Origin of the sequence: Qipengyuania benthica, assembly GCF_030717865.1 — a bacterium.
Taxonomy (GTDB): domain Bacteria; phylum Pseudomonadota; class Alphaproteobacteria; order Sphingomonadales; family Sphingomonadaceae; genus Qipengyuania; species Qipengyuania benthica.
Genome location: NZ_JAVAIL010000003.1, coordinates 451,470 through 639,859 on the forward strand (window position 1 = coordinate 451,470; position 188,390 = coordinate 639,859).

Annotated in this window: 174 protein-coding genes and 2 pseudogenes; 77 read left to right on the forward strand and 99 right to left on the reverse strand. The window is 63.1% G+C overall.

What is annotated here, in order from left to right:
* Positions 1-113 precede the first annotated feature (113 nt).
* The 3 genes from ahpC (at position 114) to katG (ending at position 4,884) form a co-directional block, all read left to right on the forward strand.
* Positions 114-680 carry an alkyl hydroperoxide reductase subunit C gene (gene ahpC / locus Q9K01_RS11095; RefSeq protein ID WP_305930311.1) on the forward strand — a complete coding sequence of 189 codons (567 nt, stop codon included), beginning with the start codon at positions 114-116 and terminating at the stop codon, positions 678-680.
* A gap of 186 nt (positions 681-866) precedes the next feature.
* Positions 867-2,456, forward strand: coding sequence for an alkyl hydroperoxide reductase subunit F (gene ahpF, locus Q9K01_RS11100; RefSeq protein ID WP_305930312.1), 1,590 nt, complete (start codon positions 867-869; stop codon positions 2,454-2,456).
* Positions 2,457-2,661: 205 nt separating this feature from the next.
* On the forward strand, positions 2,662-4,884 hold the full coding sequence (gene katG / locus Q9K01_RS11105) for a catalase/peroxidase HPI (protein ID WP_305930313.1): 2,223 nt from the start codon (positions 2,662-2,664) through the stop codon (positions 4,882-4,884).
* An 18-nt stretch (positions 4,885-4,902) separates the two neighbouring features.
* Here katG and Q9K01_RS11110 read toward each other — a convergent pair whose 3' ends face one another.
* The 3 genes from Q9K01_RS11110 to Q9K01_RS11120 all read right to left on the reverse strand — a co-directional run bounded on the left by Q9K01_RS11110 (position 4,903) and on the right by Q9K01_RS11120 (position 7,397).
* The gene (locus tag Q9K01_RS11110; RefSeq protein ID WP_305930314.1) at positions 4,903-5,466 is read right to left on the reverse strand and encodes a Smr/MutS family protein; all 564 of its coding nucleotides are present in this window, start codon (positions 5,464-5,466) and stop codon (positions 4,903-4,905) included.
* Positions 5,463-6,659 carry a murein transglycosylase A gene (gene mltA / locus Q9K01_RS11115; RefSeq protein WP_305930315.1) on the reverse strand — a complete coding sequence of 399 codons (1,197 nt, stop codon included), beginning with the start codon at positions 6,657-6,659 and terminating at the stop codon, positions 5,463-5,465. The genes Q9K01_RS11110 and mltA overlap by 4 nt, the downstream gene beginning before the upstream one ends.
* Before the next feature lie 87 nt (positions 6,660-6,746).
* Positions 6,747-7,397, reverse strand: coding sequence for a Tim44/TimA family putative adaptor protein (locus Q9K01_RS11120; protein ID WP_305930316.1), 651 nt, complete (start codon positions 7,395-7,397; stop codon positions 6,747-6,749).
* 267 nt (positions 7,398-7,664) lie between these two features.
* On the opposite strand from Q9K01_RS11120, the gene secB reads away from it, so the two are divergent.
* The 4 genes from secB to Q9K01_RS11140 all read left to right on the forward strand — a co-directional run bounded on the left by secB (position 7,665) and on the right by Q9K01_RS11140 (position 11,787).
* Positions 7,665-8,201, forward strand: coding sequence for a protein-export chaperone SecB (gene secB / locus Q9K01_RS11125; protein WP_305930317.1), 537 nt, complete (start codon positions 7,665-7,667; stop codon positions 8,199-8,201).
* Between the two features lie 26 nt (positions 8,202-8,227).
* Positions 8,228-9,871, forward strand: a complete 1,644-nt coding sequence (gene murJ, locus Q9K01_RS11130; RefSeq protein ID WP_305930318.1) for a murein biosynthesis integral membrane protein MurJ — start codon at positions 8,228-8,230, stop codon at positions 9,869-9,871.
* A gap of 4 nt (positions 9,872-9,875) precedes the next feature.
* Entirely contained in the window at positions 9,876-10,937 is a 1,062-nt protein-coding gene (gene trpS / locus Q9K01_RS11135; RefSeq protein WP_305930319.1) for a tryptophan--tRNA ligase, read from the forward strand.
* Between the two features lie 151 nt (positions 10,938-11,088).
* The gene (locus Q9K01_RS11140) at positions 11,089-11,787 is read left to right on the forward strand and encodes a DUF4136 domain-containing protein (protein WP_305930320.1); all 699 of its coding nucleotides are present in this window, start codon (positions 11,089-11,091) and stop codon (positions 11,785-11,787) included.
* Between the two features lie 72 nt (positions 11,788-11,859).
* On the opposite strand, the gene dut is transcribed toward Q9K01_RS11140, so the two are convergent.
* Both dut and Q9K01_RS11150 read right to left on the reverse strand, forming a co-directional pair.
* Positions 11,860-12,321, reverse strand: coding sequence for a dUTP diphosphatase (dut, locus tag Q9K01_RS11145; RefSeq protein ID WP_305930321.1), 462 nt, complete (start codon positions 12,319-12,321; stop codon positions 11,860-11,862).
* Complete coding sequence (locus tag Q9K01_RS11150; protein WP_305930322.1) at positions 12,314-13,972, reverse strand: bifunctional phosphopantothenoylcysteine decarboxylase/phosphopantothenate synthase; 1,659 nt, start codon at positions 13,970-13,972, stop codon at positions 12,314-12,316. The genes dut and Q9K01_RS11150 overlap by 8 nt, the downstream gene beginning before the upstream one ends.
* A 197-nt stretch (positions 13,973-14,169) precedes the next feature.
* On the opposite strand from Q9K01_RS11150, the gene Q9K01_RS11155 reads away from it, so the two are divergent.
* Positions 14,170-14,559, forward strand: coding sequence for a hypothetical protein (locus Q9K01_RS11155; protein ID WP_305930323.1), 390 nt, complete (start codon positions 14,170-14,172; stop codon positions 14,557-14,559).
* Here the strand turns inward: Q9K01_RS11155 and Q9K01_RS11160 are convergent.
* Genes Q9K01_RS11160 through Q9K01_RS11170 form a run of 3 tightly spaced genes read right to left on the reverse strand, consistent with a single transcriptional unit; the run spans position 14,556 to position 17,960 of the window.
* On the reverse strand, positions 14,556-15,668 hold the full coding sequence (locus tag Q9K01_RS11160) for a hypothetical protein (protein ID WP_305930324.1): 1,113 nt from the start codon (positions 15,666-15,668) through the stop codon (positions 14,556-14,558). The two genes, Q9K01_RS11155 and Q9K01_RS11160, sit on opposite strands and share 4 nt — an antisense overlap.
* Complete coding sequence (gene ubiB / locus Q9K01_RS11165) at positions 15,656-17,224, reverse strand: 2-polyprenylphenol 6-hydroxylase (RefSeq protein WP_305930325.1); 1,569 nt, start codon at positions 17,222-17,224, stop codon at positions 15,656-15,658. Before ubiB ends, Q9K01_RS11160 begins: the two co-directional genes overlap by 13 nt.
* 4 nt (positions 17,225-17,228) lie before the next feature.
* The gene (locus Q9K01_RS11170; RefSeq protein ID WP_305930326.1) at positions 17,229-17,960 is read right to left on the reverse strand and encodes a class I SAM-dependent methyltransferase; all 732 of its coding nucleotides are present in this window, start codon (positions 17,958-17,960) and stop codon (positions 17,229-17,231) included.
* Between the two features lie 56 nt (positions 17,961-18,016).
* Here Q9K01_RS11170 and mutM point away from each other — a divergent pair, with 56 nt between their 5' ends.
* The 4 genes from mutM (at position 18,017) to Q9K01_RS11190 (ending at position 22,134) form a co-directional block, all read left to right on the forward strand.
* On the forward strand, positions 18,017-18,832 hold the full coding sequence (mutM, locus tag Q9K01_RS11175; RefSeq protein ID WP_305930327.1) for a bifunctional DNA-formamidopyrimidine glycosylase/DNA-(apurinic or apyrimidinic site) lyase: 816 nt from the start codon (positions 18,017-18,019) through the stop codon (positions 18,830-18,832).
* 187 nt (positions 18,833-19,019) lie between these two features.
* Positions 19,020-19,280 (forward strand): 30S ribosomal protein S20, encoded by a 261-nt coding sequence (gene rpsT, locus Q9K01_RS11180; RefSeq protein WP_305930328.1) that lies wholly within the window; start codon positions 19,020-19,022, stop codon positions 19,278-19,280.
* Between the two features lie 496 nt (positions 19,281-19,776).
* Positions 19,777-21,243 (forward strand): chromosomal replication initiator protein DnaA, encoded by a 1,467-nt coding sequence (dnaA, locus tag Q9K01_RS11185; RefSeq protein WP_305930491.1) that lies wholly within the window; start codon positions 19,777-19,779, stop codon positions 21,241-21,243.
* 117 nt (positions 21,244-21,360) lie between these two features.
* Positions 21,361-22,134, forward strand: a complete 774-nt coding sequence (locus Q9K01_RS11190) for a HesA/MoeB/ThiF family protein (protein WP_305930329.1) — start codon at positions 21,361-21,363, stop codon at positions 22,132-22,134.
* On the opposite strand, the gene Q9K01_RS11195 is transcribed toward Q9K01_RS11190, so the two are convergent.
* On the reverse strand, positions 22,123-22,824 hold the full coding sequence (locus tag Q9K01_RS11195; protein WP_305930330.1) for an NAD-dependent deacylase: 702 nt from the start codon (positions 22,822-22,824) through the stop codon (positions 22,123-22,125). The two genes, Q9K01_RS11190 and Q9K01_RS11195, sit on opposite strands and share 12 nt — an antisense overlap.
* 35 nt (positions 22,825-22,859) lie before the next feature.
* Here Q9K01_RS11195 and dapB point away from each other — a divergent pair, with 35 nt between their 5' ends.
* The 3 genes from dapB (at position 22,860) to Q9K01_RS11210 (ending at position 24,640) form a co-directional block, all read left to right on the forward strand.
* Positions 22,860-23,588, forward strand: a complete 729-nt coding sequence (gene dapB, locus Q9K01_RS11200) for a 4-hydroxy-tetrahydrodipicolinate reductase (protein WP_305930331.1) — start codon at positions 22,860-22,862, stop codon at positions 23,586-23,588.
* The gene (gene nth / locus Q9K01_RS11205; RefSeq protein ID WP_305930332.1) at positions 23,585-24,235 is read left to right on the forward strand and encodes an endonuclease III; all 651 of its coding nucleotides are present in this window, start codon (positions 23,585-23,587) and stop codon (positions 24,233-24,235) included. The genes dapB and nth overlap by 4 nt, the downstream gene beginning before the upstream one ends.
* Before the next feature lie 66 nt (positions 24,236-24,301).
* Complete coding sequence (locus tag Q9K01_RS11210; protein ID WP_305930333.1) at positions 24,302-24,640, forward strand: GIY-YIG nuclease family protein; 339 nt, start codon at positions 24,302-24,304, stop codon at positions 24,638-24,640.
* Between the two features lie 118 nt (positions 24,641-24,758).
* Here the strand turns inward: Q9K01_RS11210 and Q9K01_RS11215 are convergent, their stop codons facing one another.
* Both Q9K01_RS11215 and dapE read right to left on the reverse strand, forming a co-directional pair.
* On the reverse strand, positions 24,759-25,994 hold the full coding sequence (locus tag Q9K01_RS11215) for a dicarboxylate/amino acid:cation symporter (RefSeq protein ID WP_305930334.1): 1,236 nt from the start codon (positions 25,992-25,994) through the stop codon (positions 24,759-24,761).
* A 13-nt stretch (positions 25,995-26,007) separates the two neighbouring features.
* Entirely contained in the window at positions 26,008-27,144 is a 1,137-nt protein-coding gene (gene dapE / locus Q9K01_RS11220) for a succinyl-diaminopimelate desuccinylase (protein WP_305930335.1), read from the reverse strand.
* Between the two features lie 29 nt (positions 27,145-27,173).
* Between dapE and Q9K01_RS11225 the strand changes: the two genes are divergently transcribed.
* Entirely contained in the window at positions 27,174-27,641 is a 468-nt protein-coding gene (locus tag Q9K01_RS11225; RefSeq protein ID WP_305930336.1) for a cupin domain-containing protein, read from the forward strand.
* Positions 27,642-27,656: 15 nt separating this feature from the next.
* Here the strand turns inward: Q9K01_RS11225 and Q9K01_RS11230 are convergent, their stop codons facing one another.
* Positions 27,657-28,526 (reverse strand): S1/P1 nuclease, encoded by an 870-nt coding sequence (locus Q9K01_RS11230; protein ID WP_305930337.1) that lies wholly within the window; start codon positions 28,524-28,526, stop codon positions 27,657-27,659.
* Positions 28,527-28,537: 11 nt separating this feature from the next.
* Positions 28,538-29,209: a glutathione S-transferase family protein gene (locus tag Q9K01_RS11235; protein ID WP_305930338.1), complete on the reverse strand. Its 672-nt coding sequence runs from the start codon at positions 29,207-29,209 to the stop codon at positions 28,538-28,540.
* A gap of 118 nt (positions 29,210-29,327) precedes the next feature.
* Between Q9K01_RS11235 and Q9K01_RS11240 the strand changes: the two genes are divergently transcribed.
* Complete coding sequence (locus Q9K01_RS11240; RefSeq protein ID WP_305930339.1) at positions 29,328-29,744, forward strand: VOC family protein; 417 nt, start codon at positions 29,328-29,330, stop codon at positions 29,742-29,744.
* Between the two features lie 3 nt (positions 29,745-29,747).
* On the opposite strand, the gene yihA is transcribed toward Q9K01_RS11240, so the two are convergent.
* From yihA to Q9K01_RS11270, 6 genes are all read right to left on the reverse strand, one after another.
* Positions 29,748-30,392, reverse strand: coding sequence for a ribosome biogenesis GTP-binding protein YihA/YsxC (gene yihA, locus Q9K01_RS11245; protein ID WP_305930340.1), 645 nt, complete (start codon positions 30,390-30,392; stop codon positions 29,748-29,750).
* Complete coding sequence (yidC, locus tag Q9K01_RS11250) at positions 30,392-32,170, reverse strand: membrane protein insertase YidC (protein WP_305930341.1); 1,779 nt, start codon at positions 32,168-32,170, stop codon at positions 30,392-30,394. Before yidC ends, yihA begins: the two co-directional genes overlap by 1 nt.
* Before the next feature lie 81 nt (positions 32,171-32,251).
* Positions 32,252-32,461, reverse strand: coding sequence for a membrane protein insertion efficiency factor YidD (gene yidD / locus Q9K01_RS11255; RefSeq protein ID WP_305930342.1), 210 nt, complete (start codon positions 32,459-32,461; stop codon positions 32,252-32,254).
* The gene (gene rnpA / locus Q9K01_RS11260; RefSeq protein WP_305930343.1) at positions 32,458-32,859 is read right to left on the reverse strand and encodes a ribonuclease P protein component; all 402 of its coding nucleotides are present in this window, start codon (positions 32,857-32,859) and stop codon (positions 32,458-32,460) included. The genes yidD and rnpA overlap by 4 nt, the downstream gene beginning before the upstream one ends.
* Before the next feature lie 144 nt (positions 32,860-33,003).
* Positions 33,004-33,138: a 50S ribosomal protein L34 gene (gene rpmH, locus Q9K01_RS11265; RefSeq protein ID WP_305930344.1), complete on the reverse strand. Its 135-nt coding sequence runs from the start codon at positions 33,136-33,138 to the stop codon at positions 33,004-33,006.
* Positions 33,139-33,281: 143 nt separating this feature from the next.
* Positions 33,282-34,178 carry an alpha/beta hydrolase gene (locus tag Q9K01_RS11270; protein WP_305930345.1) on the reverse strand — a complete coding sequence of 299 codons (897 nt, stop codon included), beginning with the start codon at positions 34,176-34,178 and terminating at the stop codon, positions 33,282-33,284.
* A gap of 200 nt (positions 34,179-34,378) precedes the next feature.
* Here Q9K01_RS11270 and Q9K01_RS11275 point away from each other — a divergent pair, with 200 nt between their 5' ends.
* Positions 34,379-35,887 (forward strand): YifB family Mg chelatase-like AAA ATPase, encoded by a 1,509-nt coding sequence (locus tag Q9K01_RS11275; RefSeq protein ID WP_305930346.1) that lies wholly within the window; start codon positions 34,379-34,381, stop codon positions 35,885-35,887.
* Positions 35,888-35,895: 8 nt separating this feature from the next.
* Positions 35,896-36,339 carry a hypothetical protein gene (locus tag Q9K01_RS11280; RefSeq protein ID WP_305930347.1) on the forward strand — a complete coding sequence of 148 codons (444 nt, stop codon included), beginning with the start codon at positions 35,896-35,898 and terminating at the stop codon, positions 36,337-36,339.
* A gap of 15 nt (positions 36,340-36,354) precedes the next feature.
* Here Q9K01_RS11280 and Q9K01_RS11285 read toward each other — a convergent pair whose 3' ends face one another.
* Both Q9K01_RS11285 and Q9K01_RS11290 read right to left on the reverse strand, forming a co-directional pair.
* Positions 36,355-36,705, reverse strand: a complete 351-nt coding sequence (locus tag Q9K01_RS11285; RefSeq protein ID WP_305930348.1) for a hypothetical protein — start codon at positions 36,703-36,705, stop codon at positions 36,355-36,357.
* Between the two features lie 125 nt (positions 36,706-36,830).
* Positions 36,831-37,376 (reverse strand): winged helix-turn-helix transcriptional regulator, encoded by a 546-nt coding sequence (locus tag Q9K01_RS11290; protein WP_305930349.1) that lies wholly within the window; start codon positions 37,374-37,376, stop codon positions 36,831-36,833.
* 190 nt (positions 37,377-37,566) lie between these two features.
* Between Q9K01_RS11290 and Q9K01_RS11295 the strand changes: the two genes are divergently transcribed.
* Positions 37,567-37,905: a DUF8200 family protein gene (locus Q9K01_RS11295; protein WP_305930350.1), complete on the forward strand. Its 339-nt coding sequence runs from the start codon at positions 37,567-37,569 to the stop codon at positions 37,903-37,905.
* Positions 37,906-38,022: 117 nt separating this feature from the next.
* Here Q9K01_RS11295 and Q9K01_RS11300 read toward each other — a convergent pair whose 3' ends face one another.
* The 3 genes from Q9K01_RS11300 to galE form a co-directional block, all read right to left on the reverse strand.
* Entirely contained in the window at positions 38,023-38,628 is a 606-nt protein-coding gene (locus Q9K01_RS11300; RefSeq protein ID WP_305930351.1) for an HAD-IA family hydrolase, read from the reverse strand.
* A gap of 94 nt (positions 38,629-38,722) precedes the next feature.
* Positions 38,723-38,848 carry a type B 50S ribosomal protein L36 gene (gene ykgO, locus Q9K01_RS11305; protein WP_007165381.1) on the reverse strand — a complete coding sequence of 42 codons (126 nt, stop codon included), beginning with the start codon at positions 38,846-38,848 and terminating at the stop codon, positions 38,723-38,725.
* Positions 38,849-38,920: 72 nt separating this feature from the next.
* Complete coding sequence (gene galE, locus Q9K01_RS11310; RefSeq protein WP_305930352.1) at positions 38,921-40,006, reverse strand: UDP-glucose 4-epimerase GalE; 1,086 nt, start codon at positions 40,004-40,006, stop codon at positions 38,921-38,923.
* A gap of 139 nt (positions 40,007-40,145) precedes the next feature.
* Here galE and Q9K01_RS11315 point away from each other — a divergent pair, with 139 nt between their 5' ends.
* Together Q9K01_RS11315 and Q9K01_RS11320 are read left to right on the forward strand one after the other, a co-directional pair.
* Entirely contained in the window at positions 40,146-40,742 is a 597-nt protein-coding gene (locus Q9K01_RS11315) for a DUF4136 domain-containing protein (protein ID WP_305930353.1), read from the forward strand.
* A complete protein-coding gene (locus Q9K01_RS11320; protein ID WP_305930354.1) occupies positions 40,739-41,878 on the forward strand; it encodes a M14 family metallopeptidase in 1,140 nt (379 codons plus the stop codon). The genes Q9K01_RS11315 and Q9K01_RS11320 overlap by 4 nt, the downstream gene beginning before the upstream one ends.
* 28 nt (positions 41,879-41,906) lie before the next feature.
* On the opposite strand, the gene Q9K01_RS11325 is transcribed toward Q9K01_RS11320, so the two are convergent.
* The 4 genes from Q9K01_RS11325 to Q9K01_RS11340 form a co-directional block, all read right to left on the reverse strand.
* Positions 41,907-42,080 carry a hypothetical protein gene (locus Q9K01_RS11325; RefSeq protein ID WP_305930355.1) on the reverse strand — a complete coding sequence of 58 codons (174 nt, stop codon included), beginning with the start codon at positions 42,078-42,080 and terminating at the stop codon, positions 41,907-41,909.
* Positions 42,081-42,180: 100 nt separating this feature from the next.
* Positions 42,181-42,609, reverse strand: coding sequence for a cytidine deaminase (locus Q9K01_RS11330; RefSeq protein ID WP_305930356.1), 429 nt, complete (start codon positions 42,607-42,609; stop codon positions 42,181-42,183).
* Positions 42,610-42,619: 10 nt separating this feature from the next.
* The gene (locus Q9K01_RS11335; RefSeq protein ID WP_305930357.1) at positions 42,620-43,354 is read right to left on the reverse strand and encodes a glycoside hydrolase family 25 protein; all 735 of its coding nucleotides are present in this window, start codon (positions 43,352-43,354) and stop codon (positions 42,620-42,622) included.
* Between the two features lie 4 nt (positions 43,355-43,358).
* Positions 43,359-43,874, reverse strand: coding sequence for a UPF0262 family protein (locus Q9K01_RS11340; protein WP_305930492.1), 516 nt, complete (start codon positions 43,872-43,874; stop codon positions 43,359-43,361).
* A 139-nt stretch (positions 43,875-44,013) separates the two neighbouring features.
* Between Q9K01_RS11340 and Q9K01_RS11345 the strand changes: the two genes are divergently transcribed.
* Positions 44,014-45,567: a replicative DNA helicase gene (locus Q9K01_RS11345; protein WP_305930358.1), complete on the forward strand. Its 1,554-nt coding sequence runs from the start codon at positions 44,014-44,016 to the stop codon at positions 45,565-45,567.
* Positions 45,568-45,581: 14 nt separating this feature from the next.
* Here Q9K01_RS11345 and Q9K01_RS11350 read toward each other — a convergent pair whose 3' ends face one another.
* On the reverse strand, positions 45,582-46,775 hold the full coding sequence (locus Q9K01_RS11350; RefSeq protein ID WP_305930359.1) for a phospholipase D-like domain-containing protein: 1,194 nt from the start codon (positions 46,773-46,775) through the stop codon (positions 45,582-45,584).
* Positions 46,776-46,884: 109 nt separating this feature from the next.
* On the opposite strand from Q9K01_RS11350, the gene rpoZ reads away from it, so the two are divergent.
* The gene (rpoZ, locus tag Q9K01_RS11355) at positions 46,885-47,229 is read left to right on the forward strand and encodes a DNA-directed RNA polymerase subunit omega (protein WP_305930360.1); all 345 of its coding nucleotides are present in this window, start codon (positions 46,885-46,887) and stop codon (positions 47,227-47,229) included.
* A gap of 37 nt (positions 47,230-47,266) precedes the next feature.
* Here rpoZ and Q9K01_RS11360 read toward each other — a convergent pair whose 3' ends face one another.
* The gene (locus Q9K01_RS11360) at positions 47,267-48,106 is read right to left on the reverse strand and encodes a sterol desaturase family protein (protein ID WP_305930361.1); all 840 of its coding nucleotides are present in this window, start codon (positions 48,104-48,106) and stop codon (positions 47,267-47,269) included.
* A gap of 96 nt (positions 48,107-48,202) precedes the next feature.
* Between Q9K01_RS11360 and Q9K01_RS11365 the strand changes: the two genes are divergently transcribed.
* On the forward strand, positions 48,203-49,285 hold the full coding sequence (locus tag Q9K01_RS11365) for a DUF3667 domain-containing protein (RefSeq protein ID WP_305930362.1): 1,083 nt from the start codon (positions 48,203-48,205) through the stop codon (positions 49,283-49,285).
* Positions 49,286-49,289: 4 nt separating this feature from the next.
* Here Q9K01_RS11365 and Q9K01_RS11370 read toward each other — a convergent pair whose 3' ends face one another.
* From Q9K01_RS11370 to Q9K01_RS11410, 9 genes are all read right to left on the reverse strand, one after another.
* Positions 49,290-49,523, reverse strand: a complete 234-nt coding sequence (locus Q9K01_RS11370; RefSeq protein ID WP_305930363.1) for a DUF3072 domain-containing protein — start codon at positions 49,521-49,523, stop codon at positions 49,290-49,292.
* 126 nt (positions 49,524-49,649) lie between these two features.
* Positions 49,650-51,614 (reverse strand): ATP-dependent zinc metalloprotease FtsH, encoded by a 1,965-nt coding sequence (gene ftsH, locus Q9K01_RS11375; protein WP_305930364.1) that lies wholly within the window; start codon positions 51,612-51,614, stop codon positions 49,650-49,652.
* A gap of 94 nt (positions 51,615-51,708) precedes the next feature.
* Positions 51,709-52,707 (reverse strand): HupE/UreJ family protein, encoded by a 999-nt coding sequence (locus Q9K01_RS11380; protein WP_305930365.1) that lies wholly within the window; start codon positions 52,705-52,707, stop codon positions 51,709-51,711.
* Positions 52,704-53,510 carry a peptidyl-prolyl cis-trans isomerase gene (locus Q9K01_RS11385; protein ID WP_305930366.1) on the reverse strand — a complete coding sequence of 269 codons (807 nt, stop codon included), beginning with the start codon at positions 53,508-53,510 and terminating at the stop codon, positions 52,704-52,706. Before Q9K01_RS11385 ends, Q9K01_RS11380 begins: the two co-directional genes overlap by 4 nt.
* Positions 53,507-55,450, reverse strand: coding sequence for a DUF3604 domain-containing protein (locus Q9K01_RS11390; protein WP_305930367.1), 1,944 nt, complete (start codon positions 55,448-55,450; stop codon positions 53,507-53,509). The genes Q9K01_RS11385 and Q9K01_RS11390 overlap by 4 nt, the downstream gene beginning before the upstream one ends.
* 62 nt (positions 55,451-55,512) lie before the next feature.
* Positions 55,513-56,130, reverse strand: a complete 618-nt coding sequence (locus tag Q9K01_RS11395) for an exopolysaccharide biosynthesis protein (RefSeq protein ID WP_305930368.1) — start codon at positions 56,128-56,130, stop codon at positions 55,513-55,515.
* A gap of 54 nt (positions 56,131-56,184) precedes the next feature.
* On the reverse strand, positions 56,185-56,634 hold the full coding sequence (locus Q9K01_RS11400) for a MaoC family dehydratase (RefSeq protein ID WP_305930369.1): 450 nt from the start codon (positions 56,632-56,634) through the stop codon (positions 56,185-56,187).
* Positions 56,634-58,055: an aldehyde dehydrogenase family protein gene (locus Q9K01_RS11405; RefSeq protein ID WP_305930370.1), complete on the reverse strand. Its 1,422-nt coding sequence runs from the start codon at positions 58,053-58,055 to the stop codon at positions 56,634-56,636. Before Q9K01_RS11405 ends, Q9K01_RS11400 begins: the two co-directional genes overlap by 1 nt.
* A 23-nt stretch (positions 58,056-58,078) precedes the next feature.
* Complete coding sequence (locus tag Q9K01_RS11410) at positions 58,079-59,167, reverse strand: CaiB/BaiF CoA transferase family protein (protein ID WP_305930371.1); 1,089 nt, start codon at positions 59,165-59,167, stop codon at positions 58,079-58,081.
* Between the two features lie 155 nt (positions 59,168-59,322).
* On the opposite strand from Q9K01_RS11410, the gene Q9K01_RS11415 reads away from it, so the two are divergent.
* From Q9K01_RS11415 to Q9K01_RS11425, 3 genes are all read left to right on the forward strand, one after another.
* On the forward strand, positions 59,323-59,961 hold the full coding sequence (locus tag Q9K01_RS11415) for a flavin reductase family protein (protein ID WP_305930372.1): 639 nt from the start codon (positions 59,323-59,325) through the stop codon (positions 59,959-59,961).
* A gap of 67 nt (positions 59,962-60,028) precedes the next feature.
* Positions 60,029-61,954 (forward strand): acetate--CoA ligase, encoded by a 1,926-nt coding sequence (gene acs / locus Q9K01_RS11420; protein ID WP_305930373.1) that lies wholly within the window; start codon positions 60,029-60,031, stop codon positions 61,952-61,954.
* Between the two features lie 107 nt (positions 61,955-62,061).
* The gene (locus Q9K01_RS11425; protein WP_305930374.1) at positions 62,062-62,856 is read left to right on the forward strand and encodes an enoyl-CoA hydratase-related protein; all 795 of its coding nucleotides are present in this window, start codon (positions 62,062-62,064) and stop codon (positions 62,854-62,856) included.
* 85 nt (positions 62,857-62,941) lie between these two features.
* On the opposite strand, the gene Q9K01_RS11430 is transcribed toward Q9K01_RS11425, so the two are convergent.
* A complete protein-coding gene (locus Q9K01_RS11430) occupies positions 62,942-64,366 on the reverse strand; it encodes an aldehyde dehydrogenase family protein (protein WP_305930375.1) in 1,425 nt (474 codons plus the stop codon).
* Between the two features lie 163 nt (positions 64,367-64,529).
* Positions 64,530-66,179: an acyl-CoA dehydrogenase family protein gene (locus tag Q9K01_RS11435; protein ID WP_305930376.1), complete on the reverse strand. Its 1,650-nt coding sequence runs from the start codon at positions 66,177-66,179 to the stop codon at positions 64,530-64,532.
* A gap of 179 nt (positions 66,180-66,358) precedes the next feature.
* Between Q9K01_RS11435 and cysD the strand changes: the two genes are divergently transcribed.
* From cysD to Q9K01_RS11450, 3 genes are read left to right on the forward strand one after another with little or no spacing between them, the layout of a single operon-like run.
* Positions 66,359-67,276 carry a sulfate adenylyltransferase subunit CysD gene (gene cysD / locus Q9K01_RS11440; protein WP_305930377.1) on the forward strand — a complete coding sequence of 306 codons (918 nt, stop codon included), beginning with the start codon at positions 66,359-66,361 and terminating at the stop codon, positions 67,274-67,276.
* Entirely contained in the window at positions 67,276-69,198 is a 1,923-nt protein-coding gene (cysN, locus tag Q9K01_RS11445; protein ID WP_305930378.1) for a sulfate adenylyltransferase subunit CysN, read from the forward strand. Before cysD ends, cysN begins: the two co-directional genes overlap by 1 nt.
* Before the next feature lie 10 nt (positions 69,199-69,208).
* On the forward strand, positions 69,209-69,943 hold the full coding sequence (locus tag Q9K01_RS11450; RefSeq protein WP_305930379.1) for a 3'(2'),5'-bisphosphate nucleotidase CysQ: 735 nt from the start codon (positions 69,209-69,211) through the stop codon (positions 69,941-69,943).
* On the opposite strand, the gene Q9K01_RS11455 is transcribed toward Q9K01_RS11450, so the two are convergent.
* The gene (locus tag Q9K01_RS11455; RefSeq protein ID WP_305930380.1) at positions 69,932-70,774 is read right to left on the reverse strand and encodes an HTD2 family dehydratase; all 843 of its coding nucleotides are present in this window, start codon (positions 70,772-70,774) and stop codon (positions 69,932-69,934) included. The genes Q9K01_RS11450 and Q9K01_RS11455 overlap by 12 nt on opposite strands.
* Positions 70,774-71,658 carry an HpcH/HpaI aldolase/citrate lyase family protein gene (locus Q9K01_RS11460; RefSeq protein ID WP_305930381.1) on the reverse strand — a complete coding sequence of 295 codons (885 nt, stop codon included), beginning with the start codon at positions 71,656-71,658 and terminating at the stop codon, positions 70,774-70,776. Before Q9K01_RS11460 ends, Q9K01_RS11455 begins: the two co-directional genes overlap by 1 nt.
* A 194-nt stretch (positions 71,659-71,852) precedes the next feature.
* On the opposite strand from Q9K01_RS11460, the gene Q9K01_RS11465 reads away from it, so the two are divergent.
* Positions 71,853-73,091 carry an alkaline phosphatase family protein gene (locus tag Q9K01_RS11465; RefSeq protein WP_422785310.1) on the forward strand — a complete coding sequence of 413 codons (1,239 nt, stop codon included), beginning with the start codon at positions 71,853-71,855 and terminating at the stop codon, positions 73,089-73,091.
* A 36-nt stretch (positions 73,092-73,127) separates the two neighbouring features.
* Here Q9K01_RS11465 and Q9K01_RS11470 read toward each other — a convergent pair whose 3' ends face one another.
* From Q9K01_RS11470 to Q9K01_RS11485, 4 genes are all read right to left on the reverse strand, one after another.
* Positions 73,128-73,580, reverse strand: coding sequence for a DUF421 domain-containing protein (locus Q9K01_RS11470; RefSeq protein WP_305930382.1), 453 nt, complete (start codon positions 73,578-73,580; stop codon positions 73,128-73,130).
* Between the two features lie 13 nt (positions 73,581-73,593).
* Positions 73,594-74,115 carry a hypothetical protein gene (locus tag Q9K01_RS11475; RefSeq protein ID WP_305930383.1) on the reverse strand — a complete coding sequence of 174 codons (522 nt, stop codon included), beginning with the start codon at positions 74,113-74,115 and terminating at the stop codon, positions 73,594-73,596.
* 17 nt (positions 74,116-74,132) lie between these two features.
* Entirely contained in the window at positions 74,133-74,333 is a 201-nt protein-coding gene (locus Q9K01_RS11480; protein ID WP_305930384.1) for a hypothetical protein, read from the reverse strand.
* A gap of 117 nt (positions 74,334-74,450) precedes the next feature.
* Entirely contained in the window at positions 74,451-74,669 is a 219-nt protein-coding gene (locus Q9K01_RS11485) for a hypothetical protein (RefSeq protein ID WP_305930385.1), read from the reverse strand.
* An 800-nt stretch (positions 74,670-75,469) separates the two neighbouring features.
* Between Q9K01_RS11485 and Q9K01_RS11490 the strand changes: the two genes are divergently transcribed.
* The 3 genes from Q9K01_RS11490 to Q9K01_RS11500 are packed head-to-tail and all read left to right on the forward strand — an operon-like array spanning position 75,470 to position 77,039.
* Positions 75,470-75,961, forward strand: a complete 492-nt coding sequence (locus tag Q9K01_RS11490; RefSeq protein WP_305930386.1) for a DUF305 domain-containing protein — start codon at positions 75,470-75,472, stop codon at positions 75,959-75,961.
* Positions 75,958-76,470 carry a DUF6692 family protein gene (locus tag Q9K01_RS11495; protein ID WP_305930387.1) on the forward strand — a complete coding sequence of 171 codons (513 nt, stop codon included), beginning with the start codon at positions 75,958-75,960 and terminating at the stop codon, positions 76,468-76,470. Before Q9K01_RS11490 ends, Q9K01_RS11495 begins: the two co-directional genes overlap by 4 nt.
* The gene (locus tag Q9K01_RS11500) at positions 76,467-77,039 is read left to right on the forward strand and encodes a c-type cytochrome (protein ID WP_305930388.1); all 573 of its coding nucleotides are present in this window, start codon (positions 76,467-76,469) and stop codon (positions 77,037-77,039) included. The genes Q9K01_RS11495 and Q9K01_RS11500 overlap by 4 nt, the downstream gene beginning before the upstream one ends.
* Positions 77,040-77,452: 413 nt before the next feature.
* Here the strand turns inward: Q9K01_RS11500 and Q9K01_RS11505 are convergent, their stop codons facing one another.
* On the reverse strand, positions 77,453-78,403 hold the full coding sequence (locus Q9K01_RS11505) for an MlaD family protein (RefSeq protein WP_305930389.1): 951 nt from the start codon (positions 78,401-78,403) through the stop codon (positions 77,453-77,455).
* A gap of 11 nt (positions 78,404-78,414) precedes the next feature.
* Positions 78,415-78,921, reverse strand: a complete 507-nt coding sequence (locus Q9K01_RS11510) for a winged helix-turn-helix transcriptional regulator (protein ID WP_305930390.1) — start codon at positions 78,919-78,921, stop codon at positions 78,415-78,417.
* A gap of 87 nt (positions 78,922-79,008) precedes the next feature.
* Between Q9K01_RS11510 and Q9K01_RS11515 the strand changes: the two genes are divergently transcribed.
* Genes Q9K01_RS11515 through Q9K01_RS11525 form a run of 3 tightly spaced genes read left to right on the forward strand, consistent with a single transcriptional unit; the run spans position 79,009 to position 83,239 of the window.
* Complete coding sequence (locus Q9K01_RS11515) at positions 79,009-80,157, forward strand: HlyD family secretion protein (protein ID WP_422785311.1); 1,149 nt, start codon at positions 79,009-79,011, stop codon at positions 80,155-80,157.
* 3 nt (positions 80,158-80,160) lie between these two features.
* Entirely contained in the window at positions 80,161-81,714 is a 1,554-nt protein-coding gene (locus Q9K01_RS11520) for a DHA2 family efflux MFS transporter permease subunit (RefSeq protein WP_305930392.1), read from the forward strand.
* 37 nt (positions 81,715-81,751) lie between these two features.
* Positions 81,752-83,239: an efflux transporter outer membrane subunit gene (locus tag Q9K01_RS11525; RefSeq protein WP_305930494.1), complete on the forward strand. Its 1,488-nt coding sequence runs from the start codon at positions 81,752-81,754 to the stop codon at positions 83,237-83,239.
* A 439-nt stretch (positions 83,240-83,678) separates the two neighbouring features.
* On the opposite strand, the gene Q9K01_RS15415 is transcribed toward Q9K01_RS11525, so the two are convergent.
* The 12 genes from Q9K01_RS15415 to Q9K01_RS11580 form a co-directional block, all read right to left on the reverse strand.
* Positions 83,679-85,190, reverse strand: a complete 1,512-nt coding sequence (locus tag Q9K01_RS15415; RefSeq protein ID WP_340324272.1) for a TonB-dependent receptor domain-containing protein — start codon at positions 85,188-85,190, stop codon at positions 83,679-83,681.
* Positions 85,191-85,199: 9 nt separating this feature from the next.
* Positions 85,200-86,615: a TonB-dependent receptor gene (locus Q9K01_RS15420; protein ID WP_340324269.1), complete on the reverse strand. Its 1,416-nt coding sequence runs from the start codon at positions 86,613-86,615 to the stop codon at positions 85,200-85,202.
* 421 nt (positions 86,616-87,036) lie between these two features.
* Positions 87,037-88,008 carry an alpha/beta fold hydrolase gene (locus Q9K01_RS11535; protein WP_305930393.1) on the reverse strand — a complete coding sequence of 324 codons (972 nt, stop codon included), beginning with the start codon at positions 88,006-88,008 and terminating at the stop codon, positions 87,037-87,039.
* The gene (locus Q9K01_RS11540) at positions 88,005-89,642 is read right to left on the reverse strand and encodes a flavin-containing monooxygenase (protein WP_305930394.1); all 1,638 of its coding nucleotides are present in this window, start codon (positions 89,640-89,642) and stop codon (positions 88,005-88,007) included. Before Q9K01_RS11540 ends, Q9K01_RS11535 begins: the two co-directional genes overlap by 4 nt.
* Complete coding sequence (locus tag Q9K01_RS11545; RefSeq protein WP_305930395.1) at positions 89,639-91,249, reverse strand: acyl-CoA synthetase; 1,611 nt, start codon at positions 91,247-91,249, stop codon at positions 89,639-89,641. Before Q9K01_RS11545 ends, Q9K01_RS11540 begins: the two co-directional genes overlap by 4 nt.
* A gap of 63 nt (positions 91,250-91,312) precedes the next feature.
* Complete coding sequence (locus Q9K01_RS11550) at positions 91,313-92,404, reverse strand: acyl-CoA dehydrogenase family protein (RefSeq protein WP_340324270.1); 1,092 nt, start codon at positions 92,402-92,404, stop codon at positions 91,313-91,315.
* Positions 92,404-93,654, reverse strand: coding sequence for an acyl-CoA dehydrogenase family protein (locus tag Q9K01_RS11555; RefSeq protein ID WP_305930397.1), 1,251 nt, complete (start codon positions 93,652-93,654; stop codon positions 92,404-92,406). Before Q9K01_RS11555 ends, Q9K01_RS11550 begins: the two co-directional genes overlap by 1 nt.
* Before the next feature lie 6 nt (positions 93,655-93,660).
* Positions 93,661-94,137 (reverse strand): Zn-ribbon domain-containing OB-fold protein, encoded by a 477-nt coding sequence (locus Q9K01_RS11560; RefSeq protein ID WP_305930398.1) that lies wholly within the window; start codon positions 94,135-94,137, stop codon positions 93,661-93,663.
* Complete coding sequence (locus tag Q9K01_RS11565; protein WP_305930399.1) at positions 94,134-95,273, reverse strand: thiolase C-terminal domain-containing protein; 1,140 nt, start codon at positions 95,271-95,273, stop codon at positions 94,134-94,136. The genes Q9K01_RS11560 and Q9K01_RS11565 overlap by 4 nt, the downstream gene beginning before the upstream one ends.
* A 29-nt stretch (positions 95,274-95,302) precedes the next feature.
* The gene (locus tag Q9K01_RS11570; protein ID WP_305930400.1) at positions 95,303-96,058 is read right to left on the reverse strand and encodes a Coq4 family protein; all 756 of its coding nucleotides are present in this window, start codon (positions 96,056-96,058) and stop codon (positions 95,303-95,305) included.
* Positions 96,059-96,076: 18 nt separating this feature from the next.
* Complete coding sequence (locus Q9K01_RS11575) at positions 96,077-97,219, reverse strand: NAD(P)H-dependent flavin oxidoreductase (RefSeq protein ID WP_305930401.1); 1,143 nt, start codon at positions 97,217-97,219, stop codon at positions 96,077-96,079.
* Between the two features lie 50 nt (positions 97,220-97,269).
* Entirely contained in the window at positions 97,270-97,998 is a 729-nt protein-coding gene (locus Q9K01_RS11580; RefSeq protein WP_305930402.1) for a FadR/GntR family transcriptional regulator, read from the reverse strand.
* Positions 97,999-98,199: 201 nt separating this feature from the next.
* Here Q9K01_RS11580 and Q9K01_RS11585 point away from each other — a divergent pair, with 201 nt between their 5' ends.
* From Q9K01_RS11585 to Q9K01_RS11605, 5 genes are all read left to right on the forward strand, one after another.
* The gene (locus tag Q9K01_RS11585) at positions 98,200-99,462 is read left to right on the forward strand and encodes a cytochrome P450 (protein ID WP_305930403.1); all 1,263 of its coding nucleotides are present in this window, start codon (positions 98,200-98,202) and stop codon (positions 99,460-99,462) included.
* Between the two features lie 28 nt (positions 99,463-99,490).
* Positions 99,491-99,817 (forward strand): 2Fe-2S iron-sulfur cluster-binding protein, encoded by a 327-nt coding sequence (locus Q9K01_RS11590; protein ID WP_305930404.1) that lies wholly within the window; start codon positions 99,491-99,493, stop codon positions 99,815-99,817.
* Positions 99,818-99,885: 68 nt separating this feature from the next.
* Positions 99,886-101,097, forward strand: coding sequence for an acyl-CoA dehydrogenase family protein (locus Q9K01_RS11595; protein WP_305930405.1), 1,212 nt, complete (start codon positions 99,886-99,888; stop codon positions 101,095-101,097).
* 34 nt (positions 101,098-101,131) lie between these two features.
* Positions 101,132-102,202, forward strand: coding sequence for an acyl-CoA dehydrogenase family protein (locus tag Q9K01_RS11600; RefSeq protein ID WP_305930406.1), 1,071 nt, complete (start codon positions 101,132-101,134; stop codon positions 102,200-102,202).
* Between the two features lie 166 nt (positions 102,203-102,368).
* A complete protein-coding gene (locus Q9K01_RS11605; RefSeq protein WP_305930407.1) occupies positions 102,369-105,101 on the forward strand; it encodes a TonB-dependent receptor in 2,733 nt (910 codons plus the stop codon).
* Between the two features lie 594 nt (positions 105,102-105,695).
* Here the strand turns inward: Q9K01_RS11605 and Q9K01_RS11610 are convergent.
* The 4 genes from Q9K01_RS11610 to Q9K01_RS11625 all read right to left on the reverse strand — a co-directional run bounded on the left by Q9K01_RS11610 (position 105,696) and on the right by Q9K01_RS11625 (position 109,399).
* Complete coding sequence (locus Q9K01_RS11610; protein ID WP_305930408.1) at positions 105,696-106,466, reverse strand: NUDIX hydrolase; 771 nt, start codon at positions 106,464-106,466, stop codon at positions 105,696-105,698.
* 77 nt (positions 106,467-106,543) lie between these two features.
* Positions 106,544-108,130 (reverse strand): ABC1 kinase family protein, encoded by a 1,587-nt coding sequence (locus tag Q9K01_RS11615; RefSeq protein ID WP_305930409.1) that lies wholly within the window; start codon positions 108,128-108,130, stop codon positions 106,544-106,546.
* Positions 108,127-108,693 carry a MarR family winged helix-turn-helix transcriptional regulator gene (locus Q9K01_RS11620; protein WP_305930410.1) on the reverse strand — a complete coding sequence of 189 codons (567 nt, stop codon included), beginning with the start codon at positions 108,691-108,693 and terminating at the stop codon, positions 108,127-108,129. The genes Q9K01_RS11615 and Q9K01_RS11620 overlap by 4 nt, the downstream gene beginning before the upstream one ends.
* 229 nt (positions 108,694-108,922) lie before the next feature.
* Entirely contained in the window at positions 108,923-109,399 is a 477-nt protein-coding gene (locus tag Q9K01_RS11625) for a MarR family winged helix-turn-helix transcriptional regulator (RefSeq protein WP_305930411.1), read from the reverse strand.
* A 76-nt stretch (positions 109,400-109,475) separates the two neighbouring features.
* Between Q9K01_RS11625 and Q9K01_RS11630 the strand changes: the two genes are divergently transcribed.
* The gene (locus Q9K01_RS11630; RefSeq protein WP_305930412.1) at positions 109,476-110,363 is read left to right on the forward strand and encodes an alpha/beta fold hydrolase; all 888 of its coding nucleotides are present in this window, start codon (positions 109,476-109,478) and stop codon (positions 110,361-110,363) included.
* A complete protein-coding gene (locus Q9K01_RS11635) occupies positions 110,360-110,773 on the forward strand; it encodes a hotdog fold thioesterase (protein ID WP_305930413.1) in 414 nt (137 codons plus the stop codon). Before Q9K01_RS11630 ends, Q9K01_RS11635 begins: the two co-directional genes overlap by 4 nt.
* A gap of 536 nt (positions 110,774-111,309) precedes the next feature.
* Here Q9K01_RS11635 and Q9K01_RS11640 read toward each other — a convergent pair.
* Positions 111,310-111,438: pseudogene (locus Q9K01_RS11640) on the reverse strand (IS5/IS1182 family transposase); the annotation flags it as partial.
* Between the two features lie 218 nt (positions 111,439-111,656).
* The gene (locus tag Q9K01_RS11645) at positions 111,657-112,328 is read right to left on the reverse strand and encodes a TetR/AcrR family transcriptional regulator (protein WP_305930414.1); all 672 of its coding nucleotides are present in this window, start codon (positions 112,326-112,328) and stop codon (positions 111,657-111,659) included.
* Positions 112,329-112,525: 197 nt separating this feature from the next.
* Between Q9K01_RS11645 and Q9K01_RS11650 the strand changes: the two genes are divergently transcribed.
* Genes Q9K01_RS11650 through Q9K01_RS11660 form a run of 3 tightly spaced genes read left to right on the forward strand, consistent with a single transcriptional unit; the run spans position 112,526 to position 118,261 of the window.
* Positions 112,526-114,022 carry an efflux transporter outer membrane subunit gene (locus Q9K01_RS11650; RefSeq protein WP_305930415.1) on the forward strand — a complete coding sequence of 499 codons (1,497 nt, stop codon included), beginning with the start codon at positions 112,526-112,528 and terminating at the stop codon, positions 114,020-114,022.
* A 13-nt stretch (positions 114,023-114,035) separates the two neighbouring features.
* On the forward strand, positions 114,036-115,154 hold the full coding sequence (locus Q9K01_RS11655; RefSeq protein ID WP_305930416.1) for an efflux RND transporter periplasmic adaptor subunit: 1,119 nt from the start codon (positions 114,036-114,038) through the stop codon (positions 115,152-115,154).
* The gene (locus Q9K01_RS11660; RefSeq protein WP_305930417.1) at positions 115,151-118,261 is read left to right on the forward strand and encodes an efflux RND transporter permease subunit; all 3,111 of its coding nucleotides are present in this window, start codon (positions 115,151-115,153) and stop codon (positions 118,259-118,261) included. The genes Q9K01_RS11655 and Q9K01_RS11660 overlap by 4 nt, the downstream gene beginning before the upstream one ends.
* A 23-nt stretch (positions 118,262-118,284) precedes the next feature.
* Here the strand turns inward: Q9K01_RS11660 and Q9K01_RS11665 are convergent.
* From Q9K01_RS11665 to Q9K01_RS11710, 10 genes and pseudogenes are all read right to left on the reverse strand, one after another.
* A pseudogene (locus tag Q9K01_RS11665) lies at positions 118,285-118,461 on the reverse strand (ArdC-like ssDNA-binding domain-containing protein); the annotation flags it as partial.
* 205 nt (positions 118,462-118,666) lie between these two features.
* Positions 118,667-120,088, reverse strand: a complete 1,422-nt coding sequence (locus tag Q9K01_RS11670; RefSeq protein WP_305930418.1) for a phospholipase D-like domain-containing protein — start codon at positions 120,086-120,088, stop codon at positions 118,667-118,669.
* A gap of 91 nt (positions 120,089-120,179) precedes the next feature.
* Positions 120,180-121,802 carry a mechanosensitive ion channel family protein gene (locus Q9K01_RS11675; RefSeq protein ID WP_305930419.1) on the reverse strand — a complete coding sequence of 541 codons (1,623 nt, stop codon included), beginning with the start codon at positions 121,800-121,802 and terminating at the stop codon, positions 120,180-120,182.
* Positions 121,802-122,269: a GbsR/MarR family transcriptional regulator gene (locus Q9K01_RS11680; protein ID WP_305930420.1), complete on the reverse strand. Its 468-nt coding sequence runs from the start codon at positions 122,267-122,269 to the stop codon at positions 121,802-121,804. Before Q9K01_RS11680 ends, Q9K01_RS11675 begins: the two co-directional genes overlap by 1 nt.
* Positions 122,266-123,066: a MipA/OmpV family protein gene (locus Q9K01_RS11685; protein WP_305930421.1), complete on the reverse strand. Its 801-nt coding sequence runs from the start codon at positions 123,064-123,066 to the stop codon at positions 122,266-122,268. The genes Q9K01_RS11680 and Q9K01_RS11685 overlap by 4 nt, the downstream gene beginning before the upstream one ends.
* A 9-nt stretch (positions 123,067-123,075) precedes the next feature.
* Positions 123,076-123,510, reverse strand: a complete 435-nt coding sequence (locus Q9K01_RS11690; protein ID WP_305930422.1) for an ion channel — start codon at positions 123,508-123,510, stop codon at positions 123,076-123,078.
* Between the two features lie 8 nt (positions 123,511-123,518).
* Positions 123,519-124,676, reverse strand: coding sequence for a patatin-like phospholipase family protein (locus tag Q9K01_RS11695; protein WP_305930423.1), 1,158 nt, complete (start codon positions 124,674-124,676; stop codon positions 123,519-123,521).
* Positions 124,676-127,939, reverse strand: coding sequence for an efflux RND transporter permease subunit (locus Q9K01_RS11700; RefSeq protein ID WP_305930424.1), 3,264 nt, complete (start codon positions 127,937-127,939; stop codon positions 124,676-124,678). Before Q9K01_RS11700 ends, Q9K01_RS11695 begins: the two co-directional genes overlap by 1 nt.
* Positions 127,936-129,270 (reverse strand): efflux RND transporter periplasmic adaptor subunit, encoded by a 1,335-nt coding sequence (locus Q9K01_RS11705; protein WP_305930425.1) that lies wholly within the window; start codon positions 129,268-129,270, stop codon positions 127,936-127,938. Before Q9K01_RS11705 ends, Q9K01_RS11700 begins: the two co-directional genes overlap by 4 nt.
* Positions 129,267-130,796 carry an efflux transporter outer membrane subunit gene (locus Q9K01_RS11710; protein ID WP_340324271.1) on the reverse strand — a complete coding sequence of 510 codons (1,530 nt, stop codon included), beginning with the start codon at positions 130,794-130,796 and terminating at the stop codon, positions 129,267-129,269. The genes Q9K01_RS11705 and Q9K01_RS11710 overlap by 4 nt, the downstream gene beginning before the upstream one ends.
* A 61-nt stretch (positions 130,797-130,857) precedes the next feature.
* Here Q9K01_RS11710 and Q9K01_RS11715 point away from each other — a divergent pair, with 61 nt between their 5' ends.
* Positions 130,858-131,646, forward strand: coding sequence for a SpoIIAA family protein (locus Q9K01_RS11715; protein WP_305930426.1), 789 nt, complete (start codon positions 130,858-130,860; stop codon positions 131,644-131,646).
* 60 nt (positions 131,647-131,706) lie between these two features.
* On the opposite strand, the gene Q9K01_RS11720 is transcribed toward Q9K01_RS11715, so the two are convergent.
* A complete protein-coding gene (locus Q9K01_RS11720) occupies positions 131,707-131,922 on the reverse strand; it encodes a helix-turn-helix transcriptional regulator (RefSeq protein WP_305930427.1) in 216 nt (71 codons plus the stop codon).
* The gene (locus Q9K01_RS11725; protein WP_305930428.1) at positions 131,915-132,406 is read right to left on the reverse strand and encodes a hypothetical protein; all 492 of its coding nucleotides are present in this window, start codon (positions 132,404-132,406) and stop codon (positions 131,915-131,917) included. Before Q9K01_RS11725 ends, Q9K01_RS11720 begins: the two co-directional genes overlap by 8 nt.
* A 367-nt stretch (positions 132,407-132,773) precedes the next feature.
* Between Q9K01_RS11725 and Q9K01_RS11730 the strand changes: the two genes are divergently transcribed.
* From Q9K01_RS11730 to Q9K01_RS11815, 18 genes are read left to right on the forward strand one after another with little or no spacing between them, the layout of a single operon-like run.
* Positions 132,774-133,106: a hypothetical protein gene (locus tag Q9K01_RS11730; protein ID WP_305930429.1), complete on the forward strand. Its 333-nt coding sequence runs from the start codon at positions 132,774-132,776 to the stop codon at positions 133,104-133,106.
* Between the two features lie 31 nt (positions 133,107-133,137).
* Positions 133,138-133,425 (forward strand): type IV conjugative transfer system protein TraL, encoded by a 288-nt coding sequence (gene traL / locus Q9K01_RS11735; RefSeq protein WP_006834208.1) that lies wholly within the window; start codon positions 133,138-133,140, stop codon positions 133,423-133,425.
* Between the two features lie 12 nt (positions 133,426-133,437).
* A complete protein-coding gene (locus tag Q9K01_RS11740) occupies positions 133,438-134,007 on the forward strand; it encodes a type IV conjugative transfer system protein TraE (protein ID WP_305930430.1) in 570 nt (189 codons plus the stop codon).
* Entirely contained in the window at positions 134,004-134,819 is an 816-nt protein-coding gene (locus Q9K01_RS11745; protein ID WP_006834210.1) for a type-F conjugative transfer system secretin TraK, read from the forward strand. The genes Q9K01_RS11740 and Q9K01_RS11745 overlap by 4 nt, the downstream gene beginning before the upstream one ends.
* Positions 134,819-136,135 (forward strand): TraB/VirB10 family protein, encoded by a 1,317-nt coding sequence (locus Q9K01_RS11750; RefSeq protein ID WP_006834211.1) that lies wholly within the window; start codon positions 134,819-134,821, stop codon positions 136,133-136,135. Before Q9K01_RS11745 ends, Q9K01_RS11750 begins: the two co-directional genes overlap by 1 nt.
* Positions 136,132-137,004, forward strand: coding sequence for a DsbC family protein (locus Q9K01_RS11755; RefSeq protein WP_305930431.1), 873 nt, complete (start codon positions 136,132-136,134; stop codon positions 137,002-137,004). Before Q9K01_RS11750 ends, Q9K01_RS11755 begins: the two co-directional genes overlap by 4 nt.
* Positions 137,001-137,588 (forward strand): hypothetical protein, encoded by a 588-nt coding sequence (locus tag Q9K01_RS11760; protein ID WP_305930432.1) that lies wholly within the window; start codon positions 137,001-137,003, stop codon positions 137,586-137,588. The genes Q9K01_RS11755 and Q9K01_RS11760 overlap by 4 nt, the downstream gene beginning before the upstream one ends.
* Positions 137,585-140,128, forward strand: coding sequence for a type IV secretion system protein TraC (traC, locus tag Q9K01_RS11765; protein ID WP_305930433.1), 2,544 nt, complete (start codon positions 137,585-137,587; stop codon positions 140,126-140,128). The genes Q9K01_RS11760 and traC overlap by 4 nt, the downstream gene beginning before the upstream one ends.
* On the forward strand, positions 140,125-140,505 hold the full coding sequence (locus tag Q9K01_RS11770; RefSeq protein WP_305930434.1) for a hypothetical protein: 381 nt from the start codon (positions 140,125-140,127) through the stop codon (positions 140,503-140,505). The genes traC and Q9K01_RS11770 overlap by 4 nt, the downstream gene beginning before the upstream one ends.
* Entirely contained in the window at positions 140,498-140,884 is a 387-nt protein-coding gene (locus tag Q9K01_RS11775; RefSeq protein WP_305930435.1) for a TrbI F-type domain-containing protein, read from the forward strand. The genes Q9K01_RS11770 and Q9K01_RS11775 overlap by 8 nt, the downstream gene beginning before the upstream one ends.
* The gene (locus Q9K01_RS11780; RefSeq protein ID WP_305930436.1) at positions 140,881-141,402 is read left to right on the forward strand and encodes a S26 family signal peptidase; all 522 of its coding nucleotides are present in this window, start codon (positions 140,881-140,883) and stop codon (positions 141,400-141,402) included. Before Q9K01_RS11775 ends, Q9K01_RS11780 begins: the two co-directional genes overlap by 4 nt.
* Positions 141,399-142,037 (forward strand): type-F conjugative transfer system protein TraW, encoded by a 639-nt coding sequence (gene traW, locus Q9K01_RS11785; protein ID WP_006832442.1) that lies wholly within the window; start codon positions 141,399-141,401, stop codon positions 142,035-142,037. The genes Q9K01_RS11780 and traW overlap by 4 nt, the downstream gene beginning before the upstream one ends.
* The gene (gene traU, locus Q9K01_RS11790; RefSeq protein WP_305930437.1) at positions 142,034-143,047 is read left to right on the forward strand and encodes a conjugal transfer pilus assembly protein TraU; all 1,014 of its coding nucleotides are present in this window, start codon (positions 142,034-142,036) and stop codon (positions 143,045-143,047) included. The genes traW and traU overlap by 4 nt, the downstream gene beginning before the upstream one ends.
* Positions 143,044-143,796 carry a type-F conjugative transfer system pilin assembly protein TrbC gene (trbC, locus tag Q9K01_RS11795; RefSeq protein ID WP_305930438.1) on the forward strand — a complete coding sequence of 251 codons (753 nt, stop codon included), beginning with the start codon at positions 143,044-143,046 and terminating at the stop codon, positions 143,794-143,796. The genes traU and trbC overlap by 4 nt, the downstream gene beginning before the upstream one ends.
* Positions 143,793-145,526, forward strand: coding sequence for a conjugal transfer protein TraN (locus Q9K01_RS11800; RefSeq protein ID WP_305930439.1), 1,734 nt, complete (start codon positions 143,793-143,795; stop codon positions 145,524-145,526). Before trbC ends, Q9K01_RS11800 begins: the two co-directional genes overlap by 4 nt.
* Positions 145,523-146,353: a conjugal transfer protein TraF gene (locus Q9K01_RS11805; RefSeq protein ID WP_305930440.1), complete on the forward strand. Its 831-nt coding sequence runs from the start codon at positions 145,523-145,525 to the stop codon at positions 146,351-146,353. Before Q9K01_RS11800 ends, Q9K01_RS11805 begins: the two co-directional genes overlap by 4 nt.
* Positions 146,343-147,779 (forward strand): conjugal transfer protein TraH, encoded by a 1,437-nt coding sequence (locus tag Q9K01_RS11810; protein ID WP_305930441.1) that lies wholly within the window; start codon positions 146,343-146,345, stop codon positions 147,777-147,779. Before Q9K01_RS11805 ends, Q9K01_RS11810 begins: the two co-directional genes overlap by 11 nt.
* A 12-nt stretch (positions 147,780-147,791) precedes the next feature.
* On the forward strand, positions 147,792-150,503 hold the full coding sequence (locus tag Q9K01_RS11815; protein ID WP_305930442.1) for a conjugal transfer protein TraG N-terminal domain-containing protein: 2,712 nt from the start codon (positions 147,792-147,794) through the stop codon (positions 150,501-150,503).
* On the opposite strand, the gene Q9K01_RS11820 is transcribed toward Q9K01_RS11815, so the two are convergent.
* The 7 genes from Q9K01_RS11820 to Q9K01_RS11850 all read right to left on the reverse strand — a co-directional run bounded on the left by Q9K01_RS11820 (position 150,500) and on the right by Q9K01_RS11850 (position 160,943).
* Positions 150,500-150,709 (reverse strand): hypothetical protein, encoded by a 210-nt coding sequence (locus Q9K01_RS11820; RefSeq protein ID WP_305930443.1) that lies wholly within the window; start codon positions 150,707-150,709, stop codon positions 150,500-150,502. The genes Q9K01_RS11815 and Q9K01_RS11820 overlap by 4 nt on opposite strands.
* A gap of 185 nt (positions 150,710-150,894) precedes the next feature.
* Positions 150,895-151,170 (reverse strand): hypothetical protein, encoded by a 276-nt coding sequence (locus Q9K01_RS11825; RefSeq protein WP_305930444.1) that lies wholly within the window; start codon positions 151,168-151,170, stop codon positions 150,895-150,897.
* 13 nt (positions 151,171-151,183) lie between these two features.
* Positions 151,184-152,803, reverse strand: coding sequence for a hypothetical protein (locus tag Q9K01_RS11830; protein WP_305930445.1), 1,620 nt, complete (start codon positions 152,801-152,803; stop codon positions 151,184-151,186).
* Positions 152,800-154,089, reverse strand: coding sequence for an AAA family ATPase (locus Q9K01_RS11835; RefSeq protein WP_305930446.1), 1,290 nt, complete (start codon positions 154,087-154,089; stop codon positions 152,800-152,802). The genes Q9K01_RS11830 and Q9K01_RS11835 overlap by 4 nt, the downstream gene beginning before the upstream one ends.
* Positions 154,090-154,091: 2 nt before the next feature.
* Positions 154,092-155,954: a DUF1998 domain-containing protein gene (drmB, locus tag Q9K01_RS11840; RefSeq protein ID WP_305930447.1), complete on the reverse strand. Its 1,863-nt coding sequence runs from the start codon at positions 155,952-155,954 to the stop codon at positions 154,092-154,094.
* Positions 155,932-159,189, reverse strand: a complete 3,258-nt coding sequence (locus Q9K01_RS11845; RefSeq protein WP_305930448.1) for a hypothetical protein — start codon at positions 159,187-159,189, stop codon at positions 155,932-155,934. Before Q9K01_RS11845 ends, drmB begins: the two co-directional genes overlap by 23 nt.
* Before the next feature lie 104 nt (positions 159,190-159,293).
* Positions 159,294-160,943: a nuclease-related domain-containing DEAD/DEAH box helicase gene (locus tag Q9K01_RS11850; RefSeq protein ID WP_305930449.1), complete on the reverse strand. Its 1,650-nt coding sequence runs from the start codon at positions 160,941-160,943 to the stop codon at positions 159,294-159,296.
* Between the two features lie 263 nt (positions 160,944-161,206).
* On the opposite strand from Q9K01_RS11850, the gene Q9K01_RS11855 reads away from it, so the two are divergent.
* The 4 genes from Q9K01_RS11855 (at position 161,207) to Q9K01_RS11875 (ending at position 165,433) form a co-directional block, all read left to right on the forward strand.
* Complete coding sequence (locus Q9K01_RS11855; RefSeq protein WP_305930450.1) at positions 161,207-162,637, forward strand: DNA cytosine methyltransferase; 1,431 nt, start codon at positions 161,207-161,209, stop codon at positions 162,635-162,637.
* A complete protein-coding gene (locus Q9K01_RS11860; protein WP_305930451.1) occupies positions 162,630-163,823 on the forward strand; it encodes an MvaI/BcnI family restriction endonuclease in 1,194 nt (397 codons plus the stop codon). The genes Q9K01_RS11855 and Q9K01_RS11860 overlap by 8 nt, the downstream gene beginning before the upstream one ends.
* The gene (locus Q9K01_RS11865) at positions 163,810-164,490 is read left to right on the forward strand and encodes an HhH-GPD family protein (RefSeq protein ID WP_305930452.1); all 681 of its coding nucleotides are present in this window, start codon (positions 163,810-163,812) and stop codon (positions 164,488-164,490) included. Before Q9K01_RS11860 ends, Q9K01_RS11865 begins: the two co-directional genes overlap by 14 nt.
* A 307-nt stretch (positions 164,491-164,797) precedes the next feature.
* A complete protein-coding gene (locus Q9K01_RS11875; protein ID WP_221597146.1) occupies positions 164,798-165,433 on the forward strand; it encodes a S24 family peptidase in 636 nt (211 codons plus the stop codon).
* On the opposite strand, the gene Q9K01_RS11880 is transcribed toward Q9K01_RS11875, so the two are convergent.
* Positions 165,430-166,791: an FRG domain-containing protein gene (locus Q9K01_RS11880; RefSeq protein ID WP_305930454.1), complete on the reverse strand. Its 1,362-nt coding sequence runs from the start codon at positions 166,789-166,791 to the stop codon at positions 165,430-165,432. The genes Q9K01_RS11875 and Q9K01_RS11880 overlap by 4 nt on opposite strands.
* 248 nt (positions 166,792-167,039) lie before the next feature.
* Here Q9K01_RS11880 and Q9K01_RS11885 point away from each other — a divergent pair, with 248 nt between their 5' ends.
* Positions 167,040-167,585 (forward strand): hypothetical protein, encoded by a 546-nt coding sequence (locus Q9K01_RS11885; RefSeq protein WP_305930455.1) that lies wholly within the window; start codon positions 167,040-167,042, stop codon positions 167,583-167,585.
* 26 nt (positions 167,586-167,611) lie between these two features.
* On the opposite strand, the gene mobF is transcribed toward Q9K01_RS11885, so the two are convergent.
* From mobF to Q9K01_RS11905, 4 genes are all read right to left on the reverse strand, one after another.
* Positions 167,612-170,527: a MobF family relaxase gene (gene mobF / locus Q9K01_RS11890; RefSeq protein WP_305930456.1), complete on the reverse strand. Its 2,916-nt coding sequence runs from the start codon at positions 170,525-170,527 to the stop codon at positions 167,612-167,614.
* Between the two features lie 59 nt (positions 170,528-170,586).
* Positions 170,587-172,899 (reverse strand): type IV secretion system DNA-binding domain-containing protein, encoded by a 2,313-nt coding sequence (locus Q9K01_RS11895; protein WP_305930457.1) that lies wholly within the window; start codon positions 172,897-172,899, stop codon positions 170,587-170,589.
* A complete protein-coding gene (locus tag Q9K01_RS11900; RefSeq protein ID WP_305930458.1) occupies positions 172,889-173,221 on the reverse strand; it encodes a hypothetical protein in 333 nt (110 codons plus the stop codon). Before Q9K01_RS11900 ends, Q9K01_RS11895 begins: the two co-directional genes overlap by 11 nt.
* A gap of 732 nt (positions 173,222-173,953) precedes the next feature.
* Positions 173,954-174,175: a hypothetical protein gene (locus Q9K01_RS11905; RefSeq protein WP_305930459.1), complete on the reverse strand. Its 222-nt coding sequence runs from the start codon at positions 174,173-174,175 to the stop codon at positions 173,954-173,956.
* Positions 174,176-174,256: 81 nt separating this feature from the next.
* Here Q9K01_RS11905 and Q9K01_RS11910 point away from each other — a divergent pair, with 81 nt between their 5' ends.
* A complete protein-coding gene (locus Q9K01_RS11910) occupies positions 174,257-174,787 on the forward strand; it encodes a DUF6437 family protein (RefSeq protein ID WP_305930460.1) in 531 nt (176 codons plus the stop codon).
* 67 nt (positions 174,788-174,854) lie between these two features.
* On the opposite strand, the gene Q9K01_RS11915 is transcribed toward Q9K01_RS11910, so the two are convergent.
* From Q9K01_RS11915 to Q9K01_RS11935, 5 genes are all read right to left on the reverse strand, one after another.
* Entirely contained in the window at positions 174,855-175,253 is a 399-nt protein-coding gene (locus Q9K01_RS11915) for a single-stranded DNA-binding protein (RefSeq protein ID WP_305930461.1), read from the reverse strand.
* 267 nt (positions 175,254-175,520) lie between these two features.
* Positions 175,521-175,790, reverse strand: coding sequence for a hypothetical protein (locus Q9K01_RS11920; RefSeq protein ID WP_305930462.1), 270 nt, complete (start codon positions 175,788-175,790; stop codon positions 175,521-175,523).
* Positions 175,791-175,860: 70 nt separating this feature from the next.
* Positions 175,861-176,796: a DUF2493 domain-containing protein gene (locus Q9K01_RS11925; protein WP_305930463.1), complete on the reverse strand. Its 936-nt coding sequence runs from the start codon at positions 176,794-176,796 to the stop codon at positions 175,861-175,863.
* 219 nt (positions 176,797-177,015) lie between these two features.
* The gene (locus Q9K01_RS11930) at positions 177,016-177,456 is read right to left on the reverse strand and encodes a hypothetical protein (RefSeq protein ID WP_305930464.1); all 441 of its coding nucleotides are present in this window, start codon (positions 177,454-177,456) and stop codon (positions 177,016-177,018) included.
* An 11-nt stretch (positions 177,457-177,467) separates the two neighbouring features.
* Positions 177,468-178,397, reverse strand: a complete 930-nt coding sequence (locus Q9K01_RS11935; protein WP_305930465.1) for an ArdC family protein — start codon at positions 178,395-178,397, stop codon at positions 177,468-177,470.
* A 450-nt stretch (positions 178,398-178,847) separates the two neighbouring features.
* Between Q9K01_RS11935 and Q9K01_RS11940 the strand changes: the two genes are divergently transcribed.
* From Q9K01_RS11940 to Q9K01_RS11950, 3 genes are all read left to right on the forward strand, one after another.
* A complete protein-coding gene (locus tag Q9K01_RS11940; RefSeq protein ID WP_305930466.1) occupies positions 178,848-180,878 on the forward strand; it encodes an AAA family ATPase in 2,031 nt (676 codons plus the stop codon).
* 89 nt (positions 180,879-180,967) lie between these two features.
* The gene (locus tag Q9K01_RS11945) at positions 180,968-181,573 is read left to right on the forward strand and encodes a hypothetical protein (protein ID WP_305930467.1); all 606 of its coding nucleotides are present in this window, start codon (positions 180,968-180,970) and stop codon (positions 181,571-181,573) included.
* Positions 181,563-182,651: a hypothetical protein gene (locus Q9K01_RS11950; RefSeq protein WP_305930468.1), complete on the forward strand. Its 1,089-nt coding sequence runs from the start codon at positions 181,563-181,565 to the stop codon at positions 182,649-182,651. The genes Q9K01_RS11945 and Q9K01_RS11950 overlap by 11 nt, the downstream gene beginning before the upstream one ends.
* On the opposite strand, the gene Q9K01_RS11955 is transcribed toward Q9K01_RS11950, so the two are convergent.
* The gene (locus tag Q9K01_RS11955) at positions 182,648-183,946 is read right to left on the reverse strand and encodes a hypothetical protein (protein ID WP_305930469.1); all 1,299 of its coding nucleotides are present in this window, start codon (positions 183,944-183,946) and stop codon (positions 182,648-182,650) included. The genes Q9K01_RS11950 and Q9K01_RS11955 overlap by 4 nt on opposite strands.
* 53 nt (positions 183,947-183,999) lie before the next feature.
* Between Q9K01_RS11955 and Q9K01_RS11960 the strand changes: the two genes are divergently transcribed.
* On the forward strand, positions 184,000-184,320 hold the full coding sequence (locus Q9K01_RS11960) for a helix-turn-helix domain-containing protein (RefSeq protein WP_305930470.1): 321 nt from the start codon (positions 184,000-184,002) through the stop codon (positions 184,318-184,320).
* 148 nt (positions 184,321-184,468) lie between these two features.
* Here the strand turns inward: Q9K01_RS11960 and Q9K01_RS11965 are convergent, their stop codons facing one another.
* Together Q9K01_RS11965 and Q9K01_RS11970 are read right to left on the reverse strand one after the other, a co-directional pair.
* Entirely contained in the window at positions 184,469-186,442 is a 1,974-nt protein-coding gene (locus Q9K01_RS11965; protein ID WP_305930471.1) for a ParB/RepB/Spo0J family partition protein, read from the reverse strand.
* A 104-nt stretch (positions 186,443-186,546) separates the two neighbouring features.
* A partial coding sequence (locus Q9K01_RS11970) for a strawberry notch C-terminal domain-containing protein (RefSeq protein WP_305930472.1) occupies positions 186,547-188,390 on the reverse strand: 1,844 nt, incomplete at its 5' end.

Below are 188,390 nucleotides of genomic sequence, written 5' to 3' on the forward strand. Positions count from 1 at the left end.
TCCACATCGCTGATTGAAAATTCCGATGTTAGCAATCGCACAATATCGCTTTTGTGCGTCGCAGCAGCGCCTATCTGACAGCCATCGGTTTCACCCCAAACTTGGAGATTCTCATGGGTATCATCGGCAGCCAGATCAAACCGTTCAAAGCCAACGCCTTCCAGGCCGGCAAGGACTTTTTCGAAGTCACGCAGGACGATATCGCGGGCAAGTGGGCGGTGTTCTTCTTCTATCCCGCCGACTTCACCTTCGTCTGCCCGACCGAGCTCGAAGACCTCGGCGAGCATTACGACATGCTCCAGAAGATGGGCGTCGAAGTCTACGGCGTCTCGACCGACACGCATTTCGCGCACAAGGCCTGGCACGACACCAGCGAGCGCATCGGCAAGCTCAAGTTCGCCTTCCTCGGCGACCAGCTTCACACGCTGTCGAAGAATTTCGACGTGCTGCGTGAAGACATGGGCCTTGCGGACCGTGCGACCTTCGTCATCGATCCCGATGGCGTGATCCAGATCATGGAACAGACCTGCGAAGGCGTCGGCCGCAATGCCAACGAACTTACCCGCAAGATCAAGGCCGCGCAGTATGTGCGCAACAATCCGGGCCAGGTCTGCCCCGCGGCGTGGGAAGAAGGCAGCGACACGCTGGCTCCCTCGCTCGACCTCGTCGGCAAGATCTGATCTTTTCGATCTGAAACGATACCGCGGCCGCCGTTTCGATGGCGGCCGCGAAGCGCCCGGGCCTCGCCCGGGCTGCTGGAAGGCCCGGGGCGACCCTCCCCCCCTCCCGTCCCGGGCCTTTTGCCTTTCCCTTTTCGGCTTTCGCCAACCGCCTCAAGCCAACAGCCCAAGCCAACAGGATGTGACATGCTCGACGCCAATCTGACCCAGCAGCTGACGACCTATCTTGCCAATCTGCGCGAGCCGATCGAACTGGTCGCCTCGCTTGGCGAGGACGCGAAATCGCGCCAGACGCGCGAACTGCTCGAGGAGATCGCAGCGCTGCACGGTGATGTGAGCGCGAGCTTCGACGGCACCGACGATCGCAAGCCGAGCTTCGTGATCCGCCGCGCCAGCGATGCGACCAAATGGGTCCGCTTCGCCGGCATTCCCACCGGCCACGAATTCACCTCGCTGGTGCTGGCGCTGCTGTGGGCCGGCGGCCACCCGCCCAAGGTCGATGCCGATCTGATCGAGCAGGTGCGCGCGCTCGAGGGCGACTACAATTTCGAGATGTATTTCTCGCTCTCGTGCCACAACTGCCCCGACGTGGTGCAGGCACTGACGCTGATGGCGCTGGAGAACCCGCGCATCACCGCCACACTGATCGAGGGCGGCACCTTCCAGGACGAGGTCGAGGAACGCGGCGTGATGGCGGTCCCTGCAACCTTCCTCAACGGGACAAGTTTCTACAACGGCAAGATGGAACTGGCCGAGATCCTCGCCAGGCTCGACAAGGGCAGCGGCGCCAAGGCGGCCGAGAAACTGTCAGCCAAGGATCCGTTCGAGGTGCTGATCGTCGGCGGCGGGCCTGCGGGCGCTTCCTCGGCGATTTACACCGCGCGCAAGGGTTTTCGCACCGGGATCGCCGCGGAGCGCTTCGGCGGCCAGTTGCACGATACGCTCGGGATCGAGAACCTGCCGGGCACGCCCTATACCGAAGGACCCAAGCTGGCCGGCCAGTTGGAAACGCATGTCGGCGAGTACGAGATCGACCTGATGAACCTCGCCACTGCCAACAAGCTGGTGCCGGCGAAGGAAAAGGGCGGCCTGCACCGGCTCGAGCTCGGCAACGGCGCCACGCTCAGCGCGCGCAGCCTGATCATCTCCACGGGCGCGCGCTGGCGCAATCTGGGCGTCCCGGGCGAGGCCGAATACCGCAACAAGGGCGTCGCCTATTGCCCGCATTGCGACGGGCCGCTGTTCAAGGGCAAGCGCATCGCGGTGATCGGCGGCGGCAATTCGGGCGTCGAGGCGGCGATCGATCTGGCCAAGATCGTCGGCCATGTGACGCTGGTCGAGTTCGACAGCAAGCTGCGCGCCGACGAGGTGCTGCAGGCGATATTGCGCAGTCTGGACAATGTCGAGATCATCACCTCGGGCCAGACCACCGAGATCACCGGCGACGGCAGCCGCGTCAACGGAATGGTGGTCAAGGATCGCAATTCGGGCGACGAGCGGAGCATCGAGCTCGCCGGCGTCTTCGTCCAGATCGGGCTGGTCCCCAACACCGAATGGCTGAAAGACAGCGGGCTCGAACTCTCCAGGCATGGCGAGATCGTGATCGACGAGGAAGGCCGCACCAATCTGCCCGGCGTGTTCGCTGCGGGCGATGTCACCACCGTGCCCTACAAGCAGATCGTGGTGGCGATGGGCGAAGGCTCCAAGGCCGGGCTCTCCGCCTTCGACTATCTGATCCGCAACGAGCCGGTGGAAGAGGTGGCGCAGGCCGCCTGACCCGATCCGGCAAACCAGGCTTCAGGCGCCGTCATCCCTTCGGATGGCGGCGCTTCTCGTATGTCAGGCTCGGCTTGCCGCACAATCGTTTCAAGCAATCAATTCGACGCATTTAATCGATTGGACGGATGATCGACGAAGGATCATTCTCGCCTTGTAGCTCGGGCAAAGCCTGAGTCGATTGATCCAATCAGAGGAGAGAGCCATGGACGCGAAGACAGGTGATATCAGCGGCGGATGCCCCTTCAACGGCGACGGCGGCGTACGCGCCCTGCTCGGTCGGACCAACCGCGACTGGTGGCCCGACGCGCTGCAGCTGGAAATCCTCTCGCGGGGCGGGACCTCGCCCGATCCCATGGGCGACGATTTCGATTATGCCGAGGCGTTCAACCTGCTCGACTACGATGCGGTCAAGCGCGACCTGACCGCGCTGATGACCGACAGCCAACCGTGGTGGCCGGCCGATTACGGGCATTACGGCCCGTTCTTCATCCGCATGGCCTGGCACGCGGCGGGCACCTATCGCACCGGCGACGGACGCGGCGGCGCCTCGAGCGGGCAGCAGCGCTTCGCCCCGCTCAACTCCTGGCCCGACAACGGCAATCTCGACAAGGCACGCCGCCTGCTGTGGCCGATCAAGCAGAAATACGGCAAGCATCTGAGCTGGGCCGATCTGTTCGTGCTGACCGGCAATGTCGCCATCGAATCGATGGGCGGCCCGGTGTTCGGCTTCGGCGGCGGCCGCAAGGATGTCTACGAGCCCGAAACGGACGTTTATTGGGGCTCCGAAGAGCAATGGGTCAATGAGGGTGTACCCACGCGCATCCTGCCGGACGAAGGCAAGGCGCTCGAATCTCCGCTGGCGGCGATCCAGATGGGCCTGATCTACGTCAATCCCGAAGGTCCGGGCGGCGATCCGCACGACGCGGAAGGCATGGCGCGCGACATGAAGGAAACCTTCGCGCGCATGGCGATGAACGACGAGGAGACCGTCGCGCTGACCGCCGGCGGCCACGCTTTCGGCAAGTGCCACGGCGCGGTTCCGCCCGACCAGCTGTCGGGCGCACCCGAAGGCGAAGGTCTGCATCTGATGGGCTTCGGCTGGGCGACCGATCCCGACCAGATCGGCGAAGGGCACATCACCACCTCGGGGCTCGAGGGCGCCTGGACCCCCAACCCCACGCAATGGGGCGGCGATTATTTCCGGCTGTTGTTCAAATACGAATACGAGCTGGTGACGAGCCCGGCGGGCGCCAAGCAGTGGCAGCCCATCGATCCGGACCCGGAGGACATGGCGCCCGATGCGCGCGATCCGTCCAAGAAGGTCCCGACCATGATGACCACCGCCGACATGGCGTTGAAGCGCGACCCGGATTACCGCAAGATCTCCGAGCGCTTCCGCGACGATCAGGCGGCGCTGGACGATGCCTTCGCCCGCGCCTGGTTCAAGCTGACCCATCGCGACATGGGCCCCAAGGCCCGCTACCTCGGCCCGGCCGTGCCCGCAGAGGATCTGATCTGGCAGGATCCGGTTCCCGCGGGCTCCACCCCTTCGGACAGCGACGTCTCGGCGTTCAAGTCCAAGGTGCTCGCCAGCGGGCTGAGCGTGGCCGAACTGGTCAAGGCGGCCTGGGCATCGGCCTCCACCTATCGTCAGAGCGATCACCGCGGCGGCGCAAACGGCGCGCGCGTCCGGCTCGCTCCGCAGAAGGACTGGAAGGTCAACGATCCCGCCGAGCTGGCGAAAGTCCTTGGCAAGCTCGACGAACTGCGCGGCTCGCTGTCGATGGCCGATGCGATCGTGCTGGCGGGTGCCGCAGCGGTCGAGAAGGCGGCGAAGGATGGCGGCTTCGAGATCAGCGTGCCGGTCACGACCGGCCGCGGCGATGCCGGTGAGGAGCATACCGATGCCGAGAGCTTCGAACCGATGGAGCCGTTTGCCGATGGCTTCCGCAACTATCTCAAGACCAAGGCACCGGTGAAGACCGAGGACCTGCTGATCGACCGGGCGAGCCTGCTCGGCCTGTCGATCCCCGAGATGACCGTGCTGGTCGGCGGGATGCGCGCGCTGGGTGCGGTGAGCACCCATGCCAAGCATGGCAATTCGATCGGCGTGCTGACCGACCGGCCCGGCACGCTCAGCAACGACTTCTTCGTCAACCTGCTGCACATGGGCACATCGTGGGAAGTGGTCGACGAGAGCGGCGACGAGGAGTTCATCGGCAGGTGCCGCCTCAAGGGCGAGGAGAAGTGGCGCGCCACGCGCACCGATCTGGTGTTCGGCTCCAATTCGCAGCTGCGGTCGGTCGCCGAAGTCTATGCCGAGAACGGCCACGAGCAGAAGTTCGTCACCGATTTCGTCAAGGCCTGGACCAAGGTTATGGACGCCGATCGCTTCGATCTGCGCTGCGCCAAATACCACCAGTGATCGGCAGGCGTTCGGGCGTCAGCCCTTTCGCTTGAGCACGATCATGAGCGCACCGTCACCCCCGTGGTGGCGGTGCGCTTTTCGTATCGCGGCGATCGCACTGCCGTGTTCGCTGGCGGCGAGCCAGTCGAGCACCTTGGCGCGGATCGCACCGCGCCGCTGGCCGCGATCCGCCGGATCGACCGGCCGCGATTTGCCCGTCACCAGCAGCACCGTGCGCGCGCCCATCGCGCGGGCCTGACCCACCCCGCTGATCAGCCGCGTATAGGCGGCATCGAGCCCGTGGCCGTGGAGATCGAGGGTGAAATCGGGCGCCACCGTGCCGGATTTGAGCTTGCGGTCCCAATGCGAGTCGAGATCGCTCCCTTGTGCAACCGTCGCCTTGGGGGGCGGGCGAACCGGGACGCGCGGCGCTTTGGATTTTGCGGGGCGCGGCGCAGGCGGCGCGGCGGCGGCGCGCTTCTCGGGCGCTGGCGCTGCGGCTGCCGGGTGCGCCGGTTCGGGCACCAGCGGCGTCACCGTCGCGGCGACGCGGTGCCAGGCCTCCGCCTCCTCGTCGGACAGTCCGCGCGGCGGCCTCATCGCCCGGTAAGACGCGCGACCGTGCCCTTGGGCAGCAGCACCAGCGCGGAGCCGCGACCGCTCATGCTCCCGGCGATCTCGCGGGCATCCGCGCCATTGCCCCAGAAGGTGTCGAAGCGATTGGCGCCCTTGATCGCGCCGCCGGTGTCCTGCGCCACCCACAGCCCATCCGCCACATCGCGATCGAGGTCGAGCCATACCGGCGCGCCCAGCGGTACGAAGCGCGGATCGACCGCCACCGAAGCCTCGCGCCGCACAGGTATCTCGAGCGCGCCAAGGGGGCCGTCCGTGTCGAGCTCGCGGAAGAAAATCCAGCTCTTGTTGAGCCGCATCAAGTCCGCGCCCGCTTCGGGATGATCGCGCAGATAGCGGACGATGCCCTGCATCGAACCGGGGTATTGGCCCGGCCCGTCGCCGAGCAGTCCGCGTTCGCGCATCACGCTGCCGATACCGACATATTCGCGCCCGTTCTGCCCGGCATAGCCGATCCGCATCCGCGATCCGTCGGGCAGCCGCAGCAGGCCCGAGCCCTGGATCTGCAGGAAGAAAAACTCGATCGGATCGGCCGCCCAGGCGATCTCGAGCCCGCGCCCGGCAAGAGCGCCCTGCTCGATCTCGGCGCGCTCGTAATAGGGGATGAAATTCCCTGCGGCATCGAGCCGGCCGAGCGGGGGCCGTCCGACCCGCTCGTTCTCGGCCATGTCGGTCGGCCAGCCGCGAACGAGATCGGGCGGCATGCGATAGACCGGAACGCTGTAGCCCGGCTGCGGGACGCGGCTGCCGAGGATTTCGGGCTCGAAATAGCCCGTCGCGAAGGCCGCGCCCTCGCGGACCCGCGCGGTCTCGAAATGGGTGTCGAAGAAACGCGCGGCATCGCCGGCGGACCAGCTAGCCGCAGCATCGCAGGCAGGACGCCAGTCGCCGGGCTGGGTCAGCCCGCTCTGGTCGGTACGGATCAGCAGCTTGGGGCAGGATTCGCGGAAACCCGCGAGCGCCGTGGCGGCATCGCTATGCCCTAGGCCGAGCGAGGCGATCGCCGGGCCGCGGGCTATTCCGGCGAGCGCAGCGCTCTCGGCGAGGGTTCCCGGCACGGCAGGAGCAGGCGGGGGGACGATGCGGGTGCAGGCTGCCAGCAGCGCCAAAGCAAGGACGACGAATGAAGAGCGGATGCGCATGCCGTTGCCAGTTCCCATCGTCCTTGCACTGGCGCGATTTTCCGCCAAGCTCATCGCCCGCAAAGCACCGATACCCCGGTACCCCGGCGCGTCGCCGCCCGAAGATCAATCCTGATCGGTCTCGTCGAGAATCCAGTTGGGCTCGGCGGAATCGACATGGCGCGAGAAGGTCCAGACATCGCGGCTTTCGACCGCATCGTCGAGCGAACCGGCAATGACCGTTTCATCGCGGTCGCGGGTCACCGCGGCGATATCGGCCACGAACAGCACCGCGACGCGGGCGACGCGCCCATCGAGCTCGGCCGATTTGATCGTGGCGTTCTCTATCCGAACCAGACGGTTGGCGAGCGTCTCGCCCGCCGCCTCGCGCGCGTCGATCGCGCTGGCGAAACTTTCGTAGACATCGTCGTCGCACAAGTCGCGCAAGGTCTCGCGATCGCCTTCCCAGAAGGCTTCGAGGATCATGCCGTAGGCACCCTTCGCGCCTTCGAGGAAGGAGACGATGTCGAAGCGCGGATCGGCACCCGCGATCGCCCGCACGCCCGCTTCGGTGCCGGCGGGCACCTCGGCCTGGCGCAATTGCACCGGGGGCTGGACGGAGCGCGCCGATTCGTCGGCGGACAAGCGGTCTTCGCCGCGTTCGATCCGGCGCGGCACGACCTCTTCCTCGTGCTCTGCCCGGCGACCGAGCATCGAATAGAGCCGCAGCCCGAGAAAGGCGGCGACGGCGGCGAGGATGACGATTTCCAGTATCACGTAACTAGCACCTGCAGTTTGGACCCGTCTGAACAAGCGGCACGAGCCCGAGATTTTCGTAACTTACCCCTGCCCTACATAGGAGGAAAACTCAAATGGACAACACGCCTGGCAGCCTCCTCTCGCCGCCCGAAGGGCCCGCTCCATCCTGAGCAGCGCAGTTGCCGCCCCCCTGAGCAGGTGCTACGCGCGCCGCCGAACCGGTGTCGGTCCAGATCAGCCTCGACACGCACCGCAGCGCAAACACTGACACGAAAGATACGCATCATGGCCGACGAAGGCGATATCCTCACCGACATCAATCCCGATCCCGCAGCCGGTTCCAACGGCGCGGACAATCAGCCCGCCGCCGGCATGATCTCGCAATATGTGAAGGATCTCTCGGTCGAGAACCCGAATGCGCCGGCCTGCTTCCAGTGGACGGACCAGCCGCAGATCGATCTGCAGTTCAACATCGGTGCGACCCCGGTCAGCGGCGAAGTGCACGAGGTCGAGCTCAAGGTGAATGTCACCGCCAAGGGCGAGAAGGGCAATTTCTACCTCGTCGAACTGAGCTACTGCGGCCTCGCGGGCCTGCGCAACCTGCCCGACGAACACGCCCACGCCTTCCTCTACGCCGAAGCGCCGCGCATTCTGTTTCCCTTCGCCCGCCGGGTGATCGCCGACGCGACCCGCGATGCCGGCTTCCCGCCGCTGATGATGGAGCCGATGGATTTCGGCGCGCTCTACCAGCAGCAGCTCGCCGCGCGGGCGCAGCAGCAACAGGGCGAAGGCCAGGAGCCCAGCCCCGTTGGCAACGCCTGAGCCTGTAACCTGACCAGGGCTCCGGCGTGAGTCTGCTCAAACACGTCGGGACGATCGGCGGGCTGACCATGGTCAGCCGCGTCGCCGGCATGGCGCGCGAGATGATCTTCAGCCGCGTGCTCGGCGCCAATGCGGTGACTGACGCGTGGTTTCAGGCCTTCATCATCCCCAACGTATTCCGTCGGCTCTTCGCCGAGGGCGCGTTCTCGGCCGCCTTCGTGCCGATGTTTTCCAAGCGCCTCCACGGCGAGGGCGGGCTGGAGTCCGCGCGCAACTTCAGCGACGATGTGCTGAGCGTGTTCCTCCCGGTGCTGATCGCGCTGACCGCCATTCTCGAACTGGCGATGCCGGGCGTGATCTGGATATTGGCGGACAAGCCGGTCGACCCGGGCGAGTTCGACATGGCGGTCGATTTCGCGCGGATCATGTTCCCCTATATCGTGCTGGTCAGCATGGTGACGCTGTTCACCGGCATGCTCAATTCGGTCTCGCGCTTCGCGCCGGGGGCAAGCTTTCCGATCATCCTCAACCTGGTGCTGATCGCGGCGCTGCTCATCGGCGAGCGGTGGATGGACGCCACCGGCGCCAGCGTCGAGCAGACCGCCTACTGGATCGCCTGGGCGGTGGCCGGAGCGGGCGTGATGCAGCTCCTCTGGCTGCTGATCTGGGTCCGGGTGGAGGGGTTCCGCCCCCGGCTGCTGTGGCCGCGGCTGACGCCCGAGGTAAAGCGGCTCGGCATCATCGCCCTGCCCGCGGCGATCGGCGGCGGCGCCTATCAGATCAACACGCTGGTCCAGCTCTACTTTCTCAACCAGCTGGAAAGCGGATCGGTCAGCTATATGAACTACGCCGACCGGCTGAACCAGCTGCCGCTGGGCATCATCGGGATCGCGCTGAGCACCGCGATCCTTCCCACGCTGTCGAAATTCGTCGGCGGCAAGAACCGCGAAGGCGCCGACCGGGTGCAATCCGACGCGATCGAGCTGGCAATGCTGCTGACCATCCCCGCGGCGGTTGCGCTCGCGATCTGCGCGACTCCCTTCGTGACGATGATCTTCCAAGGCGGGCGGTTCGATCTGGCGGATGCGGCGGTGACCGGCAACGTGCTGGCCGTGCTGGTGCTCGGACTGCCCGCCTATGTGCTGGTCAAGGTGCTGGTACCCAATTTCTACGCGCGGGCGGACACCAGGACTCCTGTGGTGGCGGCATTCATATCGCTAGGGGTTTTCGTCACGGCCTGCGTGCTGAACCTCGGCATCTCGATCGGCGGCTCGCTCGACCTTTGGCTGGCGACATTGCCGCTGCCGACTTTGGAGTTCGAGGGACTTGGCTATGGGGTTCCCGGGATTGCTCTCGCCAGCGTTGTCGGCGCATGGATCAACGTAGCCTTCCTGCTGCTCGTCCTCTCCCGGCGCGGGCACTATCGACCGCCCGGCGCGCTGGTGCTGCGGATCGCGCGCCAGTTGCTCGCAGCGGCGGCGATGGGCGCCGCGCTGTGGTTCGCGCGCGACCTGCTGACCGGCTATTTCGCCGCCGGGCTGCTCGCGCGGCTGTTCGCGCTCGCGGTGCTCGTCGCCTGCGCCGCAGTGGTCTATTTCGGAGTGGCCTTTGCCGTCGGCGCGATCGACCGGCAAAGGATCGCCACCCTCACCAAGAAGAAGGCACCCTGATATCATGCGCGTCGTTTCCGGCATCCAGCCCACCGGCAATCTCCACCTCGGCAATTACCTCGGCGCGATCCGCAACTGGGTGCGGATGCAGGACGAGATCACCGCGGATGGCGACGACCGCGCTCAATTGGCCGGAGGCGGTAGCGCACCAAAGAACCAGTGCCTGTTCTTCCTCGCCGATCTGCACGCGATTTCGCAGCCGCACGTCCCCGCCGAGCTTCACCGCGGCTCGCTCGAGATGACCGCCGCATTGGTCGCTTGCGGGATCGATCCCATGCGCTCGATCCTGTTCAACCAGGCGCAGGTCCCGCAGCATGCCGAGCTGCAATGGCTGCTCAGCGGCACCGCGCGGATGGGCTGGCTCAACCGCATGACGCAGTGGAAGGACAAGGCGGGCAAGAACCGCGAGGGGCAGTCGGTCGCGCTGTTCTCCTACCCGGTGCTGCAGGCGGCCGACGTGCTGCTCTATCAGGCCACCCATGTGCCCGTGGGAGAGGACCAGAAGCAGCACCTCGAACTGGCGCGCGACATCGCGCAGAAGTTCAACAATGATTTCGCGTCAGAAGGCGCGCCGGTCTTCACCCTGCCCGAGCCCTTCATCCCGCCGGTGGCGGCGCGGATCATGAGCCTGCGCGACGGAACCGCGAAGATGAGCAAGTCCGATCCTTCGGATCTCAGCCGCATCAACCTGTCCGACGATCCCGACACGGTGATGCGCAAGATCAAGAAGGCCAAGACCGATCCCGAGCCGCTGCCGGGCGAACTGGCGGGTCTGGCGGATCGCCCCGAAGCGCTCAACCTCGTCACCATCTACGCCGCGGTGGCCGATCGCAGCGCGGAGGATGTGCTGGGCGAATTCGCCGGTCAGGGCTTCGGCGCATTCAAGCCCGCGTTGGGCGATCTGCTGGTCGAGACGCTGCGCCCGATCTCGCGGCGTTTCACCGAGCTGCTGGAGGACCGCGAATCGCTCGACGCCATCCTCGCGACGGGCGCCGCACGCGCGCGAACGCTGGCCGGCCCGACGCTCGATTCCGTCTATCGCGCCCTGGGTCTTGTCAGAGCCTGATAGCCCCCAGCGCCACGGATTGGCTAATCCCCTGATAAGTAAGGCATTCAATCCCGGTTCAGGACCTGTGATTTACATCGTATTCCAACGCTGACAGCATGGTTCGTGGGAAACGACCGCGCGCGGCGCGATCGACTCGAAAGGAATCACCATGACCACCCGCAACCGGGGCCTGGGGCGCACCATCAAGCTGGCCTCCGTTCCCATTCTTCTCGCCAGCCTTGCCGCTTGCGCCACGCCGTTCAAGGCCGATGTCTCGCGCTTCCAGACGCAGCTTCCCGCCCCTGCGGGTGAAAGCTTCGCCGTGGTCGCGGACGATCCGGCACTGGCCGGTGGGCTCGAATTCGCGCTCTACGCCGATCGGGTCGAAGCGCAGATGCAGCGTCTGGGATATACCCAGGCCGCCTCGCCCGAGACCGCCAGCCTGCTGGTGCGCTTCGACTACGGGGTCGATAACGGCCGCGAACGTCTGCGCGCCACCGGCTTCCGCGACCCGTTCTACAACCCGTGGTACGGCTACGGGAGCCCCTTCTACCGTTCGAGCCTGCGCTACCGCTCGCCCTTCTACGGCAGCCGCTGGGGCTACGGTTTCTACGATCCGTGGTTCGGCGGCCCCGAGGTGACCAGCACCACCGTCTACACCAGCGGTATCGATCTCAAGATCGATCGCACCGCCACCGGCGAACGTCTGTTCGAGGGCAAGGCCGAAGCGGTTTCCACCTCGGATCGCCTGCAATATCTGGTGCCCAATCTGGTCGAGGCGATGTTCACCGACTTCCCCGGCAGATCCGGCGAGACGGTGCGCATCTCGATCGCTCCGGAAAACAAGCCGGTGCGTAGGGCCGACTGATCGGCATATCCGGAATCGCACATGAAGGGCGGCCCGCAGGGTCGCCCTTTTTCGTGGTGCAGGCCGCGCCGATCAACTCAGCGCGGCATGTCCGCCGGTCGACCCGAAACCGCTTGCGCCGCGCTGGGTAGCATCGAGATCCGCAACTTCGTCCCAGGCGATCCGGACCACCGGAGCGAGCACGAGCTGCGCGATACGGTCGCCGCGTTCGATCGTGAAGGCCTCCTCCCCGTGGTTGACGAGGATGATCTTGAGCTCGCCGCGATAGTCGCAATCGATCGTGCCCGGTGCGTTGGGCACGCCGATGCCGTGCTTGAGCGCGAGACCCGAGCGCGGCCGGACCTGGATTTCATATCCTTCGGGAATGGCGAGCGCGAGACCGGTGGCGACAGCATGGCGCGCGCCGGGAGCAAGCTCGACAGCTTCGGCGGCGACGACGTCCATCCCCGCCGCACCGGGCGTCGCGTAGGCGGGCAGATCGAGCCCTTCGCCATGCGGCAGGCGCTTGATCCGCACGGCGACCCGATCAGTCATCGCTGTCGTCCCGCGCCGCGCCCAGCGCATCGGCGGCGCGGCGCACCAATTCGCGCGCGACGTCCGTCTTGGACATGGGCTCGAGCGTCTCGATACCGTTCTCGGTGACGATCTCGACGCGATTGCTGTCGCCGCCCATCACCCCGCCGTCGCCGCCGTCGGTGACATCATTGGCGATGATCCAGTCCGCGCCCTTGCGCTTGCGCTTGGCCGTGGCGTTCTCGAGCAGGTTCTCGGTTTCGGCGGCAAAGCCGATCAGCAGCTTGGGGCGGTTGCGCCCCGAAGCGACGGTGGCGAGGATATCGGGATTTTCCGAGAGGATCAGCGCGGGCGGCGCCGAGCCGCGCTTTTTCATTTTCTCATTGGCCACATGGCTGCTCTTCCAGTCGGCCACCGCCGCCACCATGAACGCGATATCGGCAGGGAGAGCCTGTTTGACCCGGGCGTTCATTTCCTCCGCGCTTTCGACATCGATCCGGTCCACCCCGATCGGGGTCGGCAGATGCACCGGGCCGGCGATCAGCGTCACCCGCGCGCCGGCTCCGGCGGCCATCGCCGCGATGGCGAAACCCTGCTTGCCCGAGCTGCGGTTGGCGAGATAGCGGACCGGATCGATCCGCTCCCAGGTCGGTCCCGCGGTCACGAGCACATGCTTGCCGTAGAGCGGGCGATGATCGGGATCGGGGTCGAATTCGGGCTGCCCGTGCAGCGGATCGGCCGATTGCCCGGCCGAGGGCTGCGGCCAGGCGCCGTCATCCGCACCGGCGAAGCCGAAATCCATAGCGGCGGCGTCGATCATGGGTGCAGCGGCGGCCTTCCCCTTGCTCGCCAGCAAGGGTCCGCCGAAATCCGGCTCGCGGGCGAAATTCTCGGCTTCTGCGGTATCGAACCGTTGCTCACCCGCCATTGGAGGCTCGGGCAGCGCCTCCAGCTCCGCGTCGATTTCCTCGTGAGAACGCTTCGTCGTGCTGCGCGGGATGAGCGCCGAAAGCAGCGAGTTCCACGCGCCCTTGCTTTCGATCTCGGGTTCGGGTTCGAGCGCCTCGGCAGCCAGCTCGTTGCGCCGCCCCTCCAGTTCCGGTTCCGGTCGCGCAGCCACAGCGGCGACATCGAGGTCGAGATGCGCGGCGATAGCCTGGAAGACCGCGGGCGGCTCGGGCAGCCGCCCCGGGCCGTATTCCCCGCAGGCCATCGCCCCCTCGTCCGGCTCCATCACCTCGACCCCGGCCTGGCGCAGCCATGCGACGTTGCGCATCGTCGCCTGGTGCTGCCACATCCGCACGTTCATCGCGGGCACCGCCAGCACCGGCTTGTCGGTAGCAAGGATCAGCGTGGTCGCGAGATCGTCGGCGATGCCCGCCGCCATCTTGGCCAGCAGGCTGGCCGTTGCGGGGCAAACCACCACCAGATCGGCCTGTCGCGACAGCTGGATATGACCCATCTCGACCTCGTCCTTGAGATCGAAAAGCGAGGTGTAGACCTTGTTTTCGCTCAATGCGGCGAGCGCCATCGGGGTGACGAATTGCTGCCCGCCCTCGGTCAGCACGCAGGTGACCTCGCCCCCTGCCTTGCGGATCAGGCGGACGAGCTCGCAGGATTTGTAGGCCGCGATCCCGCCGCCGATCACCAGCAAAACGCGCGACCTGCTCATCGCGCGCGGTCGCCCACCGCCATGCCCGGTCGTTGCTCGGGCGCTGCCCGTCCTGTGCCATCCGCTGCTCTCATCGCCGCGCTTGCTAGCGCCCCGCGATGGCTAAGGCCAGCGAGTCTTGGCACGATCCGCACCCGCTTGCGCACCATCGCGCGGCGCGGTAGCTTCGATGGATAAAATCGGGGGGACCGTTCACAATGCATCTGATCCTGAGCGCTATCATCGTTCTGCTTGCCGTGATCGACGTGGTCGTCGGGTTCGGCTTTCTGGTCAACCCGGCGCAGGCCGGAGGCGAATTCGGTCTGACCGTGCTGGGCAATGCGGGCACCTCGGCGCTGCGCGCGGATTTCACCGCCTTCTTCTTCGTCGCCGCGATCTTCATGGCCTGGGGTGCATGGCGCCGGCGGGGCGAATTGCTGCTGGCGCCGCTGGCGCTGTTCGGCATCGCCTTCACCGGGCGGCTGATCAACCTGCTGGTCGAAGGCGGCTACGAGGACTGGTGGTTCCCGATGGCGGTCGAGATGGTGCATATCGTCGTACTCGCGCTGGCGATCCGCCTCTGGCCGGCCCGGCGCGGGGGTTTCTAAGCTCGGCCAAGCGCCGTGCGGGCAAGCGAGCGCGTGGCCATCGGCACGAAGGCGAGCCCCACGAACATCGCCGGGGCGACCACCGCACCCCAGTAGAAATTGTTCGCCCGCCCGGCGATCATGAAGGCGAGCGCATAGCCGAGATAGAGCAGGCAGGCGGTGCGGCCGGCATCGCTTTTCCAGCCGGCCCAGCCGAACACCATCAGCAGCACCAGCGGGCCGGCGATGAAATGCGGCAGGAAGCGCAGATTGCTCGCCAGCACGATCTTCGAGAGCCAGCCCGAGAGACCGTCCAGCGTCAGCCATGTGGGGCCGAGCGGATCCTGCGGCCCGACATAGGCCGCGACGGTCGAGAGATGGACCATCAGCAGCGCGGCATAGATCAGCGTCAGCAGGGCCCAGGCGGCGCCCTCGCGCCAGTCGCGCCGCCACAGCGCCATGGCCGCCATCAGCAGGACGAAAGGCAAGGCATGTTCGCGCAGCAACAGCGCGGCGGCGGCGACCGAAAGCGAAGCGTGCCAGCGCCCGGGGCGATGCAGCGCGAAGGCGAGCGCGATCAGCATTCCGGTCCAGAATTCGTGCAGGACGAAATAATAGCGATTGATGGTGCTCGATCCCCCCAGCACCATCAGCGTCGCGCCGATCAGGCGATAGCGCGCGCCACCGGGTTCATCGCCAAGCCGCTTCCACCAGGCGTATGCCGTCGCTCCCAGCAGCAGGATGCTGAGCCCCTGCAGGATATCCCCGCCCAGCCAGGCATGGAGAAAGGCCAGCGTCGGCAGCCGTACGGCAAGCCCCGGACGCACCGGGTAATCGCCGCGCCGCTGCTCTTCGACCGCGACGGAGTAGTAGTTTTCGCCCTTCGCGACCCGCGCGATGATGCGGTCGTAGAGCGCCAGATCGCTGTCGCGACCCTCGCCCTTCGGGGCAGCATCTTCGGCAACCAGCGCGGGGACGCTGGCGACCTCCCCGTCCATCGATGCGGTCAGCGGGGTCAGCGCCGCCAGCGCGAGCAGGACGGCGAGCACGATGAGCAAAACGATCGCGGGCCCGCGTCGCCAATGGGCGAAGCGATCCCAGCCCGGTCGCGGATGGTCTAGCCCAGCCATCCCTGCGCCATGGCCGCCCATGTCAGCGCACCGCCTGCCAGCGCCGCGACGATGAAGCCGATTGCACCGCCACGCTCCCTGCGACGGCGTCTGCGCCGCTCCCACATCAGCTCGATCTCGGGAACCGGCGGCGGTTCGGGCGCCCCGCCGCGCGCGGGATAGTGCTCCTCGATCCGGCGGATCAGCGAGGGCAGGCGCAGCAGCGTGTCGGTATCCTCGCGGATGCGCTCGGCCAGCGCGGCTTCGGGGCCGAGTTCGTCGCGGATCCATGCGCGCACGAAGGGCGCGGAGACGTCCCACATGTTGATGGCCGGGTCGAGCTGGGTGGCGATCCCCTCGACCATCACCATCGTCTTTTGCAACAGCAGCAGATGCGGCTGGGTCTGCATGTCGAAATCGCGGGTGATGGCGAACAGCCCGTCGAGCATCTGGCCGACGCTGAGCTCGCTCACCGGCTTGCCGCGCATGGGTTCGCCCACCGCGCGCAGCGCCGTGGCGAACTCATCGACCGAATGGTGCGAGGGCACATATTGCGCCTCGAAGTGAATCTCCGCGACCCGGCGGTAATTGCCCGTGGTGAGCCCGTAGAGGATCTCGGCGAGCCACTGCCGCGCGCGCCGGTCGATCCTACCCATGATCCCGAAATCGATCGCCACGATGGTCCCGTCGCCGCGCACGAACAGATTGCCCTGATGCATGTCGGCATGGAAGAAACCCCCGCTGATCGCCTGCTTCAGGAAGGCCAGCACCAGCCGCTGCGCGATGTCGGGCAGATCGTGGCCCGCGGCGATCAGCTGTTCGGTCTGGCTGATCTTGATGCCGTCGATCCACTCCATCGTCATGACCCGCCCGTTGGTGCGGTCCCAGTCGATTTCGGGCACGGTGTAGCGCTCCGTCCCGACCATGGTCTCGGCCAGTTCGGAGGCCGACGCCGCCTCGCGGCGCAGGTCGAGCTCGCGATTGGTCCAGCGCTTGAAATTGGCGATCGTGAGCCGCGGGCGCAGCCGCCTCGCCTCGGGATTGCCCAGCGCCTCGAGATGCGCGGCCGCCCATTCATAGGTGCGGATGTCGCGTTCGAACCGCTCGCGGATCCCCGGACGCAGCACCTTGACCGCCACGGTCCGGCCATCGGTGGTGACCGCGCGATGCACCTGTGCGATCGAGGCGGCGCCGACCGGCACGGGATCGATCTCGCTAAAGAGTTCGGTGAGCGGCTGAGCGAATGTCGAAGCGATTGCGGCCTCGATCTGCTCGAAGGGTACCGGCGGGAGGCTGTCCTGCAGGCTCAGCAGGTTCTTGGCCGCCTCCTCGCCGACCAGATCCGGTCGGGTCGCCAGCGTCTGTCCCAGCTTGATCGCCGCGGGGCCGATGGCGCGAAACGCCCCGGCATAATCGGGGACCCGCGACTTGACGGTGCCGATCGAAAACAGCCCGATCAGCCGTTTGACCGGCAGCGGCGCGTTCGGATCGTTGCGGATACCCCGCAGCGCCCCATGCCGCGCGGCGATGCGCGCCCATTTTCCGAGCCGCCAGAGGTGAATTGCCGGACTGGTCACGAGGTCAGGTCTTCCACCCCGAATGGATCGCGACCAGCCCGCCCATGATGGGTTCGACGCGCGTCTGGGTGAAGCCCGCCGCGCGGATCATGCGCTCGAACTCGGGCATCGGCGGAAACCGCCGGATCGATTCGACGAGGTAGCGATAGCTCTCCTCGTCGCCCGCGATGGCCTTGCCGAGCTGCGGGACGAGCTTGTGCGAATAGAGATCGTAGGCCTGTTTGAAACCCGGCCATTCGACCCTCGAGAATTCGAGGCAGAAGAACCGTCCGCCGAATTTCAGCACCCGGTGCGCCTCGGCCAGCGCGCGGTCGATATGGGTGACGTTGCGGATGCCGAAGGCGATCGTATAGGCATCGAAGATCCGCGAGGGGTAGCTCAGCACCTCGGCGTTCTGGCACGACCAGGCGAGCCCGGTCAGCCCGCGCTCGAGCGCGCGCTCCATACCGACGTCGAGCATGTCCTGATTGATATCCGCCACGGTCACCTCGGCGCCGCGTTCGGACATGCGGAAGGCGATGTCGCCGGTGCCGCCCGCCATGTCGAGAATGGCCTCGCCCGGCTGCGGCTTGACCCGCGCGACGAAGCGATCCTTCCACAGGCGGTGCATCCCGCCCGACATGGCATCGTTCATGATGTCGTATTTGGCGGCGACGTTGGAGAAAACCGCGCCCACGCGCTCGGTCTTCTCGTCGGGGGCGACGTCTTCATAGCCGAAGGAAACGGTGTCGTTCATGGCGGCGAGCCTTAGGGGCAATTGCCGGGCGGGCAAAGGGTGTTAGAGGTTGCGCCATGCCCGAACTCCCCGAAGTCGAGACTACCGTGCGCGGCTTGGCGCGCCTTCTCGATGGCGAAACCATCACCGGCGTCGTCGTCAACCGCCCCGATCTCAGACGCCCGTTTCCGCCCGGTCTGGTCCAGGCGCTGACGGGGGCGCGGGTTTCCGGTCTGTCGCGGCGCGCCAAATACGGGCTGATCCACACCGCGCGCGATCACGTGATGGTCTTTCACCTGGGCATGAGCGGACGCTGGCGGATCGATCCCGAGGAGGACCTGGCGCACGACCATCTGGTGCTGGAAACCGCTGGGCATCGCTTCGCGCTCAACGATCCGCGCCGCTTCGGCTCGGTCGATCTGCTGCTCGGGTCCGAGCTCGACAGCTGGCCCGCCTTCGCCGCGCTGGGACCCGAGCCGCTGGGCACGGAACTGACGGCCTCGTGGCTGCGCGAGCGCACGCGGGGCCGCAAGCCGGCGATCAAGCAAATGCTGCTCGACCAGCGCGTGGTGGCGGGGCTGGGCAATATCTACGTTTGCGAAGCGCTGTGGCGCGCGCGGATCGATCCGCGCAAGGCCGGCGGGCGGGTCACCGGGCCGCAACTCGAACGGCTGGTCCCGGCGATCCGCGAGGTGCTCGAGCAATCGATCCGCGACGGCGGCTCGACCTTGCGCGATTTCGCCCAGCCCGATGGCGAGCTGGGCTATTTCGCCACCCGCTTCGACGTCTATGGCCGGACGGGGGAGCCCTGTCATCGCGAAGACGGCGGAACGATCCGGCGGCTGGTCCAGGGCGGGCGCAGCACATGGTTCTGCCCGCGCTGCCAGAAGTAGCGCCCCGGTCGGCATACCGGCAACCCGCCGACGGCCAAGAAACCCCCAAGAATCGATTGACGATTCGCCGCCACCGACCTATGTCGCCCGCTTTCCGGCGGTCATGCGCCGATTTTCGCAAGATTCGACAGACTCGTCGGGCGCGCTCCATGCGGCCGCACGAGGCACGAGCCAGACAAGGACGACCATGGCCAATACGCCGCAAGCCAAGAAGCGCATCCGTCGCAACGATCGCCGCTCCGAGATCAACACCGCGCGCAAGAGCCGCATCCGCACCTTCGTGAAGCAGGTCGAGACCGCCTGCGAAGCCGGAGACAAGGAAGCGGCCACCGTGGCGCTCAAGCAGGCCCAGCCCGAACTGGCCCGCGGGGTTGCGCGCGGCGTGCTCCACAAGAACACCGCTTCGCGCAAGATGAGCCGGCTGAGCAAGCGCGTCGCCTCGCTCTAGATTCGAATCGCTCCACGCGGTCGCCAGAAGCGGCAATCGCGGGGCAGCAGACAAAATGACAGCAAGGTCGCTGCGGCAACGCGGCGACCTTTTGTTTTGGGCGCGATCCGGAGCGACTTATCCGGTCTTCAAACTGCAACCTAACTGCAATGTTTGCGCCGCGCGACTCCTTAGAAACCTGCCATTCCGGCACTTAAACTAGGTTAAAAAACCGGGAATTCAGCGAGTTGAACGGGGGCCTGCGGGCCGGGGTCGAGTCAACATCTTTATTTCGCTTTTTTTGCAGCATCCACACTTGCGACTCATCCGAAGCTGACCCTAGAAGATGGCACTGCCTGGGGCGGGACAGCCTGGGCTCCACAATTTGGAACGCATGATGGGGGTTCCCGGAACGATCGATTCCGGGAGATGGCGACGCTGTGTCTCCGTCCTCGCCAGACATGGAAACGCTTCGCCGGCAGCGCTGCTTGCCGGCCCGATTTTGGGTGACGAGACGATGGGCAAGCTGACGGAACAGGCCGGTATGAAACGCAAAGGGCGGGAGGATCTCATGGAAGACCTCGAGGCGGTCAATCTGGCTGCCGATTGGGCCGATATCAGCCAGGGCCTGCGCAAGGATCTGGGTCAGCAATTGCACAGCCAGTGGATCAAGCCGATCCAGGTCGGCGCGCTCGATCGCGACACCGGAACGCTCGATCTCTACCTGCCGACCCAGTTCTCCGCCGACTGGGTCCGCGATCGCTTCTCGGATCGCCTCTCGCTGGCGTGGAAGATCGCGCGCGGCGAAGTGCGCCAGATCGCGATCTCGGTTCATCCCGGTCGCCGCAAGGTCGCCGATCTGCAATTGCATTCCGATGGTCGCCGTCCCGCCAATGACGGCGCCGATCCCTCGATGATGGCGATTTCCGCCGACACTCTGAACGATTCCGGCTTCACCTCCAGCGTCGGGCTCGACCCTTCGTTGACCTTCGCCGCCTTCGTCACCGGCGAAGCCAATGTGCTGGCCTGCAACGCGGCGCAGCGAATGGCGGCGCCCGAGAAGCCGCAGTTCTCGCCGCTCTATCTCAAGGGCGCGACCGGCCAGGGCAAGACCCACCTGCTGCATTCGATCGGCCATTCCTTCCTCCAGGCCCATCCGCGCAGCCGGATCTTCTACTGCAGCGCCGAGCGCTTCATGGTCGAATTCGTCCAGGCGCTGAAACAGAACCAGATGATCGAGTTCAAGGGTCGGCTGCGCAGCTTCGACCTGCTGCTGGTGGACGACATCCAGTTCATCATCGGCAAGGCCAGCGCTCAGGAGGAGCTGCTCTACACGATCGATGCGCTGCTCGCCGAAGGCAAGCGGCTGGTGTTCGCAGCCGACCGCGCGCCCCAAGCGCTCGACGGGGTCGAGCCGCGCCTGCTCAGCCGGCTCTCGATGGGTCTGGTCGCCGACATCCAGGCGGCCGATATCGAACTGCGCCGCAAGATCCTGGTCAGCAAGCTGACCCGCTTCGCGCCGCTCGAGGTGCCCGACGACGTGATCGATTTCCTCGCCCGCACCATCACCCGCAACATCCGCGAGCTGGTCGGCGGATTGAACAAGCTGATCGCCTACGCCCAGCTCACCGGGCAGGAAGTCTCGCTCCAGCTCGCCGAGGAGCAGCTGACCGACATCCTCTCGGCCAACCGGCGCCGGATCACCATCGACGAGATCCAGCGCACGGTGTGCCAGTTCTACCGCATCGACCGCTCCGAAATGTCGAGCAAGCGGCGCGCCCGCGCCGTCGTCCGCCCACGCCAGGTGGCGATGTATCTCGCCAAGGTGCTGACCCCGCGCAGCTACCCCGAGATCGGCCGCAAGTTCGGCGGACGCGACCACTCCACCGTGATCCATGCGGTCCGGCTGATCGAGGATCTGCGCACCCGCGACGCCGATATGGATGGCGATGTCCGCAGCCTGCTGCGCCAGCTCGAGAGCTGACGGCGCGGGGCCGGTTGGGCCTAAAGTTCGGTAAACTTCCAGCCGGTCCGATGCTGGTGCCCACGGGTTTTCGGCGCGCTATCGACACAGGTTCCACAGCCTGCCAACGGGTTGTCCATGAGCCTGTCCCCCGCCCGTCTCGAACGTTTCGCCCGCCATATCGTCCTGCCCGAGATCGGCGGCGCGGGTCAGGTCGCGCTGGCGGGCAAGCACGTCGTGCTGATCGGCCTGGGGGGGATCGGATCGCCCGCGCTGCATTATCTTGCGGCCGCCGGGATCGGCCGGCTGACCGCGGTCGACGACGATGTCGTCGATGCCAGCAACCTCCAGCGCCAGACGCTGTTTAGCGAACGCGATATCGGCCATGGCAAGGCGGTGGCCGCCAAGCGCTGGGTCAGCGGTTTCGATCCCAAGCTCGAGATGACCATCCACGATTGCCGCGTCACCGCCGAGAATGCACCCGCGCTGTTCGAGGATGCCGATCTGGTCCTCGACGGGACCGACAATTTCGCCACGCGGCTGGCGGTGTCCGACGCCTGCGTTACCGCGGGGATCCCACTGCTCTCGGCTGCGGTCGGGCGGTTCCAGGGGCAGGTCGGCGCCTTTGCCGGGCACCGGGAGGGGCAAGCCTGCTACCGCTGCTTCGTCGGCGACGCCTTCGACGCTGAGGATTGCGACAGCTGCGCCGAGGATGGCATGCTGGGCGCGATGGCGGGCTGGACCGGCACCTTCGCCGCGCTGCATGCGGTGCGCGTCCTGCTCGACCGCATCAGCGCATTCGGCGATCCGCAATGGGGCACGGTCCATCTGCTCGACGGCATGACTCCTGCGATGCGCAGCTTCACCATCGCCAAGGATCCGGCCTGTTCCGGCTGCGGCTCAACCGCCTAGCATCTCCTCGACCCATTGCGGGACCAGCCGGGTCGCCGGACCCTGGCGGGTCTCGTCGAACCAGTGGGAGCCCTCGCTGCGTTCGAGGTTGAGCTCGAGCGTCCGCGCGCCCAGCGCGCTCGCATCCTGGACGAAACCGGCGGCGGGATAGACAGCGCCCGAGGTGCCGATCGAGACGAACAGATCCGCGTCGCGCAGCGCCGCATGGATGCGGTCCATCTCGTAGGGCATCTCGCCGAACCACACGACATCGGGTCGCAGCGCGCGGGTGTCGCAAGCCGGACAGGGCGGGTTGTCAAACAGCGTCCCGCTCCAGCGGTGGCGCGCATCGCAGGCGGTGCACCAGGCGTTGAGGTGGGTGCCGTGCATGTGCAGCACCCGCCGCGCGCCCGCGCGCTGGTGCAGATCGTCGACATTCTGCGTGACGATCAGCAGCTCGCCGCGCCATTCGCGCTCCAGCCGCGCGAGCGCATGATGCGCCGCATTGGGCTGTTTGGTGAGCACTGCGGCGCGGCGCATGTCGTAGAAGCGCTGGACCAGCTCGGGATCGCGCGCGAAGCCCTCGGGCGTGGCGACATCCTCCACCCGGTGCCGTTCCCACAGCCCGCCGCCGTCGCGAAAGGTGTCGATCCCGCTTTCGGCGGAGATTCCCGCCCCGGTCAGGACGACGATATTGCGCAAATGAGCCATGTCGCCCATGAAGCATGCGGCTAAGGGGAATTGCAATGGCACGTATCGGGATCGTCGGCAGCGAGGGCCGGATGGGCCAGGCGATCGCCGCCATCCTGCCCGAACTGGGGCACGAGCTCGCGGGCGGAGTGGACAAGGGCGGCGATGTCGCTCGGCTCGCCGATGCCAGCGACGTGCTGGTCGATTTCTCCTCTCCCGGCAGTCTCGAAGCCAATCTCCACGCCGCGATCGGCGCGGGCATCCCGCTCGTCATCGGAACCACGGGGCTCGAGGAGCGCCATCATCGCGCGATCGACGATGCGGCGCGGGCGGTTCCGATCCTGCAGACCGGCAACACTTCGCTGGGCATCACGCTGCTGTCGCATCTGGTGCAGGAGGCGGCCGCGCGGCTGGGCGAAGACTGGGATATCGAGATCGTCGAGATGCACCACCGCCACAAGGTCGATGCGCCATCGGGGACCGCGCTGCTGCTCGGCGAAGCCGCCGCGAGCGGGCGCGGGGTCGAGCTGGCGGAGTGCCGCGAAAGCGGACGAGACGGCCCCACCGGAGAACGGGCAGCGGGCGCGATTGGCTTTGCGGCCTTGCGCGGCGGGACCGTCGCCGGCGAACACAGCGTCATCATGGCGGGGACGCAGGAGCGGCTGACCTTTGCGCACAGCGCCGAAGACCGCAGCATCTTCGCCCGCGGCGCGGCCAGAGCGACGCAATGGCTGATCGGCCGCGAACCGGGCCGCTACACCATGCGCGACGTGCTCGACCTTTGACTCGCAACCAGATCTTCGAATTCTTCCGCCGCCTCGCCGAGAACGACCCCGATCCCCAGACCGAGCTGGAATACGGCAACGCCTACCAGCTGGTGGTCGCGGTGGCGCTGAGCGCGCAGGCCACCGATGTCGGAGTGAACAAGGCGACACGCGCGCTGTTCGCGAAGGTCGCGACGCCGCAACAGATGCTCGCTCTGGGCGAGGAGGGGCTGAAACAGCACATCAAGACGATCGGCCTGTTCAACTCCAAGGCGAAGAATGTGATCGCGCTTTCGCAGCTGCTGGTAGACGAATTTGGCGGCGAGGTGCCCGCCACGCGCGACGACCTTGTCCGCCTGCCCGGCGTGGGGCGCAAGACCGCCAATGTGGTGCTCAATTGCTGGTTCGGACAGGAGACCTTCGCGGTCGACACGCACATCCTGCGCGTCGGCAACCGCACCGGCCTCGCCAAGGGCAAAACGCCGGAACAGGTCGAAGCCAAGCTGGAAAAGCGCGTGCCGGGTCCGTTCAGGCTCGGCGCGCATCACTGGCTGATCCTGCACGGGCGATATGTGTGCAAGGCGCGGACGCCGGAATGCTGGCGCTGCCCGGTGGTGGACCTATGCAGTTTTCGCAAGAAGGTGCTGGAGAAGCCGAAGGGGCGGTGATGGGCGATCCTACCAGCACCGTCACTGTCATTCCCGCGAAGGCGGGAATCCAGTAGCAGCGGTGCAATGCAGCGCAAATTCGAACCTTGTGTCTACATCCTGTCATCGCGCCGCAACGGCACGCTTTACATTGGTGTCACTTCCAACCTCCTGCAACGCGTCGCTCAGCATCGCGACGGCAGGCTGGGCGGCTTCAGCAACAAACACGGCGTCAAACTGCTCGTTTGGTTCGAACCGCACGGGGATATCGAGGAAGCGATCAAGCGGGAGAAGCGGCTCAAGAAGTGGAACCGCGCATGGAAGCTGCGCTTGATCGAGGAGAGCAATCCGAGGTGGCGTGACCTCGCGGAGGATTTCGGATTTGCGCCGCTGGCCCCGCCTGGATCCCCGCCTTCGCGGGGATGACGAATGGGGCAATCAGCCTGAGCTGTTCATGAGCCGCTGCTAATGAGCAGAATTTCCCACCCATCATGCTCCCAAGGCCTACAAGCTTGTGAAATCGGCTTCCCGTCCAAAGCCGACGTCAAACATCGTCCGCCGAGATCATCTCCTCGCGGTCCAGTTCGCCCGTCATGCTCGCCACTGTCAGCGCCACCGCGGCGTCGCCGCTGACATTGGTGGTGGTGCGCATCATGTCCATGATCCGGTCCACCCCGGCGACGAAGGCGATCGTTTCCAGCGGGACGCCGACCGCGCCGAACACCAGCGCCATCATGATCAGCCCCGCGCCCGGAATGCCCGCCGCGCCGATCGCGCCGAGGGTACCGAGCAGTGCGATCAGGCCGTATTGCGCCCAGCTCAGCTCCACGCCGAAAATCTGCGCGCCGAACAGCGTGGCGAGCCCCAGATACATCGCCGTTCCGTTCATGTTGATCGTGGCACCAAGCGAGATCACGAAGGCGGCGACCGAGTTCGACACGCCCAGGTTGCGCTCCGCACAGCGCAGCGTGACCGGCAGCGTGGCGTTGGAGCTGGCGGTGGAATAGCTGACCGCCATCGCATCCACGATCCCGCGGAAGAAGTCGCGCACGGGCAGCTTGGCGAGGAATTTGACCATCGCCGAATACAGCACGAAGATGATCAGCAGGCAGCCGATGTAGTTGAGCGCCACCAGCTTCGACAGGGCGATCAGCGCATCCAGCCCCAGCGTGCCCGCGACCCATGCCATCAGCGCAAAGACGCCGAAGGGGGTGAGTTCCATCACCACCATGGTGACCTTCTGCATCACCACCGCGCCCGAATCGAAGATCTTCTGGACCGGGGTGCCCTCGCCCTCGGCCATCAGGATGCCGATCCCCAGCAGCAGCGAGAAGACGATCAGCGGCAGCACGTTGACGTCCGCCATCACCTGCACCGGGCTGGCGGGCACGATGCCCAGCAGCATCTCGCGCCAGTCGGTGGAATTGGGCTCGGGCGTCGCGCCGAGGTCGATCATCGAGGTATCGACGCCGATACCCGGCTGGATGACCGTACCCAGCAGCAGGCCGAGCCAGACCGCGATCTGTCCCGAGACGACGAACAGCAGCATCGCCCGCCAGCCGACCGCGCCCAGCTTGCGCAGATCGCCGATCGCCGCGACACCCGCCACCAGGCTGAAGAAGATCAGCGGCACCACCAGCATCTTGATGAAGGCGATGAAGATATCGCCGATGATCTTGATGCTTTCCGCGCCGGGGCCCCACAGGAAGCCGACGATGACACCCAGCACCAGCGCAGCGATCACGCGCTGCCACAGCGGAATGGCGAACCAGGTCTTCATCGATGGTGTTCCCTCAACCCGTCAGCGCCGCCCTTGCGATCGCCGCGTAGATGCGGCTTAGCGCATCGAGGTCGGCGATGGCTACAGCCTCGTCGCGCTTGTGCATCGTGGCGTTGACGAGGCCGAATTCGATCACCGGGCACACGCTGCGCAGGAAGCGCGCATCCGAGGTGCCGCCGGTGGTCGAGGGCTCGGGATCGATGCCGGTCTCCGCCTTTACCGCCGCGGCGATCGTCTGCGAGAACGCACCGGGCGGGGTGAGGAACGGTTCGCCCGAGACGATCGGAAGCGTCGTGCCGCCGTGCTTGCTCGCGATGGCGGCCACTTTCTCGGACAGCGATGCGCCCGAATGGAGATCGTTGAAGCGGATCGAGAGCCGCGCCTTGGCGGTCGCCGGAATTACATTGTGCGCCGCATTGCCGACCTCGATCTCGGTGATCTCGAGATTGGAGGCCTGGAACCAGTCGGTCCCCTCGTCGAGCACCAGCGCATCCATTTCGGCGAGCATCGCCACCAGCTTCGGGATCGGATTGTCGGCGAGATGCGGATAGGCGACGTGGCCCTGCACCCCCTCGACCTCGAGCCAGATATTGACCGAACCGCGCCGGCCGATCTTCATCATGTCGCCCAGCCGGTTCACCGAGGTGGGCTCGCCCACCAGGCACAGATCGGGCGCATGCCCCTGCTCGTGCATCCAGTCGATCAGCGCGCGGGTGCCGTGGATCGCCGGCCCCTCCTCGTCGCCGGTGATGATGAAGCTGACGGTGCCGGCCTCGACCGGGACATTGGCGACCGCATCGACCATGCAGGCGATCGCGCCCTTCATGTCCACCGCGCCGCGCCCGTAGAGCAGGTCGCCCCCGGGGCTCGGGCGGATTTCGGGCACGAAGGCCTCGCTGGTCCACCCTCCCCCCGGCGGAACCACGTCGAGATGGCCCGCAAAGGCGAAATGGCGCGATCCTTCGGGGCCGTTTCGGATGGCGAACAGGTTCTCGACCGGGCCATCGGGTTCCTCGCCCGCCACGAAGCGGACGACCTCGAATCCCAGCGGAGACAGCATGGCTTCCAATTCGTCGAACACCGCTCCGGTGGCGGGGGTGACGCTGGGGGCCGCCATCAGGCGCTTGGCGTAATCTAGCACTTGGTTCATGCTCGTGCCGCTAGCAGGAGTATCCGCGCATGCCCAAGCTCGATCTCGAGGCCATCCCCCGGACCAATGCTACCGGCTATCCGCCGCCCTTCGACGCCGAAGTCGAGGGGCGCTGGTACCGCCGCCTCGCGCCGGCGGCGGGTCTCACCCGGCTGGGCGCGAGCCATGTGGTGCTCAGACCAGGCGCCTATTCCTCGCAGCGCCACTGGCACGGCGCGCAGGACGAGCTGGTGGTGATGCTGGCGGGCGAGGCGGTGCTGATCGAGGAGGAAGGCGAGACCGCCGTGCGCGCAGGCGATGTGCTGGCGTGGGCGGCGGGCGTCCGCAACGGTCACCGGCTGCATAACCGCTCCGCGTCGGACTGCGTCTTCGTGGCGATCAGCGGCGGCGACCGGGATTCCGACTCGGGCGAATATCCCGACATCGACATGGTCTTCGATCCCGAAGGCTATGCCCGCAAGGACGGGACGCGCTACCCCGCCGAACGCGCTCCCTGAGCGCCTTCGAGGTAGCTAGTCCCCGGCGACGGGCAGCGGCCCCGGAGCGAAGGCCTCGTCCAGCAACCGCGCGATCCGCAGACCGGCCTGCACCACCCGCTGGCGCGCGACAGGGACCGCCGCGACGATGTCCTCCTGCGTCAGCGCCGTGGAATCAGGAAGCTCGTCCTCGCATGCGTTGGCGTCGAATGCGTTGGGATAGACGATGTCGCGCGCCGTCTGCCAGCTCTCGCGACCCCAATCGTCGGCATTGCCGCCGGCCAGCTGGCTGCGCTCGGCGGCGGAATAGCGCCGTGTCACCGGGGGCTCGCCGGTAATCGCGCGTTCGGCGAGCGGACCGTCCCAGATCCAGTGCAGGTTCAGTCCGGGGACGATGCCGTAATCGGCGTCGCGGTCGTTTCCGCCGCGGTCGTCGTGATCGCCCGAGTGCAGCGGCATGTGCACGTCGCCCACGAAGTGAACGAGGAAAGTCAACGCTTCGAGCCGGACGTTGGGCGGGAGGCTCTCGTCCGCGAGCAGCCGCTGGTTGCGCTCGATCTGTGCGGTGACGCAATTGCCGCCGGAGCAATTGGCCTTGGGATCGAAGGCCTCGCAGATCGGCGCGGTGCGATAGTGCCAGGCGGCGGTATAGCCCCAGCGCCAGTAGTCGCGGCGCACGCAATCGGGCCAGACCGCTGCGTCCTGCAAACTGTCGAGGTCGCATTCGGGCGTTCCCAGCCGATCCGAATAGGCCAGCAGCCGCGCGATGCCGCGCTGCGTCTCCGGGGCGATGTTCGCCTGGGCGACATCGGCGGTGACGGTGTGCGCGTAGAAGCCCCAGGCCGCAGCTATCTGCGGCGCCGCAAGCCCGAACAGCGCGAGGCCCAACGCGAACACGCGCATCATGGCTGCAGCCTTCATCCTATCGCCGGCGCCGAATCGTATTGCTCGATGACCCATTCTTCATTCTCCGAAGCCTCGATCCAGGCTTGCATCCAATCGTGTTCCCAGACCGCCTGCATATAGGCGCCGGCAAAGCCGGGAACGGCGACGCCGTAACTGATGAACCGGCTGACGACGGGGGCGTAGAACACGTCCGCCGCGCCGAAAGTGCCGAACAGGAACGGGCCTCCCGACCCGAATCGCGCACGCGCTTCGGCCCACAGGCCGAGGATGCGGACCACTTCATCCCGTGTGGTTGCCGAAGGCTGAATGCCATCGAAGCGCTTGCGGATATTCATCGGGAATTCGCTGCGCATCGTGTGATAGGAACTGTGCATCTCGGCGACCATCGCGCGCGCCATGCCGCGTGCGGTTTCGTCCTTGGGCCAGAACCGCTCGCGCCCGACCTTGTCGGCGAGATATTCGAGGATGGCGAGGCTGTCCCAGACCACCGTTTCGCCGTCCCACAGCAGGGGGACCTTGCCGCTCGATGCCTGCAGGCCGCTGTCGTCCCGCTTGAGCGATTCCCAGCCCTCGCCATAGAGCGGGACGATGATCTCCTCGAAGGCGAGTCCGGACTGCTTGGCCGCCAGCCAGGCGCGCAGCGACCAGCTCGAATAATTCTTGTTGCCGATGATCAGTTTCATGCCGGCTCCTTAGTGGCGCGCGGGCGGTAGAGATTCCCTCCGGCGCTGTCGAGGCCGAGCCGCGCGAGCGTCGATCCCGCGGTAGGCATGCACCTGCGACCCGGCTATGCACCGCGGTATGAGCCTGCGCCCCTTCCATCTCGCCTTCCCCGTCCACGATCTCGCCGCGGCGCGTGCCTTCTATGGCGAACTGCTCGGCTGCCGCGAGGGGCGCAGTTCGGACGAGTGGATCGATTTCGACTTCTACGGTCACCAGATCGTCGCCCATCTCGGCGGTGCAGCGGGCGATCGTGGGGCCAATGCGGTCGACGGCCACGATGTGCCGGTGCCGCATTTCGGCGTGGTGCTGACGATGCCGCAATGGCAGGCATTGGCCGAGCGGCTTCAGGCAGCGAAGGTGGCCTTCGCGATCGAGCCGACGATTCGTTTCAAAGGCCAGCCCGGCGAACAGGCGACGATGTTCTTCCGCGATCCGAGCGGCAATGCGCTGGAGATGAAGGCCTTTGCCGACGATTCGGCGCTGTTCGCGACCTGAAGCCTAGACCCCCGCGTCGCTGAGCACCGCGGCGCGCAGTTCGGGGATGCCCATGCCTTTTTCTGCGCTGGTGACGTGCACTTGGGGAAAGGCGGCGACGTGCTTCTTGGCCTCGGCCTCGACCCGGGCGACGGTCTTCTCAAGTTCGCTCGCCTTGATCTTGTCAGCCTTGGTCATCACCACGCGATAGCCCACCGCCGCCTCGTCGAGCATTTTCATCATCTCGCGATCGACATCCTTCAGCCCGTGGCGGCTGTCGACCAGCACCAGCGTGCGGACCAGCACCACCCGTCCGCGCAGGAAGGTGCGAACCAGCTTCTTCCACTTGTCGACCACCGCCACCGGCGCCTTGGCGAAGCCGTAGCCGGGCATATCGACCAGCCGCATCTGCGTCGGTTCGCCGACCTCGAAGAAATTGAGCTCCTGCGTCCGGCCCGGGGTGACCGAAGCGCGCGCGATCGCCTTTCGCGCGGTGAGCGCGTTGAGCAGCGAGCTCTTGCCCACGTTGGAACGCCCGCAAAAGGCGATCTCGGGAACGGTCGGATCGGGCAGGAACTTGAGCTGCGGAGCCGACAGCAGGAATTCCACCCGCTGAGAGAACATCTTCTCCGCTCGCCTGGTCAGCGCCTTGCGTTCGTCCTCTTCCATCAGCTCTTGGCCCCGGTTTTACCGGCCGCCTTTTCAGCGGCTTTCTCGGCACGCTCGGCTTCCGCCGCCGCGCGCAATTGCGGGTGCTTGGAATAGAGATACTTCTGCTGCGCCAGCGTGAGGATATTGCTCGTGTTCCAGTAGATCAGCAGGCCAGCGGCGAAGGGCGCCATCACGAACATCAGCACCCAGGGCATGATGTTGAAGATCTGGCGCTGCATCGGATCGCTGACGGGATTGAGCTGAAACGTCATCCACATCGTGAGGCCCAGCAGCACCGCCAGCACGCCGATCGACAGGAAGCCGGGCGGATCGAAGGGCAGCAGGCCGAACAGGTTGAGGATCGTCGCCGGATCGGGGGCGGAAAGATCCTCGATCCACAAGAAGGAGCGGTGGCGCATCTCGATCGCGAGATAGAGCACCTTGTAGAGCGCGAAGAAGATCGGAATCTGGATGATCAGCGGAAGGCAGCCCGCCAACGGATTGACGCCCTCGTCCTTGAACAGCTTCTGCATTTCCTGCTGCTGCTTGACCCGGTCCTCCTTGTGCTTTTCCTGCACCTCTTTCATTCGCGGCTGGATCGCCTTCATCCCCGCCATGGAGGAGAACTGCTTCTGCGCCACGGGGAACATCACCGCGCGGACCACCACGGTCAGCATGATGATCGCCACGCCGAAATTGCCGACCAGTTCGAAAAACTGACGCAGCAACCACAGGAACGGCTTTTCGAACCAGCGGAACCAGCCCCAGTCGATCGCGAGGCCGAACCGCTCAATACCGGCGTCCTCGTAAGCGTCGAGCACGGTGCTCTCCTTGGCGCCGACGAACAGCCTGTTGGTCGTGCTGATCGCGCTCCCCGCGGGCAGCGTGACCGGGTCCTGGATCACATCGGCGCGATAGAGACTGCCGCCAAGCGACCGGAAGCTGGCCTCGGCCTCCCCCGCCCCGGGAATGAGCGCGGAGAGCCAATAGATGTCGGTGAAGCCCAGCCATTCGGCCTCGCCCTCGGGCGTGGTCATGTCGCCCACCGGCAGGTCGTCATAGCCGTAGTCGTAATTGGCCGAACCGCCGAAGACGCCGATCGGGCCGGAGTGCGCGATGAAAAAATCCTCGCTCGCGGTTTCGCTGGTGCGCGCGATCAGCGCGAAGGGCTGGACCACTGCGGCCCCGCCGGAAGCATTGGCGACCCGCTGCTCGGCGGTGATCATGTATTCCGAATCGATCGAGAGCGCGATCGTATAGGTCAAGCCGTCGGCGCCGCGATGGGTAAGAACGACCGGGCTGCCGGGCGATAGCACCTCTCCATCCGCTTCCCAGACCGCATCGGCGGGGATCCGCTGGCCGTTGGCGAGAAAGCCGAATTCGGCAAAATAAGGCTGGGGCGAAGCTGCCGGTGCGAACAGGCGGACCGGCGGACTGTCGGGATCCGTGGTCTCGCGATAGTCCTTGAGGACGATGTCGTCGATTACCGCGCCGGTGAGATTGATCGAACCGGCCAGGAGCGGCGAATCGATCCGGACGCGATTGCCCGAGCCGAGCGCATTTTCGAGCGTGACTGGCGTCGCCCCCTGGACATCGGACGCCAGGCCCGCACCGCTCACACCTGGACCCGAGACCGCTCCAGCAACCGCTGCCAGTTCTGAAGGCGTGTCGGCGACCCCCTCGACGGCCGACTTGTTGGCGGGCTGCGGGTAGAGATAGCCCACGGCCGCGTCCCAACCCAGCAGGAGCAGGGCCGAGAGGACTACGGCGAACAGGAGATTGCGTTGATTGGTCAAAATCGGTCCCGTCAAAAACTTCGATTTGGGGTGCTGTATTATTTTATCAATACACCCGCGTCGCGGATGTGCTGCGGATGTTCAGGGCACCGGGTCGTGCCCGTGCCCTCCCCAAGGGTGGCAGCGCAATATACGCTTCGTCGCAAGCCATCCACCCCTGATCGCGCCGTGTTTTCCCAGCGCCTGGATGGCGTATTCGCTGCATGAAGGGGAGAAGCGGCAGGTGGGGGGCAGGATCCGGCTCGGGCCGAGCTGCCACAGCCGCGCAATCCAGATCAGCGGATGCTTCATCGCCTTGGGCCGCGCGCCGAACCCGGCGAACGACCGCGGCGGCGGTCGCCCTTGCCCGCGGCCGCGCGCGCCAGGGCGTGGTCCAGTTCGGCGGCCAGCGTCGCGAAATCGCGCTCCACCCCGCCCTCGCGGCCGATCAGCACATGATCGTGATCGGGCAGCCCCCGCTCGGGCAGCGCCGCCCACAGCAATTCACGGAAGCGGCGCTTCATGCGGTTGCGCACCACCGCGTTGCCGATCTTCTTGGTGACGGTAATGCCGTAGCGTCGGCCTTTTCCGCCATCGGAGCCGACATTGGGATGGACCAGCAGAACGAAGCCCGGCTGCGCCACACGAATCCCGCGATTCGCGGCGAGAAAATCGGCGCGCTTGGCGATGACTTGTGGGTGCCGGGACATGGGAAGGCTCACCCCCGCTGCGGGCCGGAAACGACACGGGCTCCCTCAGGGAGCCCGCATGGCCGGTCGGCCGACCGCAGCGACGCGGCCCTCAGGCCGGCCGAGCGGTAATGACGCACGCGCATGAGCGCGCGCGCAAACACATCAGGCGCAGAGCGTCTTGCGACCGCGACGACGGCGGGCGCGCAGGACCTTGCGGCCACCCGGAGTGGCCTTGCGTGCGAAGAAACCGTGGCGACGCTGGCGCACCAGGTTGGAAGGCTGGAAAGTCCGCTTCATCGGATCGTCCTTATCTAAATACGTTCAAGGGTGCGCGGCCAGAGGCACGAGGCACCAACAAAAAGGGCCGCCCGTCGAGGCGACCGCTCTTGGGAGGCGCGCATAGTGCAGCCACGCCCCTGCGTCAAGCGACGCGACACAGCTTACTGCATGCGAACCGAGAGGTAGGCGATCCGCGGCGCGCGCATTTTGGCATAGCGATCGACCCATTGCCCCATCTCGCCCGCTTCCATCCAGCGCGCGCGGTGATGCGGGACCGAATTGGTCATCGCGTAGAACGCTCGCGCCTGCTGTGGCGACATCCCCATCTCGGCATAATAGTCGAGATAGACGCGGTTTTCGGGGGCATCGAGCGAGAAGTCGTCGGCTTCGCGGCCGTATTCGTCGCGCCAGCTATGGACCGCGAATTCGGCGCCCGGATCCATGCTGCGCTCGATTCCGGCGAGGAACAGCTCGACCGCGCCCGATCGCACCGAACCATGAGAAGGAACATGGGTGCTGAGGCCAGCCTTGCGGATCATTCGTCCGAGCTGGAGATTGGCGCGATCGTCGAGCGTGCCGGGGCATTCGATCATCTCGAGTCGCGAAAGGCCCGGATTGTCCGCCAGCACCCGCGCAAACCAGCTCGGGCTCATCGCATCGGTCTCGCCGACCAGTTCGACCCGATCGCCGACCACGCGGAACGGACCGTATTGCATTGCGCCGTAGCGGGCCGCGCGGCGGTGCGACTGAACGAAGCTTTGTGTCCGGGGCTGCTGGACCGGGGCTCGCCATTGGGGAAGATCGCGCGGGGTGGCGGAATAGGTGATCGGCTGACCCTGGCTCGGGCGCGGCAAGGCGAAGCGCTGGGCCTGTTCGCGCGCCGGGCGGATCGGGGCTGCACGCATCGGCTGCGACCGGACCGGCTCGACCGGGGCCTGGCCCTGCCACGTCACCACCGGCTGCGTCGGCAGATAGATGAGCGCCAGCGACTGGGCGGCGGCGGGGGTGGCGCCGGCAAGACCGAGCGCAGCGAGCGAGAAAGTGGCGATCCGAAGCATGCCGGATGTGTGGCGCCCGCCACCTTGCGAACATCCCAAGGGCTTTGGCTAACCCGGCCTTAACCATAATGTCCGCACCAATGCGCTCGATGGCTGCCCCGCCAGCGCAGGCCACTCGACACAGGGCGAATCCCGCTTCACAAGGGAACCTTCGGCACAGCGCCACGACACGACGGCAAGCACCACGAGGGGGGACAGGCTTGGTCGCACTGGTTCGCACGGTCGCCTATCTGGGGCTCGAGGCACGCGCGATCGAAGTGCAATGCCAGGTCGCGCCCGGCCTGCCGCGCTTCAGCGTGGTGGGCCTCCCGGACAAGGCGGTGGGCGAAAGCCGCGAGAGGGTGCAGGCGGCGCTCTCCGCGATGGGGCTGGCGCTGCCGCCCAAGCGGATCACCATCAATCTTTCTCCCGCCGACCTGCCCAAGGAAGGGTCGCATTACGACCTGCCGATCGCGCTGGCGCTGCTCGCCGCGATGGGGGTGACCGATGCCGAACAGCTGATCGAGTGGGTGGCGGTGGGCGAGCTGGCGCTGGATGCGCGAATCGTCTCCTCGCCAGGCGTGCTGCTCGCGGCGATTCATGCCAGCGAGGCCGAGCTGGGGCTGATCTGCCCGCGCGCGCAGGGAGCCGAAGCGCGCTGGGCCAGCGGCGTGCCGGTGATCGCCGCGCCCGATCTCGCCAGCCTGCTCAATCACCTGAAAGGAACGCAGCGGTTGCCCGAACCAGAGCCGGGGGAGGTCGAGAAAGCTCCGCCCGGTCCCGATCTGAAGCGGGTCAAGGGGCAGGAGACCGCCAAGCGCGCGCTCGAGATCGCCGCCGCCGGAAGTCACAATCTGCTGATGGTCGGCCCGCCTGGAGCGGGAAAGTCGCTGCTTGCGTCCTGCCTGCCGGGGATATTGCCACAACTCAGTCCCGCCGAAGCGCTCGAGGTCAGCATGGTGCAATCGGTTGCGGGCACACTTCAGGAAGGCCGGATCAGTCGCCAGCGGCCGTTCCGCGCGCCGCATCACTCGGCCTCGATGGCCGCGCTCACTGGGGGCGGATTGCGGGTCAAGCCGGGCGAGGTCAGCCTCGCGCATCTGGGCGTACTGTTTCTCGACGAATTGCCCGAATTCCAGCGCCCGGTGCTCGATTCGCTGCGCCAGCCGCTCGAGACGGGCCATGTCGATGTCGCGCGCGCCAATGCGCATGTCACCTTTCCCGCGCGAGTTCAGCTCGTCGCGGCGATGAACCCGTGCCGCTGCGGCCATTTGGGCGATCCGTCGCTGGCGTGCAGCCGGGCACCCAAATGCGCGGCGGATTATCAGGCGCGGGTGTCGGGGCCGATGCTCGACCGGATCGATCTGCATGTCGAGGTGGATCCGGTCAGCGCCGCCGATCTCGCGCTGCCCCCGTCCGCCGAGGGCAGCGCCGAAGTGGCCGCTCGCGTCGCCGCCGCCCGCTTGCGGCAGACCGCCCGGTCCGAGGCGAGCGGCGCGCGCAGCAATGCCGAGCTCGACGGCGATGCGCTGGAGCAATTCGCCACCCCCGATGAGGCGGGTCAGAAGCTGTTGATGCAGGCGGCCGACGCGATGCGGCTGTCGGCGCGCTCCTATGTGCGGATGCTGCGCGTGGCGCGGACGATCGCCGACCTCGCGGGTTCGGAGACGGTCGGGCGAATCCACGTCGCCGAGGCGCTCAGCTATCGACGGCAACCGCCGCGGGCGTGACAAGAGGGGTGCTGAAGATCGCAACGACAAGCCAAGCGTCGAAGCAACTGGTCGTCTCCGGCGCGATCCTGTTTCTGCTGGGATTGCTCCAGGGGGCCGCCGTTCCGTATTTCCTCAACCCGCGCATGGCGCTGTCGGCGCATCTGACCGCGGTGCAGAGCGGCACCGCCATCATGGTTGCCGGTGCCGTCTGGGGCTGGACCCATCTGCCCGCAGGATGGGACATGATCGGGCGTCGGGCAGTGATTGCCGGCATGTACGGCTTGTGGCTCGCCCTCACATTATCGGCTGCGACCGGTGCCAGCGAGAGCCTGCCGATAGCCGGAGAAGGCTACGGCGCGGGCGAGTTCCTGGAAGCGCTCGTGAGCGCTGCAGTCGCGGGATCGAGTGTCATCATGGTCGCGGGTTGGAGCGTCCTGACGGTCGGCCTGTTGCGCAAAAAAGTGCCCTGAACAAGCGCCTGTTGCTCAGTCTGCCTCGCTCATATCGAGGTTGAGCTTGACCGGTTCGTGCTCCTGATCGCCCTCGAACTTCTTGAGGAAGTCCTCGATCGGCACCGCCTGTTCGCGGTTCACCAGCGGGACCGGCTTGGTCAGTTCGAGCGCGCGCTGTTCGTCGGGCGTCATGCGGACGTGGATGAAGGGCACCCAGACCTCGCCATATTCGGCCTTCTGATACCAGACGTCGAGAATGTCGTAGGACATCCACTGGCCATCGGGCTCCTCGAGGCGGATGCCCTCGCCGATGCGCGGCACCGCGACGGTCTTCAGGCGAAAGACCGTCTGGTGAGTCTCGTTCTGGACTTCGATCTCGATCACGTGGCGGCGCCGATTCTCAATGAGCGGAATTGCGTACACGCTGCACTGCCAGCAACGTGTTGAGAACAATTTAACGATGACGTCATGATGCTCGCGGCAGCGCCCCGGCCCGTGGAGCCGGTCGTTCAGGCCGCTTCGCGCGGGCCGGTGCCACTCACGGATTTTAGTGCAGGAGCGCTCGCGCGCTCCTCGGCCTTGCTGCCATCGGCGCGAATGCCGCGCTGCGCACGATCGATCAGCGCAAGGTCCGCCGGTCCGAGGATCCGCCCATCGTGCGACAGGATCGAGACCGGTCCGATCGGCAGACGATCGCGTTCGTCGACCAGAACCGGGTTCTCGAACACCTCGCCGCCGTACTTCTGCCCCCATTGGCGCAACGCGATCATCGCCGGGAGCAGATCGAGGCCCTTGTCGGTGAGGCGGTATTCGATCTTGCGGCGATCCTCGGCCATCGGCTTGCGCGCCAGGATGCCATGCTCGACCAGCTTGGCCAGCCGGTTGGAAAGAATGTTGCGCGCGATTCCGAGTTCGGTCAGGAACTCCTCGAAATGATGGAGGCCGTTGAAACCGGCGCGCAGGATCATGAAGCTCCAGCGTTCGCCCATCACTTCCAGCGCCTGCGGAAGCCCGCATTCGGTCAGTTCGCGCAGCGGCTCTCTGATTTCGCCCATGAAAATCCTTTCCCCGCCTTCTTCCTAGCCGGAAAACGCGCGGGTGCAAATCGATGCAGCTATCGAAGATTTAAGTTGCATCGCGAAACTTAGTTGGCTAGGCGGTGAATCGCAACCAGTTTCAAACTGCAACCCAATTGCAATAATGGAAACCCCGGTTGATATAAACGCAAGCTCGAAGGACTCTCCCATGACGCTCTCTCTCCCCCGCCTCACCAATCTCTCCGCTATCGCGCTGGGCCTCGGCTACACCGCCCTCACTTTCGGCGCGGCCCTGGCCCCGGCTCCCGCCACCGCCGCAGCCGGCCCCTATTATGTCGCCGAACTGGCTGCTCCGGCCAGCGAGAGCCGCACCGTTGCCGGCGGCGTCGCCTGGTCCTGCCAGGGCGCCACCTGCGTCGCCAACAAGGGCACCAGCCGCCCGATGCGCATGTGCCGCGAACTGCAGCGCGAAGTCGGCGAAGTGACCGCCTTCGTCACCAATGGCGAAGCGCTCGAAGCCGACAAGCTGGCGCGCTGCAACGGCTGATCCAGCCTCACCCTCCCCACCCCCTCTCCATCGGGTGGCACTGCCCCGGTCGCACCTGTCCCCACAGGCGGCCGGGGCTTTCTTTTGTCGAGCCTTCCTGCCCAGCAGGAAGAGCGATCAGGAAAGCAGGCCGCGTCGTTCGAGATCGATGCGCAGCGTGGGCGCATCGGTGAAGTGATGCACCTGCCAGCCGTAGCTCCGCGCGGCATCGATATTCGCGCGATTGTCGTCGATGAACAGCATCGCCTCGGGCGCATGCCCGAAGCGCTCGGCGGCGAGCGCGAAGATGGCCGCATCGGGTTTCACCAGCCGTTCCTTGCCCGAGACCACGATGTCGCGGAACAGATCGAACACCGACTGGGTCGGACGGAAGGCGTCCCAGAACTCGGCGCCGAAATTGGTGATCGCATAGAGCGGCATTTCGCGTCGATGGAGTTCGCGAACGATCTCGATGCTGCCCGGCACCGGGCCGGGAATGGTCTCGTTGAAACGCGCGGCATAGGCGTCGATCAGCGGTGCGTGATCCGGAAACAGCGCCTTTCTCTCGGGCAGCATATCGGTCAGCGGCCGCCCGGCATCGGTCTCGAAATGCCACTGCTCGGTCACGACTTCGGCGAGCAGGTGATCAAGGTCGGCCGGGTCCTCGACCAGCTTTTCGAACAGCGCGCGGAGCTGCCACTGGAACAGCACTCGCCCGACATCGAACACCACTGCTTCTGTCATATCCCATTACCCCAAACAGAAGCGGCCCGCGCTCCCATCTTGGGAGCCGGGCCGTTCACCTCACCAACTTCCGCGACCAACGGCCGCAGCGCAATCAGCCCTGGCGGGCCTTGAAGCGACGGTTGGTCTTGTTGATGACATAGGTCCGTCCGCGGCGACGGATCACGCGGCAGTCGCGGTGACGGTTCTTGAGCGACTTGAGGCTGTTGCGGATTTTCATGACGGGTTCCGTATGACAAATAAATACGCGCCGGAGAATGAGACTCCGACGCGCGGATTTCAAGCGCGCCGCCTAGCGACGGGGGTGAGTCGGGTCAAGCACTACCTGCCCGCCTGCGACGGGCGCATTGCCTTCGCTCGGGCCTCCTTGCGCCAGCCGGCGCTCCCAGTCCAGCGCATGCGCCACGATCGTATCGAGATCGGCATATTGCGGCACCCACGGCAGCGTCGCGCGAAGCCGCGAAGGGTCGGCGATCAGCGCCGCCGGATCGCCCGGACGGCGCGGCTGCATCACCCGCTCGATCCGCCCCCCGCCGGTCCGCTTCGCGTTCACGCGCTCCACCGCGTCCAGCACATCGAGGACCGAGAATCCACGCCCATAGCCGCAGTTCATCGTCAGCGAGCGCCCCGGACGATCAATCAGCGCCTCCAGCGCCAGCACATGCGCCGCCGCGAGATCGCTGACATGGATATAGTCGCGCACTCCGGTCCCGTCGGCCGTGTCGTAGTCGCTGCCATAGATCGCAACCTGTTCGCGCCGGCCCAGCGCCGCCTCGCAGGCCACCTTGATCAGATGCGTCGCGCCCGCGGTCGATTGCCCGACCCGTCCTTGCGGATCGGCGCCCGCGACGTTGAAATAACGCAGGGCGCAGACATCGAGCCCATGCGCCGCGCTGGCGTCGGCGAGCATCCGCTCGGTCATCAGCTTGGACCAGCCATAGGGATTGATCGGCTGGCACGGCGTGTCCTCGGTCACCGTGGACTGCTCGGGCATGCCATAGACCGCCGCAGTCGAGCTGAAGACGAAGCGCGGCACCCCGGCGCGCACAGCCGCAGCGATCAGCGCCAGGCTCTTGCCGGTATTGTTGTCGTAATAGGCCAGCGGATCGGCCACCGATTCGGGCACCACCACCGAACCGGCGAAATGCATGATGGCGCCGATGTCCTGCCGAGCGAAGATCTGCTCGAGCAAGCCGCTATCGCCGATATCGCCCTCATAGAACTTCGCCCGGTCGGGTACAGAGTAGCGAAAGCCCGTCGAGAGATCGTCGAGCACCGTCACCGGCCAGCCGGCATCGAGCAGCGCCAGCACCGCATGGCTGCCGATATAGCCAGCGCCACCGGTGACCAGCACCGATCCCTTTTCGGCTGCGTTCATGCCCGCTCCGCCATCGGCAATGGCCTTTCCTTCGTAGCGCTGTCGTAGTGTGAGAGTGCGCTCCGGCACCGCTTTGCCATCCAAACGTTAGCCAAAGACCAATATCCCTGTTCTGAATAGTACCGCACTGGAGCTGCCCATGATCCGTCGCACCCTGTCCGCCGCCGCCCTGGCGCTCTCGCTCGCCGCCTGTGCCACTGCGCCGGGCCCGGTCGAGGTCACCCGCTTCGTCGCTCCCACCGCCGGACCGCAACTCGCGCAGGGGTCGATCTTTGTCCAGAGCGCGGTCGGCGCGGACAGTCTCGAACTGGCCCCCTACAAGGCCGCGGTCGCCGCAGAGCTGGTCCGCCAGGGCTATCGCGAGGCCGGTCGCGCGGGTGCCTCGCAGATCGCCGAGGTCTATGTCGAGCGCTACCAATTGGGCCGCGACGGCGGGCGCAGTCCGGTCAGCGTCGGGGTCGGCGGCTCGACCGGCAGCTATGGTTCGGGTGTGGGTCTGGGCGTCGGCATCAATCTGGGCGGCGGTTCGCGTACCGAAGTCGGCACCGAGATGCGCGTGGTGATCCGCGACGCCGCCACTTCGCAGGTGCTGTGGGAAGGCCGCGCCGATTTCACCGCGCCGCAAAACTCTCCCCTTGCGGATCGGGTCGCCAGCGCACAGACGGTCGCCGCCGCGCTGTTCAGCGAATTCCCCGGCAACAATGGCGAAACCGTGTTAGTAGAGGTACCCGAGTGAGCGATATTAGGATCGATTCCGCTTTCGACAGCGGCAATATCGAAGTCCTGTCGGTGGAGGGCGCGAAGGCGCGGCTGGCGATCCCGGCGGACCACCAGAGCGAATTTCGGCAGTGGTTCCACTTCCGCGTCTCGGGCGCCGCGGGCCGCGAACTCGAACTCGTCATCACCGGGCTAAACACCAGCGCCTATCCCGGCGGCTGGCCCGATTACGACGCCTGCGTCTCGGAAGACCGCGAGTTCTGGGGCCGCGCACAGTCGAGCTTCGACAAGGATGCCGACGGCGGTTCGCTCACCATCCGCTACACCCCGGCGAGCGAGATCGCCTGGTTCGCCTATTTCGCGCCCTATTCGATGGAGCGGCACCACGATCTGGTCTCCGAGGCCGCGGCTTCGGAAGGGGTCGATTATCGCCATCTGGGCACTACGCTCGACGGCCAGCCGATCGACTGCCTCGAACTGGGCCGTGGCGAAAAGCAGGTCTGGCTCTACGCCCGCCAGCATCCCGGCGAAACGCAGGCCGAATGGTGGATGGAGGGCGCCCTCGAGGTGCTCACCGATCCGAGCGACCCGGTCGCGATGGTGCTGCGGCAGAAATGCCGCTTCCACATCGTCCCCAATTGCAATCCCGACGGCTCGCGCCGCGGCCATCTGCGCACGAATGCGGCGGGGACCAATCTCAACCGCGAATGGGCCGAGCCCAGCGCAGAGGCCTCGCCCGAAGTGCTCGCCATCCGCAACGCGATGGATGCGACCGGGGTCCATTTCGCGATGGACGTCCATGGCGACGAGGCGATCCCCGCGGTGTTTCTCGCCGGCTTCGAGGGCATTCCCTCGTGGAGCGACGAGCAGGGCGAGCGCTATTACCGTTATGAGCGCATTCTCGATCGCCGCACGCCCGATTTCCAGACCAAGCTCGGCTACCCCAAAACCGGATCCGGCAAGGCCAATTTGACCATCTCGACCAATCAGGTCGCAGAGCGGTTCGGCTGCACCGCGATGACGCTCGAAATGCCCTACAAGGATCTGGTCGATCTGCCCGAGCCGGCGCAGGGCTGGTCGCCCGAGCGCTGCAAGCTGCTCGCACGCGATTGCCTCGCGGCACTGGTCGAATGGCTGGACGGCGAGGAAGGCTAAGCAGCGCGGCTGAACGCGGTCGGCGGGATCAGCCCTTGAGGATGATCTCGGCGACCTCTTCCATCGTGCCGGTCACCAGCAACGGATTGCCGCCGATGATGCCGACTGCGGTCTGGCCGTTTTCGGCGGTGCGCAGCCAAGCGATGTTGGCAGCGACGACGAGATAATTGCCGCCGCGCGACTGCAGGGGGATGAATTTCATTGGCCGGGATCTCCTGTGACCCGGTTGTGCCTACCTGCGCGGCTTTTGAAACGGGGTTAACGGCGCAAAGAGAATCCTTCAGCCCCGTAGATCGGGCCGCTCAGGTCAGGCTGGCAGGCCCAAACGCGTCTGGCAGCAGCGCCGAGAGCGTGGTGCGGCGGACTTCGTGTGGCCCGACGCAAAGCACCTGCGGATCCGTCCTGCCCAATTGCGCCAGCTCGTTGAGCACCTGGCGGCAGCGGCCGCAGGGCGTGATCGGCTCGCGTCCCGGCCCGGTGACCGCCACCGCCTCGAGCCCGCCGCGCCGGCCATCGGCCATGGCGCGGGCGACCGCCACCGTTTCGGCGCACAGCGCCAGTCCGTAGCTGGCGTTCTCGACGTTGGTCCCGGTCACCACACCGCCATCGGCAAAGCGCAGCGCCGCCCCGACGGCATAATGCGAATAGGGCGCATAAGAATGCGCCGCCGCGGCGCGCGCGGCGGAGATCAGCTCTTCGTCGGCGGTGGTAGTAGTGCTGTCCTGGGTCATCGCCATGCTCCTAAGGCCGCACCACCACCCAGCGCAATGGTTGCTCGGCGGCCTCGGTCTGCAAGCCGCTATTGGCGGTCCACAACAGCCAGGGTCTTCCGCCATAGGTCGGCTCCGACCAATTGCGCGACAGCCACAGATTGCGGTCGATCCGCGCGGCCACCGCATATTCCTCCTCGAACTTTTCGGACGGCGCGAGGATGACCGGCTTTCCGGTATGCGCCTCGATCTGATTGACCAGCGTCATCACCTCGCTCTGGACTGCGGCGCGGCTGACCCGCTCAAGACAATCCTCGCCGGTGCGCTCGAGCATGATCGCGGGCGGCAGCAATTCGATATCGCGGGGTACCGTGGTGACGAAATTCGCCGATTGGCCGTCCGCCCTGCTGCAGGGGTCGAATCGGTGGACCGCGCCGATCTGCAGCCCCGCGGCGCGGGCGGCGGCGAAATTGTCCGGGAAGCGGGCGTCCTTGCCATCGGCTCCGCGGCTGGCCTCGAGATAGACGAAGCCCGCGCCCAGGCCTTTAAGCGTACCGAAATTGACGCTCCCGTCCTCCTCGCCGACCAGCGCGCCCTGATCCGCCCATCGGGCTTCGTCCGGGCGCCAGCTGCGCGATTCCCACCAGGCCCAGCCCAAGCCGATCAGCGCGATCAGCAGCACCGCTGCAAACAGCCGGAGGTACCGGCTGGTGCCACGCTTGCGGGTCCTGCGACCGGGCTTTTTGCGAAGGGGTCTGCGCGCCATGAGCTCAACCCTTGATGTGCAGGACGCAGATCAGCGTAAACAGCCGCCGCGCGGTGGCGAAGTCGGTCTCGATCTTGCCCTCGAGCCGTTCGACCAGCAGTTCGGCTGCGCCGTTGTGGATGCCGCGCCGGGCCATGTCGATCGTCTCGATCTCGGACGGCGTCGCCTTTCGGATCGCCTGGTAATAGCTGTCGCAGATGGCGAAATAGTCGCGGATCGGGCGGCGAAACCGCGCCAGGCCGAGCACCAGCTCCTCGAGCAGTTCGCCCTCCATATCGGCGATCCGCATCGCCAGCCGCCCGTCGACCACCGCCAGCGTCAGCCGAAACGGACCGCTCGCTCCGCGCTCCACCGCGCGAAGCGGCTTGAAGCTGTTTTCCTCGATCAGATCGAAGATCGCCACCCGTCGCTCCTGCTCGATATCGGCATTGCGCCAGATGATCGTCGCTTCGTCGAGATCGACATGCGCGATGCGGTAATCGCCATCGGCGGGAGCAGGAGGGGAGGAGGAATCGGGCATCTGTGGCAGCCGCTTTCGCAGATAGTGCGGTAGCGCGGCAAGGGCTTGCAGATGCATCCCCGCTATCCACAGGGCTCCACAGCCGAAGTGTGGCGCTCGCGTCTTGCCAGCGCAGGGTCCCTGCAGGCATCACGCGGTCATGCCCGAAACCGATACGCTCGCCCCCCCCGCCGATTCGCGCGTCCTCGCCGCTGCCGCCGGCCGACCGGGCACCATCGGAGCGGGCAATGCCGGCCAGAGCCTGCCCGCAAATCTGGAGGCGGAAGCCGCGTTCCTGGGCGCGGTGCTGATCGACAACAAGGTGATCGAGGAACTCTCGACCCCAATCCGGCCCGAGCATTTCTTCGAGCCAGTCCACCAGCGAGTCTACGAACGCGTGCTGCGCCTGCTCGACCGCAATTCGGTCGCCACCCCGGTGACGCTCAAGCCCTATTTCGAGCAGGACGAGGCGCTGCAATCGCTCGGCGGGGTGACCTATCTTGCCAAGCTGACCGCCGATGGTCAGGGCCTGCTCGCCTCGCGCGAACTGGCCGAGCAGATCTACGATCTGGCGCTCCTGCGCGAGCTGGTCAGCGTCGGGCGCGGGCTGGTCGAGGGCGCGCTCGACACTTCGGAAGAAGTGGCGCCGATGGACAAGATCGCGCAGGCCGAGGCGGATCTGTTCCGCGTCGCCGAGGGCGCGACCGGCAATGCCCAGGCGACCGATTTCCGCAGCGCCACGCTCGCCGCATTGAAGATGGCCGAAGCGGCGATGAATTCGGGCGGCGGGCTGTCGGGCAAGACCACCGGGCTCGAGGTGATCGACCAGAAGACCGCAGGCCTGCACAGTTCGGACCTCATCATCCTCGCCGGGCGGCCGGGCATGGGCAAGACTTCGCTCGCCACCAACATCGCCTTCAATTGCGCCGCCGAGCACATGAAATGGCAGCGCGAGGGCGGCGCCTATAATTTCGGCGCGCCGGTGGCCTTCTTCAGCCTCGAGATGAGCGCCGACCAGCTGGCGACGCGTATCCTTGCCGAACAGGCCGAGATCACCAGCGAATCGCTGCGCTCGGGCAAGATCACCCGCGACGAGTTCCAGAAGCTCTCCGCCGCCAGCCAGAAACTGGCCGACCTTCCGCTCTATATCGACGACACCCCCGCGCTCACCATCGCCGCGCTGCGCACCCGCGCGCGGCGGTTGAAGCGCCGCCACGACATCGGCATGATCGTGGTCGACTATCTCCAGCTGCTCCAGGGTTCGGGCCGCGCCAACGACAACCGAGTCAACGAAATCTCGGAGATCAGCCGCGGCTTGAAGACGCTCGCCAAGGAACTCAACCTGCCGGTGATCGCGCTGTCGCAGCTCAGCCGCGCGGTCGAGCAGCGCGAGGACAAGCGCCCGATGCTGTCGGACCTGCGCGAATCGGGCTCGATCGAGCAGGACGCCGACATGGTGTGGTTCATCTTCCGTGCGGATTACTACCACGAGGCTTCGCGCCCCGACATGCCCGGCCCCGAGACCTCCGCAGAGGCGATGGAGAAGTATCGCATCTGGGAAGAGCGCTATCTGGAACTGCGCAACCGAGCGACGCTGATCGTGGCCAAGCAGCGCCACGGTTCGACGGGCAATGTTCCGCTGCATTTCCACGCCGAGATCACCAAATTCACCAGCCCCAACAAGAAGGACTATTCGGACTGGGGCGAGGAATAGGCGCCGATCGGGCGCTAAAGTCCCAGGTTGAGCTTGCGGCTGACCGTATAGTCCAGCACCGAGACCAGCAGATAGCCGAGATTCCAGCGAATGCGGTTCCACAGCGTTGCGCGCTTTGCGTGCAATTCAGGGGTGATCCGCTCGGATGCTGCAGCCTGGGTGTCGATGAATTCGCGCATCCGCTGCGCCAGCGCGGCGTCCTCGATCCTGAGCATGATCTCCAGATTGATGAACAGGCTGCGCATGTCGAAATTGGCGCTGCCCAGATACACCGCATCGTCGAGTACCATCAGCTTGGTGTGCAGCTTGCAGGGGGTGAATTCGTAAATCTCCGCCCGCTTGCCGAGCAGATAGTGATAGAGCGAGCGCGTTGCTCCGAGCGTGGCGTTGTTGTCCGACTTGCCCGCCATCACCAGCCGCGCTTCGCCCGCCTGCGCGATCCGCCCGATGCGACGAAGCAGGCGCTTCGATGGCGAGAAATAGGCCATGAACATGTCGAGCCGGTGGCTGCGGTCAAGATCGCGCCCGACGCTGGTGGCCCAGCCCGACAGTCCCCTCGTCGGTCCGCCGACCAGCCATCGCAGCCCCTCGCCTTGCGACCAGTTCCACTCGCGCAGCGCCCGGCGGATACGTTTGAAGCTGGCTTCGTCCCCTTCGGTCCAGTTCGCGAGACGATCGAACCATTCGACCAGCCCCGCTACCGCCGAACCCTCGATGGTGATACCCAGATCGTTCCAGCCGTTCTCTTCGGGCGGCGCGAAATAATCGTCCTGGATGTTGAAGCCGCCGAACATCGCGCGGCTGCCATCGGCGATGACCATCTTCTGGTGATTGCGGATGAGATAGCGCTGGCTCCAGCGCTCTCCGAAGCACTGGTAGTTTCCTCCAGCCGCGCGGAACGGAGCGATAAAGGGTTCCGAGAGGTCGGCGCCGAAGCCATCGACGACCAGAGTGACCTCGACCCCGCGCCGGGCCGCCGCGACCAGAGCGTCGCGCAGTTCGGTCCCCACCTCGTCCTCGGCGAAGATGTAGAAGCACAGTTTGAGGGTACTCTGGGCCGAAGCGACCAGTTCGAACAGCCGCGCGCGGCGATCCGCTCCTCCGGGGTAGAAGCCCAGCGACTGACCCTCAGCCTGCCACGTAAAGGGCTCCGGATCGCTGTAGCGGGTGCTCTTTACAGCGGAATCCTTCGCGGGCGCATCATTCATCGCCCGAAGCCCTAGGCCAGCGATGCAGCCTGTGCAAATTCTTGACTCATGCGCGCCCGGAGCCTATCCGCCATTCTTTCCCGATTAAATCGAATTCTCGGAGTGCTGCATGGCGCGCGTAACCGTCGAAGATTGCGTCGACAAGATCCCCAACCGTTTCGATCTCGTCCTCCTCGCCGCCCAGCGGGCGCGCGAGATTTCGGGCGGCGCCGAAATGACCGTCGATCGCGATCGCGACAAGAACCCGGTCGTCGCGTTGCGCGAGATCGCCGAGCAGACCGTCAAGCCCAAGGAATTGATGGAAGCCGCGGTCACCAACCTGCAGAAGATCCTGCCCGACGACGACGACGAGGCCGATGAAGTCGGCTCGCTCAGCCAGTCGGCCGAAGCGCTGCGGATCACCGCTTCCGCGCCCGCGCGCTCGACCTCGATCGGTGCCGATTACGAAGGCTGATCGCTTGCGAAATTGCTGATGCCGAAGGGCCGCATCCTCACCCGGATTGCGGCCCTTTCGCTTTGTCCGCCAGTCGCGCGCGGTGGCGGAAGGGCAGCACGAGGCTCCACCACAGGCCGAGCGGTCGCCGGTCCTGATATTCGGCGAGGCCGATCGTCAGCCCATCCTGTCCCGCCTGCGCGCGGTCGCGATAGGTGCCGAACAACCTGTCCCACCCCGAAAGCATGGTGCCGAAATTGCTGTTGGTCTCGCGCTGCAGCGTCGAATGATGGATGCGGTGCATGTCGGGCGTGACGATTGCGGAGCGCGCCGACCGGTCGAGCGCGGGCGGCAGCGACAGGTTCGCGTGGACGAACACGGTCGCTGCGACGAACACCACCTCGAATACGAACACCGCCAGCGCCGCCGGGCCCAGCGCCGCGACGACCGCCATCTTGTAGAGCATCGACAGAGCGATCTCGAGGGGATGGAAACGCGCCGCCGTGGTGACGTCGAAATCGGGATCGGCGTGATGGACCTGGTGCAACCGCCACAGCAGGGGCACGCGATGCGTCGCCCAGTGCTGAAGGAACAGCGCCAGATCGAGCAGCGCCAGCACCAGCAGCAGTTCGAGCCAGAACGGCAAGGCGAACTGGTTGAACAATCCCCACCCCCTGACCTCGGCAAGCTGCGCGGTTCCGATCATCAGCAGCGGCACCGCAAGACGGACCAGCGCCGTGTCGAGCGCGAACAGGCCCAGATTGGTGATCCAGCGCCGGCTGCGGCCATGCCGCAATCGGCGGCGCGGGACCGCCAGCTCGACTGCGGCGAGCGCCACGAAAACCAGCGCCGTCGCCGCGAGGGCGATCAGCGCGAGTAGGGGCGATTGCGGGTCCATTTCCCCTAAGTGACGCCGCTGCGCTGCGGCGCAAGCCCGGCAATCGGATTGCGCCGCTCTGGCGCCGCGAGTAAAAGCCCGGTCTGGGGGGATGCTATGGACGATTTGGGCGATGCGGTCGGCACTGCGGCCGAAGGCGGGTTGATCGGCCATGCGCTGGCGTCCGAACAGCGCAAACCCGCCGGCGAGGCGCTGCTTGGCGGCCATTTCACCGAAGCCTCCTGTCTCAATTGCGACACCCCTCTGGTTGGCCCGCACTGTCACCGATGCGGCCAGCAGGCGCATCTCCATCGCACCATCGGCGCGTTCATGCACGATCTGCTCCACGGCGCGCTGCATTTCGACGGCAAGACCTGGCGCACGCTGCCCAAGCTCGCGCTCAAGCCCGGGGAACTCACCCGCCGCTATATCGACGGCGAGCGCGCCCGCTTCGTCTCACCGATGGCGCTGTTCCTGTTCTCGGTGTTCCTGATGTTCGCCGTGTTCCAGATGATCGGGCTGACCCCTCCGACCGACATCTCGAGCCGCGACGGGATCCGCGCGCAGATCGAGGATGTCCGCACGAATCTCACCGACGAGCGCGATGCGCTGCGGCGGCAGGTGGAGAGCGCACCGGCAGGTTCGCCGACGCGCGCCGCGCTGCAGAGCGAGCTCGCCGCCGTCGAGGAGCGAATCGCCGCAGTCGCGCAAACCGGCGAGGCGATGGAGAGCGCAGGTGGGCTAGCTTCGGTGTCGCACCGCAAAACCGGCTTGAGCTGGCTAGACAGGGGATTGGACAAATGGCGGAGCAATCCGGGGCTGATGCTCTACAAGCTGCAAGCCAACAGCTACAAATTCAGCTGGTTGCTGATCCCGCTTTCGGTGCCCTTCGTCTGGCTGCTGTTTCTCTGGCGACGCGGCTTTCGCGCCTACGATCACGCGATTTTCGTGACCTATTCGCTGGCGTTTATGTCGCTGCTGTTCGTGGCTCTGTCGCTGCTCAATGCTCTCGGCGTGACCGGGGGGATCGTGTTGCTCGCTGGCTCGCTGATCCCGCCGGTGCATATCTACAAGCACTTGCGCGGGACTTACGCGCTATCGCGCTTCTCGGCACTATGGCGGCTCTGCGTGCTGGTGATCTTCATCAGCGTGGTCGTGACGCTGTTTCTCCAAATCCTGCTGGTCCTGGGAGCATTCTGACCGCCTAGCCGCCTCGCCCGGTCCGCTCCTGCAGCGCGTCGATCCGCTTGGAAGCTTCTGCCTTGCTCAATTGCGGATCATAGGCGTCTGGCTCACCCGCTTCCTCGCTCAAGGTCTTGAGATAGCTCGCCTGCGCACCGGTCATCGTCTCGTCGCCGGTGGTCCAGTTCTCGGGCGCCTTCTCGGCATTGGTGACGGGATCGGACTTGGGGTGTTCGGTGGGGACGGTGCTGGTCATCGGGCAATCTCCTTTACCCGGTCAATCACGGAGTTCTTACTATGTTCCCAAGGCGTATGGGCCAAAAGAAACGGCGCGCACCGGATTAGCGGTGCGCGCCGTCCGTAGCTCGAAGAGTCGACCGACTCAGGCGCCCTGCGGCGCAGCTCCGCCTTCGCCGCCGAACTTCCGCCCGGCCTTGGGGATTGCGCTGCCGATGATCGGCTTGATCTCGACGCGGCCCTTGGGCGCATCGCTGCGATCGATGGTGCCATCCTTGATCAGCCGATCGATTTCCTCGCCGGTCAGCGTCTCGTATTCGAGCAGCGCCTGCGCCAGCAGATGGAGCTTGTCCTCCTGCTCGCTCAACACTTCGGTGGCGCGCTTGAGCCCGCCTTCGACCAGTTCCTTGATCTCGGCATCGATCAGCTTGTTGGTCTCGGACCCGCCCATGGTGCGCGCGGTCTGGCCCATCCCGAGATAGCCTTCCTGGCTTTCCTCGTATTGCAGCGGTCCGAGCTTGTCGCTCATCCCCCATTTAGTGACCATCGAGCGCGCCAGATCGGTTGCATACTGGATGTCGCCCGAGGCACCGCTGGAGACCTTGTTGTGCCCGAAGATGATCTCCTCCGCCACGCGCCCGCCCATGGCGACCGCGAGGTTGGCGTGCATCTTGTCGCGGTGGTAGGAATAGCTGTCGCGCTCGGGCAGGCGCATCACCATACCCAGCGCGCGGCCGCGCGGGATGATCGTCGCCTTGTGGATCGGGTCCGACGCGGGCTCGTTGATCGACACCAGCGCATGGCCCGCCTCGTGATAGGCGGTCATCTTCTTCTCGTCGTCGGTCATGACCATCGAACGGCGTTCGGCGCCCATCATGACCTTGTCCTTGGCGTCCTCGAACTCCTGCATGGCGACCAGACGCTTGTTGCGCCGCGCCGCCAGCAGCGCCGCCTCGTTGACGAGGTTGGCGAGATCGGCGCCCGAGAAGCCCGGGGTGCCGCGCGCGATGGTGCGGCTGTTGACGTCGGGCGCCAGCGGCACCTTCTTCATGTGGACCGCGAGGATCTTTTCGCGCCCTTCGATGTCGGGCACGGGGACCACCACCTGGCGATCGAAGCGGCCCGGGCGGAGCAGCGCGGGGTCGAGCACGTCGGGGCGGTTGGTCGCGGCGATGATGATGATGCCTTCATTGGCCTCGAAACCATCCATCTCGACCAGCAGCTGGTTGAGCGTCTGCTCGCGCTCGTCGTTGGAATTGCCCAGACCATGGCCACGGCTGCGACCCACGGCATCGATCTCGTCGATGAAGAGGATGCAGGGCGCGTTCTTCTTGGCCTGCTCGAACATGTCGCGCACACGGCTGGCGCCGACGCCGACGAACATCTCGACGAAGTCCGAACCCGAGATGGTGAAGAACGGCACGCCCGCCTCGCCCGCGATCGCGCGCGCCAGCAGCGTCTTTCCGGTACCGGGCGAGCCGACCAGCAGCGCGCCCTTCGGAATCTGTCCGCCGAGCTTGGAGAAGCGCTGCGGATCCTTGAGGAATTCGACGATCTCCTCCAGTTCCTCGCGCGCCTCGTCGATGCCCGCGACATCGGCGAAGGTGACCTTGCCCTGCTTTTCGGTGAGCATCTTGGCCTTGGATTTGCCGAAGCCCATCGCGCCGCCGGCGCCGCCGCCCTTCTGGACCTGGCGCAGCGCGAAGAAGGCGATGCCCAGAATGAGGATGAACGGAAGCGACTGGATCAGCATATAGGTGAGGACACCCATCTCTTCCTTGGCCGCGCCCGTGTAGGCGACGTTGTTCTCTTCGAGCAGCGCGGTCAGCGAGGTGTCGTTGGCCACGGGGACCGAGGAGAAGGTCTCGCCGCTGGCGAGCGTGCCGGTGATCCGGTCTTCGGAGATGCTGACATCCTGCACCGCGCCTTCGGCCACGCGGTCGCGGAATTCGGAATAGCCGAGCTCTTCGCCCGCGGGCTGCGCGCTGCCGCCGAACACGGAGACGACGACCAGCAGGGCGAGAAAAATCCCGCCCCAGACCATCAGGCTTTTCATCCAGGGATTGGGGCCGTTCTCCTGGGGGTCGCCGGGTTGGTTTTGATCGCTCATGTCACGCAAATCCTTTCGCACCTGCCAATGTAAGCGCACGGGTGTGAATGACAAGTTGCCGAAATGCGCATCGCAGCGTGCGGATCAGGCAAGGTCAGGCCATGATCCGTTCGAACAGCCAGAAGCTCCCGGTGATGCCGATCGCATAGGCGGCGAGGCGCACCGCCCGGGGCTCCACGCCGGGGGAAAACCGCTGCAACGCGCCGCGAAGCGCCAGCACCGCGGCGATGACCAGCAATTGCCCCGCCTCGACCCCCAGATTGAAGCTCACCAGCGCGGCGGGCACCTCGCCCTCGGGCAGTCCGATCTCGTGCAGCGCCCCGGCGAAGCCGAAGCCGTGGAACAGGCCGAAGGCGAAGGCCACCGCCCAGGGCAGGCGGCGCGTCAGCGTTTCGCGGGTCCCCCGCGCCAGCTCGACCGCCAGAAACACGATCGACAGCGCGATCAGCGCCTCGACCGGACGCGACGGCAGCCCGGCATAGCCTAAGGTGACCGCCGCCAGAGTCAGCGAATGGGCGATGGTGAAAGCGGTTGCCGCCTTCACCACGGTCCAGCCTCGCGCCACCAGCAGCACCAGCGCGATCACGAACAGCAGGTGGTCCCAGCCTTCGAGGATGTGTTGGACCCCGAGCCCGAAATAGCTGCGCCACACCTGCGCCGTGGCGGGGACACCGGCGATCGTCGCCTCCGGCTCGGAGGCCGTCAGGCGATAGGTCTGCACCGGGCGCCCGAGCGGGATAACGCGCAGCAGCGCATCGCCCGCCACCACCAGATCACGCGCGCCGATGCCCCGGTCGGAGACCGAGCCGTCGCAGAGCACCTCGGCCCCCGCGATCAGCGCCGCGGCGCCGCCCCGCACGACCGGCTCCGCCATCCGGCAATTGTCTGGCACTGTCGGATAGGCCAGCCGCGCGGCTGGCGAGGCAACCGGCTGTTTCCAGTCGAGCTGCCAACGCTTGTCGTCGAGCTGCGTGAAGGCAATCGCCACCGAGCGCAGTTCGTCCGCCCGGACGGTGCCGGGCCAGGCGAGCGCGAGCAACAGCGGCAAGGCCAGCAGCAGTCCCGCCAGGCGATTCGCTGTGTCCGGGATCACTCGGCGATCTCGACCCGATAGGCGTCGCGCAACACTTGGTAGGCGGCCTGGGTGCGCGCGCTCATGGTGGCGCCGCGCCAGTCGTCCTCGACCCGTTGGCGGATTTCGGCAAGCGGCGGAATCTTGCCCTGCTCGCGCGATTGCAACCGCACAAGATGCCAGCCGAAGCCCGAGGGCACGGGCCCCTGCCAATTGTCTCCGGCCTCCATCTTCTCCACCGCCGCGGTGAACTGGCGCCCGTAGCGGTCGGTCACGAGGCGCATGCTCGCCCGCTCCTGCGAGGCGGGGATCGACAGCGGTTCGCCCAGCCGCTCCCAGCCTGCATTGTCCCGCAACCGCGAAAGCGCCGATCGCGCTGCGGCTTCCTCGGCGAAATAGAGTTGGTCGAAACTGATGGTGGCACCCCTCGCGAAGCGCTCCGGGTTAGCGGCCAGCCACTCGCGCAATTCCGCTTCGCTCGGCTGCGCCGTCTCCGCCTGCGCGCTCGCCAGCGCGTCCATCTTTTTCGCCAGCCGCCGCCGCACCACCGCATCTTCGCGGTCGAGCCCGAGCCGCAGCGCCTCGCGATAGAGCACCTCGTCGCGCAGCCAGCGCTCGATCAGCCCGTCGAGTTCGGCATCGGTCGGCGGGCGCTGCATCATCGCCTCGAATTGCAGCGCCAGGCTGGCCTGCACCTCGCGATTCACCGCAATGGTGCGGCTCTCGGGGTCAGCCTCCTCGCCGCGCCAGGCGAACAGCGCGAACAGCAATGCGCCGGCGACGAGGAAGTGGAAGAGCGGATCGCGCGCCCAGCGGCGGATCACGATTCCTCCATGATGGCCGGCGCAGTCGAACGCGGCGTTCTGGGCGCGGGGCGAATCCAGATCGGCGAACTGTAGGCTCGCTCCTGCGCCACAGAGGCTTCCACCGCCTCGTCGGAGAGCTCCGTTCCGAACCGCAGGCGATCGAACAGCGGCCAGCGCGGGGTGGGGATCTCGAGCAACCGAACGTAATAGAAGGCCCGCTGACCCGCGTCGTAATCTGGATCGGTCCAGGCCGCGCGCAATTCGGGCGCGCCGATGGTGTTGGTGTAGCTCGCCTTCGCGCGGTCCACCGTATCCCCGACCGCAGGCACTTTGCCACCGACCCGCGCGCGGCGGGCCATGTCGGACCATACCACGTCGTAGACGCGCTCCCGCGCCTCTCCAGCCCCGTCCACCCAGCCCTTCACCACCTGCACCCGATCGAGATTGGCGCCGTCGGGATCCTTCAAAGCCGAGATCATCAGCACCGGCGCACGGCCGGTGGCGGCCAGTTCGCCGCCCATCGGCACGCCCCGCCGATAGCCCGCGCGCACCCAGTCGCCGCGCCAGTCGGCGGGAGTGAAATCGAAGCCGGCGAAGACGCGCAGCACCATCCGGGGGCCGGTGGTGGCATAGACCTCGCGCCGCTTGAAGGCGTCGAAGATTTCCGCCCGCGTGTTGCCCCGCGCCCAGGCCGCGGCATAGCCGCCTGCAAGGTAGTGCCAGCCGAAGCGCCCCTCGCTGGTGCCAAGGTTCTGCGGGGCCATCGCGCGCTGCGGATTGGGCTCGTTGCCGGTGTGCTTGCCGAAGAAATTGTCCTCGTCCCCGGTCGCCAGCCCGGTGTGGCTGTCGGTCGAGCCGACCAGCCCGAAAGCATAGGGATTGGCGCCGGTGCGCTGCTCGATCGACAACCCGCGCTTGAGCGCCTCGCGAACATAATTGCCGCGCTGCATCTCGGGGGTCGCGGCGGCGGTGAGCGGCAGATTGCCCAGTTCCCATCCGGCGGTGCCGAACCCGGCGAATTCGTCATTGGGCGACATGAAGGGGTGCGCCTCACTGTCGCCCTTGATCTGCGTCGCCTCGACCATTGGCTCCCAGCGCGCCCGCTTGCGCGCGTACTCCGCGGTCATCGGTCCGCCGCCGGGCATGGTCAGCTCGAACATCAACCCATTGGAGAGGTTGGAATTGTGCGGGATGGCCAGCACCTGTCCGCCGGTGGCCTTCTCATAGGCCTCCATATAGTCCCACAGCCCTTCGGCCTCGGTGTCGATGCCCGGATAGGGGACCACCTTCGCGGTCTTGGCGCTGCCGTCGCGAAACATCACCACCCGGTGGAGATTGTTGCCGTCGGGCATGAGCGTGTATTCGAACCCCGCCAGCGCGGTGAATTCGCCCGGGCGGTTGTAACGGTCGAGCATGGCGAGATGCGCGTTCCAGATCGTCCGCGTCGCCTCGCGCTGGCGCTCGGGATCCCTCAATGCGGCGGGCAGATTATCGTTGGAAGCGGCGGTGATCAGCTCGGCGATGGCACGCTGCGAGCCTTGCGGCCCCTCGTGCATCATGTCGTACCAGCGCCTCAGCGTGGGATCGCGCACCAGGATTCGCGGCGCATCGTAGAGCCGCCGCGTGGCACCAAGCGCGTCGGAATGGTCGGCGATGACGAGAAAGTCGAGCGGGCGATCGAGCTGCGCCGCAAGCCCGGTGGTGGCGGTGACCTCGCGTCCGCTGGCGAATTGCAGCGCCTCCTCCGGCCCCAGCCGGACGCCGAAGCCGAAGGCGTCGATCGAATTGTCGGTGTGGAGATGGGTATCGCCCCAATAGGGCCGGTCGGGAAATTCGGCGAGTTCGATCGCGCCGCTGCCGTCGCCGCTCTGGACCTCGCTGCTCGCGCTCGGCATCCCGCAGCCCGCCAGCACCGCTCCAAGCCCAAAGCAAGCCATCCCCGCAATTATCCTGCGCATCGCACTCTCCCCCCGACCCACCGCGAATGTGCGCAATCCGCGCGGGCGAAGTCAAGCGGCGGCTAGAATGGCAAGATGCTTCCCGAGGTGTCGGAGATGAACCAGAAATAGCCGCCCAGCCCGATCGCCAGCGCGGAAAGCGTCAACGCCACCAGCATCACCAAGCCATCGCGCACAAGGATTGCCAAGCCGAAGGCCGCGATCGGCACCATCGGTGCGCTGCTTGCGAAAGGCACCAGCTCAAGCGGCGGAACCGTGCAGCACAGCATCACCACCACGACCGCCGCGAGCTTCTGCATGCGCGGACCGGTGAACCGCTCGAGCCGCCCCTTGAACATGCGGTCGAGAAATGCGGCCACGCCTTCGAGCTTCTTCGCCGCAGCCATCAGCTTCTTGGCCCCGACCGAGCGGCGCTGGATGACTTGCGGCAGCCACACATGGTCGCGCCCGAGCAGCTGTTGCACCGCGACCAGCGCGATGATCAGCGCGAGCAGGGTAGGGACGCCGGGGACAATCCCGCCGATGGTCATCTCGATCAGCGCAGGCACCAGCAGGAACGGCCCGAAGCTGCGCTTGCCGAATTCGCGGAGCACATCGGCGACCAGGACCTCCTCGGCGCCCGAGGCCAGATCCTCCAGCGTCTCCACCGTTTCGCTGACATTGTGCGGCTCATGCGTCATGGATACGCCTCTCCGCCGCTCAACGGGCGCAAGCGCCAGATGGCCCCCGTGCCGTCAGGCCGAGGATTTGAGCAGCGCCGAACGTTCGCAGCTGCAGACCACCTCGCCGCGCTGGTTGAGCGCCTCGTGGCGGAAGGTGACGATCCCCTGCCCCGGGCGCGACTTGCTTTCCCGCAGGCCGATCACCTCGCTGCGCGCGCGCAGCGTGTCGCCGATGAACACCGGGTTGGGGGTCACCACCTTGTCGAAGCCGAGATTGGCGACCAGCGTGCCCAGCGTCGTGTCGCCGACCGACAGCCCGACCAATAGCGCGAAGGTAAAGGTGGAGTTGACCAGGATCTGCCCGAAGCCGCTCTCCTTGGCAGCCTCCACATCGAGATGCAGCGGCTGGGGATTGTGCGTCATCGTCGAGAACAGCAGATTGTCGGTCTCGGTCACGGTGCGTCGAATCTCGTGTTCGACAGAATCGCCCACGGTCCATTGGTCGAAAAACCTGCCCGCCATCAGGAACCGACCCCCATCACGGCCTTGATCTCGAGGAAGTCGTGGAACCCGAACCGGCCCCATTCGCGGCCGTTGCCGCTCTTCTTGTAGCCCCCGAAGGCGGCATTCATGTCGTAGCCGCCATTGATCGCTACGCGGCCGGCGCGGATTCGCCGCGCGAGCTTCTTGGCGGTCTCGACGTCCTCGCCGGTGATATGGCTGGCGAGACCGTATTCGGTGTCGTTGGCGATCCGCACCGCGTCGTCGTAATCCTCGTAGCCGAGGATGGTGAGCACCGGGCCGAAGATCTCCTCGCGCGCGATCGTCATGTCGTTGGTGACATCGGCGAACACCGTGGGGCGGACATAATGCCCGGTTTCCAGCCCCTCGGGCTTGCCCGGACCGCCCGCGACCAGCGTGGCGCCGTCGGCGATTCCCTGCTCGATAAGCCCTTGAATTTTATCCCATTGAGCCTTGGAAACCACCGGGCCGATGGTGGCATTGCCCTTGGGATCGCCGGGCACGACCTTCTCCGCCGCTTCCCTGGCCGCTGCCTTGGCTTCCTCCATCCGCTGGTGGGGAACCAGCATCCGGCTGGGCGCGGTGCAGGTTTGGCCCGAATTGCCCATCATCGCGGTCGTGCCGCGCGCGACCGACTGGGCGAAAACCGAATCGTCGAGCACGATATTGGGGCTCTTGCCGCCCAGCTCCTGCGCCACGCGCTTGACCGTGGGCGCGGCATTGGCGGCGATGGCGACGCCGGCGCGGGTCGATCCGGTAAAGCTGACCATGTCGATATCCGGATGGCCGCTGATCGCCTCGCCGACGCCGGGCCCGTCGCCGTTGACGAGGTTGAAGACGCCCGCGGGTACGCCCGCCGCATCCATGATCTCGGCGAAGATGACGGCATTGAACGGCGCGATTTCCGAGGGCTTGAGGATCATCGTGCAACCGGTCGCCAGCGCGGGGAAGACCTTGCAGGCGATCTGGTTGAGCGGCCAGTTCCAGGGGGTGATCATCCCGACCACGCCGATCGGCTCGTAGAGATGCAGCGTGGGGCCGTCCTGACGCTCGAACTCGAAGCTCTCCAGCACCTCGATCGCGGTCTGGCAGTGCCCGGCAAGCAGGCCGACATGCGGTCCGTTGGCGAGCGACATCGGCGCGCCCATCTCGTCGCTGATCGCGGAGGCGAGATCCTCGCGGCGCTTCCCGATCTCGGCCAGAATCGCACGGAGCAGTTCGAGCCGGGTCTCGCGGCTGGAGAACTGCCAGTCCTCGAAGGCGCGGCGCGCGGCGGCGACCGCCTTGTCGACATCGGCGGCGCTGCCGAAAGAAATGTGGCCGATCGCCTTTTCGGTGGCGGGGTTCTCGACCTCGCGGGTGTCGGCCCGGGCCGGATCGACCCATTGGCCGTCGATGTAGAATTTCGTGCAATCGCGCATGGTCATACTCCTTGGATGCCGCCCTAGCTGCCCTGCCCCCAGCGCGCCACCACCTCGGCGCCGTCCTCGGCGCTGTCGCGGATCGTGCCCGGTGTCCTCTCGAAACGCGGCGCGGGCGCGGTGTGCCAGACGCCGTCGCGTTCGACATAGGAGCCGCGCGCCTGCAGATGCGGGTGGGTGCGCGCCTCGTCGACCGGCAGAACGGGCGCAAAGCAGGCGTCGCTGCCCTCGAGCAGTTCGGTCCAGTCGGCAGCGGTCCTTGTCTTGAACAGCGCCGCGAGCCGCTCGGTGTAATCGTCCCAATTGGCAGGGTTCATCTGTCCCTGGCGCAATTCCTCGGGCGCCTCGGCCCTGTCGAGCAGCTCGGCGTAGAATTGCGGCTCGATCGCGCCGACGCTGATCTCGCGCCCGTCGGCGCATTCGTAGCAGCGGTAGAAATGCGCCGCGCCGCCGAGCATGCCCTCACCGCGCTTGGTGCTGAGATGCGGCGCGTGGCGCGCGCCGAAGAAGAAGCTCATCAGGCTGGTCGCGCCATCGACGATCGCGGCATCGACCACCTGGCCCTGCCCCGAGCGCTCGCGTTCGTAGAGCGCGGCGAGGATCCCGAGCGCGCAATAGAGCGAACCGCCGCCGAAATCGCCGACCAGGTTCTGCGGCGGGGTGGCGGTCTCGCCAGCGCGCCCGACCGCCGCCAGCGCGCCGGTGATGGCGATGTAGTTGATGTCGTGACCCGCCGCCTTGGCGAGCGGCCCCTCCTGCCCCCAGCCGGTCATCCGCGCGAAGATCAGCCGCGGATTGTCGGCCAGCAGCACCTCGGGACCCAGCCCCAGCCGCTCCATCACGCCGGGTCGGTAACCCTCGACCAGCACATCGGCATGCCGCAGCGCCTCGCGGCAGAAGGTCTGGCCCTCCTCGGTCTTGAGATCGACCGCGACGCGGTGGCGGCCGCGCTCGACCACCGGGTTGAGCACCTGCGTTCCCGCGCGCTCGATCCGCACCACCTCGGCGCCCATGTCGGCGAGCAGCATAGCGACATGCGGACCCGGGCCGATCCCGGTGAATTCGACGACCTTCAGACCCGTCAGCGGGCCGGCGGAACCGGTATCGATCATGCTTGCTCTCTCCTCTTTGCCCCTTCGCATTGCATGATGCGCCCGATCCCGCAACTGCGCCGCGAGACGACGCAAAAAGGTTGTCTTTCGCGCCGCGAAGCGGCACCGCAACCCGACATGCACTCTATCCCTGCCAATCCTGTTCGAGTTGCCGGATGAGCGAGCTGCAACGCGAATTCCGCGATGCGCTGGGGTCTTTCGCGACCGGCGTGACGATCGCCACCACGGTCGCGACCCATGGCGCGCCGGTCGGGGTCACCGCGAGCAGTTTCAATTCGGTCAGCCTCGATCCGCCGCTGGTGCTGTGGTCGCTGGCCAAGAATTCGCAGTCGCGCGAAGCCTTCTCGAACAGCGGGCATTTCGCAGTCCATGTCCTCGCCGCCTCGCAGCGCGAACTGTCGGATCGCTTCGCCCGCTCGGGCGCGGACAAGTTCGAAGGCGTCGAATGGTTGCGCGGCAAGCTGGGTTCGCCCGTTTTCCCCGAGTTCGCCGCGCGGTTCGAATGCCGGACCCGCCATGAATACGAGGGCGGCGATCATATCATTCTGGTCGGCGAAGTGGTTGAATTCGAGGCTCGCGAGGTGGCGCCGCTGCTGTTCCTCGCCGGGCGCTATGCCCGGCACCAGCCCGATTCCGATACCACTGCCGAGAGCGAGGATATCCTCAACGAAGCGCTGTCGCTCGAACGCGCGCTCGAGACGGTGGTCGAAGGCAGACTTGGCGAGGCGGAACTGGCCGAAACCCGGCGGCTGATGCAGCGGATCATCGAACTGGCGCGCGGCGCCTCTAGCTGAACGCCCTGCGCTCGGGCTTTCGCCGCGCGCGCCAGCCGCTATGCTCATCGCCAAGGAGAGAGTGGTCATGAGCGAATTCGTCGAGCCCCCGCGCACCAACAGCGCAACTCATTGCACGCCCGAGCAATATGAGGCGCTCTACCGCCGCTCGCTCGAACAGCCCGACGCCTTCTGGCTCGAACAGGCCCAGCGGCTCGACTGGTTCACCCCGCCGACGCTGGGCGGCGAATGGTCCTACGATCCGGTGTTCATCGAATGGTTCGGCGATGGCACGCTCAACCTGTGCCACAATGCGGTCGACCGCCATCTGGCGGACAAGGGCGACAGCACCGCGCTGATCTTCGAACCCGACGATCCCTCCGGCGAGACCCGCAGCCTGACCTATCGCGAGCTGCATGGCGAGGTCGTGCGGATGGCCAATGCGCTGAAAGCGCTGGGCGTCGCCAGGGGCGACCGCGTCACGCTCTACATGCCGATGATCGTCGAGGGCGTCACCGCCATGCTCGCCTGTGCGCGGATCGGCGCGGTGCATTCGGTGGTGTTCGGCGGCTTCTCGCCCGAGGCGCTGGCGGGGCGGATCGTCGATTGCGAGAGCCGTTTCGTCATCACCGCCGATGGCGGAATGCGCGGCGGCAGACCGGTGGCGCTCAAATCCAATGTCGACGCCGCGCTGGCGCATGAGGGCGTCGCTGTCGACGGGGTGCTGGTGGTCCGCCACACCGGCGCCGAGACCGCGATGCAGGCGCCGCGCGACCGCTGGCTGCACGAACTCGCCAGCGACGCGGACTGCCTCTGCGAGGAAATGCGCGCCGAGGATCCGCTGTTCATCCTCTACACCTCGGGTTCGACGGGCAAGCCCAAGGGCGTGCTCCACACCACCGGCGGCTATGGCGTCTGGACCGCGGCCACCTTCCACTATGTCTTCGACTACCAGCCGGGCGAGGTGTTCTGGTGCACCGCCGATATCGGCTGGGTCACCGGGCACAGCTATGTGGTCTATGGCCCGCTGCTCAACGGCGCCGCGCAGGTGATCTTCGAGGGCGTCCCCAACTACCCCGACCACGGCCGGTTCTGGGATGTGGTCGACAAGCATTCGGTCGCCATCCTCTACACCGCGCCGACCGCGATCCGCGCGCTGATGCGCGAGGGCGACGCCCATGTCACCAGCCGCGACCGCTCCTCGCTGCGGCTGCTGGGCACGGTCGGCGAGCCGATCAACCCCGAGGCCTGGCGCTGGTATTTCGAAGTGGTGGGCGAAAAACGCTGCCCGGTGGTCGACACTTGGTGGCAAACCGAGACCGGCGGCGCGATGATCACCACCCTGCCCGGAGCGCACGCCATGAAGCCGGGCAGCGCGGGCAAGCCCTTCTTCGGAATCCGCCCGCAATTGCTCGATGCCGAGGGCGAGGTGCTCTCGGGCGCCGCTGCCGGCAATCTCGCGATCACCCACAGCTGGCCGGGCCAGGCGCGCACCGTTTACGGCGATCACGACCGCTTCGTGCAGACCTATTTCAGCACCTATATGGGCAGATATTTCACCGGCGACGGCTGCCGCCGCGACGAGGACGGCTATTACTGGATCACCGGACGGGTTGACGACGTGATCAACGTCTCGGGCCACCGCATGGGAACCGCCGAGATCGAGAGCGCGCTGGTGCTTCACGACAGCGTCGCCGAGGCAGCGGTGGTCGGCTGCCCGCACGACATCAAGGGCCAGGGCATCTATTGCTACGTCACGCTCTATGCGGATCGCGAAGGGTCGGACGCGCTCGCGGAGGAACTGCGCCAGCATGTCCGCAAGGAGATCGGCCCGATCGCCACGCCCGACCATATCCAGTTCACCGACGGGCTGCCCAAGACCCGCTCGGGCAAGATCATGCGCCGCATCCTGCGCAAGATCGCCGAGAACGAGTTCGGCGCCTTGGGCGACACATCGACCTTGGCCGATCCCTCGCTGGTCGAGCGGCTGGTCGAGGGACGCCGGAACCGCTGACGGGCTGATACCACCGACCACACGCCGCTTGCGCCACGCGCCCGCGCCGATAGGGTGGCGATAAGTTCGCGAACGAAACCGACCCACCAGACGCCCGGGAGAGCGCCATGAGCTACGAGACCATCACCACCACCCGCGCCGGCAATGTGCTGAAGCTGACGCTCAACCGGCCCGAGCGGCTCAACGCCTGCCCGCCGCAGATGGCCGACGAGATCTTCGACGCGCTGCGCGACCTCGACGGCGCGCGCGCCGTTCTGATGACCGGCGAGGGCCGCGCCTTCTGCTCGGGCGCGGATCTCGCCGCCAATGCGGACAAGTCGGGGACCGGGCCGATCAATGGCGGCGACCGCGCCTTCACCTCGCTCCAGCGGCACTACAACCCGATGATCCAGGCACTCGCCAGCGTTCCCGTTCCGGTAGTCTCCGCGGTGCAGGGCCCGGCAGCGGGGGTCGGCTGCTCGATCGCGCTGGCGGCGGATTTCGTGATCGCGGGCAAGAGCGGCTATTTCCTCCAGGCCTTCGTCAATATCGGGCTTGTGCCCGATGGCGGCTCAAGCTGGATGCTGCCGCGGCTGGTCGGCACCGCGCAGGCGACGCGGATGATGATGCTGGGCGAGAAGATCCACGGCGAGGAAGCCGAGCGGATCGGACTGATCTACAAATGCGTCGCGGACGAGGCGCTGACCGCGGAGGCGGAGGCGCTGGCGGAGAAGCTCGCCAACGGCCCGACGGTGGCGCTGGGGCTGATGAAGCGCAACATCCGCGCCGGGCTCGAGAGCGATTTCACCGCCACATTGCTAATGGAAGCGCAGGGCCAGCGCGAGGCGGGGATGAGCCAGGATTCGATGGAAGGCGCGATGTCCTTCCTCCAGAAGCGCAAACCAGCCTTCAAGGGCGCCTGAGCGCGCTCGCCTGGCTCGAAAGTAAGACTGAAACGGAAAGGGGCGGCACCATGGCCGCCCCTTTCTTTTGGATTTCAGATGCGCCTCAGGCGAAGGCGTCGCGCTTGATCGTGATCACCTGCGGATAGGTGAATTCCTTCAGGCCATCGATGCCGTATTCGGCGCCGATGCCCGACTGCTTGTGCCCGCCGAAGGGGGCGAAGGGAGAGAGGTGCATGAACTCGTTCACCCACACCGTGCCGGTTTCCATCCGCTCGGCGACTGCGACGCCCTGCTCGGCATCCGCGGTCCAGACCGCGCCCGCGAGCCCGTATTCCGAGGCATTCGCGCGCTCGATCGCCTCGTCGACGCTGGCGAATTTCATCAGCGGCATGACCGGGCCGAACTGCTCCTCGGCGACGATCCGCGCATCCTCGGGCGGATTGTCGAGGATGGTGATCGGCACGTAATATCCCGTCCCCGAAGGATCGACATCGCCCCCGGTGAGGAACTGATAGCCCTGGTCCTTGGCGTCTTGGATCAGCTCGCAGACGCGCTCGAATTGCTTCTTGTTCTGGATCGGGCCGACCCCGGTGCCCTGCTGCGCGCCGTCTCCGACCTTCACCGTCTTGGCATAGGCGGCGATCGCCTTGGACAGATCGTCGTAGATGTCCTCGTGGATGTAGATCCGCTTGGCGGCGATGCAGACCTGCCCGGCGTTGGAGAAGCTCGACCAGAACAGCTGCTCGGCGACCTTCTCGACATCGGCATCTGCGAGCACGATCGAGGCGTCGTTGCCGCCCAGCTCGAGCGTGATGCGCTTCAAGTCCTTGCTGGCGCCTTCCATGATCTTCTTGCCGGTCGCGGTCGAGCCGGTGAAGGTGATCTTGTCGATGCCCGGGTGGCTCGTGATCATCGGGCCCAGTTCGTCGGGGCCGGTGATGATGTTCACCGTGCCCGCAGGCACGACGTCCTTGATCAGCTCGGCGATCCGCAGCGTGGTCAGCGGGGTGAAGGGCGAGGGCTTCAGCACGATGGTGCAGCCCGCGACCAGCGCCGGCACGATCTTCTGGATCGCCATCATGATCGGGAAGTTCCACGGCACGATCCCGCCGACCACGCCCACCGGCACGCGGCGGGTGCGCGACAAGCGGGTGTCGTCGTCCTGGTTGATCACGTCCTCGAGCCGCAGCGTGGATTGCGCGGCGGCGAGCCCCGCCGCCCCGTAGATCTCCTGCTGCGCCTGGTTGTGCGGCTTGCCCTGCTCGCTGGTGAGCAGGCGGAACAGCTCGTCGGCGTTCTCCTTGATCGTTGCGGCGATTCCCTGGACCACCTTCTGGCGCTCTTCGGGCGTGGTCTTCTTCCAGCTCTGGAAAGCACGGCGCGCGGCGGCGACCGCGCGGTCGAGCTCGTCCTGGCCCGCAGAAGGAACCTGGCCGACGACTTCCTCGGTGGCGGGGTTGATGACATCCATCGTCCCCGCGGTGGTGACGAGCTCGCCGTCGATCAGATTGGAATAGGTCTTGGTCATCTCTCTCTCCCGTATGTGTCAGCGGATCCCTTTGTGCGTTCCCGCATAAGCTGGGCCTAAGCTGGGAACGCGAATCTCGGTTGCAATATGAGACTAGGCCTTCGTGCGGGCGAGCGCCAGCGGGCATCGCCGGGGCGGGCGTGGCACCCGCCCGGCCGCAGGGTCAGCCGTTTTCGCGCGGGGTCAGCAGCCCGCGCCCGATCACCTGCGCCTGGATTTCCGCCGCGCCCTCGAAGATGTTGAGGATGCGCGCATCGCACAGCACCCGGCTCACCTCGTATTCGAGCGCATAGCCATTGCCGCCGTGGATCTGCACCGCATTGTCGGCATTGGCCCAGGCGACCCGCGCCGCGAGCAGCTTGGCCATGCCCGCCTCGATGTCGCAGCGTTCGCCCTTGTCCTTGTGGCGCGCCGCGGAATAAGTGAGCTCGCGCGCCATCAATTGCTCCACTGCCATCAGCACCAGCTTGTCCGCCACGCGCGGGAAGGCGAGCAGCGGCTTGCCGAACTGGCGCCGCTCGCCGGCATAGCGCAGCGCGAGATCGAAGGCGTGCCAGCCGACCCCGATGGCCCGTGCCGCGGTCTGGATCCGCGCGCCCTCGAAGGTGCGCATCAATTGCTTGAACCCCTGCCCCTCGGCGCCGCCGAGCAGCGCATCGCCGGGTACCGCGAAACCGTCGAAGCCGAGCGTGTATTCCTTCATCCCGCGGTAGCCGAGCACCGCGATCTCGTCGCCCGCGAGCCCCTCGTCGGGGAAGGGATCGGCCGCGCCGCCGCGGCTCTTTTCGGCGAGCAGCATCGACAGCCCGCCATAGCCCGGCGTGCCCGCGTCGGTGCGGCACAGCAGCGTCATCAGATCGGCACGCGCGGCGTGGGTGATCCAGGTCTTGGAGCCATGGACCCGCCAGTCGCCCGCCTCGTCCCTGACTGCGCGGGTGCGGACCGAGGCGAGGTCGGAACCGGTATCGGGCTCGGTAAAGACCGCGGTGGGCAGGATCGAGCCATCCGCTAGGCGCGGCAGGTAATGCGCCTTCTGCGCCTCGGTGCCGTTCTCGCCGATCAGCTCGCTGGCGATCTCGGAGCGGGTGCCCAGCGATCCTGCGCAGATCCAGCCGCGCGAGAGTTCTTCCGAGACCAGGCACATCGCCAGCTTCCCCAGACCCAGCCCGCCATAGCGCTCGTCGATGCAGACCCCGAACACGCCCAGCCGCGCCATCTCGTCGACCAGCTCGATCGGGATCAGCGCATCGGCGAGATGCCAGCCTTGCGCATGCGGGGCGATCCGAGCGGCGGTGAAGGCGCGGAACTGGCCGCGGATCATGTCGAGCGTCTCGTCGTCGAAGCCTTCGTCGGGTACGCGCCCCTCGGCAAGGTGGCTTGCCAGCGCGGCGCGGCTGTCGGCGGTGCTGCCCTCGTCGAGGAAGCGCCGAACCGCGGGGTCCGCGGCAAGGCTGCGCGCCGGCTCGGCGGCGCCCAGTTCGGCGGGGCGGATAAATTCGCTCTGGCTCATCGGCAGCGCGCTGGTGAGCTGGTGGCAATACTCACCGAAACCGATCGCCAGCGCCAGCTTTTCGACCTCGCCGAAGCGGCCCGCGGCCTCGACCCGCGCCGCCCAGTCGGCGACCGCCTCCAGCGCGGCGACTGTGGTGCCGATCCAGGCGAAGCCATGGACGCGGCGCTGCTCGCGCTCGATCAGCGAGGGGTCGGGCTTTCCGCCGGGAGCGACCAGAGCGGCGGTCGCCGCGCGCACCGCGTCGCGATAGAGGCGCGCGGCGGCGCAGGCCCGGCGGGCCGTTTCGATCCAGTCGTTCATAGAAATCCACCCATCCCGGCGTGACGCCTTTTGCGGCAAGAAACCCGCAATCGCGGCAAATTGCAATCGCCGAACCGGGATCTTGCAAACCGGGCGGCGAAACAAAGTGCCGCGCAGCCGCCTGATAGAATTCCTCTGTTTCGCCGCGGCGACCGCGGCACCTAAAGAATGGGCCGATCATGACCCGCCTCCTCACCCATCTCGAACGGCTCGAAGCCGAGAGCATCCACATCATGCGCGAAGTCGCCGCCGAGGCGGAAAAGCCGGTGATGCTCTATTCGGTCGGCAAGGACAGCGCGGTGATGCTGCATCTGGCGCGCAAGGCCTTCTATCCCGCGCCGCCGCCCTTCCCGCTGCTTCACGTCGACACCACCTGGAAGTTCAAGGCCATGTACGCGCTGCGCGAGAAGGCTGCGCGCGAGGCGGGGATGGAACTGCTGGTCCATCGCAACCCCGAAGCGATCGAGCGCGGGATCAACCCCTTCGATCACGGATCGCTGCACACCGATATGTGGAAGACCGAGGGGCTCAAGCAGGCGCTCGACGAGCACGGTTTCGACGCGGCCTTCGGCGGCGCGCGGCGCGACGAGGAGAAGGCGCGCGCCAAGGAGCGGATCTTCTCCTTCCGCACCGCCAGCCATGGCTGGGACCCCAAGAACCAGCGCCCCGAATTGTGGAACCTCTACAACACCCGCAAGGCTCCTCGGACCCGCAGCGGCGGCGAGAGCATCCGCGTCTTCCCGCTGAGCAATTGGACCGAGCTCGACATCTGGCAATATATCCAGCTCGAGAACATCGAGATCGTCCCGCTCTATTTCGCCGCGCCGCGGCCCACTGTCGAACGCGACGGGATGCTGGTGATGGTCGATGATGAGCGCTTCCCGCTCGAGGGCGAAGAGCCGGTCGAACGCTCGATCCGCTTCCGCACGCTGGGCTGCTATCCGCTCACCGGCGCGGTCGAGAGCACCGCCTCCACCCTCTCCGAGATCATCCAGGAAATGCTGCTGACCACCACCAGCGAACGCCAGGGCCGCGCGATCGACCGCGATGCCGGCGGCTCGTCGATGGAGAAGAAGAAGCAGGAGGGCTATTTCTGATGGCCGATCAGCCCATCCCCGAACAGGCCTACCGTCCCGATGCGCTCGCGGGTGAGGACATCGACGCCTATCTGACCCGCCATCAGCACAAGACCATGCTGCGCTTCATCACCTGCGGCAGCGTGGACGACGGCAAGTCGACGCTGATCGGGCGGCTGCTCTACGACAGCAAGATGATCTTCGAGGACCAGCTCGCCAGTCTCGAGAGCGACAGCAAAAGGATCGGCACGCAGGGGCAGGAGCTCGACTACGCGCTGCTGGTCGACGGGCTGGCCGCCGAGCGCGAGCAGGGCATCACCATCGACGTCGCCTATCGCTTCTTTTCGACCGACCGGCGCAAGTTCATCGTCGCCGATTGCCCCGGCCACGAGCAATACACCCGCAACATGGTCACCGGCGCCTCCACCGCCGAGCTGGCGGTGATCCTGGTCGATGCGCGCAAGGGCGTGCTGGTCCAGACCCGGCGGCACAGCTTCCTGTGCCACAGGCTGGGGATTCGCCGGATCGTGCTGGCGGTCAACAAGATGGATCTGGTCGATTACGATCAGGCGACCTACGAGGCGATCGTCGCCGATTACGCGCGCTTCGCCGCCGAGATCGGGATCGAGAGCTTCACCGCCATGCCGATCTCGGGCTTCAAGGGCGACAACATCGCCGGCCCTTCGGACAACATGCCCTGGTACGCCGGACCCTCGCTGATCGAGCATCTCGAGGCCGTTGAGCTCGATGCCGCCGATGCGCAGGACAAGCCGTTCCGGATGCCGGTGCAATGGGTCAACCGCCCCGATCTCGACTTCCGCGGCTTCGCCGGCCTGATTGCGAGCGGGACGATCCAGCCGGGCGCAGCCCTGCGGGTGCTGCCCTCGGGCAAGACCACCACGCTCGACCGGATCGTCACTTTCTCGGGCGATCAGGGCGAGGCAGTGGCGGGCCAATCGGTCACGCTGACCTTCGCCGACGAGATCGACTGCTCGCGCGGCGATGTCATCGTGGCCGCCGAGGATCCGCCGCAGGTCTCGGACCAGTTCGAGGCGACGCTGGTGTGGATGGACGACGATCCCATGCTGGTCGGCCGCGCCTATTGGCTCAAGCTGGGCACGCAGACCGTTTCGGCCAGCGTCCAGGAGCCCAAATACGAGATCAACGTCAACACCATGGCGCATCTCGCCGCCAAGACGCTGACGCTCAATTCGATCGGCGTCGCCGAGGTTCACACCGAGAAGCCGATCGTCTTCGAACCCTATGCCGACAACCGCACGCTGGGCGGCTTCGTGCTGATCGACAAGCTGACCAACCGCACCGTGGCGGGCGGGATGCTCCATTTCGCACTGCGCCGCGCGCAGAACGTCCATTGGCAGCCCACCGACATCACCCGGCAGGATCACGCCGGCCTCAAGAACCAGGCGCCTCGGGTGCTGTGGTTCACCGGCCTGTCGGGTTCGGGCAAATCGACCATCGCCAACGAGGTCGAGAAGCTGCTGGCGGTGATGAACCGCCACACCTTCCTGCTCGACGGCGACAATGTCCGCCACGGGCTCAACAAGGATCTGGGCTTCACCGATGCCGACCGGATCGAGAACATCCGCCGCGTCGGCGAGGTCGCGCGGCTGATGGCCGATGCCGGTCTGATCGTGCTGACCGCCTTCATCAGCCCGTTCCGGGCCGAACGGCAGATGGTGCGCGACATGCTGCCCGCGGGCGAATTCGTCGAGATCTTCGTCGACACCCCGCTGGAAATCGCCGAACAGCGCGACGTGAAGGGACTCTACAAGAAGGCGCGCGAGGGCAAGCTCAAGAACTTCACCGGGATCGACAGCCCCTATGAAGCGCCGGAAAATCCCGACATCGTGGTCAACACGGTCGCAATGACCCCCGGCGAGGCGGCCGAATACATCGTCCGCCAGATCATGCCGCTGAAATAGCAGGACCGCGATGGACGATTCCGAACTCGCCGCGCAATTGGCGCATCACGCCGGGCGGATTGCGCTGGCGATCCGCGACTCGGGCCTGATCGCGGGCCGCGCGCTGGGCGATGCCGGCGACGAGGCCGCCAATCGCTTCCTGTGCCGCGCGATCGCGCAGCACCGCCCCGATGACGGGCTGTTGTCGGAGGAATCGGCCGACACCGAGACACGCCTTGGTAAGGACCGCGTCTGGATCATCGACCCGGTCGACGGCACGCGCGAATATGGCGAAGGCCGCAGCGACTGGGCGGTACATATCGGGCTGACGATCGGCGGCGTGGCCAGGATCGGTGCGGTCGCGCTCCCCGCTCTCGATCTGGTGCTGCGCTCCGACAGGCCGCTAGCTCTGCCCGCGGCGCCCGCGACACCGCGCATAGTGGTCTCGCGCAGCCGCCCGCCCGCGCAGGCGCTCGCGATGGCCGAGGCGATTGGTGCCGACCTCGTCCCGATGGGCAGCGCCGGCGCCAAGGCGATGGCGGTGGTCCGCGGCGAGGCGGAAATCTATCTCCACGCGGGCGGCCAACACCAGTGGGACAATTGCGCCCCCGCCGCGGTCGCCGCGGCGCACGGCCTGCACGTCAGCCGGCTCGACGGCGCGCCGCTGGTCTACAACGCGCGCGACACCTCCATGCCCGATCTGTTGATCTGCCGCCCCGAACTCGCCGAGCGGGTGCTGGCCGAGATCGCCGCTCTACCCTGCTGACGCAGCCCCGCAGGTCACACGCGCCCGCATCGCGACCTGGTCGCCCTGCTGGCTCCAGAGGCTTGCCCCGTCATCGCTTGGCTCGCCGCACAGATGCAGCGGCATTCCGTCGAAGGCGGGCGCTTCGCCGCGGAATTCGAACCCGGTGATCGGCTTCGGGACGTGCTGCTGCGCCAGCCCCATCAGCAGCGTCGCCTGCAGCGGGCCATGCACCACCAGCGCCGGATAGGCTTCCTCGCCCATGGCATAGGGCCGGTCGTAGTGGATCCGGTGTCCGTTCATGGTCAGCGCGGAATAGCGGAACAGCAGCACCGGATCGGGGTCCACGCTCGCGCCGAAGCCGCATTCGGGCGGGAGCGCCGCGTTCGGCAGCGATGGCCCGGAAGCGGCAGCGGCGCGATAGACCAGATCCTGCTCCTCGCGGATCGCCAGCCCTTCGGCATTGGCGATCGCATGTTCGAGCGTCACGAACACCAGCGTCCCGCTGCGCCCGTGCTTCTCCTCGATGCCGAGGATCGTCGAGGTCCGGGTCACCTCTTCGCCCAGCACCAGCGGCGTGTGGAACGAGAGCCGCCCCCCGGCCCACATCCGCCGCGGCAGCGGGATCGGCGGGAGGAAATCGCCCTTGGCCGGATGACCGTCGGCGCCCAGCCCGGCGGGCGGGCGAACGTCCCAGAAATAGAGCCAGTGGTGCAGCAGCGGCAGCGGATCGCCCGCCGCGCCCTCGCCCTGCCCGCCCAGAGCCGCCAGCAGCGCATTGCTGCACGCCGGTTCGAGCCGGTCGCGCGCGGTGACGCTCCGGCCGATCCAGCCGGCGAAATCGCCGGCCATCAGTCCTCGACCTGCGCCAGCAATTGATGCGCGCGCGACAGATGCGGGCGGTCGAGCATGCCGCCCTCGTAGCCGATCGTCCCCGCTCCCGGATTGGCTGCGAACAGCGCGACGATCTCCCGCGCCTTCTCGATCTCCTCCGCGCTCGGGGTGAAGGCTGCGTTGATCACCTCGACCTGCGCCGGGTGGATCGCCAGCATCCCGCGATAGCCCGCGCGCCGCACCTGCTCCGCCCGCGTCTTGAGCGTCTCGAGATCGCGGAAATCGGCCTGGATCGTCTCGATCGCGGGCACGCCCGCGCTTGCCGCGCCGAGCAGGCACAGGCTGCGCGCCAGCTCATAGGTGAAGCCGAACCGGCCGTCCGCGTCGGTGTTGGATTGCGCGCCGATGGAATCCGCCAGATCCTCCGCCCCCCAGGTCATCGCGACCAGCCGTGGCGCGCCCGCGAAATCGCCGCAATGGAACATGCTGCGCGCAGTTTCGGTGACCAGCACGATCACCGGCGTCGAGCCCTGTTCGATCCCGTTCGCCACCTCCAATGCCTCGAGATAGCGGTCGAGCACCTCCACATCCTTGCGGCCCGAGACCTTGGGCAGCATGATCCCGCCCGGCCGCGCGGGCATGACTGCGGCGAGGTCCTCGATCGTATAGGGGCCGTCGAGCGGATTGACCCGGACGAACAGCCTCGCGCGGCTATCCTGATTGCCGCGCAGGAACTGAGCGACCGCGGCCCGCGCCGCGGGCTTGTTGTCGATCGTGACCGCATCCTCGAGATCGAGGATCACCACGTCCGCCGCGCCGCCGACCGCCTTGGTCATCTTCTTCTCGCTGTCGCCGGGGGCGAACAGCCATGATCGCATTGTGATCGGGGCGGTATCGGTCATGTCTGGTCGGGCTCCTCTTCGCGGACCTTTCGCGGGCCTTTCGCGGGCCGTCGCGCCTGCACCCCATTCCCGCCTGCCTGCCGAGGGTCAAGCCCATGGCGCGCGAAGGGAAAAGTTGTCGCAAGTGTAGTCACTCTGTAACCGGCGGTCGAAACAGCGGCCCGACCGGCCGCACCGCGACCTTTCGGGATTCCATGATGATGCTTCGCTCTTTGTTTGCCAGCCTGTTTCTCGCGCTCGCGGGCTGCACCACCGCCACCGCAGTTACGGCACCGCAGACCATCGCCGCGACGCAGCGCGAGCCGGTCACAATTCTCGTCTCGATCGACGGCTTCCGACCCGAGTATCTGGGGCGCGGCGACAGCCCCAATCTCGATGCGCTGGCGGCCACGGGCGTAACCGCCGAGATGCGTCCCTCCTTCCCGACCAAGACCTTCCCCAATCATTACACCATCGTCACCGGGTTGCGCCCCGATCGCCACGGCATCGTCGACAACAATATGGAGGACGCCGCGCGTCCCGGCGAGCGCTTCTCGATGGGCAATGCGAGCCAGGCGCTCGATCCCTTCTGGTGGGACGGCGGCGAGCCGATCTGGGTCACCGCCGAGAAGCAGGGCGTGCGCACGGCGACCATGTTCTGGCCGGGTTCCGAGGTCGCCGTGCGCGGCACCCGTCCCGCCGATTGGCAGCGCTTCGACATGAACATCACCAACCCGCAGCGGGTCCGCGCGGTGGTCGACTGGCTGCGCCGCCCGCAGGCCAGCCGGCCGCAATTCGTCACGCTCTATTTCGATACGGTCGATACCGCCGGACACCGCTACGGCCCGCAAGCGCCCGAAACCAGGGCCGCGATCCGTGAAGTGGATTCCCGGATCGGCGAACTCGGGGCCGGGCTCGACGCGCTCGGCCAGCCGGTCAATTTCGTCATCACCTCCGATCACGGGATGGCCGCGACCAGCGCCGAGCGGGTGATCCGCGCCGACCGGCTGCTCGACCCTGCCGCATTCCGCACCATCAGCGATGGCGCGTTCCTCAGCCTCGACCCCCTGCCGGGCCGGGAAGAAGAGGTCGCGGCAGCGCTGCTCAGGCCGCACCCGCATATGCAATGCTGGCGCAAGGGCGATCTCCCCGAGCGCTTCGCCTACGGGACGCATCCCCGCGTGCCCGCCATCTTCTGCCTCGCCGAAACCGGTTGGCTCATCCTGGCGAGCGAGCCGCGCTACAGCCCCGATGGCGGCACGCATGGCTACGACAATCTCGACCCGGCGATGAAGGCGCTGTTCATCGCTTCGGGCCCGGCGTTCCGATCCGGCGTGATCCTGCCGATCTTCGACAATGTGGCGGTCTATCCGCTGCTGGCAGAGGTGTTGGGCGTGGTCCCGCAACCGTCGGATGGACAGGCGGAAACGCTTGCCCCGGCGCTGCGCGACTGACGCTTCGCAAATCGAACCAGCGATCGACGCTGGAGGTCAGCCGGATTTTTGTCGCGGAATGATCGAGATGCCGGAATCATTCTCGAGGATGGCGTGCTTGACCTGATCGAGCCGCTCCAACCCGTGCTGGGACCGCGCCGCGAACATCACGTCGGCGGTGTCCGTCCGGCTCTTCTCGAGGGCGCGGTGATCGATCTGGCCATCTTGAATGAGAAAGGTCGGCCGACCATCGAGAAGCCTCGATACCCGAGGCGACCAGCGCTTGAGATATGACAGCCCGATATCGGTCAGAAACAGAGTGACGATCAGCACCACCGCATTCGTAATCGAAAAGTCATCCCCCAGCAGAGCCTGCTGGGTCGTCTCGGCGACGATCAGGAGAAGCACGAAATCGAACGGGGTCGCCTGCGCCATCGTGCGACGACCCGAAATGCGGACGATCACCAGCATCACGGCGTAGATGACGATGCCCCTGATTACACTGTCCATTCGGCTTTCTCCCCTAGGGTAGGACGACGACAGCACCCGCGGGCGCCTGCGAACCGTCGACGGCGAAACCGGTTACGGAAGTGGGCCACGCAGGGCCGGGCGGGCGTAGTGAGAACCGTGCGCTGCGACCGCCGCCGGTGCCGGACAGATCAAAGGTGTAGATATGTCCCTCCGGCGTCGCCACGACGGAGGACGGCCGGGGGCTCACAGCCTCTATCGCAAACAGGTCGAGAAAGCTTTGCGGGACGGTCACCCGGGACGATCCTCGCTGCTCCGGCGCGAATTCGACGCTGAGATGATCGGCAGCCGCCCAGCGGCCGATCCGCGGAAGGTCGATCGTCGCGTCGCCCGCGCGAAGCTGATGGTGCGAAAGCCATCCTCCGCTTCCTGTCAGCCCCAGAATGGCCACGACCACGAGCACCAGCATGACGGCCCAGCCTACGCGGTTCGCCATCCAGAGCCGCTCTTGCAGGGGGCGGTCGGTTTGAAGATGGATGCGAGACCCCTCGTCCTCGCCGGTGGCTGTGTCGCTCATGCTCGCCACTTAACCGCCTACAGCGGCAGGAGCGCAATACTTTTCTCCGGGGTCGCGGCGGTCGGCCTGGTGCTTGCGCCCGAGAGACGGCACAAGCCCCTGCGCCAGTCCGCAAAACCGGTTGCCTGGCCTGGCGTATCGATGCCATTTTCGTTCAACGCCGACCCGACGACCAGGGGCGTAGACACCGCCTCGCCGTTCGAGAAGATCAGCCGCATCGCCAAGGTGGCTCCTGGAACCACGTCGGTATCGTAATCCGACAGCACCACCTGGCGCTCGCCCAGGCCCGAATTCGACGGTTTCCCCTTGGTGGATCGGCACGTTTGCCAATCTTCTCATGTCCGGTCCCAGGTTTCGAAAGGTTTCGCGACATCCGTATGTTCGATCGCGACCTCGCGGATGCACACTGCATTCTCGTCGCCCCGATCGGTGACTTCGAAGTAGATTCTGGCCGGCTGCCCGGCGACGGGAGGGAGGACAAGCGCCCCGCGCTCGACGAGGGTGTTTTGGTGGAATTCCGGCGCGGGCGGCGCGGTCGTCTGGCCCCCGGTCAAGATCGGAAAAGTCATTGCACCGATCGCGAGAGGCCACTGCGATCCACTAGCGCTGTTTCATCACAATCTCCGGTCTATCTTCCCCTCTCTATGGAAGTCGACCCATCGGAGCCGCGCTAGTCAACGATGCTGTCGAGAACTCCGTTCGCTGCAAACCGGCGACTCTCTTTGGGTCCCTCGAAAACCCCGCGGTCGCTGCAGAGCGCCCGTGGTCCTGGCCGCACCCGCAAAGAGCGACGAGCGCCAGTAGGTCGGCTGGATCTCGAGCGGCCATGTCCCAGTACACTATCGCCTCGCGCCATAGCTTGGTGGTGAGGCTGGCCAGTTCATCGGGATAAGGCGGTCTGCCGTCGCGAATGCAAGCGACCAGACTTTGAGGAAACAACTCCTGCACGCGAACCTCCTTTCCCTCCTGCCGAAATCCAGCTTTAGTGATAAAGATGCGCCTTTTCCGTCGCATAAGTTAAACTCGATGCTGTTTTCTCAAGCTCCTGCCCGCCGTTTCGAACGTCCGGTCGCAGAAACCGCTCGGTCGCTCTGCGAAATACCGGATGCTCCCGGCACGCAAGGGGTGGAACAGCCGCAAGCGCCGCAGACGCGCTCCGTCGGCGCATTCCGGCGGCGCGTTCCGGCGGTGCCTTCCGATCCGTTGATCCAGGGCCCCGGTCCCCGAAGAACTGTCGCGACCTGGCGTCGGGGCGAAACTTTCGCCATCGCACTGCATTGGCAAGACAGTGGCAACAGGAGAATTGCACATGCCTGCGGACGGCAAGAAACAGCAAAAAGGCCATGACAGCGGCATGAGTATGTATGTCCGCTTCATGGCGATGATCGCCACCGGCACCGTGGTGATGTTCGTGCTGATGTATTTCAACACCTACAGCATCGATCATGTCTTCTGGAGCGAGACGCGCTTCTGGATGGCCTTCGTGATGGGCGCCGCCATGATGGTCGTGATGCTCGGCTTCATGTGGAGCATGTACAAGAACCGCACCAAGAACTTCATCATCCTGAGCGTGGCGGTCGTCGTCTTCGCGCTCGCCCTTTGGCTGGTGCGCAGCCAGACCACCGTCACCGACACCGAATATATGCAGGCCATGATCCCGCATCATTCGATCGCGATCATGACCAGCGAACGGGCCCACATCCGCGACCCGCGCGTGCGCAAGCTGGCGCACGACATCATCCTCGCCCAGCGACGCGAGATCGCGCAGATGAAGTATCTGATCGAGGACATCGAGGAGAACGGCGTCAGAGTCGCGCGGCGGCTTCCGGAGGAGATCGAGCAATGACCGGATTGTCGAAACTTCCCGCCGCCGCGCTGCTCGGCAGTGTCGCCCTCGCGCTTGTCGGTTGCAACGAGAACACCGCGGTGGGCAATGATCGCGAAGCGCAGCTCGAACCGGCGCCCACGCCCGCGCCCATCATGCTGGCGCGCAACGCGCTCGCCAACGTCGCAACCGCGGCCATCAAGCCGGAGACCATGACCAACGCGGACATCCAAGCCCTGGGCGGGCGGGAAGGCCGCTGTGCGGTGCTTCTGACCGAGGTCGCCTTTCCTTCGCTTCTCTACGAGCCGGGCGGGCTCGCGACGATCAAACTGAACGGAAAGCTGATCGTCCTTCCTCGCACGGGAGACGCAACTTTCTCCGATGCCGGCCTTACGGTCGCCTTGCAGCCGGGCGATGAAGAGGGCGATGCGGGACTGCAGTCGATGACGATGATCATCGTTCCGCCCGGAGCCGAGGACGAGTTGGGCTACAAGGGCTATGTCCAGTGCTACGAGGGAGCAGGGAAATGACACCGGCGGCGAGGAACGTCCTCATCGGCGCACTCGGCATGCTGCTCCTGCTGGCGGCGACCGGTTTGTTGATCGTGCTGACAGGCGGCTACAACATCGCCGCGACCGATCGCCACAATCCGATCGTGGGTTGGGCGCTGACCACGACCATGCGAAACCACGTGCAAGGCGCGGCAGACGATCTCACTCCGCCGGGTGCAATCACGCCGGCGATGATCGCCGCAGGAGCCGGTGAGTACAAGGCGATGTGCGCGCATTGCCATGGAGGCATCGGCGCCTCTCGCGCCGAATGGGCCAAGACGATGCGCCCGCTCCCGCCGGCGCTCGCTCATGCCGCGCAGCGCTGGAGCATCGAAGAGGTCCACTGGCTGGTGAAGCACGGCGTCAAGATGAGCGGCATGCCCGCGTTCGGCCCCACCCACGACGATGCGACGATCTGGAACATCGCCGCCTTCGTCAAAGCCATGCCGGATATGGACGCCGGCGATTACGCGGCACTTACGGCGGCGGGGCAACGAGATGGTGGTGGCCATAGCCACGCCCCCGGAGCGCCCGCCCACGCGGACTGAAAAAGACCCGAATGCGCAGCACCGACGGATCGCATCGCGGTGCAATGGCCAATCCTCGGCTGGGCGCACGTTGTCTCATACGGTCGTCGCCGAGGACCATCGCAAGCTGGAAACCCGGCCTCGAAGCGATTCCTCCATGGCGACTTACGCATGGTCAAAAAAATGGTGCCAGAAGAGGCATCACATTCGAACTTCTTTTCCGTTTAATTTCTGATGTTTAGATATTTCGGTCAAGCTGAAAAGCCCGCAAAAGGCCCGCAAAATCCCTCTAATGTATTGGTTCGATGCCTTTTTTAGGACTCGGAATTTCAATTTCAAACTTGACCGCGGAGTAGGTCGTTATCCGCTTTGCGCTCCAATCTCCGCTATTCTACGGGCTGCGCGCTCAGCCCGAAAGCTGTCATCCGTTCGGCTTACTTTAGATCATCGATATTCGCGCCAGCTTCTCTTGTTCCAGCTTGATAGTCCGGGAGGGGAGGATTTGATGTAATTCCCTCGACCTGAATATCTTCGATTTTCTCGCTGAGAGGAGCAAGTTCGCGACTAAGCTCGCGAAGGACCGTTTCCCCTTCAACCAGAGAATCTTCGACCGCCGGAATGCCGCTCCTTATTAGGGAAAGTTTGTTTTCAGCGTTCTGCACCCCCTCCCTGAATTGGCGAAGGCGTCTTTGCGCGATAGTCGAAGCGTTCCCGCCTGAGATCCGCCGATCTGCATCTCGAAGATTATTTCCCCATCCACCAACCCTTTGCCCTAAGTCTGACAATCTTCCTTTTGTTGAGGCCAAATGTTCGTCCCAAACTTCGGCGTCCGATGCGAGTGCGGCCGTCGTGACTCGAAGCCGGACAAGATCGGAGGTGATCACCCGTTGCTTTTCTGGCTCCAGTCCTTCGTTCAGAACGCGAATGCTATTTGCCACGGTCTCTACCGTGGCGGTCGCATCCCCCCCGAATAGTCCGGTTTCGTCCGAGGCGGGAATGATCTTTTTTCCTGACTTGTCGGTGTAAATGCCCCGACGACCCCGTCGGCCCTCGAGCACGAGCGCAGCCTCGCCGGTAAGCAGATTGGTGCTGATTGTCGCTTCAAGGCCAAGGACTTTCGCCGCAGAAGGATCGAGAGTCAGAACAACGAGCACGTTTTCCGGTCCATTTACCGGCAGGCGGACCGATGTTACCTGTCCCACAGGGACTCCCGATAGTGTTACGGTCGATCCCGGCTGAAGGCCTTCCACGGAGCGATCAAACTTGATCTGATATGTTTCCTGATTTGGTCTCGGATCAATTAGCCACACCGCGAAAGCGATGATCGTAAGCATCAGAATGCCAACGATCCACCCCACTACGGTGAAGTTTGCGTTAGTTTCCATCTAGCACGCCTTCAGCGGTTTGTTCGTCCGGCAGAGGGCCGGTGCAATGAAAGTTCGCGTCCGGCATGCTCCATTCGGGTGTCCGCTATAGAACATGACCGAGGTTCGTCCCCTGGCGCCATCGCCTCGAGCGGGGCATCCGGGCGCGTCGGATGTGTATTGGTTTGAGATCGGCCTAGTCCCAACACGGGTGTGATGCCGCCCGGCCCGTGGCGATCGAATATTGCTATTACTTGCGCAATCCGCGTCCGGTCACTCAAGCGCGAAGGCGTCATGTCTTCCAGGCCGCTGCTGGTGGATGTGATTTCAAGTCGTCTGGCGATGTCCGTCTGGTTCAGGGCAGGATCTCTGATGAGCTGCGCCAACACACGCCACTGCGTACGATTGAGGCTCAGCGGCTGTGCTCGGTCATCGAATGCCTTGCGCGCGGCGCGACTGATCTCGTCCATCATGAAGATCGCTCGATCATCGTCGGTGATGACATTGTCGAGTGCGAGAGTGTCCTCGTCTTCCGTCATGAGTGGGTCCTATCGATCAGGAAAAAATAGTAAAGGACTTTCGTATTTTATTTTGACCGCTATATCGCTCGTGCAACGGGCCAAACGATGGCGAGGAGCGAAATTACCATGGCGGACGAGACAGCAGGCGATAGCGATCAAGGCGAACGTCCGAAGGGGTTGTCCAGTCCGCGGGTCCGGCTTGGTCTGCTGATCGCCGTCATTCTGGTCCTGCTCGCCGGGGGCTACTGGTATTACAATCATCAGACGTACGGCCGATTCCAGCAGTCCACCGACAACGCTTATATCGCCGCCGACAGCGTCATCATCTCCCCCAAAATTGCCGGCTATGTCGAGCGCGTACTGGTGACCGAGAATCAAACGGTTGCGTCGGGCGATGCACTTGTGCAGCTGGACGTGCGGGATTATCGCGCCCAGACCAGCCAGGTCGAGGCCCAGATCGCGGCGTCGCTCGCCGGAGCTGATACGGTTCGCGCACAACAGCGAGAGCAGGATGCGGCTATCGAGCAGGCCCGTGCCCAACTTGCCGCGGCATCTGCGCAGGCCGGTCTGGCTGCGGAGCAGGTTGCGCGTTATCGCCCCCTTGCCGCTTCCGGAGCGGAGCCGCGCGAAAGGCTCGACCAGCTGCAGGCCCAGGCCAGAGAAGCGCAAGCCCAGGTCGCGGCGGCGCGCGCCGCGCTCACGGCTGCACAGCGGCGGCAAGGCACGCTGGGCGAACAGATAGACCAGGCCAATTCGCAAGCCAACGCAGCTCGTGCGCAGCTTGAGGCGGCCCGCCTGAACCTGTCGTCGACCACGCTCAGGGCGAGCATTTCCGGGCGGGTGGGTGACCTCACGGTCCGGCCCGGACAATTTGTCCAGCCCGGCCAGCGCCTGATGAGCGTGGTTCCCACCGACCGTCTTTATGTGACGGCGAATTTTAAGGAAACGCAGCTCGGCCTCGTCCGCCCCGGGCAACCCGTCACCCTGGAAATCGACGCGCTGCCCGATCTCGAGTTATCGGGGAGAGTGGAAAGCATCGCCCCCGGGACCGGGGCGGAATTCTCGATCCTGCCTCCGCAAAACGCGACGGGCAATTTCACCAAGATCGTTCAGCGCGTCCCGGTCCGCATATCCATTCAGGCTTCTTCCGAAGTCCTGCGTCTGCTGGTGCCGGGCATGTCCGTTGTCGCCAGCGTTGATACCCGCGGCGCCAGAAACGAACTCGATTCGATCCGCAACGCGGCCAGAGACTGACCGATGGCAGGTGCCTCTGCTGCGGTTGCTCCGCCGGTCGAGAAGGCCGATGCCACGGCCTGGATCGCCGTAGCCGCCGGTGCACTCGGCGCGATGCTGGCAACGCTCGACATCTCGATCGTCAATTCCGCGCTGCCGACGATACAGGGAGAAATCGGCGCGACCGGAACCGAGGGCACGTGGATTGCGACAGCTTTCCTTGTAGCCGAAATCATCATCATCCCTCTGAGTGCATGGCTGGAAAGACTGCTCGGCCTTCGAACTCTGCTCATCGTCGCCGTTTCCGCCTTTACGGCCTTTTCGGTGTTGTGCGGCATTGCCACCGATTTGACGACCATGATCATCGGCCGCACCGGTCAAGGATTCATGGGAGGCGCGCTGATTCCCACCGCCATGACCATCGTGGCGAAGCGGCTGCCTCCATCGCAGCAACCCATCGGCATGGCGCTGTTCGGGATGACGGTGGTCCTTGGTCCGGTCATGGGGCCGCTCGTCGGGGGCTGGCTTACGGAGAACCTGAGCTGGCACTACGCTTTCTTCGTCAACGTGCCCGTCTGCGCCTTGCTCCTGGCTCTGCTCTTCATCGGGCTGCCCCACGAAAAACCTGACTGGGTCTACCTGCGCGAGGCGGATTGGGCAGGCATCGTGGGTATGATCCTTGGCCTTGGCGGGCTGACCGTCGTTCTGGAAGAAGGCCACCGTGAGGAATGGTTCGAATCCACACTGATCGTGCAGCTCACGTTGATGACGATCGTCGGCTTCGCGCTTCTGACTTACGGACAGCTGTATGCACGCAAACCCGTGCTCAAATTGCGCCTGATGCTCAGCAGACAGTTTGCCAGCGTAGTGGTGATGGCGCTGGCGCTCGGTATGGTCATGTATGGCTCGACCTACGTGATCCCGCAATTTCTTGCGATAATTTCCGATTACAATGCCTTGCAGACCGGACTCGTGATCTTTTGGATGGGTGTTCCGGCCTTCCTGCTGATGCCCGTGCTGCCCTTCATGATACGGAGGATTCACATCCGGATTGCGGTCGGCGTGGGCATGTTCATCATGGCGCTAAGCTGCTTCGTCAGCATCAATCTGACAGCGGAATCGGGGGGTGGAGTGTTCACCGAAAGCCAGTTCCTGCGTGGCATCGGCATGATTCTCACGATGATGTTCCTAAACCAGGCGACGGTAGCTTCGGTTGCCAAGGAGGATGCCGGCGATGCTTCCGGGATCTTCAACGCGGCGCGAAACCTCGGGGGCTCGTTTGCGCTCGCGGGGCTTGCCTCGTTCCAGGACCAGCGCCTGTGGCACCATAGTCGGCGCATGGAGGAAACCCTCAACGCCAACAGCTCCCGGTTACAGGAATACCTGGACGGCATGGCGGCGTCGCTGGGTAGCCCACAGGCCGCGCTGGAGATGCTTTCCGGCATCATTCAGCGCGATGCGTTCGTAATGACCTACAACGATGTGTTTTTCGCCATGGGCGCGATTACCCTGGCCACGGTGCCGCTGGTACTGTTCCTCAAGCCTCTCCCGAAGAACGTATCCCTTGCGATGCACTGAGGACTCTATGCGCAATACCCTAACCCTCCTCGCTCCCATGGCGCTCCTCGCGGGTTGCATGTCCGGTCCCGACTATGCCGGTCCTCCGCAACTTGCGACCGCCGCAAGCGACGCGTTCGTACGGGCCGGCCCCGAAATCGATCCGTCAGCGCCGATTGCCGGCGACTGGTGGACGCTGCTCGGCGATCCGGTCCTCAATGATCTGGAAGCGCGCGCGCTGGTCGGCAATCCGGGCGTGGCCGCGGCGCGCGCTCGCATCGAACAGGCAAGGGCTTCTGTCCGCCAGGAGCGCGCCAACCGGCTACCCGCCGTGGCTGCGCAGGCGACTGCGGTCCAGGCGAATATCCCAGGGCTAGATATCGGCAGCGGCCCGCCACCGGGATCGCCCGGCGCTCCTGCAGACACCGAAGAGCAGGACAGCGTCAGCGTCTACAACGTCGGGCTCAACGCAAACTGGGAGATCGATTTCGCTGGGGGGCAGGCACAGCGTGTCGAGGCCATTAACGCTCAGGCTGCGGCCTCGGTGGCGAACGCCGAGGATGCGAAAGTCCAGCTCGCCGCCGAAGTCGCGCGGGCGTATGTGAGCCTGCGAGAAGCGCAGGGGCGGCTCGAGCTTGTCGAGCGAGAACGGGAATTGCAGCAGCAGATTCTCGAACTGACCTATCAGCGCTATACACAGGGCACTCTCCCACTGTTTCCGGTCGGTGACGCGAACGCCGAGCTCGAACTGCTCAAGTCGCAAATCGCCGAAGCTCAAGCGGACATAGATGTGTTCAAGGACGCGCTCGCGGTGCTGGCGGGCGAAGCGCCCGGCGCACTCGACGGGCTCCTGTTGGCTCAGGCCGAAATTCCGCTTCCCCCCGAACGGGTCGCGGTGGGCGATCCCGCAGCGCTGATAGCGCGGCGGCCGGATGTTCGAGCCGCCGAACGCATGCTGGCCGCGGCGAATGCGCGCATCGGCGTGGCAGAGGCTGCTCGCTTCCCCAAGCTTTCCTTCATGGGGATTCTCGGTTTGGGCGGATCGGAGCCCGACGACATCCTCGACCCGGGCAACTTATCGGCAATCGCCTTGCCGCGGCTGCAGTGGAACCTGCTTGATTTCGGCCGCACGGCAGCATCGATCGATCAGGCCGAGAGTGCGCGCGACGAGGCCGAAGCGCGCTATCTTGAAGTGGTCATGGGCGCACTACGCGACGCCGAACAATCGCTTGCTCGGTTCGGGCAACAACGAGCCAACGTAGCCGCGCTGGCGCAGATCAGTCGACAGGCCGACACGGCTGTGGAGCTTAACGAGCAACGCCGCGCCGCAGGGGTAATCTCGCAAGGCGAACTCAACACTTCGATCCGCAAGCGCGAACAGGCCAGAGCAAATCTCGATCGGGCGATCGCCGCCATGACAAATGGCTGGATCGCGATCCAGAAGTCGCTTGGGTTGGGATGGGTCGAATTGTCTCGCGACAATCGCACGTCGGTTGAGCCAGCTCCGGTCGATCGAAAATCAGTTATGAAACCTGAACAGAGTTAGGATAAGTTTTCTCAGAAGTCTGCCCCGAAACCTCTTCCAACTTTTCCTAACGCGTCAGCTCCTTGTGCACGGTGACCCAACCTTGGATCATAGGGGTCAGAATGTTTCCGCCTTTCGCAGAGTGCGTTCGCCAGTATCACCATCGGATATCCCGATTGCGCTATTCGGTGACTCTTCATTGTCGTATCTATGTTAGGCCTTAAGCTTTCCGCGAGCATCTCGTAGCGACAGCAACGAGCGATCGTACAGGCATTTCGATGCAGCTCGCGTTTGGCCGGTTCGATGACCGTCTCGTCGGTAGGCTTACGAGGCGGTCATCGAGCATCACGCCGCTCTGGGAAAGCTACAAAGTCATGGGTCGAAATACGAACCAGCTGGCACTGTCCGTTCGGGTCGTTGGGGGGACCACCGATCTCCCCGCCAACACGATCTGGACCTGTTAGAAACTGAACCCCAAAGCAACACCATATCTACGAGGATCCAAAGTGTAGATATTGGTAAAATTTCCCGAGGATGCGTCGGTCAAGTACAAACCTGTCACCGAGCTGCTGTCGAAAATGTTCTGAACAAATCCGCGCACGAACCAACGCTCATCCGCACTGTTCAACTGCACGATCGCGTTGGCTTGCACGAATGGCTCGATCCGGTTGACCCTGCCGTTAAAGATATTGCCGTATTGCTCACCAGTCAGCGCTACGTCCACGCGAGGAACCAGGGTCATGCCATTGTCGAAAGTGGCGGTGTACTGCACACCCATCGAAACCTTCATTTCGGGGGCCTGCGGCAACTTGTTCCCTTTTATGTTGACCTCTACGCCAGGGCTTAACAACGCAAGGCCGCTGCCCGCCGGAACGGCTCCAACCAAGACATCGCAAATGCTGAATGCGCCGCTCGACGCAAGATTGCCGTCGCTAGGAAATTCTTCGGGACCACGAAGACCCAGAGCTGCGTTCACTCCGGCAACGAATGCGTCGGCCACGCCGGGGGCTGGCCCCGTTACGGCACAATTAGCACCATTGCTGATATCCTTGATGATGACGGCATCAGGATCGCCGCCACCCGGGTCGCGCGGATTGGAGAAGAACTGGTCGCCGGCAACTTCCGCGTTGAGATAACTGAAAGTCAGGTTGACAAGCCAATCGGGATCGGGCCGGATAACGGACTCTATCTCCACACCCCAGATATCGGCATCGATAGTATCATTGACTGAGGTACGGGCGACGATGCGGCTAAGCTGCAATCCGCTATACCTATAGTAGAATGCAGTAGCGTTTAATTGCAGGGCACCATTCGCAAAGGTATTTTTCGATCCGATTTCAAATGCGTCGATGGTTTCTGATCCGAAGCTTTCAGCCACATCGAAAACGGGCGAAAGGGGCGGGTTGATACCCCCGGATTTATAGCCCCTCGCATAAGACGCGTAAATCGAATTGTCAGGCGTAACTTCGTAGTCGAGCACCGCACGCCCGGTTATTTCATCGAAACCTACTTCTCTGAATTGCGTCAGCTGCTCACCTGGCGTACCAGGATCGGCATCAAAAACACCAGAGGGACCGGTTAAGGGAGTGATCGGGCTGTCGAACGGCTCCCCGTCATACGCGTAAGGATTGAGGAAGCTAATCAAGGTCGTGCGCGCAGTCACGTCTTTCTTGTCGTCGTTATACCGCAAACCTCCGGTGAAGGTCAGACGCTCGGTCAGGTCGACGTAGATCTCTCCGAACACACCGAAGCTCTCAAGATTAGCCTCGAGAGAATTGTTGCGGTACATGGATGTCGCGAAGTAGGATGGCGGTGCACCGCCTGCCAAAGTACCGAACGATCCCAGAACGGCACTGGCGTAGTCAAGCGCGAATGAGTTTACATAGTAACTGTTGTCGGTAGTCTTGGACTTTGCATAGATCCCCCCAAGCAGGAAATTGAATGCTCCGTCGAAATCACTGGAAAGGAGGATTTCGCCGCTCTAGGATTCGCGTTGCTCTGAAGACCTGTCGAAGGATAGCGGCGTTTCGCTGCACAATACATTACCTTCGAACGCGCCCCTGTTCCCATCATCGTTATCGGAGGTACACAATACGCCCCCTGGGCCATTGGGGATGAGAGCCACCACGATCGGAGTAAAATACGCCGAAGAACCTGGCACGAACGCCGGTGCAGGTGCGGGGAGGCCGGTAGGCAAACCGTTGGCCGCGAAGCCGGACAACACGTTCAAGGCCGTAGCAAAGCCGGTACGATCCTGAATGCCCAGAAAGTAGTCCTGCCGCGAATCGACTTCGGTGTCCTGATAAAGACCGGTTGCAGTCAGTGTCATGGCTCCGATGCGCTGCTCGAGGCGGGCCTGTAGCTGCAGTTCATCAGTAAAATAGAATGGAGTATACGCCGTGTTTACCGTGCGCACATCGTCGGGCTTGTCGAATCCTGCAAATGCATCGGGGCCGTACAGGCTTCCCAATCCCAGTACCGAGGGAATTCCCTGAATAGCGAAGAACTCTTGCGAACTGAGCGTTGCGCCGACTGTGGAATTGGCATTGGTGATGTCAAAGTCGCGGCGATTGTTCAGACAACCCAGCACGCCGAGCGGGTCACGCTGGCAGGCCTGCTTCTGGCTACGTAAACGGGTGTCATCTTCCCTGAAATAATATGCCATGAAGTCGAGAGTGGTATCGGCACCGGGTTCAAAACGAAGTGAACCACGAACAGCGTACATGTCTCGGTCGTCGACATCCGAATTGTCGAAAAGGTTTGTGGTGTAACCGTCGCGATTCAGAAAGAATCCGGCTACCCGAACGCCGATAGAATCGCCGATCGGGACATTGACCATCCCCTCGGCCTTGATGCTGTTGTAATTCCCATACTCGAATTCTCCGGCCGCGCCGAAAGAACCGAGGTCGGGCTTGGCTGTCACAAGGTTGACAACGCCCGAGGTAGCGTTGCGGCCGAAGAGGGTGCCCTGCGGCCCCCGTAGGACCTCAATTCGCTCAAGGTCAAAATATTCTGTTTCGAACAGCCGGGTACCAAAAAGAGGGGAGCCATTGATATGGATAGCCGTCGCTGCGTCACACGTCACACCAACACAAAGATCGCCGATACCACGGATGGTGAAGGACGACCCGGTGAAGTTGCCCTTCGAAAATGACACGTTCGGGAGCGTCAATTGAAGGTCAGCAGCGTTTTCGATCTGCTGGCTTTCGAGAGCCGTAGCATCGAAGGCACTGACCGCGATCGGCACCTCTTGCAGACTTTGAAATTGGCGTTGGGCCGTCACGATGATTACGGATCCTTGGGGTTCCGCCTCATCAGTTGTGGAATCCTGCGCTAAAGCCATCTGCGGCCAAGCCAAGATGGCCGAAGTGGCGAGCGCCATCGCTCTCAGTGTCATATAGCATCCCTTCCCATCTCTTCAGTGCGACGATAATTAGCTCCGTCGCTTACTGCAAAATGGGGCGACCTCGAGGGTCGCCCCTCAGTCTAAGGAGAGGAGAGGGAGAGAATTAGCCCAATCCCCATCCAAGGGCATATACATCCGCGTGATATTAGTAAAGCGCCTTATCTCTTGACCCCATGGGCCACGATCCAGATCGCACGCGGAGTGAACGTTTGCTAAAGATCAGCAATGGTTGGCGCGCTAAGCGAGTTGCTCCCGATAAAGCTTTTGCCCCAGCTGGCGTCGAGACCAAACGAAGCGTTCGCCATGCCGACGGCGACAATGGTTCGGATATAGTACAAGTTGAATATGGATGCCCTTGGCCCCCATCTCGCTGGCCTCTGACCAGGAACCAGCCTCTTGGCATGGGGAGATCTCAGAGGCTCCAAAAGGCCAGTACCGCCCGAAGCGCAGCGACGAACGCGAGCGGCTGATCCAGCATGAGATGATGGCGTGCATCGGGCACTGCAACAATTGGTATATTTCCCCCTCCCAGTTCCCGGATATAGCGGGCGGAATCGCGATCAAAGAGCTGACTTTTCTCGCCGTACACAATCGCTTTGCGACCGGGCGCATCGACCAGCCTCTGGCCCACGGTCAGCCATTCGTCGGGCTTGTTGCTGCGCCGGAACACTTCGGGAGAAAACTTCCATGTCCACTCCTCGCCATCGCGGCGGAGAGAGTGATAGGCCATGTAGTCCAACAGGAACGGCTCACCAACTGGCTGCGGCGGCGACAGGATATACCTCTCGCGCGCCGCTTCGTAGCTGGGATAGCGCCGGACCGGTTTGTCAGGATTACCCGACCCGGGGCTCGATCTGCCCATGGTCCAGTATCTCTCCAGCTTTTCGGGCCGCATCACCATGAGGTCGCAGACAATAACGCCGGCGAAGGCATCCGGCGATTGGGAAACGGCGGTCAGTGCTGCACCCGAGCCGAAGCTGTGGGCGATAATCGTCGGTTTGCTTCCATCCGCAAACAAATCGAGCGCCTCGCTGATCTCGACAAATTCCTTTCCCCGCGCAGCTATATCGGCCACGCCGCGCATCTCGCTATCCCCCATACCGGCCAGGTCGAAGGCCACCACGTCGTAGTCTTCGGCAAAGTACGGTGCGATGAAGGCAAAGCAGCGGGCATGAGCGAGAAACCCGTGGGTCATGAGCAATTTGGGCCGGTCACGCTTGCCCCAACGAAGATAATGCACCCGCGCCCCACCAACCTCTACGAAGCCTTCCTCACGCGGCACGCTCAGCGCCCAGGCGAACCATTCGGGAATATCCGCCCCATCGCCGGCCCATACGGGATCGATATCTGTTGACCCGTTATGGATTGCATTCATCTCATTCATTTTGGCGCAGTCTCCAAACCGGATAGTGTATTCCTGATAAAACCACGATAATCGTGCCGTGCGACATCGTGGCATAGATCGGCGTAACCAGATACGCTGGGGAAATTGATGAGTTGTCGGGGTTTGCCGGGAATATTGGCGCCCATGTACCACGATTCAGCCTTGGGGAAGAGCGTCATCGCCCCTGTCTGTGCGACCATATCGGTCCAGCTTCGCTCGGCCCGCGCATCGGCTTCGAAAAGGCCGATGCTGTTATCGCGCAGCCAGATCAGGAAATCGCAGATCCAGTCACCCTGGATCTCGGCGCTTGTCGGACCGTTGGAAAAGCCTGAAGGGCTGAGGGGGCCATATGCGAACAGCATGTTCGGAAATTGGGCGAGGGCCATGCCCAGATAGGCTTTGATCTCGCTCTTCCATGCTTCTGCCAGCGCCAGCCCGCCGCGGCCGGTGATGTTCATGTCGATGAGCCCGCCACGACCGGCATCGAAGCCGGTCGCGAAGACAATGAGATCGCACGGGATCATGCCTGTGGCTGTTTCTATCCCGGCCTGGGTGACGCGAGTGATCGCGGTGTCGTTCAGATCGACCAGCGTCACACTGTCTTGTGCGAAGATCTCGTAATAATTCTGTTCGAGCGATGGTCGCTTGGTCCCGAAGGGATGTGGCGGCTCATCGGGAGCAAGTTTCTCGGCAATGATGGGGTCGCAGATCCGCTCGCGCACCTTGTCACGCCAGAAATCATAGGCGTGGCGATTGGCGTCCTCGTTCGTCAGTATGTCAGCGAAATTATGATACCAGAAGCGCAACCCTCCTCGCTGCCACAAATCCTCGAAATGCGTAGTCCGCTCCTCCTCGGTCACAGCCAGGGCCGAGATGTCAAGCGATTGGCATTCGAAACCGCCACTTGTCGTCAGCCTTTTCTGGAAGACAGCGGGATATTCGGATTTTTCGCGAAGCTGACGATCAGCGTCCAGTTTTTCCTGCCGCATGGGAAGGGCGAGGATCGGGGTTCGCTGAAAAAGCGTCAGCTGCTCCGCGCAGCTTGCCGCCTCCTGCGCCACCTGTACGCCGCTGGCACCCGTGCCGATCAGGGCGATCCGGCGGCCGGAAAGGTCGATGCCTTCCTGCGGCCAGCGGGCGGTATGGCACCAGTCGCCTTCGAAATCGCTAAGACCCGGGATATCGGGAATGTAGGGTTGCGAGGCGAACCCCAGGGCCGGCAAGAGGAAACGCGCGCTTACTTTTCCGCCATCGTCGAGCTTCAATCGCCAGCAAGCGGTGTCGTCATCGAACTGCGCGCTTTCGACCCGTGTTTTCATTCGCATTGCGGGCCAGAGGTCGAGCGTATCGCAGACGTGGAGGAAATAGGCGCGCAGTTCTTCCCAGCCTGGAAATCGTTCGCTCCACGTCCAGCTTTTCCATATTTCGGCTATGGAAAATTCGTAAAGTGGAACCTGGGAATCGACCCGCGCTCCCGGGTAGCGGTTCCAGTACCAGATTCCCCCCGGCTGCTCCGCTGCGTCTACCAGCAGAACATCGAACCCCGCCTGACGCAGCTTGTAAAGCAGGTATATTCCGCTGAACCCGGCCCCGACGATAACGACATCATAGTCAGGTGGGGGCGAATGGCTCACGAAGCTCCGGCACCCTCTTTCGCGATCTCTTTGGCCGTAGCGTAGTCCGCCTTGCCGTTTGACGCGCGCAAGGCAGTTTGCGTCGGGCAAATCGCCTTGGGCGTTTTGTAGCCTGCCAGTTGCTCGCGCACGTGATCCTTGATCGCCTGCGCGTCGAAGTCCGCATCCTGGTTCAAATGCACCACAGCGGTCACCGCTTCGCCCCATTTTTCATCAGGCACCCCGACGACAAGCGCGTCGGCAATGGCGGGATGGGTTTTGAGCACTTCCTCCACCTCCTCGGGGTAAACCTTTTCACCTGCGGTGTTGATGCAGACGCTGCCGCGGCCCAGCAAGGTCAGGCTTCCATCGGATTCCACCCGGCACCAGTCGCCCGGGATTGAGTAACGCACGCCATCGATCGTCCTGAAAGTCTTGGCCGACTTTTCCGGGTCCTTGTAGTATCCTGTGGGGATTGCGCCCTTGCGGGCAATAAAGCCGGGCACGCCGCTCCCCGCCTCGACCTTCCGGTCGTTCTCGTCGAATACGTCGCAAAATTCCCCGATTCCGAATTTCGCGGTGTTGGTGCCGCCCTGTGCGGTCGTCACCGACAAGCCGAAGCCCAACCCTTCCGAAGCGCCAAAACTGTCCATGAGGATGACCTGGGGGATATGTTTGCACAGGCCCGCCTTTACCTGTTTGCTCCACATGACGCCGGACGAGATGATCGAAATCAGGCTGCTCGTGTCCCAGCGCTTCGGGTGTGCGTCCAGCGCCTGCAGCATGGGCTTGGCAAAAGCGTCACCGACAATGGCGATGCTCTGCACCTTGTGCTGATCCACCGCATCCCATAATTCTTCCGCGTCGAAGGATGGATCGGACAGCGTGACGATGGCCCCGCCCGACATGAGCGTGCCGATAGCAGTAATGAACCCGGTTCCATGCATCAGCGGGCAGGCTGGCAAAGTGATGCGCGCAAGCTCGCCCTGCTTCACCAGGGCCACCATTTCCTCCATGGTCTGGGGAACCGGACCCAGCAGCTTTTGCGCGTCGAGCTGAGCCTTGCGCATGTCATCGTGTCGCCACATCACGCCCTTGGGCATGCCGGTGGTACCGCCTGTATATATGAACAGCAGGTCATCGGGAGAACGCTCGATATCGAGAGGCGCGCCGTGACCTTCTACAAGTTTTTCGTAAGGAAGCGCGAAGGAAGAGATCTGCGAAGCATCGCCGATTTCGACAAATGTATGAACCTTGGTCAATCGCTCCTTAAGTTCAAGAATGCAGTCGCGGAACTCGTAACTGTAAACGATTACTTCGCTATCGGAATCGTCGAAGATGTAGAAAACCTCTTCGGGACGGTAACGATAATTGATGTTCACGTGCGTGAGGCGGCCCTTGAAGCACGCGGCCATCAATTCCCCGTATTCGGGACGGTTGCGCATGTAGAAGGCTATCTTCGCCCCATCGCCTGCACCTTGCGCGCGCAGATTGCGCGCCAGATTGTTCGAACGTTTCGACATTTCTGGCCAGGTAATGATCCGGTCGCCGTGAATCAGCGCCGGAGCATCTTCCGGGACCGCAGGTTCGATTGCATCGAGGATGTCGCCAAGGTTCCAGTCGATCACGTATTAATTCCTCTCTCCTTGGTAACCACGATTTTGTCGGTAGCGTGCGCCCAATTCATTGTCTCATGCGACCTGCGTCCATCCCTGCAAGGCCGCTGCTTCGGCCCGGACCGCTTCGGGACCTCCCAGAACCTGGCGGTCGAAACCGATTCGCTTGAACCAGAAATGCAGACCTAGGAGATCGGTAAAACCCATCCCCCCATGCACCTCGGTTGAGGTTCGGGCGACGAAACGGTGGACTTCGCCCGTATGTGATTTGGCATGGCATGCCACCAGCGAAGCCTCGTCGGGCGTCGCATCGAACGCATGGGCGGCATACCAGACCAGCGAACGGCATGGTTCGTGGCGGGCAGCCATTTCCGCGCACATATGCTTGACCGCCTGAAAGCTGCCGATCACTCGTCCGAACTGTTCGCGCTGCCCGGCATAGTCGACTGCTTTTTCGATCATAGCCTGGCCTGCACCAAGACTATCGGCCGACAGAAGCACTCGGCCAGCGTCGCGCAGACGCCTGCTTGTGCATCCATCATCGTCCGCGAGAGCTTCGCCCGTTACTCCGGAAAACCGCAATTCTCCTACGCTCCGGGTGCGGTCGATCGTCGTGAGGGAAACCTTCTCCAGACCCGCAGCATCGCCAGGTACGAAGTGGATCCGACCGGCGGTATCGGCTACCAGAAACGCGTCGGCTTCCAGGAAGTCGAGCGCGAACAAAGCCGTTCCGTCGAGCTTTGCGCCGTCGAAGTCCACGCCTGCCCGGTCCCGGATCTCGACCGTTTCGGCGATCGCGACGGCGATTTGCGCTTCGCCCTTCGCTATCCTCGGCAGCCAGTGCGCCTTCAACTCCTCGCTACCGCACTGTGCCAGCGCAAGGGGTGCCAGTACATGGGCACCGATAAAAGGCACCGGCGCGACGGCATAGCCAAGCTGTTCAGCAACGACGGCGGCATCGAGCATTGTCATCCCGAGCCCGCCATGTTGTTCGGGAACCATCATTCCCCAAATGCCGAGTTCGCCCAGCGCCGAACGCACCCTGTCGATGAAGGGAACCGTGCCCTCAGCGCATTCGCGCACATGATCGAGCGGACAAGTATCAGCAAGAGTGCGACTGATCGCGTCGCAGAGCATCTGCTGGTCCTGCGAAAGTCCGAAATCCATCAGGCGGCTCCCTTTTTCTGCCCGCTCGCAACGGCCGTCGCCTGTTCGGCCGCGGCAGGCCTAGCGAGCTTGGGCTCGCGCGGCATTTCCAGCCCGCGTTCGGCGATGATGTTCTTCTGGATCTGGGCTGTGCCGCCACCGATTATCAGACCAAGCTGAAACATGTAGTTCCACTGCCAGGCGCCGTCTTCGCGCTCGCGCTCGCTGCCGTGATAGAGTATGCCCATCTCGCCCATTGCGTCGATCGCGAGCGCGGAAATCTGATGGGCGAGCTCACAGCTCTGCAGCTTCACGACAAGTTTCGCCATGCCGCCGGGATCGCCCCTAAAGCTGTTCGACAGGATGCGCATGCCGTTAAGTTTCATCGCCGCGACTTCGGCTTGCAATGCAACCAGCCGGTCACGCAGAACGGCGTTGTCCATTGCGCAACCCTGGCCGATGCGTTCTTTTTGCATCAGCCTGACCAGCGCCTGGAGCCGGTTTTCCAGTGCATCGGGATCGCCCAGCATGCCACGTTCATGGCCCAGTGTGGCATTGGCGACGTACCACCCCTGCCCGCGCTGCCCGACGATCTGGTCCATGGGAACCCGCACGTCGGTAAAGAACGTTTCATTGAACTCGGCATGACCGGTCATGGTCTTGAGTGGTCGGACCTCGATCCCTGGTGTGTCCATCGAGAAGATCAGGTAGGAGATGCCGCCGTGCTTGGGCGCATCCTGCTCGGTCCGCACAAGGCAAAAGATCATGTCCGCCTGCTTGGCCGTGCTGGTCCAGATCTTCTGTCCGTTGATAACAAAGTCGCCATTTTCAACCCGGGCGCTGGTCTTGAGCGCGGCGAGGTCCGATCCCGCTCCAGGTTCCGAATATCCCTGACACCAGACTATCTCGCCATTAAGGGTCGGCTCGATCCATTGCCGTTTCTGGGCTTCGGTTCCGAGTTCCAGCAGCGTTGGAACGAGCATGGAAATGCCCTGGTTCGCAAGGCCTGCGGGGATGCCAGCGCGCGAAAATTCCTCGGCAATGATCCGCGATTTCAGGATGTCCGGCTCGGCTCCGTATCCGCCGTATTCCTTGGGAATCGTACGCGCCGTGTAACCATGCAGGATCAACAGCTTTTGCCATTCGACGGCTTCGGGGGAAGGGCGCGCGGCACGGCCCTGGCCATCGGGTGCGCGGTGACCGTGGGTTTGCAGGAACTGGCGCACTTCCTCGCGAAACGCGTCATACTGGGGTCCGTAGTCGAGATCCATCTTGGTCTATCCTTCTGCGCGCGCGATCGCGACGGGCCGGAATACTGGCAGGCGAAAATCTTCGGAGATCGGCTCGAAATCCAGCGTGACCGGCAGATCGAGCTCAAGCTCGTCGAGCGCGCAATCGACCAGCCGGGTTGCCATGCGCACTCCCTCCTCCAGTTCCACCACCGCAGCGATGAAGGGAATCTCACCGGCGAAGGCGGGATGCAGTGCCTGATGGGTCACCGTCCAGGAAAACAGCGTGCCATTGCCGGTGCTACGCTCCCACGACCATTCGGGAGAACCGCATCGGGCGCACATGTAGCGCGGCAAATGCCGAAAACTGCCGCATCCGCCGCACTGCTGGAAGTACAGGCTGCCGTCCTGGCACCGGTTCCAGAATTCCTGTTCCACCGGATCCTGCGGGCGGGGCTTTGGCTTGGGCGGTGTGGCCTGCGCCGAGGGGCGCATCTTGGGCGGCAGATCTTTCTCGTCGCTCACGCATACCTCCTCAAAATCGCTATACTGCCGTCACCCAGATCGCCCCAGCCGGTAACCAGGCCGGTCTGGGCGCCTTCGACCTGCCGCTCCCCACAATCGTGGCGCAACTGACGCACCGCCTCGACGACATGGTTCAGTCCCCAGACATGGGCCTCGCTCAGCAGGCCGCCATGGGTGTTGACGGGATAGCGCCCGCCCAGCTCGATCTGGCCATTCGCGACGAACTCTGCCTGTCCACCTGGTTCGCAATAGCCCAGGGCCTCCAGCTGCAGGAGAACCACGTAGGTGAAGCAGTCGTAGATCTGCAGAAAATCCATGTCTTCGCGATCGACCCCCGCCATTTCGAACGCGCGCGGCGCGGCGTAGCTCAGGCCGATCTTGAAGGGGTCGGGACGCGAAGGGATATCGTCGGCGGGGTAAGGATGCCCTTCAGCCGCACCGGCGATGCTCACGGGAACATGCGGCATGTCCCTGGCGCGGTCCATTCGCGAAACCACGACTGCGCATGCCCCGTCAGTCTCCAGACAGCAATCGTAGAGGCGAAAGGGTTCGGATATCCAGCGCGCGGAATGGTAGGTTTCGGCATCCAGTTCCCGGCCATAAGTGAAGGCCTGCGGATTCATCTGCGCATGGCGACGGCACGCTAGGGCAACGGCCGCCATCGCTTCCGGGCCGATATCGTAAATTCGGGAGTGCCGGGTGGCGAGCCAGGCATACATCTGCACCGGCAGGAACACGCCATACGGAATGTAATAGCCCTGGATCGTATTCGTCAGGGTGTTCATGTTCATCGGCCGCGTCGGCGGTGCGCCAGGCTTGGGCCGCAAGGCGGAATAACCGTTCCACCCGAGCGTCACCAGCACATGGTCGCATAAGCCGCTGGCAATTGCCATCGCGGCGTTCTGGAGTGCCGTGGTAGGGCTCGCCCCGCCCATGTGGACCGTAGAGGCATAGCGCAGAACTTCGATACCGAGGTTAGCCGCCATCTCTTCCGAGGTGGTGTAGATCGGCGGAGGAACCATGCCGTCGATATCCGACGGCTTCAGCCCTGCATCTGCTATGGCTTTGCGCGATGCTTCCAGCATCATGTCGACCGCGGTTTTCTCGGTGCCTTTCACGAAAGCGGTTTCGCCCACTCCGGTGATGGCCGATTTGTCGCTTAAGCTCATGCCTGCCTGACCGCCTGGTAATCGCGTTCGAGCTGTTCGGAAAGAGCGCGCACCCTCTGATAGGTCTCCGGCGGACGCAGTCGCAACTCGCGGCGGACATCCTCCAACGGACGATCGAGATTTTCTTCCCAGTAGAAGGTGGTCAGATCGGCCGCTGCCCGGCCCCGCCGCCACGCTTCAAATGCAGCGCGGGCCACTGGCAACTGGGTGGCTTCCAGTTTCCTCTTGGGAATGCCGACGGCCACAATGAAGGCGATCCCGTGATTATAGAATTGCGCGTTTCCGAAGGACAGAACGCACAATTCGCCCAGTGCGTCCCTGCCGTATCCGGTGACGACATGAAACAGGTCATGCGAATCGCGCAGGCGCCGACGATAGAGGGAAACATCGGGGTCGCCGAAGTCCTCCAGACCTCCGGCCTCGCTAGCTTCCGCCAGGCCTTCTGCTGTCAGACCCTCCCCGTAAACAAAATCGAGGTAGGCTCGGCCAAGCGTGCCAGACGCACAGGTCGCAAGGCGTTTGCGATCGCACAAGGTTTCAAGCAGGTCGGCCCGGTCGGAAGCGATACGCCGCCCATCGCTCGACTTCATGAAGCGATTGAAATTCCGATAATAGGAATTGCCCGACAATGCCTTGACGATACGGAACACCTGCGCCGTATCCTCCTTGTCTGCAATCAGCTGCCTCATCGCCCCCAGCGCCTTCAGCGGCTCTACGGGGCGCCGCAGTTCATGACCTTTGGCGTAAGCCATCTTCTTGCCTCCTGCGCTTCACTTGTAGGTACCGGCGGACGCCAACGCCTTCTCGGCTCCATCGACCAGGTCGCGCATCACTTCGGCGGCAGGTCGGATCGAATCGATCAGGCCGATGCCCTGGCCAGCGAAGCCGGGGATGACATCCTTGCGCTCTGCCCTGATCCCGGAGGCCATGACCGGGCCAGAAATCATCGATTGATAGGGCATCGGCAGAGGTTCCTTTCCGGCCTGCACCCAGGCGTCGGCCCATTTGTTCCGGATCATGCGCGCCGGTTTGCCGGTAAGCGATCGACTAACGACCGTATCGGCATCGCCGCTTTCGGTGATCGCCTCTTTCTGGAAGCGCTCGATGCCCGCTTCCTCGGTCGCGAGAAATGCCGTGCCGACCCACGCGCCCTCTGCCCCCAGCATCATCGCAGCGGCAACACCCCGGCCATCCGAGATACCGCCGGCCCCAAGGACAGGAACACGATCGCCAACGGCGTCGACCACCTGGGGAATCAAGGAAATAGTCCCGATCGGCGAGTTGTGACCTCCGCCATCGTGCCCTTGCGCGACGATCATGTCGATGCCCGACCCGACGACCTGTTCGGCATGCTTGACCTTGCCGATCACCGCCATGACCTTGGTGCCATTGGCATGGAGCCGATCCATCCACGGTTCAGGATTGCCAAGGCCGGCAGCATAAACCGGCACCTTTTCCTCGATCACCACTTCCATCTGCGCCTCAAAGAATTCCTTCGAGAACAACTGCGGGCCGCCCTTGCCCATTTCAGGCGCGCCCGCCGCCCGCATGGCGGCGGCGGCATCGACCTCCGGAAGCTCTTCACGATCCATGAAGTCGCGCGTGAACTGCTGATATTCACCCATCAGATCCATGGGATTTTGGGGTGCAGCACCGCTTTGAGGGGCAGAGCCGCGCCTGACCGACGCGGGGAGCAGCGTATCGACACCGAAAGGTTTGTCGGTCAATTCCCGGGTCTGGCGAATCCAGTCACGCAACTGATCGGGCGAACACGCCGCGGCACCCAGGACCCCGAGCCCGCCGGCATTCGAAACCGCAGCCGCCAGCGCCGGAACGCTCGCTCCGCCCATCCCGGCAAGCAGGATCGGGTACCGGATCCCCAGCATTTCGCATATTCGGCTCTTCAACGCCATTCTTCCTCTCCAGCCACTTGCCTAAACGCACACTCAAACTATTGAAAATTCTACAGCTGCCCCCACCGCACCCGCTGCGAGACCAGCTCGGGACTGCGCTCCGAAAGATAGACAGCAGAGCCGGCCACCAACCGGCTCATTGCTTGACGGGCCGCGGCGCTGTCGCCAATCCGCACTGCCTCGAGCACCCGCACCAAAAACTTCATCTGCACCGCCCGTTCCTGTGCCGAATATCCCAGCGAATGGGAAAACTCGCGGGTCAACAGATGCATCGCAGAGGTCAGCAAACCGAACAGCGGATTGCCGCTCGCCCAACCCAACAAGTCGTGAAATCTGCGATTAAGTTCCTCGAACTGATCAGAGGCTTCATGATGCCGCAATTCCGCCAGACACCCTGCCAACGCGCTGAGATCGGCAGTAGTTGCACGCTGGGCTGCATACCCTGCGACATCGGGAGCAATTGCTTCGCGCAATTCAAGCAAACCACGCAAATCGGCTTCCATGAAATGCAGGATCAGCGACAAACTGCTTGCAAAATCGCCGGTCTGCGGACGGGCTACGACGGGACCTCCACCCCGGCCGAGCTGGAGATGGATGACCCCTTGCAATTCCAGGAACCGCAAAGCCTCCCGCAAAGTTGCGCGCGCAACCTCGTAACGCGCGAGCATTTCATCCTCGCGCGGAAGCCTGTCACCCGGGTTATGGCGACCCGCCTCGATGTCCCGCACGATGCTTTGCGCAAGAGAAAGGGCACGCTTGGCCTTCTTCACTGCTGGCATCTGCCACTCATCAGCACACCCGCACCTCTCGAAAAAAAAGTATAAGGATTTTCTCAAACCTTCGCCGGATCGCCACTCTATCGGATGGGACTTGTGCCTGCAAGGGACTAAAAGAGTGTACTGTTTATTGACTGCACGAAACGTCTCGTTTATGGATGACTGAAGGCCGATCAGGCCTGTGATGTAGAAGGAATAGTTCTTATGGACAGCCAGATCGCCGAGCCGGATGCCGCGGCGAGGATCGCGTCAATTCCGATCGAGGAAATCGACGTGGCCCGGCCAAGCCTGTTTCAGAACGATACCATCGGTCTATTTTTTGACAGGTTGCGCGCCGAAGAACCTGTCCACTACTGCCGCGAGAGCTATGTCGGCCCTTACTGGTCCATTACCAAGTTCGACGACATCATGGCGGTGGACACTAATCATAAGGTCTTCTCTTCGGAAGCGAAGCTAGGCGGAATTGCAATCCAGGACATGCATTCGGTGGAAGGCGCGCTCGAACTGGAAATGTTCATAGCGATGGACCCGCCCAAGCACGATCAGCAGCGCAGGGCGGTGACCCCTGCCGTGGCCCCGTCCAACCTGCAACTGCTCGAACCGGTCATCCGTCAACGCGCAGGTAAGATTCTCGATGAACTCCCGATTGGCGAAGATTTCGACTGGGTGGACAAGGTTGCGATCGAGTTGACGACAATGACGCTGGCGACCCTGTTCGATTTCCCCTGGGAGGAGCGGCGCAAACTGACGCGCTGGTCCGATGTAGCAACTGCGGCACCAGAAACCGGGATCGTCGAATCCTACGAGGCGCGGCGCGAAGAACTCATCGGTTGCGCAATGTATTTCAAGACTCTGTGGGACGAACGGATAAACGAGGAGCCGAAGAACGACCTCATCTCGATGATGGCTCATTCTCCCGCCACGCGCGACATGCCGTTCCTCGAGTTTCTCGGCAATCTTATGCTGCTGATCGTCGGTGGAAACGACACGACACGCAATTCCATCAGCGGCGGTGTGCTCGCCTTGAACCAAAGCCCGGACGAATACGCGAAACTCGACGCGGATCCTTCGCTCATTGGCAAAATGGTTCCGGAAATCATCCGTTGGCAGACCCCCCTCACCCATATGCGCCGCACCGCGCTGGAGGATTGGGAGATCGGCGGCAAACAGATCAAGAAGGGCGACAAGGTGGTGATGTGGTACCTGTCGGGCAACCGCGACGAGAGTGCTATCGAACGCGCGGACCAGTTCATCATCGACCGCAAAAATCCGCGTCATCACCTTTCATTCGGCTATGGCATTCACCGCTGCATGGGAAACCGGCTCGCGGAACTGCAGCTGCGGATCATCTGGGAAGAAATTCACAAGCGATTTTCCCGGGTCGAAGTTACAGGCGAGCCGGAGCGTCTTTTTTCAAACCTCGTCCGCGGAATCACCAGGCTGCCGGTGCGGCTCCACGCCTGCTGACTCTCGAGATCGAAATGCGGAGTTCAAGATGATCAAAGTTACGTTCGTGGCTAGCGATGGTGAGCGACGAAAGGTCGAAATAGAAGAAGGTGAGACAGCCAGGGAAGCGGCGCTATACAATGACGTGCCGGGTATCGATGGCGATTGCGGAGGGGTATGTGCTTGCGCGACCTGTCATGTGCACGTCGATCCGGAATGGATCGACAAGGTGGGTCGGCTAATGCAAGACGGAATGGAGGCCGACCTCTTGCAGTTCGCCGAGGGCACCAACGAATACAGTCGCCTCGCCTGCCAGATTCCGATGAAGCCGATGCTGGATGGATTGGTTCTTCACCTACCCGAACAGCAATACTGATGGAGGGATTCTCGTCCCCGTAGCCTACATTCTTATCTATCTTTCCTCGATTCTTTGAGAAAACGCCCATGGCAACACAAATTGAGCCCGTAACCCAGACAGACGAAGACGCCTTCCGCGCGGAAGTGCAGCAGTTTCTGGCGGACAATTTTCCCGACGAACTCAAGGGCACCAACAACGCGCTCGCGGGCGTAGACGGCCCGACCAATGAAACCCCCGCACAGAAGAAATGGCGCGAAGCCGTGGGCGCACGCGGTTGGGGCACGCCGACATGGCCGAAGGAATATGGCGGCGGCGGCCTGAGCAAGGCGCAGGCCAAGATCCTCGAGCAGGAGATGGGCAAGGCCGGGGCCTACAATCCTATTGGCGGCATGGGCGTGATGATGTTCGGCCCAACGCTGCTGGAATACGGCAGCGAGGGGCAGAAGAAAGAGCACATCCCGCCGATCTGCCGCGGCGAAGTCCGCTGGTGCCAGGGCTATAGCGAACCCAATGCCGGATCCGACCTCGCCAATTTGCAGACCTTTGCCGAGGACAAGGGCGATTACTATCTCGTCAACGGCCAGAAAACCTGGACCAGCGGCGGCCAGTGGGCGGACAAGTGCTTTGCCATCGTCCGTACCGACAAGAGCGACAAGCACAAGGGCATTAGCTTCATGCTGATCGACATGGATTCGCCCGGCGTGGAAGTCCGCCCGATCACCATGATCAGCGGCACCAGCCCGTTCTGCGAGACCTTCTTCACCGATGTGAAGGTGCCCAAGGAGAACCTCGTCGGCGAGGAGGGCCAGGGCTGGACCATCGGCAAGCGCCTGCTCCAGCACGAGCGCACCAATATTTCGGGCGGCGGCAGCCTCGCCCGCCTGATGGGCCAGAGCCTCGGCGAGATCGCCAAGAAGTATCGGCCGACCGGCGACGATGGCGAACTGGCCGATGCCGTCCTGCGCGACAAGATCGCCGATTTCGAGATCCGCTGGAACAGCTTCCTTCTCACCGCGCGCCGCGCAGTCGAGGAAAGTAAGGCAGCCGGCGGCGTCTCCGAAATCAGTTCGGTGCTGAAAAAGCTCGGTACCAAGCTCAGCCAGGAACGCAGCGAACTGCTGATCGAAATCCGCGGGCTCCAGGGCCTGGGCTGGGAAGGCGAAGGTTTCAGGGACAGTGAGCTCGAAGCGGTGCGCGGCTGGCTCTTCGGCAAGGCCACGACGATCTACGGCGGCTCGACCGAAATCCAGAACAACATCATCGCCAAGCGCGTGCTCGGCATGCTGGATCATCAGTAAGTTTCGGCACCAGTAAGGCGAGAGAGACAAGACAATGGCAGTTCTCAACGAAGAACAGGAAATGCTGCGCGACATGGCGCGCGAATGGGCCGTCAACGAAAGCCCGGTCATCGAATTCCGCAAGGTGCGCGCCGGCGGCGAGCCGGAAGCGTTCAATCGCGATGCCTATGCGACCATGGCCGAAATGGGCTGGGCCGGGGTCATCATCCCTGAAGAGCACGGCGGGTCCGACTTCGGCTTCATGTCGGCGGGCCTCGTGGTCGAGGAACTCGGCAAGACGCTGACTGCCAGCCCGCTGGTGATGAACACGGTGGCCGCAAGCGCCATCGTGCTGGGTGGCAGCGAGGAGCAGAAGGCGAAGTGGCTGCCGAAGCTGGCCAGCGGCGAGACAATCGCGACGCTCGCCATCGATGAAGGCCCGACCCACGACCCTTCGACAATCGAATCGAGCGTATCGGGCGGCAAGCTTTCGGGTACGAAGGCCTTCGTCCACGAGGCGCATGGCGCGGACTTGTTCGTGGTCGCCGCGAAGGACGGGCTCTACCTCGTCGAGAAGGGCGATGGCGTGTCGCTCGCCACGCGCAAGCTCACCGATCAGCGTAGCCATGCCGACGTCACGTTCGACGGTGCGGCAGCGGACAAGCTGGCCGATGGCGGCGACGGCCTGCTCGACGACGTCCTCGACCGGGCGCGCGTGCTGACGGCGGCCGAAATGCTCGGCATGGCGCAGCAGGTGTTCGACGATACCCTCGCCTATCTGAAGCAGCGCGTGCAGTTCAACCAGGTGCTCGCGAGCTTCCAGGCGCTGCAGCACCGCATGGCCGACCTCTTCGCCGATCTCGCGCAAATGCGTTCGGCGGTCGAGGCGGGCCTGCAAGCCGTCGACGCAGGTTTCGGTATTGCGCGGGCGGCGACCATCGCCAAGGCGGAAGCCAACCGCGTTATGCACACCATGGCAAACGAGGGCATCCAGCTGCACGGCGGGATCGGCATGACCGATGAGTACGACGTCGGCTTCTATCTCAAGCGCGCCCGCGTGCTGGAGCAGAGCTTCGGTTCGTCGAGCTGGTTAAAGGACCGATTTTCCAAGCTTTCTGGCTACTAGAAACCTGCATGTAGTGACCTCCATGGTATTTGTGCCACATGAATTTCGACAATGCGGAATAAACCATCAGTTCTTGTACCAGGTCTTGAAATGAAAGGTACTTACCGGCATCGTTTCTAAGATCGACTAGTGCCTAGGATGGGGCACATTCGTAGAGGAGAGAGACATGAAAAGACTTCCATCACGGCACCATTGCGCCCTTGGTGCATTGGCAACGGCATTTGCCTTCACACCCACAGCGGCCTTCGCCCAAGACAGTGGCGAACCTGATGCAAATCTGGTCGAAGGGGCCGATGTCGAAGACGAGAACGTGATCATTGTTACCGCGCAAGGGCGGTCACAGGTCCTTGCGGATGTTCCGGTCGCCGTGTCGGCTGTCTCCGGAGAAACCCTCCAGAATTCGGGCGCCAGCGACATTCGTGAACTGAACCAGGTCGCCCCGTCCCTACTTGTATCTTCCACCGGCAACGAAGCTAACGGTTCCGCGCGTATTCGCGGTATCGGCACGGTCGGCGACAACCCTGGTCTGGAAAGTTCGGTCGCGGTTTTCGTCGATGGAGTCTATCGCTCTCGTTCGGGAAGCGCCCTGAGTGAGCTCGGACCTATCGACAGGGTCGAGATACTTCGCGGTCCCCAAGGTACTTTGGGCGGGCGGAACTCATCGGCAGGCCTGATCAATATCTATACCGCACCGCCCGAGTTCGATTTCAGCGCGTATGGGGCCTTCACTTATGGCAACTATGATGCGATCCGCGTCGAAGGCGGCATAAACGCTCCGCTTGGCGATAGAGTAGCTGCGCGCGTTGACGGGGTATATTTTGAACGCGACGGCTTCTACAACGATATTACCAACAGCGGGACAATCAACAATCGCGATCGTTATCTGGTCCGCGGTCAGCTCCTGTTCGAACCCAATGACGACCTGTCCATTCGCCTTGTCGGGGATTATTCCAAAAAGGACGAAGCGTGCTGTGCCGCGACGTTCGTTCAGCCCGAGTTTGCCCCGCTTGCACGGATCAGCGCCGGATTTGATCCTTTTACGAGGCCATCGGCTGGGGCCGCCCTGACGAGTACCGAAAATCCGATCGTTCCCGTGTTGCTTGCGCTTGGGCAGGATCCGCGTGCCCTTACCCAAGATACATTCAACCGCGACCTGTACCCTACGCCGGGCAGAAGCTATGAAGGCGAAACCGAAGACTACGGTATTTCGGCTGAGATGAATTGGGATTTCGGGAACGTCACGTTGACGTCTATCACGGGCTACCGTGAGTATGCCAACAGCCAGGGATCTGACACCGATTACACTACTGTCGATATTCTCTACCGCGCTCCGACCGAGAATGCTCTGGCTCGAGACTTTGAAACATTCACTCAGGAACTGCGCCTTACCGGTGAGGCCTTCGATGGCAAATTGGATTGGTTGATCGGCGCGTATTACGCCAATGAGGAACTGCAGGTGCGTGACAATCTGCGGTTCGGCACCCAGTACGGTAATTTCGTAGCGTGCCGCATCGCTATCGCGATCAACCCGGCGCTGGTCAATCCCGGGGCTTCCAATTGCCTGGGTGCCAACGTGGCGGCATTGGACGGTACGCTGACCGGAAGCCCGGCATTCGGCGCTGCAACCCCGGCGATCCTCGCAGGTATCGACAATCTGGCCAGCATCAGCGATTTGGGAACGGTCAGCGAGGTCTACAATCAAACGAGCGAAAACTTCGCGTTCTTCACGCATAATATCTTTGCCATCACGGATACGCTCGATTTGACGCTGGGGCTTCGCTATACAAACGAAACCAAAGACTTCGACGCGACTTTCCGCAACGACAACACGGTTTGTCCGACAAACCGCAATCTGCTCGGAGGCTTTCTGGGGGTTCCGACTTTGGCACCTCTGGCCGGTGGTATCATCAGCCTTTCCTGCCAAGGCAATTCGACATCGGAGCTCGATGGAGTTTCTCTCGAGGACTCGCGCGATGAAGAGGAGTTTACCGGCACGGCTATCCTGAGCTGGAAGCCTACGCCCGATCTGCTAGTCTACGGTTCGTATTCACGCGGCTACAAGGCGGGCGGTTTCAACCTCGACAGGTCTGCACTGTCAAATCCGCTTGCTTTCGATCCGGCCAATATCTCCGCAGCCGCGCTGCAGTTCGATGAAGAAACAGTCGATGCATATGAGATCGGCCTGAAATACTCGAGGCGTGAGTTCGGGGTTAGCATTGCAGGCTTCCGGCAAGAGTTCAGCAATTTCCAGTTGAACACGTTCAATGGGGCGTTCTACATCGTGCAGACGGTCAATAGTTGCGATAGCGATCTCGGCGGGGCCGACACGGACGCAAGCGCGACAACCGGAGCATGCTCTTCCGACGAAGTTGCACCAGGTGTGATCGCTCAAGGTGTCGAGATCGAAACCTATCTACGACCCGCTCGTGATTTGGATATTACCCTTGGCGTCACCTATTCGGATACGAGCTTTGAAGACAATCTTATCGGGGACGATACCGGGGCACCGCTCGACCCCGCACTACGCTTGCTGCCAGGCGACAACCTGTCGAATGCACCAGAGATCGTGGCAACATCGTCGCTCACGTGGACGCCGCCAATCGGCGACAGTGGCCTCGAAGGCCTGTTCTTCGTGAACGCTCGTATGGCTGGTGATTACAACACCGGCTCCGACCTGCTCTTCGGCAAGGAACAGGACAGCTTCGTCGTAGTGAACGGTCGTGTGGGTCTAACCAATATTGCGGATCGCTTCGCGATCGAGGGCTGGGTCAATAACTTGTTTGACGTTGGGTATACGCAGGTGGCCTTCAACACGCCTTTCGTGGCTCCGCAACAGACTTACTCCGCTTTTCTTGCGGAACCGCGGACTTACGGCATTACACTACGCGGTAAGTTCTAAACTTACTCGCTATTTGCAGGAGGGTTCGGCGCTTCGTTGTGTCGGACCCTCTTTTTTTCAAACAGTCATGTCAGACCAAGTATAAGTACGTTCGAAAGTTGGTCGATAAGCAGATGGCTTTGCTAGCTGGTGGCGTATCCACGCAGGGTGTACGGCGTGTCCGATCCTCCCTTTCCGTTGAAAGCTGATGCGCAGCCAGTGCGTAGACGGCCCACGTGTGCTGACCGCTCCCTGCATCGTAAACGATCTTGAGCAGTTTCATGTTCTGGCTGAAGGACCCAAGGGCTTACGAGACTGCCGTTTCGAAACAGCAGTTCCAGAGCTCCCTTACGAAGGTAGGTTCGCAGACTATCGATTCAGCCCGCCAATATGGCTTTGACGGAAAAACCGGTCTACGGTCGAAGGCCGAGAGTGCGCCGATTAAGGGTGCACGATACCGCTTTTATGGTTGGATTGGACAGTGAAAACACGAAGCTGAAGCGGTTGTTAGTCGACCCAAAGGATTTGCGGCCTTGCTAAACGACCTCACAGCACTGAAATCACGACTTTTATAGCCAGGATCTCATGGGCCGTAAGCCACCGCCACCGCGACACTCAACCTATAACCTCGCCTGCCGGGCCGTAGCCTGCATCCTCCGGGATGGTCAGGATATTCTTGCCATCGCGCTGCAAGACCCGCGGCAGGACAGGCACGATCGTGCGCGCCTGCGCGCGATCTACGCAGTCCGCAGCACTGTTCGCCTCGGACAACAGTTCCAGGTTCAGTCGGGTGGGGAAAATGACCGTGCGCACGCCCGATTGCCCCATCTCCAGAGCCCGATTTGGTGAGAGCCATTCTGCATCCACCGTCTCATAGCCATCGCACGCGGCAATCTGGCATTCGGGGGCTCGAGCGACGTAGAACCAGGTGTCGAACCGTCTTTTCATGAAGACCGGGGTAATCCACCGCGCAAAATCGGTGAGACTGTCGAGCCGCAAGGTCACATCGGACTGCCGAACGACATCGAGGAACGATCTTTCCCCCTGTTCGACTGCCCGGCGGCTGTCTGGGTCACAGGCCCCTTCGAAAGGGCTGCCATCGCGGTTGACCGCCAGCAAAATGCCAGCCTCCTCGTAAGCTTCGCGGATCGCAGCGATCTTTAAAATTCTCTGGGTCGTATCGACCTGATCCCACCCGTCGGAGTAAGCGGCCCATTCCTCCAAAGAATCTTCGGAGTGGGGTTTCCCGCCGGGGAAGACCAGTGCTCCAGATGCGAAGTCGATCTGATGATGTCGCTTCACCATGAGAACCTGAAACTCCGGTTCATCCCGCACCAGCAGCATGGTGGCGGCAGGCACCGCCTCGGCAGGTTTCTGTTCGGTCATTTCCACTCTTCTCCCCTGATGTAGCCAATATCGGTGCCCGGCGGCCGTGATCGAAGCGTTTCCAGCGTATGGTCTTATCAGTTCCATCTAGGAATGAGTGCTAATCCCGCGCAAGCCAGAACAATTCCTGCCAGTATCAACGATTGGTCGGCCAGCAGGGCGGCAGAGACGATCAACGCGGCGACCACGGGACCCTTGACGGGGGTGCTGCGGTGCCCTTCCCGCGTCAGAGGGTTCAGACTGGCTGGGTCGATGGACACCTGAATCGTACCCGATCGAGCGACCGATGCAGCGTTCTCGATCAGCTCGGGCAGCGATGCCGAGAAATCAAGCAGGCCACTGCGGACCTTGGCCAAATGATCCCGCGCGGCTCCGACCGAAAATCGCTCGGCAAACAATTGCATCACGATCGGCTTCGTTTCTTCGGCGATATTGTAGTCCGGCGCCAAAGAGCGAACGAAGCCCTCTGCGGTCAGCAGGGTGCGCAGCAAAATAGCGAGGTCGGGCGGCAATACGAGGCGATAATCGCGCAACAATCCGAAAACCCGATCGAAAATTGCCGCGAATTCTATCCCGGCAAGAGCTGTGCCGCTAAATTCCGCGATCAGCTCATCCAGGTCCATCACCAAATGCGCCCGATCCACGAGCGGATTGCCTGCCCAGTCGAGCAGCAGATCGGCCGCCTTGTCTATCTGTTCGTTCGCGATAGCGAAAATCAGTCGGACGATTTCCTGACGCCGCGCGCCGCTGAGAAAGCCCACCGAGCCGAAATCAATAAAGCCTACCTGGTTCCCTTCCATCCAGAAAACATTGCCGGGATGCGGGTCGCCATGAAACTCTCCATTGAGAAGGATCATCCGTAGCACCGCATCGGCATAGCGCTTCGCGAACCGCGCATTATCTCCCTGACCAGTTGCCGGGGGCCGCGACGCAGGCTTTCCGACCAGGGCTTCCTGCACATTGATCGTCATGCCTGTAAGTTGCCAGTGGATCGCGGGGGTCTTCACCCCAAGCATCTCCAGATAACCGCCAATCCGTTCACAGGCGCGTGCTTCTGCCGCCAGGTCCATCTCCCGCGCTAAATTCTTGGCGAATGTCTGGAGGAACTGCACGGGTCGATAGCGGGCAATGTCGCTTGACCGACGCTCGGCGAGGCCCGCGAGCCGTGTCAACAGCCTCATGTCCGCCTCGATCCTGGACGCCATGCCGGGTCGGCGGATTTTCACGATAGTCTCGCTTCCGTCCAGCAGGGTTGCGACATAAGTCTGCGCGATAGAGGCTGAGGCGATCGGGTTTCTCTCGAAAGCGGCGAATTCACGTTCCCAGTCGCTGCCCCAAGCCGATACAATCACCGGTTCGATCTTATCGAACGGCAGCGGTTCCACCTGGTCGTGGAGAGTGCCGAACGCGGAAATCCAGGGTTGTGTAAACAGATCGCTTCTGGTCGCCAGGAGCTGGCCAAGCTTTATTCCGACAGGGCCGACATCGCGCAACAGCGCCACCACCGATGCAGGACGCAAGTCCTCGGTATCTGGCTCATTCTCCGAAACCGGCATAAAGCCAAGCAAGCTTCCGAGATTTTTCAGACCGTGCCGGGCGAAAATCTGACCGAGTTCTGCTAGCCGCGTCAGTTCACCGACACTGTTTTCCAGATCATGCTTCATCGGCTTTCTTCGCAAGTGTCAGCCTGCTTCTGATTCTCCGCAACTTTTCGAAGCATCGTACGCAGGAGGTCGATTTGAGGCGCAGACATTCCCTTCCAGAGAATTTCGTGGAGTCGATCAGCCGCTTCGCGCAGTTCCGGCCAGATGGTTCTTACTTGCTCGGTGAGGTGGAGGTTCCAAACCCTTCGATCGTGCGCCGCCCGCTCTCGCTCGATCAAACCTTTTTCAACCAAAACTGCGACAGCCTGTCCTATCGTCGCCGATTCAAGCTCGAGCAGGCGAGAAATCTCGGTCTGTGTTAGCGTAGGTTCTCGCAACAAGGACGCGATGATCCGCCATTGTGTTTGATTGAGGTCGAGCCCCACGATCAGAGCGTCGAAGGTCCGCCGAGCGGTCCTGTTCACCTCTTCTAGCAAATAAAGGATGTCATCCTTTTCGTTGGGGGCGTAATCACGTATCTCATCTTTCGACATATGCTTATCCATCGCGCTATCTTGGAAGGCTCGCGCAAGCCTGGCGTGTTCAAGCTCAGCGTCAACCATATTCGCTAGCAGTGCCGCCATGCATACACTCGCTGATTTCACGCTACAGCAGAAACTGAATCCAATGGTCGCTCAAGCTAAAAAGGAACCGAACGGCGCTGGGTGAGTGCGAGTGCTCCGGCCACCTCGCCTGCCACGACTGCCGGGATCTTATGATCGCAAGCGCTCGGCCTCCATCACTTGAGCATCAGTCCCCCTCTGAAGGGCAACGTGGGGTGTGAATGCGGGGCGTGGGCTCGATTTCGAGTGATTATGGCGCGCTGCCCAGGTTGTCACGCATCTTGGCCAGCGATCCGCGTAAGCGCTCCAGTTCCCCAAAACGGATCCCCCCGAGCAAGCGAGCATACACCGCATCAGCTTCTACTCGCATCTTGGGAAGTAGCTCGATCGCGGCAGGGCGTAAATGAACCCGCCAAACGCGCCTGTCGTTCTTCGCGCTGCGTCTTTCGACCAGATCAAGTTCTTCCAGGCGATCAATCGTCCGGCCGATGCTAGCGCGCTCTAGCTCCAGTTCCCGAGCCAGCTCGGTCTGGGTCATGCCTGGGCTCCGAAGGAGATAAGCCAATGTGCGCCATTGCGTCCGCGTGAGCCCGAATTGTTCAACCGAAGAATCAAAGGTTCTGCGCAAACGCCGCGTCACTTCCTCCATAAGAAAGAACAGCCGATCGGTATCGGTGAGGGAACTTGCCCCCTTTATATCCGTGTCATAGTCCGTCGTGGCAGCCATCCTGGGCAACCTACCATAGCCGATCAGGAAATAAAGCCGTTTACTATAAACCAATTTACAATATAGAGGTTGCGGTATGCAGTCGCAAACTTTCCATATCGAGGGAGATGGTGGCATCTCCATAGCAGCCGAAGCGACCGGAAATGCCGATGCTTTACCGGTCTTGCTCGCGCATGGGGGCGGCCAGACCCGTCACGCATGGAAACGTGTCACAGCCGATCTCGCCAATGCGGGATTTCGTCCGATCGCAATTGATATGCGCGGTCATGGCGACAGCGAATGGTCTGCCGAGGGCGCTTACGAAACGCGCGACTTCGCTTCAGATCTCGTTGCGATCGCTTCAAAAATGGACCGCAAGCCAGCGCTCGTCGGGGCCTCCCTTGGCGGGTTGGCCGGACTGATCGCCGAAGGACACCTTGCGCCGGGCCGCTTCGCGTCGCTCACTCTCGTCGACATCGCGCCGCGTATGGAGACGGGGGGCGTTATGCGCGTAGTCGGCTTTATGGAGGAGCACGTGGAGACCGGTTTCTCTTCACCGGACGAAGCGGCAGAGGTCGTCGCGCGCTACATGCCAAATCGCCGCAAGCGCGGAGCCGGCAAGGGTTTACGGCGCTATCTGCGAGAGAAGGAAGACGGCCGCTACTACTGGCATTGGGATCCGGCCTTTATCCGCAACATCACACTAGCCAAGCGAAGCGATCCGTCTCATCAGGAACGCCAATTTGATGCGCTGAACGATGCAGCCAGCAGGCTTTCGGTGCCATTGCATATTATTCGCGGCGGATCGAGCGATCTGGTTTCCGAAGACGCGGTCGCGCAATTGCTCGAACTTGTTCCACACGCTGAATACACCGACATCGCAGAGGCAACGCATATGGTGGTTGGCGATGCCAACGATGCCTTTTCGGCAGCGATACTCGATTTTCTCAAACGTAATCACAGTCCGCAGGGGGCCGTTACATGAGCGATAATCCGACAAGGATCGATCCTAAGCGCCTCGAAGAGATCCTGCAGATTGCCCCGTTTCACCGATGGCTTGGCCTCACTTTACGGTCATGTTCGAGCGAGCAGCTTGAACTGGAGATGCCTTGGCGCGACGAGATCGTGTCAAACCCGGCAATCGGTTCAGCGCATGGCGGCGTGCTCGCCTCTCTGATCGATTTAACCGGGCTCTACACCTTATTGTCGCAAGGTACAGGGGCCAAGGCGACCGCCGATCTGAGGGTCGACTACCACCGCCCGGCAACCTCAGGACCACTCGTAGCATCGGGCAAGATTATCAAGATCGGTAAAAATATCTCGGTCGCTGAAACACGTGTATACGGTCCTGCTGGTAACCTTTTGGCTAGCGGCCGCGGTGCCTACGTATGCTAACAGCGCTATCCTGATGGAACTAACTGCAGGGCGAAAATTGGCAGGCCTGTTCCTCGAAGACCTGCGAAATACCCCCACGACTTTCAGAGCGATGTGCGTCGCGACAGCCGCCTTCCGGTGACCGAAAACAAAGATTAACCTTCGATCTATCAAAATGGGCACCGTGGCCAGATAGCATCACTGGTGCGCCGAAAAAGGCGGGTCGTGAACGCCGGGCGGAAGTAGGTGGCTCGACGAAAGGACCGAGGTTTCCGGATCGCGTCAGAGCCAACAATCGGACTAAGACTTCAATGGTCAGAAAGAGACCCGACCGGAACCGAGTGGTAGGTCCGGTTGGCGCTATATGCGTCAGAATCTCACTCCATATGTTGTCATGTTCTACTACCCGACATAATTGTTTTCGGGCCCGCTCGTGCAGGTTCGGTTCTGCCGCTACCCCTGCTGCGTCGTTCGTTCAACGAGGGTACAGGTTGGTTTCTTTACGATATGAATGATGGTGGTCCTCGTGACCTCAACATACGGGCTGCGCCCATCGGTTACCTTGTACGGCTTATCCTTGGGCTTGAAAGCGCGAAGCCGAGGTAGGATTCCTTGATCTTGTCGTAACGTGTGGCGACCCTGCGCCAGTTCTTGAGCTTGTTGAACAGCCTCTCGACGAGATTACGCCAGCGATTGACGATTTGTTCAAAAGCTCGACGCGAACGGCAATTTTCTAACGGTCAGGCCGACTCGACTGGTTCATTGACAAATGGCTTTTTAGTCGGTGCCGAAGGAACGGACCTGCGTCATATTACAAATTACGGGCGGCGTGCGGAACGTCCTATCGCGGATAGCTGATCTCGGAAGCTGGACATCGGTCTGCGTTTCCGTTGCGGGGTTTACGCTATCTACCGCCCGTCTTAGGACGAAAGAGCATTCGCCTTTCGTGGCGCGCATACCGCGCAAGGAACGTCCTGGCTGCCTCGGATGCCGTGAAGCGACATTCTTCCTCGGTTGCCATTGCTGGTCCGCCGAACAACCGTGCATCGAAAATATCGGTCTTGCACAATTCGCTTAGTTGTCGCGCCGCGAAGCTCGGGCGGTCGATCCGCAGTTCACCACGTTCGTGCCAGACACGAAGCAGGGATGCGATCTCGTCCGTACCGCGCCATGGACCGTTACGAAGGAACACGTCGGCTGCGGTATGGAACCGTTCGTTCCCGGCGATGCACATCTTGCAGAACATGAGAATGTCGTCATCGCGGCCGAACAGCCAGGTAAGTTCGAGCGCCACCTTCAGAATACCTTTTCCGGCGGGGAGGCTGGCGAACGAAGGGCTGGCGATGGTAGCACGGTTGCGGCCCAGCATGTACTCGATTGAGGCCAAGTATAGCGCGGACTTATCCCTGAAATGATTGTAGATCGTGGGTTTGGCAACACCGGCCCGGCGTGCGATCGCGTCCATATTGGCGCCGTCGAAACCATTGGCGGCGAACTGTTCGACCGCGGCAGCAAGAACCTTTGCGTGAATACTGGGATGGGGCGCAGTCATTTTCGTGGCCTCGGCGTTGTTCATTAAATCGCGCTTTTCGGAAAGGTTCCGACTCTCCTTGCCCGCTGCCTTGCTATAACCCCCGGGGCGAAATGATAAGCCTGAATTCGTAATGGAGGTTGAAAAGCTTATCTCGATAGTTCAGGCGAATGAACCGCTCAGTTCATTCAAGACGGGGTTCAGCCGAATTGATCAGCGACAGATCCTGCCGGACACGCTTTGTGTTCAGATACCCGCCGATCTTTTTCGCCGGCATGCTGTTATCGGGATGCATGGCCGTGGGGGGCGATTATGATCGCCAGCCCCCGCCTGCCGCGCAAACCGACTGGATCGACCGCGCCAACGTAGCGGTGGCGGAGGAGGAGTTCGTCGCATGGTGGCGGGAACTTGGCGACCCGGAACTCGCTAGGCTGATCGAGGCGGCGTTGCAGAACAATCTGACGATACGCCAGGGGTTGTCGCGCATAGAGGAAGCCAATGCCCGTCGCCTTCGCGCCCGCGCTGCCCGCTATCCCTCGGTCAGTGCGGAAAGCTCGGCCACCGTGCTCCAGCAAAGCCTCAACACCCAGCTTGGCCAAGCTCAGTTCCCCGGCTTCGAGCGTCAATACGAGCAATATGCTCTGGGCGCGGCATTCAACTGGCAAGTCGATCTATGGGGCCAGACACAGCGCCGGATCGATGCGGCCGATGCCCGGGTGGAAGCGCTGATCGCAGCCGCCAACGGCGCGCGCCTGGCGATCGCATCGGAAACGGCGGCCACCTATTTCACCATGGCCGGCTTCCAGCAGGAGAAGCGGGCACTGCTGCTCGGGATCGAGGCGCAACGCACGCAGCTCGATCTTGCGGAAACCCGTTTGGAAGCAGGCGCCATTTCACGCGCGCAGCTGGTCCTTGTGGAAGCGGAACTCGCGCGTTTGGCGGAGCAGCTGCCAGGTGTCGAAGCGGAAATTCAGGCCAATGCGCTTGCGCTGGGCGTCCTGACCGGACGCCTGCCGGAAAACGAGATCGCCCTAGCCGATAGGGTGCCGCCGCTGCTGGAGCTGCCGGACATTCCGGTGGGAACCCGGGCGGATTTGCTCAGGCGCCGCCCCGATGTCGCCCGGCTCGAACGCGAACTGGCGGCGGAAACATTCGAGGTCGGCGTCGCACGCGGGGAACTGTTCCCGCAACTGGGCCTCGATGCATCGGGGGGCTTTACCTCCATCGATCCCGGGACGATCCTGTCCGGCGACAGCACGCGCTTTACCATCGTGCCGTTTTTGTCCTGGCGCGTTTTCGATGGCGGGAGGGTGCGCGCCGACATTCGTTTGGCGCAAGCCGAAGCGCGCACCGCCGCCCTGGCCTATGTCGAAGGCACGCTGACCGCGATCGAGGAGGCGGAAACCGCGATCGCGCAATACGACCTCGCACGTGAGGGGCGTCCGCTCGCGTTGCGCACGATAGAACTCGCGCAGGAAAATCTTCGTCTCGCGCGGATCCGTTTCGAAGTGGGCGATATCGACCGGTTCGAATTGCAGGATGCCGAACGGACATATAGCGATGCGCTGCGCAACGGCGCGATTTCCTACCGCAATTCGACGCTCGCACTAGCGCAGCTTTACGCCGCGCTCGGCGGCGGCTGGCAAGCCTTTCCGCCTTATGTCGCTATTCCCGCTCCCGCCCCGGCACCTCCTTCGGCGGCGGCCCCGCCGTCCACGATCCTGCCTATTTCCGACTGAACAGAAAGCCGTGATGCCTCTCTTATCTCTTCGAAGATCGACCATTCTCGTCGCCATCTCGCTGATGCTGGTCGCTTGCGGCAGCCAGGATGAACCCCCGCCCCCCAAGCCCGTCGCGTGGATCGAGATCGGCACCGGCTCCAACACCGACATCGCGACGAACGTTCCGGGCCGGGTGCAGGCAAGGAACCGGACGGTCCTGAGCTTCGAAGTCGGCGGCACGATCGCCAGCATGTCGGCCGACCTTGGCGACCGGGTGGCGCGCGGCAGTGTGATCGCGACGCTCGACCCGGCAAGCTACCGGCTCGAAGTGGCTAGAGCGCAGGCCAATCTCGCGGAAAGCCGCGCGCGCCTCGATCAGGCGCGGCAGGACGAGGAACGTCAGGAATATCTGTACTCCGAAGGCGCAGCATCGCAGGCCCGGCTCGAGGATGCGCGAGCCCAGCTCGGCAGCCTCGGTGCGATTGCCGATGCAAACGAGGCGCAGCTGGGCGTGGCGCGCGAAGCGCTCTCGGATACGCGGATGCGAGCGCCTTATTCCGGTCAGATCGCCCGCCGTCTGGTCGAACCGGGAACCCAGGTTTCCCCGGGGCAATCGGTTTACGAACTGGACGGCAGCCAGTTGGAGGTCAGCTTCTCGGTCCCGCAACGCCAGCGCGACCGGCTGTCGGTGGGGCAGAACGTCACCGTTGCGCCCTCATCGGGCGATGGCATCACAAGCTCTGCCCGCATTACCGATATCGGCAGTAGGGCAAGCGGGCCGGGAGCGTTCGAAATCGTCGCCGCTCTGGCAGCGGCCAGCCCCGAACTGGAAGCGGGTCAGGTCGTCGAGGTCCGCCTGCCCGATCGCCCGGTGCAATCGGAGAACGGGCGGGATACCGCCCGAATCCTGGTGCCGCTGACGGCGATCATACCGGAAGATGACGATAGCGGTTACGTGTGGCGCATATTGCCGCGTACGCAACGGTTGGAAAAGGCTCCCGTCCGGTTCGGCAAGGCCAGTGGAAACGAGGTGGTGGTCCTGTCGGGCCTTTCGCGCGGCGACATGATCGTATCGAAAGGCGCAGCCTTCCTGTCCGAAGGGCAAGAGGTGAGCCGCCTCGGCGTCGGCCCACGACGCTACGCGCGATGACCACGCTTTCCGAAATCGGGTTCCGCTTCCGCCCCGCGGTACTGCTTACCATCGCGCTGGCGATGGTCTACGGTGCAGTCAGCTATTTCACCTTGCCCGCGCGGGAGGATCCCCAGATCACCATCCGCGAGGCGGTGGTCTCCACCAGCCACCCGGGTCTCTCGCCGAGCCGGGTCGAACAGCTGATTACCACTCCGCTTGCCGAAGCGATCAGGACCATTCCCGAGATAAAGGAGGTGCGTGCGACCTCAATGGAAGGTCAGTCGATCATTCACGCCGAGGCTGAATTTTCGGCGAGCGACCTCGACCAGGTCTGGGACGAATTGGCGGACAAGGTCGAGGAAACGACGCCCCTGTTGCCCGAAGGGGCGCGCAAGCCCTTCATCAACGACGAATTCGGCGACGTCGCCGTGATCACCATGGCGCTGCAATCCGACAGTTTCGACATGGTCGAGTTGGGCGACCTCGCCGAACATATCCGTACCCGGCTCTACATGATCGAGGGCACGCGGGAGGTCGACGTTCTGGGCCGCCCGGATGAGCGCATTTATGTCGAGATGGACAATGCAACGCTGGCACGATTGGGTGCGCCGCTTTCTGCGGTGGCGCAGGCTCTGCGATCCCAGAACACCGTTGCGCCCGGCGGAACGATCGAAACCGAGACCCGCCGCATTGCGATCCAGCCTTCCGGATCATTCGACAGCGTGGAGGAGATCGCCGATCTCTATTTGGAACTCGGCCCCGAGATCGGCCCGATACGGCTGGGCGATTATGCCGAAATCCGGCGCGGTTTTCTCGAACCGCCTGCTCAGACCGCCTATTTCAACGGCGAACGGGCCATCGTGTTCGCGATCTCCATGCTCGATGAAGAAAGCGTCATAAACTACGCCGGACGCGCGCGCCCTGCGATCGACGAGTTGCGCCAGGCGATGCCCGCGGGCGTCGAACTTAACGTGATGACCTGGCAGGCCGATCAGGTCGAGAACGCCGTTTATGGCGTCAGCTTCAATGTCCTGCAGACCCTGGCGCTGGTACTGGGCGTCGTCATCCTGTTCCTAGGCGTCAGAACCGGCCTGATCGTGGGCTCCATCGTGCCGGTCGTGATTCTGGTGACGCTGGGGGTGATGGGCGTGTTCGGGATCAAGCTGGAACGCATGAGCCTGGCGACGATCGTGATCTCGCTGGGACTGCTGGTCGATAACGGCATCGTCATCGCCGAGGATTTTAAGACCCGGCTGGCGCAGGGCGTGGACCGACGCGATGCGATCGGCGAAACTGGCAAGGAGCTTGCCCTCCCGCTCCTGGCATCGACGATTACAACGATTCTCGTCTTTCTGCCGCTGATGCTGGCAGAGGAAGGTTCGGGAGAATATACCCGCAGCATCTCGCTCGTCATCTTGATTTCTCTGTCTTCGTCATGGCTGATCGCGATGATGGTCACGCCCACGCTGTGCTACTGGTTCGCGCAGCCGACCGATAAGGAGACGCAAGGGAAGATCCGCCGCAAGGTGGATCAGGCGTTCGAATGGGCCAATAGCAAATACGAAGATCGTCTGCGCTGGGCGCTCGATCATCGCAAGCTGTTCATGGGCGCGATGGCCGCTGCCTTCGTCCTCGCGGGCTATTCGTTGCAATTCGTGCCGCAGCAGTTCTTTCCTGCCTCCGACCGGGCGCAGATCCTCGTCTACGCCGATATGCCGGTCGGCACTTCGAGCGCCGCGACGGACGATCAGATACAGCAGATCGCGCAATATATCGAAGATGACGAACGCTATCCCGATTTCGATAATGTCGCCGCCTATTCGGGGTTCGGTGGCCCGCGCTTCGTGCTGTCTCTCGCTCCCGTCGATCCCGCGCCGAACCGCGGCTTCCTGGTCATCAACGCTGCTGATGCCGAAGCCCGCGATAAAGGCGTCCTCGCGCTTCGCAACGATCTGGCAGCCCAGTTTCCCGGTATTCGCCTGCGAATAGCGGGAATGTTTCTCGGGCCGAGCGATCCCAACATCACGCAGGTACAGGTGCGCGGGCCTGACCGGGATGTACTCCTGGAAACGGGAGACAGGCTCGCTGCCCTCCTGCGAGATGTCGAAGGCACGATCGATGTTACTTCCGACTGGGAAAACCCGTCGCTTCAATACCGGGTTTCGGTCGACCAGGCAGCGGCGCGCGCTGCGGGTGTCTCCTCGCTGGACGTTTCGCAGGCCCTTTCGGCCTACTTCGCAGGGCAACCTGCCGGCGAGTTTCGCGACGGGGACGATCTGGTTCCCATCATCTTACGCGCTCCGGAAGGCGAACGCTCCGACCCCGGGCGGATAGAGGCGGTTACGCTGACCGGCAGCGACGAGCCGGTTCAACTCGGTGAAATTGCCACCGTCACGCTGCGCCCCCAGCTCGGGCGGATACAGACAGAGGATCTGATCGAAACCCTAACCGTGGAAGCCAGACCGACCGAGGTGACGCCGCAGGATCTGGTGCCGCGAATACAGGAACAGCTCGACGAACTCGAAGCCAGCCTGCCGCCCGGTCATTTCATCGAATGGGACGGAATTATCGCACAGAGCGCGGAGGGTACCGGTGCCCTGTTCGCCAGCGTACCGGCCATGATCGGTTTGATAGTTATCATGCTGGTCGCTCTGTTCCGGGGATTTCGGCGCGCCGGCATAATATTGCTGACCCTGCCACTCTCGATCATCGGCGCGGCGATCGGCTTGCACGTCATGCGCGCGGATTTCGGCTTCATGGTCATTCTCGGACTGTTCGCGCTGGTAGGTATCATCATCAACAATGCCATCGTACTGGTCGACAGGTGCGATATCGAAAGGAAGGAGAAAGACGACGTGACCGATGCCGTCATCTCAGCGTCGCTAAGACGCTTTCGCCCGATCCTGATGACCAACATAACCACTGTACTGGGTTTGCTTCCGCTCATTATCGCGCAAGACGTACTGTTCTATGGCATGGCCAGCGCGATCGCCTTCGGACTTCTAGTGGGAACCATTCTTACGCTGGGCGTCGTCCCGGTTCTATATACCTGGTTCTTTGGAGGCGATGAGGAACGGGCTTTGAAGGCTACGACTGGCGAGCCCGCGGCCGATGGCGAGGCGTAGCCACAACCGTCGGCCACCATCTACAGCCAGAAGGTGTTCATGCCGCGATAAGGCGTCCCGCAGGAACGCAAGGGCCGCGAGACTGGCACACCGCGCCACGGCTTGACCCAGGGCTTGGTGCATTCTTCAAGCTTTTCGATGATGGCGGCAGTGATGCGCTGAGCTGGCGAAGCTGAAGCAGTGCGGCGGGATCTGGCCATGGGAGTTCTCCTGATCTCCGGGACGGACATGCCCCGGCTCAGGAAGAGCAAAGCTCCCTCCACTCTCGATCAGTGATCTCGGCTTTGCGCCCCAATCTCGGTCATTCGAAGGTTTCTCTGGCTGTCCTGAAACCAGCCGTTCGCCCATCCTATAGTAGACAGCCGTAGCGCGGAAAATTTCTGGCTTTGAATGCTCGATTACGAATCAAAGCAATCGATCCAGCCCCGCATGGGAAAGCGCTCGAACGACGAGACGAGAAAACCAAGTGGTGCCAGGTTCGGTGAATTCAACTTCCGGCTCGTCATCGCGCGTATCGATCCAACCCAGCTTGCCATCTTCGGAAATGACGACGCGGTAGGTATTGGGCGCAATCGCATCGTCGAAGACTCGTCGCATTTCCGCGCCCATTTCCGCGCTTTCGATTACGATCCCAAGTTCGGTATTCAAGTCGAACGACCGCGGATCGAAATTGAACGATCCGATGAACACCGTGCTGCCATCGACCGTGAAGGCTTTGGCATGAAGGGTCGATCCGTTCCCGGATCGCTGGCTTCCTGATCCGGCTCCGATGAACTTGCCTTTCACCTTTGGGCGATCATTCGGTGCGGGCATTTCGAAAAGCTGGACACCCGCCGCAACGAGAGTCTTGCGATGAGGCGCATAGCCCGCGTGCACCACCCCTACATCGGTCGATGCATAGGAATTGGTGAGGATGCGCACATCCACGCCGTGCCTAGCCATATCGGCGAACGCTATCGCTCCGCGTTTCGTAGGCACGAAGTAGCCCGAGACAATAAGTAGTTCCTGCTCAGGTTCGCCGATCAATTCGGTCAGCGCATCGAACATCGTCGGCTTGTTGGAATGAGGTTCGGAAACCTTGTCTGGCGGATCGCTGACCAGCCTGACGGGAACCCACCGCGGTTCGATGTCTTCGGTAGCAATCCGCACCAGAATGCTCGCACTATCTGCCAGAGCCATATACGAGCGCGCTTCGGCCGAGGTGATCTTTGCTCGATGTTCGGTTTCCGCTTTTGCACGATCCGCTGCATCGATCGCGCCCACGGCCTCTTCCATGGATCGAGAAAGCTCGTAATTCCAGAACCGATCGAAGCAGTCCGAAACTTCGGTCACGACCGGACCGGCGCATATGGCATCGAGATCCGCGAAGACGTCTGCATCGCGCGCGGCGAAATACTCGTCCCCGATGTTGCGACCACCGACAATCGTGATCTGATTGTCGACCGTGAAGCTTTTCGAATGCATCCGGCGGTTCGCCCGGGAGAAATCGAACAGGAAGTCGAGCGGCTTGAAACGCCGGTTGCGAAAGGGATTGAACAGCCTGATCTCGACATTGGCATGCCGGTCCAACCAGCCCAAGGTATCGTCCAGACCCGCGATCCCGTTATCGTCCAAGAGCAAGCGGACGCGCACGCCGCGATCAGCTGCCTTGCGCACCTCCTCGAAAAGAAGATGCCCGGTCAGGTCATCATGCCAGATGTAGTATTGCAGATCGATCGAGCGCTCGGCGTTGCGCAGAAGCCAAACCCGCATGGCGAAAGCGTCAACGCCGTCGCGAAGCAGCTCCACGCCGCTCCTGCCTGGATGCTTTGCCGCTTCCTCGGACACACCCAAACCCAGGGTCGATAAGCCGGTATTGCCCAGCGCTAGGCTTGCCGGCCGCTCGGGCGAATGGTGGCCGCTCCCTCGAACCACAGGTTCAAACCGTCTGTTCGGTCTGCAGTCGGATCGTCCTGGTCGGGAAAGCGATGCCGATGCCGAGTTCATCGAGCTTGCGCATAATGGCGAACAGAAGCGTTTCCTGCATTGCCAGCGATTCCGGATAGGAGCGGGTTCGGAAATAGGCGAAGAACTCGACATGCAATGCGCTGTCGCCGAAGCCGTTGAACCGGACCCTGACTTCATCGTCGATGATGTTCTCGTCCGCCTGAAGTATCGCGCGCAGTTCGGCGAGCAGGCGCTCCATCTGGTCGGCATCGGTATCGTAGGTGACACCCAGTGTCTGATTGAACAGGAAGCGATCCCGGAGAGCAAAATTCTCGATCCGATCAGACGCCAGGTTGCCGTTGGGAATCGAAACCAACGTGCGATCATTGGTGCGCACCAGTGTTGAGCGCATCCCGATATCCTCAACCGTGCCGAAGACATCTCCGATTTTTGCGACATCGCCCACCTGCACCGGCCGGTCCGCAATCAGCGTGACGGAGCCTACAAGGTTTTCGATGGTCTTCTGCGCTCCCAGAGCGAGAGCAAGTCCGCCGATGCCAAGCGCAGCGATGCCCGTGGTCACATCCAGACCTATCGTGTCGAGGACAGCGATGAAAGCAATCGCCAGCAGCGCCACCTTCGCGCCGCGGCGCATAAACGTGACGACGGTTGCAGCCTGTCGTCGTTCGGCGCGATGCATTCGGCCGGTCAACACGCGCGCGATAGCGTCGACCAGTCGCAAGGCAAACCAAGCCAGAGCGATCCATGCGACAATGCCGGCGTAGCGGAGCAAAGTCTGACGGGCGACGATCGACACTGGTAGATCGGCGGAAACCAGGTAGAAAGTGACAACGACTAAATAGAGCGAAAGCGGCGGAAGGGCCGCTTGAAAGAACCGGTATACCGGACTCGCTTCGTGTTCGGACAGAGCACTCCGCAAAAGCCGGAGAACAAGGGCCGAGGCGATCCTAAAAACGATAAACGCCGCTATCGCGATGCCGATCAGGAGTAACCAGTCGGTCCACGGTGCACCGCCGACCACAATTTCCTCGGCCTCGTCCGTTTCCGTGACCATTTCCGGCGGCACGAAATCTGCAATCGCTTGCGTCGTTTGCGACGAGACCCGCCATTGCGCCGTTCCGTCCTCCAAGGACAACCGCTCAAGCAGTATCGGCGTCGGCTCCGGTTCGTCGGCCAGCCTGCCGATCTGCTCGAGATCTGCCGGCAAACCGTCATCCAGTTGGCCTTCAGGGTCGTTCGACAGAGCGGCGAATGGCGTTAAGGAACCGCCACGGTCGAGCGCGGCTTGAAATCTGCGTGCGAGTGCCGCCGCTTCACCATCGAGAATGCTTGCGTCAGGCGCGTCGGCATCAGTGCCATCCGCTCCATCCGCGAAGTAATTTGCTGCGCGCACATAATCGCCATCGGCCAATGCCTGCAGAAGCGCGGTCACGGTCGAACGCGGTGTCTCGCGTTTGAAGGGATCGGGTTGAGGCTCAGCGTCACTGGCTTCGGCGGCGGGTTCCGGTGCAGCCAGCGTCTGCGCGGCAGCAGGCGGCGACAAGAGCGCCAGCATGCAGCTGGCGACGGCCAAAAAGAACGTGCGGTAAGCCATCACGATTCAGACTTCTCGAGTTCCTCAAGCATATACCGATGGCCGCGTTCCTGAAGCTCGTAGAACTTGGCCAGGTTGACGACGTTTTCCCGGCCTTCCGGCCGGTTCACCCTGCTTGCCGCCGCCTCGATCATGCGGCGATAGCCTGCGAACCGTTCGATGAATTGCTTGATGAGCAGAGTGTAGGGGTGCTCGCACATGCCGAAATAGGTTTCGCGCTTACCCGGCTTCGATCGCCGCTCGATGATCTTGAGGCTTTCGAGCAGCCGGAGATTGATACTGACACTGCCGCGGCTGACCATGAGTGTATCGGCAATCTCGGCAGAGGTCAGATCCCGTGCCACCACCATCAAAAGCGCCCATATCCGGCCAGTGATCCGCGCCTGGCCGTCAGCTTCTGCGTTGATTCCCATCCGCTCGATGAAGTCCGTTTCCGCTTCGCTCAATGTGATCTTGCGTGTCGTCATGAGATGTTCCTGCCGAACGTATAGGTGAGCGCGATGCCGCCCGACATCTGGTTGCGGGAGCCGAACCGTTCGACCAGCGGCGAGTCCGCGGGATCGCCGACAAGGCGATCATATTTGGCGTAGCTGTAAATACCCCAGCGCGGTGTGAACTGATGAATATAGCCAGCAGTGACTCCAACTGCCTGCAGTCCGCCGTCAGCGTCATAAGCTGTCAGGGCCGAGGCCGCAGCGTCTTCGGGTCGGACTCCGAAATAGGCATCCTGATAATTGCTGTCCGTCACCGTCACACGTGGTCCGATGGAAAAGAGCTGCTGGTCGCCTTCGCGCCAGACATAGTCGGCGCCCAGATGGCCGATGAAGCCATCGTGACCGCTGACAGCCTGCCGCCCCTCGGCCCGAAGGCGAATGCTATCGCTTAATTGATACTGGACGAAGCCGCCGAGTTCGACGGAGATGTCGACGTCCGGCAGTGCGCCGCCCACATCCGAAGAGGATCGCTTCCCCTCGAACCCGAGCGATGGCCCGGCAGAGAACCTTTCGCCGCGCAGAAGAGGGAACCCGAATCCCTCGTCCGGTGCCTCGAATTCAAACTCTTCGTCACCGCGAGCGCGCGACAGGTCGAACAGTGGCCGGTATGAAATATCGTCTGAGCCCGGATAGCTCGGCGTGATCTGCGGCCCCAACGCGATCCGGGTCCGTCGCGGTTCTTCGTCGCTGTTTTCCTGCGCTGAGACCGGCAGAGCTGGCAGAGCCGCGACTGCGACCGAAAAGACGAGAAAGGGATTGGGTTTGGGCATTTCAATTTCCTAGGTGTTGCGAGGAGCAGTCGCTCGTTCTTCCTCACGAACGTCGCCGACGAATTCGAGCAGGAAAGCGGTGCTGAAGCCAAACATGATGAGGCCGTTCGCCGCCACGATGGCCGACAGCAGCCGCACTTCTTGTGACAAGATGACATCACCGAAGCCCAGCGTTGTAAGCGACACGGTGGCGAAATACAGGGCCGGCTCAAGCGCTTGGAAAGCGCCAAGAGCCATAAACAGCCCGGCCCAGAGCCATGCGGCCGCTGTCAACGCCAGCAACATCCAGATCGTCGCGCTTGCAAGCAGCAGCGTTCCACCCACTCGCGATTTGCGGAACCGTGACGGGATCACGCGGTCATCGACGGCGAATGCAGCAGCTACGAAGCCTGCCTGGACGATCATTGTAAAGCCGACCATCAGCGCACCGATCAGCGATTGCATGGCGATTGTCATTGGCCTTCGCCCTCGGCTTCCATGAGGCTCGGGAACCAGGAACGCGCTTCGCCTCGGCTTACGCCATGGGCGTAAAGCTCGGTCATATATTGCTGCGAAAACAGCTCTTCCCACTCGTTGTCGAATTCGGGCCCGATGAAAGTCACATTGAAATCGACGCCATTGGTTGTGGCGAACTGTTGCACTGCCAGCACGGAAGCTCTGTCGTGGGCAGACAACACCGTATCTAGCGCGCGGCCGATAATTTCGAAGGTGTTCGGTTTGATCACCTCGAATTCTGGTCGCGGTCGCCCGTTGAGTATCACGTAAATCTGTTCTTGGCCGGTGGCACCTGCGCCATTGCTATCAACGAGCAGGCTCTCCGGCAGAGCAAGAAAACCTGCAGTTGCCGCGCCGTCGACATGCATTTCGGCAAATTGGCTTTTCCCGCCGGTCACATCGATGAGCACAGGTGGAAACAGCCCGGGAACGCTCGCCGATGCCAGCAGAACCTGTCTGAAGAGGGCAAGCCTGTTCGGTGCCTGACTGGCGGCGATCGCGCCCATATCCCAGATGACACCGCGCGCTGCGTCGAGGTTCGTCGTCTGGACAAGGAGTCGCCGACCCTTCGCATGCTCCCGCGCGACAGCCGCCAGCAGCACCTCATCTACGTTTTGCGCGATAAGCTCGGCTAGCGGTGTGGTATCCGCGAAACTCGGTTGGGTCAGCAGTCCGACGATGCCGCGTTGACGGTAGATGTCCCGGCGACTGATCCCGGTGTAGAATTGTCGAAGCCGCTCGTCATATGTCGAACCAAGAAAGGCGAAGGGCGCTATGAGGGCGCCCGTGCTGACACCGGAAACGATAGTGAATTGCGGTCGTTCGCCGCTATCGCTCCAACCCGTCAAGAAGCCCGCTGCATAGGCACCGTCATGCGCGCCGCCCGAAAGGGCCAGGAGGATGGCGGGTTGTTCTGCTCCTTGCTGTGCCTCCATCTCCACACGCATTGCGTTGAACTCGGCTGCGGTTGCGTCCGCCCAGTAGCGCACGTCGGAATAGCCCGGCAGCTGCGCTTGCTCGGCCTGTAACGGCGTGCGCTCGATCCGGTCGGGCCAGGTCGCGCATCCACCAAGAGCCAATGCGAGGGGGAGCAACAGGGTCGCGAAACGACGCATTAATCGAGCGCCTCGGCCTGGGCGCGGCTTTTGCGAGTCAGCAGGGTGTAGAGCGCCGGGATGATGAACAGCGACAGGATCGTCGACGAAACCAGTCCGAACATGATTGCGAAGCAAAGCGGCCGATACATCGGGCTACCGATGGCGAGCGGGATCAGGCCTACGATGGTCGTGACCGATGTCGTCAGGATCGGGCGGAGCCGGTCTGCCGCGCCGCGCGCTGCAGCGTCTGCGATGCTCATGCCCTCCTGTAGTCGCGTGTTCATCGTATCGACCATGACGATGCCGTTATTTACCACGATCCCGATCAGCGCGATCACGCCCACAACGGCGAAGAAGGACAGGCTGAGGCCGAAGGTGAAAAAGCCGAGGAACGTCCCGATCAGTGCCAGCGGCATGGTCGTGATGAGGATGAAAGCCTGCGGGAAGCTGTCGAACACGATAACCAAGACACCGAATACCATGATGATGGCCACCGCCAATGCGATGCCCGCCGAGCCAAATGTCTCGGCGGTTTCTTCCGCCTCGCCGCCGACGGCATAGCTATAGTCGGCGGCCCAGCTTTCCTGAGCCGCGTCGAGTTGGGGTCGAAGCGCTTCGATGATTTCCGTGACGGCGCGATCCTGGTTCTTCGCCAGCACGGTCAGCGCCCGCTGTCCGTCCTTGTGACTGACGGCCACGGCGGCTTCAGACTGCACCGGCTCGAGCAGCGAGAGCAGCGCTACGCTTTCCCCGCGCGGCGTGAAGGCGCGCACCATCGCAAGTTCTTCGTAGCGCGACGGGCCGCCAGCCTCGAAGCCGCTCCGGCTCGGCCAGTCGGTGCCGACACGGATTTCAAGGTCGTCCTCGGGACCGGGCGTCACGAACTCGCCCACCTGATCGTTCGACAGGGCGAAGCGGATTTGCGCGGCCAGGTCGGCTTGCGTCAGGCCGAAGAAATCCAGTGCCTCGCGGTTCGGCTGAAGCGCGATCTCACCCTTGACGCTCCCGAGGTTGTCTCGAACGTCGACCACGCCTGCCTCGTCCTTCAACAATTCTTGAACCTCTTCCGAGAGTTCCTGCAACCTGCCCATATCGGGGCCGGTCAGGACGATCTCGATGGGATCGCCGGTCGTCGGCTGCCCGGTTTCGGGCACCACGAGAAGATCCGCGCCTGCGACATTGCGATCGAGATAAGTCTGCAGTTCCTCGCGCAGCTCGTCGGCCAGTTCGTATCCGGCGGCATCGCGATTCTCGCGGTCGACGAAGGTCGCGGAGAAGCCGATGAAGTTCTCCGCCGTCGAAGGCTGAAGCGACGCCGCGACCGATCCTCCGGCGAAGGGACTCTTCCTGCCTACAAGCTTCAGGACATCGGCGAAATAGGGCTTTTCACGCAGGATCTCCCCGACATCGTCGGCAATCCGCTGCGATGTCGCGAGCTGGGTCGAAGCGGGCAGCTCGATATTGATCCCCAGGTTTTCGCCGTCGGTCTTGGGGTAAAGCACGAGCGAGGTCTGCGCGATGGCAATGCATGACAGGATGAATACGCCGACCGCGCCGCCTACCCAGGTCCAGGCGCGTTTGCGGCTTGAAATGATATTCGCCTGTGTCCATCCTTCCAGCCAGTTCGAGGCCTTCACCGAAAGCTCGTCCGCTTTGCTCGTTTTCTCTTCGGTATCGCCTTTCGCGACCCGCTCGAGCAGATAACGCGACAGCGGGACCGCCGCGAACAGGGCAACGATGTAGGCGAGCACCAGACACGCAATCGCCGTGATTGGCAGCACACGGATGAACTTGCCCGAGACGCCGCCGATGGCCATCAATGGCGCCAGCGCCAAAATGGTGGTGAGCTGCCCAGCGAAGGCAGGCACGGCATAGCGATTGATCGTGCTAAGCGCTGCCTCACCGAAACTCTTGTTGTTGCTGTAAATGTCCTCGTGCAGGCCTTCCATCATCAGGATGAAGACATCGACCAGGAGGCCGAGCGCCAGCACCATGCCGATAATGACGAGCTCGTTGAGCGAATAGCCCATCAACAGCACGACGATCAGTACGCCTGCAAAGGTCACCGGGATGGACAGGCCAGCTATCAGCCCTTCGCGCCAGCTCAGCACCAGAAACAGGATGATGAAAACCGCGAGCATGGCCTGCCAGCCATTGTTGAATACGCTGATGAGCGAGTCCCAGATTGTCTCAGCTTCGTCCTGGACCACGGTGTAGTCGACACCTTGCGGCCAGCCATTGCTTTGCGAGAACGCGTCGATCTCGGCGATGACCTCGTCGATAAGCTGGATGGTGTCCGCACCCGGAACTTTCTTGACCGACAGGCTGACCGAAGGGCGGAAGCGCTCGCCATCTTCGCTGTAGAATGTGCGCGAGTCCTCGGTTTCCAACTGGCGCCGGACGGTCGCGACCTCACCCAGCAGAACGGGTCTGCCCGTCGCTCCGTCGCCAAAACGGGTTACCGGCAGTGCGCGAAGGTCGTCGACCGTGCGGAATTGACCTTCCAGGCGAACGACCGCACCGATTTCCTCGCTTTCGATTTCACCGAAGGGCTGTTCTAGGTTGGCGCGGGTAATCGCGTTGCGAACCTCTACGGGCGAAAGGCCGAGCGCGAGCAATCGCTGCGGTTCTAGCAGAACCTGCACGATCTCTTCACGCACGCCCGCCAGATCCACCTCGTTGACGCCATTGATACGCTCGAGGCGGTCCTGCAAATCTTCTCCGAGCGCGCTGAACGCCGCAGGCCCCGCTTCGCCATAGAGCGCGACGGTCAGCACCGGTCGATCATCGACCGAAACCTGTTCGACGGTTGGCTTCTCCGCTTCGGAAGGCAGTTCTGCCTCGGCGTCGGCCACTGACTCTCGCAGTCGCGCGATTGCGTCATCGGAATCGGCGCTGGCGTCGAACTCAACCGAGATGAGCGAGAAACTGTCGAACGACGCACTGTTGATGGCCTTGACGTCGGCGAGCGTCGTCAACTCGTCCTCGATCTCCTGAGTCACCTGCTCCTCGATCGTCGTCGGGTCGGCACCGGGCCAGGTTGTGGTGATCGTCGCCTGGGGAATGTCGAGGTCGGGCAGCGATTCCTTGACCAAGCTGAAATAGGCCATGACCCCGCCCACGACGAGCAGCGTGGTCAGCAGGATGCCGAATGTGGTCTTGAGAAAGAAGAACCGTGCGAGCGGACTGGCATTCGCTACCGCTTCGCTCTCGGTCGCACCCGCTTTATCAGGCTCGGATGACAAGATATGCGGATTGTCGTCGGTAGCTGAATTGCTCACTGGGCTTCACCCGTGCGGCTACCGCTACGGCGACGTTGCTCGCCAATCCGGCGAACCCTGTCGCCGTCGGAAAGGCGTTCGACACCGCTTGTGACGATTGGCGTTCCAGCATCGAGGCCCGATATGACAGCAACCCCCTCGATGCCCTGAAGCCCGAGTTGAATCGCTGTGCGCCGCGCCACGCGCGTCTGCGGATCATACACGAAAACATAGGCCGCATTGTCCTCGAACCGGATCGCGTCATAGGGGACAATGACGGTGTCAGTGGCCTCTCGACCCGCTATCCAGGTGGTGACGAACTCCCCATCCTGAAGGCGCACCGATCCGCTGTTGCTGCGGATGGTCACCTGAAAGGAACGTCGCTCCGGATCCAGCGAAGGCGAGATTGCGGTGACGCGCCCGCCAACGGCATAATCGCTGACGGCAAGACCTGGAGCGCGCCCGGATCCGATGCCGGGGCGTTCGGCTGCCTGTTGCCCGGTGGCCTCTGTGGAGCCGCCCGCATCGATCAGGACTTCCGATCCTACCTCGATCGCATCGCGTTCGAAGGCAGGCAATTGCACGGTGATCTCGAAGAAGGAGGGATTGATGATGACGACAGGCACTGTCGAGAGCGCGCCGGACTCGCTACCTGTCTGCAGCGTTTGCGGTGAAAAATAGCGGCCTTGCTCAATGTTGAGGCGCGCGATGACACCGTTGATCGGCGACACGATCCGGCTCTCGCTGACGCTCACCTGCGCTTCATCGACCTGCGCCCGCGCGGCATTTACGCTGGAACGGACAGAGGCGAGCTGGGCGTCCGCTTTTGCCTTTGCCGCTCGCGCCTGCGCCAGACGAGCCTCTGCCTCGTCATATTCCTGCTCGGAAGCGGAATTCAGCGCCAGCAACTGGCGATACCTCTCGAAAGTCTCCTGTGCGAGCTCGAGGTTGGCAGCGGCTTCGCGCTGGTTTGCCTGTGCCACGGCCACCTCGGTGCGGGCACCCGCGAGGTTCGCGCGGGCGTTGGCAACGCCTGCTTCGGCGCGCGCCTGTTGCTGATAGGCAATGACTTGACCGCGGCGAACCCGGTCGCCTTCATCGAGCCGGGGGTCGACATAGGCTACCCGCCCTGCACTTTCGAAGCTCAGAAATTCGCGCTCACCAGCACGGGCTGTCCCTTGGGCGTAGACCCAGGACTGGATGTCGCCGGTCTGCACGCGCGCAACCCGGACGCTTATCGCTTGCGCCTGTGCAGCTGCCTCGGTTTCTTCGCCATCTGCGTCCTCGGCACCGCTGCCACAGGCCGAAAGGGCCAGCATTATGCTGGCGGACAGCAAAAATCGAAATTTCATTGGTCGTAATCCTGCGGAACTTGGGCGGTTGAAGCGCCACCTGTGAATTGCGGAGTGGCAGCGGGCGAGCCGAAGCCACCGCCGAGCGCGAGGTGAAGTGCGACGCGGTTTTCAAGACGCGCACGCCGTGTGGCGATGACGGCGCTACGGGCATCGAGCGCCCCCTGTTGGCTCTGGAGCACCGTCAGAAAGGGATCGATGCCTGCACGATACCGGTTGAACGAGATGTCGACCGATTGCTGCGAAGCTTCCGCCGCTGCGACCAGTGCAGCTTCACGCGCGGCCAGATCGTCGTCGACTGCCAGTGCGGTCTCGACTTCCGAAAGAGCCGTCAGCAGCGTCTCGACAAAGCGTTCAGAGGCTTCGTCCTGTTGCCCTTCGGCGAGGCGCACCTGCGCGCGCAAGCGACCGCCTTGAAAGATCGGTTGCAGCAAGCGTCCGGCGATCGACCAGACGAAGAAATCCCCGTCGAGCAGATCGCCAAGTTCGTTGCTGGCAGTGCCGGCAGATCCCGTGAGGTTCAGGGACGGCAGCAGTGAACGCTGCGCGGCGGCGGTGCGGAATCCGGCGGCCCGTAGCTGGAACATCGAAGCTGCCACATCGGGCCTTCGGGTCAGAAGGTCGACAGGAAGGCCGGTCGGCGGCGGTTCCGGGATGGGAGGCAGCAATGCAGTCGTCGCCTGTGTTCCCGAAGGATAATCGCGGAGAAGCAATTCCAGCTGCCGCGTCAGGCGTTCGACGGCCTCCCTGCGCTGTTGCAAACCGGCGCGGGCTGATTCCAGGTTGGAGATGGCCAGCAGCTTGTCGTTCGGCGGAGCGATTCCGACATCGGCCCTGTTGCCGACTTGGCGAGCGATCTCGCCGAAGGTCTCCACCACTTCTTCCGATAGCGCGACCTGCGCGCGTGCTTCGACCAATGCGAAATAGCTGCGCGCCACCTGCGCGGCCACGGCCTGCCGCGCGGCTCTCAAATTCGCTTCGCTGGCGAGAAACTCTTCACGCGCAGCAGCGGAACGGGCTCGAAGTGCACCGAACAGATCCGTTTCCCAGCTGACATTCACGGACAGATCGTAGTTCTCGGTCGTGAAACTGGTTGGAGCTTCCGCTCCATCTCCGCCCCCGACACCGGGGATTGCGCCTATTGGCCCCAGTCCCCCTAGCGTCTGCTGCGCGCGTGACGCGTTCAAGCCCGCAGAAACCTGCGGAAGTTGATCCGCGCGTTGGATACTGCCCTGCGCGCGGGCCTGTTCGACCCTTGCGAGCGCCTGCCCCACTTGGGGGCTCTCGCTCACCGCTTCTTCGATCAGCGCTGCTAGGCGTGGGTCACCGAAACGATTCCACCAGTCGTCATCAGGCTGTGCGGAAACGCCCCCGCCTGCGAAAGCGGGCGGCAAGTTCCGAGCAATTTCGGGTGGCTCCAGATTGGGCGAAGCACACGCGGCCGAAGCAGCGCAGCACATGACGATTGCAGCCCGCTGCAATCTAAGGCGCGCGGTGGTCGAACAAGGAGAATCGGGCCTGAACATGTTGACAGCCGCTATCTGATAATTATTTTAATAGCAACTGAAATCCCTGAAATAAATCGCCATGCTTGAGATCGAACAAATCGCTCCCACCGTGAATCGCATTATTGTGAGTCAGAAATTGACCGAGGACGATGTTCGCAGGTTCGTGGCGTTTGCAGAGGGCCTAGATGGGGCCGCGAAATCCAACCTCCTGTTCGAGTTTGCGGACATCGATGGACTGGATTTCTCTGCTGTCTGGCAAGAGATGTCGCATTTCGGCGCCTTGGTGAAGATGCTCGGCAAGCTTGATCGGATCGCAATCGTCGCCGATGAGCCGTGGCTGCGCACCGCTGCTCGGATCGGAAGCGCCATGCTGCCCGGTGTGACCTATGAGGTGTTCTCTTGCGACAAAGCTGAACAGGCGCGCGACTGGGTGCTCGGCCAGACCGATCGCCCGCACGGCGATGCCGTTCGCATGATCGACGTTGGTGACCCGTCGATCGTCGCATTCGAGCTCGATGGCCGGATAGACCGTCAGAACGCAGAGGAAATTATCGCCCAACTCAAGGCAGCGCTGGACGCCCGCCATACATCACGGATGATGGCGCGTGTGAAGAATTGGCATGGCTTCGACCTCGCTACATTGGGTTCGACAAGCATTCCGAAGGCGAAAGCCCAGTTTATCAAGCGGCTTGATCGCTACGCAATTGTCGGTGGTCCCGACTGGCTGGACAACATGGCCGAACTGTTCGGTGCCCTGATCGATACTGAGGTCAAGGCCTTCTGTCTCGACGAGGAGGACGATGCGCTCGTGGCTGAAGCAGTAATGATTCATTCCCCCTATGCCGGTAAGCTAGGCGATCAATTTTGATCGTTTGCTCTACACTAACCTGATCTCGAAGCGGACAGTCTGATTACGGCCCACTTCCGGTCATTTCAGCTTACCTGCGATCCAGGCTTCGACTTCAGCTTCAGACCACGCCACTGCATATCCGCCTAGCTGCACCGGCTTTGGAAACTTGCCCTCGGCCATCCAGCGATAGATCGTCGAACGGCCTAGCCCGACGCGGTGTTGCACTTCCGGAAGACGGATGAGACGGGTAACCCGGCGGGTTTCGGTCGCTCCCTTGGCGACCCCTTCACCCACGATGGCCTCCTTCGACACCGGCAAAGACATCGCCAAGCAGGGCGTCCTTGCGTTCAAGTTCATCGATGTGATCGGAGAGCAGCCGTGCAACACGATGAGCGGTGCCCTTAGCCCAGCGCGGCTTCACGTCGTGAACCTGGTTGCCCAAGACACGCTCGAGCGCTGAAGGCAGTTCGCCAGAAAAGTCCTCGAAGAACTGCGCGAGGTCCGATTGCAGCCAGGCGGTCGCGTGATCGCCGCTGCTGACGAGGAATAGGAGCAGGTGCGCGTGCGGCGCGACGCCGCTCGCGGCAAGAATGCGCAAGGCTTCGCCGAGGCTGGCCGAGCGTTCGCCGGCAAGGACGCGGCGCAGGGCATCCTTGTGGACCAGCGCGTCGCGCGCGATGTCGCAGCGAGCACGACCGCTGGCTTCGACAGCTGCTAAAAGGAGCCGGGCGAGGTCGGCGCGAACCTGTTGTTCGGCAAAGAGCGTCATGTTGGTCATCGACGAATCCTTATCTCCATATGTGATCGACTCTCCGGCTAACCGCGAAGGAAGCCTGTAGGAAAACAAAAAGAACATTTAAAGAACATGAAGGAAGGAACGAATCAGCTTCCTTCGACGATTCGCGCGAATTTCGGCCGCGTTCGCGCATAGCGCGGCTCGCTTCGCTCAGAATTCGGCACTGTCGGCGCTGCTGCGCGATCAGCCTGCGCGAATCACGGCCATCGCACCTCCAGATGTCGCTTTTTGCTTGGTCGGCAGCCTCAAAATCCAGTTCCCGATTTCCTACAGCCCGGCTCCGGGGAGAGGAAAGAACATACAGCGAACGCATCGCTGGCTGATGTTCAACCCCTCGGAGTTTCCATCCATGACCACCAAGACTGCCCTTCCGGTCCAGCAGCGCACGCCCAACCGCGTTCGTGGCCGCGACTACATTCTCCCCGCCTGCGCGGCGCTGGCCTGCGCCGGTGCCGCCTTTGCCGGCGCGGACACCACCTTCGATCCCGCGCTGACCAAGTTCACCGACTTTCTCGAAGGCTCGGGCGGCAAGATCATCACCGTGCTCAGCCTTGCGGGCGGTCTGATCGGCCTCGCTTCCGGGCGCTTCTCGCTCGGCCAGGTCGCGGTGCCGGTCGGCGTCGGGATCGGTGTCGGTACCGGCGTTCCGATTGTCACCTCGGTCGTGACCGCGGTCATCTGATCAGCGGATCCGGTCACGACAGGAGGGCGGCATGGCCGACAGGTATCTCGTTCCACGGCGGCTCGACGACCCGGAGCTCATCGGCTTCTGGACCATCGACGAGTTTGCAGGGATTCTCATTCCCTTCGCCTGGGGCATTCTTTCGCAGCATATCTTCATCGGTATCGGCCTGGCCGCCGGGGCCTGGCTTGCCTTGCGGAAGGCAAAGGCACGCGGCGCCGGTTCGGCACTGGTGCATGCTGCGTACTGGTACCTGCCCGGGAGCTTTCTCGGACTGAAAGCCACGCCGCCCTCCCACTGCCGCCTGTTGGCGGGCTGAGGGAGGCGACCCATGCGAGCAGAATTCGCGCACGAACAGGCGCAGACCTACCTCCGGCAACGCAACCGCTTTGCCGTGCTGGCACTTGTCCTGGGCCTGACCACGCTAGTCAGCCTTGGCGCCGCGGTTACCCGCGACGAGCAAGTCGTGCTGGTGCCGATCACCGCCGAGCGGATCACCGTCTCGAGCGGCGGGATCGACGCGCCCTATCTCGAGCTCGTCACCCGCGACACGGCGCTGATGCTCCTCAATCGCGCACCGGAAAGCCTCGACTACTGGATGGCGAATATCCTGAAGCTCGCCGATCCCGCCGCGCACGGCCGCCTCAAGGCCGAGCTCGTCCGGATCGTCGAGGAGCAGCGCGGCTCGGACATCAGCCAGGCCTTCGTGATCGCGGAAATGCATCTCGATCCCAAGGCCCTGACCTCGACCGTCACCGGCACGCTCAAGACCTTCGTCGGCGCGCAGGTGATCGCGAGCCAGCGCCGCTCTTTCCGTTTCCGCTGGTCGAAGCGTGGCCTCAGCCTTGCGCTCGCCGGCTTTGAGCAACTTCCCACCGACAAGGAGGAACCCGGCCAATGAGCCTTCTCCCATCTCCCCTCGCTGCTGCGCTTGCCGGAACCGGCCTTGCCTGTTTCGCGATCGGCGCGACAAGGCGCCCCGATCCCGGGCTCAAGCTGACCGGCCTCGCCGTGCTTGCCTTCGCGCTCGCGCCGGTCCCGGCGTATGCCGACCAATTCGTCGAAGCGGCCGACAACGCGACCATCGACTGCGAGCTCGCTCGCGGCGAACTCACCCGGATCGCGCTTATCGATGACGGCTTTGCCAATGTCTCGAAGATCGCGAGCGGTTTTCCCTACAATGATTTCCAGGTGACGCACGAGCCAGTGCGCGGAGACATCTATATCTCCGTGCCCCCGCAATTTGCCGCTGCCCGGGTCAGCTTCTTTGCGACCAGCAAGGCGGGCTACGTCTACAAGTTCGCCTGCCGTCTCGGCGGCGAGGAAGCGACCCAGCTCTTCATCACCAATCCCGCGCTCGCTAAAGCCGCGGCCACCGAATGGGAGACCGAGACCGGTCCCGAGGACGCCGCGATCCGCCTGATCGAGGCGATGGCGAGCGATGCCGTCCTGCCCGGATTCACTGCCCGCGCCGAACTGTCGGCTCCGCGCCGTACCGGCGGGATCGAGGTCCAGCTGGTCGCCGAATACCAGGGCGATGAACTTACCGGACAGCGCTTCCTCGTGCGCAACCTCGGCCAGGAAAGCCTTGCGCTTGGCTCCGAGCGCGAAGGTGCCGCAGGCGCGCTCGCTTTTGCCTATGGCCGCGATGCACTCGCTCCCGGTGAAGCGACCAGTGCCTTCCTAGTCTTTGCCAAGGGAGGACTCGACTGATGGCCGAGGCACCACAGAAGGACGCCGGAAAGAGGCCTCTGCCGGGCTCGCCGGAAGCGCGAGAAAGCGGACGGCGCAACCTCAATTCGCAGATCGCACAGCGCCAGAAGATGCTGCTCGCCGGGATCGGGGCCATCGCGCTCATCGGCGGCGGCATGTTCATTTTCGGCGGCGACGGCGACGAGGCTGGCACCGATGCCAATGGTGCGGCGACAATCGACACCGGCGGCCTCGTCAATCGTAACCTCTCGCAGCGCGAGTTCGTCGCGAGCTACGGTAACCGGCTCGATGCACAGGGCCGCGCGATCAAGGATCTCCAGCAGGCCCAGCTGCCGCGCCCCGAGATCGAACAGGAGCTCGAAGCCCTGCGCAGCGAGAACGCGCAGATGCGCTCCGACGGCCAGGCGGCGATCGACGCGATCTCGGCCGAGAATGCCAATCTGCGATCACAGCTGAGCGAAGCTGCGAAGGCACCTGCCGCCGCGCCGCCACTGCCACCGCCACCTGCCTATGGACCCGGCGTCGGCACCGGCGGAGCTGTCCAGCCACCGCAAGGAGCGCCGGAAACGCAAGGCGGACAGCTCAGCCTGATGAGCTTCAGCGCGGAGACGGGCAAGGACGGCAAGCCGCGTGCGGCAGAGACTGCGCCAGCCTTGTTGCTCGAAGCGAGCCGCGATTACCTTCCGCCCAACAGCTACGCACCGGCAACGGTCATCGTGGGTGTCGATGCCTCGACCGGCGTTGCCAGCCAGAGCGATCCGCTTCCCGTGGTGCTCCGGATCACCGGTCCGGCCCGCTCGGTGATGCGCGGCAACAAACTGCTCACCACCGATATCACCGGCTGCCTCGTCAATGGCGCGGCGCGCGGCGATCTCTCGGCGGAGAAGGTCTACGTCAAGCTGGTGCGCATGACCTGCGCGCAACCCGGTGGGCGCTTCGCGGTGAGCGAGGTCAAGGGGTTCATCTCCTTCGCCGGAAAGTCGGGCGTGCGCGGCCGCGTGGTCAGCCGCGAAGGCAGCCTTGTCAGCCAGGCGCTGCTCGCCGGGATTGTGGGCGGCTTCGGCCGCGGATTTTCCGCCAACGCCAACGGCATTTTTACCGGCCAGGTCGGCGCCAACGGTCAGCGCGAGGCGCTGTCGCCGACCGACATCCTCGCCGGTGGCTTTGGCCAGGGTGCCGGCGAAGCCGCCGACACCGTCAGCCGATACCTCATCGAACGCGCCGAACAATACCAACCCGTCGTCGAGATGCCGACCGGCATCGAGGTCGAGATCGTCTTTCTCGACGGCGTCCACGTCAGGAGCCCCTCCAAATGAACTACAATGACTCGCCGCCAAGCCTGAAGGCGCGCGCCGCCCACCTTGCCCTTGCCCTCTCGAGCGCCGCCGCCGTGCTGACGCTCGGCGTCTCTGCCGTCACTGCGATGCCTGCGAGCGCCGCGGGCATGGCGAGCGATGTCGCGCAGGCGCTGAAACTGCGGCTGCCCAAGACCCCGATCGATGCGATCAGCTGCGACACGCTTGGCCCCTGGTGCGAAGTCGTCTCGGGTGACACGCTGTTCTACATCGACGAGACCGCCCGCTACCTGTTCGTAGGCCGTCTCTACGACATGGAAGAACGGCGCGACGTCACTGCCGCCCGCCTGCTCGAACTCAATCCCGATCTGCTCGCGGCCGGGGCGGCGCGCCTAGCCAGCGATGCGCCGGCGGGACGCGACGAAGCGCCCGTCCAGGCGGCCGCCAGCCATGTCGACCTCTCGTCGCTTCCTGCTGCGGGCGCGATCCATTGGGGCAACCCCAAGGGCGAACGCCTGGTCGTCTTCTCGGACTTCCAGTGCGGGTATTGCCAGCGCCTGACTGCCGAACTCGCCAAGGCAAGGGTCCATGTCGAAGAGCGACCGATCTCGATCTTCGGGGCGGCAAGCCGCAAGATTTCCGAGGCGGTGCTGTGCGCCAAGGATCCGGCAAAGGCACTCCATGCAGCCTACGCCGGGCAGGCTCCGGCGACCGGCAAGACCTGCAAGAGCGCGAAGGCGCTCGATGCCAACGAAGCCTTCGCGAAAGCCAACGGATTTGCCGGAACTCCGGTCATCGTGCGCGCCCGCGATGGGGCGGTGCTGCATGGCTACCGCGATGCCGCGGCGATCCGCCGCTTCGTCGCAGAGGGCAAGGGAGAGCCGCAATGAGCCGGCTTCCGATCCTTCGCGCCGTGGTGCTTGCTGCGCCGCTCCTTTTGGCCAGTGGCTGCGCCAGCCTTGGCGGAAACGTCAAAGGCAGTTTCGCCTGCCGCGCTCCGGAAGGGACTTGCGCGCCGACCTCCACAATCGATGCCGGGGCAACCGGCTTCGAAAAGGCTGACGCGTCTCACGCGCATCGGACGGTGACCCCGACCGGAGAAGCGGTTCGCCGCCTGCAGATCGTGCTGACGCCCTACCGCGATGCGGCGGGCCGCGACCATGAGGCGCGCGTCGTTCACCTGACGCTGCCCGAACAGGCAGGGACAGGCTGGCGCGCCCCGCAAGGCCGCCGCGAAGTCCTGCGCTCGCTGGCATCGACCATTGCCGCGACGCGCGAGGGCAACCCCGCACCCGATTTCCAACCGCCAAAAACCCAAGAGGCAGACACATTGCCGGAACAGCTGTTCATCCCCTCGCAGCCCGTTCCGGCGATGCCCGGCGCTGACGCGCCGGAACCCGGGGGACCTGGCTCGTTTTCCCCTCCCCGCGAGCCGGTCCCCCACCGTGAAACACCTGAAGGAGAGAGCCGGTGACGCTATCCCTTGCTGCCGCGCGCGACGCGCTCTCGCGGGGCCTGTTTGCCGACACGGCCCGTCCTGAAAAGCCGCCGGCGCATTTCGGGCTCGACATGCTTTCGGACTGGCTGCCCTACCGGGTCTATGACGAGGGGGCGAAGCTCTACCGCAACGCCCGCTCGAAGGGCTTCGTGCTCGAAGTCACCCCGCTGATCGGGGCCGACGAACGGACCGGCGAGATCCTCGGCCAGTTCTTCTCCGAAGGCCTGCCGCAGGGCGCCTGCCTCCAGGTCCTGAACTTCGCATCTCCGCGGATCGGCAGCGTGGTTGGCCCCTGGTTCGCTCCGCGCTACGAGCAGGGCGGGATCTACGAGGCCATCGCCAGGGCACGCACCAGACGCCTTTACGATCTCGTCTGGAGCTCGGGCTCGGCGCATGCGCCCTTCCATGCTCGCAACGTCCGGCTGATCGTCTCGCTCGGCGTGCCAGTGCCCGGCAGTGTGACCGATGCCGAACTCTCCGAATGCCGCGAAGGGCTGATGGGCATGCTCCATTCGCTCGGCCTCCACGCGCAAGAGCTGCGTCCGGGCGGATTGCTGGCGCTGATCGACGAGCTTACTTCGCCTACCACCGCGCACGAGACCGACATCCATGCGTGGAACCCGCATGATACGCTCGATGTCCAGGCCATCCGCCGCGACATCGAGCTTGAGGTCGGCGACGATCGCCTGATCCTCAGGACCGAGCGCTTTCGCGAGACCGGCCGAGACGAGGAGGGCAATCCCGAAGTCGGCGAATGCTATCCCGACCATTTCGACGTGCGGCACTATGCCGTGCGCTCTACCCCTGAGCGCTGGGCACCTTGGGAATGCGCGCGGCTCATCGGAGACATGTTCACCGACAAGCTGCGTTTCCCCTGTCCGACGGCGACCATGCTGTGCCTCGTCTACCCCGACCAGGAAGCCGCATCGGCGCGCGCGGGCTTCAAGTTCATGCGCACGACCAGCCTCAGCCAGACCAAGAGCGCGCGTTTCTTACCCAAGCTCGCCGAACAGTCGGCCGAATGGCGCCACGTCCAGGCCGAACTCCAGGCCGGAAAGAAGCTTGTGAAGCTGTTCTACGGGCTCACCAGTATCTCTCCGCTCGGCCAGGGCGACGCGCACGAACGCATCATCAAGGCGATCTACAAGGCGGCGGGCTGGGACCTTGCCGACGAGCGTTTCCTCCAGCTCCAAGGCCTCGTCGCTTCCTTTCCCCTTAGCCTTGCCGATGGCCTCGCCGACGACATGGCGCGGTTGAAGCGTCTCAAGACCATGCTCTCGACGACGGCGGCGCATATCGCGCCGATGCAGGGCGAGTACCTCGGCGGCGTGATCCCGCACCTCCTGCTCGTTGGCCGCCGCGGCCAGCCCTTCTGGTGGTCACCGTTCGAAAACACTGCCGGCAACCACAATATCGCGATCTGCGGCAAGTCGGGCTCGGGCAAGTCGGTGCTGCTGCAGGAGCTATGCGCTGCCTTGCGCGGCGCAGGCGCCAAGGTCGTGGTGATCGACGACGGGCGCAGCTTCGAGCATTCGGTCAAACTGCAGGGCGGACGCTTCGTCGAGTTCACGCTCGCCTCGGGCTTTTCCCTGAACCCCTTCTCGATGGTCGACGATGCCCGTGCGCACGAAGATGAGGATTACCGCCTCGACTGCTTTGCCATGATCAAGGCGATCATTGGCCAGATGGCGCGTCCCGGCACCGCGCCGAGCGACACCGAACGCGGGCTCATCGACCGGGCCGTAACCGCGACCTGGGAGGCCCTCGGAAGCGGCGCATCGGTCGATGATGTCGCGCACGCTCTCCACGGTTCGGAAAGCGAGGCGGGCCGCGATCTCGCCACCGCAATCGCGCCCTTCTGCCGCGGCGGCAGCTACGGCGGGTTCTTTGCAGGCAAGGCGAGCTTCGCGCTCGACGATGATTTCACCGTCTTCGAGATGAGCGATCTCGCGTCCCGCGAGGAACTGCGCAGCGTCGTCCTCTCGGCGATCATGTTCATGACCAGCCAGGCGATGACCCGCTCATCGCGGGCGACCAAGAAGTTGCTGCTGATCGACGAGGCCTGGGCCATGCTCAAGGGCGGTTCGATGGGCGAGTTCGTCGAGACCTATGCCCGCACTGCGCGCAAATATGGCGGCGCGCTCGCCACCGCGACCCAGTCCCTCAATGACTATTACAAGTCCGATGGCGCGCGCGCCGCGCTCGAGAACAGCGACTGGATGCTGGTGCTTCAGCAGAAGGCCGAGACGATCGCCGATTTCAGGGCGAACGCGCGGCTCGACATGGACGACCGCACCGAGACGCTGATCCGCAGCCTCAAGCGTTCGGGGACCGAGTACAGCGAGGTCTTCATCAAGGGTCCCGAGACCGAGGCGGTCGGCCGGCTCGTGCTCGATCCCTTCTCGGCGACGATCTACTCCTCCGATCCCGACACCTATGCGGCGATCCAGGACTGCGAACGGCGTGGGCACAGCCTCGCCGATGCCATTCGCATCGTGGCGGGAGGCGGACAATGATGGTCTCGCATCTCGCCGACCGAACCCCTCCGGCCAACCTCCGCAGCCTGCTGCCGTTCCTGCAAGGGAGCTGCTTCGTCCTCATCGAAACCGCGCGCTTTGCCGCGACCTCGCTGCTCATCGTGCTGGGATTGCCGCTCGCGCTGTTCCTGTTCGTTGCGGGCTGGGACCTTGGCGGCCTCTTCACCCAGCTCGCCAATCTGTCGGACCGATATCTCGAAGCCGACAGCCTGCGCCGCAGCCTGTTCAGCCAGGACCTCAAGGGCTGCTTCCTCGTCCTCGCTGGCGCGGTGACGCTGTTTCGCATGCCGCGCTTCCTCAAGCGGCTCGCGGCCGATCTCGAAAACCATCCGGCCCGGGAGACAAACCGTGACTGAGACGCGCAGATTACACTCTTTTAATCGCCCGCTGCTGCTCAAGATTATCGGCATGCTCGCGCTCGTGGCCGCGCTGCTCTGGGCGGCTTGGGTCAGCCGAGAGCTGACCGAGCCGCACCAGCAGATCGTGACCGTCCGGCTTGCCGAGACCATCGCGGGTTTCGTCGATGCCGAAGCGCGCGGCCAACAGGATCCCGAAGCCAGCCAGGCGCGCGTGCTTGCCTTCCTTCAGGCTTCCGAACGCGCCGTTGCAGAAATGGGGACCAATGGCCGCGTGGTGCTGGTCGGCGAAGCGGTGCTCGCGGGCGATGCCCCCGATGCCACCGACGAACTGCGCGCACGGATCGCCCGCCAGCTTGAGCAGGGAGGCCGTCAGTGACGCAGTTTGCCTCTCGTCTTGTCCGCACGATCAAACGGCCGTTGGTCCTGACCGGTCTGGTGCTGTTGCCGCTCGGATGGGGCGCAGTCGACGCCTTCGCGAAGGACCATGCCTTCCTCATCAATGCCAGCCCGAGCTTGCCCAACTGGGCCTTCTGGCTCGACAAGCACGCGCGGATCGAGCGCGGCAGCCTGATCTTCTTCGAGCCGCCGGCAAACAGGCTCGTCGAAGTGCATTTCGGAAAAGGCGCGCAGCTCTTCGGCAAGCGGGTGCTGGGCGTGCCGGGCGATGTCGTGAGCCACCGTGGCCACGAGGTCTTCATCAACGGGCGCAAGATCGCCGCGCGGCTCGATATGACCCGTCTCGGCATTGCGCTTCACAAAGGCCCCGAAGGACCGATCCCCGACGGCTGCTTCTACACCGGGACCAGCCATCCCCGCGGCCTCGACAGCCGCTACGCCGAGATCGGTTTCGTCTGCCACGGCCAGATCCTCGGCAGCGGGAGGGCGATCCTGTGAGCAAGCTCATCCTCCCTACGGCCCTGCTTGCAGTCCTGCTCTGCCCTGCCGAGGTGCTGGCACGCGACTATGGCCAGCGCGGCACGGTGTTTCCCGTGATCGAGCGCGACCTCCTCGAGCAGATCCATTCGCGCCTGACGCAGATGGAACGTTCGGGAGAAACCGCGCGGCTCAATGAAGACCTGAAGCGCCGTACGATCGCGCGGGTGGGCCGACCCGACCCCGTCGCGGGAATCGTCCGGGCCAGCGAAGCGCGGCGCTGGCAATTCGATCCGACGATTACGCTCGCTGCCGATATCCGCGGGGCAAAAGGCGAGCTGATCCATGCCGCCGGCACGAGGGTCAATCCGCTCGACAGCGTCGGCCTTCGCGCCGATCTCCTGTTCCTCGATGGCGACGATCCCGATCAACTCACCTGGGCGCTCAAGCAGGACGCCAATGCCAAGCTGATCCTGGTGAAGGGCGCGCCGCTCGAGCTGATGAAGGCTCGCCAGCGCCGCTTCTATTTCGATCAGGGCGGCAAGCTCACGGAGAGGTTCGGGATCAGGTCGGTGCCCGCACGCGTGCGCCAGCAGGGCCGCCTGCTGGAAATCAGCGAAATCGCGCTGCCACCGAAAAGGAGGTCAGCCCAATGACCCGTCTAAGAAAGTTGGCGCTTGTTCTGGCCGCTATTCTTGGTCTCGCCACCGCAACGCCCGCCATGGCCGATGCCGGTCCCGGTCGCTGCACCGGCAGCTTCGTCAACCCGATCACCGACATCTGCTGGTCGTGCCTGTTCCCGATCTCCATCGGCGGACTGGACATCTGGCCGTCGAGCCGGCCCGATCCCGATAACCCCGATCTGCCGGTGTGCCTGTGCGGTCTAAGGCCCGGGATCGCGATGGGCTTCTGGGAACCGGTGCGGCTTGCCGATGTCAGCATGAAGCCGTGGTGCTTCGTAAACCTCGGCGGCATGAAACTCGATCCGGGTTTCGATATCGGCTTTCGCTCGATCTCGGGTCCGTCGGCGGTGGGCGGCGCGAGCCAGTATTATTCGAGCTGGCACGTCCACTGGTATGCCTATCCGCTGATCTACTGGATGGAGATCGTCGCCGATTTCCTGTGCCTGGAATCGGGCTCGATCGACATTCTCTACATCTCCGAGATCGATCCGCTGTGGCAGGATTCCGAGCTTACCGCGATCATCAACCCCGAAGCCGTGCTTTTTGCCAACCCGCTGGCGCTCGCTGCCTGTGCGGCCGACTGCGTCGCCTCGACCGCGAAGCTGCCGATCGACGAGATGTTCTGGTGCGCGGGCTGCCAGGGATCGATGTATCCGATGAACGGCAATGTCTCGGCCAGCATAGGCCACGTCCAGGCATCGCGGCTCGTGCTCTCGCGCTTTGCCTACAAGCTCCACCGCGAACTCGTGTCGTGGGGGACGATGGGGTCCAAGGGACTGTGCGGCAAATATTTGATGCCGGTGATGCGCAAGCAGCAATACCGCTTCCAGGCCACCAACCCAAACCCGGCGACCTCGGGCCGTTACGCCTGCCCGCCCGTCGGCGCCTCAACCACCTTTCAATCGGCCGGACAGGTCATCCCCGCCATCGGCGAAGACATGGGATATCTCGTCTGGCGCAAGCGGAACTGCTGCGCGCTATGAACAAGCACCTCCTCCTTTTGCCCGTCGGCCTTGCCGTCACCCTCGGTGGCCTCGCTCTCGCCCAGAGCGCGCCCGAAGGCATCGATCTCGAAGCGATCCGCGAGCGCGCGGCCGAACACGCCGACGATGCGCAGGCGCTCAGCACCAATGTCCGCCAGCGCGCCGAGGCACTGACCGAGGATGCACAGGCTATCCAGGCGCAAGCGCAGGCCAATCGCGCAGCCTATGCGGACAGCATCGAGGCAATCGAGACCGACGCCGTCCTCGACTTCGACGCGATGATCGCGGGGCAAGCTGCCGCCGAGAAGGCATCGCTCGGGGGAGCACCGCGCTTCATTGCCTTTGCCAGCCTGTCGATGCCGCCCGAGGCGCTGAAAGCACTGGTCCAAGACATGACCAGGGCGGGAGGCGTCACCGTGCTGCGCGGCTTCCCGCAAGGAAACAGCGAGGCGTTCAAGAAGCGGCTCGCCGCCATCTGGAGCACCCGCGACGCGGCCGGTTCGCTCGGCATTGATCCAAGGCTGTTTCGCGCGTTCAACATCGAGGCCGCGCCGAGCTTCGTCATGCTCAGCACCGAGTTCAGCCCATGCGACGGGTTCGATTGCACCAGCGAGGTGCCGCCACACGACCGTATCGCCGGCAACATCAGCGTAAGCGAAGTCCTCGATACCTTCGCCTCGGGCAAGGGTCCGGGCGCCGAGCTTGCCCGTCTCCATCTGCGCCAGCTCTCCAGGGAGGAACGGCCATGACCGGCAGAACTCTCGCCAATATCCTTGCCGCGATCATCACCGTGACCAGTGCATCGGCGCTTCACGCTCAGACCCGCGATGAAGCCCGGGCGGATGGCAAGGACTTTGCCACCGAGCTGCTGGGCGAGGCGCGCGAGGCAGCAACGACCAATCCCGACGCGGCGCGCGTTCCCAATTTCGATCCGCAGGCGACGCGCGACCTGCAGGATCTTGCGCGCGATCCCGACCAGATCGAGGCCCGCGCCCGTAGCGCCGCGCCGACCAGCACGCCGATGCGGACCATCCGCGACAGCATGACCAATCGCGCAAGGTTCGAGCCGAACGAGATCGAGGACGTGATTGCCCGCAGTCTCGCGATCAACGAGACGCCGCTCGACTACACCAGCGGCATGGCCATTTCGGGCAGCCAGGGATCGTGCGTTCCGCTGCCGCCTGGTTCGTATTCAGCGGGCACCTATACCGCGACCTGCAATACGGGCACACGGATCGATCAGTCGGTTGGCCAATGCACGGTGCCACTCGTCGCCAGGGTCAGCCAGCAACCGGAGTATCATTACCTTTGCAGCCCAATGGGCAGCTTCAGCCTGTCAGGTGCGCCGGATTGCGAAGAGTTTTCGGGCGCCCTTTGCCGGGTGACCGGACACCGGGACGGTCCCTGCCTGCAGTGGGGTTGGTCCGGCGGGCGCAAGTGGTGCACCGAGCCCGGTGATCCCCTTACCGAGCTGACTTGCGACGAACAGGTCGCAGGTCAGGCGCCCTACCGCATCGCCACGGCGACCACCGTAACAACGACCCCTGACGAAAGCCAGTGCACAGGTCTCGCAGGCAATAGCGATTGCACGCTGGACGCCGAGATCTGCACCGACACCGATCCGCAGACGCGCGTGATCGACGGCGTCTCTGTCACCAGGCCCTGCTGGGAATGGCAACGCAGCTACACCTGTATCGCGCGCGAAGCGGCGACCGACTGCTCCGACATCGAAAGTCAGGGCACCTGCCGCTTTGTCCGCGAGGAATGTCTCACTGACGAAACTCCATGCGAGACCTGGGAGCGCATCTACGAGTGCCCGCTTCCCGGGAACGACAGTTCCACCCAGTTTGTCTGCGACGGTGATGTCTATTGCATCGACGGCAGCTGCGAGACGATCGAGCGCACCGCGAACGATGAGTTCAAGGATGCCGTCACCGCCCTCCATGCGATGAACGAGGCCCGCGGCCAGTTCGATCCTGAGACGCTGACACTGTTCCGGGGCACGCGTAACACCTGCTCCTCCAAGGTCTTCGGCGTGCTCAACTGCTGCAAGGGCAAGGGCTTCCCGCTCATCCCCGGAATCAGCCTGCTCGTCGCGCTCGGCTGCAACCGCGAGGAAGTGCTGCTCCACGAACGCGATGCGCAGGGACTGTGCGCTTATGTCGGGACCTATTGTTCGGACAAGTTCCTCGGCGTCTGCCTGACCAAGAAGAAGGTCTACTGCTGCTTCGAGAGCAAGCTCTCGCGGATCCTGCAGGAACAGGGCCGCCTCCAGCTGCCCAAGCCGTGGGACAAGCCCAAGGAAGAGCAGTGCGAGGGTTTCACGCTCGACGAGTTCGCCCGGCTCGACCTCAGCCAGATGGATTTCAGCGAGGTCTATGCCGAGTTCACCGAGGCTGCACGGCTCCCCGACGAGCTCGAGACCAGCATCCTTATCCAGCAGAAAATCGAAGACTATTACGCAAGGAGTGGCCAATGACGCGCCGCCAATCACTGCCGATGCTGGCCCTCCCAGCACTGGCTATGTGTCTCGCTGCACTGCTTCCCGTTCGGGCAGTTGCCCAGGAAGAGCGCCAGGCAGAGCCAGCTGCCTCGGCAGACACCCTCTACTGCGAGCAGCGGAGGCTCGGCTACTGGTTCTATTGCGTAAAGCCGGTGCCGGCAGACGAGCCGCAGATGGCGCAGCAACCGGCCCAGGTAACCGCAACGCAAGAACTCGACGCGGTCACGGGGGAACTGCGCGAACTCAAGGCACGCGCAATCCTCTATCCGACGCCGGAAAACGTCACCGCCTACATCCGCTTCCAGCGTGCCCAGCTCGACCGGGCTTCGCTGTTCTCCGATGTCTGGCAGCGCGCGATCTGGCAGGATCCCGAGCTCGACTACACGCTCGAAAGACCGGTCGGCGCGCTCGCCAAGAAGCAATGGCAGGACGCGCGCGCTGCCGACCGCGACGCGGTGATGGCCAGGCTCTCCGAACGCTATGGACTGTTCTACTTCTTCGCCCAGACCTGCGGCGCGTGCGAAGTGATGAGCCCGATCGTGCGCTCGGTGGCGGACCGCTGGCACATCACTGTCCGGGCGATCTCCACCGATGGCGGACCGTCCCGGCACTTCCCCGACTACAAGGTCGAAAGCGGCCAGCGGCCGCGCATGGGGCTCGAACCCGGCATTACCCCGGCGCTCGTGCTGTGGGACAGCGTGGCCAGGCGCCCGATCCCGATCGGATACGGCGTGCTCTCGGCCGACGAGCTGCAGGACCGCATCTACCTCCTCACCTCGAAGGAAGCCGGACATGATTACTAGCATCCGCAATGCGGCGCTCAGCATAGCTGCCGCCAGCATGGTCGCGTCCCCCGTCGCCGCAAACGTCGGCGACAGCATGGACCGCTTCATGGACGACATGGGCGCTGCAGCCAATGTCACCGGGCCGAGCGCGTTCGAAGGCCAGTCGGCGGGCTATTACAGCCTCGGCAATGTCTGGACGCGCTTCCCGCAGAAAACGACCAACATCGCCAATCTCCAGCTGCCGCGTGCCCGCGCTGGTTGCGGCGGTATCGATATCTTCGCCGGGTCCTTCTCCTTCATCAACGCAAGTGAAATGGTCGCGCTCTTGAAGGCCGTCGCGAACAATGCGGTGGGGTTCGCCTTCAGCCTCGCGATCGATACCGTCTGCCCCGAGTGCAACAAGATCATGCAGGAGTTCAGCCAGAAGGCGCAGCTCATGAACAACCTCTCGATCAACTCCTGCGAGATGGCGCAGGGGCTGGTCGGCGGCGTCTGGCCCAAGGGCGATCTCGCCGACAAGGCGATCTGCGAAGCGATCGGCAATTCCGAAGGCATCTTCACCGACTATGCCGCCGCCAAGCATGGCTGCGGGACGCGCGGCCAGCGCGCGTCGACCAATGAGAGCGCCGGCGCCGACTATGCCGACGTCAATCCCGGTGTGCCGCGCAATTACACCTGGCATGTCCTCAAGCAGAGCGCCTTCTTCAACCCCGGTGGCACTTTCGACCGCGATCTTGCCGAGTATGCGATGACGCTCATCGGCACGGTGATCTACGTGCCGCCCCGCGACGACGAACCGGGCAAGTTCGTGCCTTTCGCGGGCGATGCCTCTTCTACGCTGGTGACCGCGCTGCTCGACGGGACACAGGGCCAGTCGGTGCGGGTGTTCCAGTGCGAAGAGCCCGACCAGTGCCTCAACCCCACGTTCCAGCAGATGAGCCTCACGAGCGCAAAGGCCATCCGGCCGCGCGTTGCCCGGCTCATCGGCAGCATGGTCGAGGCCATCCGCAGCGACACAGCGATCGGCAACGAGGAAAAGGAATTGCTCCAGGTGGCATCGGTGCCGCTCTACAAGATCCTCACCGTACAGGCGGCCTATGGTCGCGGGATGGCAACCGACGACCGCGACACGCTGGCCGAGATTGCCAGCATCGATCTCCTCTATGCCATCCTTGAACGCATCACCGCAGAGGCTGGACGCTCGATGGCGAGTTTCATCGCGGCCGATGAAGCGAAACTCGCGATTTGGCGCGCTCAGGTTGCCGAGGTGCGATCGAGCCTCGCCCAGCGGCAAGCGACCGGACAGGCGCGGGTCTCGGCGATCATGCAGATCATCGAAAAGACGGCGATGATCGAGAACATGCTCGCTGCCTCGATGTCGCCGTCGATGGCGGCCGCGCTCGACTGGTCGCGCGGGATGCAGTCCCGCTCCATCGTTCCATAAGGGTCAGGCAGCATGGTCGAGATTTTCACGGTCGGCGGCGGCGAGTACATCGTCAACGTCCTCAACGCCGTTGCCGCCTGGACCGGTGCGGGCGGCTACAAGAGCCTCATTCAGGTCGCGCTGGTCATGGGCATGGTGCTCGCGGTCATAGTGGTCGCGTTCAACCAGGACTGGCGTGCCTGGCTCAACTGGTTCCTCGGCGCGACGCTTATCTACATGTGCTTGATGGTGCCGCGCATGGACGTCCATGTGACCGACCGGGTCAATCCCAGCCTTGCACCGGCAACGGTGGCCAATGTCCCGCTCGGGCTCGCCCTGATGGCAAGCTTCACCAGCCAGGCGGGGGACTATCTGACCCGCTCTGCCGAGCTCGTATTCGGCCTGCCGGACGACCTCAACTACTCGAAGAACGGCATGATCTATGGCGCACGGCTGCTCGAATCGACGCGGAGCTTGCGCATTTCCGATCCTGAGTTTGCTGCGAACTTCGACGAGCATGTCCGGCAATGCGTGTTCTACGATCTGCTGCTCGGCCGCTATTCGATTAAGGAGCTGTCCGAGAGCGATGACATCTGGGCGACGATTGCACCGGGCAGCGCGGCGCGCGCGCAGAAATTCCTCACCCGGCAGGCCGACGACAGCGTGACGGCTTCGATCATAACCTGCCGCGAAGCCTACACCGCGCTTTCGGGGCAATGGGCGAGCCTCATTGACGAGATGACGCTTGTCGCTGGACGCCAGCTTTATCCGCGCCAGACCGAAGCGCTCGCCAAGGCCAAGCTCATGGCCGACCTCCCGATTGCCTATCAGTATCTCACCGGCATCTCGCGCAGCGCGAGCGACATCTTCCGCCAGGTGCTGACGATCAATGCCATGAACCAGGCCATGCACGGCTTTGCAGGGGCGAGCGGCACCGGCAGCATCGACGTCTTCGCGCAGACCCGGGCCGATATTCAGACCGAGCGGACCTATTCCTCGATCGCGCACAACGCGATGAAATGGGTCCCGATCCTCAATGTCGTGCTGACAGTGGTGTTCTACGCGCTGTTCCCTGTCCTGTTCCCGCTGTTCCTGATGCCGCGGACCGGACCCATTGCATTGAGAGGCTACGTCACCGGCTTCTTCTACCTTGCGGCGTGGGGACCGCTCTTCGTCATCCTGCACATGATCCTGATGTTCAAAGGCGCGGGCGATGTCGCCGCCGCTGGCGGCAGCACGGGCCTTAGCCTGGCGACCTTTGCCGGCATGAGCGACGTCAACAGCGATATCGGCATCTTGGCGGGCTATCTTGTCGCCTCGATCCCTTTCCTTGCCGGCGGGGTGGCACGTGGTGCGCTGGCGATCTCGGGCCAGGCAACGAGTTATCTCAACCCAAGTCAGAACGCGGCCGAGGAAGCCTCGCGCGAAGCGAGCACCGGCAATGTCTCGCTTGGCAACTCGAACATCGACAATTCGACGGTGTTTTCCCGCCAGTTTGCGCAGGGCAATCTGGCACCCAACTTCGCCTATGGCGCGGCACAAACGCGTGGTTTCAGCGATAGCGGCACGCAGACTACCAGCTTCCCCGATGGCGAGTTCGCTGCTGTCCCGAATTCAAGCTATCCGTTCACACCGACGCTGGGGCAGGACTTCACCGGACGCCTCGGAACGATGGCTAGCCAGAGCCGAACGCAGAGCGAGACCTATGCCAACCTCGCCCAGCAATCGACGAGCTCTGCGCTCACCCGGTTCAGCGAGATCCGCAACGCCTACAGCCAGGGTCAGAGCTCCGACACGGTCAGCGGCGTCGGCACGAACGACAGCATCGGCACGGCATTCAGCGAAGTCGACAATGCCTCGAGGACGCTCCAGCAGCAGTTCGGCCTGTCCCGGCGCGCGTCTGACGACATCACGGTCTCATGGTTTCTCAACGGCGATGCGTCTTTGGGTCTCAAGGGAGAAAGAGGCCCTGGTACTGCTCAACTTGGCGTCAGGGGAGGCCGAAATCAGACTTGGACGGACAGCGATATCGGGATCGCCTCGGAAGATCGCGGCAGGATCATGGGTACGCTGCGGCAGCTTTCGGATAGCCGCAACTGGTCGAATACGCGTGAAGGCTTTCTGCGCGAGACGAGCTCAAGCTCGGTATCGCAGGTATCGACCAGCTCGTCGGGTCTCAGCCGATCGCTGACCGAAGCCGAGAGCTATACGCGAGAGGCGCGTCGGGCCGAAGAGATGGCCAGTCGCCTCGAGAACCAGGCCAGCTGGTACGAGGCCAACAGCGCCGCAGGCACGCTAAACCTGAGCCAGGCCTATCGCGAATGGGGCATGGCCGAGATGGAAGCCAATCGCGACTATTACGGGCCGGTGCGCTTCGACGACATCGAGTTCCAGATGAGCGCGCGCGGCCAGCAGCTGCAATCCCGGTTTGTCGAAAGCTATGCCGATCGGCTGCAGGACGACATCGAAGCCGACCTTTCGCTGCCGGACTTCGCTCCTGTCAGCCGCCCCGGGATCGGGAGTGCGGGGCAGGTGCGAGCTAGGGGAGCTGTAGGTTCTGCAGGTGGTCCCTCAATGCCCGATGCTCCGGATCGGTCTGGCATCACGGATGAGGTCGAGCGGGTTCGTCGGCAAGGTCGCGGGCGGATCGGAACAGTGAGAGGCTACTTGGATGGCCAAACAGAAGACGCCACAGGCGCGAGCGAGGAGGCGGCAGATGCAATAAAGGAGTGGCGGCGCCCTTAAAGGATTACATCGTTGACGATTACGAACGCGACAAAAGCAGCCAGCGCCACGAAGATTGCGATGAGCTTGATCCTGCCCCACGGGTCGGCCCAGGCCTTCTTCCAAGAGTATGACGTGAGGCGATTTTCGGAGATTGCACGGTCGATCTCTTGCAAGCCTTCCCAGCGATGTTCCGAATTCTGCGTGGGGTCTTCTTTCCCAGCCATAACATTCTCCATTCGACGGGAGTTTAATGTATCGAAATCGCGACACAAAGCCGGAATTCAGACTTAATGCGTCGATTTTGACACCTTATTTCCAGGCTCCCGAAGAGATGACTTGGGCATCCCGATTTAGCTAAAGCTCGTGGCCACGGATTGGCGAGTAGATAGGTCGCTTGCCTACTTAGCTATCAGCGGCTTTTGGGTACGTTAGCACGCCTCCATTTTTGACAAGCCGTGGCGAATGAACGAGCCGTCTTGTCAAAATCGCAATGCAGCATCGCGGAAAGCAGGTCTTCGAAGCTAGTTTTTTCAACCTCGATCCGTATATCGGTTACACCGCCTCCCTTGGAGTCCAGTTCGAGCCAAAGTTCGAGCTTCCGGTTGTGTGTCGCGATATTGACGGGCAGGTCCCGCTGGTACCAATTATTCGACGATTTCCCGCCACGGTCTGCCTTGATAGCCATTGGATATGACCTCCTAGTTCTTGACGCGACGCCCCTTGCGCTTCTTCCCACCGAGTTCTGTCGAAACCAGGAGCAAACGCTCGACGTGGAAGTTAAGCTCGTCGCGGTCCAGCGTGGCGAGCGGCAAGCTTGCCATTGCAACCACTTCCTCGGTCTCGCCGACCTCGCGGAGGGCGACGGTCGTCGCGTTCTCCCAGGCAGCGGACATGAGCTTCTTAAGCGAAGCGACGGTTGGGCGAGCGCCCAGGGTAGCGATCGGCAAAACTAGGTTCACGATAGGGTTGCCAGGCGACGATCGCGAGCAATCCTCGACCATGATAAACTCGCCCTTCGCGCTGCCCGGGCGAATGCCAATCTGCCCGGAGGCACTGTCTAGTTCGACCTTGTAGCCGGCCTCTTGTATCCTGGCCTTGAGCATCACCATGTACGCTGGCGGTTCAACTTGCCGTTCAATTACGCTGTTCCCGGCAACCTTGATAACCTGGTGCCGGGTCAGGTCTGCGCCCGTCTTTGAAGTCTCGATCTTGACCTCGACGGGATCACCCGTGGCCATTCTTTGCCCTACCTCGAGCACGGCATCCATTCTTGGCGCGGGAGACTTCAATTTGCTGTCAATCCGCGAAAGTCCCGCGAAGGCGTAGACTGCAGCCGTGACCAACGCTCGCACGCGCGGACCAGTTTCGAGGTTGCTCTCGAGCTCTTCAAGGCCCGAAGGCTCATGGGACAGGATAATCGCGAGCGAAGCGCGGCGACCGATTTTTTCGCCGTCTGCCAGACTTGGAATGTCTATCTCGGCGTCGATGACTTTCTGGCATCCCCTCACCCAGGATTCTGCTTCTGGGCCATGGTCTGCCAAGCGCCCCTCGACTTCGGCAAGGAATTCGCGCCGATCAAAGCCGCGTTTGCCGAACCGAGACCGCAACGCCTCGATCGTCGCCGTCCAGATCGAGACATCCACCTGCGAAGAACGAGGTTCGAGCGCAAGCAACAGCTTTCGACCGTTCTCGGCAATGTCCGTTCCCGGCTCGTCGAGGAACTTGCAGATCGCCTCATCGAAGGTGCTTTCCGCTAGGAGGTCGATGATTCCCGCCGCGAAGCCCCCGAGAAAGTCGAGGTCGCTTCGTCGACCTGGTTGCTCTATCGGAAGCTCCTGCAGATCTGTAGGACGATCGCCAGCTTCGCGAACCGGCCACTTCGCTGCAAGTTCGACGATGTTCATGGGAACGTCGGGAAATGCATCGTAGGATGCGTTGAAGTTCGCCAACGAGGCCTCGTCTCGGAAATAGGCCGACCTGACCCTCGTTATTCTCTCGGGACCACCAAGCAATTCCATGGTCGCAGGCTCCGCCGCCATCTCTACTCTTCCCTCGAGGCTGAGCAGGACCCTGTCCCCATCTTCGCCCTCTAAGATCGCCCAGGTGGGAACCTCGCCACTGAAGGCGAACAGCCCGTTGGCAGCGTAGCTTTGGAGATCCCGTGCCGCATCACCCTTCAATGACCCACCAAGGTAGCCAGACGCCAACGCGAGGGCAAAATTGTCGGCGTGGATCGGCACGAGGAGTTCACAGCTCGATGCCTTACCCTCTGCTTTCGGTTCGAAATCGAGCTCGAGTTCGCGCTTATCTTCTGTCACTCGGCTGCCTCCATTTCTTCGAAATCATCGTTGGCCTCGATGGCCTCTTGGAACACCCCGACGCTTTGGTCGAGTGATCCCAGGCCCACATACCGGCACAAGTCCATGCTTGGACGAGGCAGCAAGCGGAACGATGCGGGTGGAGCGGCCCTTGGATCTATGTCCTTGAACGCGATGTAGAGCTCGGAACGGGCCCGGGAACTCATAACGTAAAGTGCCATCCGCTCGTTCAAGAAGCCCGAGGTATCGACGCTCATTCCTTCCATGCCGAGGAAGAAAACGATGTCGAATTCTAGACCCTTCGCAGACTGTGCATGGAGGAAGGTAATCGTGTTGCCACTTTCAAAGTCCAGAGACTGGTCGGTGTGCGTACTGTTTCCGCTGAGGTACATCTGCAAATGCGGGGGCTTGGCCAGCTCGCCAACCCGCGTTTTGACTTGGTTGTAGGCCCGCTTTACGTCCTTGGTTCCACCGTAGACGATCACGCCGACCTGCTTACCCGGGTTGATCTTCGCCTTTCGCGCAATGAAGTCAGCGATTTCCCGGTCGTTGGCAGCGAAGACAACCTGCGGGTTCTCACCATCAGCGTCCGGCAGTTCCGCTATGCCGCTCTCGTTTCCGACTTGGAAATGCTTTGCAAACTCGGCGATGGGCCGCGTGTTGCGAAAGTTCTTTTTCAAGTTGAAAACGCGATCGGCTGCAGCACCGAGGAAAAGGTAATCCTTGATATCCTTGATCCGGCTATTCCGGTCAGCCTGCAAACGCTGGTTGTCGTCCGCGAAGATCGTCACCTGCGCCGCGACGCCGTGCGCTTCCATTTGCTTCAGCATCATCCCGAGTGCCATGTACATCTGGGGAGGAAAGTCTTGCCCCTCGTCGATGATGAGATGCCCCCAGGTAAACTTGCGGCTGGCACCCTTTTGGAATGCATTGATCGCTCGGGCGCATATGTCGGGCCAATCGTGAGCCCAGCGATCACCGGCGATCATCGGAGGCCAGGAGCCCGTCGCCCGCTTCCACCACCTGCCTGCCCAGGTATGCATCGTGCTCACGCCAACATCGGGAGCCACGTTTGACCTGCTGGACGTGTACTTGGCCAACACCTTGTTATACATGATAACATGCGGATCTTGACCAAGCTTTCCGAGCTTTTGGGCACGGTGAAAAGCCATGACCGTTTTCCCGGTGCCGGGCGGGCCCACGACCAAGATCGCCCCGTTGGCCGGTGCATCGCCGTAAATGCGACGCTGCTCTCGGTCGAGATCACTTAACGAGGGAAACCGCATACTTAGACCTCTAGAACCTTGCTGAAGTAGCCTACCGGCTCGCGAACACCGCGACCATTCTTCCGTCCGTCGCCGGACACCAGGACACGGTCGAGGAGTACGTTCGAGAAAGTACAACTTGTCTCCGCGACAAGCGAGCACGCGTGGCACGCTGCACGGTTCAATCCGTCGACACCTTGCGCGTCGAGCTCGCGGCAGACCGGGTCCCCGGAACACCATTGGCTGCGTGACACGGCGCGATAGATGACATCCTCGAGCCTTTCGGGCGCACCCATCTCGCTCAGGCCACCCATGGATCCCTCGGCGTCCGAGTCAGCCGTGTAGATGAGCAGCCCGGCATACGGCTCGGAGTCCGTTCCGCAGTAAATTCGCTCCCTTAGCGAGGTCGAAGAGTATCCGCAGTCGAAGGACAGCTGGTTCAGGAGCAAGTGGGCAAAACTGTGGACCATGATGAATGTTGGGTTCGCGTTGAACCCCATGCGTACCGGCAATCCCAGCGCCTCGGCACCCACGAGGTGTGACTGGGTGAACTCCTCGATTTGTTCTTCGTTTTCCTTCCTCCAGCCAGCGATCGCGGAATTAGAGAATTCCAAGAAGACGCCTTCGCCAAGCACCATCATGGCCGGCAACCAGTCAGGCTGCTGCCGTCCCAGCGAGGGCGAGATCATGGCGTGTTTCTCTGAGACGTTGCGCCGCTGGAAGCCTCGGAATGCACGGACCTCACGGAGTCTTTCCACTCTAACGAAACGCTCGAACAGCTCATCGAGACCGAAGCGCGAAGTTGGCTTCTCCGGCCGGGCTATAAGCCACCGGGAATTCTGTCCCTTGGGGTTTGCAAGGACGGGAAACTCTTGGTCAAGAATGCTCTGCTGGCTGATCTCGCCTGCCGGAGGGGTGGGTCCAGTTTCGGCTGGACTAGTTCCTAGGTCCGCTTTGAAGCAAGCAAGCGCATCCTCTAAGGTGATACCGACATCGATGGCGCGTGCCTCGAGGTTTGGGCGGCTGGCCTGGATCGCCATGGTTGTATCGCCGCCCTGCAAGTCCGCGAGCATCCTCGCCGTTTGCAAGGTGCTCTGGTAGATCGCGTCGGCGCGGAGCTTTTCCCAGCTATCCTTCTCCGTGTCGCCGTCGATATCGAGCGCGGAGATCACGGAGGCGTAGTGTAAGGAACTGGAACCTCGCGGCTCCATGTAGAGCGGCTTCGGAGCCCCAGGATTCTTCTTGTTGTCCCGGTCTACGCAAGTCGATGATTGCTCTCCGGGTTGGTAGCCACGGCATTTCTGCGGGAGCGGGCCATCTGCTATTCCCTCCAAGTTACCCGATGATCCACAACTGCACCGTATAACCATGCTTGAGAAGTCACCGCCGCTCTTGCCCGTCACCTCGAAGTGGAGCCTCGCGGTTTGACGGCTGCAAGCACCATGTTTCGCGGGCTCGTGCGACCGGTGCGCCCACCAGTGCCAATCGATTTCGTCGATGTGACCATTGTCGCATGCCGCAACGAACCGCATGGGAACCAGTCTGGCATTCTTGCACTTGCCGCCATCGCAGGTTGGCTTGGGAAGGCTGCCGTCATCCTTTAGGTTTTGCTTGTCTTTTTCCGCGGTCCACCGGGTCATCTTCCGGCATTCCGGGCAGAAATGCCAATGCGGGAACCGCAATATCGCGACTGATTCCGTTGGTTTTCTCAGCTGGCGAGGCCGGAGCCAATCGGTGAGTGATCCCACCTCGATCTTCTCGAGATTGTAGCCCTTCGCCCAGCTTCCCGTGCCACGGACGAAAAAGGACTGGCCGTCGATCTCGCATAGCGAGCCAACACCGAATGGGCTTATGAGCTGCGCGCTACGAATTGTTGGCTTGGGCAAGTGCCATGTCCTCCAAGATAATTTCCTTGTCGACGTGCCGCATCGATTGCAGCGTGTGCCAGCCTGCCCCGTCGATCTTCTTGTTACCGTAGCGAACGAGCAAGTGTGGGCGTTGCTGGTTGCTGGCAAACGTGTACTGCAGCCCCTCTACTGCACTTGCCCACCCGGCCCACTCCGTCACCTTCTCGGTCAATTTCGCCGAGATGCGATCCCGCTCTTCGGCTTCGCGTGGTCCATCGTACGCCCTCAACAGGCGTTGCTCGAGTCGCTCGATGATAGCTACAACCGGCTGCTCAGCGGGATCGAACTGCCTTGCTGTCGCGTTTTTTCGTAGCCTTGTCCCATGACGCACGACCGTCACCAAGGCCGCGTGGAGGCCCCTTTCGATCGCCGGCAAGGCTCCGGGCGTGACGCTTGTTGGCTCGACGAAGCTGTAGAAGCGCTCGTGGTAATCGCGGAAAGACTCGTAATGCGAGCGGTCCCTTGGCTTGCTCGGAGAATAGGCAGCCAATACGAGGCCGGGCACTGCGCCACGTCCCACCCGGCTGGTCGCCTGGATGTATTCTGCACTGAGCTTGGGTTGACCGTTCACCATCATCATGCCGAGACGGTCGATATCGACGCCGACGGAGATGATGTTGGTGCAGGGGACCACGTCGATCGCGGGTTGTTCTGGCCTATGCCGTCGGGCCAACAATTGCCTCGCCCTAGGGACCGGTGTCTCCGCGTGTGCCTTCAATTCTAACACCTGGAAGTTCGATGGCCTCTCCACTTCCTCGTCTGAGGCATAGACCTTCATGCGTGTCGGAATTTCGTCTCGGGTGGCGTTGACTATACGACCCAGTTCGCGCTTGCTGTTATGGTAGGCTACCAACGTCCAGTAGGAATCCGCCTCGTTCGCGGTTAGCTCGCCTGCTTCCACGAGTTCGTATGACGACTGTAGCAGCGTTGCCATCGTCCAAGAGGCCGCGACAGTCGATCGAAGGCCCTGCGCCATTACCCCTGCATAAAGTCTCGACCTTTCCTTGTTGCCCGTGTCGAGCTTCGAGAAAAAGGAATCCTCCGCGCGCAGACCGGGTGATGGAAACACCATCGATGGCCTGCCGTATATCCTTCTGCACTGGACGGAAGCGTTCCTTATGGTTGCCGTCGAGGCAATCACTTTCGGCGGCTTTCCCCCGGCTGCCATCAGGGTCTCGAAAGCGGCTTCGTAGATCCCTGCCAGGGTCCCGAGCGGACCCGAGATCAAGTGCAGTTCGTCTTGGATCACGAGCGAGGGTGACGACCACTTCGTGCCGAGCCCGAGCAGTACCCCGCCGTTTTCCTTCCAAGGGATCATTGCGAACTTGTCGATTGTCCCGAGCAAGAACGAAGGCGGTGCGCGGAGCAACTGCTCGTCGATGAAGTAGACAGGCAATCCGCCGTGGAACGCGCAGTCCTCTTCCGGGCACCTCGTCGTGAAACTGTTGGCGGTCGCAATGAACCCGTAATAGGCCTCGTCAGGGCTACCGTCCGGCTTCGTTTTCTTCTCTTCTGGAACGAGTAGTGTCCCACACGATGGACAACTCTCGATGGGGTAAGGATTCGCGTCGCGAGGTTGGCTTGAATCCAGGAGCTCTTGCGTCCTCGACATCGCGCCGTCATGGCTGCCGGCGAAGGAATTGGGGCTAACTTCGCCTCCCACGAATAGGCCGATCGAGAATTCTTCCTCGCCAACCGATGGGTCGCCCGAAGCGTTCAATTCGCGCCTGATCATTTCCATGGCACAGATCACGCCGGCAGTACGCTGGAACTGGTCGGCGGTCAGGAAGCGGTAGGTATAGCGGTTTATGACCCCGGTTCCGCCGCCCGCTTTCCCTTCGAGAATCCGTCTCCGGAAAAGCTCGAAGGCAGAGACGAACAAGTATGCCTCGGTCTTACCCCCGCCGGTCGAAAACCAGATGACATCGACGAGATCACGATCGGGAAGTTCTTTTCCCGCGAGCGACGGCAAGACGAGAAGAAAGAACGCCAGCTGGAACGGGCGCCACTGCGCGGGATTCTCGAAATAGTCGATCGGGCCAGTTTCTGCCTTTCCAAGCGCGAAGGGCCCCTGCACTCCGTCTTCGCGTCCCCGGCCGGTCGCCCGGCCCGCGTGGGACATCGACATGAGCATCGCGCGGTTCGCCAGCATGAAACAGCGGGCGATGCTCTCGTCGCTTTGAAGGATGCGGATACCTTCCTTCATGCGTTCGGCACTTCGCTCGCATCGTCCGATCATTCTAGAGGCGTCGGCTGCCAGCTCGGAGTCAACCGGTATCGCGGCCTGCGAAGCTATCCATTCTTCGTAGAACTCGACCAATCCCGTTAGGCGCTCGATTAGCTCGGGACCGGAAAGATCACCGCTGGCAAGGGGCGCGATCTTGAACAATTCGTCGTCGTCGAAGGAAACGAGTTCACCGTCCCTCGTGATCGACAGGTTGTCGAAGACCGGTCGCCAAACGTGGGCAGTGGGAAGGGCTTCGGTGCAGACCCATTCGCACTCGTCATTCTCAAGTTTCCAATCGGTCGCCACCCCGTGCCCCACGGCATAGGGGCGTTGCTCACCGTAAATGACCCGGAGTTCACGCTCCTCGTCCGTGGGTGGGACGTACCGGGCCGCCGGGTACTTGAGGATTTGGCCTTCGAGGGGCTCCGCTCGAATTGAAACCTGGTAAAGGGTAGCCTCGCTTGATCTCGCGTTCTTCGCCTCGTGGATGTTTGAGAGGCTAGTTGTCAGAAGAACGTCGCCACTTGGCAAGGTTCGCGCGAGCACTTCCAGTGTCGCGTGATCCTCGAGGACGAGGGTGGTCTCTAAGCCGGTTGCGTCAACAGCTTGCGATGCCGGGGCCAACGCGCGACGTTGCCACCGCCCATCGGCCTTGCTTCGCCGCTTCGCTGACTTCGCATCGCGAGATGCATCCGCCGGGACCGGGGCTTCCGCGGCCTTTGCCTTGTCCTTGGCTGCCTCGGGGTTCTCGGCATCTTCCCTCGGCTCGACCTGCTCGTAGACAGCTGCGTCGACCGTGATCTGCACCTTGCTGCCCGGCGCAATGCACAATGACATCCCCATCGATGCCGGCAGCATAGCGTTAGACATGCTCAGCGGATCATCAGCATCCTCGTCGGAGGCGTCCTCCGCTTCGTCCCCGCCAAGGTCAGCAGGAGACCGCTCGGCGCGAGGGAAGAGCATGCCTTGCATGTAGGCGAGGCTCATGCGCCCTTCGATGATCTCGTCCGCGTGGGTCCCGCTGGGTCCGGGCTTACCGAGACCCGGCCCGATGAGCCTGCGCCGCGTTTCGCGAAGGATCTTGTCCCTTCCTAGCATTCAATTTCCCCCTTCGACGCGCCATGATTGGCGGCCTTGCCGGTCAGTTCGGCCACGGCTTCGCGGGTCGCGACCAGTGTTAGGCCGTGGTTCGCGCGCGAAATTCCCTTGTAGGCGCTCGAGGCAAAACCGTGCTCCTGCCCCAGTCCTGCCACGCAAACGAGCGGTCGTTCCAAGCCCTTGAAGTCTTCGATCGTCGCAACGAGTACACAGTCACGAGGTTTCCCGCCAAGGGCCCGCTTGCTCAATGCTTCTGACCGCACGTTCTTCGAGTCGAGGAGGTCCACCGCCTTGTCGATTTCAACACTGCTAGGCACCAGCAACGCGATCGAGTTTCGCGGCAGTTGGTCATCGTCACTCAACCATTTCCGCACCGCCGCAATTGCGCGGGGAAGGATTTCGTTTTCGGTCTCTACCAGCTGGAGGTCGACGATACCGCTATCAGGCTTGCTGGTTGGCTTGCCGACATCCGCTCCCGCCAAGAGCTTGATTGCCTCGACGATCTTTCCCGCGTTGCGGATATTGTTCTTGAGGTTGGTTACGACACCCTTGGACTTGAGGTAGTCGAGGCAATCCTGATCGACCGGAAAACTCGGGGATACTTGGTAATTGGGATCGCCGAACCATCGCCAGCGGCCGTTCTCCCAGCCTCCAGCCAATACACCGTCCAAGAGGTCGATGCATTCCAAAGAGCAAAGATCCTGCCCTTCGTCGACCACGAGCACGTCCCAAGTTTTGCCTTCATCGTGAAACCTTTGGACCTCGTCGATCGTGGCGACGGTCACCCCGCTGGGCAATCCTTGGTTGGACAGGAAACCAGCCAGGTAGCTGCTACGGGTCAGGAAGAGAACCGAGCGCCCCTCTGCTTCTTCGTAACGTGCGCAAGCGGCAGCTACGAACGTCTTGCCGGTACCCGCGCCACCCGCGACGAGGATCCGTTCATTTTCGGAAATGGCGTCGAGCTTTTCGTATTGTTCGTCGGTGAATTGGTAGAGCCTTTGCTCCATGTCACGCAGCTGGCTGTTTAGAGAAGGAACGCGTTCGAAGTTCGGCCGCAGCGAATCCGAGATCGCCTTGACCAGTTGCGGAGAAAGCTCAACCGCGTTTCTTTGCTTCGATGCCCAGTGGTCATAAGCCCTCGCCAAGAACTTCTTGAACGAGTTATGACCCTTGCAGTCTTCTTCGTAAGCAGTGATCTCGTCTGGATGCTCGGGCAACAAGGTTGAACCGTCGTTGGCCAGCCGGGGGATATCGGTAAACACCACCGCCCAGCCGCGGGGCACTCCATGCAACTCGCGGTAGAACTTGGGATTTAGGTAGTTCTTCTCCAGCGAAAAGTATGCCGACTTGGCCTGCTCGGCGGGGCCTTCCTTCTTGCGGTTCGTTTCGTCGTGGCGGTTGGTAAACTCCCAGATACCGTCCTTGCATGCGACCCGACCGCCCTTCACCTCGAGTAGGAGAATACCGCGCCGCCCGACCAGGAAAAAATCCGCTTCGCCCCATCGCTTGTACTCGTGGTGACCGATGTTGAGTGAATGAAGCGCAACGTCGTAGGCGCTAAAGCCCACTTCCGTGAGAAATCCGAACACCCTCCGCTCCGCAGCGGAATCGCACCCTAGGATTTGCGCAGGAATTAGCCTCATGTACCCCCGAGATCCGGTGCCCCCCGAATGCCAAGTTGAATAGGCGGGGACTTGTTAAGAACCGTGCAAGGGATTGGTAACCCGGCAAGTTTTTTTACTCAAGCCGGGTTCCCATGCTAATTTTCCTTTTCGCAATACTACACCAGGCAAGAAGGAAGGCAGCACCACGAATTCCAACGACCTTCGACATCGATCAACTGAAAAGTCGAAAAACCGAGCGAAAGACCTGGACCGCCGCCAGGCCCCGTGCTAGCAAACACGGCATGACTCTCGACACCAAGACCCTCGACAAGGACGGGACGACCGCGGTCCCGCTGACATCCGCCGAAGAGCCAACGGCGACTCGTTCGATCTATTCCGCGGTCGACTTGTTTGCGGGATGCGGCGGGCTTGGCACCGGGCTCGAGAATGCCGGCTTCACGACGGTCTTCGTCAACGAGCTCGATAAGGACGCGATGGCAACCTACCTGCGCAACCGGGGACACGAGCTCGGCGGCATGCGCTTCTCTGACAATGCCGAGCTTCGCTGCCACGACGCGCACGAGCTCAAGGGCAAGCGGCTCGAGAAGCTGGTCAGCGATCTCGGATCGATGGGCGAGGTCGACCTGCGCTTCGAGCAAGCAAGCCACGGCAAGCTCAGCAACCTCGACCTCGTCGCCGGCGGCCCTCCTTGCCAAGGATACTCGGGCATTGGGATCAGGCGTTCTTACGCGGTCGACAAGGAAGCCCTGCCTTCCAACCGGCTTTACGCGAGGATGACCAAGATCATTGACCGGCTTCGTCCGCGCATGTTCCTGTTCGAGAACGTGCGCGGGCTCTTGACTTCCCGCTGGACGCGCGAGGGTTCGCGGAAGATCTTCCCGGATGTCTTGGAAGAATTCCGCAAGATCCCGGGCTACGAGGTCCGGTGGTCGCTGGTATACGCCAAGGATTACGGCGTTCCGCAGAACCGGCCACGCGTGCTGCTCGTCGGAATACGCAAGGACATTCTCGAGGCCTGTAGCTTCCTCGACAAGGACGAGGACGCGGAAGACGCTGTCGCGTGCGGGTTCTTGCCACCGCCGAACCCGGGATCGTTTCCCGACTTGGTAGACCTGCTTGGTGACCTCATCGATCCCAAGATCACGAAGATCCTGCGAAGCGGCGACTTCCCTGCTGGAGCGTTCGAGACTTCTGCCTACCCGCGCAAGCCGATGAACGAGTTGCAACAGGGTTTTCGCACCCCGCCGGCCTGGGCCGCCTCCCGGGCAGGCAAGCTGACGGAGCAGGAGTACAGCAAGCACAAGCGCGAAATCGTCGAAAAGTTCGACTACATGCTGGCGAATGGCGGCGAGATTCCCACCCACGCGCAAACCAAGAAATTCTCGCAGCGCGTGTTGAAGCCGCGTTGGGGCAATGCCGAGCCGAACATGACCGCGACCTCGCTTCCGGACGACTACGTCCATTTTAGCCAGCCGCGCATCCTTACCGTTAGGGAATGGGCGAGGCTCCAGATGTTCCCCGATTGGTACGAGTTCTCGGGCAAGCGGACGACGGGTGGTATCCGCCGGGCCGGGAACCCGCTCGAGGGCAACTTCGACCGCGAGGTTCCCAAGTACACGCAGATCGGCAATGCCGTTCCCGTCGGCCTCGCCGAGGCTGTCGGCAAGCATTTCCGCAAGGTTCTGGACGAGGCCGTGGGAACCCGTGCTTGAGAAGAGTGACACGGACGTCGGCGATGTCCTCGCCGCGTTCACGCGCCACGAGATCGACGTAGCGCTCTTGGTCCCCACCGAAACGGGGCTGAAGAAGTCGATCATGGACGCGACCGCCAACGTGCGGGATTACCTCCTGTCGACCGGTATCCACGATTTCGACGACCAGGCGCAAGGCCCGGAGAACAAGGTGGTCCGCAGGGCCTACTTCGTCGAGCCCGATCGCCTCGTGGAATCAACGGTGTCCCTGTATCGTCCCCAGACTAAGTCCGGCGACCCACGTATCTGGTTTGCCCTGCTCGGGCGCTATGCCGATCCCTACAACTTGCTTGCCGTCTTCGAGCACGAAGGCGACCTCTACGTGGTCAACGCGAGCCGGCCCGAGGTCTTGGCCTCGCTCGACAACGCTGGCAGCCCCCTTGGGCATATCGCGGCAATGTACCGGCGAGGTGAGGACCCTGTCGTCGGCGAATTGCTCGATGCGCTGAGGGAGATTGCCGAGCAGGGTTTCGTTCGCACGCTACGTCCGGGTGACACCGGCGTCGGCATGACGTTGGAAACCTTGCTCGGCATCGCGGCCAATGCCGAGAAGACGCCTGACTTCAAGGGGATTGAGCTCAAGGCGAAGCGGATCAAGCGGGCTCCCACCAGGTCCACGTTATTCTCGCAGTCGCCCGATTGGACGGTCAGCCCCGTCGGCTCGGCGTGGAACCTGCTCAGCAACTTTGGGTACCATCGCAATGGCAAGCTTCGCTTGAATTGCGAGATCAACGCGAAGGCTCCAAACTCCCTCGGGTTAATGCTGAGCGTCGACACCGAAAAGGACTGGCTGAAGCAGGACCACGTCCGAGCCGAGGAAGAGCGGCGCGCGCATGTAGTCACTTGGCCCCTCGAGGTCTTGAGAGGCAGGCTTCGCGAGAAGCATCCCCAGACATTCTGGGTCGGTGCGCGCTGCCGCGGTAAAGGTGCAGACGAGCATTTCCATTACATGCAGGTAGAACACACGCGCGCACCGAACGTGCGTAATTTCCAAGCGCTCTTGGAAAGCGGCGTGATCTCCGTCGATTACCTCATGAGCCAGAGGGGCGAGAAGCAACTGGTCAGGGACCACGGCTACCTCTTCAAGATCAAGCAAAAGGACTTCCCGGCACTGTTCCCGCCATCCAATGTCCATGTCCTCGCCTGACACGGTCCTCGGGACCGGCGAAAAGCGCAAGCTGACGCTCCTCGCGGCCGATCTCGCGGACTGGTACCGGCAGGGTGGTGGCCGGTCCTTCCCATGGCGCGAGCCGGGTACACCACTCTACCAGCTCGTTTGCGTGGAAGTCTTGCTCCAGCGGACCCGGGCCGAGACGGTCGCAAGCTTCTACCACCGGTTTTTCACCCGATTCCCGGGTTGGCAGGACCTCGCGGAAGCCCCCGTCGAAGTGCTCGAGGAGTTTCTCAAGCCGCTCGGCCTATGGAAACGCAGGGCCGCCTCGTTGCGTGCACTCGCCGCGTATGCTGCCAAGCATGACGGCATGTTTCCTAACCGTTACGAGGAGCTCCTGCAGGTGCCTGCCGTTGGCCAGTACGTGGCCCACGCGATCTTGATGTTCCAGCATGGAGAGAGGTTTCCGCTCATCGACGTGAACATGGCGCGCGTCGTGGAGCGCTTCGTGCGTCCGCGCAAACTTGCCGACATCCGGCACGATCCTTGGCTTCAGCAAGCTTGCAAGTGGCTCGTGAGGCGAGGCGATCCGAAAAAGGTCAATTGGTCAGTGCTCGACCATGCCGCGTTGACCTGTCGCGCGCGGAACCCCGACTGCCAGTCGTGTTTCGTTTCCAGCAGGTGTGCCTTCAAGGCTGCCTAGGATCTTCGCGAGGCACGGTCAGCTTCTCATACGACGCCAAGTAGGTTTCAACTTTCTCGATCGTGCGGCGCCGCGGTCGCCTTCCGAGCCGAAGGTCAAGAACGAACCGGGGGTCGCCGACTGCCCGCCTCCCGAAGCGCGTCGCGGACATCCGCGATTCCCGCAGGTGGCACTCGATCCTATCCAGCAGTTTCATGTGGTCCTCGACTCGCTTTGTCCTTGTGTTCTTGCTTTGTTCTTAGTAGGAAGACTCCATTGAGTCTAGGAAATTTCCTTCACCCCGGAATTGACCGGAAGGATGCAAGCGATGGAACAAGTACGGGAAGAACTCGACAGGCTGATCCAGCAAAGGCGGCTCGGTTACTCCTCTATTTCCCGCCTGATCGGGCGCAACTCGTCGTATATCCAGCAATTCATCAAGCGTGGATCGCCGCGTAGGCTCGACGATAACGACCGGCGAACGCTGGCGAGCTTCTTCGGCGTCGACGAGCAAGTCCTGGGTGGCCCGCCATTGCCGGTTCGCGACGGCTTGGTCGAGATCCCGGTGCTCGATGTCGATGCATCGGCCGGTTTCGGGGCGATTGCCGAGAGCGAAACGGCGCATACCCGGTTCGGCTTCGACGAACGGTGGCTCAAGCGACTTACGCCGGCAAAGAGCCCCAGCCTCTCGATCATCCACGTCTTGGGCGATTCCATGGAGCCAACGCTCAGCGACGGCGACGAGGTCATGGTCGATGCGTCCGACCACGGCTCCCGCCTGCGTGACGGGATCTATGTCCTGCGCGCCGACGATGCCCTCGTCGTGAAGCGCGTCACTCTTAAGCCCGGTGGGCGCAAGATAACGATCAGCAGCGACAACCCGGCCTACCCGAGCTGGGATGACGTCGACCGGTCGGGCATCCAGGTGGTCGGCCGCGTCATTTGGTTCGGCCGCGCGATCTAGCTGTCTGGCAAGCTGTAGCGTGCCTTCACGTGCTGCGCGGTCTCCTGGATGCTGGGATAGACCGTCGTGGCGTTGATGTTGAGGGCGTCGAGTTGACCAAGGATCCGCTTCTTGTCCTTGACGGTGATGCGCGAAACCTCGAGCCCGTCCTGGCCAGATTCGGGCAAGATCGCCTCGTGGCCAAACAGCAAGAATGCACCCGACTGCGACTTGATACGGGTATTCGTTTGCTTTGCCTTCACGCAGACAATCGAACCAAGATCATCGGGCACGATCCTGGCTTCGAAGAAGCCCTTTTCCGACTTGATGTGATGCAGGAGCTTGCCCGTGACCGGCTCGCCGTTGAACGCTTCGAGCTCCAAGGATAGATCGATATCGTTCTTCTGCTCGTAGCTCAGCTTGGATAGGTTGGATATGCAACTAACCGTGTCGGAATCGTAGTATTTGACCTGCTCTTCCGGCACGCGGAAGATGATGACCTCCCCTTCCTCTTCCATCAGTTCGGGCTTGCAATAGCAGGCGAAAAACAGCGCCACCAACGGGTTGCTCGAGATGTCGAGAAGCCGCGTCGGTAACCCGTAATGCTGCATCCTGACCAACTGGTCGAAGCAGTACTGGTCTCCCTCGAACTCGTCGTAGTGGGCGATGAGCAGTTCCTTGCAGAGGCGATCCTCGTTCGGCATGAACTTCCAACTGCCATTCGGCCACTTTCGAAGCAGCGAAGGCGTTAGTTCGAACGTGACATCCTCGTGGCCCCTGTAAAACGTCTGTTCTCCATCCTTGGGCGGATGCGCCTGCAGAACTTCAAGAAACGCTTCAACGCTGTCGACCTCATCTATGATGTTCTTGTGCCTCTCGGGAGGCTCTGCACCGGGAGCATCGGCCACTCCACCGAGCAATTCGGCGACCGCATCGGCAAATGCTGGCTTCCGTTCGGCCAGCCCTGCGAGAATCGGACCGGATGCGCCTTCGCGCACGGCCCAGTGCGTGCGGTAGAGCTGGAACCCGTCGGCGCCAAACATCTCTGTTGCCTGCTCAACGCTCTCGAACGCGACCTCGCCGAAATCTATGATCGGTTCGAAATCGGCCGTAACTTCCCTCTTGCCGGCCTCGAGGTTCGAAACGCGCCCGTAGCGAACAATCATCGTGGGATTGTCGGTCGACCGGTCAATCTCGCTACAGAGGAAGGTCGGCAGCTTGCCGAGGAATTCGAGGGAAGGCTGCCCAAGGTCCTCCAAGCCCTTGGCCAGCTCGGTAGGAGTATACTCGAACATGCGGCCACGGCTCATGCCGATCTCGTCAACATCTATGACGAAATCGGGGTTACCGAATGATATGTAGTTGAAGTTGTCTGCCATGGAGCTACGCGCAAAACCTCGCCTGAGACGGCCCAAAATAGATGCCTCTCACGGGTATGCGTTTCACTTAAAGATTCCAACGCCCAATCAGCCAGCAGCTCCACGGGAGACCATTTCTCGACTCCCGGGACCCGTATCGATAGACAGCAGAACCTTGAGAACACGAAGCTTTAAGCCGTTTCAGTGTAAGTGAGCGCCCTTTTTGACCACTTCTTGAAGGTATCATCATGGCTGTAGGCTATCGGCGCATGAAGCTCACCGTCGAGCTGATCGATGAGGCCATGGAGCGTGCCGACAGCCTCCCCATCTTCGAGAATTCGCATAGGCAAGAACAGGCAAATCTCGTCGGCTGCATCGGCGAGATCGTCTTCGAGAGATACCTCGCTCACCATCAGGTCACCTTCAAGAACGACACGATTTCTACCCGCCGTGATTACGTTATCGGGAATTCGCTCGCGCTGGACGTGAAGACGAAAGATCGGACGGTTCGGCCGCAACGCCACTTCGACAACTCGGTCCCGCTGTACAACCACCCACACCAGCGCCCCGACTATTATTACTTCATTTCGTTGCTCCGCGAAAAGTCTCTCGGCGCGACAGATCCTAGGCGCTTCAAAGAGGCATACTTGATGGGCGGGATCTCGCTACAAGACCTCGACCGGGTGGCGAAACGTTGGGATGCCGGGCAGACCGATCCTTCGAATGGTACGACGTTTTGGACGGCCTGCCTCAATGTCCAGATGGATCAATTGACGCCGAACGACCAGCTCCTCGAGACCTTCCGGAACGCGTAGGAGCGGTCGGCTTCTATCCAATCCCCCTAGATCCCGATCTCGAAGGGCTTTACGCGTTCCTTCGCGAGTTCGAGTTTCTCCTTTTCCGAAGGTACAACCTCGTTCCCGTTGTCCCTCGTGAGGCCCTTGGCAGCCGCCGCCTTGAGCCGCTGCGTAACTTCGAGGGCCGATGTCTTCTCGCCGCTGTTTGACTTGATGGCCCGGCCGAGTTTCTCGGCATTGTCTGCGACAAGCGTCAGGCCATCGCGAAGCCGGGTGACCGTGACAAGAAATGTCTGCCGGTTGGCGAGGTTGCGTTCGCGGCTGTCCATCACGGCAATCCCGCGATCTGACGTCAGTCCCTGTGCCATGTGCGCGTTCAGCGCGTAGGCCAAGTCTAGGCGTTTCAGCATCGGGTCGCTTCGCGACAAGCGCAGTTCTTTTCCCGACGTGGTCTCCACCGTGACGCCTTTCGGATCGATCGCGACGATCCTCGCCTGGTCGGCGTTGAAGAGCGCGCGCTTGTGGTCGTTGTCGGTCCAACGGATCTTGTCACCCTCGAAAGCGACCAGCGACTTTCGCTCGAAAAGCGACAGCCGGTCATTCTTTGCGCCCGGTCGGAGCCGTGATGGGCTGAAGTTGCGGGCACGTCCCTTCTTGTCTTCAAGCACCAGTCGCTTTCGCGCGTGGTCGATCGATTTGACCGTGTAGTCTCCCGCCGCCAGTCCCTGGGTGCGGTCGAAGGATCGGAAGTTGAGGACCATGCCGGCCCGATATGCTCCAAGGTGTCGCAGTTCCTCACGCGTGGCGTTAATCCGTACATGGACGCTCAACCTTGCCGCCCTCGGCCCGAGCTCGCCATTGGCCTTGAGGCCGCGCTGCACAGCCTCGTTGACCGCGGATCGAAGTGATCGCCCCGACGCGTAGATCGACGTCCGATCACGATCTGCCGGGCTCAGCGAGAGCCACTGCTCGGCAGCAACGATCGCACTGTCCCCCCGAGCCTCGATGGTTGAAGGGGCTAGGGCTTGGAGAGCATCGTCGATGCGCCCCTCCTGCGCGGCGGCCTGCGCTCGCTGCAAGGCGGGATCGCGGCCGCGCAGATTCACATCCATCTTGGCGCGCTCGATCCCGGCCTGCTGAACGAGGTCGAAGGGCTTACCGGCATCGACGGCACCAAGTTGTCGCTTGTCGCCGACGAGAACCAGGCGCTGGACTTCGACTAGGTTTGCCAGCCGTACCAGCTTGGCCTTGTCCTCGTTCGACACCATCGAGGCCTCGTCGAGCACCAGGACATGGTCTCCGAGCGCGCTCCGAGCCTCACTCAGCAACGTGGCATTTCCCGGCTCGTGCAGAAGCCTGCCCCATTGCGCGAGAAAGCGGGCGATGGTCATCGAACGGATGCCGGTGTCGCGCTCGAGCATCTGGACGAGCGTGTTCTGCACCGCGAGCCCCAGCACCTGCTTGCCTTCCTCGCGGAGCAATTGGGCGACCGGCTTCATCACGCTGCTCTTGCCCGCCCCGGCAATGCCCTGGATCGCTACAATCCTGTCACGCGATGAGAGCACAAGGCCCGCCGCATCCTCCTGCCCTTCGTTGAGCGAAATTCCGTGGTTGATCGCAGCAACAGCCTGGACCCGTTCTGCGGCGTCCGATCGATCCAGGATGGGCGACACCGCACCTCGTCCCTGGTCGACATTCGCGAGAATGGTGCTTTCAAGGTCAAGCGCCTCCCGGCTCGCCAGCCAGCCTTTGTGCTCGCCTTTGCCGGATTCGAGTGCACCGCTTCTGATCAATGCGTTCACACGGGTTTCGACGTGGCCCACCGTCGTCGGTAGCCCAAAATCGAGCGCCGCCTTCAGCAATCCCTCACGGGGAAAGGCTGCCTCGCGCTGCGAAAGATGACGCACCGCGGAAGCAACTGCCTGTGCAGCCGCAATGGTCGGCGCATCCTGCTTGAGGACATGGGCAGGGATCAGTGGATCAGCAGGATCGCCCTTGATCCGCTGCGCAAACTCCCTCAGCTTCGCAATCCCGCGCTGAAGGAGGCTTTGCTCTTTCGAACCGGCTAATGTCTTCGCCGCCGTACGCATCCGGGATGCGTCGATCAGGCTGCCAAGATCGAGACCGACCTCTTCGGCTCGCTGGCGCCACGACGAAAGAAGGCCCTCGCGATCGCGCACTGGTTCCTTGCCTTTGCGTGTTTCCAGCGTTGCGACAATCCCTGCCTCCAGTCCGCTCCCTCGCCTGGCTGCGAGGACTTCTTCGCGCCGCGTTGAAAAGACCATGACCTGCTCGCGGGCAATGCCCGCTGCTTCGAAATTGCCATGCTTTCCAACCGACCCTGCTTCGTAGCCCATTTGCTCGACCGCCAGACGAAAGCGCGCCATGGTCATCGAGTTGAGCAGGGTGTTGAACGACCAAAGCTTGTCATTGCGAAGCGCGCGCCACTTCCCGTCGCTGCCTTGCGTGACATTGGCTACAACTGCGTGAAAATGCAGGTTTGGCTCCTTGTTGCGGTTGGTGTCGTGCTGGAAAAGACCAATCGTCAGGTTATCTGTCGCGACCTTCCCGTAACCAGCCTGACTACCCATCCGGGTCTGCGCCGCGTTCTTTTCTGCCCAGCGCAAGGTCTCGATGACGGCCTCGCGATAGGCATCGACAATCCGCTGGTCGCCGCCCACCAGCGCGAGCAGAGACCAGCTTTTCGGGAGCGAGAATGTGAGGTCCGTTCCCGGCCTGTGGGCCTGGCCCGCGTTGCCGACCTGGACACCGCCGGGAAGCTCTCCCCGCAGTAAGGCATCGAATTGCTCGGCGCTGACGCGGCCCTCAAGGCCAAGTCGTTCCGCTCCCTTCCCGACCCAGGTTCCGGAACGATCGGCATCGGCGCCGGTGTAGTAATTGTCTGCCGCGAAATAGCTCGCGGCAGCCGAAGGGGAGCGCACATTGGCGACGGAAAGCATCCAGTTTGGTCCTCGTCACGGCTCCCCTCGCGGCCGGGTAATCCCTCCCCATTTGCCTTTCACATGTCGGGCTCGAACTCGCCGAAATCCTTTTCCGGAGGATCTGCAACCGCACCTTCACGAAGGTCTTTTTCGACCGGTGTGAGCGACTGGCGCCCGTTGGCAGCTGAACGGCCAGGTTGCGTCGAACCAGCCTTGCTACCTGCGTCATCGCCGGCGGTTACTGGTTCGGACGGATGCTGTTCTGCGCCCATTGCCGGTGCATCCGCGCCGGTTTGCACGGCGGCGAGAGGTAGCGTTGGACCTGCATCCAGATGCGAAACGGAACCGGTTTCGGCATCGAGATCACCAGTAGCGAGCCCTGCGTTCAGCTTTTCAAGCGGGACAGGCTCCTGCCGATCGTGTGGTTCATCGGCGTCACGGCGCTGCCCCTCGAGGTCGAGTTTGAGCTGCTTTGAATCGACAGGCTTACCGGCACCGTCGTCGTTCGAAGCGGGATGCTCGTCATTCGGTTTCGAACCCGGGTTCGCTTGGGGCGTCGCTGCCGCAGGACCCTGGCCAGGCTTTATGAGCGGTTTCTCGCGGGCGATGAATCCCTCGGCAATACGACCACGCTTGCGCGGAATGAGCGACACCGGCGCAGCGGGAAATCCGTCGGGAAACTTGATGTAGGCAGACAACCGCGGAAGGTTCATGAACTGGTCGGGCAGGAGCAACGGTTCGATCTGCCGCCGAGGTGTCAAGCTGACTGCGTCGCGCGCATTGTTATACCCATAGCTGTAGCCTTCTTCCATGTCGCGCACCTGCCGGTGGCCGATGAAATCGGAGCACCAGGTCGCTGTCTCTCGATCGGCCGTCGCCAGGATGAGCTTGGTGCGCGCAAGCGAGGACAATGTCATGGCCATGTTCTCGCCGTAGACTTCCTTGAGCTTGGCAAACGCATGCACGCCGGTGACGATCGCACCGCCGAAGTTGCGCGCGGTTTGCAGCCCCTTTTCAAGCGCCGGTAGTCGGTGAAGGGCACCGAGCTCGTCGATCAGGAACCACATCCGCAGGTCCTGCGTGCGCTCCAGCGTCATCAGCGTATTCATCGCCGTGTCGAGCCATAGCGTGAGCAACTGCGAGGAGATGCTCATGTCGACATAGCGGGCAGAAAGGAACAGGATCGAGCCCGCCTGGCAGTCGCCTTTGACCCAGTCACGGACCGAAAAGCGCGGTCCGGATGAGGGCAAGAGCTTGAGCACTTTCGCATTCGCATTGAACACCGCGCGGATCGATTCCGCCATGCGGGCCGCTTCCGGGGCGGTCAGCGGATCGGCCATCGTTCCTCGCATCAGCTTATGCACTTCGGACAGGTCAGCGGTCATCAGCCGCCGCGCCAAGGCCTCATTGGTCGCCGTGCCGGTACGGGCAAGATGGAGACACATCTCGACGAACAGCATGCGCGCCGCGAGCACCCAGAACTGTTCGGAACCACCCCCGTCATGGGGCACGAGCGCTTCGGCGGCGGCATGAAACTCAGCTTCCGTCGTGCAGTCGTTGAACACGCTCCATAGCGGACATCGAACATCGACAGGATTGAGAATGATGTCGCGAGCAGGATCGTAGAAGGCCTCGATGAAAGCCCCTGTGAGGTCGAAAATGACCGCGCGCTGGCCGCGTTCACGCGCTTCGGCAACAAGTTCGGTGAGCGCCACGGTCTTACCGGTTCCGGTTGTCCCGATAAGCATGGCGTGGCTCTGTTCGAGCCGCCACGGCCAGCTTACGCCGGCGAGATGTGCAGGTTGGTAATGGCCCGCTTCGGCAAGCGCCGACGAGCTCGCAAGCCGCCACTTCCAGCCGAACTTGCGTCCCAGTTCTTCGGCCCGGAATGCCTTGTTGTGACGCTCGATTTCTTCTTCGAGTTCGTCGAGCGAAACAAGCATTGCACCGCGCTCGTGCTTGCGCTCCTTCGACCGCCCGCCAAAGCGCTCGGCGAACCACCAGAAGAACACGAAGGCCGGGATAAGCAGCACCGCCGAGACCAGCAATCCCTGCTTCGCTGCCGTACGAAACGCCTCGACCGCCTCGCGCATCGGCGGGAACTCACGAACTATGCCAAACGGGAGGCCAACCCTTTCGCCGTCAAGCAATTCAAGGTTGACCAGTTTGGCCGGATCGAACTCCATGAAGGCATAGAGACTGGCGTAGATATGCATCCAGACGAGGTAGATCTGGTGATCGCTCAGGGCCGACCGCACTTCCCAATAGCAGGTGCCGACCGCAACCAGTCCGGTGACAATCAAAGGCCCCTTCAGCCCCGCAGCAAACATGAAACCGAAGTGACCGAGCAGCTGGCTGCCGCGGGTGAAGTTCAGGAGATTATGCTTCATGGGAATGGCCTCCCATGTTCGAGTTGACGGGGAGACCAAGACGCTCGAGGCGTCGCCGGTACGCCTCGTGGGTACGATCGCGCAAACTCGCGTCAGCATGGCTGGCAAGAAGTGCATCGAGCGCTACCGAAATGAAGATAGCTTGGCGCGCGGGATCGAGCCCTGCGGGCCGGTCCTTCGCCTCGTTCTCGCACTGCCACGCCGCGACGATAAGGTCGCGGATGAAGATGCTGACGCTCTCTCCTTGGTCAGCCGCCCGCTGCCGCACCCAGGTGGAAACGGGAAGCGGCACGAATGCTTGGAGCCGATCGTGTCGGGTCATGAAACAGGTTCCTTGTCGGGCCGACGGAACCTGGCTCACCTTGCGGAAGGTGCCGAGGAGAATAAATCGTGAACAACTCGCAGTCAATCGAAAGATTCGGGTTATAATTCAGAGCGATACACCAAGACGAGTGGCTGGCGGATCGGCGCAAAGCCGCTCTACTCGCAGGCGGGTTGAAAGTGCGCAAAACGGAATTTTGGCGCGATAACAGGAAGATAAATCCCGAATTCGCGGGGTACGGTGTGCTCCCCTGCTCCCAAGTGCGCGAGGCGGTCCAGGCAGCAAGGGGGATTGACCGGAGACGACCTTTTCCGATCTCCACGTTGGAGCGCGAGCAACCGGGCCTGGCAGCTCACCGCATGCAGATAGAAAGCAGTTCGACTCCTCCAGCCAAGGACAGCACCTGCGAAAAAGGCAGCGGCCAAGGGCGCGTGGGAAGCAAGGCAAGCGGGGCATGTCGCGTGCCCTAGCTTCACGCCGCCCGACCCGGTGCCGGTTCGCAAGTGCACGCGGGGCCCATGAACAAATCACGCCGCACCCTCAGGAGCGCATCGCCAGATGCGCGGGACAGAGTGCGTCTACAGCACCGCTCCATTTATCGGGCGCCGCCGCATCGCGGTGGGCGACCGCCAGGGCAACCGACCGAACCGGTCTTTTTGTGCTTGATTGGACTATCCGGCGAACAAGAAAAAAGGGCAGGAACCGTCCCCGGTTCCCGCCCTGTCAGAAGTCTCAAAACTCGTCGAGCATGCCGCCGTGGACCGTGTGGACCACCCGCGCTGCGAGATGTGCTGGCAATATGTTGTAGTCACCCTCGTCGAGGGCAAAGTACCCGAGTTCGTCATCCTCGATAACGTGCTGATCGAAGAAGCTGTGCAGCGCTCTCTTCTCGGCTGCTTCCAGGGCCTCGAAATAGCTCCGGGACGGAAGTGCGCAATGCATCGAACAAGCCATGATAATCCTCCTGATTTCTGTCGTGAGACGACAGGAGGCGTGTGCGATGGTCTTGTGGGTTCCGGGTCAGGGATCGCCCGAATGGGCGACCGCGATAGCGGCGGTGGGGGTAACGATTTTGTTCGCTGCCGGATGCAATCCGGTGGCGGGCAAAATGGTGGGGCCCTGCCGTCCTTGAGGCGGGAGGCGCAAGGCCATCATGCTGGAAGAACCGTGAGCAAGGACCCACAACCTCCGCCCAATATCAAACATCTCCTGCATGCGAATTGCCTTTCCTACACCCCGGTGACGCGGGCATGGAAACAACCGGGGAGCGGATCCGAGGGGGACAAAAGGACAAGTAACATGCCCCGAAACAGGAGCGCGATTGCAGCCCTGCAAAAGCTCGAAGCAGACCGCGAGGCGCTCGACGCCAAACAACGCGAACTTGAAGTGCAAGCGGCCAGGGAACTCGGCGAAATCATCCTGGGAAGCGGCCTCGAAAGCTTCTCGAAAAAGGGCCTGAGGACGGTTGCCGAAGAACTCGGGAAACTCGGTGAGCATGCCGCGATCGAGAAACTGACGGGGCGCGGTGTAACCCGTGCTTCGAGTGCAGCGCCGGGAACCCAGTAACCACGGAAGAAGAGGCCCTGCCGCTTGCGGCAGAGCCTCTTCGCAAGGGGGACGACCGGCATCGATGTCAGTCGATATCGGGAGCGTCGGTGTTGTCGTTGTCGTCGCTCGAACTACTACCGCGGGAGAGGAAGTCGACCTTGTCGGCGAGGATCTCGGTGCCGTAGCGCGTGACCCCGTCCTTGTCCTCCCACTGGGTGTAGTGGATGCGGCCCTGCACGCTGACCAGCTGGCCCTTGGAGCAGTACTGGCCGACGGTCTTGGCGAGGCCGTTGAAGCAGGTCACCCGGTGGAACTCGCTTTCCTTGGCGGTGTAGCCGTTCTCGTCCTTGTAGGTCTTGCCGTCCTTGTCGCGTGCGGGGCGATCGGTGACGACGGTGATCCCGGTGACATTGGTGCCACCCTTGGTCTCGCGGGTGTCCGGATCGCGTGCGATGCGGCCGGTGAGGATTGCGATATTGGTCATGATAGTATTCCTTCAGTTCTCCAAACCGGAGACCATCTCCGGCTTGCGAACATCCAGAAGAAGCAGGGCATGGGAGGACTGCACCGCAGGCCTGAAGGGCCGAAGGGAAACCTGTTCATGACGGGTGGTGCGGGCAGGCAGCGCAGCTGCCAACACGGCCGGAAAGGAACGGGTTGCCGTCCTCAGCTGACCTGGTTCAGGACTGTTCGCGACAAAAGCCGGATTGGTATCGGGTGCGGGTCTGAAGACACCAAGACCCTGCTGCAATCAGCTTACCCCATCGCCTTCCGATGCCGCCAAGAGATCCATGAAGTTGCGGGCTGCTTCCCGGTCTTCCTCGTTCTCGAACGCCACATCGAGATCGGGGGCGGACCCGAACATGTGCAGGAACGACCACAGTGCAAAGCGCTTGCCCCGGTCCTCCTCAAGGCCGAGATCGACCCGGCAATGCTCAATGCCGGCTGCAAAGGTGTCGGGACCAACCCCGGAGAGGTCGGTGGTGGCAAAGTAGCGCTGCAGCAGATCGTCAAGTTGCATGACCGGTCCATAGTCGGGTCGGCGCCGAATGCACATCCAGGCAATTCAGATGCAGATGATGAAGGGCCCCTCAGGACCCTGGAGAGGTGCCCAAGGGGCCGCGACGATCGACCACGGTGATCCGGCGCGCCTTGGCATCAATGACGAGCCGTTCGGTCACGCCATTGCCCGGAAAGGCGACGACATAACGCGGATTGAGCGCAAGCATCTGCTCGTTGCGCTTGAACCCGGCGCGCGCACCAAGCCGACGATCGAGCGAATAGGTCAACTGCTGCACTTCGCGGCGTTCGGCCCAGCTGGCGGCCAGGCGATCGGCACCCTTGCCGTCGCCGCCATGGACCAGGAAGAGATCGGGAACCGCATCGCGAACCTTGTCCAGGGTCGCCCAGATATTGTCGGCATAAGCGCGCGCGTCCTCGGCGCTCTCGAAGCTTTGACGACCACCGGCAAAGAGGACCGGAGTGCCCTCGGGGATCAGCGCATGTCGGCGATTTTCAGCGCGTGCGCGGAGGAAGTCGCGGGCATCGATCACGGCCGAGGTAAGGTGGCGCGAATGGCTCGCGCGCGAACCGGATACGGGCTTCCACGAGGAACCGGTCTCGTCGCGGTACAGTGCTGCCGCCGCCTCACGCATCTGCTCGAAGGCCAGCATGCTGGCTTCGGCGGCCTGCGCGCGCTCGATCTGCTCTTCAAGATTGCTCGAATGTACCTCGGATCCATCGGCAGATGCGAGGAGGACCCGGATCTCGTCGCTGGCCCGATCAAGTTGAGCCGACTTGCGGCTGGCTGCGCGGTGAAAGAGATTGACCACGCCCCAGGCAATATCCTCGGCATCTGCTTCCAGGGCCGTGTCGGAAAACATCGCGAAGAGGTCGGACCATACGGCACCAAGCGTCTGGTCGATCGCATCCTCGCAGGGAAAGTCGGTCTCGTTGAAGGGGGCTGGCCTGATGCTGAGGCCTGAAAGGTCAAGGCCGCTCAACTGATCGATGAAGCTGTCGTACATGGGGTGTCTCCTGATCGCGGGGACAAGGAGAGGAGGCACCATTGCCTCGGGCCTGTCCGCCGGAGCCCGATCAGGGCCGTGGAAAGGGGCAAGGCGCACCGCGTAGCGGGAAACCTGCGGCCCTAGGCTGGCGCGGGTAACACGGGCCGACGGGCCGCAGGTTGCGGCGCGCCCCGACCGGCCCAAGGGCCTCTCCCGGCGGAGAGGGATGAGGCAGGATCAGGACCCGGTGTCGCAGTTGGATCGGGAGCGCTCGAAGATCGCTTCGCCATTCGAGAACCGACCGACCAGGCGCAACTCACCGAACATGTCGATAAAGCGTCCCGACACCTGGGCGAGCCAGTGCCGTGCCCTTGCCGTTCTTGGGATGTAGAAATCCGCCTCCCAGTACTGGGAATCGTCGCGCTCGGCGAGCCAGATCGCGGCGAGCCCGCAATAGGTCGATATGCCGCAATCGGCGAAGGCGTTTCGCAGGAGGATGCGGTTCTCGCGGCCGCGCCATCCTTCGAAGCGTTCAAAGGAAGGAAAGGTCGCCTTTGTGGTATCGATGACCTCGTCGACGAGGCACTCGTAGGCCCAGTCGACATCGTCCTCTTCGCCGTCATCAAGCAGGCGAAAGGCCACCACGGAGCCGGTCGGATAGCTGACGGAACGTCCCATCTCACTGCTCCTTAGGCCGCATCGGCGAGATCGACATCGGCCTCGCCTTCCAGAGATTGGTGACCCCCAAGGTCAAGCAACAGGCTGGCCGCTTCCTCGGCCTTGGCCGCAGCGGTCAAGATCGCGCGCTCGTCCGATTTGAGGATCTTGAGCCAGGATGCGATGTAGCTGGCGTGATGGTCGAGGTGAGCAACCGGAAGACCCAGTTCGGCGCCAAGAATGGCAGAGGAAAGCTCGGCGATCAGTTCTTCGGCAGCATAGGCCTCGCTGCCAAACCGGTTCTTGAGATCGCGGTCGAGCCGCGAAGAATGACCCGTCCAGTGCGACAACTCGTGTGCGAGCGTCGCGTAGTAGTGGTCGTAGGCTTCGAATAGTTCGGCTGGTGGCATGGTGACCCGGTCGCGCAGCGGCTCGTAATAAGCCTGCGCGCCATGGTGGCGCAGGTCTGCGCCCACTTGACCGAAGAAGGCATCGAGCCGGTCTTCGCGTCCTTCGGGCTCAAGTGCGGCAACCAGCGGCTTGGGATGGTAAAATGCTGGGAGGCCATCGCACTGGTCAGCGTTGAACACGGCATAGGCCTTGAGCACGCGTCGGTTCTCGGTGTCTGCTTCGCCTTCGGCGTTCTCGACCTCCTTGGTGTAGCTCTTGTAGAAGATCGCGATGGTCGATTTCTCGCCCTTGCGGACCTGTCCGCCAAGCTTCTGGCACTGGCGGTAGGTCATCCAGTAGGGCGAGGCGTAGCCGCAGCCGTCGGCCACCAGCCACAGCCAGAAAGTGTTCATGCCGCGATAGGGTGTCCCGCAGGAACGTAACGGTCGCGAGACGGGCACACCGCGCCATGGCTTGACCCAAGGCTTGGTACCTTGCTCGAGTTTTTCGATTATGGCGGCGGTGATGCGCTGAGCTGGCGAAGCTGAAGCAGTGCGGCGGGACTTGGTCATGGGAGTTCTCCTGATCGCCGGGGACGGACATGTCCCGGTTCAGGCTGAGCAAGGCTCCCTCCCCTCTCCTTAAACGACGACGGTCTTGCGCCTAAGTGCTACCGATCGGGTCCGATCGTCCCATGGTCAACGGCACACATTCAGAATACGGCCAGGCCAAATATGACGACGAAGGATCGAGTAATTTTTGAGCTACTCACTTTATTGAAATCTAGCGAATGTCAGAGGCTTACTTGATCAGTGCAGCCATCGCAGTCTAACGGTCCGGTTCTCTATTGATCTTGCGTTTGATGGGTAAGTCGTCAAACATCGAGGAGGCTGGGCCGGATCGGTTTTGGGCGACTCGTCGGCTAGGAGGTGCGATATTGCGGAAACAGCGCGAACATGGGACCGGTGCCCAATGAATTTGTTCTTTTACCTTGGATCGGCCGCTCCTGAGGGGGCAGCCGAATGATCCGGCTTCCCGTTCTCAAGCACCTCACGATTAGTGATTATGGCTTATTTCCCGGTCAGCCAGAGGGCTCTGGTCTCGATCACGAATTCCAGTCCGGACTGACGTTGATCGCAGGCATCAATGGACTTGGTAAGACGACTATTCTGACGTCGATCTTGCGTGCTCTTACTGGCCCTGTCGATGTCACCGGCGAGGGCGCCCCACACGCTCTCGGCGTCTCCGTTCCTGAAAATCCCGTCGCGCTGCGACCGAAGCAGATTGCGTTTTTCGCGCAGCGGGTCGCCGATGGCGCACAAGCGGCGCTTGTTGTGCTCAGCGCGACGTTCGGCGATCAGTCCTTGCGCGTCACCCGTCGGCTTGCAGATCTGTCCTTAGTCGAATGCGTAATCGACGGGGTCGCGCTGCCTCTCGCTGGCGCCCGCGCGGAGCGCGAAGCGAGTTTTCAAACCGCATTGACCGAACTTATGGGGCTTGGGTCGTTCATCGATGTCCTACTGATTATGCATCATGTGCTGCTGTTCCACGAGGATCGACCTGGCGCACTATGGGATCAAAACGCACAGCGGCAGGTGCTGCGTGCGCTCTTTCTAGAGAAGGACGACGCGACCCGCGTTGCGCAGTTGGAGCGGTTGGTGCAGAGCGCCGACAGTCAGGCGCGCAACATCCAGACGCGGATCACTGCGACTGAGCGCGACCTTCGCGAAGCACGCAAGCGCGAAGCGGGTTCCGAAGGGGTCATCGCTCAGCTCGAAGCCGAGCAGAAATTGCTTGATGCCGAACTGGTCGAGGCGGCGCGGCTCGATAGCGTGCTCGCCGATCTAGAAACTGAGCGTCAAACGGTTCGTCTGGAACATGAAAAGGCGAAACACGAACGCGAAGAGGCGACAGGCGCGGTCGAGCGGCTCAAATATACGGCGCTTCTCAATCTTTATCCGACGATGGACGATGCGGCGCGCCTCGTCGTGGCACGCATCATGACGCAGGCTAAATGCCTCGTATGCGATGCCGATGCAGAGGAGAAGCGCAAGGAGCTGGAGGCCCTGGTCGAGGGCGGGTGCTGCCCGGCGTGTGGGGCCGAGCCCGAAAAGCAGGAACGGATCATCCCGCAGCATAAGTTCGAGCAGGCGAAGCTCGATCAGGCACGCAGGCAGGCCGAACTTGCACGGAAAGAGGAAGAGGCCAAGGCGGCGCGATTGCGCGTGATCGCGGACACCTATGTTCAGACGATCGCTAAGGTAGGCGATCTGCGGCGTTCGATCGCCGATCGCAAGGCGCGTGACCAGAGGCTGCGCGCGAGCCTGCCACGCAGCACTACGAGCGATCAGTTCGAGAAAGCTCTGGTGACATTGCGCGGCCAGCAGCTCGAATGGCGGACGAAGCTCGGGGAGCACCTACTGGAATTGCGGACGCTGCTCTCAGAGAAGGAAGAGCTGGTAACGTCGCGCTCGGCCGAGTTGATGGAAAGCTTCGTCGAACTGACCAACGCGCTGCTCGCCGAAAAGGCTTGCTTGGTCCAGGTCACAGCGGAGCCACGTTACACTCAGGCGGGAAGGGCGGAAGATCGGTTGCGCGTTCCCGCTTTTCAGGCCGACATGGCGGCCGCCAACCGTCCCGGACTTGTCCGAAGAATCGACCCGTCTGACGTGTCGGAATCCCAGCGCGAATTGATCGACTTGGCGTTCCGCCTGTCGCTGGTCCGAGTCGCGACCCAGGGCGCACCCTCCACGTTCATCATGGAGACGCCGGAGGCCAGTCTCGATGGGTTGGCGATGGAGCGGGTCGGGGCGGCGCTCGCCAAGTTCGCGCAGTCTTCGGACAATCGGTTGATCGTCACCAGCAACCTTTCCAATGCCGGACTGATCACGTCGCTGTTCAATGGTCCGGCAAAGGACGACGCGGAAGTGGTTGCGCGGCGCGGTCGGCTCATCAACCTTCTGCAACTTGCGGCGCCGAACCGCGCGCTCGACCGCGACCGCGCCAAATACGAGCAATTGCTGGATCACGCGCTCACCGGGGATCAGCCATGACGAGCGGCGGGCTCTCGCCGGACCAGATCGCGCGACTGCGTCGGCGTGGGCGTTTGCTTCTTCTGCTCGATGCCGCGGAGCGTGCCGCGGTGACACCGCTCGCGTCGGCCCGCCTCCATGCCTTTGCCTATCTATCCGATGTGCTCAGCCCGGTCTGGGATTTACCCGCGTTCGACGGCAAGATTCTGAAGATCGACGGCGGGCCGCACTATCCCGATCTTCAGGAGGAGCTCGATCATCTGGTGGTGCTCGGGCTCGTTGAGGTGAGCAATCTCGAATACGTGGGGCGCGGCGAGAATGGCGCGCGCCTGGAAGGCCAATACGCGCTCAATTTCGCGTCCTCCTTTCTTGCACCGCTTCTCGCGGGATTGGGCGCCGGCAAGGAAGACGAGGCGATCGACGCCGATGATCGTCGGGTGCATAATTTCATGGTCGAACTGGCCGGCGCGCTGGCGACCTTGCCGAACGACGAGATCGACATCGCGGCATCGGTGGACGTGACCTACCGCTCGGTCAATTCGCTCAACAATATCGTCGATTTCGCGGAATGGGCCGAAGATACGTGGCAAGCGAATCCGAGTTGGCAGGCGTCGGAGCGCTTCGAGGCGTTCCTGCCGGACGACGCCGAGCTCTCGCCTGGAGAGAAGCTTTATCTTTACGCCACCTATCTCGGACGGGTCGCCAATGCCGCCTGAGCAGACTACCAGTGTCAACGGCACAGACGACAACGTCTTGGCCGCGGTGGCGGGCATCCTACCGAAGCTGCCCAACGTACGTGCCGAAGACCCAGACCGGTTCGCACAAGCGGCACGCGCGCTGGTCGAGACGCGCGCCCAAGCCGGCTGGCCCTCCGAAGCCGATGCGGACGTCGCTGCATTCGTCATGGTCGATCGGCCTCGCGAATATGCCGCACGATTCCCATCCGATGCGATTATGGACCCGATCGCGACTCAGGAGCCGTTGCTGGGTCGGCTGTTTCTGATGAACCGCGATTGTTCAGCGGGGAGGGGCCTGACGCTGCCATGCGCTCCAGGAAATCTGCTCGACTGGCTCAGCGAAAACGGTCTGGGCGACCTTCCTGTGGCGGTCGCCTACCGCACGACCAGCACAATGACAGTGCGGCGAGAGGGGGTCGAGGATCTGATCCGGCCTCACAAGATCCGGGATCGTCCCCCTGCGGCGACGGTGGAAGAGCTGCTCGACGCGCTGAACCATTTTCATCTGTCCGGACTCTTGACTCCGACCTGCTGCGTGCCTGGGGTCTGGGAGCCCAAGCGCGCCGCCAAATATGTCCCCGGATCACAGCCGGAGCGCAGCATTCAGGACGCGCTCGCACTCGCGCTTGGCATGTGGTTCCAAGGTCTCGTCCGCGTCGGCGTCGAGGATCGGACCAATATAGGCCGTATCGATGTTCGCCTGCTCAAGCCAAGTGCCGAAGGCCAGCTGGCCTATTGGGCGATTGTCGAACTCAAGGTCATCAAGGCGTTCGCGAACGCGAAAGGCAAAGCCAAGGCGGCGGCGGTTTCCCGCACGGTGAATGTCGACGCGATCCAGAAAGGCTTGCGCCAGACCTGGGCATATCAGAGCAATCGTGAGTCCGAGGAAGGACTTCTAGAAATCTTCGATCTGCGCGAGGACAAAAGCGAGGATCTGATGGCCGACGGTGATGTCGTGAAGCTGCTGGGGGAGCTTGCTCCGGTGCCGCGCTACACGGTGCGTCCGCTCTTCGGCTCGTCGGAGCACGCCCGGATCGCGGGCTTTTCCGGCGTCTAGCGGCGTTCGAGCACGACCAGGCTCTCGGCCAGTTCGGGGCGGCCACCCTGTTGCGGCGACGCGCGCATCGACCGGCAAGGCTCGACCCGCAACGGCTCGAGGCCGAGCCCAGGACTGATCTCGGCGAGAATGGCTGCGATCGGCACGTCGATGTTCGCATAGCGGCTGTCTCCGACGACCATGTATATGCGACCGTTCGCGCGCAATTTTTCCGCGAGCCCTTTGAGGATGATCGCCATGTCAGCGGTATAGGCGCCGATCATCGCCGGGATGTGCCGGTTCCACAGCTTTTCGCTCGCCGCCTCCAACTCCTGCATCGTCCGCTGGAGCGTCGTGCTGGAAATCCCGTGGAAGGACATATCCCGGTAAATCTGTACATGGCTGCGAAGCGTCTGTTTGCGCAGCGTCGTGTTCTTCTGCGCGCTGTCGAGATAGCCGAGCGTCCATAGCTCGACATTGTAAACATCCGTATAATCGAATGAATTGGGATAGGGCGGCGAGAAAACGGCCAAATCGAGGTCATCAATTTCGCCAACGCGCTGCCGCGCATCACCACGCAGCAGTCGGTAGTCCCGACATTTGCGATCGGAAAAGCGGCGCAGGTCATACAGCGCGCGCAGCACGCCATCCCGGAACCAGGCATCGATCACGTCGGGACTGGGCCGGCGCGTCTGCCAGCCTCGGCGATACCGCCTTCCCTTTCCGCTCACGACGATATTGCTGGCGGGAACGGTGGCGGAAGCCAACAAAACTTTGAACAAGCGCTTGACCGCTTCATCAGGTTCGAGGGCGATGGCATCGCGGTAGGCAACGAGCCTCCGCGCCACATCCTGCCAGAAAATGAAGCGCCCATCCACGCCGGGTTCCACGAACGTAGGAGGTGCCCCACGAAACTTGGGGATGGTCATCGCTTCGGACTGCCCGACCCGCTCCACCACGCGTCCGAAGGCGACTGCAGCGGCATCGACGTCAATTGGTGCAATCTTGGCCTCGATAAGATCGGCAAGGTAGGGATTGACCTCGATGGTAGTCGGTCGAACGCCAAGGAACTGTCCTGCGAGCGCGGTAGTCCCCGACCCTCCGAACGGATCCACTAGATGATTGATCTTTCCTGATGTTTCTGTCGCAGCTTGGTCGATAAGCTCGGGTGCGAATGCTTCCTTGAAACGGCGCCATTCCTGAAAGGGTAGTGCTATCGCGCCCGCGTTGGTGCCGACAGTCGCGATGGCGCGGTCTCCGGTCCAATCGCGGAAGGCGATGTGGGTCGATCCACTTTGTGCTGCTGCTTCCATCATATCCCAATGTTCAAATCTTGCAGTGAATATGCCAATATGCCACCTTAATGTAAATGGATGATTCGGCCTTCCTTCTTGAATTGGCTATAAAGCTTAAGGCCGTGCGTTCGCGTGGCTTGGCCACACAAACCGCGATCGAAGCAAGGACTGGGATCGATCAGGGGACGATTTCAAAGGTCCTCAATGGCAAGCGAAAGCGGGTCAACGATCGCCTTCGCGCTCTTGATAAATATGCTAATATTCTTCTTGAGGATGTAACTCTGTCGCCGCAGGTCACCGAAGCGGCTCGCGAATTCCTAACATTCGGCAGCGAGGCGGAACTGGTAGACTCCATTCGCCATTGCACCAGGCTCGTGGCTCACCGGATCAACTAACGACGATTGTCGCCAGAAACGCCAGTTGCCGTCATGCTTGATCTGATCGAAGCTAGTCAGCTGCCGGCCAAATGTTTTGTATGGAAAAGGCGGCCCGTCCCAATAGGGACGGACCGCCCGCCGAGTGATCTGGACCTGTCAGGAGGGGTCAGGCAGCCTGCTCGGCTATCTCGTCTGCTGTAACATTGCTGACCGGCTCATCCGCTTCGGCGTCAACCGGTTCGACCTCTTCGGCACCGGCGAAACGCATGATCGAAGGCACCCAGGCCTGCGCCCGTTCCTTGATATCTGCCTCGCCGATAAAGTTGCCCGAGAAAATGCGCTCGGCAGCGCTCGCCAGCTCTGCTTTCTTCGAGGCGGCATAGCGACTGACCAGTTCTGGACCACCAGCGGCATCGAGCGCCTCGAGCGTGCGAGCCTTGGCCACGCGGTCGAAATAGTTGGCCGCCGTGGGACGCCACCAAAGCGCGGTCTCGATTTCGAGGAGGGAGCCAAGCGCCTCGTGCATCGGCACCGAGCGTTCTCCTTCACAGGCCAGGCTGGCGACTAGCGTGCGCGAGACGACATGGCCGAGCCATGCCGAACGCGCCTCGTCTGACAGCGCTCGGAATTTGGCGAACCGCTCGACGTCGCTTTCGCCGGCACGCCAGCTTTCATCGAGCGATCCTGCGAACTCTGCCAGCGCAGCGCTTGCCGGAGCGTCCTTGGCCTCAAACCCGGCAACCGGGCCGGACGCGACCGAGCCGACCAAGGTCGACGCCTTCTGGGCCCGCCAGTCATGCCCATCGGCATCGGCAAGCGTGAAGACCATGAAGTCGAGCGCCAGTGCCGGATCGTTGGCGAGATGGATCGCCAGGATATCGCGGCGTTGCATCGCGAGCTCGTCGAGCAGGCGCTGCGACAACGAGCTCCCCTTGGGCTTCGCCGGGCCGTTCTCTTCAATGGCCTCGACCACACCTTCGTCAGCGATGACTTCGGTCTCGGTGTAGAACTGCGGAACAAGCGAAGGCTCGCCATTGCGCGAGAGGACGAGGAAGGCACCGGCCTCAGCTTTCAGTTCGTCGGCGAGTACCGGCGGCCGGTCATTGAGCGCGCGCATGGCGCGGTCGATCACCATGAGTTCCAGCTCGGCCTTGGCGACCTCATCCTCGTCGCTGTCTTCGTCTTCGAGCACGGCGGCGACGCGGTCGTAGTCGACCTCGAGCTCGCCAAGTTCCTTCGCTTCCTCCTCGGTCATAGGCGCAGGCTCGCATGGCAGACGGCCGAGACCTTCGACGAGGTCATGGCTGACGTAGTTGCCAAGCGTCGGGCGCACCCAGGCAAGGCCATATTCGAGCGCGGCCTTTTCTGCGGCTTCTTCCATGGCTTTGTGCGCGAGGTCTTCGAGCAGCGCGATATCGATCCAGCTTTCACTGGCATCGTCGTCGAACAGTTCGCGCTCGATCCGGCCGCCTGCGGCGAGGTAGGCATCGCGTCCAACGAGCACGGCACGCGGATCGGAACCACGCACCGTGGCATCGAGCACCATGCGGCGGATCGTGTCAGGCGTGATCTGGTACCAGGCGTCCTGCAGCTCGGCATAGACATGCGCCTGGCGCTCGACGTCGGAAATCGCACCGTAGGCCTTCGCCATGTCGAGCGTGATCGTGCCCTCGGCGAGTGCTTCGAAGACGCAGGGTGCCAAACTTGCCAGGCGCAGACGCCCTTCGACGAACCGGACAGTGAGGCCGAAGCGGCGCGCCACGTCTTCAGGGGTGGCTCCCGCCTCGATGATGGAAGCGAAGGCCTGCGCCTCGTCGGCAGGCTTCATCGCCAGACGCTGGAAGTTCTCGGCAAGGCTGGCTTCGCGCACTTCGCTTTCCTCGCCTTCGATGACGAGGCAGGTGACCTCGTGGTTTTCGGACAAGGTGCCCTCTTCGGCCAGCGCCTGCAGAGCGGCGAGGCGACGACCGCCGGCCTCGACCTCGAACTTGCCGCGCTTTCCTTTGCGCACGACGAGGTTCTGCAGCAGGCCGCGCGCGGCGATGTCTGCCCGCAGCTGGAGGTCGGCCAGCACGTCGCTCGACTTGCGAACGTTGCGCGGGCTCGGGACAAGCTTCTTCAAGGGAATCGACTGGATCATGGGTGTTCTCCTGATGGATTGAAGGCGCAGGTGAGGATCACGAGGCCCACAAGCCCAAAGGGCTCCCTCCACTCTCATCCTGAGATTGGGGTCTGCCCGAGGGATCAGGCGGCAAGCGCGGGGAGGACCGACGAGGCTCTCGACACCGGGACGAACAGGCGCGTGCGGTAGCGGATGATCTCGGTGAAGCAGCCTTTGCCCTTGTACCAGTCGAGCCGATCGGGCGAGAACCCGGTCAGTTCAAGGCGCTGTTCGCCGCCGACCAGCGAGCGCTTCACGGTAAGTGGATCGTGGCTTGCAAAGCTTAGCGGTTTGCCGCTGGCGATGACTAGGTCGCCGATCTGCTCTGCCGATGGCCCGGTAACCCCGGAAAGGCTAAAGGTCTCGGCGATCGTAGCGAGATCGATATCGAGCACTTCGCGGCCGATGATCGACTGGCCGTCCTCGGCAACGAGCCGGGTGACGCGGACATGATCGCCTGGGAGGCGCTTCCAGACCGGAAGCAGCAGTCCGGTGGCAAGATGGATGCGCTCAGTCACAGGTGAAGCGGCGGCCTCCTCTTCCTCGGTTCGCCAGGCGCTGGTAAATGCGGTAACGCCAATTTCTTCCCAGTGGCTCTCAGCGAGTGCCTCTAGCGTCCAGTTGGCGGACTTGAGCGGGCGCAGCAGGCGCCGACGTTCGATCACGGCCCCGTCGTCAGTGATGAGGCGCCGGGCTGGAACCGACAGCGCAACCTTGCCCGAGCGTGCATTGCGCATCGGGATCGCGTGCGGGCTGCCGATCTCGTGCATCCGCACCAGGCGCTGCAATCGCAAAGGCCGAAGGTGCCTCGTCACTTCGAGCGAGACGAGGCGAGTTTCTGCTCCGGTCACGGGGTCGGTGCGCAGGAGTTCATCGGCGAGCACCGTGAAGCGATCGACCCTTACGGTTTCCAGTCCCTGGTCGAGGGTTCCGGCCTCGCGCGCAGCTTCGATCCGTGCCTCGACGAGGCCGAGATACTCTTCGAAGATCGCATTCTGTAGCGCGATTGGCAGCGCGAGGATGCGGTTGAGCCAGCGCTGGATGGTCGGGAGGTTGTCGGTCAGCCCGCCATCGGGGTTTTCAAGCCGGAGGCCTGTGCGCTCAACGAAGTTACCGAATGTGGTGGCTTCGAGCTTGCCGTCATAGAGCAACTGGAACCAGCGGCTGAGCGCATCGCGCGCATAATCGCTTTCGAGATTGTCTGCCGGGTCGAACAGGTTCTGTCCGCCGGTCTGGCGCTGGCCGCGCGTAAGCGCGCCCAATGCATCGAGCCTGCGTGCAATGGTCGAGATGAAGCGGCGTTCGCCCTTCACGTCGGTGGTTACCGGGCGGAACAGCGGAGCCGAGGCCTGGTTGGTGCGGTTGGTACGGCCAAGACCCTGGATAGCGTTGTCGGCGCGCCAGCCCGGCTCGAGCAGGAAATGAACCCGGCGCTGCTGGTTCCGGCAGCCAAGGTCGGCATGGTAGGATCGACCCGTGCCTCCTGCATCCGAGAAGACCAGGATGCGCTTGGTCCCTTCCATGAAGCTTTGCGCTTCGGCGACATTGGCACTGGGGCGTCGCCGTTCGAGGCGCTGCTGACCATCGCGGCCTACGACAAGTCTGCGGGTCCGACCCGTGACTTCGGCCACGGCGTCGGTTCCGAAATGTTCGATAATCGCATCGAGCGCAGTGGCGATGGGCGGCAGTGCGCAAAGGTGTTCGATCAGCGCATCGCGCGCAGCAATGGCGCGCGGGCAGAAAACGGGATTGCCCTCTCCGTCGCTCATCGCCTCGGAGCGAAGATTACCATCCTCGTCGGCGAAGACCTGCATCAATCGTACCGGGAAGCTCTTGGAAAGGTAGTCGATGACATATTCTTTGCAGTCGCAGTTTATGTCGAGCGTCGCAGCCGGAGGCGCGGGATTGCGTCGGTTCGTCATGATTT

Excerpts from the sequence above, each read along its gene's own strand:
- ahpC (WP_305930311.1), top strand. The coding sequence starts at position 114 with ATGGGTATCATCGGCAGCCAGATCAAACCGTTCAAAGCCAACGCCTTC.
- ahpF (WP_305930312.1), top strand. The coding sequence starts at position 867 with ATGCTCGACGCCAATCTGACCCAGCAGCTGACGACCTATCTTGCCAAT.
- katG (WP_305930313.1), top strand. The coding sequence starts at position 2,662 with ATGGACGCGAAGACAGGTGATATCAGCGGCGGATGCCCCTTCAACGGC.
- Q9K01_RS11110 (WP_305930314.1), bottom strand. The coding sequence starts at position 5,466 with ATGAGGCCGCCGCGCGGACTGTCCGACGAGGAGGCGGAGGCCTGGCAC.
- mltA (WP_305930315.1), bottom strand. The coding sequence starts at position 6,659 with ATGGGAACTGGCAACGGCATGCGCATCCGCTCTTCATTCGTCGTCCTT.
- secB (WP_305930317.1), top strand. The coding sequence starts at position 7,665 with ATGGCCGACGAAGGCGATATCCTCACCGACATCAATCCCGATCCCGCA.
- trpS (WP_305930319.1), top strand. The coding sequence starts at position 9,876 with ATGCGCGTCGTTTCCGGCATCCAGCCCACCGGCAATCTCCACCTCGGC.
- Q9K01_RS11140 (WP_305930320.1), top strand. The coding sequence starts at position 11,089 with ATGACCACCCGCAACCGGGGCCTGGGGCGCACCATCAAGCTGGCCTCC.
- dut (WP_305930321.1), bottom strand. The coding sequence starts at position 12,321 with ATGACTGATCGGGTCGCCGTGCGGATCAAGCGCCTGCCGCATGGCGAA.
- Q9K01_RS11150 (WP_305930322.1), bottom strand. The coding sequence starts at position 13,972 with ATGAGCAGGTCGCGCGTTTTGCTGGTGATCGGCGGCGGGATCGCGGCC.
- Q9K01_RS11155 (WP_305930323.1), top strand. The coding sequence starts at position 14,170 with ATGCATCTGATCCTGAGCGCTATCATCGTTCTGCTTGCCGTGATCGAC.
- Q9K01_RS11160 (WP_305930324.1), bottom strand. The coding sequence starts at position 15,668 with ATGGCTGGGCTAGACCATCCGCGACCGGGCTGGGATCGCTTCGCCCAT.
- Q9K01_RS11170 (WP_305930326.1), bottom strand. The coding sequence starts at position 17,960 with ATGAACGACACCGTTTCCTTCGGCTATGAAGACGTCGCCCCCGACGAG.
- mutM (WP_305930327.1), top strand. The coding sequence starts at position 18,017 with ATGCCCGAACTCCCCGAAGTCGAGACTACCGTGCGCGGCTTGGCGCGC.
- rpsT (WP_305930328.1), top strand. The coding sequence starts at position 19,020 with ATGGCCAATACGCCGCAAGCCAAGAAGCGCATCCGTCGCAACGATCGC.
- dnaA (WP_305930491.1), top strand. The coding sequence starts at position 19,777 with ATGGGCAAGCTGACGGAACAGGCCGGTATGAAACGCAAAGGGCGGGAG.
- Q9K01_RS11190 (WP_305930329.1), top strand. The coding sequence starts at position 21,361 with ATGAGCCTGTCCCCCGCCCGTCTCGAACGTTTCGCCCGCCATATCGTC.
- Q9K01_RS11195 (WP_305930330.1), bottom strand. The coding sequence starts at position 22,824 with ATGGCTCATTTGCGCAATATCGTCGTCCTGACCGGGGCGGGAATCTCC.
- dapB (WP_305930331.1), top strand. The coding sequence starts at position 22,860 with ATGGCACGTATCGGGATCGTCGGCAGCGAGGGCCGGATGGGCCAGGCG.
- Q9K01_RS11210 (WP_305930333.1), top strand. The coding sequence starts at position 24,302 with ATGCAGCGCAAATTCGAACCTTGTGTCTACATCCTGTCATCGCGCCGC.
- Q9K01_RS11215 (WP_305930334.1), bottom strand. The coding sequence starts at position 25,994 with ATGAAGACCTGGTTCGCCATTCCGCTGTGGCAGCGCGTGATCGCTGCG.
- dapE (WP_305930335.1), bottom strand. The coding sequence starts at position 27,144 with ATGAACCAAGTGCTAGATTACGCCAAGCGCCTGATGGCGGCCCCCAGC.
- Q9K01_RS11225 (WP_305930336.1), top strand. The coding sequence starts at position 27,174 with ATGCCCAAGCTCGATCTCGAGGCCATCCCCCGGACCAATGCTACCGGC.
- Q9K01_RS11230 (WP_305930337.1), bottom strand. The coding sequence starts at position 28,526 with ATGATGCGCGTGTTCGCGTTGGGCCTCGCGCTGTTCGGGCTTGCGGCG.
- Q9K01_RS11235 (WP_305930338.1), bottom strand. The coding sequence starts at position 29,209 with ATGAAACTGATCATCGGCAACAAGAATTATTCGAGCTGGTCGCTGCGC.
- Q9K01_RS11240 (WP_305930339.1), top strand. The coding sequence starts at position 29,328 with ATGAGCCTGCGCCCCTTCCATCTCGCCTTCCCCGTCCACGATCTCGCC.
- yihA (WP_305930340.1), bottom strand. The coding sequence starts at position 30,392 with ATGGAAGAGGACGAACGCAAGGCGCTGACCAGGCGAGCGGAGAAGATG.
- yidD (WP_305930342.1), bottom strand. The coding sequence starts at position 32,461 with ATGAAGCATCCGCTGATCTGGATTGCGCGGCTGTGGCAGCTCGGCCCG.
- rnpA (WP_305930343.1), bottom strand. The coding sequence starts at position 32,859 with ATGTCCCGGCACCCACAAGTCATCGCCAAGCGCGCCGATTTTCTCGCC.
- rpmH (WP_305930344.1), bottom strand. The coding sequence starts at position 33,138 with ATGAAGCGGACTTTCCAGCCTTCCAACCTGGTGCGCCAGCGTCGCCAC.
- Q9K01_RS11270 (WP_305930345.1), bottom strand. The coding sequence starts at position 34,178 with ATGCTTCGGATCGCCACTTTCTCGCTCGCTGCGCTCGGTCTTGCCGGC.
- Q9K01_RS11290 (WP_305930349.1), bottom strand. The coding sequence starts at position 37,376 with ATGGGCGAAATCAGAGAGCCGCTGCGCGAACTGACCGAATGCGGGCTT.
- Q9K01_RS11295 (WP_305930350.1), top strand. The coding sequence starts at position 37,567 with ATGACGCTCTCTCTCCCCCGCCTCACCAATCTCTCCGCTATCGCGCTG.
- Q9K01_RS11300 (WP_305930351.1), bottom strand. The coding sequence starts at position 38,628 with ATGACAGAAGCAGTGGTGTTCGATGTCGGGCGAGTGCTGTTCCAGTGG.
- ykgO (WP_007165381.1), bottom strand. The coding sequence starts at position 38,848 with ATGAAAATCCGCAACAGCCTCAAGTCGCTCAAGAACCGTCACCGCGAC.
- galE (WP_305930352.1), bottom strand. The coding sequence starts at position 40,006 with ATGAACGCAGCCGAAAAGGGATCGGTGCTGGTCACCGGTGGCGCTGGC.
- Q9K01_RS11315 (WP_305930353.1), top strand. The coding sequence starts at position 40,146 with ATGATCCGTCGCACCCTGTCCGCCGCCGCCCTGGCGCTCTCGCTCGCC.
- Q9K01_RS11325 (WP_305930355.1), bottom strand. The coding sequence starts at position 42,080 with ATGAAATTCATCCCCCTGCAGTCGCGCGGCGGCAATTATCTCGTCGTC.
- Q9K01_RS11330 (WP_305930356.1), bottom strand. The coding sequence starts at position 42,609 with ATGACCCAGGACAGCACTACTACCACCGCCGACGAAGAGCTGATCTCC.
- Q9K01_RS11335 (WP_305930357.1), bottom strand. The coding sequence starts at position 43,354 with ATGGCGCGCAGACCCCTTCGCAAAAAGCCCGGTCGCAGGACCCGCAAG.
- Q9K01_RS11340 (WP_305930492.1), bottom strand. The coding sequence starts at position 43,874 with ATGCCCGATTCCTCCTCCCCTCCTGCTCCCGCCGATGGCGATTACCGC.
- Q9K01_RS11345 (WP_305930358.1), top strand. The coding sequence starts at position 44,014 with ATGCCCGAAACCGATACGCTCGCCCCCCCCGCCGATTCGCGCGTCCTC.
- Q9K01_RS11350 (WP_305930359.1), bottom strand. The coding sequence starts at position 46,775 with ATGAATGATGCGCCCGCGAAGGATTCCGCTGTAAAGAGCACCCGCTAC.
- rpoZ (WP_305930360.1), top strand. The coding sequence starts at position 46,885 with ATGGCGCGCGTAACCGTCGAAGATTGCGTCGACAAGATCCCCAACCGT.
- Q9K01_RS11360 (WP_305930361.1), bottom strand. The coding sequence starts at position 48,106 with ATGGACCCGCAATCGCCCCTACTCGCGCTGATCGCCCTCGCGGCGACG.
- Q9K01_RS11365 (WP_305930362.1), top strand. The coding sequence starts at position 48,203 with ATGGACGATTTGGGCGATGCGGTCGGCACTGCGGCCGAAGGCGGGTTG.
- Q9K01_RS11370 (WP_305930363.1), bottom strand. The coding sequence starts at position 49,523 with ATGACCAGCACCGTCCCCACCGAACACCCCAAGTCCGATCCCGTCACC.
- ftsH (WP_305930364.1), bottom strand. The coding sequence starts at position 51,614 with ATGAGCGATCAAAACCAACCCGGCGACCCCCAGGAGAACGGCCCCAAT.
- Q9K01_RS11390 (WP_305930367.1), bottom strand. The coding sequence starts at position 55,450 with ATGCGCAGGATAATTGCGGGGATGGCTTGCTTTGGGCTTGGAGCGGTG.
- Q9K01_RS11395 (WP_305930368.1), bottom strand. The coding sequence starts at position 56,130 with ATGACGCATGAGCCGCACAATGTCAGCGAAACGGTGGAGACGCTGGAG.
- Q9K01_RS11400 (WP_305930369.1), bottom strand. The coding sequence starts at position 56,634 with ATGGCGGGCAGGTTTTTCGACCAATGGACCGTGGGCGATTCTGTCGAA.
- Q9K01_RS11405 (WP_305930370.1), bottom strand. The coding sequence starts at position 58,055 with ATGCGCGATTGCACGAAATTCTACATCGACGGCCAATGGGTCGATCCG.
- Q9K01_RS11410 (WP_305930371.1), bottom strand. The coding sequence starts at position 59,167 with ATGATCGATACCGGTTCCGCCGGCCCGCTGACGGGTCTGAAGGTCGTC.
- Q9K01_RS11415 (WP_305930372.1), top strand. The coding sequence starts at position 59,323 with ATGAGCGAGCTGCAACGCGAATTCCGCGATGCGCTGGGGTCTTTCGCG.
- acs (WP_305930373.1), top strand. The coding sequence starts at position 60,029 with ATGAGCGAATTCGTCGAGCCCCCGCGCACCAACAGCGCAACTCATTGC.
- Q9K01_RS11425 (WP_305930374.1), top strand. The coding sequence starts at position 62,062 with ATGAGCTACGAGACCATCACCACCACCCGCGCCGGCAATGTGCTGAAG.
- Q9K01_RS11430 (WP_305930375.1), bottom strand. The coding sequence starts at position 64,366 with ATGACCAAGACCTATTCCAATCTGATCGACGGCGAGCTCGTCACCACC.
- Q9K01_RS11435 (WP_305930376.1), bottom strand. The coding sequence starts at position 66,179 with ATGAACGACTGGATCGAAACGGCCCGCCGGGCCTGCGCCGCCGCGCGC.
- cysD (WP_305930377.1), top strand. The coding sequence starts at position 66,359 with ATGACCCGCCTCCTCACCCATCTCGAACGGCTCGAAGCCGAGAGCATC.
- cysN (WP_305930378.1), top strand. The coding sequence starts at position 67,276 with ATGGCCGATCAGCCCATCCCCGAACAGGCCTACCGTCCCGATGCGCTC.
- Q9K01_RS11450 (WP_305930379.1), top strand. The coding sequence starts at position 69,209 with ATGGACGATTCCGAACTCGCCGCGCAATTGGCGCATCACGCCGGGCGG.
- Q9K01_RS11455 (WP_305930380.1), bottom strand. The coding sequence starts at position 70,774 with ATGGCCGGCGATTTCGCCGGCTGGATCGGCCGGAGCGTCACCGCGCGC.
- Q9K01_RS11460 (WP_305930381.1), bottom strand. The coding sequence starts at position 71,658 with ATGACCGATACCGCCCCGATCACAATGCGATCATGGCTGTTCGCCCCC.
- Q9K01_RS11465 (WP_422785310.1), top strand. The coding sequence starts at position 71,853 with ATGATGATGCTTCGCTCTTTGTTTGCCAGCCTGTTTCTCGCGCTCGCG.
- Q9K01_RS11470 (WP_305930382.1), bottom strand. The coding sequence starts at position 73,580 with ATGGACAGTGTAATCAGGGGCATCGTCATCTACGCCGTGATGCTGGTG.
- Q9K01_RS11475 (WP_305930383.1), bottom strand. The coding sequence starts at position 74,115 with ATGAGCGACACAGCCACCGGCGAGGACGAGGGGTCTCGCATCCATCTT.
- Q9K01_RS11480 (WP_305930384.1), bottom strand. The coding sequence starts at position 74,333 with ATGCGGCTGATCTTCTCGAACGGCGAGGCGGTGTCTACGCCCCTGGTC.
- Q9K01_RS11490 (WP_305930386.1), top strand. The coding sequence starts at position 75,470 with ATGAGTATGTATGTCCGCTTCATGGCGATGATCGCCACCGGCACCGTG.
- Q9K01_RS11495 (WP_305930387.1), top strand. The coding sequence starts at position 75,958 with ATGACCGGATTGTCGAAACTTCCCGCCGCCGCGCTGCTCGGCAGTGTC.
- Q9K01_RS11500 (WP_305930388.1), top strand. The coding sequence starts at position 76,467 with ATGACACCGGCGGCGAGGAACGTCCTCATCGGCGCACTCGGCATGCTG.
- Q9K01_RS11505 (WP_305930389.1), bottom strand. The coding sequence starts at position 78,403 with ATGGAAACTAACGCAAACTTCACCGTAGTGGGGTGGATCGTTGGCATT.
- Q9K01_RS11510 (WP_305930390.1), bottom strand. The coding sequence starts at position 78,921 with ATGACGGAAGACGAGGACACTCTCGCACTCGACAATGTCATCACCGAC.
- Q9K01_RS11515 (WP_422785311.1), top strand. The coding sequence starts at position 79,009 with ATGGCGAGGAGCGAAATTACCATGGCGGACGAGACAGCAGGCGATAGC.
- Q9K01_RS11520 (WP_305930392.1), top strand. The coding sequence starts at position 80,161 with ATGGCAGGTGCCTCTGCTGCGGTTGCTCCGCCGGTCGAGAAGGCCGAT.
- Q9K01_RS11525 (WP_305930494.1), top strand. The coding sequence starts at position 81,752 with ATGGCGCTCCTCGCGGGTTGCATGTCCGGTCCCGACTATGCCGGTCCT.
- Q9K01_RS15420 (WP_340324269.1), bottom strand. The coding sequence starts at position 86,615 with ATGACACTGAGAGCGATGGCGCTCGCCACTTCGGCCATCTTGGCTTGG.
- Q9K01_RS11535 (WP_305930393.1), bottom strand. The coding sequence starts at position 88,008 with ATGAATGAGATGAATGCAATCCATAACGGGTCAACAGATATCGATCCC.
- Q9K01_RS11550 (WP_340324270.1), bottom strand. The coding sequence starts at position 92,404 with ATGGATTTCGGACTTTCGCAGGACCAGCAGATGCTCTGCGACGCGATC.
- Q9K01_RS11555 (WP_305930397.1), bottom strand. The coding sequence starts at position 93,654 with ATGGATCTCGACTACGGACCCCAGTATGACGCGTTTCGCGAGGAAGTG.
- Q9K01_RS11570 (WP_305930400.1), bottom strand. The coding sequence starts at position 96,058 with ATGGCTTACGCCAAAGGTCATGAACTGCGGCGCCCCGTAGAGCCGCTG.
- Q9K01_RS11575 (WP_305930401.1), bottom strand. The coding sequence starts at position 97,219 with ATGGCGTTGAAGAGCCGAATATGCGAAATGCTGGGGATCCGGTACCCG.
- Q9K01_RS11580 (WP_305930402.1), bottom strand. The coding sequence starts at position 97,998 with ATGCCAGCAGTGAAGAAGGCCAAGCGTGCCCTTTCTCTTGCGCAAAGC.
- Q9K01_RS11585 (WP_305930403.1), top strand. The coding sequence starts at position 98,200 with ATGGACAGCCAGATCGCCGAGCCGGATGCCGCGGCGAGGATCGCGTCA.
- Q9K01_RS11590 (WP_305930404.1), top strand. The coding sequence starts at position 99,491 with ATGATCAAAGTTACGTTCGTGGCTAGCGATGGTGAGCGACGAAAGGTC.
- Q9K01_RS11595 (WP_305930405.1), top strand. The coding sequence starts at position 99,886 with ATGGCAACACAAATTGAGCCCGTAACCCAGACAGACGAAGACGCCTTC.
- Q9K01_RS11600 (WP_305930406.1), top strand. The coding sequence starts at position 101,132 with ATGGCAGTTCTCAACGAAGAACAGGAAATGCTGCGCGACATGGCGCGC.
- Q9K01_RS11605 (WP_305930407.1), top strand. The coding sequence starts at position 102,369 with ATGAAAAGACTTCCATCACGGCACCATTGCGCCCTTGGTGCATTGGCA.
- Q9K01_RS11610 (WP_305930408.1), bottom strand. The coding sequence starts at position 106,466 with ATGACCGAACAGAAACCTGCCGAGGCGGTGCCTGCCGCCACCATGCTG.
- Q9K01_RS11615 (WP_305930409.1), bottom strand. The coding sequence starts at position 108,130 with ATGAAGCATGATCTGGAAAACAGTGTCGGTGAACTGACGCGGCTAGCA.
- Q9K01_RS11620 (WP_305930410.1), bottom strand. The coding sequence starts at position 108,693 with ATGGCGGCACTGCTAGCGAATATGGTTGACGCTGAGCTTGAACACGCC.
- Q9K01_RS11625 (WP_305930411.1), bottom strand. The coding sequence starts at position 109,399 with ATGGCTGCCACGACGGACTATGACACGGATATAAAGGGGGCAAGTTCC.
- Q9K01_RS11630 (WP_305930412.1), top strand. The coding sequence starts at position 109,476 with ATGCAGTCGCAAACTTTCCATATCGAGGGAGATGGTGGCATCTCCATA.
- Q9K01_RS11635 (WP_305930413.1), top strand. The coding sequence starts at position 110,360 with ATGAGCGATAATCCGACAAGGATCGATCCTAAGCGCCTCGAAGAGATC.
- Q9K01_RS11645 (WP_305930414.1), bottom strand. The coding sequence starts at position 112,328 with ATGAACAACGCCGAGGCCACGAAAATGACTGCGCCCCATCCCAGTATT.
- Q9K01_RS11655 (WP_305930416.1), top strand. The coding sequence starts at position 114,036 with ATGCCTCTCTTATCTCTTCGAAGATCGACCATTCTCGTCGCCATCTCG.
- Q9K01_RS11660 (WP_305930417.1), top strand. The coding sequence starts at position 115,151 with ATGACCACGCTTTCCGAAATCGGGTTCCGCTTCCGCCCCGCGGTACTG.
- Q9K01_RS11675 (WP_305930419.1), bottom strand. The coding sequence starts at position 121,802 with ATGGCTTACCGCACGTTCTTTTTGGCCGTCGCCAGCTGCATGCTGGCG.
- Q9K01_RS11680 (WP_305930420.1), bottom strand. The coding sequence starts at position 122,269 with ATGACGACACGCAAGATCACATTGAGCGAAGCGGAAACGGACTTCATC.
- Q9K01_RS11685 (WP_305930421.1), bottom strand. The coding sequence starts at position 123,066 with ATGCCCAAACCCAATCCCTTTCTCGTCTTTTCGGTCGCAGTCGCGGCT.
- Q9K01_RS11690 (WP_305930422.1), bottom strand. The coding sequence starts at position 123,510 with ATGCAATCGCTGATCGGTGCGCTGATGGTCGGCTTTACAATGATCGTC.
- Q9K01_RS11695 (WP_305930423.1), bottom strand. The coding sequence starts at position 124,676 with ATGCGTCGTTTCGCGACCCTGTTGCTCCCCCTCGCATTGGCTCTTGGT.
- Q9K01_RS11705 (WP_305930425.1), bottom strand. The coding sequence starts at position 129,270 with ATGAAATTTCGATTTTTGCTGTCCGCCAGCATAATGCTGGCCCTTTCG.
- Q9K01_RS11710 (WP_340324271.1), bottom strand. The coding sequence starts at position 130,796 with ATGTTCAGGCCCGATTCTCCTTGTTCGACCACCGCGCGCCTTAGATTG.
- Q9K01_RS11715 (WP_305930426.1), top strand. The coding sequence starts at position 130,858 with ATGCTTGAGATCGAACAAATCGCTCCCACCGTGAATCGCATTATTGTG.
- Q9K01_RS11725 (WP_305930428.1), bottom strand. The coding sequence starts at position 132,406 with ATGACCAACATGACGCTCTTTGCCGAACAACAGGTTCGCGCCGACCTC.
- Q9K01_RS11730 (WP_305930429.1), top strand. The coding sequence starts at position 132,774 with ATGACCACCAAGACTGCCCTTCCGGTCCAGCAGCGCACGCCCAACCGC.
- traL (WP_006834208.1), top strand. The coding sequence starts at position 133,138 with ATGGCCGACAGGTATCTCGTTCCACGGCGGCTCGACGACCCGGAGCTC.
- Q9K01_RS11740 (WP_305930430.1), top strand. The coding sequence starts at position 133,438 with ATGCGAGCAGAATTCGCGCACGAACAGGCGCAGACCTACCTCCGGCAA.
- Q9K01_RS11745 (WP_006834210.1), top strand. The coding sequence starts at position 134,004 with ATGAGCCTTCTCCCATCTCCCCTCGCTGCTGCGCTTGCCGGAACCGGC.
- Q9K01_RS11750 (WP_006834211.1), top strand. The coding sequence starts at position 134,819 with ATGGCCGAGGCACCACAGAAGGACGCCGGAAAGAGGCCTCTGCCGGGC.
- Q9K01_RS11755 (WP_305930431.1), top strand. The coding sequence starts at position 136,132 with ATGAACTACAATGACTCGCCGCCAAGCCTGAAGGCGCGCGCCGCCCAC.
- Q9K01_RS11760 (WP_305930432.1), top strand. The coding sequence starts at position 137,001 with ATGAGCCGGCTTCCGATCCTTCGCGCCGTGGTGCTTGCTGCGCCGCTC.
- Q9K01_RS11770 (WP_305930434.1), top strand. The coding sequence starts at position 140,125 with ATGATGGTCTCGCATCTCGCCGACCGAACCCCTCCGGCCAACCTCCGC.
- traU (WP_305930437.1), top strand. The coding sequence starts at position 142,034 with ATGACCCGTCTAAGAAAGTTGGCGCTTGTTCTGGCCGCTATTCTTGGT.
- trbC (WP_305930438.1), top strand. The coding sequence starts at position 143,044 with ATGAACAAGCACCTCCTCCTTTTGCCCGTCGGCCTTGCCGTCACCCTC.
- Q9K01_RS11800 (WP_305930439.1), top strand. The coding sequence starts at position 143,793 with ATGACCGGCAGAACTCTCGCCAATATCCTTGCCGCGATCATCACCGTG.
- Q9K01_RS11805 (WP_305930440.1), top strand. The coding sequence starts at position 145,523 with ATGACGCGCCGCCAATCACTGCCGATGCTGGCCCTCCCAGCACTGGCT.
- Q9K01_RS11810 (WP_305930441.1), top strand. The coding sequence starts at position 146,343 with ATGATTACTAGCATCCGCAATGCGGCGCTCAGCATAGCTGCCGCCAGC.
- Q9K01_RS11815 (WP_305930442.1), top strand. The coding sequence starts at position 147,792 with ATGGTCGAGATTTTCACGGTCGGCGGCGGCGAGTACATCGTCAACGTC.
- Q9K01_RS11820 (WP_305930443.1), bottom strand. The coding sequence starts at position 150,709 with ATGGCTGGGAAAGAAGACCCCACGCAGAATTCGGAACATCGCTGGGAA.
- Q9K01_RS11825 (WP_305930444.1), bottom strand. The coding sequence starts at position 151,170 with ATGGCTATCAAGGCAGACCGTGGCGGGAAATCGTCGAATAATTGGTAC.
- Q9K01_RS11835 (WP_305930446.1), bottom strand. The coding sequence starts at position 154,089 with ATGCGGTTTCCCTCGTTAAGTGATCTCGACCGAGAGCAGCGTCGCATT.
- Q9K01_RS11845 (WP_305930448.1), bottom strand. The coding sequence starts at position 159,189 with ATGAGCCTCGCCTACATGCAAGGCATGCTCTTCCCTCGCGCCGAGCGG.
- Q9K01_RS11850 (WP_305930449.1), bottom strand. The coding sequence starts at position 160,943 with ATGAGGCTAATTCCTGCGCAAATCCTAGGGTGCGATTCCGCTGCGGAG.
- Q9K01_RS11855 (WP_305930450.1), top strand. The coding sequence starts at position 161,207 with ATGACTCTCGACACCAAGACCCTCGACAAGGACGGGACGACCGCGGTC.
- Q9K01_RS11865 (WP_305930452.1), top strand. The coding sequence starts at position 163,810 with ATGTCCTCGCCTGACACGGTCCTCGGGACCGGCGAAAAGCGCAAGCTG.
- Q9K01_RS11875 (WP_221597146.1), top strand. The coding sequence starts at position 164,798 with ATGGAACAAGTACGGGAAGAACTCGACAGGCTGATCCAGCAAAGGCGG.
- Q9K01_RS11880 (WP_305930454.1), bottom strand. The coding sequence starts at position 166,791 with ATGGCAGACAACTTCAACTACATATCATTCGGTAACCCCGATTTCGTC.
- Q9K01_RS11885 (WP_305930455.1), top strand. The coding sequence starts at position 167,040 with ATGAAGCTCACCGTCGAGCTGATCGATGAGGCCATGGAGCGTGCCGAC.
- mobF (WP_305930456.1), bottom strand. The coding sequence starts at position 170,527 with ATGCTTTCCGTCGCCAATGTGCGCTCCCCTTCGGCTGCCGCGAGCTAT.
- Q9K01_RS11895 (WP_305930457.1), bottom strand. The coding sequence starts at position 172,899 with ATGAAGCATAATCTCCTGAACTTCACCCGCGGCAGCCAGCTGCTCGGT.
- Q9K01_RS11900 (WP_305930458.1), bottom strand. The coding sequence starts at position 173,221 with ATGACCCGACACGATCGGCTCCAAGCATTCGTGCCGCTTCCCGTTTCC.
- Q9K01_RS11905 (WP_305930459.1), bottom strand. The coding sequence starts at position 174,175 with ATGGCTTGTTCGATGCATTGCGCACTTCCGTCCCGGAGCTATTTCGAG.
- Q9K01_RS11910 (WP_305930460.1), top strand. The coding sequence starts at position 174,257 with ATGGGCGACCGCGATAGCGGCGGTGGGGGTAACGATTTTGTTCGCTGC.
- Q9K01_RS11915 (WP_305930461.1), bottom strand. The coding sequence starts at position 175,253 with ATGACCAATATCGCAATCCTCACCGGCCGCATCGCACGCGATCCGGAC.
- Q9K01_RS11920 (WP_305930462.1), bottom strand. The coding sequence starts at position 175,790 with ATGCAACTTGACGATCTGCTGCAGCGCTACTTTGCCACCACCGACCTC.
- Q9K01_RS11925 (WP_305930463.1), bottom strand. The coding sequence starts at position 176,796 with ATGTACGACAGCTTCATCGATCAGTTGAGCGGCCTTGACCTTTCAGGC.
- Q9K01_RS11930 (WP_305930464.1), bottom strand. The coding sequence starts at position 177,456 with ATGGGACGTTCCGTCAGCTATCCGACCGGCTCCGTGGTGGCCTTTCGC.
- Q9K01_RS11935 (WP_305930465.1), bottom strand. The coding sequence starts at position 178,397 with ATGACCAAGTCCCGCCGCACTGCTTCAGCTTCGCCAGCTCAGCGCATC.
- Q9K01_RS11940 (WP_305930466.1), top strand. The coding sequence starts at position 178,848 with ATGATCCGGCTTCCCGTTCTCAAGCACCTCACGATTAGTGATTATGGC.
- Q9K01_RS11950 (WP_305930468.1), top strand. The coding sequence starts at position 181,563 with ATGCCGCCTGAGCAGACTACCAGTGTCAACGGCACAGACGACAACGTC.
- Q9K01_RS11955 (WP_305930469.1), bottom strand. The coding sequence starts at position 183,946 with ATGATGGAAGCAGCAGCACAAAGTGGATCGACCCACATCGCCTTCCGC.
- Q9K01_RS11960 (WP_305930470.1), top strand. The coding sequence starts at position 184,000 with ATGGATGATTCGGCCTTCCTTCTTGAATTGGCTATAAAGCTTAAGGCC.
- Q9K01_RS11965 (WP_305930471.1), bottom strand. The coding sequence starts at position 186,442 with ATGATCCAGTCGATTCCCTTGAAGAAGCTTGTCCCGAGCCCGCGCAAC.